The organism is Nitrosococcus halophilus Nc 4, assembly GCF_000024725.1.
GTDB classification, from domain to species: domain Bacteria; phylum Pseudomonadota; class Gammaproteobacteria; order Nitrosococcales; family Nitrosococcaceae; genus Nitrosococcus; species Nitrosococcus halophilus.
Genome location: NC_013960.1, coordinates 3116547 through 3347232, shown reverse-complemented (window position 1 = coordinate 3347232; position 230686 = coordinate 3116547). Strand labels below are relative to the sequence as shown.

The window sequence follows — 230686 nt, the reverse complement described above, 5'->3', positions numbered from 1 at the left end:
TTCACGAGATGAATTCGTTTACCATGTCTATCTACTTTTCTACCTGTTGGTATTTAATCCAATAATGTTTAGTGGATTAGTGCCAATTCCACTGATGCGGTTGTTTTATCAAGCATTAGGTACCCGTATGGGAGCGAATACGTTCAGCGTTGGAATTATCCTTGATCCACAATTTGTCACTCTAGGCTCTAATACGATTATAGGAAATGGGGCATTGCTAATTCCGCATATACTAGAAGGTACACGGCTCGCCCATCATCCCATTATTATCGGTAACAATGTAACTGTTGGGGCGCGATCTGTAATTCTCTGTGACGTCGCCATCGGCGACGGAGCAACGGTTGCGGTTGGTGCGGTTGTCACTAAGGGTTGCCGAATTGGAGCTGGCGAAACCTGGGCAGGTATGCCGGCACACCGTATCGACAATGTAAAATCGGAAGGGGCTCAAATATGAATGAGTTTACGCTGTTACCTAGAAATCGTTATTTTGAAGTGTTAGGGGGAATGAATAAGGATAATCATAGCGATAATAAGGTTGCGATGTTGTCTGAAGTGGATATGAGTTCTGCAGCCTGGATCAGGGCCAACTGGCCACACTCGGAACTCAAACCCTCGTACACGGCCTTCGTGGCGAAGGCCGTGTCTCTTGCCTTATACGATCATCCATACGCTAATCGCATCCCATTGGAATGGCCTTTCTTTAAGCGTATCGTTCAACTCAATACCGTTCATATGACAGTTGCTGTCGAACGTGACTATCCTGGAGCGGAGCAAGCGGTTTATGCAGCCACGATCCGGAACACCGATCAATTGGACCTTGCAGCGATTACCCAAGAATTACAGATGATCGCCCAAGGCACTGAAGAGACTTCCGAGCGGTGGCGTACCGTACAATGGATTGTCAAGAGAGTGCCAACACCGCTTGCTCGAGCTGTGCTACGCATTCCGCTGTTATTTCCGTCCCTGTGGGTAGAGCATCGAGGTGGAGCAGCTATGATCTCGTCTCCCGCCAAGTACGGCGTGGATACGATGATCGGCGCTTGGCCGTGGCCACTTGGTTTTTCATTTGGCTTAGTGAAGGAGCGCCCCCTTGTTGTTGGTGGGCGTCTTGAGGTGCGACCGACCATGGCCCTGACGATGAGCTTTGATCGGCGATTGATGGGCGGGGCACCTGCCGCGCGATTTTTCAAGACGGTTTGCGACCACATCGAGCGTGCAGAGTACGATATGGCATTGTCCAAGAGTGCCCCCGCGCCGAGAGCCTTGGCGGTGTCTTCCTCCTAGACAGAATGATGCCTATTTTAGGTCGTCAGGCTAACCCCTGATTCTGTTAGAGAAACAAGAGCCCTGTCTACAAGATGGGCTTTGCTGTATCAACAGGTGTCCGAACTTGATCAAGTTGATCCGCTAGGTTTCAGAAGAAAGCAAAATGAGCCTTTTCTGCATTAATATGCGCAACCCAACCCACTACCACCAAGATTTTGATTAGAGGCAAGTTAAGTACCCCGCGTCCTCCTGGCGGAGGTGAGACCGGGCAGGTCCTCCTCCTACAAGGTAGCGCAGGTCTGGCCCCGGGGGGCACAAAGTCAGCAGGCTAGCGCGACAGCAAGAATGAAGAGACCCCCTTTTGTGGGGGTCCCTTGGATTATTCTCAACGGTTGCTCTGCTTGGCGCGGCGTCTAGTCAGGCCACTGAGGCCAAGCAAGCCAATGGCCACTAGCGCCACTGAGTTAGGCTCAGGCACCGAAACTGAAAAGTTTTGCGACGTGTCTGTTTGCAAAACAAAGTCTGTCGACGTGTCAGCGCCGGTAGCTGCGCCGCCAAACGCCGCCGGGCGAGTGTAATCAGGTGCGCTTTGCCCAGGGAATTGAAGCGAGGCTTGGAGCTCGGTTCCGACCAAATCTGGGTTAACGAAGCTATTGTTGGTGGAGGTGACGGTACCAACCAGGAATCCGCCGCCGGTACCCGTTCCACCGGGAATAGGGGCCGTCGCGCCAAAGGTGGTGAACCCAGAGTCCCAGGTTCCTGACAGGATGTTCGTCCCATTCAGGAAGCCGGTTCCTGCCGCCTGATCCGTATCGGGGCTAGTATCGAAAAAGATATCCCAGGTCCCCGAATCCAAAGTTATGGTGATGGAACTACACCCGTCGTTGTTGCAAGTAGCGGTTTCGGTAATGACGGCGTAGGTGGTGAGCTCGTAGCTTCCCCCCCCCGGCCCTGGAGGAGCCACAGACAGGTTGGGTGTGGGGGATGTGGTGTTGATGGAAGCTGCGAATGCCTGGTAGGTTAAGGTGAAGGTGTCTGTATCGCCAGCAAGGTTAGTGTCGTCCAGGTCGAAGCCCTGGACCCAACCAGCACCGTTCGAATGCCAGTCGATGCCCGTGAAATTCTGTAGGATGCCGTCGTCTGGAGTCGCTGTCGTCGTATCCAGCATGGCAGCGGCTTGGGCGGAAAAGGAAGTGAGAAGTCCCCCCCCACCCAAGATTGAAACTGTTAAACCAATTTTCAGAAAAGATTTCATTTGTTGTTCCTCCCCATCTTAAAAATAAAGCAATTTACCTGATGGCTACCACCTTTGACTTCTCATTAGTGGTTACAGTTACCTATATGCAACCGACATGCCATAATAGGATTGAATGAATAAAAACAAATTGTTATATTCTCATGACAAAATTAGTTGCAAAGATAGAACGGTGTAACTGTAAAGTTTTTCGACAAATGTCCAAGGCACTAAACATTAGTTTTGGACACTTCACTGCTTGTGGAGAAGCCGTGTCCATTCTTGGTGGTGTTTTCAAAAATTTTATGAGCGCTCCAAAGCGCTGGGATAGGGGCTGGACAGTGCTGGCCTGAGGGAGTCCTAAGAGGTAGGTAAACAACCCCTCACTGAAATGAGGGGCTTTGTCCATACTGACTAATCGGCTGGGCTTCGGGCCAGTTTGCTGCGGCCCCAACCGCGATGTTCAGAGCGCCGTTAACATTGGCATCCAGAACACCGCAGTCTGAACGCTTAAAAACTGGAGCATTACGTTGACCACATTCCAGTCAGCCTCACAAAAACTAAATAGCGAAGTTCCTCGTTTTGTCGAGATCGGAGCTTCTATTTTGGCTCTCGACACCTTTCCCTCAATTATCACTCAGTTAGCTCACACTAACCGTTTAGTTGTCTAGTGCTTGGAGTAGATCGCGGGCTTCTTTTTCCTCAGCAAATGGCTGTTTCATGTCTAAGAGATCATTAAGTACTTGCTGGGCTTGGGACTTTTCTCCATTGCGGGCCAGGGCCAGAGCAAAATGATAGCGAATATCCGGGTTCTTGGGTGTCCTGTTCGAGGCTTTTGCTAACAGACTCAGGCCACGTTTTGTCTCACCCTTTTCGAGGAGTAGCATACCTAGAGTGTCCATTACTGGAGGTGAATTGGGGGCTATGTCCAGGGCCCGCTCCGCATAGGTCAAAGCTTTGGCTGGATCATCTTTGCGCAACAGCCAGGCCAGGTTGTTGAGGGCTGTCACATTGTTTGGTGCTTGTTCTACTACTTTAGCAAAGGCTGATACCGCTTCCTGTTCCTGTTTAAGCGCTAGGTAGAGGTTAGCCAAGTTGTACTGTGCCAGCATATCCTCTGGATGCTTTTTTAACCAATCTTCTAGCGTCGCTAGGCTCCTATCTTGATTTCCTGCCTGGAACTGGGCAAGCGCAAGGTTGACAATTATCTGGCTGGTGGGGGAGTGCTTCAATGCTTCTTTAAATGCTGCTACTGCTTTCTGAGGCTGGTTCTGGCGCATGGCCAACCACCCTTCTTGGGCTAACACCTCTGGATGCTCCGGGTAAGCTTGCTTCAGTTCCTGGAACAGTTTATTGGCCTCGTTGGGCTTATTCTCATGCATCAACAGGTGGGTCATGGCGATCTTGGAAAGGGCGTGGTTGGGATCCAGCTCAAGCGCTTGATTGAGTTCCCCACGGAGCTTATCCACGTTATTTGTTGCGGAATAAGCTTTAGCCAGCAGGTAATGGGCTTGCGCGGATTGTGGCTGAGCCTCCACGAGCTTTTGGAGAGTTTCGATGCCATTGGTTGGTTGGTTAGTTGCAAGTTGTGCTGTTCCCATCACTGCTAATAATGAGGGATGATTGGGATAAAGCGCTTGGACTTCTCGAATAAGGGCAAGGCTTCGTGTAGGTTTGCCTTTATCCAGATAATAACGGGCTAGTAATATCCGTGGCGCCAGGGCCTTGGGATTTTTGCCCATGGCCTGCTCTACCCAGGTCTTGGCTTTTTCCACATGTCCTTGCTGAGTTTCCAGTGCACCGAGTTTCAGTAATGTCCTGAGATGTCCTGGATGATGTTTCAATGTTTCTTGATAGAAGGAGCGAGCTTTCTCTATATCCCCTTTTTTGAGGGCCAGTGCGGCTAGGTTATGAGTCGCCGATGGGTTTCCTGGAGCGATTTCCAGGGCTTCATGAAAGGCCTCCTGGGCCTTGGTTTCTTCTCCTTTTCCGAGATAGACCCCGCCAATCAGGTTCAAGGGCAGAGGACTCTGTGGTTGCTTTTCCTGCAACCGCTCAGCAGTTGTTAATGCTTTATCGAATTCCCGGGCCCGTAGGTGGCCAAGTATGACTAGGAGATCCGCTTGGGGTAGTTGGGAATCTAATTCGATGGCTTTTTCCAGTGTATCAATGCCTTGTTCATGTTCACCCGACATCATGAAGCTAAGCCCTAGCTTCATGTAAGCTGCAGCCGAATCTGGTGCTTGAGTAGTAATTTTTTGGAAGTAAGTGGTGCTCTGCTCAGGTTTGCCTTGCCCCAAGACTACGTTGCCCATTAAATCAAGTGCTGCAATGTCATCAGGATTCTGGTTCAGCACCGATTCTAGTACAGACTCGGCACCGGTATAATCGCCTCGGCGAAGTCGTGCTGCTGCTAGGGCCTTAGCCGCAATATCGGAGTGGGGGAAACGGGCTAGAAATTGGCTCAAGTGCTGTTCGGCTTGCTTGAACTGGCCCTGCATATAGTAGGAAAGGCCTGCGTAAAACACTGCTGGCATGTATTTCGAATTCTGTCTCAGCGACTTTTGGAAGGCTGCCAAGGCATCGGCATATTTATTTTGCTGGAAGTCAAGTAGCCCCTCAGTGTATGCCACTCCTGGATGATTGACGCCCTGTTTTTTGAGGGTTCCCAGATCATCGGTCGCACCTTCATAATTTTTGAGATAAATTCGTATTAATGTCCGGTTAAGCAGATCTTCAGCATTGTTGAAACGGTGGGTAATCGCTTCTCCATAGGCCTGTTCCGCTGCTTCCGCATTTCCTTGATAGCGCTCTAGGTCACCCAGCAGGCTCCAAGCTGGGGCAAATGCGGGCGAAGTTTGAAGAATTTTGTCGAGCCACTCTCGGGCCTTATCAAAGCGCTTCTGGGCTGCTGCGATTTCTGCTTTTCCAAGATTGGCTTCCGCTACATTGGGTTGAAGGGAAAGCGCGGAGTCATATAATTTTTCTGCTTTTTCAAATTCATGCAGTCCAAGGTAAGCATGCCCTTGCAATGCCAGCAGTTCCGCCCGTTCATTTTCGGAAAGGCCTGGGTAATTGGTCGAAGCATCGGTTACATCTTGGAATTTCCCTTGCATGAGGGCAACTCGGGCTAAGGAAGTAGCAGCGGTTTCAGGTGCAAGGCCAAGTCTAAGCGCTTGTTTCAATTCTTTTTCGGCGGCTGGGCCATTGCCCACTTTCACGTATACTTGAGCTAGCAGCCAGCGCGCTTCTTGATTGTCTGGTGTTTTTTGGAGGGCATTTTTTAACTCGATGATAGCGGCCCTTATTTCTCCCTTATCCTGATATTCTTTGGCGCGCGAGATATGTTCCTCAGGAGTAAAGTTAGATCCTGTATTGCAACCTGTTAATAAGGCAGTAGCTAATAATAATGCGTAGGCTAGGGCAATAGGACTTATCAGTGAGCTGGACATGGGGAACCTCAGTACTGTTGATGGGTTAGCTATATCGTCATTATCCGTGCGACGCGCGATTTCTTTAACAGATTTTTTAGCAAAAATGCACTTGTTTAGCGAGTGGAACCCAGGTGATTTCGTTTCCTAACCTCAACTAGGGCGGTTAGCATTAGGGCGCACTTTAAGTATGATTTTTACAATCAACCTATTGATAACTATGTAAATATTTTCAACGGCAGCCGAAAATTGGCTCTCCCCCAGTTGGTGTGAAACACCCTGTTTAGAGGGTATGTAATACCCGTGCTCGAAGCCTTTACGAAGCTTGCCCGTCCATACATCATCCGTTTGATACGTTCCAGCCGATTTACCTGCCCTTAAGCCTGACCGTTGCTCCAGGGCGGGTCAAGCGCTGTGCTGGCCGCAGCCAGATCTTGCTGTAAGCGGGTGGCAAAAATTCCTAGTTCCGGAGCGCACTGTCCTTGGCCTGGATTAACCAGGAAGAGAGTTCTCTCACCTGCACCGTATGCCGATCTAGCTTCACGGCTTTGGCGATACCCCGCAGGGATATTCCCGCCTGATGGTGCTCTGCCACCACCTGATAGGCGCTCAGGCATCGCTCCCGGCGTTGACGCTGTTCCTGTTGGGCACGGTTGAGTCGGGCAGGGAACGGATCTGTTGCGATAGCGGGACCTCAACCCGTACCTTCTTACCATGCTCTGCCGTTATTTTCCAGGCCATTGTTACGTGGCGCAGCGCACGATGATAGTGATTGAGCATCCGTTCCACCATTTTGCGCAAGCGCTTAAGTCGATGCCAGTGATCGGCAATCCGCACTACCTCCTGGTGAGTACCGTCTGGCCCGGTTGCGGCTGATGAGGATGATCCCCGGGTGCTGGCGTAGCCAGATCGCCAAGGTCTCGGCCTGTCAGTCCAACAGTAAATCAAGCTGGAGACATTCCAAATCCGCTCCTATCGTGCCGTGCTGGTGGTCCCTGCGAAAGGTCCAGTCATTCATTCCGAGCCAGCGAAGTGGTTTGATGGAGGTTAGCACCAAGCATTTTGAGCTGGCGCAATAGCGCATCCGGGCTGACCTCAGTATTCAGTCGCTGGACCAGCCGGGCACCCCCTTTGCCTCCCCACCGTTAGAGCTAACGCCTGCAAGGCAGTTCGCAAGCGTAGAGGCTGACGCTGATACCGACCCACCACTTCTGTAAAATGTTCCCCAAACAGCGGGAGAACCCATTTTATCCTGCAGCTGATAGAATATGTCACTATAAATATACGGGTATCCAAGGGAGTTTAATCTAAGGGATCCTATTAAGAAAAAGTGCTTTGCAGCAAGTAAGGTTTAATCTATCCTCAATAGGGGATTTAACGAGTGCTCTGTAGTCTGGGGGTGCGGTTCAATGAAGTGAGTGGACGAGGTCGTTGCGGCGGTATGGTTTTTCCCGGGTTCTTCGGCAAGGGGGGTATTACATGGCGGTGTGGGGTAGAGATGAAGAAGAGCCTATAGTAAGGGGCTTACGGCATTGACCGCTAATATTTATTGGAAGGTGGTATAGTTGTTCCAACAAGTGGGCCCCTGTCAGTGTTTCAGTAGTATTTACCCTAGTTTTGCTAGGCTAGAGCCGTAAAGTTTTTTGCTTATCTCCCTTAGTATTTCTAATTAAACCACAAGCTTGGCCGATAATCCTTATAGTTGCAATTTTGATAATCTCATTCTCAGCTAAAGAAACCAAACCTTAGGTAGGAATATTTGGCCGGTATTCATTTCTATGGTCACGAGTGTTGAAAAATAATAATTCTGTGGTGTATGCAGAAAATAAAATAAGGTCAACTATGATGCCTCTTAGAAGCCATAAATTTGTTTGGTTTTTGCTCATCTCTTTGATTGAAGCGGCTATGGTGGGGGGGGTGCTCTCTGGTTGTGTTAGTAAACCACCAGCGCCGCCTGTAGCAACGCAGGAGGGGAAAGCACCTTACTATATTATCGGCCCTGGGGACGAATTGAATATATTTGTGTGGGGAAATTCCGAGCTTTCAACCAGTGTTGTTGTTCGCCCCGATGGGCGTATTACTGCGCCTTTGGTTGAAGATCTTCAAGCGAGTGGTAGAACACCGACTGAATTGGCGCGTGATATAGAAAAAACCCTGTCTCCCTATGTGAGAACGCCGATTGTCACTGTCATGGTCAGCGAGTTTATTGGGCGTTTCACCGAGCAGGTCCGTGTTGTTGGCGAGGCCACGGAGCCCCAAGTGCTCAGTTATCAGGAGAGTATGAGCTTGCTTGATGTAATGATTGCAGTGGGGGGGCTCACAGAGTTTGCCGCTGGCAACGAAGCAACCCTTGTTCGTACCGCAAATGGTCAAACAAAGCAGTTCTCGGTACGGCTAGATGATTTGCTTAAAGATGGAGATATTACGGCTAATGTAGAGATATTGCCAGGCGATATATTGATTATTCCCGAGGCTTGGTTCTAAGGAAGAAGCTTATGCACGAGCTGTGGTTACAAGCCTATAGCTATTTTTGTGGGGTTTGGCGTTACCGTTGGTATGCCATTCTAGTCGCCTGGGTGGTGGTGATAGCAGGTTGGGCATACGTGGCTCAGATGCCTGATCGATATGAATCTTCGGCCCGTGTTTATGTCGATACCGATTCGCTATTGCGCCCCCTTTTGAAAGGGTTGGCTATTCAGCCTAATGTAGAGCAGCGTCTTCGGATAATGACTCAGACTTTGCTAAGCCGTCCCAATTTGGAAGAAGTTATGCGTCAAACGGATATGGACTTGTCTGTGGCCACGGCGGAAAAAAAGGAAAATCTCTTAAACCGGCTTGAAGAGCACATCAGTATAAAGGGGGGACGAAGAGATAATCTATACACGATTGCTTATGAGGGTAGTGATCCTCGGCTTGCGCAACGCGTGGTGCGATCTTTATTAAATATTTTTGTAGAAAGTACCATGGGAGCTTCCCGTAGAGATACTAATACTGCCCAACAATTCATTGATCAGCAAATCAAAGAATATGAAAAATTGCTTCGTTCTGCTGAGAAAGAATTAATGGACTTTAAACGCAAACATGTAGGGTTGATGCCTAATGAGCAAGGCGATTATTATCAACGGTTACAGACGGCATTAGATAGTTTGCAGGGGGCACGTACTGAACTTAGTATAGCAATAGACCGTCGGGATGCGCTCAAACGCCAGCTTAAAGGAGAGGAACCTGTTTTTGGATTTGGAACAGGAACACTACAGACTTATGATGGTGAATCTAGTGGTCCGGTTGCTGCACGCATTCAATCTTTGCAAGAAAAACTGGATGAAGTATTGCTTAAGTACACAGATAAGCATCCAGAGGTAGCAGCACTTAAAGAAACGATTGCTATGTTACGTGAACAAAAAACACATCAATCCCCATTGCCAAGCAATCCACAAGAGCAAGCAGAGGGCTCTGATGAAATGGGTGGAGTTGATGCGGGGGGGGATTTTTATCACCAACAAATGCAGATTGCCCTAGCAGAGGCGGAAGCCGATGTGGCCTCCCGGAAAGCACGGGTAACAGCCTTAGAACAGAATGTAAAAGAGTTGCGTGAACTTGTCGATACCATTCCCAAGGTAGAGGCAGAATTAGCCCAGCTAAACCGTGATTATGGAGTCTACAAAAGCAATTATGAGCAATTGCTAGTTCGTCGGGAATCAGCAAAGATAGGTGAGAAGGTAGAAGAGTCGCCGGATAATGTTAAATTTCGTATTGTAGATCCACCGACACAGCCGCTTTTACCTTCCGGGCCTGACCGTTTTTTGTTGATAACTTTGGTTTTGTTGGCTGCTGGTGGTGTAGGTGTGGCCTTTGCGTTTCTTCTTTCCCAGCTAAAACCAGCTTTTTATACACGCCGAGATTTGGAAGATATAACAGGACTTCCTGTTCTAGGCTCTGTGTCAATGGTATTGTCAGGTCGGATTTTATGGAAGCGCCGACTTAATCTAATTTCATTTTTTCTTGCTCTTGGTCTTCTAATTGCCGGGTATGGGTTATTAGTATCAAATTATCTCTTTGGCATTAAAGTATTCGATACCATAAATCATTCTCTCTTTTGATTTTCTTGATTAATACAATTTCTTATACGATTTTTTTGAAAATTAACTAAATAAAATAATTATTAGTCATAAATTTACTTAGATAAACGTAATTTAGATATTTTGTATTTTAATAAATACAAAATATAGCAAGGGTAACCTATAAGTTGGTTCTGGCTAGAAAATGTCCGGGCTATTGTCCATAGAAAAAAAGACGAAGGAACATAGTTATGAGTAGCATTGAGAGGGCGATGGAACGGAAAAACATGACCCGCGAGGGGGATGTGTCCGCTTCTGATACTACTCTAGCATTGGATTCACTGGATCAGGATTCAACGTCTCCCGGTATAGCAGTCGGCCAGGGAGAAAAAAGTTCTCAGAGATTCCATCTAGATTTGCGGATGCTTAGCCAAAAGGGTTTTGTGGTACCGACTGAGCCCCGAAGCCGAATTGCGGAAGAGTATCGCATGATAAAGAGACCCCTTTTGAAAAGAGCTCTTGATCATAGCGCCGCCTCCAATGAATACAGTAACGTGATTATGGTGACCAGCGCACTATCGGGAGAAGGAAAAACCTTTACTTCAATCAATTTGGCCATGAGTATCGTAATGGAATACAATCATACTGTCCTTTTAATAGATGCAGATGTGGTTAGGCCGGAGCTGACCCGTACGTTTAACCTTAGGGGAAGACCCGGCCTGGTGGACGTGCTCATGGACTCTACCCTGGATTTGGCCGATGTCATGGTGCGCACCGATATTGCTAACCTTCGTGTCGTGGGGGCGGGAGAACCCCATTCCCGATCAACAGAGCTTCTTGCTAGTCAGCGGATGGCGGAGCTTGCAGAGGATGTTTCTCGGCGCTATCCGGAGCGGATAATTATCGTCGATAGCTCACCTTTGCTAGCCGCCAGCCAACCCAGCGCGTTGGCTCATCTTATGGGTCAAATTGTGTTAGTCGTCGAAGCCGGGCGTACCTCACAGACTGCAGTCAAAGAAGCTCTTTCTCAACTAGATCAGCCTAAGTTAGTCTGGCTGCTTATGAATAAGAATCGGCAAACCTTAGGTCATGAGTATTACGGTGGCCATTACTACAGTAGCTACTTTGATGGCTGACAGTAAATGTGTTGTTGGGTATTTTAGACGTGTCGGGAACTTCCCTTGATGCGTGCGCGGGATTATTTTGCCTGCCTTGGGGGGGTGATTTTTTTACTTTTCGATCCCCCCGTTGATGCGGCGGAATGGAACTTTATACCTATATTCGGCGTAGGGGAAGTTTATACAGACAATGTTACTTTAGCGCCTTCTGGAGAGGAGCAGGACGAATTTATTACCCAGATTATTCCGGGTTTCTCTTTACAAGGTATTGGTAGCCATCTCAAGCTAAGAGCGAATTATCGCATGCAGAATCTTCTGTATGCAGAACAGAGTAGTCGAAATACGACCTTCCACCAACTCCAAGCCGCCGCCACAGCCGAATTGATCGAACGCCACTTCTTTTTCGACATCCGAAGTACGGTTTTTCAAGCATTAGTTTCCCCCTCTGGGGCTGTACCGCCAAGCAGCACATTAGGGACAGCGGGCCTGATAGGCGGTGGCGGCGGCGGTGGCTTCGGTGGCGGCGGCTTCGGCGGCGGCGGCTGTGGCGGCGGCTTCGGCGGCGGTGGCTTGGGTGGCGGCGGCTTGGGTGGCGGTGGCTTGGGTGGCGGCGGCTTGGGTGGCGGCGGCTTGGGTGGCGGCGGCTTGGGTGGCGGCGGCTTGGGTGGCGGCGGCTTGGGTGGCGGCGGCATGGGTGGCGGCGGCATGGGTAGTAGTGGCTTCGGTAGTGGTGGCGGGACAGGGAATGTTTTTGCAACAGGCAATACTACCGATGTCATCACTTTACAGCTATCCCCTTGCTATCGATGGCAGTGGGGTAGGAGTGCTTTGGCGGCGGTGCGCTACCAGCGTCAAGAAGTTTTCCTAGGTGAAGAAGAACTCTCCAATACGAGTACGGATCAGATATCAGCATGGGTGCAAAGCGGTCCGCGTTTCAATCGCTTGAGTTGGAGGCTGAGTGCTAATCAACGCTACCGTCATCAGGAAGGGGCACCAAGAACCCGATTTGCCAATTATCTTTTAGGGTTTCGGTTACGTCTCTTCCACAAGATAGCAGCTTTTGGGTTATTGGGTTATGAAGACAATACGTTCAGAAGACAAGAGGAGGGGGGGGATACAAGTGGTAGTTTCTGGAATGTAGGATTATCCTTTAATCCTTCTCGGCGAACCTATATTGAGGGAGGAGTTGGAGAACGTTTCTTTGGGACGACTGGCTTTTTACGTGCTAGCTACGGAACTCGGCGTAGTCGTTTGAGCGCCACCTATAGCCAGTCGTTTTTTACCTCCGATCAGTTGCTGCTTGAACAGCCGGTTTTTGTATTAACCGATGCTTTTGGTAATCCAGTTACCGATCCTACGGGCGATGCGGTACTCGTGCAACTTGATCAGCCTGCTTTTACCTCGGAAACCTTTTTGAGTACGCGTATTACTCTCTCTTGGGCCTATCAGATGGGAAAGAGTCAGGTTCAACTGAATACTTTTCAGGTAAAGCGTGAGTTTCAAGAAGCGGGTGAAGATGAAAAGGTGAAGGGCGTCAACGCCTTCTGGGGTTGGCGTATCGCTCCCCACACGAGTGCTTTTCTCGGCGGCCAGTGGCAAAATCGTACTTTTCAAGACTCACCCCGTTCGGATGATATCTGGTACACCTCTTTAGCTTTAGTGCATAATTTTGCTGAAGATTGGAATTTGGCAGTGCGATATGCTTATGGTCTTCGAGATTCCACGGATGATGACGTCGATTACAATGTGAATCTGGTTACCGCCAATGTAACGGTATTCTTTTAACAGTAAGCTGCGCTTATTGTTAACTTAATGTAGTCAATTCAATCTGTTGAACCAGTAGCACAAATTAAAGCTAAAGTAGATCAACATACTTCAACGTTAAAGAAGACTGTTATTGCTGATTACGTTAAGGTATCAGTGAAAATCAAGAATCTATGATTTGTAGCTTCTTTCAAAGGGGAGGGCGGTAGCGTGCTTCAAAGGGGCTTTCCTTGGAACAGTTAAACCCAATACGTAATGCAATGACGGTGGATGTGGAAGACTATTTCCACGTCTCTGCCTTTGAAAAAAATATTTCCCGTGACCGCTGGGATACTCTGCCCTGCCGTGTTGAGCAAAATACTGATCGGATCTTGCAGCTTTTCGCCGACCATGGAATATGCGGTACGTTTTTTATGCTTGGCTGGGTGGCTGAGCGCTACCCGAATCTTCTTCGGCGTATTGTGAACGCAGGCCATGAACTTGCCTCCCACGGTTTTTCCCATATACGAGTAACGCAGCAAGATATGGATAGCTTCCGAGAGGATGTATCGCGCACTCGTAAGTTATTAGAAGATCTATCGGGCACTGCGGTATTGGGTTATCGAGCGGCTAGTTATTCGATTGGCAGGGAGAACCTTTGGGCCCATCGGGTATTAGCTGAAACGGGTTACCGCTACAGCTCGAGCATTTACCCCATTCACCATGATCTTTATGGTATGCCGGAAGCGCCTCGTTTTGCGTTTCATCCACCAGAGCTCCCTATTTTCCTTGAAATTCCAGTAAGCACCGTAGCGATAGGGAGGCACAAGTTTCCCTGTGGAGGAGGAGGATATTTCCGCTTGTTTCCTTATGGCTTGTTCCGCTGGGCATTGCGTCGGGTTAACTATCTTGATGGCCAACCCTGTATTTTTTATTTCCATCCTTGGGAAATCGATCCTGATCAGCCGCGTCAACGGGGGGTTGGCATGAAAACTCGCTTTCGCCACTATCTTAACCTCCAACGTATGGAGCAACGGTTATTACGGTTGTTAAGCGATTTTCATTGGGATCGCGTGGATCGAATTTTTTTGAATCAAAATTTGGCAAATAATGAGAAATGAAGCATGGCTAACAAGCGAGGCGTCTTCTTTGAGAGTTTGTTCTTTAACCAAAGAGGAAGAGCGTGGTTGGGATGAGTTTGTCGAAGCCCATCCGGAAGCAACCTTTTTCCATTTGTCTGGTTGGCGAGAGGTGCTTGAGCGGGCTTATGGGCACGCGACCTATTATTCCTACGCTGAGCAAGATGGCAAAGTCGTGGGTGTCCTCCCCTTGGGCCGTATTCGCAGCCGAATGTTTGGTGATGCGCTTATTTCGACACCTTTTTGCGTCTATGGTGGCGCAGTGGGATCAAGGGAGGCCTGTGAAGCACTGGAAAGTGCCGCTTGTAGACTCGCTTGGGATCTAGGCGTGGATTATTTGGAGCTGCGTAATCTTCAGCCTCGTCATTTCGATTGGCCCCGTTCCGAGCTTTACGTGACATTCCGCAAAAGTATTGATCCCGATCCAGAAAGGAATTTTGCTGCAATTCCTCGCAAGCAGCGTGCAATGGTACGCAAAGGCATCAAAGCCGGATTGGCCGGCATAATAGAGGCGGATATAGAACGTTTTTTTCTGATTTATTCTGAGAGTGTCCGTAACTTAGGGACGCCAGTTTTCCCGAAACACTACTTTAAAACACTTAAAGCAGTGTTTGGAGATCGCTGCGAGATATTGACAATCCTTTATCAAGGATGCCCGGTGAGTAGCGTGATGAGTTTTTATTTTCGCGATGAAGTGCTTCCCTACTATGGTGGGGGCTCTGCAACAGCCCGGGACTTTAAAGCGAATGATTTCATGTATTGGGAATTAATGCGTCGTGCCTGTGAGCGTGGCCTACATGTTTTTGATTATGGTCGGAGTAAACTGAATACCGGTTCTTATCGTTTTAAGACGCACTGGGGATTTGAACCTCAACCCCTGCATTATGAATATAAACTCATCAAGGCAAACAAAGTTCCCGAAAAAAATCCTCTTAATCCCCGTTACCGTCTTTTTGTAGAAGGATGGAGGCGGTTGCCGGTGCCTCTCACTCGGTGGATTGGGCCCTGGATTGCGCGCGACCTTGGATAAGCGGGGAATGGGTGATCTCCTGTTTCTTGCTCATCGGATACCTTTTCCCCCCAATAAAGGGGATAAGATACGCTCTTATCATATATTGCGCTTTCTTGCCCGAAACTATCGGGTGCATATGGGGGCTTTTGTTGATGACCGATTGGACTGGAAGTATGCTTCGGAACTCCAGCAGTTATGTAAAGGCGAAGTGTATCTACGGCCGCTACCGCGGACCCTGGCATTGGCTCGATCTTTGACGGCATTTGCTACCGGGAAGCCATTAGGTTTGGCTTATTATAAAGATCGTCCCATGGGCCGGTGGGTGCAAGACATCGTAGCTCGATACACCCTAGAGGGAAGCGTGATTTTCTCCTCTGTTATGGCCCAGTATTTGTCTATGTTCCCTAGGAAAGTGCCCGCTATAGTAGATTTCGTCGATGTGGATTCAGAGAAATGGCGCGCTTATAGTAAATCATCACGCCCTCCCTTCTCGTGGATTTACCAACGTGAAGCCCACACCTTACTGGCTTTTGAGCGGGAAATAGCCGCCCAGGCGAAGGCCTCGATATTCGTCTCCTCAGCCGAGGCTGAATTATTTCGCCGTTTAGCCCCTGAAGTAACAAAGCAAGTTTTTGCGATATCTAATGGAGTGGATGCGGACTTTTTCTCACCGGATCGGCATTACCCCTCTCCTTATCGTCCAGAACAGCAGGTGCTGGTGTTTACCGGTGCGATGAATTACCGCCCCAATGTGGATGCCGTAGTTTGGTTTGCCAAACATGTTTTTCCAAAAATTTTAGCAGTGGTCCCTGCTGCTTGTTTCTATATCGTTGGTGCTCAACCAATTGGGGTCGTTCGCCAGCTCTCGGTTTGCCCCCAGGTCTATGTAACGGGTACTGTAGCGGATATCCGCCCTTATTTGGAAAATGCCTGCGCGGCGGTGGCGCCGCTGCGTATTGCCCGTGGAGTCCAAAATAAAGTACTGGAGGCGATGGCAATGGCCCGGCCTGTGCTCGCCACTCCAGAAGCCGCTGAAGGCATTGAGTTGCCGCAAGCATGCCGTAATTTAGTGAGTGCCACTTCTCAGGAATTTATGGAAAAAGCTATTGCTTTGCTGTTGCATGGGGAGGGGGCGGATTCAGGTAGGAGTGGTCGGGAATATGTTTTACGAAACTACCATTGGGATAATCACCTTAAAAATTTTTTGAAATTACTTAACCCCCCTTCGCTTGTTCCTATGGTTTAGTGGGAAAAGAGAGTTCTTTTGTGGAGGAAAAAGCGCAGATAGGTTCTGCTGGGCAACCGGATCTAGATAAGATGCGGAAGGTGTGGACGTCACATTGGCTCATGACAACAGGGGCGATAGCTACGGTATGTGTTGCCTTATTGCTGCTCTATCTTGATACTGCGGCATCCATTGCGGCTATTTGGTGGCGTTCCGAAACCTTTACCCATGGTATGTTAATTCTCCCTATTAGTGGTTATATGGTTTGGACGCGACGACGGAAACTCCAGCAACTTCTGCCAAAGCCGCGGCCCATCGCTATATTGATTGCTTTGCTATTATCCGCGGGATGGCTACTGGCTAGGATTGCGGATGTCCTCGTTGTCGAGCAACTGCTATTGATAGCAATGATCCCGGTGGTGGTATGGGGGGTATGTGGGGATAGGGTATTCCGAGTACTGCTTTTCCCCTTGCTTTACTTGTTTTTTGCAGTGCCCTTTGGGGAAGCGTTAATTCCACCACTGCAAGACTTTACCGCCGCTTTTGCCGTTAAAAGCCTACAGCTTAGCGGGATCCCTGTTTATTGGGAAGGACGTTATATCACTATTCCCTCAGGGAATTTTTTAGTAGCGGAAGCTTGTAGCGGGCTACGCTATCTTATCGCTTCAGTCGCTCTTGGCACCCTTTACGCTTATCTTAATTATCATAGTTATTGGCGCCGGGTGGCATTTATCGCCGCCTCTGTTATCGTGCCTGTGATTGCCAATGGCATCCGGGCGTATGCCATTATAATGCTGGCTCACTTAAGCGATATGAAGCTGGCTACTGGAGTGGACCATATCATTTATGGGTGGATTTTCTTTGGCGTCGTAATATTGTTGCTCTTTTGGTTGGGATCCTTTTGGCGTGAAAGTGAGCGACCCAGCCGTGAATTTTCATGGCCTAGGCAGTTGACGTCAACCCCAACTTTTTCGTCCCCTTTACCGAAAAGGTTGGGGATCACCATTATCATGCTGACGGCAGCAGCAGGGGCAGGTCCGGTAAGTGGAATTTTGTTGAAGGGTCAGGAATTGGGTGCCGAATGTCGGGTGTCTATGCCTGGCGGGCAATCAGCCTGGGTCGGGCCGTCCACTCCTACTGATATTTGGGAACCAGATTACCAGCAGGCAGACCATATTGTACGCCGTCTTTATTCATTACCCAATCGCCACAATAGTACAGTACAGCTTTTGGTCATCCATTATCAACAGGAACGTCAGGGCGCTGAACTCATCAGCTCCCAGAATCGTCTTTATGATGATCGCACTTGGCTTCGGGTGGAAGAGAATCATCGAGTGTTTCCGCTAGGTGATAATCGCTTCCAAGTGCATGAAACAGTAATGCGTTCCACTGATACCCTGCGCGTCGTTTGGCATTGGTATGATATCGCTGGCCAGCTGACGGTCAGTCCGATAAAAGCCAAATTACTTGAGGCATGGGCCCATCTTGTAAATCAGGGAGGAGGTTCCACCCTCATCGCCGTGGCTGCTGATAGTCGTGAGCCGGAAGAAGCCCGCACCCTCCTGTTGAAATTTTTAGATGAGATGCCGACTGTCTTTTCATCGGGCTCAATGCTGACTTGTCAGAGGAGGCATAAAGCCGATGGCTTTATTTTCCCTAAATGAAAACGGCGTACCGCCTAGAGTTCGTGATAAGAGGAATCGGCCCGTAATTGCCCATGTGATTTTTCGGCTGCAGACAGGCGGCTTAGAAAATGGACTAGTCAATCTAATCAACCATACCGCCGAGCGGTATCGGCATATCATCATTTGCTTGCGAGACTCGACAGATTTTGCGCAACGTATTCAGCAGTCGGATCTGGCTATTTATGCGTTGCATAAACGGGAAGGCAAGGATCCGATAATTTATTTCCGGCTTTGGCGTTTATTGCAGGGCATCAAGCCTAGCATTGTGCATACTCGCAATCTTGCTGCTCTGGAAATGCAGGGGCCTGCCGCCCTAGCAGGGGTGCCGATACGTATTCACGGTGAACACGGTTGGGACATCCACGATCCGGAGGGAAAAAATTGGCGTTATCGTTGGCTTCGTCGTCTGCACCAGCCGTTGATACACCAGTACATTGCTTTATCGCGGCCTATTGTGAATTATCTCTGCGAGAACGTGGGCATTCCGCCTTTGCGTATCAAGCATATCTACAATGGCGTTGATACAAAGCGTTTCCACCCTAAACGGGATCGTTCACTATTGCCAACCGGGTTTGCCGCCGAGGACAGTTTAATCATCGGCACCGTGGGCCGCCTCGAGCCGATTAAGGACCAGCTCACGCTAGTTCAGGCTTTTGTGAATCTGGTGCGGCGAATACCCGGTAGTGAAAATTATTTACGACTGGTTGTTATCGGAGAAGGATCTCTGCGGCCTCAGCTTGAGTCTCTCATTACTGAAGCGGATATGACACAACTTGTTTGGTTTGCCGGTGAACGGGCGGATGTGTCAGCATTGTTACAAAGTATGGATATATTCGTCTTGCCGTCGTTAGCAGAGGGAATTTCCAATACGATATTGGAGGCCATGGCAACGGGTTTGCCAGTAGTCGCGACCCGTGTTGGCGGCAACCCAGAGCTGGTGGCGGATACCTTGACCGGGTATCTGATACCTGCTGCTGATCCTGGCGCTATGGCTGACTCATTGGCTAGTTATGTTCAAAACCAAAATTTGATTGAAGAGCAAGGGCAGGCGGCTCGACGGCGTGTTGAAGAAAAGTTTGGGATTAAGTCTATGGTGGCTCAATATACCACTCTATACGATACCCTGTTAGCGGCCCGACTGGGAAAAAAGGCTTATCCATTCCAGTCAGAAGATATCGACGGTTAAAATAGAAAATTAGGAAGGCGATGAATTTGCCAAAAAGAACGGTGATGTGTGTTGTCGGTGCGCGGCCTAATTTCATGAAGATCGCGCCAATCATGGCGGCACTTGAAGACTCGACGCCACTGAGTTTGGTCCATACCGGGCAACACTACGATATCCACATGCAGGCATTGTTCTTCCAGCAACTGGGCATTCCCGAGCCTGATATTAACCTTGAGGTCGGCAGTGGTAGCCATGGTTGGCAAACTGCTGAGATCATGCAGCGTTTCGAGCCGGTGGTGGATGCAGCAGCGCCGATTGCAGTGTTGGTGGTCGGGGATGTCAATTCAACGATTGCTTGTGCCCTAGTGGCTGCCAAAAAGCAGATTCCGGTGATTCACGTAGAAGCGGGTCTGCGTAGTTTTGACCGCAGCATGCCCGAAGAAATAAACCGGGTATTGACGGATCAACTCGCCCAGTTACTATTCACGACCGAGCGCGCTGCAGGGGAGAATTTATTGCGTGAGGGGGTGGAGGAGAACCGTATCCACTTTGTGGGTAATGTGATGATCGATAGTCTTCTCGATCACCGTTCGAAAGCGGTTGCCGCAAGGGAGACATTGTTGCAAAGCAAAGGAGAAGCCGCGGTGGAGGCCTGTGGGAGCGGCTATGCGGTGTTGACGCTGCACCGCCCGGCTAATGTCGATGATGCCTCTATCCTGCGAGGGATAATCTCGTTGCTTCAGCGGATTAGCGAACGTATCCCCATCGTTTTCCCGGTGCATCCCCGAACGAAGGCGGCGCTTGAACGAAGCGGGTTAGATCAAACGTTAGAGCAAATTTCAGGAATATTCTGCCTATCTCCGGTGGGTTACCTGGAGATGCTTGGGTTGATGAGTGAGTCTCGGTTGGTGCTCACGGATTCTGGGGGAATGCAGGAAGAGACTACGGCTTTGGGGATTCCTTGCGTGACTTTACGAAATAACACGGAACGCCCCATTACAGTAACAGAAGGCACAAATACGGTGACGGGGATTGCGCCGGAGCGGGTGCTTGCGGTTGTGGATGACATTTTAGTTACGGGTGGGAAGTCTGGTTGTACACCGGAACTCTGGGATGGGAAGGCCGCCCTTAGGATTAGGGATGTCATGATAGGCTGGCTTAAGTCCCTGGGGAACGGGGGAGATAGATCGGGGGCCGGGTAAATTTGATGGGGTTGTTTCCAAGAAAAATGAAATTACGCTCTTTTATTGAGAATGGGATTTCTTTATGTGCGGTATAGCAGGTATCTTCGATCTCTACGATCGCCGCCCCATCGACCGGGATATTCTCTCCCGCATGAACGATATCCAGCGCCATCGTGGTCCGGATGATGGCGGCGTCCACATCGAGCCGGGTATCGGTCTTGCGCATCGCCGCCTTTCTATCATTGATTTATCAGCGGGCCATCAACCGCTCAGCAACGAAGATGGCACAGTGTGGGTGAGCTATAACGGTGAGATTTATAACTTCAAGGAACTGATGAATGAGCTTAGTCGCCGCGGCCATGTTTTCCGCACGCGGTGCGATACGGAAGTCATTGTCCATGCTTGGGAGGAATGGGGGGAGAAGTGCGTTCACCATTTTCGGGGTATGTTTGCTTTCGCGGTGTGGGACCGCAATCGGGCAACGCTTTTTCTGGCTCGCGATAGGCTGGGCATCAAACCGCTGTATTATGCATTGCTGCCTGATGGACACCTCATTTTTGGCTCTGAACTCAAGGCTCTATTCGCCCACCCCCATTTACCACGCCAATTGGATCCCCTGGCGGTAGAAGATTACTTTGCTTTTGGCTATGTCCCTGATCCCCGCACTATTCTCCGCTGTGCTGAGAAGCTCGCACCGGGGCACACCTTGACGTTGTGCCGTGGTGTCTCGACCCCGGAACCGCGACAATACTGGGATGTCGCTTTGGAGCCCCGAACGCTAGATTCGGAGTTGGCCGCAGCAGAGACCCTTATGGAAAAACTCCGTGAAGCGGTTGATATTAGGTTGGTTGCGGATGTTCCGCTTGGAGCTTTCCTCTCCGGCGGCGTAGATTCCAGCGCTGTGGTGGCGACAATGGCCCAGCTGTCCAATGATCCGGTACGCACCTGCTCCATTGGTTTTTCCGATCCGGCATTTGACGAGGCCCGTTATGCCGAGCAGGTCGCCCGCCGCTATGGCACCGATCATTACTCTGTCCAAGTCGATCAGGATGATTTCGGTCTCGTTGATCGGCTGGCTGATGTCTATGATGAACCCTACGCCGATTCATCCGCAATGCCTACCTATCGGGTGTGTGAGCTGGCGCGTCAGCGGGTAAAGGTTGCTCTATCCGGCGATGGTGGCGATGAGCTTTTCGCTGGCTATCGACGTTACCGTTGGCACTTACATGAGCAGCGGGTCCGGGGACTTCTCCCTTCGAGTTTACGGCAGCCTCTATTTGGGACGCTCGGGCGCCTCTACCCTAAGCTTGATTGGGCTCCTCGCATCTTCCGTGCGAAGACAACCTTTCAGGCATTAGCCCGCGACGCCTTGGAAGGCTACTTCCACAGTGTAGCGGTGATTCCGAATGAATTACGCCATAGCCTTTTCAGTGAAGTGATGCACCGGGAACTTCAGGGCTATGAAGCCCTGGAGGTATTGCGAAGCCATGCCCGACATGGACCTGAGCACCCCTTACTGCAGGTGCAGTATTTAGACATGAAAACCTATTTACCCGGAGATATTCTCACTAAAGTAGATCGCGCCAGCATGGCACATGGTCTTGAAGTGCGGGTGCCGTTACTTGATCATCCCTTCGTCGAATGGGCGGGTGGTTTGCCCCCCAACTTCAAGTACCAAGCCGGCGAAGGTAAATACCTATTTAAACAGGGCCTGCGCCCCTACCTCTCGGAAGAGATTTTGTATCGCTCGAAAATGGGTTTTGCGGTGCCACTCGCCGCTTGGTTCCGTGGGCCACTGCGTGAACGTGTGCGCGCTGTAGTGACTGGGCAAACACTGGCGGAAACCGGGCTTTTCGAGACGCGCACCTTACGGCGGCTTGTCGACCAGCACTTGTCGGGGGTCCGGGACTACAGTGCGCCTATCTGGTCCCTGCTGATGTTCGACGCATTTTTGCGACGGGCTATTGAAGGGGAACCTTCTGCTGGAACTTCTTCACTGATTGACGATGCCTTGGATGGGGAGGCACGGTCCGTGGCAAAGCTTTCGTAAGCTCTTTCGGAGAGGGTTAGGGGGATAGGTACTTGACAACGAGCACCTTCTAGGGGTGTCATCTAGGCCGATTGGGAGGGTATAGAAGACGTTTAAGAACGTTTACTTATAAAAACATTTAAGAAAATTGGGGTGATATGTTGAGGTTTAATTGTCGGGTTATAGTCTGCGCTTTGCTCGGGACACTGCTACCAGGAAGTAGCCTGGTTGCCGTCAGCGCAGAGATGAGTGGCCAAGAGGTTCCCCCCTTCAAAATTGCCGCCGGCAGCAGTTCTCTTCAAGGCAGCGGCGAGTGGCTTCCAGGGGCTTACCAGCAACTTTTCGGGTCCAAGGGGAGTGGAACTTTTCGCAGGTTGCCAGAAAGCGAAGATACCAATGATACCGAAGATCGGTATCAAAAATGGGAAGGGCAGATCGATACCAGTAAGGAGCAGACCGATACGAGTCAGGAAGAGAGTCCCCAACCCGATGGTGATTGGAGCATGGCAGATGGGATTGTTTACAGCCGTATTCCCCGTACCACCACCAACATTGAAATCAATGGGGAAATTCTTGGGAATCTTGGCATCTACGATAGGCTACCCGATGTGACCCTCAGGCTTTGGGGTTTTTCAGGTCCGGGTCAACTGGTGTACCAGAGAGCCGATGGTGTGTCGGAAATCCTCTACGATTGCCTCTCTCCCGAACCCCGTCCGTGCGTTCCCATGGATGCCGCTGTCAGCCCGGATGGCACTCGGGTGGCCTTTAGCGTTTACCGCGCTGCCCGATTGGATAACCGGCGGCCTCGGGGTTTTCCGGTAGAAATCCCAAATAAAGCCCTGGCCCGGGAAGGGGCGGAGGCGCAAATTTTTACGGTGGATCTTGCCACGGGCAAGTTGACCGCTTGGCCGCATACCTCTGGAACCTGGGATACGGGGCCCGTGTGGCTTCCCGATGGTCGCCTCATGTTCACTTCGACCCGGGCAAAGGATTGGCTGAGTGTGCTTGGCTCGGCAGGACATCATCCGGCGCTTCAGCTTTGGATCGCGGAGGCGGATGGGAGTGGGGCGGTTCGAGTCGGTCCCCATGAGCGGGACAGCGCCATGCACCCCTGGCTTCACAGCAAAACGGGCCGGGTTATGTACAGTTCCTGGCAGGTGGTGAATATGCTGCCTTATCGCGGCTTAGGTGGGCTGCAGGTTTTATTTGGCACCAAGGACAACTTTTGGTGGGTAATGTCTGTTGACCAGCGAGGAGGTAGTCTAGAGGCGGAATTGGGTGCCCATACAAAGCAAGCGTCCATCGATTCCGGTCAGCATACCCTCAAGGCGCTCCATTTTCTTGGTGAGCGGGCAAACGGTGATATGTGTACCACCAACTATTATCGAGGTAACAACTTGGGCGGTGGTGATATCCTTTGCTGGCCCGTGGAGCCGGGGAATGTGGAGGGCGAGGGACCTGCAACCGCCCCCTCCCAGAGAGCGACCTTCGAGCCCCGGGGCCTATATTTAGCTGTCGCTGGCGGGAGTAACGACAAGCCGGCGGACGAAGCCGGACGGGTACGGGACCCTGAAGGACTGCCGGACGGCAATTTGTTGTTCACCTGGCTGCAGGGATACTGTTTTGTCACCAACTTTAGCCATTTCCGAGATGATGTGCAAAAGCGGGAGTTAGGTTGCGACGCAGGCATCTATCGCACCACTCGAATCCCGGCAAGTCCCTCTACGGGTTCGTCGGTTGTGGTGGACAGTCCTGACTGGCAAGAATTCATGCCCCGACTGGTCCGTTCCCGTCAGGTGGCAACTCCGTCCTTTAAGACGGTGGCTTCTGGACAGTGTCTGCTCGGTGGCGCCTCCATGGAGGCGGAGGTGAGAAACCATGGTGGTGAAGGAGCATTCCCGGACCGGACTCCCTGCGCCTTACAGGGTTGTTCCACCCACGGGATAGATCTGTCCGAAATCGTGAAAATCCGGTTCTGGCAAGTGCTTCCTTTCAAACGTAGGATGCGGGAGTCGGATTTTCACGGTTCCCAAGGTATCCGGACCCAAATTTTAGGTGATGTGCCGCTAGCGGAAGACGGTTCTTTTCTCGTTTCTCTTCCCTGCGATACCCCCTACGTAATGGCGGGAGTGGACAGTGAAGGCCGTGCCATTGCGCGGGACCAAGTGGTGCAATCGCTACGACCAGGAGAACTCCATACCTGCGGTGGGTGTCATCTCCATAGCACTTCTCAGGCGCCAAAGTTCGAAGAAAGTCGCGCTGCCCAGCTCCAGCCGGTGGTTTTAGCGCAGCCATCCGTGCCCGAATGGGAATGGAGCCGGGATGTATTCCCCATACTCCAGAAAAATTGCGCCACCTGCCATAGCGGGGAGCAGGCACCCGACGGCTTGACCCTGGATCGCCCAGGTACAGGGGAGGGCAGCACTTACTGGCAGCTTGCCGAGAATATCGATACGCACCTGTTACCTGAGCCACCGCCGGTGGATATCCACGGCGCCTCGCCGCCGGGCCGAATGGACCGGCCCTGGCTCAGCAAGTACATCCACATGCTCTTCGCTCGGGAGAGCTTGCTTTATTGGAAGGCCGCCGGTCAACGGTTGGATGGCCGCGCTGATATTGATCGTTCCAATGATATCAATTTCGGCCCCGATCATCCCTGGACCCTTAATGAGTCCGATTTGAAGATTTTAGCCGAGTGGATTGAAAGCGGGGTGTACGCGGAGTGAAAATCCTTCACGTCCTCGATCACTCGCTACCGCTTCAGAGCGGCTACACTTTCCGTACTTGGGCGATTTTCAAGCAGCAGCAAGCCCTCGGCTGGGAAACGATCCAGGTGACCAGTGCAAAACACGGCAAAGCGCCTGCGGAGGAAGAGACCCTAGAGGGCTTTCGCTTCTATCGGACCTTGCCTGGGGGGGAACTTGCGGGACGGCTTTCGGTGCTAAACCAACTGGCGGTGATTCGTAGTCTTGAGCGCCGGCTTGCAGAGGTAATTCAGCATGAGCGGCCAGAGCTTTTGCACGCCCATTCCCCCGCTCTGAATGGTGTGGCCGCGCTGCGCGCCGGCCGGCGCGCCGGTTTGCCCGTGGTTTATGAGTGCCGGGCCTTTTGGGAGGATGCCGCCGTGGATCACGGCACCAGTTCTCAGTGGGGGCTGCGTTACCGCCTCAGTCGTGGACTAGAGACATACGTCTTCCGTCGGGCCGATGCCATCACGGTATTGTGTGAGGGGTTGCGCCGGGACATTCTTGCTCGCGGCATTCCGCCTGGCAAGGTCACCGTAATTCCGAATGGCGTCGATGTTGATCGTTTCTCGGCGGGAACTGCGCATCCCGAGCCAGCGTTTGCCCATTCCTTGGGATTGGGGGAGGGGCCGGTGTTGGGCTTTATTGGCTCCTTCTATGCCTATGAGGGGCTGAGCCTCTTACTCCGAGGGATGCCGGCGCTGCTGCGTGCCGAGCCCGAAGTCCGTTTGCTCTTGGTGGGCGGGGGGCCGGAGGAAGAACGGTTGCAAGCATTAGCCCAGGAACTGGGGATCAACCGTCAGGTGTTGTTTACGGGCCGAGTTTCCCATGGAGAAGTGGAACGTTATTATGATTTGGTGGACGTATTCGTCTATCCCCGATTACCGATGCGGCTCACGGAGCTGGTAACCCCCCTTAAGCCTCTGGAAGCTATGGCGCGGGGGCGGATAGTGGCGGCCTCCAACGTGGGTGGCCATCGCGAACTTATCCGGGAAGGGGAGACGGGTTTTCTGTTCTCGCCAGAAAGCCCGGAAACCTTGGCCGAGGCCCTTCTCAACATCATCCGACATCGCCGTGACTGGTCGGAGATGCGCATGGCCGCCCGCCAATTTGTCGAACGGGAGCGAACATGGGCCCGGAGCGTAAGTGGCTACCGCCAAGTCTATGATACTGTCACCCGGGGGCGTCAGGATGACCGAAAGAACTCGGCCCCAGTTACTCGTTATTAGTACCCTCTTTCCCCATCCGGGACAGCCGGGTGTCGGACTCTTTATCCGGGAGCGGATGTTTCGGGTCGGAAAACATTTGCCCTTGGTGGTGGTAGCGCCTACTCCTTGGTTTCCCGGTCAGAGTCTGTTGCGTCGCCTACGGCCTCATTTTCGTCCGTGGGCACCGCGGCGAGAAGTCCAGAATGGGATCGAAATTTATCGGCCCCGATTTCTGTCGGTTCCTGGTTTTTTTAAAGGACTCGACGGGTGGTTCCTGGCACTTGCCCTAGCCCCTACGTTACGGCGGTTACGCCATCGCTTCGATCTCATCGATGCCCATTTTGCTTATCCCGAGGGGTATGCGGCCACCCTTCTAGGAAAGTGGTTTCGGGTGCCGGTGAGCATCACCCTTCGTGGCACCGAGGTGCCCATTTCTCGGTTTCCTCTTCGCCGCCGCCTGATGCTCTCGGGGCTTGCAAGCGCGGCGCGCGTATTTTCCGTTGCGGCTTCTTTGGAACGCCATGTGGTGGGTCTGGGAGCCGACCCCCAAAAAATCCGGGTTGTAGGCAATGGAGTCGACACGGAAAAATTCCATCCTGTTCCAAGAGCGGAGGCCCGGCGCCGCTTTGAATTATCTCCTGAGGGGCCGGTTCTCATCTCTGTGGGCGGGCTTGTGGAGCGCAAGGGATTCCACCGAGTCATCGCGCTATTGCCGGCGCTGAGAGAGGAATTTCCAGGGTTGCGCTATCTTATTGCGGGCGGGCCTGGACCGGAGGGGGACATGAGTGAGCAGCTTCGGCGCCAGGTCCTGGCGCTCGGGTTGGGGGAAGCCGTGCATTTCCTCGGCGCCTTGTCTTCCGAGCAGCTCAAGTGGCCCCTTTCTGCTGCGGATGCCTTCGTATTGGCGACACGCAACGAAGGTTGGGCGAATGTGTTTCTAGAAGCGATGGCTTGCGGGCTTCCGGTGGTTACCACCGAGGTGGGGGGAAACCGCGAAGTCGTTTCCGACACCCGCTTGGGCACCGTGGTCCCCTTTGGTGATTCCAAAGCCCTGGAGTCCGCATTGCGTGATGCGCTTACCCGTTCTTGGGATCGGGCGGCGATACGGAGACATGCCTGTGAGAACCACTGGGATCGCCGGGTTGAAGTGTTGGTCCAGGAATTTAGGGCGCTTTCCGATCAGAAGAAGACGGGAAAAAGCGTAAGTCCCGTGTCCGAGGAGTTTCGTTCATGACGACTTTTGCCACCCGTTTTATTTCTAGAGCCATTTTCCCGCTTCACGAACGCCTTAAAGGGCATGGGACGACTCGCATTCTGCGCCAACTTGAAACCACCCAGTGGTGGCCGGCGGAACGCCTGGCGGAGTTCCAAGCAGCGCGCCTGCGAAGCCTAATTGAGTCCGCTTCATTGCAAGTGCCTTACTACCGCCAGTTATTTGCAGAAGCGGGGTGTGGGCCCCAGGACATCCATTCTCCCGAGGACCTGTCGAAGTTACCGTTTCTTACGAAGGATCGGATACGGGCAAACCTTGAGTCTCTTAAGGCGAACGGCGCAAAGCGCCTCATCCGTTTTAATACCGGTGGTTCCACGGGCGAACCCCTGATTTTTTATCTAGGTAAGGAGCGAGTAAGTCACGATGTGGCTGCCAAGTGGCGGGCGACCCGCTGGTGGGGAGTAGATATAGGCGATCCCGAAGTAGTGGTGTGGGGATCACCGGTAGAGCTTGGGGCTCAGAACCGTCTGCGGGCGTGGCGGGATCGGCTTTTGCGGACGCGTTTATTGTCGGCATTTGAAATGTCTGAGGACAACTTGAACTACTTTGTCGCCGAGATCCGGCGCTTGCGACCGAAGATGCTGTTTGGCTATCCGAGTGCGCTTGCGCACATTGCCCGCCATGCCCAGAAGCGGGGCGTACCGATGAACGATCTTGGGATACAGGTTGCCTTTGTTACTGCAGAGCGCCTCTACGATGACCAGCGCCGCTGTATCGAGGCCGAATTTGGGTGTCAAGTCGCCAATGGTTATGGCGGGCGCGACGCGGGGTTCGTTGCCCATCAGTGCCCGGCGGGCAGTATGCATGTTACGGCCGAGGATATGGTGGTGGAATTAATCGACCGGGAAGGAAAACCTGTAGGTGCAGGGGAGCCCGGTGAGGTGGTGGTGACTCACCTTGCCACCCGCGAGTTCCCCTTTATCCGCTATCGTACCGGTGATGTGGCGGTTTTTGATAATCAGCCGTGCGGTTGTGGCCGGTCTCTGCCGGTGCTTAAGGAAGTTCAAGGGCGGACTACGGACTTTGTCGTCGCCTCGGATGGTACGGTGATGCATGGGCTCGCGCTGATTTATGTCTTGCGCGATCTCCCAGGAATCGAATCGTTCAAGATTATCCAAGAGAATAAGACCGAAGTGCGGGTATTGGTGGTGCCTGTCAGCGGATATAATCGTGCCATTGAAGAGGCAATTCGACGAGGTTTTCGAGCGCGCCTTGGTGAAGGGGTCTGCGTGAACGTTGAAGAGGTTACAGAGATACTGCCTGAGCGCTCAGGAAAATTTCGTTATGTAGTCAGTCATATGGCCCTGGATTCGTGATTTCGCGATTGGCTCTGGAAATCGTGTTTATTACGACCTTTAAAAGGCCAATAATGGCGCGAAATATTGAATATAAAGGGATTGTCTAGCACTTCCCAGGGTTTCGGGGCTGTAGATCATCGCTATCCTAGGCGCCCCGCTCGTGCTCATTGTAAAACTGTTTAATTGGTTGTGTTGGGCTATACTGCTATTAGCTATATCCGTTACCTGTGGAGGTGTCCGTTTTTGCTCTGCAGGTATTTTGCACCAGGAAAACAGCAAATTTTTGCCAGTGATCGTCTATTGTACTAGAAACTCTTGCCTATTAATTATGAAGAGAATAATTATGAAGCGAAGGTATACCTATTGCCAGAGCCAGGAAGGAAGTGTGTACCCTTTTTTTGCTTGTATTATCTGGGTGTTCATCAGTTTTGCCGTACAGGCAGGAACTTGGATAGAGATTCCCGGGACTCATATGCGGGAGGTCTGTCCAAGTGAATCTGTCAGTCCCTCGACGAGAGATTGCGCCGCAGTTATCGAGAGTTGGTCGGGGGGAGCCTTTGATTCGGCCGGGAACCGGATGTTTCTCATGGGGGGAGGGCATAATGGTTATTATGGTAACGAGGTTTATGAGTTCGACCTTGACACCGAGGAGTGGGCCCGCTTGACGGACTCAACCACACCCGCAGCCGATGCCGATACCGTTTGCTACAGCACTTGGGATGGAGGACTTACACCGACTGCCCGGCATACTTATAACCATTTGGCTTGGGTTAATCATCTCAATGAACTTTTCTTATTTGGGGGGGTGACGTCGTGCCGGAATGGGGGGAACCTTCAGGATAGCTGGACTTTTGATCCCAATAGTGGGCGCTGGGATCGGAGAAAACGGACGAGCCCGGTTGGAGATAACTTTGTACAGGTTATTTATGAGCCGGCAAGTCAAAAGATCTATGCTAAGAAAAACTCGGGGGCTGAGAAGGCCCTCTATAGCTTCGATTTTTCCATGAACATGTGGATAAAAGAGGTCTCAGGGATCGATTTAGATATGCTCTATAGGACCGGCACCTTAGACACTAGGCGCCACCAGATCTGGTTTGTGGGGGATGGTGCCGTTAATACGCTCCTTCTTCACCCTCCTTTTACCTTGGAGAGTATCGCTACTATGGGTGGCGATGCCATTATCAATGCTGGTTCTCCCGGCGTAGCTTATGATCCCCTACGGGACAAGATTGTGGCATGGTGTGGCGCGTCTTCTCTGTGTGGCAGTACTCAGGCAAACGAAGTTTATATCCTCGATCCTGTCACTCTTACCTGGACAGTAGATATGCCTGCTGGCGACGGGCCGAGCCGCAATAATGGCTCCGCAGGGACTTTCGGCCGCTGGCGTTACTCTCCGAAAAGCGATGTCTTCATTGCTATCAACAGCGTTGATCGCAATGTCTGGCTTTATCGGCCTGATCCCTTGCCGCTTTCCGATGAGGAGCAAGAACTCGAAGATCCTCGTCCCAGTAAATCCAGGAATTTTCGTGATCGGTTTCTCCGGTCAGGAGAAATGATATTTCCTTTCAATAGTTCCCGTTGACGATTTGATGATATCGGTGGGATGAAATCCCTGTCGGCGCGTTTGCGCGGCTGGTTTGGAAGGGGGAGTGCTGCTTCTTATTGCCCAGACTTTAGCAGCTCTACGTCCATTGAGCGGCGGATAGGGTGGGGCCGGGAAATTGATCTTTCTGCCCCTGGTTCTCAAGAGGATTTCCCGCCCTGGACCCGAGTTCTATTCTTCGCCTACCCGACTTCACTTAGGACGACCGCGGAGCACGTAGCAGCTAATTGGCCCCAGTGGCGGTTGCGGCTCCTTGAGCGCGTGCATTCGGACTGTAGGGTCGGGCTTGTGACCTATGGACGACGGGAGGAGTGTCTTGGAGAGAGCTTTCCTTGGGACTCCCTTGCTCAAGGGCCGGGGGAAGATGTACTGTATGCCGTGCGGCCCCATCGCTTTGCCTTTGCGCCGCGCTTGGCTTTAGCCATTCTTTATGGTGCGCCGCTGGAGCATACGTTGGTTGCCACTCTTGAGGGCTGGATGCAGGTAGCCAGCGCTGGAGACTCGAAACTTCCTTACCTTAGCAATCTCGTGGTTATCCAGCGATTCATTGCCCTTTCCTGGGCGTGGGCCTTCCTTACTGCGAAGCGAGGCGATGAAGCCCACGGTTCTGCGGCGGAGCATACCATGCTAAGGATTCTAGAGGCTGATGCCCGTTTTCTGGCGACGCGCCTTGGTAAGTCTTACCCCAATAACCACCTTCTCCTGGATGCCTTCGCGGGCTGGTATATAGGGCTGTTATTTCCAGAGTTTGTCCAAGAAGCAGGATGGCTAGAGCGCTATGAGGCGTTATGGTTATGCGAGCTGGCCCGGCAGACTTATGAAGATGGGACAGGCTTTGAGCATTCAACCCACTACCAAGAATATGCCTGTGAAATGACCGCCGCCTATGTGATTTTGAGCCGGCGGAATGGTCGGCCAGTACCCGGTTGGGTGGTAAACCGATTGGAGCGGATGCTGGCATTCCAGATAGATCTGAGCGAATCGAAGGCGGTGCCCCTGGCGATTGGTAATGGGACGGAGGATCCTCTTTTTCCCTTGGATATAGGGGAAGGATGGGGATGTGCGGCCCTTCGAGAGCTGTATCGAGCACTTTTTGACCCTAGTCTTTCTCCATCCCCTCAGGAGGATCCTGCGGTTGAGCGTGCATTTTGGCTTCTGGGTGGCAAGCTTGCCCCTTTGCCAACAGACCCTAAGAGAGCTCAATGCTTTAAGCCTTACCCCACTGGTGGATTTTTCATTTTTTCCGAGCCTGATGCCGGCGCCCGGCTCATTTTTCGTACGGGGCCGGCACCGGACAAACCTCTTATGGGGGGGCATATGCATGCGGATCTGCTGGGTATCTACGTCAATGTGGCAGGAAATCCCATGGTGATGGATGCGGGGACTTATACCTATCGGACGCGGCCAAATTGCTGGCCGTCTGAGTCTCCTCCCTGGCGTGCCTATTTCGCCGGACCTGAGGCCCACAACGGTTGCGCTATTAGGGGCGTAGATCCGCTGGGTCTTCTTGAACGGGATTTTCGAGATCAAGAGGTAGCGGCACGGGTGGCCACCACGCGCCGGGTCGCGGGTGTTGTAGGGGCATGGGTTGAAGGCCGGATTGAAAGCCAAAATGCTTATGGAGGTTATTGCCGAGGGGTTATTCACGTGCCCGGTGAATACTGGCTCATTTATGACCACCTGCCAGAGGAGGTTTCTGTGGAAGCGGCGAGTTTCGGATTGCAATTGGTGCCGGGAGCAAGGGTCGAGATGGAGGCGGCTCGCAGGCTTCGGGTGACTGCCGATGGAGAGGCACTGGGGATCACCTTCAGCGAAGGTTTACAGGTATCCCGAATTCTCGACGGCAGTTTGGCTCCTCTGGGCGGGTGGGTGTCACGCTGCTACGGCGAGTTAGAAGCTGCGCCCCAGGTCAGGACCGAGGGGGACCGCAGATTGACGGCCTTCCTCTTGGAGGGGGGTAAGGGTGGGATGGAGAATTGCTCGCTCCAGGTTGTTCAGTGCCAAAAGGGGGGACTGGCTTTCCGGATTATCTGTGGCGAACAGGTGGACTACTTATTGTTGGGACCAAAGGAGGCGCTGCCTGGGGTCGATATTTGGGGCATTCACTTCGAGGGGGCCTGGCTGTGGCTCCGAACCATCGCAGGAGTACCGGTAATGTTACGTTGGCTTGAGGGGCAGGTGGTGAAGTGTGAGGCAATGGGCTTATTCCTGGAGGCAGCGGAGAAAACCCAAGCGCTTGAGCTTCGGCACTCAAATGGGGGGCTGGAGAATCCCTTTGGTTCCTTGGATGGATTCTCCATATCCTGGCCGAGCAGTGGGTTGTCCGGGTAGGCCGCTTCTAAAGGACTCTTGGACGATCCTAAGTTGCCGATACTCTTTTGGTATGAGGAAGTCTCAAGCCGAATGACGCGCAACATAATTGACGACCTAGACAAGGCATTTAGAAAATTTTTTGCCAATGTCAAAATCGGTAAAAAGCCAGGGTTCCCGCGATTCAAGAAATCGGTGTTGAGGGTGTGAATAACCCTAGGCTCTCATAGATTATCCTAGGGTTTTATGAGCGGATGGCACCAAAGAGGATAGACTGGGAGAGTAGAATGCTGCTAATTATTCGGGGGTTGGAGTGAATTCGGCAAATGCCTTGACCATAAGCCGCCGGAATCGCGTGCCGCAAAACGATCTTGCGTGTCCCCGTTGCGCAGGTGCCATTGTGGCGGACGATACGGCGCTTGAGTGCGACGCTTGCGGGGCGACCTATCCCATTCGTGATGGCATCGTGGATTTTCGTTGCCACCGCCGGGACTATTATTTTAATCCCATTCCTCGGGAGGCCATGGATGAACTCACCCGCGAGGCACGCCATTTGCCGTGGGCGGATACGGTACGGCGTTTCCTCAGGGGGGTGGGCCAAAATCCTGATTGGCTTGACAACTTGATCGCTGACGGGCGTTACGCTTGGAAACTGTTATTGCGGCTGCCGCCAAATGCTCGAGTACTTGACTTGGGTTGCGGGTTGGGAAACCTGACCAAGAACATTGCCCCGAGCGCAGGCCGTGTCTATGCTTTGGATTTGACTTTCGAGCGACTTAAATTCGCCCGGGTACGCTTCGAGCATTTTAATCCGGATGATGATATCCGGCTGCTGGCGGGTGGCGATGGCCCCTTTTTGCCATTTCCGGATGGCAGCTTTGATTGCGTGGCCCTTTCGGGTGTATTGGAGTGGGTGGCCGACGACCAGGGCGTCTGGGATCGGGGCGGATCCCGACTGGGAAAGGCAATGGGGGCGTTTTTAAGCTTTTTTGGCGCGGCCAATCCCCGTAAAACGCAGCTTCGCTTCCTGAGCGAAATCCGTCGAGTATTGAAACCGAGCGGGCAGCTTTTCATCGCCATTGAAAACCGTTTGAGCTATCGTTATTTCGGTGGGCGGCGGGATCACCACTCAGGCCTATGGTTTGCCTCGTTGCTGCCACGTTTTCTGGCCAATCTTTACTCCATTGCGGTGGCTCGCCGCCCTTACCGGACTTATACCTATTCTATCAGTGGCTACCGTCGGCTTCTTAGTGCCGTAGGCTTCTCAAATCATGAAATTTACGGGCTTACCCCTGGATATACCCACCTGGCTGAATTGATTCCTCTCCAGATCGATAAGAGGCTCTGGCAGCCTCCTAAGCTCCAGGGCCATCAACAGTTCCGACGTCATTCACATTTTGTCCCCGCTTATGGAATTATTGCCTCTCCGCAAGGCTCTACCGGTTTGTCATTGGCGGAGCAAGTAGCGGCCGCGATTGAGTCCCAACTCGACCTTGAGGAGAAATCCGTCTCCTTTACCCATTTTTACACGACAGGCAAGGGCAAGGGGGTCATCAGCGGCTGTGCCGGGCATCGGCCCATGGTTGTGAAGCTGCCTTTTAATGCTTCTGCCGCAGCGGGTGCCGAGCGTAATCACCGGTTTCTCAAACAGGCAGAGCAGATGGGGACACTCCGGGAGTTAACGCCGCAGGCGCTGGCGGCAGGTGAAGTCCAGGGAGTGTCCTATTATGCCGAGACCAGGGTGGAAGGTTGTCCGTTGAGGACTGCGTTGGGGAGGAGCAGCCATTCGGATTGTCTCCAAGCGGTGTCGAGTTTTCTGCAAGCACTAAACTCCGGCCTTCAGGCGCGAGTACCGGAGGCCCTTTCGGGCGAGTTCTACCAGCGCCAAGTGCTCATACCTCTGGAGCAGTTAGCCCGTGTCTCAGACATTTCGGTGTTTATGGAAGAGGCACAGGCCTATTTTCGGGAGCGGTTATATGGCCTGAAAGTGCGCCGTGGGCTCGTTCATGGGGATTTCAGTACACGCAACATCTTTATGCGTGATGCCCGGATAACGGGGGTGATCGATTGGGATAATGCCGATCTTTTAGGGATACCGGTGTTGGATGCCCTTAACTATCTGGAGAGTACCTATCGCTATCTAAATCCGGGGATCAGCCTTGCGCAGACAATACCGCTGCTCTCCCATTGGGACCACCTCACTGAGAAAGAGCAACAATTTCTTGAGGGAAGTTATTATTGTTGTGGTCTCGATCCCAGTCACCATGCCGCTTTTGTCTCCCTTTATTGGCTTCGACATGTGGCGCAGCAGCTTGACGAAGGACTTGTGTATGATGCGCCAGCGCTCGGAGAACGGGTAAGGGGGGTGCTTAAGGGATTATTGCAGTCTCATTCCCAGTCAGGGTCGTAGGGGGTGTGTTGGGACTGTAGGTTCGGCGGTAGGCAACGGTATAGGGGCGGTGAAGAGCTTTGGAGCAGAAAGGAGCAGGAGAAACCCTGCAGGGTTTTGAGAAAGCGGCATTGAGTATGTTAGAGCCCCTGGCCTCATTGTTTTGGCCGGGTGGTCGGCGGGCGCGTCTTTCAGTGCTGATTTATCATCGCGTGCTACCATCATCGGATCCCCTCATGCCGGGTGAGCCTGATGCCGCACAGTTTCGTTGGCAGATGGAGCTCCTAGCACGTTATTTTAACCCCCTCCCTCTGGCAGAAGCAGCAAGGCGTTTGTGGGAGGGAACACTACCTCCACGGGCAGTCAGCGTTACTTTTGATGACGGCTACGCAGATAACGTGGAGGTGGCATTACCCATTTTGCAACAGGTAGGGGTGCCGGCGACATTTTTTATCGCTACCGGCTATCTGGACGGCGGGTGGATGTGGAACGATAAGGTCATTGAGGCGCTGCGCCGCATGCCCGATGGGGAGTTGGATCTAACCGAGGAGGGGTTGGAAGTCTGCTCTTTATCAAACACCGCGGATCGCTTGACAGCGGTTGAGCAAATCCTTGCAAGACTGAAGTACCTTTCCTGGGAGGAGCGGGAGGCGCAGGCTCAAGTGTTAGCCCAACGTTGCCGGGTGCCACTTTCCAATAGTTTGATGATGACCTCAAGCCAGGTGCGTGAGCTTCACCAGGCAGGGATGGAGATTGGAGCCCACACCCGCAACCATCCTATCCTGGCATCGTTGGCACGGGTATCGGCAGAACAAGAAATAGCCGCCAGCAAGGCATGGCTGGAAGACTTGCTGGGCGAATCGGTGCGTTTATTTGCCTATCCTAACGGTAAGCCTGGAAAAGACTATCTTCAGGAGCATGTAGATATTGTCCGGGGGTTGGGGTTTGAGGCGGCGGTTTCTACTGCTTGGGGGGTTGCCTCGTCTCGAAGCGATCCGTGGCAATTACCCCGTTTTACGCCTTGGGATCGCACCCCGAGCCGATTTATGATGCGTCTCTTGTGGAATTACCGCAGCGTCGGTGTACCGTTGCGGGAAGACTGATAGTATCAAAGTAATGTGAGTGGTTATTCCAGGAGAGGGATATTGAGAGAACTTTTAAGACGGTTGCTCTCCTCATGGCCGGTATTGCGCGTGTTGGAAGTTGTTGATCGGCGCACAGAAAACCGTATGACTGAGTTCGGGATGATTGCCCAGGCATTTGAATTCAAAAAAATCAACAAAGTTGAAGGAGACTACTTTGAGTTTGGGTTATGGCGGGGCAAGACATTCCTTTACGCTCATACAATGAAAAGGCGGTACGGATTGAAGGATACTTTCCTTCGCGGCTTTGATTCGTTTAAAGGGTTGCCCCCCCACCGGAATACCGCTGATAACATTTGGCATGAAGGGCAATTCGCCTTTTCTGAAGCGGAATTGCGCAAAACACTTAAGTCCAAGGGCGTGCGGGAAGGAGAGTTCGAGCTGGTGAAAGGATTTTACAATCAAAGCTTGAATGAGGAGTTGGATAGGCGTTTGCAAGGGGTTAAGGCAGCAATCGTTTATATTGACTGTGACTTATATGAGTCAACATGCACTGTACTGCAGTGGGTTAAGAAATATTTGGTGAATGGTTCGATTGTCTGTTTCGATGATTATTACAATAATAGAGGCGCCACCGACCAAGGGGAAGCGCGGGCATTGCAGGAATTTATCGAGGCTAACCCAGATATTCGCTTTATCTCCTATTTCGATTATTCTCCCTTGGGAAAATCCTTTATTGTTCGGCTCGATTAAGGAATTGGCAGTTAGGTGCATAAGATGCTGGGAATCATAAGAGGAGCTTCAGTGCCATCGCTAAAACATCGGAAAACGTTTACCTGTAAAGCGGTTAGGTAAAATCTTGGGTATTGGAGACGAGGATGTTTGAGTTCGACAAGTATGAAGCCCATCGGCACTCAAAACCGCCTGCTAGGCCTGAGACAGCGCATATGTCAGCGACTGGGATTCAGAAAATTTCTTTTCTGATGTGGGGGGAGCATTGCATTGAATGCGCTGCTCCAGCCTGCTTTTCCAGCTGTGATCTCTATGAGGCCCGTCCTGATAAACGCTGCCGTCGCTTTGAATATGGGCTTTACCGCAACCGTAATTTCCCGTCTTTGCATGGCTTTGGCGCAGAGGTGGTTTTTAAAAGGTGGGGTAAGATTGAAACCCGAGGTAACGTGCGGATGATGCCCGTTTGGCAGGTACGGATCCTTGAGCAGGCCACCACCGCGTTTTCGCTGATCACAAATACAGTAGGCCGGCTACTGGGCAAGATGACAGGTAACATTCGCTGGAATTATGCCACCTATGCATTAATGGAGCGTTTTGTGCAGCAACTTCGAAAAGGACAGATGAAGGTGCAGCCGGATGGTTTCCTGGTGGAGATTTACAATCCTACCCCCGAACCCTTGTCGCTCCAGCTTGTGATGTCGATTGATCGAAGCAGGGTGCCGATGGGGGTTCCTTTAGAGCAATTGCCGCATCCCTTTGTCGACAAGCTGACAATTGATTCTGGATTTTTCCACAAGCTTATTCCGGCCACTGCTTTTAAGAGCATTATTGAGAGTGGGCTTGCTTTTAATATTGCTTTGCTCCCGGAGGCGGATAAAGGTGCACGGCTGGTCTTTCTTTCTTTGGATTTCGTAACCTTATCGTCTAAGTCTAGGGCAGGGGTGGGGGAGGTCAAAGAGAACCCTAAGGCTATTAAGCCGAATGCGAAATGCATGATTTTCGATCTCGATAATACTTTGTGGGATGGTGTGCTCTTGGAGAGGGAGGAAGTTGTTCTACGTCCGGGAATGAAAGATCTAATTGAGATGTTGGATAAGCGGGGTATTTTATTGTCTATTGCCAGTAAAAATGCCCATGATCACGCTTGGTCAAAGCTTCAGGAATTAGGTTTGACAGAGTTCTTTCTCTATCCCAAAATCAACTGGCTTCCCAAATCGCAAAACATAGCCCAAATTGCCAAAGATTTAAATATTGGCCTGGATGCTTGTGTTTTTATTGATGACAGCGAATTTGAGTTAAAAGAAGTAGGCCAAGCACTGCCCCAGGTGGCATGCCACCATGTGAGTCAAGTGACTGAACTTGTCAAGGAGCCTCGGTTTCAGGGTAGCTCCAGTGGGGAGGCAGGGAGGCGCCGGAAACTTTACCAAGAAAATATCATGCGTCATCAGGCTGCAGAAGGGTTTAGTGGTGATTACATTGATTTTTTGCGCTCCTGTGGAATTTCACTCGATATTCAACCCTATGCATCAGAGAGCTTTGAGCGTATCACCGAACTCGTTCAGCGCACGAATCAACTCAATTTTTCTGGCCGCAAATACGACCGGAATCAAATTCAGCTCATCCTCGGTGATGCTGAACGCGACAAATGGGTGCTTAAATGCCAGGATAAATTTGGTTCCTATGGTACGGTAGGTTTTTGTATCGTACGGCAAGACGCTGAAACTATCGAGATTGAAGATTTTATGCTGTCTTGTCGGGTCCAGGGGAAGTTTATTGAGCAAGCACTTTTTGACTTCTTGGCCAAGCAGTATTCTAAGGGTGATGTGCAGCGTTTGTGGGTTAATTTTTGCCAAACAGACCGCAACGCTCCAGCTAAACAGGTTCTTGATGAACTAAAGTTCAAGCCGGATGAGAAGGGGGGATTAGGACGAGAGGTTAAGGGGGATTCTTTTGCTTGCAATTTTATTGAAGTGAGGGGGTCGGTATTACCGCATTGAGAAAGCGAGCCGAGAATCCATAGTGGATTAAGGCGGTTTGGTGCTTGTTGGGATAGCGAGCAAAATATCCGCGAAAGTCAAAAGAATCTTCTGAGGGAGTGGTTGCTAGGCTAAGGTTAAATAAGCGTTTGCTGAGGCTACCAGAAGAGCGGGATAATAATTTGGAGTCTGATGGTGAGGCGGAGGTTGGTATGCGATGCTGGCTGGAGTACGGTTTTTTTTCCCTGGTATTAGCTGCAATGGTTCCCATGGCGGTACAGGCTCAGGATCGATGTGGTAGCTTGTTACCCGAGACGGCGCGGCACCAGGATCGCCAGGACGATTACCTGGATCCCCATCCTGCCGCGCGGCGTCATTTGAAACTTGTGGCCGATCATCATTTTCGTCCTCAGATTCGCCGGTTTGATGGACATCCCATGTACATCATGGAGAACTTGGACTACACGCTTCTGCATTTTCCCAATTACCATGAGGCGCTGTATGCGGTGTCCCAGTTCGAGCGCCGGAACGGGGGGAGGTTGCCCCAGAAGGCAGGATGGCGGTGGCGCCGGTCGGCAGAGTGCTATTTTGTTCGCGCTATCCGTTTTCGCCCTGAAGATGGCGTTGTGAGAATGTTGTATGGCATCCACCTCCATAAGGGCGGTAAGCTGGAGCAGGCTCTAGAGCAATATAAGACCGGATTGGAGTTAATCCCTCGTTCTTCGGAGCTGAATTATAATTTGGGGTTGCTCTATTATGATCTTAAAAAATATGAACTCGCTAAAAAATACGCTACCACCGCCTATGAGCTGGGGTATCCCTTGCCAGGTCTGAAAAAGCTATTGGAAAAAGTGGGGCATTGGCCTTAGCAGGCCGGTAGGGATAAGCATCAACTATAAGAATATCGTATTTTTTGCATCAAGATCTTTTCCAGCATTTCTTTAATTTTGTTGAATTTATCGTTTTTCAGAGCAAGGGCGCGCTAGGCCATATTATTGGCCTATGAGTTTTGCCCTATTCTGCTGATAAGCTCTTCGGGACGAAAGTAAGCTGATTAAAATAATGGGATAGTGTTTAAATATGATGGGCCTTTGTGGGTTATCCAATTTCCCTAAAGAGCTAAGTGATGAGAAGTTGCTCCGCGAGATGAGCAAGGGCTTTCGGCATTCGGGGAAATTATGCACAGCCTTGATTGAGCGGGCTGCCTGTGCGGCGTCCGAACAAAGGTTAGCCCTGCTTCCCGAAGGGCTAGTGGTTGCAATCACGGGGCAGCCTTGGTGGTCGGATTCCGAGCTTGAACGCATTGCCCGGGAGCAAGGAGAAGGTGATGCGCTTGGTGAAGCCTATCGGCGCCACGGTACGGGGCTTTTGCAATACCTTCATGGTGCCTTTGCCATGGCCGTACTGGAGGGCCGTTCGGGCCGAGTATTTGCGGCGGTGGACCGCGTCGGGCAGGAACCCCTCTACTATGCGGCGGCTGGTGGTGGATTTGTTTTGGGCTCAAGCGCCGATTGCGTACGGGCTCATCCGGGCATTGATTGCTCGCTCTCGTCCCAGGCCATTTACAATTATGTCTACGCCCATATGGTTCCGAGTCCCGGCACTATTTACTCAAGTCTGCACAAGCTGCCGGGGGGCCATTATGTAGAATATGACGGCAATCAAATCCACATGGGAAGCTATTGGGAACCCCCTTTTGATGAAACCAATAGTGCCAATCTCGATGTATTAGGCGAACAGATGCGCACCCTTATTCTGGAATCGGTTGAACGCCTTAGCAAGGGGCGGATAGCCGGCGCCTTTTTGAGTGGTGGCCTGGATAGCTCGACCCTGGCAGGCATGCTTGCCAGATTGCAGCCGGGCAACGCCAATACCTACTCCATTGGCTTTACGGCGACCGGGTATGACGAGATGGGTTATGCTCGCACCGTATCCCGACATTTCGGCACCAAGCAACATGAATACTATGTCACACCTGAAGATGTCTGTGCCATAGTGCCCGAGATTGCCCGGGTTTATGACGAGCCTTTTGGCAATTCCTCGGCGGTGGGCGTTTACTACTGTGCCAAGCTTGCCGCTAATGATGGTGTGGAGCGTCTGCTTGCAGGGGATGGGGGCGATGAAATCTTTGCGGGCAACGCCCGCTACGCCAAACAGCAGGTTTTCGAGTATTACGGTGTAATGCCCCTCCTTCTGCGGAGGGGATTATTGGAGCCTCTTTTGTTCCGTCTGCCAGAGACCGTCGGTGTCGTCCGGAAAGCGCAAAGCTATGTGCGCCAGGCGATGACGCCACTGCCGGATCGCTTGGAGGCTTACAACTTCCTTCAGCGGGAAGGTGCCCAAGAAATGTTTCAGGCAGATTTTTTAGCCGCCTTAGCGCCGGAAGAGCCCTTGCTCCTGCAACGGGAGCGATATACGAGGCCCCAAAATGCTTCGGCGCTCAATCGGATGATGTATCTTGATTGGCAGCAGACCCTTGCGGACAATGATCTGCGCAAGGTTGGACGAATGTGTGCGCTTGCAGGGGTGGATGTTGTGTATCCGCTGCTCGATGATCCACTTCTTGAATTTTCCTGCCGGGTACCGTCGGCGCTCAAACTCAAGGGGCGGCGTCTTCGCCACTTCTATAAGGAAGCCATGCGCGATTTCCTTCCCCAGGAGACCATCATGAAACATAAGCATGGTTTTGGATTACCATTTGGCGTGTGGATGGCGGAACACGCCCCGCTCCGGGAGCTTGCCTATGAAAGTCTGCTCTGCCTCAAAAAGCGACCCTATTTCCGCCCCGGGTTTCTTGAGCGGGCTATCGATCTTCACCGAACCGGGCATGCTGCCTATTATGGGGAATTAGTATGGATACTGATGATGCTGGAGCTTTGGCTCCAAGCCCATGGACATTGAGTTATCCCGTAATCTTAGAAGAGTTGAGCGTTCTAGGAAATGCCGTTGAACGTTTTTTTCACCGTCGATGTTGAAATTTGGCCAGAGGGGTGGGATCGGCTGGATGAGCGTTTCCCCGGAGCTTTCCGCCGCTATATCTATGGTCCGACGGGGCGGGGCGATTATGGTCTCCCCATGACCCTTCAAATCCTCAACGATCATGGACTTCGAGGTGCATTTTTTATCGAGGCGTTATTTGCGCTCCGGTTTGGTATACAACCGCTCACGGAGATTGTCGGGCTTATTCAGGGAGCAGGTCATGAGGTACACCTTCACCTTCATCCCGAGTGGGTCGATAAGCTCGAGCAGCCATTGTTTCCGAAGCGTCGGGGTCATTTGATGCGTAGTTTCTCCCTGGACGAGCAGAGCAGGTTAATCCAGTGGGGACTCAGTCATTTGCGTGCGGCGGGCGCACCTCAGGTCAAGGCTTTTCGTGCCGGCGGCTACGGTTTCAATGCCGAGACGCTACAGGCGCTTGCCGCTAACGGTGTTGCCATGGATACGAGTTACAATCCTTGCGTGCGGGGAGAGACCAGCGGGATCGAAAAGGGGGGTAAATTGTGGCAAGCGGTCCAGGTTGAGGGGGTATATGAGTATCCCGTAAGCGCCTTTGAAGATTGGCCGGGGCATTTCCGTCCCGCGCAACTTGCGGCGGCATCCTACGGCGAGCTGACAAAGGCGCTGGTTGCCGCGGAGCAGTCTGGGTGGGAGTCATTCGTCATGGTTTCCCATGGCTTTGAGCTTTTGGATCGGACCCGCACGAGGCCTGATCCGATAGTGGTGCAAAGGTTCCGCCGCTTATGCCGATTTTTGGAACGGCATCGCGACTTGTATCCGACTCAAGGCTTTTTAGAACTCGCGCCGAGAATATTTCCAGGTGAACCCCAACCAATCCAGTCGAATGTTGCCTATACGGTTTTCCGTGTCCTAGAACAGGCATCACGAAGAGTTTTGGCATGATAGCTTCTTCCCCGCGGGTCTTGCAGGTCCCCCTCAAGTTCGAAGTCAGTGCAAGGGTTTTATGGGCCCCGGCTTTGCGGCTTGAGGTCAGTGAGGGGGGGGTTGGAAGAGTTGGTGGCCCGGTTGATTCTCCGGCGCCGCCTCGGGAGAGTTTGCCGCCCGAGATCGACGGTTATCTAATGCGATCGTTACCCGTCAATAGTCGGCAACCACAATTACGTTTTGTGGACGGTTGGCTTCGTTACATTCCGGCACAATATCCGCGCTATTATGTGGATCTTGGACAGAAATTTGAGGAATATTGCGCCAAATTTTCATCAAAATCCCGCTCTACTATTCGCCGGAAAGTGCGAAAATTCGCTAAGATGTCGGGTGGGGAAGTGCAATGGCGCGTGTATACAACACCCCATGAGCTTACCGAGTTCTACGCCCTGGCGCGTCAGGTCTCTGAGAAAACCTATCAAGAGCGGCTTTTGGGGCAGGGCTTGCCGGATACAGAGATATTCAGAGCAGGGATGCTAACGCTTGCGGAGCAGGATCAGGCTCGGGGTTTTATTTTATTTTGTGGCGAACAGCCGATCTCGTATCTCTATTGTCCAGTGCGGGAAGGTACAGTGCTCTACCAGTATCTAGGCTATGATCCAGCGTTTTCTGCTTATTCCCCTGGTACCGTCCTCCACTGGTTTGTCTTTCAGCACCTCTTCGGCGAGGGCCAACATCGGCTTTTTGACTTTAGCGAGGGATACGGTGAACATAAAAAATTCTTCGCCACTGGCAGCCAGCTTTGCGCCAATGTGTTCTTCTTGCGCCGGACACCAGGAATGGTGGCGCTCATTCTCGTTCACATGGGCTTTGACAGGATAACGGCCCGAGGAGCCGCATTGCTGGACAAGGTCGGGCTTGGGCGTCGGGTTCGGGCTCTCTTCCGCTTCGGTGGAGGGGCGGCGTAGGACATAAATTAGAATAGGGAATTGTAAATATATGCTCATCGATGCCCGTAGCGTTCCGAGGGATCATCTGGTAGAGACGGATATCTGTATCGTCGGTGCAGGAGCGGCTGGCATTACTCTAGCCCGGGAGTTACGTTCCCAGCCCTTTCGCGTGTGTCTGCTGGAGAGTGGCGGGTTGGAATTTGATGCCCAAACTCAAGCCTTGTATGAGGGGGAAAATATCGGTCAAAGCTACTATCCCCTGGCTTCCACCCGTTTGAGGTACTTCGGAGGCAGTACCAACCATTGGGTCGGGGCCTGCCGGCCGTTGGATCCAATGGATTTTGAGAAACGGAGTTGGGTTCCCTATAGCGGTTGGCCCTTTGGACGGGAGGAACTGGATTCCTATTACCAACGCGCCCATCGCATTTGCCAGCTTGGTCCCTATACCTACGAACCGGGGGACTGGCTAGTTCCGGGCGCACCCCCACCGACTTTTAAGGGACCTCGGGCCGTTAGCACGCTTTTTCAATTCAGTCCCCCCACCCGCTTTGGTCAGGTATATCGAGAGGAGATCGAGGGGGCCCCCAATATAGCGACATACCTGCATGCCAATGTGGTGGAGTTTGAGACCTTGGATCCTCTAAATCGGGTTGCTCGGGCTCGCGTTGCTTGTTTGGATGGGAAGCGTTTTCAAGTAGCAGCCAAGCAGTTTGTGCTGGCTGTCGGAGGTATTGAGAATGCACGCATTTTGCTGCTTTCAAATCGGACGCGGAAAGCCGGGTTGGGGAATGAGTATGATCTCGTAGGCCGTTTTTTTATGGAGCACCCCCACCTTTACTCTGGAATGTTGATGCCAGTGCGCGATGGGGTGGTCACTGATTTCTATGAAACACAGAAACTGCACGGAGTGCGAGCACGGGGAGCTGTGACTATTTCGGAGAAGGTGGCTCGGCAGGAGAATTTGGTCAATTTTTCGGCCTTTCTCAGACCCTACTCTATCCCAGGTCTGGATGCATTTGAACATATCGTCGAGTCCCTTGGACGGGGGGAAATGCCTGAGCATTTCCTATGGAATCTAAAGCGGGTGATGGTAAATTTTGACGAGATTGCTGGCTACGCCTATCGTCGGTTGAGGGGCCAGGAAAATGCTGTCCCTCAGGTCTTGGTGCTCCATAATCGCTCTGAGCAGGTTCCCAACCCAGATAGCCGAGTGAGGCTTTCCAATGAACGTGATGCCCTTGGCCAGAACCGGGTTGCGCTCGATTGGAAACTGAGTGCCATCGACAAGCATAGCTTGCAACGTTCCCATGAACTGGTGGCCCTTGATTTTGGCGCGGCTGGTTTAGGGCGCATGCGAGTGGAGCTTGATGGAGAAGTGGCTTCATGGCCTGCTGAACTGGGGGGCGGTAACCATCATATGGGAACCACGCGCATGCACCGGAACCCCAAGCTGGGGGTGGTCGATCCAGATTGTCGTGTGCATGGCATTGCTAATCTATACGTGGCGGGTAGCTCGGTGTTCCCGACTAGCGGTTGTTCAAACCCAACACTGACCATTGTGGCGTTGGCCGTGCGACTTGCTGACCATCTCAAGGGCCTAATGAGACGGGGAGAAGTCGGATGATCAAAAGGCGAAGCTTTCTTGTTGCCGCGCTTGCCCTCATGGGCACATGGCGTCTGTCTATATTTGGAATCACTAGGGAAGTAGACACCACCGAGGGTCTGCCGATAGCCCTCCAAAGCTTTTTTGATGACATGGATAGTGCGGCTTTTATCGGTAAGAAGTATCTCCAGACTGTTCCTGAGGAACAAAGTATTGCCATTTTGGTGGAGCGTATTCTCGCTGCAATGCCGGAGGCACAAGAGACTTCCACTTCATTGGCAGCAGTATTGCGCGATAAGCCGGAGGTGGTGAAACATTGCCATCAGCAGGACTTTGTTGAGGAGCGGATCATCCAGGTGGATGGCTGGCTGCTTTCTGCTACCGAGGCGCGTCTATGCGCACTTTGCGCCCTAACCTAGAAGGGGGTTGCTCTGTTAAGGATTTTTCCTAACTTGAAGAAAACTGAGAGAGTCACCAGGTCGTTGGTATGAGGAAGCTAATAGCACTGGGGGCTGAGATAGGGTGGTGGAACGCATTACTTTACGGCATCCACCTAGTTCTATCCCGCTATTTTCGTGGGGCTGACCTTTTCAAGTACTACTTGGTAGCGCAGCCGGTAGGTAAAAAACCAAATCTTCCACCCCATCGTGGTCGCTCAATTCAGGTACGTTTGGTGCCGGAAGAGGATGGGGTTGTTAAAGCGTTTCCAAGGCCCCAAGCAGCGATCCGGGATCGCTACCAGCAGGGTGCAGTATGTCTTGGCGCTTTTAATGATGATACCTTGGTGGGGTACTTATGGCTTATTTTAGATTCTTACGATGAGGATGAAGTTCGTTGTCGGTTTGTCTTAGAACCCTTGGGGGAGGTGGCCTGGGATTTTGATGTCTACGTACGGCCTGATTATCGCTCCAGCCTTGTTTTTGCTCGACTTTGGGATGAGGCGAACGGGTATCTTCGAGAGCGTGGTATCCGTTGGACCTTGAGTCGGGTTTCAGCATTCAACCGAATGTCACGGGAGTCCCATCGTAGACTTGGTGCGGTAGACGTGGGTAGCGCCCTGTTTCTGGTGATGGGGGGGCGGCAACTCATGTTTTCGACCTGTCGACCGTATCTCCATATATCAAGTGGGTCAGCGAGCATCCCTGTGGTGCGTGTTACCCCCCTTACCGTTTCATATTGAGTAAAAAGTCAGGAAGAAGATCCAATGAATGAAAATACTGTCGGGACTCATACTATCGATGAGATCATTCTCATTATTAGTGAGGTGCTGCAGCTTAGTGACCGAGTCCGTCAGCGCATGACGGCTGAGACACAGTTGCTAGGTGCCGTGCCAGAGTTCGACTCCATGGCGGTGGTATCTGTCATTACCGCCCTAGAAGAGCACTACGGGTTTGTGATTGATGACGATGAAGTAGAGGCATCCACTTTTGAGACGGTGGGAAGCCTGGTGGATTTTGTGAACGGAAAACTTTTGTGACCGATTTACCACCACAGCGCCATATTTTCTTTCTGCCTGGTCTATTGGGGCCGATTTGCGCTGTTTATTATCCGCCAGCCGTAACCAGTCATTTTCCCAAGAGTGCCGTCCTCCATGTTCCTGCTTTTGCCGAGGAGATGAACAAGTGCCGGCGCATGGTGGTTTTGCAGGCTGAGAAGCTTGCCAGTACTGGCTATGGGGTGCTGGTTGTGGATCTCTATGGGACCGGAGATAGCGGCGGAGAGTTTAGAGATGCTCGGTGGGAGGTGTGGAAGGCGGATCTTGATGTTGCTTTGGGTTGGTTACGGAGCCATGGTGCAGAAACTATCAAACTTTGGGGTGTTCGGTTAGGAGGGTTGCTTGCATTGGAGCTTGCGCTCCAGTACCGGGATGAGATTCGTCATTTGATGTTATGGCAGCCGGTTGTGGATGGTCGCTCAATGTTGACGCAGTTTCTTCGGTTACGCCTTGCAGCGGATATGATGGCTGGCAGTAAAGGGGAGCGCATGGCAACCCTGTGCCAACGCCTTGCGGGGGGGGAAACGGTGGAGGTGGCGGGTTACGAGTTGACGCCAGAGCTTGCAACGGCATTGGAACGGCGGAGTTTTGCAAGCCTTGACCCTCCAGTGTCTATGGCTGTGGATTGGCTAGATGTTGTACCCAGTGCGGGACGAAACCTTTCTCCGGCGAGTCAGCGTATGGTGGAAACATGGCGCGGAAGGGGCGTTAGCGTGGCGGCTGCGGCGGTTGTGGGGGAAGCGTTCTGGACGACCCAGGAGATTGCTTTGGCACCAAGGCTTTTGGATGAAACCACTGGACGGTTGGCTGCCTGAGGTATAGACGGATAAAAGGGAATTGTTTAATTAAGAAACAAGCGGTTGCAAGAATAGAAGGAGTAGACAGGCACGGAGACATCTGATCTCATACGGGTCACGATTAAAAACCGAAGAGAGGTTGTTCCCGTGCCTGTGAAGAAGATTTTACACCGGATGTTGTCGGAGATCATGCATTTAAAACGCTTGTGGACGTTGGTGTTGTTGGTGGAGACGGTCTTGGAGACGAAGCGGTTATCGGTAACCCAGCTGGGTCGGTCATTGAAGTTACCGATTCAAGAGCGCAGTGGGATACGGCGGTCGGACCGATTTATGGGGAATAAGTACGTCCAAGCCCAAAGCAAAGCGGTGTATGAGGCGTTAGTCAAGCAGCTGGTGGGAAACAAACGGCGGCCGTGGATACTGGTAGATTGGAGTCATCTACCGAACACAGACTTGTATGTATTGCGGGCAGCATTAGTGGCGCCGGGACGGGCGTTGACCCTGTATGAGACGGTCCATGCGCAATCGCAGCAGGGGAATGAGCGCGTGCAGCGAGCTTTTTTAAAGACGCTCAAGGCGTTGTTACCGGCGGCGAGTCGGCCCGTGATTATCACGGACGCCGGATTTCATAATCCCTGGTTTAAGCAAATTGTGAGTTATGGCTGGGATTACGTAGGCCGGATCCGGGGGCGAAAATCCTACCGACCGGTGGGGGAGCGGGAATGGCGGCCCTGCCGAGAATTATGGGCGCAAGCCAGTGGCCGAGCGAAGGCACTCGGAGCGGTAGAGATGTGTCGTAAGAACCCGTTAAAGAGTAGGTTCTATTTGTTCAAAGGAAAAGCCCGGGGTCGGCATGGCAAGTCGATAGCCGAATACCGTCTGGCGGCGAAGGAGCCGTGGTTGTTGGCCAGCTCCTTGTGCGGTCGTCAATCGGCCAAGCGCGTGGTGAAACTCTATCGTACGCGGATGCAGATTGAAGAAGGGTTCCGGGATTTGAAAAGTCCAGCCTATGGCTTCAGTTTTAATCTGGCCTATAGTCGTGACCCGCACCGCATTGAGGTGTTGCTGTTGATTGCGGCTTTGGCAGGCATGGTGGCCTGGGCCGTGGGTTGGCTGACAGAGCGGCAACAATTACATTATCAGTTTCAGGCCAATTCGATAAAACATCGGCGCGTGCTCTCTCTATTCTATCTAGGCTGCCAAGTGATTCGACGAAAAGTAAGGGTAATCGTAAGTGAACAAAGTATCCGTGAGGTTTTCGATGCTATCGAAAATGAAGGATGCCCCCCATGAAACAGGGCAATTTATGCGTCTATCCTACAGCTTGACAGCGGGAAAACAGCTTGGCGAATAATGCTTCGTACAGGGCATAGGGTTGTTTCTCATTAACCCGGGCCAGAGAGGAGCGGCTCACCGGCACGGCACCTAAAGGGTAGAGTTTTCTGGCCTGAGCCGACAGATTACTGACCACATCACGGAGGCTAGTGCGTCCCGACAGCTGTGCTAGTGCCATGGAGACAAACTGCGACCAACGTGAGGCCATAAAAAGGGAGAGCATGAATTTTTGCGTCCCCTAAAAGGGGAGTTTTGCGGTACCAATAAAAAACGGAGATAGCGGAGGCTATAAAAGAGCCAAAAACCGAATTGCCCCTTGAAATGCTACCCCAATCGTTTTAGGGGGTGATAAATATCTTGTAAGTTATTGTTAATTAAGGGATAAGTGTTGTAGGCTTCTACTGTGGTCAAGGCGGCGGAGAAGCTTCTAGAGCTGGCAAAATCTGGTGAGCTGGAGGGAGTTCTCTTTATTAGTATAGGAGAACAAAATCGCAATTACTACGGCTGGGCCGGGGAGGCAGAAAGTAACCCCTTGACAGTATTGGGGGCCGTAGAAAGATTAAAGGGCGAACTTTTGGAGTATGCCAAACATAAAGGTTACTAACCCTAAATCCTTATCATACTCCGCTATGGCTCACCCTGGCGGGGTTTCCCCTTGGAGGGCAGATCATGATAGACCCCAATAAAGACTTTTACGGTTGGACCCGAGAAACCGCTGAGAAATTACGCCAAGGCAAGTTTAACGAGGTGAATATGGAGGACTTGATCGAGGAGGTCGAAGATATGGGGGCCAGTGTTTGGCGTGCACTCGATAGCCGTTTAACTATTTTGCTGGCCCATCTACTCAAGTGGCAGTATCAACCGGAGCGGCAGGGTCGAAGTTGGCAGCTTACTATTAAGGAGCAGCGCCACCAGATCGCCAAGCTGTTGCGGAAAAATCCTAGCCTCAAGCCCGAGCTGGCCGCCACCATTGCCGAGGCTTATCCCGGTGCAGTTATCGTGGCGGCACGGGAAACGGATAAAGACGAAAACACTTTCCCCGCCACTTTCGAGGGCACCGGATGGACCTGGGAGCAGGTTTTGGATATGGAGTTCTTGCCGGAGTAGTTTCACGAGAGTTTCTTGAAGTTAGTCCCTAGGCCTGGAGAGGAAAGGTTTATGCGCCATAAATTGATACTTACCGCTACTCAGAATCTATGAAAATCTCATAGGTTCGTTCGCGCCGTCTCTGCCATTGCCAGGCTTTAAAACCGTGGTCTTATATGGCTCTTGCGCGCATTTAACGTCTCGCCGCAGCCTGTCGGGACGGTGCTCAAGAGCACGAAGCCATGATAAACACGAGGATTTAGGCGTGTCAAGGGCGTGGCAAAAACTGATATTTTCAGAGAAAATAATAGATTTAATCAAACAGTTAAGAGCCCCTGCTAATTTTTTCTTATGGCGCTTACTTCTGGCTTACATAAACAAAAACAGCGGCCTTGCATGGTTGCATAAGCCGCTGATTTTAATTGGCTCCCCGGGACGGGCTCGAACCGCCGACCTAGTGATTAACAGTCACCCGCTCTACCAACTGAGCTACCGGGGAAGAAAGGGCATATCCTAATAATCCTTGCCGCTTTCGTCAACTTATTTAAGTGATTGCGATGGCAATTTAGGGGTTAAGAAAAGCGGCAATGCGCTTCAGAGCCTGCTCCAGGTTTTCCATGCTAGTAGCGAAAGAGAGGCGCAGATGCCCAGGTGCGCCAAAGGCGGATCCGGGTACCACAGCGACACCCGCCTCATTGAGCATCTTTTCAGCTAGCTCTACGTCATCTTTAACCTCCCCTCGGGAGGTGATCACCGCTTGGATATTAGGGAAGGTATAAAAAGTTCCGCTTCCAGGTAAACACTGGACTCCAGGGAGGGCGCTGAGCTGTCTGACCACAAAATCATGGCGCTTTTTGAATTCTTGGCACATGGTCTTGACACAAGTTTGATCTCCCTCTATAGCCGCTTGGGCTGCTACTTGGGAAATAGAGGTGGGATTCGAGGTGCTCTGGGATTGAATGGACTTCATTGCTTTGATGAGCACTGCCGGGCCCGCTACATAACCAATGCGCCAACCCGTCATGGAGTAGGCTTTGGAGACGCCGTTGAGCACCAGAGTGCGCTCATAAAGATCGGGGCAGGCATTTACGATATTGCAAAAGGGTTCTTTACCCCAATAAATGTGCTCATACATATCGTCGGTGGCGATAAGCACCTGGGGGTGGCGGCGTAGGATTTCACCTAGAGCAGCGAGTTCATCAGCCGTGTAAGCGGCGCCAGTAGGGTTGGAGGGGCTATTGATCACCAGTAACCGGGTGAGGGGAGTAATGGCGTCCTCCAGTTGTTCTGGGGTAATTTTGAACTGACGCTCCTGGGGGGCAGAGATGACCACAGGGATGCCCCCGGCCAGAAGGACCATATCCGGATAGGAGACCCAGTAGGGCGCTGGAATGATGACTTCATCCCCTGGGTTCAGGAGGGCCTGGGCCAAGTTGTAAAAGCTTTGTTTACCGCCTACGGAGACTAGAATCTGATTAGCCTCGTACTGGAGGCCATTATCCCGGGCAAACTTGGCGATAATAGCCTCTTTCAGGCTGGGGATGCCATCAACAGCAGTGTATTTAGTGAATCCATCCCGAATGGCTTGGATAGCCGCCTCTTTAACATGCTCTGGGGTATCGAAGTCAGGCTCACCGGCCCCAAGGCCGATGATATCTTTGCCCTCGGCCCGAAGGGCTTTGGCGCGGGCGGTGATGGCCAGGGTAGGAGATGGCTTAATTTGCTGAACGCGTGTCGAGAGAGTGATGTCCAATTGAAGCTATTCCTAATCGAGAAAATGTTACGATAACCTTCAAACTTTAATATAGCGAATTTGCGTTTTTTCAAAAAGGTTTCAATTGAGCAATGAAGCGCGTACTTGAGCTGGTGAGCGATTACCAGCCGGCAGGAGACCAGCCGGAAGCAATAGGGCAGTTGGTAGAAGGTCTAACGGCGGGAGAGATGTATCAGACTCTGCTAGGGGTCACAGGATCGGGCAAGACCTTTACCATAGCCAATGTGATCCAACAAGTTCAGCGGCCGACCATTATTTTGGCGCCTAATAAGACCCTCGCGGCCCAGCTTTATAGCGAGATGCGGGAATTTTTTCCCCATAACGCAGTGGGGTATTTTGTTTCTTATTATGACTACTATCAGCCTGAGGCTTATCTGCCTGCCTCCGATACTTATATCGGGAAAGACGCGTCAGTCAACGATTATATAGAACAAATGCGGCTTTCCGCGACCAAGGCGTTTTTGGAACGACCCGATGCCATTGTGGTGGCCAGTGTTTCTTCTATTTATGGGCTGGGTGATAAGGACAGCTACTTAAATATGGTGCTGCATCTCATGGTGGGTGACACGGTGGATCAGCGGGGGATATTACGTCGCCTGGCAGAGCTGCAATATCAGCGCAACGATATGGAATTGGGCCGCGGCACCTATCGGGTGCGGGGAGATGTCATTGATATCTATCCCGCTGAATCGGAGCAAGAGGCCATCCGGGTAGAGCTCTTCGATGATGAGATAGAGGGCCTGTCTTATTTTGACCCATTAACGGGCGAAATACTGTACCGGGTGCCCCGCTTGACGATCTATCCCAAGACCCACTATGTGACTCCCCGGGAGATCCTGTTGCAGGCGGTGGAGGACATCAAGGTCGAGCTTGCCGAGCGGCTGGAACAGCTTTATCGGGCTAACAAGCTGGTTGAGGCCCAACGTTTAGAGCAACGGACCCGTTTCGATATCGAGATGATATTGGAGCTAGGTTACTGTACGGGCATTGAAAATTATTCCCGTTTCCTGTCTAGGAGACAGCCGGGGGAGGCGCCGCCGACTTTATTTGATTACCTGCCAGAGAATGCTTTGCTGATTATTGACGAAAGTCATGTGACGGTGCCCCAATTGGGAGCCATGTACCGAGGTGACCGGGCGCGCAAAGAGACCTTGGTTGAGTATGGCTTCCGCTTGCCCTCGGCTTTGGATAATCGGCCGCTAAAATTCGAGGAATGGGAGCGTTTGGCGCCTCAGATTATTTTTGTTTCGGCGACTCCGGGACCCTATGAGCAACAGCGTTCGGGGGCTGTCGTCGAGCAAGTGGTGCGTCCTACCGGACTGATTGATCCGGAAGTTGAAGTAAGATCCGCCAGTACCCAGGTGGATGACCTGCTCTCGGAGATCCGCCAGCGGGTAATGGCAGCGGAACGCGTACTAGTAACGGTGCTCACCAAGCGCATGGCGGAGGATTTGACCCAATATCTGGAACAGCACGAGGTGCGGGTACGCTACCTTCATTCGGACATTGATACTGTGGAGCGGGTAGAAATTATCCGCGATCTGCGTTTGGGTGAATTCGATGTGCTGGTGGGCATTAACCTGCTACGGGAGGGGCTGGATATTCCGGAAGTCTCTTTGGTGGCCATCCTCGATGCGGACAAGGAGGGTTTTCTCCGTTCTGAGCGGTCGCTCATTCAGACCATGGGGCGGGCGGCGCGCAATCTTCATGGAAAGGCTATTCTTTATGGGGATGAGACCACCGGTTCCATGAGTCGGGCCATTGCCGAAACGGAAAGACGGCGGAAAAAGCAGATTGCCTTTAACCAACTCCATGGGATTACCCCCCGTGGTGTGCAAAAATCGGTGCGGGAGATTATTGATGGGGTTTATACACCCGGTACGGGCAATGCCCGCCAATACGCCCGGATCGCGGAGGAGGCTGCTGAGTACACCCGCCTACCGCCCCAGCAATTGGCCAAACGTTTGCAGCAGCTAGAGCAGCAGATGTATAAGCATGCGCAGAATCTGGAATTTGAAGAAGCCGCCCGCTTGCGGGATGAAATCCAAAAAATCAAGGCTAGGGTTTTTAAGGAGGCTGACCCTTTGGTTGCCCAGAGCCGGGAGGCCGTCAATTGAAGTTGATTTTCAGCCTGTGGCCCTTTCGGAGTTCTTAACTGCTCGATTAAGTTATAGATTCTTAGTAGCGGAATCAGTTAAAGATGGTTTACACGTTGCGGAATCGACTTGGGCATGATAAATTAATGCTGTTTTTACAGGCGCGTAGCTCAGCTGGTTAGAGCACCACCTTGACATGGTGGGGGTCGTTGGTTCGAGTCCAATCGCGCCTACCATTACGCTTAAAAGCACCGTAGCAACGGTGCTTTTTTGTTCAACAGGCCTCTCGTATTGGCCCTGAACTGGATTTTATCACATGCCTGTCATTACCCTTCCTGATGGTAGTCAACGTTATTTTGAACATTCCGTCACCGTTTATGACGTAGCCGCCGATATTGGCTCGGGCCTAGCAAAGGCAGCCCTTGCCGGCAAGATCGATGGCCATTTGGTGGATACTTCCTATCCTCTTAAGGAGGATACGGAGCTTACCGTTATTACGGGGCGCGATCCTGAAGGCTTGGAGATTATCCGCCACTCTTGCGCGCACCTGTTAGCCCAGGCGGTCAAAGCGCTTTATCCGGAAGCTCAAGTCACCATTGGGCCGGTGATTGAAGATGGTTTCTATTACGATTTTGCTTATCCTAAGGGATTTTCCCCGGAGGATCTTGAAGCCATTGAAGCGAAAATGCAGGAGCTGGTTGAGCAGGACATTTCGGTCCATCGTGAGGTGAAGTCCCGCGAGGAGGCAATTTCTTTGTTTCGCCAGATGGGCGAAGAGTATAAGGCGGAGATTATTGCCTCTATTCCCCAAGGCGAGGAGATTTCCCTTTATCGGCAAGGAGATTTCGTGGATCTCTGCCGTGGACCCCATGTCCCCTCGACTTCAAGGCTCAAGGCCTTTAAGTTGACCAAGGTATCCGGCGCCTATTGGCGTGGTGATGCCAATAACGAGATGCTGCAGCGTGTTTATGGCACTGCATGGCCTGACAAGAAAGCCCTCAAGGCTTATCTGCACCGCCTTGAGGAAGCGGAGAAACGGGATCACCGCCGGATTGGCACTGAATTAGACTTGTTTTCCATTCAAGATGAGGCCGGTGGCGGTTTAGTGTTTTGGCACCCCATGGGAGCCCGTATCCGGCAGGTCATTGAGGATTTCTGGCGGGAGCGCCATAGGGCGGCGGGTTATGAAACCCTCTATACCCCCCATATCGCCCACCAGCAGCTGTGGCAGACCTCTGGACATACGGATTTTTACCGTGAGTCCATGTACCAGCCCATGGAAGAAGACCACCAACTCTACCAACTTAAACCCATGAATTGCCCTTTTCATGTGTTGGTGTATAAGGGGCGGTTGCGCTCCTATCGGGAGTTGCCCTTGCGCTGGGCGGAGCTAGGTACCGTCTACCGCCATGAGATGTCCGGTGCTCTGCATGGGTTGATGCGGGTGCGGGGGTTTACTCAGGATGATGCCCATATTTTCTGCCGCGAGGAGCAGATAGAAGATGAAATTTTGGGTATTCTCGATCTGACTTTGGAGATGTTGTCGGCCTTTGGGTTTGAACGTTATGAAGTCGACCTTTCTACTCGGCCGGAAAAGTCAGTAGGGTCGGATGCTATTTGGGAACGGGCCACTCAAGCGCTGCGCTCAGCCCTGGAGAAGAAAGGCCTGGATTATGCCGTGGATGAAGGAGGCGGCGCTTTCTATGGGCCCAAGATCGATATTAAAATCGAGGATGCGATTGGGCGTAAGTGGCAATGTTCTACGGTTCAGCTAGACTTTAATTTGCCTGAGCGCTTTGAAATGGAGTATGTGGCTGAGGATGGCGCCCGCCACCAGCCAATCATGATCCATCGAGCGGTGCTAGGGTCTCTGGAACGCTTTTTTGGCGTACTTATCGAGCATTATGAGGGGAAGTTTCCACCTTGGCTGGCGCCGGTGCAAGTCGCCGTGATGAATATTACCGACCGGCAAGCGGAATATGCCTGCCAAGTGGAAGAAACGCTGAAAAACAAGGGCTTTCGCTCGCTTCTGGACTTGAGAAACGAGAAGATCGGTTTTAAAATCCGCGAGCACACCTTGCGCCGGGTTCCGTATCTATTAGTCATTGGAGACCGGGAAGTGGAAAACCAAACTGTGGCCGTACGTACCCGGTACAGTAAGGATCTGGGAGCGATGAGTCTTGATGCCTTTATCGAGCGCCTTGACGCCGATATCGCTCCCCTGGGTCATAGCATTTCTAAGGAGGATTAGAATATCGTTGCAAAAAAGAGCATGCGCCTGAACGAAGAGATTACTACTCCAGAAGTTCGCCTAATTGGGGTTGAGGGCGAGCAAATTGGAATTGTTTCCATTGAAGAGGCGCTGCGTGTGGCGGAGGAAGCGGGGAGGGACTTAGTGGAGATCGCCCCTCAGGCTCAACCCCCCGTGTGCCGAATTATGGATTATGGCAAGTATCTGTTTGAGGAAAGTAAAAAACGTCAGGCTGCCAGGAAAAAACAAAAGCAGATACAAATCAAGGAAGTTAAGTTTCGGCCAGGGACTGAAGAAGGGGATTACCAGGTTAAACTGCGCAACCTGGTACGTTTCCTCAAAGAAGGGGACAAAGCCAAAGTCAGTCTGCGTTTCCGCGGGCGGGAGTTGGCCCACCAAGAATTGGGGCTTAAGTTGCTGGAACGGGTTCGTGATGATTTAGCAGAATACGGTACCGTTGAGCAAAACCCAAAGCGGGAGGGTCGGCAAATGGTCATGGTTTTGGCTCCTAAGAAGTAATCATGGTGTCCTGAGCTCAGAGATTGGTTTGCTTGGATACCATTCCATTCAGCATAAATGCGGAGTATTTAAAAAATGCCTAAATTAAAAACCAATCGCGGTGCTGCTAAGCGTTTTAAACGCACAGCTACCGGGAAATTCAAGCGTGCCCAGAGTCACCATAACCACATTCTCACTAAAAAGAGCAGCAAGCGTAAGCGTAATTTGCGCCCTTTAGCCATGGTGAAGGCATCGGATGGCCCAAGGTTGAACCGTTTGTTGCCCTACGCTTAAGAGGAAATTGGTATGCCTAGAGTAAAACGAGGTGTAACGGCACGCGCCCGGCATAAGAAAGTCATTTCCCAAGCCAAAGGTTATCGCGGTCGACGCAAAAATGTATACCGCGTTGCTAACCAAGCGGTCATTCGTGCTAGCCAGTATGCTTACCGGGATCGGCGCCAACGCAAGCGGCAGTTTCGTGCGCTTTGGATAGTGCGCATTAATGCTGCGGCCCGCGAGTGCGGCCTTTCCTATAGCCGTCTTATCAATGGCTTAAAGAAAGCGGCTATTGATATCGATCGTAAGGTGCTTGCTGACCTTGCCGTTAGAGATAAGGCTGCTTTTGCGGCCATTGCGGAACAGGCGAAAGCCGCGTTGGCAAGCTAGTGCCTTCGGCCGGGGCCGATACTGGGTATCCGGTTCATAGGATTAGGCTTGGAAAGGGGGAGGCCACGTGCCGACCCCTTTTTTCGGTTGTTGATTGAGCTCATTCACCCCGGTACTTGTGAGAATAAGGAGTCCATGCAAGCGTTAAGTGAGATCGTGGCGGAAGCCCGCCAGGCTGTGTCTGTTGCCCCCAATTTGGAGACCCTCGATGAGCTGCGGGTACGTTATTTGGGTAAAAAAGGGGAACTCACGGGCTATCTTAAAAAGTTAGGCCAGCTTAGCGCTGAGGAGCGGCCTATCTTTGGTAAAGCCGTCAATGAGGCTAAACAAGCGATACAGCATGAGATCGAAGCCCGCCGCGATGTCTTAGAACAAGCTGCATTGGAGGCACGGCTAGCCTCAGAGGCCATTGATGTCACTTTGCCCGGCCGTGGCTTAGAGGTCGGCGGGTTGCATCCGGTCACCCGGACTTTGGAGCGTATCGAGGCCTTTTTCTGCCATGCAGGATTTGAAGTGCATGAAGGGCCGGAAATCGAAGACGATTATCATAATTTCGAGGCCCTTAATATTCCGCCTTCCCATCCGGCTAGGGCGATGCATGATACCTTTTATTTTGATGCCCATACGCTATTGCGGACCCATACCTCGCCAGTGCAAATCCGGGTGATGGAGCAGCAGGGACCGCCGCTACGGGTTATTGCGCCGGGACGAGTTTACCGCTGCGACTCCGATCTTACCCATACGCCTATGTTCCATCAGGTCGAAGGGTTGCTTGTTGATGAGCAGGTGAGTTTTACCGATCTCAAGGGGATTCTTTCAGATTTTTTGCGTGTTTATTTTGAACGAGAGGATCTTAAAGTTCGTTTTCGCCCCTCCTATTTCCCTTTTACGGAACCCTCGGCGGAGACCGACATTCAGTGTGTCAACTGTAGTGGCCAAGGTTGCCGAGTCTGCAGCCATACAGGATGGCTAGAAGTGCTGGGTTGTGGCATGGTACATCCTAAAGTATTTGAGTACGTGGGCATTGACAGCGAGCGATATCTAGGATTTGCATTTGGTCTAGGGGTTGAGCGCCTGGCCATGCTTCGTTATGGAGTCAATGACTTACGTATGTTTTTTGAAAATGATTTGCGCTTTTTGCGCCAATTTAATTGAATTTAAGCGACCGCAATTGAACAATGAAATTTAGTGAAGCCTGGTTGCGCCAATGGGTTAATCCAGATCTCAGTACGGAGGCTCTGGTTGAGCGGCTCACGTTGGCTGGGTTGGAAGTAGATAGTGTCGAGTCGGCTGCGCCTCCTTTTGATGGCGTTAGGGTGGCTAAGGTACTGAGTGTGGAGCCCCATCCCAAAGCGGATCGTTTGCAGGTTTGTCAGGTGGACGTAGGGGATGGTTCCCCTCTGACAGTGGTGTGCGGTGCCCCTAATGTCCGGGAAGGACTCTTGGCGCCCCTGGCTATGGTTGGCGCCCGGTTACCGGCGGGCGCCAAGATTGAACGGGCAAAGTTACAAGGGGTGGAGTCTTTTGGCATGCTTTGTTCTGCTGCGGAATTGGAGCTTGCCGAACAATCGGTGGGGTTGTTGGAGCTATCTGAGGAGGCTTCCCCCGGTGATGATCTCCATGAGTTTTTGCAACTTGATGATGTCAGTATTGAAATTGACTTGACCCCTAACCGCAGTGATTGTTTAAGCGTTGCGGGTATTGCCCGGGAAGTGGGCGTACTCACCCAATCTGCGGTAACAAAACCTGACCTAGAGCCTGTGCCGGCTAAAATCGAAGATACCTTTCCGATAACCGTCATGGCGCCGGAGGCCTGTCCTCGTTATCTAGGCCGAGTTTTACGGGGGGTTAATCCCCAAGCTCAGACCCCTTGGTGGCTTCGGGAACGACTGCGGCGCAGTGGTATCCGGAGTTTGGGGTTGGTCGTTGATATTACTAATTATGTCATGCTAGAGCTAGGGCAGCCGATGCACGCCTTTGACCTGGAGCAATTGGAGGGTGGCATCCAGGTGCGCTATGGGCGTCCCGGCGAGTCCCTTACTCTGCTGGATGGTACCCATTTACAGCTAGCTGCAGAAACATTAGTTATTGCGGATCAGCAGCGGGCTCTCGCCTTGGCAGGTATTATGGGGGGGGAAGAATCTGGAATTAGTGACCAGACCCAGCACTTGTTTTTGGAGAGCGCCTTTTTCAACCCTACCGTCATTGCGGGACGCGCCCGTCTTTATGGTTTGCATACGGATTCTTCTCACCGCTTTGAACGTGGCGTTGACCCCGAATTGCCGCGACGGGCCATGGAGCGGGCCACGGCTTTGTTAATAGAGATTGCAGGGGGACAAGCGGGACCGATCATTGAAGTGGTGGATTCCTCCCAGCTTCCTCCTCGACCGACGATTATTCTGCGGGAGGCCCGCATTCGCCGAGTTCTTGGGGTTGAGATTGCGGAGAGCCAAATTACTGAGCAATTGACTCGGCTGGGTTTAGAGGTGGAAAGAATTGCAGAGGGTTGGCGGGCAAAGGTGCCGAGTTTTCGCTTCGATCTTGCCTTAGAGATAGACCTCATTGAGGAACTAGGGCGCTTACACGGCTACGACGGTCTTCCCAGTACACGCCCCGTGGGGCAGATTCGGCCAATGTTAAAAACCGAAGCCGGGGTTTCCGTCAGTCGCATCCGTGAAGTGTTGGTGGATCGGGGCTATCAGGAGGCGATTACCTATAGCTTTGTGGATCCAAAACTTCAGCAATGGCTGGACCCTGAGGGGACCCCTGTGGCCTTGAACAATCCTATTTCTACCGATATGGCGGTCATGCGCACTACCCTGTGGTCCGGGTTGATCCAGGCGCTGCGGTATAATGTGCATCGCCAGCAAGAGCGGATACGTCTTTTCGAGTATGGTCTTACATTTAACGGCCAATTGACTTATCTTAAACAAGAAAGAACGATTGCCGGTCTTGTTTCAGGAGCCTGCTACCCGGAACAGTGGGGGGTGGCGGCCCGGCCCGTTGACTTCTTTGATCTCAAAGGGGATGTGGAAGCACTATTGGGGTTAGGAGGGCAGCGAGACTGCTTTGAGTTCGTTGCGGAACAGCACCCCGCTTTGCATCCAGGGCAGAGTGCGCGGATTGTTCGGGAGGGTCGACCAGTAGGGTGGGTAGGCGCCTTGCATCCTGCATTGGAGGGAAAGCTGGACTTGGGGGGGCATGTTTATTTGTTCGCTCTTCAGGTTGAAGCGGTTGAGTGTGGCGGTTTGCCTGCTTTTCAATCGTTATCGAAATTTCCAGCTATTCGCCGGGATATTGCCTTTTTGGTGAGTAAAAATATTCCCGCCCAGGCAGTTTTTGATTGCCTTAAGGGATTAGAATCGGATATTCTTAAGGAATTCCAATTATTTGACGTCTATACTGGGAAAGGTGTTGATCCTGATAAAAAAAGTCTTGCTTTAAGATTGATCCTACAGCATCCGTCCTACACGCTGACAGATGATAAGGTGAATGCCTTTATGGAACGAGTGGTGACGGGGCTAACGACTGAGCTCGGTGCCATTATTAGGGAGTAGCTTATGGCGCTAACAAAAGCCGACATGACTGAAACCCTTTACCAGGAACTTGGTCTTAACAAGCGCGAGGCCAAGGAGATCGTAGAAATGTTCTTTGAAGATATTCGTTGCGCTCTGGAACGGGGAGAGACAGTTAAGCTCTCCGGCTTCGGTAATTTTGAACTTCGTGATAAAGGAGAACGGCCGGGGCGCAACCCTAAGACAGGCGAAGAGATTCCCATCACTGCACGACGAGTGGTGACTTTTCGGCCTGGACAAAAACTCAAGGCGCGGGTAGAAGCCTATGCTGGAGGCAAGCAACAATAACGAATTACCACCGATTCCTGGAAAGCGTTATTTTACTATCGGTGAGGTAAGTGAATTATGTCACGTGAAGCCGCATGTTCTGCGCTATTGGGAACAAGAGTTTCCTCAGCTCAAGCCGGTGAAGCGGCGCGGCAACCGACGCTACTATCAGCGTCAGGATGTGATTATGATTCGCCAAATTCGGAGCCTTCTCTATGAGCAGGGCTTTACTATAGGAGGTGCTAGGCAAAGGCTTTCCAGTGCTGAAGCTAAGGAAGATAGCACGCAAAGCAAGCAGATTATACGTCAGCTCCGTTTAGAGCTTGAAGAGGTCAGAGATTTGCTTAAAACTTAAAGCGCCTTTAGTTGTAAATGATTTTGAGTTATCATGTAGATATGTCGGGGCGTAGCGCAGCCTGGTAGCGCACTTGAATGGGGTTCAAGTGGTCGGAGGTTCAAATCCTCTCGCCCCGACCAGTATTTAAATCATTATTTTTGATCCTAACTCTAGCCTAATGCTTAGGTTAGTTGCTGTTGAAATATCTCCTTCCTTAATTCCCCATCACTTTAGTTCTGGAAATTAATTAATCCTGCCTAGATGTAACTGTAGCACCTTGCAAGTGCCTGTTGCGGTTTATCGTGAGCTTGAGACACAGTATAAAATATCTAATTTCAGTATTTCTTTATTGAAAAATTGAGATCGGTGTGAAACTATATACCCAAAAAGCACTTATTTGAGTTATTTTGTATATAGTTAGATTGTAGGCTTAATAAATAAAAATAAATAATTAGTCGTTCCTTCTGATATTCCTTAGGGTTAGGACTCTTTGCCTGTATTTAGCAAAGGCTATCTATCTGCGCTTTGATAGTGGGGGGTGCGTTGAGGCGTCCAAATATGGTAAAGGGAGTACTTGTTAAATCTATTGAGCTATTTGCGCAAATAGATTTCCAAGGCACCCTAGCTAATAGGGGGTGTGGGTCCAGGGCAATCTCTGATGGACAGGTCTGTGTGGTGTGAAACCGGGTCAGTGGCTGTTGGGGGGGCAGCGAAATATGGATAGGGATGCCTGCCGGCATGGGTCAACGGAGGGGGCTTGAGACCATGAATCATTTAGCTAATCTCCTGCTTGGTTGGAAAATCTGTCCCCTTACTGTGTCCTTCCTATCCCGGGTATTTACCGATTTCCACTATATTGCTGCGCTCCTTACTTACTTTTCATCGAATTCCTCCTATAAAGAATCATTTCGATGGTCGCTGATAGCGACCATACAGCTACTTGCGGTAGGTTCCCATAAGAGGCCTTCTTATAATCAGCACAGGAGCAGAGAGGCTCTTTCGGTCAGTGCTGTTCAGCCAAAAATGGCATTCACGTTGGATTGTTAAAAGAATGGGGTTACCGCTCCGAAAAATACTTCTCTTTAGCTTTTGTTATGGTCTTCGCTTTTTTCTACCGATTCCACCTGCCATGCACAAGTGGATAAAAATGGTTTAGAGGCATTTAAGAATATGAGCGATTTAATCGCGGCATTCAATAAATATTTTGAAGTTGTCCCTGCAAATACAACTGAGCTCAAGAACCAATTTTTTCATTTACGTTATCAGGTTTATTCCCAAGAACTTCAATTGCCAGGTTTTGAGTCTTGGCATTATCCGGATGGCCGTGAAATTGATAAGTACGACAAGCGGTCTGTCTATTCCCTTTTGCGCCACCGGCAGAGCAAAAGTATAGTGGGAGGACTACGCCTCGTATTATGCGATCCTGATGATCCGTTTCAACCCTTTCCTATTGAGGAGCATGTTGGACATTACTTTGATACTCGGCTGGTTGATTCGACTCAATTGCCTCGTCGCACTACCGCTGAAATTTCTCGTTTAGTGGTGGCAAGGGATTTCCGTTGTCGCGGAAAAGAAGTGCTTTATGCTCACGGGATGGATTACTCTAGCTTTGATGATAAATCAGATAACCGGCGGCAATTTCCCCATCCGGTACTAGGCCTTTTAGTGGCATTGGTGCAGATGTCTTCACAGTATGGTATCACCCATTGGTATGCAATTATGGAACCGGTGCTCAATCGTTTGCTAAGACGGTTTAGTTTTGACCTAAAGCCGATAGGTCCAGCAGTCGATTATTATGGTATTCGGCAACCCTACTTAAATACTATAGATAATGTACTGACGCGGGTGTTCCAAAAAAATCAAGATATTTGGGATTTGGTTACTGACCACGGAAGGATCTGGCCGGCGCCGAGACAGTGGGCAGTTAAGCAACTGAGTACTAACTCCTAATTAAGTAGACTAGAAGGTAGAAGTTTGCCTCGCCCGCGAACGACCCCCGGCCTTATAACACCGACAATTATGCGCTTGACTATTGTACGTTTTTGGAAGTGCGGGGCTATTATTCGCTTCATCTTTGTGGTGCTCATTATTTCTCATTTGATACAGGGAGTAAATGCTCAGGAGGTTGTCGTTAATCCCAGTGTTCCGGAGACCACGTTGACCCGGAGCGCGCTTCGGGCGATTTTTAGCATGCGTCTTCGAACTTGGCCTGACGGATCATTGATTAAGGTATTTGTGCTAAGTGATAACTCTCCATTACACGTCCAATTCTCGAAAAAAATACTCAATATTTTCCCCTATCAACTTCGTAGAACATGGGATCGGCTAGTTTATTCAGGTACCGGTCAAGCACCTAACGAAGTGAACTCTATCAAAGAGATGTGCAATAAAGTTGCCTCTACGCCTGGCGCTATCGGGTACTTAGCGGAGGAAAATATTGATGCTCAGGTGCGTAAAGTGAAAGTAGTACGGGTCGAGTAATGGCATGATTAGAGGAACCATAAAAATAGGGCACAGGGAGTTAGCACTCAGTACTATGTTATTGTTGGCCAATCCCTTACAGGCTGAATGGAAGCTTCCCGATTCTTTTCAAGTCCACGGCTTTGCTTCGCAAGCCTTTATCCTGACTACGGACAATAATTTCTTTGGTAATAGTAAGGATGATGGTACGTTTGATTTTCGGGAGTTGGGGATCAATGCTTCTTGGAGAATTTTGCCTAAGCTTCAGATCGCTGCACAGGGGGTTTCGCGCTGGGCCGGGGAAAATGACGAAGGCGATCCAAGGTTGGACTATGGCTTAGTTGACTATACTGTCTTGAGTGATCCCGAGAATAGCTGGGGCATACGGCTTGGCCGCGTTATTAATCCTATCGGTTTTTACAATGATACTCGCGACGTGGCTTTTACCCGGCCGAGCATCTTTTTGCCCCAATCCATTTATTTTGATCGTACTAGGGATGTAGCCTTGTCGGCGGATGGTGGCCAGATTTATGGCGAACGGCGTACGAATATCGGAGATTTTTTCCTCCAGTTCAACATCGCAAGACCTAGGGTCGGTTCACGGGAAGAGCGGGCCCTGCTTGGCCACGATTTCCCTGGTGAGCTTGAGGGAGATACCTCTCTATTTGGACGTCTATTCTATGAGAAGGATGGAGGACTTATACGATTGGGTTTTTCTTCCTTTTGGGCTAATTTTGATTTTGATGCTGAGTTGCCTTCGGCTAGCCTTCCTTCGGGCTCAATTGAATTTTCGCCCCTGATATTTTCGGGACAATATAATGGGGAGCAACTGAGTCTGACAAGCGAGGTTGCTTTAAGACATTTTGATTATTCAGGGTTCGGGTCTGTAGATAATGATTTCACTGGCTTGAGTTGGTATGTGCAAGCCGCCTACCGTTTTTTGCCCAATTGGGAGGCCGTCGTCCGCTTTGATAGCCTTTGCGTTGACCTTGATGATTGTGATGGGGAGGAATTCGCTGCTCAATCTTTGCAATCGGGACATCAGCGGTTTGCCCATCGGCGGTTTGCAGATGATTGGATGGTAGGGTTACGCTGGGATGTGACCCCTTCCGTCATGCTGAGAGCTGAATTTCATCATATTAGGGGAACTGCTTGGATAACCCTTGAAGATAATCCAGACTTTAATGCCCTTGAAGAGGACTGGAATATGTTTTCTGTTCTGGTCTCCTTCCGTTTTTAAAGACTTTTCTGGGTTAAACCTGTCTAGTCAGCTCCATACGTATAAACCCTTATTTACTACTTTCATCTTTACGTCTAATCTTTTATGTGAGTAATGTTTATGGGTGCTACTTCGAGCAGCGCTTATGAATATTCTCCCCATATTGACAGCAGGTAAATAGATTATTCTCCGTAGGCGTACCTCAATGGAAGGTAGCCATCCGACGGTTGAGGCAGCACATGGAAGTGCTGCCGATTTTTATCTCCCGGCCCTTGCATCCAGGCTGAACCGGCCAGGCCCCTGTGCGGCTAAAATCAGCAATCCCCTTGCAGAGACACCAGCCTAGGATAAGCGCCAAGGTCCTTCCGATTTCCAACCCGATGATCCTTGGCAGCAAGGCACACGGTATTCCACAGGTTTCCATGTCCGCGTAACTCATTGAGGTAAGCCCCCAGCTTTGCCAGGGGACTCACCGAGGTTTGACTGGGGATTTTATTCATTCCTGCCATGAAGAAAATCGACGCGATGAGCATACGGCCAATTAGGGTAATGATATGCTGCATAATTGCCACCTATTGCTCATACGTGTTAAAAATAAATCATGGAGAGAAAGATGCTGACTGATGATCAAGACGAATACAGTTTTGCCACCTTGGCAGTGCGGGCGGGGCAGCAACGCACCAGTGAAGGCGAGCAGTCTGAGCCCATATTTCCTACTTCTAGCTTCGTGTTTGAGAATGCTGCTCAGGCAGCCGCTCGTTTTGCCGGTGAGGAAAAGGGTAATATTTACTCACGTTTTACTAACCCCACGGTCCGGACCTTCGAACAACGTCTCGCCGCTTTAGAGGGCGGGGAGTGTTGTGTGGCTACCTCGTCAGGAATGGCGGCCATCCTGGCTACTTGTCTGTCGCTGCTCAAGGCGGGAGACCATATCGTTTCCTCGGAGAATATTTTTGGAACTACGCGGGTGCTTTTCAATAAATATCTGGCCCGCTTTGGGGTAGAAACCACCTTCGTTCCTCTCATCCACTTAGAGGCTTGGCAAAATGCTTTGCGTCCGAATACTCGCCTGCTGTTCCTAGAAACTCCTTCCAACCCTTTGAATGAAGTAGCAGATATTGCTCAACTGTCAAGTTTAGCCCAGGCACATCATTGTCTATTGGTGGTGGATAACTGCTTTTGCACTCCAGCCCTGCAACGTCCCCTCGAACTCGGGGCGGATATTATCATCCATTCCGCTACCAAATATCTGGACGGTCAAGGGCGCTGTGTGGGGGGGGCCGTGGTGGGTGATGGGCAGCAAGTCGGAGAAGAGGTCTTCGGTTTTCTGCGCACTGCGGGCCCGACCATGAGTCCTTTCAATGCCTGGGTATTTCTTAAAGGCTTGGAGACCTTACAGGTGCGCATGGAAGCGATGAGTCAGCGGGCCCAGGCTTTAGCGGAATGGCTGGAGGCAAAGCCAGAAGTCTCAAAAGTATATTATGCCGGCCTGCCTTCTCACCCTCAACATGCATTGGCTGCAAGGCAACAAGCAGGGTTTGGTGGTCTGGTGGCGTTTGAGTTGGAAGGTGGAAAAGCCGCCGCCTGGACTCTGATTGATTCGGTAAAGTTTATCTCGATTACCGCCAATCTAGGCGATGCTAAAACCACCATTACTCACCCCGCGACAACGACCCATGGCCGTTTAACCGTGGAGGAACGGGCTGCAGCGGGAATCAGTGATGGCTTGGTGCGAATCTCCGTGGGCCTGGAATCCCTAGAAGACATCAAAAGGGATTTGCAGCGAGGCTTTGATGGAATCTCTAAGCGCTGATCAAGCTCTATAGAGGACTCGGCAGAGCAGGGTTTTGAGGTATTCAGTCTCTGGTATCGCAGGATGAATAGGATGGTCTGGACCCTGATGGCCCTGCTCAAGTATCTGAATGGTTCGATCTAGGTGCCGTCCAGTGCGGCGGAGGATATCCCGGAAAACGCCCCCTTGTAAGTGGCTGGAACAGGAGGAGGAGATCAAAATCCCATCGCGGGTGAGCAAGCGGGTAGCTAGTTCATTCAAGCGCCGATAGGCTGTGAGCCCCTGCTTGAGATCTTTTTTGCGCTTAATGAGGGCAGGAGGATCCAGGATCACCGCATCGAATCGTTCTTTATCTGCCTGTAAGGCATTCAAAAGGGAAAAAGCCTCGCCATGGAGGGCTGTGACGGCGCTAGCTCTTGGGTTAAGTTTAGCATTATGGTGGATAAAGTTGACAGCAGTCTCTGAGCTCTCTACACACAAAACCTGGTGGGCGCCTGCTACCAGAGCCTGGATTCCCCAAGCCCCCAGATAACTAAAGGCATCGAGTACCCGTTTGCCCTTAACATAGTGTTGCATCCGAGCCCGGTTCAAACGATGGTCGAAAAACCAACCGGTTTTTTGCCCCCCCATCAAGGGCACCTTAAAATGCCCCCCGTTTTCATGTAATGGGGCGGCTTCGGGGACTTCTCCCTGGACAATTTCAAGGTAGGATTGTAATCCTTCCAGAAGGCGAATGGGGGTGTCATTGCGCAGTATGATGGCCTGTCCGGGTATCGTTTTGTTCAATGCAGCAATGATGGCTTCCTTGACTTGCTCCATCCCGGCGGTTGTGATTTGAACCACCAAGATATTATCATAGCGATCCACTACCAGTCCCGGCAGACCGTCACTTTCCCCGAAGACCAAACGGTAGTAAGGATCAGCAAACAGACGATCTCGAAGTGAGAGAGCCACCTTGAGTCGGTGTATCAGCAAAGAAGGTCCAAAAGGGTAGTTGGGATCGCGGCTAACTAGCCGTCCGCAGATGAGGGAATGAGGATTGACGTAACCTGTGCCAAGCACTTTATCATTGCTAGCGGTAATGGCAACAGGGGCACCCGCTTCGAACTCAGTGAGGGGGCTACGCCTAATATCCACCTCATTACTAAATATCCATAAATGGCCAGCTCGTAAGCGGCGCTCCTCTCCCTTTTTTAAATAGAGTGGTTGGAATTTCATAGTTGTCGCAAAATTAAGTTAATAAGGAGACTAAAAATGAAAAGCTATCGCAAAGAACTCTGGTTTAATGTGCCTAGTCGTCGGGGATTCGTCAACATCACGCCGCAGGTTGAAGAGTGTTTGGATGAAAGCGGGGTAAGCGAAGGACTGGTGCTTGTCAATGCGATGCATATTACCGCCAGTGTTTTTATTAACGATGACGAACCGGGGTTGCACCATGATTATGAAGAATGGCTAGAGAAACTTGCGCCCCATGAACCTATTCGTCAGTACCGCCATAATGATACAGGAGAAGATAATGCCGACGGCCACCTGAAACGCCAAGTGATGGGACGAGAGGTGGTCGTTGCGGTTACTGACCGGCGCTTAGATTTTGGGCCTTGGGAGCAAATTTTCTATGGCGAATTCGATGGCCGCCGGCGTAAAAGGGTGTTAGTGAAAATCATTGGGGAATAGATTTTTAAAATATATAAGTTATTGAGGAGGCTCCTCTTTCTCCAAGAAGTACCATTTCTCGATTTTTAAATTTGGTCGCCTTCCCCGGGCTTCTGGGGCATAATGCTTAGCAAGGTAATCTAAGATGGCTTCTTCTGTCTGGGGGTCAAATTGCCAGAGATTTTGGGTCCGCTGCATCCAACGAATGGTCTTTTTCCATCCTTCCCGAGTGGCTCGGTTCTGAGTAATAAGTCTGGCTGAATGGCAACCCGCACAGTTAGCTTTTACGATTTTGAATCCTTCATCAATGACCAAGCCTGTCTTCTCATCAACCTCCTTTTGTGCCCAGGAGGAGAAGGTCAGGGCTCCAATCAAAAACCCACCGATGAGCGAAGGTGCTTTCATGCTACAGGATTTTGACGGCGATGCGATGGCAAGCGTTATTTAAGTACCCCTTTGGATTCCATCCTGGAACCAGCATCGGCTGCATTTTTCCGTTTTCATCAGTAGCTCGAGCCCAGACTTCGTAATAACCCCGTTCTGGGAAATTGACGGTGGTTTCCCAATGTTGCCAGGCGTATGGGTTCTTGGGTGCTTTGAGTGAGCAGGGCTGCCAAGTAGCGCCAAAATCGATGGAAACCTCCATGGCGGAAACCGATAAATCACCGGCCCAGGCATGCCCTCTTAGCTTTAGAGATTGTCCTAGTTTGAGCATGGCGCCGCTGCGTGGAGAGGTGATAATAGATTTCACCGGCATCGATTCGATGATACACATTTCATCTTCTGTCACTTTTGTCCCCGGCGCCACTGGATGGCAAGGGACTCGATAGGAGTAACCCCCCATTTTGGTGCCGTCATGAATTTGGTTGCGAATCACGATTTTTTCAAGCCATTTCCCAGAAGTTGAAGCTGGCCAACCGGGGCATACCAGTCTTAGGGGATAACCATTGAGGAGAGGAAGATCTTCACCATTAATTGCCCAGGCAATTAATGAATGGGGTTCAAGGGCTTTTGATATGGGGACGCCTCTAGAGATAGGGACTTTATGGGGGGCACCACTGAGATGGGTATCTTTACCATAATAACCGATATATACCGCATCCTCTTGGATGCCTGCTGATTTTAGTACCTCTCCTAAGCGAACTCCCGTCCATTCAGGACTTCCGACAGCACCTACCGTCCATTGATTACCGGGGGCAGGGGGATGGAACTCGCTTCGGCCATTCCCGCCGCATTCAATCGTGAGTTGGTAAGTATAGTTTTTAAATTTTGTTTTTAATTCCTCAAGGGTATAGCTCACGGTTTTTTTTGCGGACTCACCGGTAATTGTCAAGGTCCAATGATGAATATCGATATCCTGGGGTGGGATACCGTTATTACGAACAAACAATTTATCTGCGGGAGTAATGGGATCGTCTAAGAGGTGGGCCGGTGTTTCCGCATTGACAGGACGGTCATTGAGAATAATGAGCTCTGGATGTTTTCCCGGTAACTGGAAGGGTTCTGTAGAATCCGCAAGTACCACAGGGATGAGTCCTCCTGGCATGTTTCGCCAAAAGGGAATGTGGGCGCCCAATGCCGCACTCATGGCGAAGAGGGCACCTTTTTTTAAAAAACCTCGCCGGGTAAGGGGATCAACCTCTCTGCCCCAGAGCATTTTGTCTGCCTCTAAGGGGTCTGTTGCATAGAGTTCGTGGATACCTTTTTTTATCCCTTTGCCCTGTTCCATAACATCTCCTTGCGGTGGAAAGTGCTGGCCTTAGTTAGGGGGAGCGGCGTTTCTGATACCATAAATTCGAGGCGAATAGAAAAAAGATAGCATTGTATGGATTTAATTGGTGATTTTTTAACTTTACAAGCTGAGTTCTGGACTCGCTTGCATTTCTTTCAAAGCCCCAAGAATATTATCCATGTAGTTGATGGGTAAAGAGAAATGACCTTCATCCGGGAAGTATTGGGCCTGGGCAGAAGGTAATATTTTTTCCAGATAGCGGGCATGGGAAGCGGGAACTGTCGCATCGGCCTCCCCTTGCCACAGGTGAATTTTTAAACGAATATCTTCTAACCGGAAGCCCCAAGGATGGGCATAGAGTTTGAAATCTAAGAGCGCTCCCTGGGGACCCTTGTGAAGGGCCTCCCGCATAGACGCCAGAAGGAATGCTTCAATATCGGGACGTTTTAGCACCAGGCTATCTGCCTTTGGGGCAGAAATAGTTAATAAGGATTGGGTTACCCGGGGGAACCAGTATAAAGCCTGGGCCACAATTCCTCCATAGACAAGGGGCAGGAGCCAGGAAGCACGTTTGGCAAGGCCAAAGCCCAAGCGGGCGGGCCATTTCATGTCATGGGCAGCCCATGATTCGTAGACGGGTCCCAGGCCATTGACGATGCCTACCCCCCGGAGGTAGGCGGGGATCTTCCAAGCACAGGCAAGGACATAGGGTCCCCCCCCTGAAATTCCCAATAGGGAAAAAGGGGAAAGATCCAGGGCGTTGGCCAACTCAGCCACATTATCAGGCCAGTCAAGCATACATCGTCCGGGTTTGAAATCTGATAACCCGTAACCTGGCCGATCTACAGCGATAAGGTGCCACCGATTTCGCTTTGCCGCAGCATCAATGATTTGGGCTTCTAGCCGAGAAGCAGGGAAACCATGGCAGTAAAAGAGAGGGTCGCCGTGAAGATCGCCATATTCCGCATAACCAAGCCGGTAGCCATCTTTGAGCACAAATTGTTGACTGGTGAGATTAGTCATTATTAGGAGTCCGAAAGAGAAACATTGTTATTGGGGTTTATTAATATAAGATTTTGATTTGATAATGAAAATAGGTAGATGCTTGCCAGCTGGCTGGTGGATACGTAAAATTATGCTAGCCGCGGGTGTAGTTCAATGGTAGAACCTCAGCTTCCCAAGCTGATGACGTGGGTTCGATTCCCATCACCCGCTCCAATTTCAAACCTTCTCAAGCTCACTCTTCTCAGTCACTTTTTTCCCTAATCTTTAGCATCCTCGGAGGTCGGCAGGATTTTCCACTGAAACCTAGGTTTGAGGTAGAGAGGAATAAGAATTATAAGGAACTCAGCAAACCTCGTCAGATCTCTATAATTTCTTGGTTAGGTGACGAAGTAACTTCACACGAAGGGTTAAGATAGGGAAACAGGCTGATACGATGAACATTATACACCTACACCGAATCTGGAAGCTTGCAGGGTTTGTCCTTTTGTGGGGAGCGATAATCGTTGCCGTTGCTTGTAGCGACTCTCCCCAATTATCGAAGCTGCCCCCCGATGGAACCATTTTGGCTTTTGGGGACAGCATTACTTATGGTACGGGGGCAGGGGGCTCCCAATACAGCTATCCTAGCATTCTTGAGGAGAGAGTTAATCGCCAGGTCATTAACGCCGGGGTGCCTGGAGAGTTAAGCCGTCAGGGACTAGCCCGCTTACCCGAAGTATTGGAGCGGTATCAGCCTCACCTTGTGGTGTTATGCCATGGAGGCAATGATCTTTTGCGCAAACAGGATGATACCCAGATTGCGGCTAATCTCCGGGGGATGATAGAACTTATTCAAGAGCAGGGCATCGAGGTCATCCTATTGGCGGTACCGAGGCCTGCAGTATTTTTTATGGATGTGGCTGATTTTTACGCTACGATTGCTAGAGAATATCAAATCCCCATTGATAGTGAAACGCTTGTGCGCTTGGAAAAGGATCCTGCCCTTAAGTCGGATCAAGTTCACCTTAACCAGGAAGGTTATCGGCAGTTGGCTGACGCTGTCGTTAATTTATTGGATATCTCTAATGCCATCTAGCTTTAGGGTTTGAGGAGACCCCGTTTATGGCAGGAGATATTCGCATTCCCCTTTATTTGATGGCCGCGCTAATTATTATCACTCCTGCCTATGGAACAGCTCAGGAGCCTTTAGCCAAAGTAGAGCGGACGTTAAATGAGGAGTTAAAAAGATTATCCGCGATGCATGGTATTGTGATTGAAGGCCTTGAAAAAACCAAAACCGCCCTAGCGCCCTCAGTGCAAGGCCCATTGCGGCAGCAGCTTCAGAAGCTCCTTGCTGATTTTAATTACGTTATTATTCAAACGCCTGATAAGGAGATCGAGCGGGTACTCATTTTGCGCCCCAAAGAAGCTACGCCCGATATTCCCGAACAAATCGTCTTGGCGACGGAGCGAAGTGGTAATCATCATGTCGTTCGGGTGACAGTTATGGGTTCCCGCTCAATGGCTATTGAAGTTTCACTATTGGTGGATACCGGAGCCTCACTAGTGGTGCTTCCCTCTTCAATTATCCCCGATCTTGGTTTTAATGCGGACGATTTTGAGGATCGGGAGGTGCAAACGGCCAATGGTCCTGTGAAAGCGAAAGTAGGGCAGCTACGCGCTATCGAGATTGGCCCGGAAGTCGTCTATAACGTGGAAACAGCCTTTATCGATGACAGCCTCCTTGGTCGCAATGGGTTGTTGGGGATGAATGTGCTGGGCCGTTACCTGATGACCATTGATGATCAGCAGAACCGGATTACCCTGATCAAATAGCCATAAAGGCGGTTTGAGAAATGGCCATGATACCCAATTGAATATTGGTTGGGTTTACCTATACTTGTGGTACAAAGGGGAGTGTAGCCAAGGAACTTTAGGACCTTACAATTTTATACCAAGGGGGAGCAACAGGATAGGGTCCTATAAATTAATATAGTCATAATGGAGAGGAGGTGTCCCATGAGTGCTACCGGGCTTGAAGTTTTTGACTCAACTTTGCAAAAGACATCTCTATGGTTGAATGACCTCATGATGGAGATGGGGTGGAAAGATCGGCACAAGGCTTATTCAACCCTGCGGGCGGTGTTGCATGTGCTTCGGGATCGCCTCATGGTGGATGAAGCCGTGGATCTAGGCGCTCAGTTACCCATGCTAGTAAGAGGATTTTACTATGAAGGCTGGCGGCCGGCCGGCAAGCCCCTTAAGTATCGGCATAAAGAAGAGTTCTTGAATTATGTCACGGAGAAGTATCGAGGTCTTGAGGGGACTGAGCAAGAGCGGGCGGTAAGCGCAGTTTTTAAAGTCTTATCTAAGCATGTGACGGGGGGTGAAATTGAAGAGGTAAGAAATCAATTACCGGAAGAAGTACGCGCCCTTTGGCCCTAATAGGGGTGACGTGAATATTATGCTTACGCTAGGGAGGAGATGTGCTCGCACCCATAGAAAAACCCTACGGTTCGTGGAAATCACCCATTACTCCTGACCTTATTGTTTCGGAAACCATTGGTTTAGGTCAGGTAGCGCTTTCTAAAGACGCAGTTTATTGGATGGAGATGCGTCCCACCGAAGGGGGCCGGAGTGTGATCTTGCGTCGAACCCGGAATGGAGAAATTAAAGAGATTAATCCTCCCCCCTATAATGCTAGAACGCGGGTGCATGAATATGGTGGTGGTGCCTATTTAGTGGCCGGGGACTCGGTATTTTTCGCAAATTTTGAGGATCAAAGGCTATACCGTCACCAGAGAGGAACTGCCATCCAGCCGATTACCCCGGAAGGTGATTATCGTTACGCCGACGCCATTTTTGATGGGGTGCGGAATCGTCTTATCTGTGTCCGTGAAGACCACACTGATAAGACCCGGGAGGCGGTCAATACCCTAGTGAGTATTCCTTTTGACGGCAGTGGCCAGGTTTCAGTGCTTGCCTCCGGGGCGGATTTTTATTCCTCGCCTCGCCTCAGTCCTGATGGAAATCGCTTGGCTTGGTTGACCTGGAATCATCCCCACATGCCCTGGGACGGGACTGAGCTCTGGGTAGCTCAGGTAGATGGAGCGGGCTCTTTAGGAGAGGCAAAGCCCATTGCAGGCGGGAGCAGTGAGTCCATTTTCCAGCCTGAGTGGTCGCCTGAAGGCACTTTATATTTTATCTCTGACCGGACCGGATGGTGGAATCTTTATCGGTGGCGCGAAGAGCAAGTGGAAGCAGTCACTCAGATGACGGCCGAATTTGGTTTACCCCAATGGGTGTTTGGTTTATCCACTTATGCTTTTGAGTCGGTAGACCGCATTATCTGCACCTATAGCAGCAAGGGTGTGAGCCATCTGGTTAGCATAGATACGACTACCTGCGCCCTGGAAGAATTTGATCTTCCCTACACGGAGATAGGATTTTTACAAGCTCAGTCCGGGCGCGCCGTATTTATTGCGGCCTCACCCACGGAATTCCCGGCTGTCGTTCAATTGGATCTGAGCACTGGGGATCTAGAAGTACTGCGGCGCGCGAGCGAGATAACGATGGATCCCGATTACTTTTCCATTGCCGAGGCCATCCAGTTTCCCACAGAGGGGGGAGCCTTCTCCCATGCTTTCTTTTATCCAGCGAGGAATAAGGATTTTATGGGGCCGCCAGGTGAGCGGCCTCCTTTGTTGGTGGTGAGCCATGGCGGACCCACTGCGGCCACCGATAATACCTTAGATTTAAAGATTCAATATTGGACCAGCCGGGGGATTGCCGTGCTTGATGTGAATTATCGAGGCAGCACCCATTATGGTCGAGAATATCGCCGGCAACTGGGGGGACAATGGGGGCTGGTCGATGTGGATGATTGTGTTAACGGTGCCTTGTATCTGGTTCAGCGAGGAGAGGTGGATCCAGAACGTCTCGCTATTCGGGGGGGGAGTGCGGGTGGTTTTACCACATTGGCGGCATTGACCTTTCATGAGGTATTCAAGGCAGGTGCGAGCTACTATGGCGTCAGTGACTTGGAGGCGCTGGCAAAGGAGACCCATAAATTCGAGTCCCGTTACCTGGACCACTTGATTGGGCCTTATCCGGAACGGGCCGATCTTTACGCGGCTCGCTCACCGATTTATGCCGTGGATAGACTCTCTTGCCCGGTTATTTTTTTTCAGGGCTTGGAAGATAAGATTGTACCCCCTGAACAAGCCGAACAGATGGTAGAGGCGCTGCGTAGGAAGGGGTTGCCTGTGGCCTATGTTCCTTTTGAAGGCGAGCAACATGGCTTCCGGAGGTCGGAAAATATCAAACGTGCGCTGAGCGCAGAGCTCTATTTTTATTCTCGGGTTTTTGGGTTTGATTTAGCAGAGGAGATTGAACCCATCGCTATTGAAAATCTTTAATAACATTGCCCATATTGGCTTTGCCTCCCTTAGTCGGATTCCCCCCAAAGTTGTTGCAGTCGCTGATCCCGACCACAGGCAAATCGATATAACTTGTAGCGGATTGGGTTTTTCTGATAGTAGTTCTGATGATACTTCTCTGCGGTATAAAATGGAGTCGCCGGTTTGATTTCAGTGACGATAGGCTGATCGAAGCGGCCAGAGTGTGCTAATTGGGTTTTAGATTCTTCGGCCAAGCGTTGCTGTTCTTCGTTGTGGTAGAAAATGGCAGGTCGGTATTGATTGCCTTGATCACAGAATTGCCGGTTTGCAGTGAGGGGATCAATGTTATGCCAAAAAACCTCCAGTAACTTGGCATAGCTCACTTTCTTTGGGTCATAGAGGACCTGGATTGCTTCCGCATGACCGGTTTTCCCGGCAGAGACCTCTTCGTAGGTTGGATTTTCCAGTTGGCCATCAATATAACCCGAAGTAGTTGAAATAACGCCCTCTAGCTTGTCAAAAGGCGGTTCCATGCACCAAAAGCAGCCACCAGCAAAAGTGGCTTTCGCCAGGTCTTTATCATCTACCGCTAGAGCGGGGCGGCCACTTGTAATGGCAAGTAGACTGAGAACAATCAAACTATTGGCAAGGCGTTGCTTTATTATCTTATTTGCTGCTATTACCATAGTTACCCTCCTTAATTTTTATATAAGACTACATTGGGAAGATAAGGTTGCGATTTGGGGGGACATGTCTAATCTGATGGGTTATGGGTGAGTCTTTTAACTTAGCCAGTTACATAGCCGTTCTATTCCATGAACAACGGGGTAACAGTAAGTACGCAAAAAAGCCTCGTTCGGCTCCGTAGTATCGGGTAGGGCTTCTAACGCTGCTAATGCCTTACCGCCGTCGAAATCGACGCAGGCAAGCCGGGCTGACAGTTCGTCTAAGGGACGTCCAAATACGCTGCCGGGTAAAATGGCAACCCCCGTTTCCTCTAGTAGACGGGTACAGAGGATTTCGCTGTTGGTCATAGAACGGCGGCAGAGTTGCTCCCGCAGGGGGTCGAAATTGGGAAACAGGTAGAATGCGCCTTGGGGGTCGGCGACCGCTGCGCCTATATCCCGTAGCCGGCGTGCGGCGAAGCGGGTGAGGGCGTGAAGAAGGCGCCGGACTTGTCGCGTATAGTGCTTGATTTCGGTGCTACCTCGAAAAGCCTCAACGGCTGCATATTGGATGGGAGCACTGGTTGAAGTAAAGGTTTCGCTGGCCACTGCCGCCATGCTCTCTAAGAGCCAGGTTAGGGACTGAGGAAAAATAAAGGCGCCGAGCCGCCATCCGCCCGCCCCACACCATTTACTCAAGCCATTGCTGATGAGGGTGCCCTCCGGGTAAAAACGAGCGATAGAGATATGCTTCCCCTCAAAATGCAGCTCGCTATAGATTTCATCTGCCAGCACCAGGACCCGATAGCGCCGGGCTACTTTGGCAATCGCTTTTAGCTGCGCGGCACTGTAGGTCATGCCGCTGGGGTTGCCTGGGTAGTTAAGAATTAGCAGTCGTGGACGTTCCGGATCGGTTTGACACAAATTATTCAGGGCTTCAGGTGTCACTCCAAGCCCGGTCTCTATTTGGGTTGGAAGCCAGCGGAGATGGCGACCAATAATGGAAGCTTGGGGAGCGTAGGAGACCCAACTTGGAGTTGGAATGACCAGGTCGCCATAATAGACTAGTTGGACAATAAACATTAGCTCCTTACTGCCTGGCCCCACCAAAATTTTATCGGGGGAGTAGTCTAAGCCTTCAGTACGTTGATAATAGCCAACAATGGCTTCGCGCAGTGCAGGTAGGCCTTTCACCGGCAGGTAATCTTTTTGGTGGGCATTGGCCTTGAGCGCCTCAACGATGGGCAGAGGGATGGGAAAAGGGGATTGGCCGAGACCGAAGCGGAAGACTTCTTTGCCGTCACGGATGAGTCCAGCACAGCGTTCGTTGATAGCCAAGGTGGCAGATTGGCTGAGACCGCGAACATTGAGATTAAGGTGAGTCCGTGGGGAATACTTAGGGTTCAAATTCATAGCTGGATTTCTTTCACCTTGCCTTCTTCAAGTTGGAATTGACTTCCTTTAACTTCTATTTTTACGGGTGCAGCCCCACTGGTAAGGGATTCTATCTTTAATTTCTCACAAGAAATCTCTAGCTCTAACCAGTGCCCGCGGTAACGCAGGTGTATGTGAATACTTCTCAATTTTTCAGGGAAGCGAGGATTGAGACGTAGCACTTGACCTCTAGCCTCCAGCCCCGTGTAACAGCGTTGCACTAGATCGACGCAGCCTGCCATGGCGCCCAGATGGATACCTTCAGGAGTAGTTCCCCCCTGAATATCTGCCACATCGGTCTTCAATGCTTCCTGGAAGAGTTGCCAGGAGTGTTCCCGGTCCCGGCGGGTGGCAACCCAAGAATGGATGATCCAGCTTAGGGAGGAACCATTGGAGGTCCGTTGGAGATAATAATCGATGTTCTTAGGGATCTGCTCCGGATCAAACGGATAGCCGAGTTGCTTGAACAGCTCACCTAATTCCTCTGAGGAGAAAAGGTAAAACAACATCAGCACATCGGCTTGTTTTGACGCTTTATAGCGGTTGACTGTATCGCCTTCCGCCTCCAGAAGGCGGTCTAAGCGTTGAATATTATCGTATTTCTTTCGGTAGCCTTCCCAATCGAATTCCTCTAGTTTGGCATAGCCCTCGAACTGGCTAATGATACCGTCGTCATGGAACACTACTCGCATCTTACGGCTGATGTCTTGCCAGCGTGTTTTCTCCGATTCCTGGATGGCCAATTTTTCGCAAAGCTGCTGACATTCTTGCTCCGGCAATAATTGGAACAGCTCCAGGGCTTTGTTCAGCACGAAAACAGCCATAAGGTTGGTGTAGGCATTGTTGTTGAGGCCGGGGCTTTCAGCCTCTGGGTAAGCATCGTGAAACTCGTCTGGCCCCATGATTCCTAGAATTTCATAGCGATCTAGCCCTTCGTTGTAGGTGGCGATGCTAGCCCAGAACCGGGCAATCTCCAGAATCATTTCCGCCCCATAGAAAGCGAGAAAATTTAAGTCGCCAGTGACTTGAAAATACTGCCAGATGTTGTAGGCGATGGCCGCGTTGATATGCCGCTGCAAGTGAGAATTATCGGGTATCCAGCGTCCCGATTGGGGGTTAAGATGAAGCTGCTGGGATTCTTCCCGCCCATCGCTACCGCTCTGCCAGGGATACATGGCGCCTTTATAGCCCAGTGCTCGGGCCGCCTTGCGCGCTTCATTCAGTCGACGATACCGGTACATGAGCAGGGTTTGCGTGATCTGAGGGGCACGATAATTGAGAAAAGGAAAAATAATCAATTCATCCCAAAAAATATGTCCCCGATAGGCTTCCCCATGCCACCCCCGGGAAGGCATGCCAACATCAATATCCAGGGAGTGCATCGACGCGCTTTGGAGGAGATGAAAACTGTATAGCCGAAGGATTCGCTGGATGTGGTGATTACCAGCGCTTCTAGCAATTTCCAGTTGCATATCAAACTGTCGCCAAAGGTGTTTCCAGGCCAGACAGTGGGTGTCCCAAAGGCCTTCAAAACGAGGGGCATCCTGGATGGTCTTGACCGCTTCTAGGCCGCATTCGGAAATGGCCGAATCCCGGGCCGTATAAAGGGCTACCGTCTTTTCCAGCGTGAGCGGGATTCCTTTCTCCATTTCGACGGTAAATGCTTGAGCGACATAAGCGGTTTCCTCCTCCATCTGCCGATCTACCGCCGCAGGTTTATTATCGAGGAAGACCTCCAACCTAGCCGCCTGAGCAATGGTCAGTTGGGATTGATTCGTTCGTACCTTAAGCAGGAGAATTTGGTTGTTGATTGGTTGGGTTTCTACCGGCTTCAAATGCTTACTATTCAGCGCTTGGTATCGGGCTACCCCGGAATTAATCACTTGTCCATCCAAGGCCGAGTGCACCTCCAAGGTGCCAGACCAATTGAGGGGGATAATCACCGTCTCCAATGCGGCAAGGTGCATGTGGGCCATGCTCGCCAGGCGGCGTTGAGTCACCCGGGTTTCCCTGTCTTTTTCATCACGGAAATGGACTATACGGGTGAGTATTCCTCGTTTGATATCCAGTTCTTGGCGATAGAAGAGAATCTCCATTTCTTTTAAATCAAACCATTTCCCGTCGATATGGCGAAAATCTAGACACAACCAGTTAGGTAAATTGACGAGATCTTCGTTTTCCACCGTACGTCCAGCGATAGCTGTCTTCAAGCGATTATAGCCACCTGCTAGATAGGTTCCTGGATAGTGGATGTTGTCGGCCTGGGATTCTGGAGCTGCCCCGCGGGTGGCAAAGTAGCCGTTCCCTAAGGTACATAAGGCTTCCCGTAAGCCTTCTTCTTGGGCTTCAAAGCCGCGGTAAGTCAGGGTCCAGGCATTGCGTTCTCCCAGCATTCGGGTCAGGGCATGGAGAAATTCCCTCACCTGATGGGAATCCTTCAAGCGGTATTCCGCGTAAGTATCCCGGGCCTCTTCTCCCACCACCAGTCCCAAACCCCGTTCTTCCAGAACTTGAAAGGCGTCTTCATCAGTAATGTCATCGCCGATGTAAAGGGGGAGCACATCCGGGCGGTTGAGTTCTAGTTTGTCCAGCAGCCACAACAAAGCCCGGCCCTTATCCCAGGCCACATCCGGCTGAAGCTCATACACTTTTTTGCCATGGCTTTTATGTAACCCTGGGTGTTGCTCCAACGTCTGCTCCACCATCTTTTCTATGGCGCCGATCTGGGCCTCCGCCACATTGCGGTAATGAACCGCAATGGAAAATCGCTTGCGTTCTATCTGGGCTCCTGCAATATTTTCTAGTTGTTTTTTCAGTGCCTTCTCTGCTTCATCCAGGGCCGGGAGGTGGGCTTGGGCCTGCTCCTGCTCCATTTCCAGCTCCCCAGGACCGGCGATTTCAAAGCCATGACTGCCGGCGTAATAAAGACTGTCAATGGCCACCCGTTGGCGCACGTCTTGCAGTCCCCGACCACTAATAATGGCCACTGTGCATTGTTCAGCCAGCATCCTCAATGTCTGGCCCATTTCTCCTGAGAGGATGGCCTTTTCAGGGTGGGAGACAATGGGGGTGAGGGTGCCGTCGTAGTCGAGAAAGGTGACCACCTCCCGTTGGGCGATGTTGTCTTGGAGCGCGCTTAGGGCTTCTAGGGCAAGAGAAAGATCAAGCATGTGGACTACGATCCCTATCTCCGCCAGATCCTTGACCACAATGTCAGCCCCGGCCGCTTTCAGCGCTTCCGTCTGCTTCTCCCGATCGACTCCAATCACGCGGCCAAATTGGCCTTGTCTGCCTGCCTTAACTCCTGCTATCGCATCCTCAAAGACCACACAGCGCTTAGGTTCTAAGCCTAACCGATTGGCAGCCTCCAGGAAAATATCAGGGTGAGGTTTGCCCTTGAGGTCTAAAGTTGCCGCATCGTTGCCATCCACCTTCACCTCAAATAGATGGGTGAGTTTCACCGTATCCAGGATGCGGCCGCAATTCTTGCTGGAAGAGACTACGGCGGTCTGAAATCCTTTACTGCGCAGACGCCGAATCAACTGGACGGAGGTGTGATATACTTCTGCCCCTTCCTTTTTCAACTTTTCCTGAAAGAGTTCATTCTTGCGGTTACCTAACCCACATACCGTTTCCTTCTCTAGCAAGTCACAGGGATCGCCATAGGGTAATTCGATATTGCGGGACTGGAGAAAGCTTCTCACCCCCTCATAGCGGGGTTTGCCGTCCACATACTCGCGATAATCATGGTCGTCAAAAGGCTTGAACGCTGCGCCTTGAGCCCGTTTTTGCAGAAAATCGTCAAACATGGATTTCCAGGCGGCAGCGTGAACACGAGCCGTGCGGGTAATCACCCCATCTAGATCGAAAATGACGGCATCAAAGTAGCTACGGGAAATTGTCTTATGGGTATTCATTACTTTTACATAGTAGATAAAAATATTTTATGTATGGTGAAAAATCCGGAGTCCTCACCAAAGAGGAAAGGTGCTCCTCGGGTTATTCGCTGTCTGGCTTAGCTTCCGAAAGGGTATCGACTTTTCCGAACAGGCATAGCACTCCAAAAGTCGCTAGACCCGCTAGAATGCCTGGCATTCCTTCGTAGAGAGCATGATGGAGATCCAACCAGCGCCAGGCCATGGCCACACCGACGCCCACACCTAGAATGGTCAAAGCTTGCCAATCCGTGGGTTTTCCGCCCATAATGTAAATTAGTAATAAGGGCACAAAAGCTGAAGCCAGAAACGACCAGGACAAGATAACTAAGGTGAATACGTTCTTGTTATTACTGAGCGCAATTGCCAAGGCCAACGCCGTAACAACCACGGTGGTTGTTTTTATCTCCCCCATGTTTTCAAGGCGTTGCGGCAGTAAATCATGGGTGAATGCCGCTGAGCAAGATAGCACCAACGAGTCTGCCGTGGACATGGTCGAGGCAAAAATACCGGCTAGTAGCACCCCCACGAGCATATCAGGCAGTAATTGTAGGCCTATGGTGGGGAGGGCTAACTCCGGGTCAAAGCTCTGTGATTCCGGCAAATATACTCGGGAAAGGATTCCTACCCCTGTGGCCATAAAGTAAAATAACGCAAACCACAAATAATAATACACTGACCACAAAACTATTCCTAAAAAAGAAAGGTGGCCGGGCTTCCTGTGTTTACAAATCACAGTATGCCTATTCATTAGCGTAGAGGAATATGTGAGTCTGCGCCAATGCACTGCTCTGCAGAGGGAGGCAAGACGGCATGTGTCCTATCAAACACCTAGGCAAGGTTGGCCAACAAGAGGCGAAACGGTAATAGAATTAAGGTCTCGACGAAGGCAGGAGTCGGATCTTTTTACCTTGTGATTTTTATATATTGCAGAACGCCATCGGGGTCATCTTTGCTTGCTGGTATTCTTCTGTAACAGTCTGGAAATAAGTTACTATTAGACATAAGGCAAAGATCCTAGTGATGAATATTCTTCGTTCAGATTACTGAGAATTTCCATGTCTTGAGTACTTATTTCGAAATCAAAAATGCCAAGGTTTTCTTCTAAATGGCTTTTCTGATTAGCTTTCGGTAAAGGAACCGTACCGAGCTGGATATTCCAGCGAAGCATCATTTGCGCAGGTGTTTTATGGTATTTGCTGGCCATTTGATTAAGCGCTTTATTATCAAGCCTGTTGCCACGGGTCAGTGGGCTGTATGCCTGAATAACGATGTTATTCTTAGCGCAAAAGTTCTTGAAATCTCCACTATGGCCGAACGGACTCCATTCAATTTGGTTTACAGTAGGTACTTCGCTGGTGGCATCGATCAGTTTCTGACTGAGTTCAGCCGAGTAGTTGCTTACCCCAATATCTTTTGTAAGACCCTCTTTTTTGGCGCGAATTAAACCATCCCACAACTCCTCACCAGCGCCTGTGGTGGGTGGACGATGAATAAGCATCAGATCGCTATACTCCAAATCCATCTCACTCAAATATTCTTTGGTGGCTTGGTAGGCATCGTCGGTTTCTTCTACTTTCGTTACGATATAGAGGCTACCGCGGCTGATTTTACTTCTTTTTATCGCCTCACCAATGCCTGGTTGCGTGCCGTAATCGCTTGACGTGTCAATCATCCGGTATCCGAGTTCTAGGGCATAGGCGACGGTGCCCGCAGTATCAATCGTTAACTGCCAAGTCCCTAAACCAAAAATAGGCATGGCATTTCCACTGCGAAGCTGGACACTTGATTGTGCATTCATAACTCCTCCAAGATGGCTTACCTCGCTGTTTCAAGTTCTGATCGGTTGCCTTGGAATTTCATACGTTGGCCCTGGCACTTGAGCTGGAGATGGGCGTGCGGGACTAGGGCATGCATGCCACAGGCCGATCCCATGGAGTGGGGATCGTTCAAAGCCCTGGCTTGCTAGGGTTACAAGATCGTGAAATGGGGGTCAAATCCGTGTGACCACAGTGCCTTTTTCAAATGGGGTCGACAATGGAGGAGCAGGAGGTCCGTCCGTTCCTTGGCAAGACTCTCTTTCAACATCCAGAGCAACGTATAGCCGGAGTCGTGAATGGAGACAGTCTCTTGAAGATCGATGATCACTTTTATCTCGGAGTCCCGGGCTTGTTGCGCGATCTCCCAAAACTCCCGGCACATGGAGATGTCCAGGATGGTGGGGGGAGATAACGTCACGGTGCGGTTTTTAACTTTGGCCGGGGGGGTACTGGTTACCGCAGGGTGAGTGGCTAATGACATGATAGCCTCCCTTAATTGATAAGGCATTGGATATAACAAGATCCCCTGTATTTAACAAGGGCTGATGATTTCTTATGAAATATGTTAAGCCAATGTCTTCCAATATGAAATTAGGGTTTCTCCCTAATTGTTTGGTGCTGTACTCCAGCTCACGGGGGTGTATTCCCCACAGTGAGCTGGAGTGTTTAAGCGGGTGAGAGGCCGTCAGCGAGGCAAGCTCGAGTGGCCCATGAGAAATTCATCCACAGCTTGAGCGGCCTGTCGACCTTCACGAATAGCCCAAACTACGAGGGATTGACCGCGGCGCATATCGCCAGCAGCAAAGACCTTCGGGATGGAAGTTTGATAGCTTTCGGTATCTGCTTGCACATTGCCGCGTCCATCTAGGGCAGTACCCAACTCCTGCAACAGGCCTTCGTGCACTGGATGAATGAAGCCCATGGCTAGCAGTACCAAGTCGGCGGGAAGCTCCAACTCGGTGTTGGGTATTTCCTGCATTTTCCAATGCCCCTCTTGGTTCTGACGCCATTCAAGGCGCACCACCTGGAGAGCCGTGACCCGGTCATTTTCTCCCAGGAAGGTCTTGGTCGCGACCGCCCAATCCCGCGAGGCACCTTCTGCTTGGGAACTGGAGGTGCGGAGTTTATAAGGCCAGTTAGGCCAGGTGAGAAGCTTATCCTCCTTTTCCGGAGGCTGGGGCATGATCTCTAACTGGGTGACAGAGAGCGCACCCTGGCGGAAAGAAGTCCCGATACAGTCTGAACCCGTGTCACCGCCACCCAGGACAACCACGTGTTTGTCCTTGGCGCTAATGCTCTCTTGCTCAGGGAGGGTGTCTCCGGCCACATGGCGGTTTTGTTGGGTCAGAAAATCCATCGCAAAATGGATCCCCTTGAGTTCCCGTCCCGGGATGGGAAGGTCCCGGGGGTGTTCGGCCCCTCCAGCCAGAACCACCGCGTCGTATGTCTCAACCAGTTGGCGTGCAGGAACGTCTCCCCCAATATGGGTATCTGGGTGGAACTGTACGCCTTCTGCTCGCATCTGGGCCATACGCCGGTCAATGAGGGATTTGTTCATCTTGAAGTCTGGAATCCCATAGCGAAGTAGGCCACCAATCCGATTGCTTTTTTCGAACACTTCGACCTGATGTCCCGCCCGAGCCAGTTGCTGGGCGCAAGCCAGTCCTGCTGGGCCTGAACCCACGATAGCGACCCGCTTTCCTGTCTTATGGGTGGGGACCTCAGGGGTGATCCAGCCTTCCTCCCAACCCTTATCGACAATAGCGCATTCGATGGTTTTAATGGTGACCGGTTCATCGGTCAGATTGAGGGTGCAAGAAGCTTCGCAAGGGGCGGGACAGATGCGGCCGGTGAACTCCGGGAAATTATTGGTAGAGTGGAGGACCTCGAGGGCTTGGCGCCAGTCATCCCGGTATACCAAATCATTCCAGTCGGGAATAATGTTATTGACGGGGCAAGCGGGATGACAAAAGGGAATACCGCAATCCATGCAGCGGGCCCCTTGCTCCCTGAGTTCGCCCTCGCTTAAGGGCAAGGCAAATTCCCGAAAATGTTGAATCCGGTCTGCCACCGGGGCATCGGTCCGATCCCGGCGGGGAATTTCCATAAATCCAGTAGGTTTACCCATTAGCCTAGAGCCTCCTTTTTCATGGCATGGACGGTTTCTCTAGCCGCTTGTGCCCGTTCCATTTCCTGCAAGGCGCGCCGGTAATCTACTGGCATAACTTTGACAAACCTGGGCAAATAATCGTTCCAGTTTTCCAGGATTTGGCGAGCCCGCTCGCTATTGGTGTGCTGCTGATGCTTCTCAATAAGACCTCTGAGGCGTTGAGCATCGAAGCGACTGATATGGTGGCTAACATCCACTCGACCATGGGTTTCTAAATCCCCCCCCTGGTGTTCTAGGTGCTCTAAAGCCTCATCTTCTTCGGTAATGGGTTCCAATTCCACCATTGCTAGGTTACAACGTTGCTCAAAATCTCCAGTCTCATCCAGTACATAGGCAATACCACCACTCATACCCGCAGCAAAGTTGCGCCCGGTTTTGCCGAGCACCACCACGACCCCCCCTGTCATATACTCGCAGCCATGGTCCCCCAGGCCTTCCACCACGGCAGTCACTCCCGAGTTGCGCACTGCGAAACGCTCGCCAGCCACCCCATGGAAGTAACACTCGCCGCTGATGGCGCCATAAAGCACAGTGTTGCCAATGATGATATTTTCTTCAGGCACGATGGGACATTCAGGGGGAGGGCAGATGACCAAGCGGCCGCCAGAGAGCCCTTTTCCTACGTAATCGTTCGCTTCACCGATGAGCTCCATGGCAATGCCATGGGCCAGAAAAGCGCCAAAGCTCTGTCCAGCAGTTCCTCGAGCCTTGATCTGGATGGTATTTTCTGGGAGGCCCTGATGGCCATAACGCTGGGCGATTTCCCCGGAGAGCATGGCGCCTACCGTACGGTGGGTATTGCGTACCGGGATCTCAATTTGCACCGGCTCCTGGCGTTCTAGGGCAGGTTGGGCTTGGGCAATGAGTTGCCGATCCAAGGCCTTATCCAATCCATGATCCTGGGTTTCGCGATTATAGATAGCTACCTCGGGGCCTACCGCAGGCTGGTGAAGGATCCGGGAGAAATCCAATCCCTTGGCTTTCCAATGCTCGATGGCCCGCCGCGTGTCGAGGGTATCTAAACGTCCGATCATTTCATCAAAGCGGCGAAAACCCAATTGGGCCATCAGTTGCCTGACTTCTTCGGCGACGAAGAAGAAGTAGTTGACCACGTAGTCAGGTTTGCCGACAAAACGTTTGCGCAGTTCCGGGTCTTGGGTGGCGACCCCTACCGGGCAGGTGTTTAAATGGCACTTGCGCATCATAATGCAACCTTCCACAATGAGTGGCGCGGTGGAGAAACCGAATTCATCGGCCCCCAGCAGGGCGCCGATGACTACATCACGACCGGTACGCATGCCCCCGTCCACTTGGACGGAAATACGGCCACGAAGCCGGTTCAGCACTAAGGTTTGTTGGGTCTCGGCAAGACCAATTTCCCAGGGGAGGCCGGCATGCTTGATAGAAGTCAGGGGACTAGCGCCCGTCCCGCCATCATGCCCGGCAATGGTCACATGGTCTGCGTGGGCTTTGGAGACCCCGGCAGCGACGGTGCCTACCCCGACTTCGGAGACCAATTTGACGCTGATTCTGGCCCGGGGATTGACGTTTTTGAGATCAAAGATGAGCTGCGCCAGATCCTCAATGGAGTAGATGTCGTGATGGGGCGGGGGGGAGATGAGCCCCACGCCAGGGGTCGAATGGCGCACCTGGGCAATGGTGGCATCCACTTTATGCCCGGGGAGTTGTCCCCCTTCGCCGGGTTTGGCCCCTTGGGCCATTTTAATCTGGATGTCATCCGCATTGACCAAATACTCGGTGGTGACGCCAAAGCGGCCGGAGGCCACTTGTTTGATGGCTGAACGCATGGAATCCCCATTGGGCATGAGCTTAAAGCGCTCGGGTTCCTCACCCCCTTCACCGGTATTGGATTTGCCGCCAATGCGGTTCATGGCAATGGCAAGGGTGGTGTGGGCCTCGTAGGAGATAGCGCCGAAGGACATGGCTCCCGTGGCAAAGCGCTTGACGATCTCACTGGCTGGCTCCACTTCCTCCAACGGGATGGAGTTCTCGGCAAAACGGAATTGGAATAAGCCCCGCAAGGTGAGCAACCGTTTGTTTTGCTCGTTCACCAATTGGGCATATTCTTGATAAGTCTTGGCTTCATTGGCACGGGTGGCATGCTGGAGTTTGGAGATGGTTTCAAAGGTCCACATATGGTCCTCGCCGCGGAGGCGGTAGGCATAGTAGCCTCCCACATCCAACCCATGGCGGTAGATGGGCGCATCGCTGTAAGCGTCCCGATGCCAGCGGCATGCTTCTTCAGCAATTTCGCCAAGACCTGCCCCCTCGATAGTGGAAGCCGTACCGGTAAAGTACTTTTCTATAAAATCACTAGAGAGCCCCACTGCGTCGAAGATCTGAGCGCCGCAGTAGGACTGGTAGGTAGAGATGCCCATCTTGGACATGATTTTCAATAGGCCTTTGCCTACCGCTTTAATATAGCGTTTTTGGACTTCTTCTTCGCTGAGCTTCTCCGGAAGCTTTTTGCGCAGGGTGGAGAGGGTTTCGAAAGCCAGATAAGGGTTAATGGCCTCAGCCCCATAGCCCGCTAGCACGGCAAAATGATGCACTTCGCGGGCAGCCCCCGTTTCCACCACCAGGCCAGTCTCGGTCCGCAGCCCCGTCTGTACCAGGTGATGGTGTACGGCTGAGGTGGCGAGCAGCGCTGGTATGGCGATATGGTCCATGTCCATGCTGCGATCCGAAAGGATTAAAATATTGTATCCTTCATGGACAGCCCGCTCAGCCCTTTGACAGAGATTTTGCAGGGCCGCTTCCATGCCGCCAGCACCTTCTGTCACCGGGTAGCAAATATCCAAGGTATGGGTACGAAAGGCCCCACCCGTATGATCTTCAATGCGCCGTATCCGCTCTAGATCGGTATTGGTGAGGACGGGTTGGCTCACCTCCAGCCGTTTATGGGTCCCCCCCACCTGGGGGTGTCCCAACAGATTGGGACGTGGCCCAATTAGGGAGACCAGGGACATCACCAATTCTTCCCGGATGGGATCTATCGGCGGATTGGTCACCTGGGCAAAGCGCTGCTTGAAATAATTGGAGAGGGGGATGGCCCGGTTGGAGAGTACCGCTAGGGGTTCATCGGCACCCATGGAGCCCACGGCTTCCTGTCCCGTAATGGCCATGGGAGTCATGAGAAACTTAAGGTCTTCTTGAGTGTAACCAAAGGCCTGTTGGCGATCCAGGAGAGTCTCTGGGGCAGGGGCCATGGGTCCTGTCTCGGCAGGCAGCTGTTCAATTCGGATTTGGGTCTGATCCAGCCATTTTTGATAGGGTTCGGCATCCGCCAGCTTTCTTTTCAGCTCATCATCATCGATGATGCGCCCCTCTTCCAGGTCGATGAGCAACATCTTGCCCGGCTGCAGCCGCCATTTTTTGACAATCCGTTCCTCGGGAATATCCAGAACCCCCATCTCTGATGCCATGACCACGAGATCATCCTTGGTCACCAGGTAGCGGGCAGGGCGCAAACCGTTACGGTCTAGGGTGGCTCCGATCATGCGCCCGTCGGTAAAGGCCATCGCCGCTGGGCCGTCCCAGGGTTCCATCAGGGCCGCATGATATTCATAGAAGGCCCGTTGTTTCTCATCCATTAAGGGATTGCCGGCCCAGGCTTCGGGAATGAGCAGCATCATCGCGTGGGCAAGAGGATAGCCGCCAGTGACCAGGAGCTCTAGGGCATTGTCAAAGCAGGCGGAGTCGGATTGCCCTTCCGCAATCAGGGGCCAAAGTTTTTTAAGATCATCGCCTAGCAGTTCGGAGGTCATGGAATGGCGTCGCGCAGCCATCCAGTTGATATTCCCTCGCAAGGTATTAATTTCCCCGTTGTGGGCGATCATCCGAAACGGTTGGGCTAGATCCCAAGAGGGGAAAGTATTGGTAGAAAAGCGTTGGTGGACCAGGGACAGGGCGGTCGTCATGCGCTCGTCTTTGAGGTCCAGAAAATAGGAAGCCACTTGATTGGCCAGGAGCATACCCTTGTACACCAAGATCCGGGAGGACATGGAGGGAATGTTGAAGGCCGCTGGATCTGCTTTATCCAAGCCCCGCGCAGCGTTTTCTATTTGCTTGCGGATCACAAACAGCTTGCGCTCAAAGACATCACCTGAAGGGGTATTTTCGCCACGACCAATAAAGACCTGCCGGACTACCGGTTCTACTGCCTTAACACTTTCCCCCAGCTTGATGTTATCGGTGGGTACATCTCGCCAACCAAGCAGGGTTTGACCTTCGGCTTCGATGTAATAACTAATCCGCTCTTCGCAGGCAGCGCGGTTATCGGTCCCTTGGGGAAGAAAGAGCATGCCAACGCCATATTCGCCGGCGGGTGGCAGCTTTATTCCCTGGCCTGCGCATTCCTCCCGGAGGAAGCGGTCAGGCATCTGAATCAGGATTCCCGCGCCATCTCCAGCCAGTGGATCCGCACCCACAGCGCCGCGATGAGTTAGGTTTTCCAGAATCCGTAGACCCTGTCGGATAAGGTCATGGCTCTTGTGACCTTTGACATTGGCGACAAAACCAACACCACAAGAGTCGTGTTCGTTGTGAGGGTCATACAGACCCTGCTTAAGTGGTAGGGCCTCGTCACGCATATCCAACCTCTTTCAATTTCTTGGATCCCAACTGGTGGGGTAGGGCAACAGGAGATTTGAATGGGGCGCATAAGCTAGCCTGACCCGATCCTTAGGAGGTTGTAGTGCTCCAGGACCAAGTGTCATCATTCTTTCCTGTCTTGTAGTTTTACCCCGGTAATAACCAACAAAAGGACTAAATTATATAACTTTATAACTTCTAAGCTGAACTTTGTCTATTTCATGGCTAGGCTTTATCAGTATTAGTACTGATCCTGCTGTATGGCAGGGCGTTTTGATTAGGACGCAGGGGGTATTGAATTATCTATCTTTGCTTCCAATCGTTATGTTTAGGGCTTAGAAGGAAGCCCAGAGCGGGCGTATCAGATGAAAGAGCACTCTTTCTCCTTATACAAATGCCCGGTTTGGAGCCGTTCTGTTCCAATGAACTTTCCTATTTTAAGGTAATGAACATTTTATATAAAGGCTTTTTGGGTATTTTACTGTTATTCCTAATGGCGAGTACCCTTATTCATTGTCAGAGGAGATACCTTAATGAACCTCTCTCTTACCTCTCCGGCTTTCAATCATCAGGGAGAAATTCCCCCTGAATATACCTGTGATGACCAAGACATTTCCCCTGAACTGTCTTGGTCAAATATCCCTGAAGGAACCCAGAGCTTGGCTTTGATCGTCGATGATCCGGATGCGCCTGATCCTGCCGCACCGAAAATGACGTGGGTCCATTGGGTGCTTTATAACATCCCCCCCTCGGCGACAGGTTTGTCCCGGGGGGTGGTCTCAACGGAGCTGCCCACTGGAACTCAGGAGGGTCTGAATGACTGGAACCGCACCGGCTATGGTGGGCCTTGCCCTCCTATAGGCCGACATCGTTATTTCCATAAGCTGTATGCACTGGATAGGGTATTACCGGGCCTTAAAACCCCAACTAAAGAGGCTCTGGAGGAGGCGATGGCTGACCACATACTAGGGGAGGCGGAGCTTGTAGGCACTTATCAGCGAACGAGGTAAGCACTTGTTCTAAAAAACACCTTCTGGGGGATAATCTTCATGAGTTTGGAGTCGCGCTTTGTTGGCTGTCTGGTAGGCAGCGCTATTGGAGATGCCATTGGGGAAATGGCTTTCTCCTTTCCTGAACGAGAAGCTTTGCTAGGTGCCCTTGGTAATGCTCCTGAGTTGTCCTATACCGATGATACCGCAATGGCTTTGGCCTTGGGAGAATCCCTGCTCATGGTCGGTGATGTGGATGCGCAACATCTAGGAGAAACTTTTCGTCGTCACTACCGGCAGGAGCCTTGGCGCGGTTATGGACCGGGTCCTCCTACTATCTTTGCTGCGGTGGAACAGGAGGGATTTTCCTACCGGGAGGCAGCTCACCATTTATACGGTAATGGTTCCCTAGGCAATGGCGCGGCTATGCGGATCGCACCGCTAGGACTTTTCTTTCACCGCCGCGCAAATCTGGTGGAGAAAGCCCGTTTGAGCGCCACCGTCACCCATGTTCATCCCATAGGCATGGATGGTGCGGCTATCCAGGCTTTAGCCGTAGCGCAAGCCTTGTTTTTGGATCCTGGGAAAGCCCCCGATTTTCGCATTTTTTTACAGCAAATAATGCCTCCTGGTTTGGTTCCGGAATTAAGAGAAAAATTAAAGATGGTGGAGGCTTTGCTGGCCCGGAAAGTCTCTGCCCAGGAAGCGGCCCGAATCCTTGGGCGCAGCGTCCGGGTCGATGAATCTTTGCCTTTTGCCCTCTATGCCTTTTTGCGCTACCCCTGCTATTTTGAAGATTGTTTATGGTGCGCGATTCTAAATGGCGGCGATCGGGATACCGTCGGAGCGATGGCAGGGGCGGTGTGTGGCGCTTTCCTTGGGGTAGAGGCCATCCCGGCTCCTTGGCGGGGCAAGTTGGAAAATAGGGCCCGCCTGGAAAACCTGGCGTTAGATTTATTGGCACGATGCAGCGGCTAATGGGATGGCTTTTCCACTCCTCGGTCGTGTTTTAAATGGGGAGAATTGAGCAAATGAAGGGGAGGCTAAACCTATCCGTTTCGGGCAATGGCCTTGCCGGAAACGGCCTCAAGGCCTTATTGATGCACGCCCTCTTCGGGCCTCCTGCGGAGGTCCCGATTCGCTCCCGGCGAATCGGTCCGGCCTACGAGGAGGCGCTCATAAACAAACAGCCCGTAGGCCGGATTAAGCGTCGCGTATCCGGCAAAACTTAGTGCTGGGCGAAGTAGCGTGCAAGATATTCTTGGAAGGAAATGTTGTCGGCTGCCTCAATGGCATGCTGTTGTTGCCAGGACTGTTGCGCTAATTCTTTAAGATATTGATCTTGTTCTTCTTTTAAGGGCAATTGTTTGAAGTATTCAGCATGGGTCTTGGACAGGCGCGTTGCAAAATCATTAAAAGGTTCTTGCCTTTGGGCCATCTCAGCCAGTATCCGGGCAGAAGGAGTCCTCTCTTCATGGGCAAGAACGTCTAGTTGCATTTCAAGGGCTTTGGTGTAGGGTTGGTGGGGCTCTCCCTGATCTAATAATTCACATATTCCTGCCATTTCATCACAAATTTCCTGGGCCCAATCTCGGAGGAGCCGAGCCCGTCCGTTTTGTTGGAGCTTAAGATGAGGGTCCCGCCCACAGCAGGCTGCAAGCTGTTGATTATGGTCAGCAGCTCCCTGTTGATCAGCATCCAGGGGAGGGCTTTCCTTAAGTAGGCATAAAATAAGCAAAGCTTCCAGAAAACGCAGTTGGGGTTCGTTGACCCCTAAAGGATCGTAAGCGCTAACGTCCAAGGCTCTAACCTCCACGTACTGGACTCCTCGGCGCTGGAGGGCAAGGGTGGGTTTTTCTCCCGATTGGGTGATCTGCTTAGGGCGTATGAAACTGTAATATTCGTTTTCAATTTGGAGGATATTAGTATTAAGTTGACGATATTTACCGTTGACTACCACGCCAATCTTTTCATAGGGGGGATGGGGGGTTTCAATGGCTCGCGTAAGGCCACCAACATATTCCGAAAGGCTATTATAGGAAATACCCAAGTTGGCCTGATTTTTGTTTTTGTAGCCGATGTCGCTCATGCGCAACGAAGTGGCATAAGGCAAAAAATAGGTCCCCCGGTCGAACTTTGCAAATCCCTTTGGTCTTACTTTAAGAAAGGATTTGCAAACTGCTGGAGAAGCGCCAAACAGGTAGGGAATTAACCAACCGAGGCGTTGGAAGTTGCGGACCAGGCAAAAGTAGTGATCATCAATGAATTCACGCAAGGGTCGAGTATCGTTTTCCTGCTCTTTGAATACCGGCCAGAAGGCTTCAGGTAGGGAGTAATTAAAATGGACACCGGCGATGGTTTGCATGATTCGTCCATAGCGGTGGCCTAGTCCCTGTCGGTAAATATGCTTCATTTTCCCTACGTTGGAGCAGCCATAGCGGGCAATGGGAACACTGTGGTCATCTTTCACGGCGCAAGGCATACTGGTTGCCCAGAGGAACTCCTCATGTAGGTGATGATAGACAAATTGATGGATAAGGGACAAAAACGCCAAGGTTTCCCGTACCTCTGAGTAGGGGGGTGTGATAAACTCCAGCAAGGCCTCGGAATAATCGGTAGTGATATAGGGGTGGGTGAGCGCAGACCCTAGTGTGCTTGGATGGGGGGTTTGGGCTAACTTCCCTTCGAGGTTGATCCGTAGACTTTCTTTTTCTATGCCTTTTTTGCCCCCTTTAAGTAATCCTCTCGGGGAAGCGTTAATGAGCCGCTGCAGGCGGTGTTGCAAGAGCTTATCCAAGGCTTGATTTTCCTTTTGATTGAGTGCTAGTTGAGGTTAACAAAATGCTTGAAGCGGTAGTAAGGCTAGCCGCTAACGACTACAATTTGAATCTATTGCTGGTTTAACGGCGGAGCTTGGTGTGGATATGGGTTATCCACTTTCTGAAAGCAACAGCTTATTGATATTGGTTTGACGCAGCCATGGCTGAAGGTAAAATTTTGCATGCCACTTATGACGGGGTCCATGTGTTGCGCTTTTTGGGTGATGTGCGTTATCCCTTAAGTCCATCATTGGATCATTTTTTGCAAAATTTATTTGCCGAGGTGACGCCCCAAGGCTTTGTGATTGACTTGACGGAAACCCGAAGCATTGACAGCACCAACTTAGGGTTATTAGTGCGTATTGCCAAGTTCATGCAGCGATTTGGTAAGCCTGGGGTCACCATTATTTCCAATCGAAAGGAAATTAATGAAGTGCTGACTTGCCTGGGCTTTGATAAGGTCTTCAACATTGTTGAGCATGGCGATCTCGAACCTCTTGGAGGAGAAGCCTTGGCTGAGGAAGAAGTCGACAGCGCCGCTATGTCGGACACGCTTTTGAAGGCTCATCGAACGCTGATGAATCTCAACGAGCAGAATAAGGAGCAGTTCCGCGATGTGGTCGCGCTACTGGAGCAAGAGCGGGCAGATAAATCCTCTGCCTCCCATTGAGGGGGGGAGAATAGAAAGGGGACACAGTAATAATGGAGAATTCCCGCTGAGCTCTTGGCTCTTGCTTAAAGCTGCCGCAATAGATTGGCGATAAAAGGCCCCCAAGCCAGTAGCAGGGCGATAAACAAAAAGAATTCTAACCAAAGAATACGCCGGTAGCGGAGACGTTGGGCACCTTCGGTATCGGTCATAAAAATGCGGCTCATCATCATATCAAGGGGGAGGACAAATAGCATAATAACCGTCAGCGACGGGGCGACGGTCCCTACTACCGCACCCCAGCCGGAGAAGCTCGCTTCGCTGGCAAAGGGGGCCATCCCAATGAGAGTAAAAGTAAACAACGCCAGTACAATGCGCATTGGCCCAAAATATTTGATAAACTCCATGGCCTACTCTTTATTGCTAAGATGTGTTCCAGAAAGCTGCTTTGAAAATATCCCTTTTAAAAGGGAATACTATAACTCTTAGAGGGGTTGACGCAAGGTCACAAACTCCTCGGCGGCGGTAGGGTGGATTCCTAGAGTATTGTCAAATACCGTTTTCGTTGCCCCTGCCTTGATAGCAACGGCAATGCCTTGGATAATTTCGCCTGCATCGGACCCTAACATATGCGCTCCTACCACCCGATCGGTGGCTTTTTCCACGATAAGTTTTACCATCATGCGCTCATCTCTGCCGCTCAGGGTGTGCTTTAAGGGGCGAAAGGTAGAGCGATAAACACTAACCTCACCGCAGCGCTCCCGGGCCTGTTCTTCGGTGAGCCCTACCGTTGCCACATTCGGCTGGCTGAAAACACAAGCCGGGATATTGTCATAGTCTAGCTGGGAATATTGGCCCCCATAGAGATTACGGGCCAAAACCATTGCTTCCGCTAGGGCCACCGGGGTGAGATTGATCCGATGAGTGACATCTCCGATCCCATAGATAGAAGGAATAGCGCTTTGGTAATCCCCATTGACGACGATGGCACCGTTCCAACTAAGTTCCACACCCAACTCTTCTAGCCCTAGCCCCCTAGTATTAGGGGTGCGACCCGTGGCATACATGACGGTATCCACCTTGAGTGCTTCTCCATGATGAAGTCTGACGGTAAACCCCTGCTCCTCCTTTTCAACCGCCGCCACCTCGGTATTGAAGCGAAGCTTAATATTTCGCTTAGCCATCTCCTGGGCTAAGCCCTCTCGTAGGTCTTCATCAAAACCACGAAGGAAGAGGGGACCACGATAAAGTAAGGTAGTTTCGCTGCCTAGTCCGTTAAAAATACTGGCAAATTCTACAGCGATATAGCCCCCACCGACAATGGCAACCTGCCTTGGAAGGCGATCAAGGAAGAATGCCTCATTCGAGGTGATGACATGCTCCCGACCGGGAAATTCCGGAATGGCGGGCCAACTGCCAGTAGCAATCAAAATGCGTTCTGCCGTATAACGTTGACCATCGACAAGAACGGTATGGGGGGTCTCCAAGCAGGCGCGGCCATTGACAAGAGTGACCCCTGCTTTTCTCAGTAAACTTTCATAAATTTGATTGAGACGTTCAATTTCTGTGTTCTTGTTTTGAATTAGAGTAGGCCAATCGAATTGGCATTGACCCACCCTCCAGCCAAAGCCTGCTGCGTCTTCAAAATCTTCGGAAAAATGAGCTCCGTAAAGAAGGAGTTTTTTAGGGACACAGCCCACATTGACGCAGGTGCCACCTAAGTAGCGCTCTTCGGCGATGGCAACCCGGGCGCCAAAGCTTGCCGACATGCGGGCGGCCCGTACCCCCCCGGAGCCGGCACCAATCACAAATAGGTCAAAGTCGTAGGAGGTCATGATTGATATAGTGTCTTTCCTGTAACAACCGGGTAAAGTTTTCGGCAGGGGCCGGGTAGCTGATAAAATAACCTTGCACCCCATTGACGCCGATATTGTCCAAAAATTCTAACTGTTCCCGCGTTTCTACACCTTCTGCAACCACCTTCCGTCTTAAGCTGTGTGCCATAGTAGTCACTGCCGTGGTGATAGCTGCATCATCTGGATCAGTACTAATATCCCGAACAAAGGAATGATCAATTTTAACGGTGTCTATTGGAAAACGCTTCAAATAGGCCAAGGAGGAATACCCTGTTCCAAAGTCATCTAATGATATTTGGCAACCCATTTTTTTTAAGGCATTGAGGGTCTCCAGGCTAGCCTCCATATTGTCCATAATCATGCTTTCCGTCAGCTCTAGCTCCAAGCGATTGGGGAGAAGATCCGTTTTCTTAAGGATTTCGAGTATTCGTTCTAAAAAATCGATTTGTTGGAATTGACGAGCGGATAAATTAATGGCTATCCGTAAAGGGTAAGTATTTTCTTGATTCCAGATTTTAGCTTGGGCGCAGGCCGTTTGTAATACCCATTCTCCGATGGGAATAATCAGTCCAGTTTCTTCCGCTAAAGGAATAAATTTATCGGGATTGATTAATCCTAATTCTGGATTAACCCATCGGATCAAGGCTTCCACCGAGACGATGGCGCCACTTTCCATGTCCATGATGGGTTGATAATACAGTTGGAATTCCCCCTGGGCAATTGCTTTTCGGAGACGGTTTTCAAGAGCCAGATGTTCCGCGGCGGCAGCATTGATTTCAGTGGTGAAAAATTGATAACTATTTTTACCTTTTTCCTTGGCACGATACATGGCCGCATCCGCATGTTGTAGGAGCATACCCGCATCATAGCCATCCGTTGGATAAAGGCTAATCCCGATACTGGCGGAGACAAACAACTCCTTACCATTGATGTTGAACGGTTTCTCGCATGCGTTAATAATTTTTCGGGCAATCAGAGGGATTACCGAGGTGTCGGTGAAGCTTTCAATAATCACCGTAAATTCGTCGCCCCCTAGCCTGGCGATGGTGTCTTCAGCACGAATGTTTGCCTGCATACGTTTGGCGACTTGTTTTAACAAAATATCACCAATGCGATGACCTAGGGTATCGTTAATAAATTTAAAACGATCAAGATCGATGAATAGAACGGCAACCCGATAATTACGACGATGGGCATGATTAATGGCATGCTTAAGACGGTCGAGAAATAAGGTGCGATTGGGTAATCCCGTTAAGGTATCATGATGAGCTAAATAATAGAGTCGCTGTTCCGTTTGTTTGCGTATTGTAATATCGGAAAAAACGGCAACATAATGGGTAATTTCTTCCTTTGAATTTCTTACCGAACTGACTGTCATCCAAACAGGGTAAGTCTCTCCATTTTTACGTTGACTCCATAACTCACCCTGCCATTGGCCGGTGCTTTTGATGGAACGCCATATTTTTTGAAAAGAGATCGGCTCTTCTTGTTTAGCACGGAGGACGCTAAGATGTTGGCCAATGATTTCCTGCCTAACCATGCCGGTGATGTGAGTAAAGGCTTTATTGACATCGACAATGTAAGCCCTAGCGTCCACAATAATGACTCCTTCAATGGTGCTTTCAAACACCTTGGCGGTAAGCCGGAGGCGGCTTTCCGCATCTCTTCGGCGCTGGTCGTTATGGTAAGCATCAAGAATACTTCCACAGGTGGAGAGTAGGGGATCAAGGTATTCGATTAACCGCTTATCATAGGGTTTATCACGGTTAGCAACGCCGACGATGCCAAGCAGGGAGCCATGATGATAAAAGGGGAGACCCAGAAAACGTTTTATTTGAGAATCACTACTCAGCACTCCACTTACTTGAGGATCATTAGGGACATCATTAGCAATGACGGCTTTACCACTGGTAATGGCATCACAAAAAAGCGCCTTTAGCTTGGCAAGTTCCGCACCGCTAAGGGAGCATGTCGCCCGCAGATAACACTGGCCGTTATTGCAAGTGGTATTGCCAATAGCCAGAGTCCTGAGATAAGGAGTGCCGGTTTTTGTGTAACGAATTTCGCTGAGAAAGCCGAGCTGGCTTTCTGAAAGCGTGAGCGCTTCTTGCAGGACATTGCCAAATAGTACCGACGGATTAGCATCCTGGATAAAAAGCGATTGAATTCGCCCAATCGCGTCAAAAAGCTGGTGATGGGAACGCTCCTTGGAGAGGAGACGTTCTAGTTGATGTCGATTTTTTTCCTGCTCTCGGGTGATACTTTCCCAGGTAATGGCGGCACCAAAGATACTTGCTAAAGTTTTAAGTGCATTTTCCTCTGCCAGGGAAAATAGCCGTTCATGGCGGGTATTATCAAAGCCAATGAAACCCCACCAGCCGTCCCGCACGAAAATGGGGACTACGGCAGTCGATTGGATGCCATGGCGCAGTAGAATGGTGCTCTCAGGAGAGGGAAAATCACGGCTGCGGCCATGGATCACTTGGTCATTGCTAAGTAATGTTATCCAACGCTGGAAACCGCCAGCCTCATAAGAGAAATTTTGCAGTTCGGGATTATTAATTTGAGGTTGGACTCCAGGAGCTGTCCATTCATAACGTTGACTGGTTAAGAGTTGCCCCTCTCTGTTGTAATGATTTTCAAAAACAAAGGTTCGGCAGGCCCCTACGGTTTTACCTAACCGTTCTAGAACATTGTGAATGTTTTTTTCCCAATGGGGAGAATACAAGAGCTGCTCGGCGGCATGCGCCATCACCTCTAGGAGCACATCATAACGATGCGAAATCTCCGCTTTTTTATTTATCATCGGGGTTTTTAGTTATTCTAGGCTGATTCTCAGGGGCGGGAATGGGGTAGAGGGTTAAGAGGACGAAGAATCTTTTCTAGCCACGATATTTTCAATATTCTTCAAATGCTTACCTAATAATAGGGCCGGCAACGTGAAAATCTTGTGTCTAGCCTGTCGTATCGTCATAATATTATGATTTTAATACAAATATTCAAAAAATCAAGTTCTTGCGCACCTGGAATTGGCCTAGCCCCCTGAGCTATTTCTTATCTGTATTATCGTACATTACGGAAACAGTGGGAATTTAATCATAGATTAAGGGTGGGGCAAAGAATTCCTGCTTTTCCTGGAAAACTTGCCCACCGTAGAAATTTTGTGTAAGAGTTTTGTTGTGAGAATATGCGGTTTGTGGAAAGGGGCGAAGAATTTTTGTTGGATAGCGCCTTAATGCGGGGTTAAGGATGCGCTATGGGGGTGCCGGCTGAACCCTTTCCACCGGCCTCTCTAGGTAGAAAGACTCCCTTGAGGCTGGCGCAGCGGGAAGAAGCCAATACCTTGCCGCTATTTTCAGATTAGTATCTTTAATCATCTTAGCGAATGAGCCTATATGTTTGCCAACCGGACCCTTACCGCAATTTTCTTTGTGATTGGTGCAATTTTAGTTTTCATCATGATGGCATTGATGGGCACCCGTGAGGAAGAGGGGGCAGCCAATGATGGAGTGATCGTCTCCGACGCCTTGAGCGCTCAGGAAGACACCTCGCAGTATGCCCGTGTATTTGAACCCCGGGCATTTTCTTTCCCCCAAGATCATGGCCCCCATCCCGACTTTAAAAACGAGTGGTGGTACTACACGGGCAACCTTGAGACCCCGGAGAGTCGGCACTTTGGTTACGAACTGACCATTTTCCGGGTCGCCATGGCGCCCGATCAGGTTGAGCGTGCCTCCGGTTGGGCAACGCGCCAGCTCTACATGGCCCACTTCGCCTTAACTGATGTGGAGCAAGAACGCTTTTATTCTTTTGAACGTTTCAATCGAGGCGCGATGGGTCTGGCAGGCGCAGTCGCCCAACCCTTCAAAGTGTGGTTGGAAGACTGGGTGGTCATAGGAGCAGAAGGCGAAAATATTTTCCCATTGAAAATTGCGGTGGCTCAAGACGGCATTGCCCTAGAGCTTGAGTTGGATGCAGCTAAACCTCTCGTGTTGCAGGGGGAGGATGGTTTGAGTCAAAAAAGCGCAGAGCCAGGCAACGCCTCCTATTACTATTCCTTTACCCGCTTGCTCTCTAAGGGAGAGGTTCGTGTCGACGGACAAAGCTTTCCAGTATCAGGGACCAGCTGGATGGACCGGGAGTGGAGCACTAGCGCCTTAGGCGAGGACCAGGAAGGCTGGGATTGGTTCGCGCTGCAGTTATCCAATAATACGGAATTGATGTTCTACCATATGAGAAAAAAAGACGGCACTGCGGATGCGTTCAGTGGCGGCACGTTTGTTTCTGCAACCGGCGAGACGCGCAAGCTTTCCCTTTCCCAGGTAGAGGTTGAAGTGACTGACCGATGGCAGAGCCCCCACAGCGGTATCCGTTATCCTTCAGGTTGGCGTCTAGCGGTGCCTGAACTTCAACTATCTTTGGTAATTACTCCTTTTCAGCAGGATCAAGAGCTTAATCTAGCGGTACGTTACTGGGAAGGAGCGGTGCAATGTACCGGCACCTACGGGGAAGCCAACATAACAGGTGTGGGTTATGTTGAATTAGCGGGATATGGGAATGGGAGGGATGAACCAATGCCGAAATAGACGGGCTGTTGATTAGTCTATGGGGCATTAATTCACCTCCTTTAATAGCCCTATTTCACTTATCAACGGGACCTAAGAGGCTAAACTCTCTCTAGACTATTTTCATAATAGTGGAAGTGAAGAAGAGAGGGTGGAATGTTAAAAAAACTCCTACAGCGGGGCTTGACCCGGCGCGAAGCCGGGGTTCTATCGGCCACTCTTCTGGTGGCAGCCGTTTATGTCGGTTTCTCTTTAGAAAAAGGTAGTCTTGGAGTTGCTTTCTTATTGGCTATTGTAGGCCTCTACTGGGGTGCCGGAGCTGTGACCGGAAGAAAAATGTGCAAGCTCATTTCAAAGTCTATAAAAGGCCATGATGTTGCTCAGTGACCCCCTTCCCCAAGTATTTTGGGTTCGGGAGTTAAGTAATTGATATTTATATCAACTCCCTAGCCGATAGAAAACATAAGGGGCTACCATAATCCAGATTGGAATCAGGGGCCATAGGCGTCCAGCCAGGACATTATAGTCATGAAAAAGTCGTCCCCAGGAATGCTTTGCCACGTAGTGCCCAAAGAGCAATTCAAACCCTACCGTGAGCCCTAGCCAGGTGAACCCCATGATCCATGCCTGTTGTGCGGAGTCCAGTGGCCACAGATTGATGAGGGCCCAAATATAAAGGCTAAACAGGAGAAGGCCGCTGACGGTAGAGATTTGATGGGCCTGTAGTTCGCTGAGACGCTTGCCATACCAGGCTTCACGGAGTGCCCCGTTGAGAACGGCGATTAATACCAGGGGGAGCCAAGCAAGAATAGATTGCCAGATCATTGGTTTCTTACCGCTTTACCAAACAAAGAGGGGAGCAAAGTCATACGGATCATATTTTTGCTTAAGTTTGTCATAGGCCGCACCATTATAAAAGCAGTCAAAGATTCTTTCTCCTTCAAGGTGGAGAATATGATTAAAGTCCTGGAGCACAACCCCCTTATCGGCTTCCGGCTGTTGGCCTTGATAACGGAAGAAGATGCGCATCCAGTTGTTGGTATTGATTTTGTGATTCCTCTAAAATAGCCTGCGCCGCGCGGAGGGTCTTCAAATTATGTACTTGGATGCACAAAAAATGTATATTTACACTCTTGTTGTTAATCTCCCAATGAAATCCTGCACTTTAAATAAGTTATTGAATTTTTAATGTTTTTATCGCTAATGCCCGGGCTGGCATAGAAGTTGGATTATCTTCCGTGGGAAAGAAAAATCCATGAGGAGGTTATCATGTCTTTCTTTAGACGACTATCTGCCAGCCTAACCGCCCGCATTGACCAGGTGGTTGGCCAGATCGAAAACCACGATGCCATCATTGAGGCCGCTATTGGGGAGGCCCGCCAAGCTACCGCTAAAGCCAAGGTTCGCTTGGCTCGGGTCCGCAGTGACGGTGAGCGGTTGGAAACCAAAATTGCTGAACTGCAAGAGGCTGAAATAAAATGGGCGGAGCGGGCCAGGCGCATTGCCAAAGAGGATGAGCATAGGGCGTTAGAATGCCTGCGGCGGCGCCGGGGGTGTCAACGCCAGCGGGCCCAATTGGAAAAAACGCGGGAAAATCACCAACAGTTGGAGGCTCGTTTGGTGCGGGATGTAAGAGAAGCGGAAGAGCGGGTCGCCGACATGACCCAGAAGCGTCATTTGATGCGTACCCGCCAGTCGGCGGCTGAGGCCCTCAATTCCATCACCCGTGTGGACCCCAGTATGGGCGGCGATGTTGCCGATGCCTTTGAGCGGTGGGAGGTCCGTATTACCGAGGCCGAATACGAAGCGGGCACAGCAGAGGCCATGGATAGTCTGGAACACCGTTTTACCGATGCCGAGGACCAGGATGCCCTGCGCGCCGAATTGGATGAACTTTTGTTGAAGGAGGAGAACCATCATGAATGCTGAGACTCAAGCCCAGGTGGCCCAGCCTGCCGCGCCACAGCCCTCAGCCAGCCGCTTTAGCTTTAAATTTTTACCCCGCCTGTTGCGGGGGTTGGGGGCCTTGGCTGTGGTGGCTTCTCTCTCTATTTTTTTGCTTCAGGGTTGGGAAAGCGGCAATGATAGTTACCGTTATTTGCTGCTGCTCGCCCATACCGCAGGCTTGGCAGTGATTGGCTTTGGCGCGGGTCACTGGCTGCGGGAAAGCAAGGGGGCTCGCCTTTTGTTGCTGTTGGCATTGGTCTCGGTGCCGGCTAATTTCGCTATTCTGGGGGCCTTTGTTTATTCCGCTTCTCGTGCCAACAGTATTGCTTATCCTGTCTTTGCCACCTGGCAGGCGGAAAGCTTTACGGTTACTGGGGGGCTGATTGCCGGTGCCGTCCTGGTGTTGGCGCCGGTTACCTGGTTAGGTTTTCGGGTGTTGGCCCGGCATTCCGCTTGGTCCTTGGCGGGACTCTTTTTGGCTACGAATGGAGTCTTGTTGATTCCCTTGCGGGAGGAGCCATTTGTGGCCTGGACATTATTGGGATTGACGATCTTTGTGCTCTGGCGGACTGCCCGTATCGGGCGTGGCGACACCGCCATGAAAACCCTGGAAGGAGCGTTTGCTCGAGGACTTCAATTTTTGCCCCTGGCCCTATTGTTTGGGCGCACGGTTTGGCTTTATACCGCCGACGCCTTTTTGTTTACCGCCATGTCGGTAACAGCATTTCTCATGTTGCGCCAGGTGGCCCTGGAGCTGAATAGCCGCTCCAAGCTCCGCAGTTTTAGCGAGCAATTGGCCATCCTCCCCGCCTTGACCACCGGGTTGGGATTGGCGGCGGTGGTGGATAAGATCATCAAGGGAGGGGATGCCTATGCCTTTGCGGTGTTTTCCTGGGCGGCGGCGGCCATGATTTTTGAAATCAGCTTGCGTACCCCAGGCAGTGGGGCTAGTTACCGCCGCAAGGCGGCCGTGGTGATGACGGTGGGCCTATTGGCTAATTTAGTCCTCTATGAGGGGGTTGCCGCTGCCATTTTGTGTCTGCTGACGGGGATGGGCGTGCTGGTGTGTGGTTATCTCATGGAGCAGCGGCTGGTCTTTGGCCTGGGTTGGGTGATGCTGATAGCCGGCCTTAGCTTCCAGGTACAATATGCTATCACCGCGTTTGACTTGGGAAGCTGGGGAAGTTTGGCGGTGCTAGGGGTGGCCGCCATTCTCACCGGATCGGTGATTGAACGCCATGGCCCCCAACTAAAACTCCGTTTGACCCAGTGGGGGCGGCAATTTAAATCTTGGGAATATTAGGAAGGGGGATCGCTTTGAATCCGGTGAGTTCCCCACTACACCGATGTTCCTCCCATGGGGGGGCATCGGTGTTCCTTTATTGCTCCCTTACTCCCAGCCGGTGACCGTCAAACAGCAACCTTTGACCTCGGAAGAGCGGGAGTTCTTTGCCCTGCTCACCGAGGTCATCTTCTCCAATCCCTTTAGCTTTCAGAAAGACCGGCTGACTTCCCTGGGAAGTCAAACCCAAGGCCACACCCCAGCGCCGGATGATCATCACTACAGCGCTTTGATTCCCCCTTTGGAACAGCGGTTGGCTCGTCTGGAGTCCCGTGGCCTTTCCCGTATTCAGTCTGTCCCCCCTCAGGATCGTCGGCTGCTCCAGTATGCTTTTTTGTTCCAGCTCTATGATCGCTATGTGGCGCAATGGGATCAGTTAATTCAAACCCAAATGGCCAAGGGGACAGCCCCCGCCCCCGTTCCTTTTGCCGAAGAACTCATCGATAAACTCAAAAATCGGGGCTTTTCCATTGAGGAGGCGGGGCGTTATTTGGCCTTGTTTTATCAATTGCGGCGCGCCTATTTTTTTATTGCTCATGCCCTGGTGGGGGATTCTCCTTCCATGACCCGCCTGCGTCATGCCCTATGGAACAATGTTTTTACTACGGATGCCCGTTTCTATGCGGACCACCTTTGGGACCGGATGGAGGATTTTTCCACCTTGTTGCTGGGGGAGACCGGAACTGGCAAGGGGTCAGCGGCGGCGGCTATTGGCCGCTCGGGATTAATCCCCTTCGATCTTAAAAGCCGACGGTTTACCTATAGCTTTACCGAAACCTTCATCGCCATTAATTTATCTCAATTTCCGGAGAGCTTGATTGAATCGGAGCTCTTTGGCCACCGGAAGGGGGCCTTTACCGGCGCCATTGACAATCACAAGGGTCTTTTCCAGCGCTGTAGTCCCCATGGGGCCTTATTCCTGGATGAAATTGGCGATGTTTCGGTACCGGTGCAGATCAAACTGCTCAATGTGCTGCAAGAAAGGCAGTTCACGCCGGTAGGGAGTCATTCCCCCCTACGCTTTGCCGGGCGGGTGATTGCCGCCACCCATCGTTCCCTCCCGGCGCTACGCCAGGAGGGGCAGTTTCGCGATGACTTTTATTACCGCCTTTCCTCGGATGTGATTGAAGTCCCGCCCTTGCGGAGACGGCTTCAGGAATCTCCCGCCGAATTGAAGCAACTGGTGGGATTATTGGCCGAGCGGCTTACGGGCCAAGCCGCCGAGGGTTTAATTGATCGAATTCTGCAAGTCCTGAATAAATGCCTGCCGGCGGATTACGCCTGGCCAGGCAATGTGCGAGAGCTGGAGCAGGCGGTGCGGCGGATTATTCTCAAAGGAGACTATCAGGGAGCCGAAGCGCCGACTCATCATGGATCTTGGTTGTGTCAGGCGGCCCAGGGTAAATTGAGTGCCCCGGAACTGTTGGCTGCCTATTGCCAAATGCTGTATCAACGGCACGGAACCTATGAAGCTGTCGCCACCATCACCGCTCTTGATCGCCGCACGGTGAAAAAATATGTTCAAGCCGGCGCTTCGAGGCAAGACTAATAGCCCTTCTCCGGATGAAGAAGGGTGCACAGCAAAAGTGCTGTGCACCGCTAAAAATTAAAGCTGGTTGAGGGGGATTTTCAGATAACTGATATCATTATCCTCCGGTGGGGGGAGTGCGCCTGCGCGAATATTGACTTGCAGGGACGGCAGGATCAGCACCGGTGGGGCTAGATTGCGGTCTTTCTCAATTCGCTTTCGGACGAATTCTTCTTCACTGACTCCCGCCTTAACCAGGGGGTTGTGGGCCTTTTCTTCAGCAATGGTGGTTTCCCAACGGGGTTCCCGCCCACCGGGCCGGTAATCGTGGCACATAAACAACCGGGTCTCGTCGGGCAATTCGTAGATGCGTTGGATTGAACGGTACATGGCCCTGGCGTCGCCCCCTGGAAAATCCGCTCGCGCGGTGCCGTAGTCCGGCATAAAGAGGGTGTCTCCCACAAATGCCGCATCGCCAATGAGGTAGGTGAGACAAGCAGGGGTGTGTCCAGGAGTATAAAGGACCTGGGCCTCAAGGGCGCCAATTTGAAAACGTTCGCCATCGGAGAAGAGGTGATCAAATTGGGAGCCGTCGGTTTTGAAGTCAGGTCCTAGGTTGAACAGTTGGCTGAATTTTTTTTGGACCTGGGTAATATGTTCGCCAATGCCAATGCGTCCTCCGAGTTGCTGTTGCAGATAATGGGCTGAACTTAAGTGGTCGGCATGGGCATGGGTTTCCAGAATCCATTCCACTTTTAACCCGTTCTCGCGCACGTAGTCAATCAGTTGATCCGCCGATGTGGTGCTGGTGCGGCCCGCCTTAGGGCTGTAGTCCAGAACCGGATCGATAAGGGCACATGCCGGGTCGCCTGGGGCCCGCACCACATAGGAAATGGTTGAAGTCCCAGAGTCAAAAAAAGCCTGTATATGGGGTTTCACGGGGGTTGTCTCCTATCTACTTACTTGCCGCCGTTTTCCTGGTCGTTTGCGGCATGGACACTCAATATATCTATTTTATAGAGATTAATCCTGCTTTTTAAAGGTACAGTTCAGGGTGAGCTGGACTATCTTTTGCCGCCTTTAAAGCATTGAGTCCGCGCCCCCACTGGGCCGAGTTACCGGCCCTGGATCTTGCCTTGGAAGAACGGGAGCAGGAGCTTAAAGTGTTGCTGGATAGCCCTAAAACCTATGTGTATGTGGCCGGCCAAGAACGTATTCAGGCGCTGTTAGATAAAGCGCTTAGCCACATCATGGGCGCTAAGGAAAAATGGGAACGCAGAAAGGCAGAACTCATTGCGGGAAGGCGCTGGGTCGAGTTAATTTATTAATTTATTGAAAATTTTAGAAAAAAGTGCCTTCCAGGGGGGAGGAGGCGCTGGCATAGCGTTTCCGTGGAATGCGCCCGGCAAGGTAGGCTTCGCGCCCTGCTTCCACCGCTTTTTTCATCGCCGAGGCCATCAAGATGGGATCTTGAGCTCCGGCAATGGCGGTATTCATGAGTACCCCGTCACAACCTAGCTCCATGGCGACCGCCGCATCGGAAGCGGTGCCCACCCCCGCGTCTACCAGGATAGGCACTGTGGCGTTCTGGATAATTTCGAGGATATTGTAGGGATTCCGAATACCCAGCCCGGAGCCGATGGGCGCTGCTAGGGGCATGACTGCAATACAGCCCATCTCTTCCAAACGCTTAGCGGCAATCGGATCGTCATTGGTATAGACCATAATTTGGAAGCCTTCCTTGATGAGCACTTCAGCGGCCTTATAGGTCTCTACCAGATCGGGAAAAAGGGTTTTTTCGTCTCCCAGGACTTCCAGCTTCATCAAGTCATGGCCGTCTAGTAGCTCCCGGGCTAAGCGGCAGGTGCGCACCGCATCTTCAGCACTGTAACAGCCTGCGGTATTGGGGAGAAGGGTGTAGCGATGGGGGGGAATGACATCGAGCAGATTGGGTTCACTGGGATTTTGCCCAATGTTGCTTCGGCGAACCGCCACAGTGACGATCTCGGCACCGCTGGCTTCAATGGCCGCCTGGGTTTCCTTCAGGTCCCGGTATTTACCGGTCCCTACCAGGAGTCGGGAATGATAGGTTTGGCCTGCGACCGCTAACGGAGTATCAGCTGTGCTCATTTGATCTTCCCTCTTGGGATTTGCTCATGGGGCCTATTATACCGATTAAAGGCGGTTATCGCCGCTGTCTAGAGTTTGACCGCCGCCAATGGCATGGACGATCTCCACTTTATCGCCCGGTTGCAGACGCCAATGGGGATGTTCGCTGCGGGGGACGATTTCCTGGTTGATCTCCACTGCAAGCCGTTTTCCCTGGAGTTCCAATAGGGCAATGAGCTCTGAGACTAGACAGCCTTCCGGTACCTGGTGAGTTTTGCCGTTTAATAAAATTTCCATCGTGGCACGATTACTAGCTAATGTCGTCTATTATTAAAACATAGTCATTAATCAATTTCTTAATGGAGCCGCACCTTTGTTCGCAATGAAACGCTATCTGTGGGTTTTGGGGTTCATTGCCTGTCTTTGTATAGGATTATCGGTGCCAGCGCAGCAAAATCAGGGCTCCAGGGGAACGGTCCTGTTATTGGATATCCAAGGCGTGATCGGGCCTGCCGTCAGTGGTTATGTCCAGCGGGCAATGGAAAGAGGGGGAGATAAGGGAGCGGCGCTTATTATCTTGCGAATGGACACCCCGGGGGGTCTGGATAGGGCCATGCGGGATATCATCCGAGATATCTTGGCTTCCCCTGTACCCGTGGTGGGGTATGTGGCCCCGAGTGGGGCCCGGGCGGCCAGCGCCGGTACCTACATCATGTATGCCAGTCATATCGCTGCTATGGCCCCGGCCACTAATCTGGGGGCGGCAACGCCCGTACAGCTTCCCATGGGTGCCCCGCCGTCTCCAGGGGAAGGGGAAGGAAAAGAGGAAGGTCAGTCATCCCAAGAGGCCATGGCCCGCAAGGCGATCAATGATGCCGTGGCTTATATCAAAGGGCTAGCCGCCCAGCGGGGCCGTAATGCGGAATGGGCAGAGCAGGCGGTGCGGGAGGCTGCCAGCCTGTCGGCCCAAGAGGCCCTAGAGCTAGGAGTTATCGATCTTGTTGCTGCCGATATCCCCACTTTGCTCAAGAATCTTGACGGACGAACCGTGAGTGTGGCGGGTGGTGAAACCACCTTACGCACTACCGGGATGACTATCACCCGGGTTGAGCCCAACTGGCGGGATCGGCTATTGGCGATCATTGCCAATCCTAATGTGGCTTATATCTTGATGTTGGTGGGGGTTTACGGGCTGATCTTCGAGCTAGCCAATCCGGGCTTTATCTTGCCGGGGGTGGTGGGGACCATCTCTCTTTTGCTGGCCCTCTATGCCTTTCAGGTTTTGCCCATCAGCTCTGCGGGGCTGGCACTGATGTTGTTGGGAATCGCTTTTATGGTGGCTGAAGTCTTCGTGCCGAGCTTTGGGGCCTTGGGGGTGGGTGGAGTCATTGCCTTTGTGATTGGTTCAGTCATCCTCCTGGATACCGATGTGCCGGGTTATGAGATTTCCTGGCCTTTGATTATTGCGGCAGCCTTGACCAGCGCAGCTTTTTTATTTGTGGTGCTGTCCTTGGCGATCCGTTCCCAGCAGCGGCCGGTGGTGAGTGGACGGGAACAGATGGTAGGGGCGGTGGGCAAGGTGACAGGGGTATCGGGGGACACAGCGACCGTTCGCCTTCATGGAGAGCTATGGTCGGCCCAGGGGACTGAGCCGATAACGCTGGGTCAGCGAGTACGGGTGACGGGGTTGGAGGGATTAAGGTTGAAAGTAAAGCCGGAACCGGAGGAAGATCATCATGATTGAGGCGCTCTATTATGTGTTGGCAGTGGTTGTTGCTTTTCTTGTTCTCGCTATCCGCATCCTGCGAGAATATGAGCGGGGCGTTATTTTTATGCTGGGGCGGTTTTGGAAGGTGAAAGGTCCTGGGCTGATTATTCTTATCCCCGGTATTCAACAGATGGTGAGGGTGTCGTTGCGAACTGTGGTGTTGGATGTGCCGAGCCAAGATGTCATTTCCAAAGACAATGTGTCGGTGAAGGTCAATGCGGTGATTTACTATCGGGTTGTTGATCCGGAGAATGCTATTATCCAAGTGGAAGATTACGATACGGCTATTAGCCAATTGTCACAGACCACCTTGCGTTCGGTATTAGGCCAACATGATCTGGATGAGATGCTGGCCGAACGGGACAAGCTCAACAACGATATCCAACAGATTCTGGATGAACAAACCGATGCCTGGGGAGTCAAGGTGGCTAATGTGGAGATTAAGCATGTGGATCTCGATGAAAGCATGATCCGTGCCATTGCCCAACAAGCGGAAGCCGAACGTTCCCGGCGGGCCAAGATCATCAATGCGGAAGGGGAGAAACAAGCAGCCGATAAGCTGTTGGAGGCCGCTAAGATTTTGTCGGTGGACCCCAGAGCGATCCAGTTGCGCTATTTACAGACTCTCAAAGACATTTCTAATCAACAAAGTTCAACCGTGGTTTTCCCTTTACCCCTCGATCTGATTACACCGCTATTGGGGGCTGCCGCTCATCGCAAAAATGAAACCAGTGAATAGGGCTCTAGGTATTACCGATGGGAACTCTTTGGCAAGAGACTAAGACGCGTGTAAAGCAAGGGTTAAAGCCTCCGGAAGAGGGGCAGGAACGCCGCTGGCAGGCCTTTTTGCGCCCCAAGCTTAAGCTTACCTATGTAGTGTCGCGGGAATTTTTTGAGGGAGAGCTTACCTTGCGGGCTACCAGCTTGGTTTACACCACGCTGCTTTCCCTGGCCCCCTTGTTGGCAGTCAGTTTTTCCGTGCTTAAGGCTTTTGGCGTCCACAACCAAATGGAACCGGTGTTGCATCATTTTCTGTTGCCCTTGGGACCGCGAGCCGAGGAGATTACCACCAGAATTATCCAATATGTGGAAAATTTGAAGGTGGGCGCCTTGGGATCGATAGGTCTAGGGCTGCTGTTTTATACCGTGGTCTCCCTCATCCAGAAGATTGAGAGCGCCTTTAATCATGTCTGGCGGATTAAGAGGGAGCGTCCTTTTCTGCGGCGTTTTAGTGATTATCTTAGTGTGCTGTTGATTGGTCCGGTGCTGGTATTTTCAGCGGTGGGTGCGACGGCATCGGTCATGCAAACCAGTTTTATTCAAACCCTCTTGGAGTTTGAGGTTTTGGGCAAGGCTTTGGTGGCGATGAGCAAGTTGTTGCCCTATCTACTGGTCATCGGCGGTTTTACCTTTATCTATGCCTTTCTCCCTAACACCAAGGTGAGATTCGGTAATGCTTTGGTGGGGGGGGCTGTGGCTGGGGTGCTGTGGGAGACAATCGGTCTCCTTTTCGCTTTTTTTATTACCACCTCGACCAAATACGACGCCATTTATTCCAGCTTAGCTATCCTGATTCTCTTTATGATTTGGCTCTATATTAGTTGGCTTATCCTTTTGGTGGGGGCGCAGGTGGCCTATTACCGACAAAATCCTCAGATGATGAACCTAACGAAGAAAGAGCCTTTACGCTTGAGTAATCGCCTTAAAGAGCGGGTAGGGCTACTTATCCTGGTTCAGGTGGGGGAGGCATTCCACAGGGGGCACTCCCCGCCTAAGTTAGAGGGTTTGAGTGAGCATTTGGGTCTTCCCAGCTATTTAATAGAGGAACTTTTAGAACCCTTGAAGAAAGCGCATCTGATAACAGAAACCGGTGATGAGCCTCCCAGTTATTTACTGAGAAAAGATCCGGATACCATCCCTGTACGCAAAGCGTTGGATATCCTTCGGCAGGCGGAAGAACAGGATTTTCCCATGGAACAGGCAACCCTGAAAGTACCTGCTGTAGAGGGGGTCATGGAAAAAATTGAGCAGGCTTTGGACCAGGCGTTAGAGGAGGCTACTTTAAAAGATTTAATAAGGGGTCAGGTTAAGTCGAGGACAAATGGGAGAGTAAGTGCCCCAGCCTAGGGTACAGCGTTTCTAGGTGAATAGCTTAAGGTAGAACCAAACGGGCTTTTTCCCCACGCCGGTAAAAGACGCCTATCCTGCCAATGATTTGCACCAACTCTGCTTGAGTCGCCTCCAGGACATGCTCAATCATTGCCGAACGTTCTTCCCGTTCTGCCCCCTGGATTTTAATCTTAATCAGTTCATGGTGCTCTAAGGCGTTGTTTATTTCCTCTAGTACAGCTTCAGTCACCCCGTTTTGGCCTATGATCACAACCGGTTTTAGAGAGTGGGCTAGAGCGCGTAGATGGCGTATTTGATTTTTGGTAAGCGGCATAATTGGGAAAGGGACTAATAATTTATAGCTAAAGCCAGTATCTAAATGAGTGATTATCATGCGCCCAATACGGGCTTGATGCTAGGGCTGAAAATGTTTAAGTTCTCGGGTGAGTGCGTGAGCCGGATCGTAGGCGCTCAAGTATTATAGCCGCTTGGCTCACGTGTTTAAACCGGTAACCATACAGGGTCATAAGGCGAGGTGATTTGGTACCGTACTGAGGGAGTGGCGTTATGAGAATGATTGAATATGTACTTATTTTGGTATTCGTTTTCCCCGGCTTAGCCTTGGGGGATAAGGGAAGTAATCGGACTGTCTTTGAACTCAATGATGGGCCAGGTCGTTGGTTCAGAAATGCTGCCGGTCCGGTAGCAGGTGCGGGTTCGTTGGGTGTGGGGACTCCTGGGGTAGAGGTCCGGTTCAAGGGGGAATCGAATACGGTTCACACTATGACCAGCCTGCTCTATCCTGCTGGTGCTGCCAATATGCCCTTTGACACTGACCCTCAAAAGGGAAGTGCGGAGGTAGAGTTAACGACCCCGGGGTTGTATGTCTTTTTTTGCCAGATTCATCCCTACATGTTGGGAGCCGTAGTGGTGGACGATCCCACAACAGAAGGGCTAGATCTTGGTGAAAACATTACGCTCATCAATGGGATCACGGTACCCACCAGCAGTGATTTGGCTACCCGGCTGCTGCGAGGATTTTTTATCCTGACTGAACCTGCCAATTGGCAGAATTTTGCTTCCACGGAGCCCTGGCATGTCAGCTATCCGAATGTTAACGTACGCATCGCTGGCGGCGCAGTAGTCAATCTACCCCAGGTGTTAAACGCCCGATATGGCAATGATACTGAATTACCTGCCCTCTTAACTCCATCCCGAGAAGGCGTAGGAGAAGTCTGGGTGGATACCCAGTTTGAAACTACGGCGGATAAAGAAAAGCCAGGGACTGCAACGGCCGTGGATGCCACCACTTGGGAGGTCACACGGAAAGTCTCTTTGCCCCATATCGAGATGAACAATCCCCACAATATGTGGACTGATCGGGACCAGAATCTGATTTATGTCACCGAATGGTTTGATAGCAAGCTGACCCTATTCGAGCGAGAAACAGGCCAGTTGATAGACCGAATAACGGTGGGCGAAGCGCCAGCCCATGTGATGACCCGGGTAGATACCGACCAACTACACGTCTCTCTCAATGGTTCCGATGACCAAGAATCGGTGGTTGAGTTGGCCCCTCTCGCCAACGGTGTGGAGCGGGAGATCGATATTGGCAGGCCAGGGCCCCATGCCCACTGGATGGGACATGATGGCATGACCATGGTAACCCCCAACGTTTTCACGGGGGACTCGACGATCTATGATTTTTGGAGGGACGAAGTCCTAGAGATCGTCCCCACCGGCACCTTAGAAGCCCATCCCATTGCTACTGGCATGATGCCTGATTCTAGCAAGTATTATGTGGCGAATTTTCTTGATAGCACCTTCACTTTGATTGAAACTCAAACAGGTGAGGTGTTGAAAACCATTAATCTCTTGCAGAATTACAATCCGCTCACGGGAGAGATCACCGGCCCGGTGGGCGGATTGCCGATCCAGACCCCGGTGAGCCCGGATGGTATCGCCATGGTGACAGCCAATATTTTGACCGACACCATTACCATCGTGGACACCCGAAAGGATGAACTGGTGGCCTCCCTGCCTTGCGATGCCGGCTGCCATGGGGTGCAATTCGGGGCTAAGAAGGGTGGAGGATACTATGCTTATATCAGCAGCCAGGCGGCGAACACGCTTCAGGTAGTGGATATCGATCCGAACGGCGATGAAGATCCTTCCGATGCTAAAGTGGTAGGCAGGATCCTGTTGACCGCCACTCCGGAGACCGCCATGGATGACACTATTACCGCCAATCCAGGGATGGGGGGGCAAGGTCTGCTTCCTATTCCTGTGGTCTATAATGGTTGGGTACAGAATTTGCCTCAGCCCTGGAAAGAGCAACTGACACCAAAGCAGCGCGATCCCCTCCACTAATCCAGCCTAGCAATGGATGATATGCCACGTGGAGTTTTGTCTTCGCGTGGCCCTGTCCTCTAGCAATCATAAGTTATAATTATTTGATTAAGTTAAGTTTTACAAAAAAAAGCTTCGTTTTTTTCATGAGATGATATGGCATGGAACGAGTTATTGCGTTATAGTCGGCCCTTTCTTTGTAAAGGTTAGTATCAACCCTAAGGGATATAAATTTCCTAGCTGATGACGATAGGCAAGGGGAGAACGAAAGGCCGGGAGAGTCGGCGAAAAGCGTGGAATAGTAACAGAAAGGGCTGTTACCGCTTTGGAAAATAAGAAAATGCACCGCTAATGGTGCCTTACAAAGGTGGGCCGAAAATGTTCTCAAAAATAATTGATTTTGTCAAGGCATTATATGTGATATGTCGGTTAGATGCCGGACCGCAGAAATTGCCTTCTTCAACTGCGCTCCTTACTGGGAGCTTGATAGCCTATATTTTGGGCCGGATGTGGGTAGAATCCTTGGATCACTCAATAGCGGCCGCAGGGTTTTTGGGAGTATTCGATGCCCTACTGCTCGTTTTGGTGGCTGGTGTGCCCTTGACGTTGCTCAAATTCGGTAATCGAATCTTGCAAACGTTGACAGCAATGGCTTGTGCGGGGGTTGTGGTGTGCATTGCCCAGTTGTTTCTCTCTTTTCTTTTAGGGGATTTGCCGCTTCCTGAAGAACGTTTTACTCGGGTAGTCACTTTTTTAACGCTCCCGCTTTTGCTATGGAAAGTGCTGATCAATACTGTTCTGCTAAAGTCTGCTTTATCTTGGGGGTTTTTGCCGGCTCTCGGTCTATCTCTAGGGCATCTGTTGATAGTGTTTTTGGTGGGCGGTCCCCTGGCTTCTGGGTTGATGGGATGAAGCGAGTAGCTGAAGGAGCAGGGGGGATTCTATCTAGTCATCGTCATCGTTTGGAAGAGAGGCGACTCTGGACGAAGGAACTTCGACTCTCAGCTATGCCGTTCACGGCCGGGTAGTTGCAAAATACCTGGGTCAGTTAATCGCTATGCTGGCGATTCTGACCCTTGCCCCTCTCGGGGCATCGGTTATTTTTAATGAGTATGAACTAAGCCTTCGTTACCTTGTTGTTATCCTTGTTCTTAGTTTCTTCACCATTCCCCTGTTACGATTGCCTGTACCGACCCAGGTGCAGACCAATGAAGCCTTAACCGTAGTTGCCCTTGCTTTTATTCTAGCTCCCCTGTTCATGAGTTTTCCCCTCATGGGCGAAGGTCTTTCCTTTTTAGATGCCCTCTTTGAGGCCGTGTCTGCGATCACCACGACGGGATTGTCCACCTTAGCCACCGTTGAGGATAAATCCCAGACCTTTCTCTTCGCTCGGGCTTGGATGCAATGGTATGGGGGGCTGGGGATTGTCGTGCTTTCCGTCGCCTTGCTCATGGGACAGCATATGGCCGCCAGGCGGTTAGTTGAACCCATTGGAGGCGCTGAGGGGTTGGTTACCACGGCGAGGGCTCATGCTCGGCGGATGTTGGTGGTCTATGGGGTATTGACTGGTTGGGGATTATGGGTGCTATGGGCCATTTTAGGGGATTTTTCCAGTGCTCTGAGCTACGGGCTCTCAGCCGTTTCTACGGGAGGTTTTTCACCTTCAGATGAGAGCTTACTGGGACTAGATACCGAGATCGCTCGCTGGGCGGTGATCTTGTTGGCTTTGGGGGGCGCCATTCCCCTACCACTTTACTACCTTATTTATCACTCGGGTTGGCGTCAAGCCCTGACCAATAGGGATTTACGTGCCTTTGATATGGAATTGCGGGCCTTATCACTGATGGGGTTGGTGGGGGGAGGAATTCTGGCATGGCGCCTCGATGCCTGGGGCGCGGCGTCTTGGGCGGAGAGTTTTTCCCAAGGCTTGCTGCTTGGTTTTTCCGCCCTGACTACAGCCGGTTTTAGTAACCTTGAGGTGGCGGCTCTGGATCCTGCCTCGAAATTATGGTTGATGGGGATGATGAGTGTGGGAGGGGGAATCGGTTCTACCGCCGGGGGTATCAAGATATTGCGGCTGTTAATTTTTTTGCGATTGGTTCAGCTGCTTATTGAGCGTACGGCCCTTCCCCCCCAGGCTGTCCACAAACCTAGACTGGCGGGGAAAGTTTTGCAGGAAGAGGAAATCCAGCAGATTCTGTTACTGATTGTGCTGTTTGGGTTGGTGGTGATGCTTTCATGGTTAGTATTTGTGCTTTTGGGGGAGCCTCCCTTAGATGCGCTGTTCGAGGTGATATCGGCAACGGGGACGGTTGGTCTTTCCACTGGAATTACTGGCCCTGAACTGCATCCTCTCTTAAAACTTTTGCTTTGTATCGATATGCTGCTTGGCCGGTTGGAGATTATTGCCTTGTTGGTTCTCTGCTATCCTCGTACTTGGATAGGGCGGCGGGCTCAATTCCGGTGAGGTAGTCGGCTGCTTTGCTTCTATTATTATTAAGAAGGTTAGCTTGAACAATGCGAGCGGTTTTTATTGGGGCAAGTTCTTTGGCAGTGATGACGGCCCGCTTACTTTTGAAGCGAGGGCATGAGGTGATTTTCGTTGAGCGCAGAAAAGAGCGAATCGATGTCTTGGCCGAAGAGCTTGACTGTGGGTTTTTACATGGCGATGGCAGCAAACCTGCTATCTTACGCCAAGCCGATCCAGCGGATACGCATATTTTATATTGTCTGACGGGTAATGATCAGGCCAATATCCTCGCTAGTCTTGTGGGGCGGTCATTGGGATTTTCCCGGGTCGTAACCAAGATAGAAGATCCGGAATTGGAGCATCTCTGCATTGAGTTGGGGCTGGACGATACCATTATTCCGGCTCGGACCATTGGGCGCTATTTGGCCGATATGTTTGAAGGTCGAGATCCTTTAGAGCTCACCACAATGATTCGGGATGTGGCTCGGGTATTTTCATTCGTGGTCCGGGAACAGGATAAAGGAACTATTGAAAAGCTTAATTTACCTGAGAACAGTCGGGTGATTTGTATTTATCGGAACCAGGAATTTCTTATTCCAGAAGCAGAAACCTTACTGGAAGCCAAAGATGAAGTGGTGATCATCACCCATCGGCAGAATTTGGCCAAGCTAGAGGAGCGCTGGACGCCGCAGCGGCAACAATCCACTTCTCAAGTTTTCCAAAAATAGCCATGGAATATAAGGATTATTACAAAATCATGGGCTTGCCTCGGACCGCGTCCCCGGAGGAAATTAAGGGGGCCTATCGGCGCTTGGCCCGTAAGTACCACCCGGATGTGAGCAAGGAGCCTCAGGCGGAGGAGCATTTTAAGGAAATTAATGAAGCCTATGAGGTACTCAAAGACCCGGAAAAACGGGCCGCTTACGATCAGTTGGGTTCAGGGTGGAGAACGGGAGAGGAATTTCGCCCGCCACCGGAGTGGGAACAGCGTTATTGGTCTGGCCCGGGTGGTTTCGGTGCAGCGGATTTTGCTGATTTAGGGGAATTTTTTGAATCACTTTTTGGTGGTGCGCCCTTTCGCCGGACGACTCGGACCACAACTGGATTTCGAAGGCCTGGTGAATCCCAACACGCCCGGTTAGAGGTCAGCTTAGAGGATAGCTATCAGGGGGCGACGCGCACGATTACATTACAAGTCCCTGAAATCAACCGCCAAGGGCAGGTGGTGAACCGTACTCGCAGTCTGCGGGTTAAGATTCCTAAAGGGGTAACCCAGGGCCAGCAGATCCGGTTATCGGGGCAGGGCTCTCCGGGAATGGGTGGGGGACGCCCAGGGGATCTCTACTTGGAGGTGGTGTTTCAACCTCATCCCTTCTACCGCCCTGAGGGCAAGGATATTTATGTGGATTTACCCGTCGCTCCCTGGGAGGCCGCCTTGGGTGCGGATCTTTCCGTGCCGACTTTAGGCGGTGAGGTAAAAATGAAAATTCCTCCAGGTTCTCAAAGCGGTCACCGTTTACGGCTCAAGGGCCGGGGCTTGCCGGGAAACCCGCCCGGTGATCAATATGTGGTGCTACAAGTGGTTTTGCCCCAGGCGGAGAGTGAAGCGGCACGGGAAGCTTATCGCCACCTTGCTAACGTCATGCCCTTTAACCCTCGTCGGAAGCTGGGAATGTAACCTATGAAAAATTCAGTTGTGACGGGCGTGGTGATTGATGAGGATCACTTCACCCTAACGGAATTGACGGAGATCTGCGGAATTACTCCCGAAACTGTCTTCGAGATGGTAGAGCTGGGTTTGCTTAATCCTCAAGGTAGCCGGCCAGAGCAGTGGCTTTTCCCTGGTGTCGCTGCCCGTCGTGTACGCCAAGTACTGCGTCTTTCTGAGGATTTAGAGGTCAATATGGCAGGGGCGATATTGGCTGTCGAGTTGTTAGAAGAGAGGGAACGGCTACAGGCCCAAGTCCGTGAGTTAGAGTACCGTCTTTCATTGCTCTGTTGATGAGCGAAGCGCTATAGGATATGAAAATGTCAAAACATATTGGGAGAATAAATATTGAGTTGTCTCCTCTTCTCTCCCATCTTAAGTATCTTCTATCCTATCATGAAGGATTCGGTAATCCCCAACGGCTGAAAATTCTCAATATATTCTTACCATGATGAAATTCCTTTAGGTTCTTTGCTCGAATATCAACTTGTGTGCAAAAGCTCCTGCAACCATTGCAGCAACGAAGCCGACGACCGGCAACAGCCCCGTGGCGAGCGCAGTAATAGCCGGCCCGGGACAGAGGCCAGCGAGCCCCCAGCCCACTCCGAAAAGTGTTGCGCCGGTTACTAGACGTACATCTATATCCTGCTTCGTCGGCAGATAGAAACGTTTCGCAAATAAGGGATGCGGCCGCTTGAGAATGAGCCGGAACGCCGGAATTGTCACAAGCAGGGCGCCTCCCATCACGAAGGCCAAAGTCGGGTCCCAGGTGCCGGCGATATCTAAAAAATTGAGAACTTTAGCCGGGTTCACCATTTGCGAAACGATTAGCCCCAGAGCAAACAGAATGCCTGACACTAGCGATAGAATAAGTTGCACCATGTTATTTCTTTGAGTCATGTTAGCCTCCAAGGAGATGACGCATTACAAAGGTTGTCATTCCAGCCGCTGTCATAAAGGTGAGGGTTGCTATCATTGAGCGGGGTGCCAGCCTTCCAATTCCGCAGACACCGTGACCGCTGGTGCAGCCACTGCCGAGTCTCGTACCAAAGCCAACCAGAAATCCCGCGAACAACATGATTGGCCAGCTGACCTGCAAATCGACAGGGAAGGGACTTCCCGTCAGCAGAGGCCAGGTTACTCCGCCCAGGATGAGTCCCCCCATAAACATGATGCGCCACCCCAAGTCTCCCTTAGCCGGAGTCAACAAGCCGCTGTAAATTCCGCTAATGCCCGCAATACGGCCCATGCCTAGAAGCATCAAGACGCTGGACAATCCAATCATCAGACCTCCAATGAGGCCACTGACAGGTGTAAATTCAGTCATCGTTTCCCCTTTATAAGCACTAAATCTTTATAATAAACATATTCTAGTATACAGGCGGGGGTATATCAAATTAATAAGATCCACCTTTGGTTTTCTATACTCAGGAAAACGTGCCCAAGACTAACGCTAGATTATCTGGAGCTTGTCCTGATGTTCAAGTATCTCGGTAAAAATTTTGGGAGGAATGTGACGTTTTCTTGCTGTTAGCGTGCGCTTTGGGCACAAAGAGGAAGGATGAGAGGCCAGGAAAGTCAACCCCTCAAAACTTATTAACGCACTGGTAGCGTCTAAAATGGGGCCGGTCCAATGGAAAGAGTACCATTTGTTCTGAGTAACCGCGAATACAATACGGGCGTATGACAGGCTTATTTTTATATACCCCCGCCTGTATAATATGTATTCAGAAGTGTTTCCAGGAGATCTTCATGTCTGATTTAGACCGCTCGAAAGACGCACGTAAGAAAGGACTGCTTTCCAGGCTGGCACGCGTGGAGGGCCAGATCCGGGCGATCCGTCGTATGATCGAGGAAGGCGAACGCTGTGAATCCATTGCCCAGCAATTAGCCGCTTCTCGCACCGCTGTGAATAAAGCCTTTTGTGAAATGATGGCCTGTGCTATCGAAAATGAAATTGATGAGGAGGGCTTGCTCAATGACGCAGTCCAGAAAAAATTGTCAGAGTTGACGCGAATTCTCACCAAGTATGGATAAGCCTGGGAGTTTCTTAGGAAGACAGAAGTGGTTATTTAGGGGAGACGTTGCTGGGCGATAATTTTATAATTGTTCCTATCCCGGACTAAAATTTGCCCATAATAATATTCCAACCGATAATCTCTACCGGCGATAGCAGTAAAGGCAATGGTGGTCTTTCGGGTAGGGTGATCTCCAGGATCCCGATAGCGATAGCCTACTGTAAAGCGATGGGAGCCGGGAGTGACCGCCACTTGGTTTTGCCAAAATTTTAATCGCTTGCCATCAACCGCAATAATAAAGACCTGGCTGAACATCACATTTCGGAAGTCTAAGCTTCCAGTCACATAAGCTAGCTGTTCAGTGGCCTGCTCGATTCTAGGAGAGGATCGGTAGGTGCAGGCAGTCGCTAGAAGGCTGATGCCAATCGCTACCATGATTGTTTTGTATCTCAGCATGCGGGAGATGACTCCCTGGCAATCCCATTCATTAAGTTTAGGCTGCCTTTTTCATGGTTAATACCTTAAGCAGTCTTTCTAAGGCCTCTAAGCGCGCCTGGGTATCCGGCAGTTCTTGGATAAAGCGGAGTTTTTCCTGGCCATCTAGTTTATAGACGCTAGGTTGCTTCTGTATCAAGTTAATGATTGCCATGGGATCCACGTTAGGCTCTGGTTGGAAGTGGAGCCGGCCGCCGCGGGTACTTGCCTCGATTTTGCGAATGCCGATTTCACTGGCTTTCAGGCGAAGTTCATGGATAGCAAATAAAGTCTTAGTGGCCTCTGGCAATAAGCCAAAGCGATCAATCATCTCCACCTGGAGTTCCTTCAGTTCTTGGTTGCTTTTGGCGGTGGCGATCCGTTTATAGAGCACCAATCGGGTATGCACATCAGGAAGGTAATCTTCCGGAATGAGGGCGGGGGCATGGAGATCGACCTCTGGACCATGTTCTGTAGGCTGCTCCAAATCCAAGGTTTGCCCAGATTTTAAGCTATTGACCGCCCGCTCCAGTAAGTCATTGTAAAGGCTAAAACCGATTTCTTGCATTTGTCCACTTTGGCCTTTACCCAGCAGTTCTCCGGCTCCTCGGATCTCCATATCGTGGGTGGCCAGGGTAAAACCGGCTCCTAGTTCTTCCAGGGACTCGATGGCCTCTAGGCGTTTGACCGCATCTGCGGTCATCACCGAGCGAGGAGGGACAATCAAATAAGCGTAGGCCCGATGGTGGGAGCGTCCCACCCGTCCACGCAACTGATAAAGTTGAGCCAGGCCAAATTTATCGGCTCGATGGATGATGATGGTATTGGCACTAGGAATATCAATCCCCGTTTCGATGATAGTGGTGCAAACCAGGACATTAAAGCGCCGGTGGTAAAAATTTAGCATCACCTGTTCTAGCTCCCGTTCCCGCATTTGACCGTGGGCAACGCCCACTTTGGCCTCGGGGAAGAGGGTTTGAACCCGGTGGGCCATTTTTTCGATGCTTTCCACTTCATTGTGGAGAAAATAAATTTGCCCCCCTCGTTTGATTTCCCGCAGCAAAGCTTCCCGGAGGAGACTATCATCCCACTGCCGTACAAAAGTTTTAATAGCCAGGCGGCGCGCCGGTGGGGTGGCAATAATGGAAAGATCCCGAAGTCCTGAAAGGGACATATGCAGAGTTCGAGGAATAGGGGTCGCGGTTAAGGTGAGTACGTCCACCTCGGCCCGCAGGGCCTTCATTCGTTCTTTTTGTCGGACTCCAAACCGGTGTTCTTCATCAATAATGACCAGTCCCAGATCCTTGAAGTGGATGTTTTCCTGTAGCAGTTTATGGGTGCCAATCACAATATCCACCCGGCCATCGGCAATGCCATTGACTATAGTTTCTTGTTCTTTGCGGGAGCGGAAGCGGGACATGACCTCTACCCGCACTGGCCAATCGGCAAAACGATCTTTAAAGCTTTGATGGTGTTGCTGGGCCAGGAGCGTGGTGGGTACGAGCACCGCCACTTGTTTGCCTGCCTGGGAGGCGATAAAGGCAGCCCGCATGGCCACTTCGGTTTTACCAAAACCCACATCCCCACAGACGAGACGGTCCATGGGTTTCTCTGAAGTGAGGTCAGCAATCACCGCCTCAATGGCATCGGCTTGGTCTGGGGTTTCTTCAAAAGGAAAGTCCCTAGCGAAGGCGGCATAGTGGGAATCGGGAGGAGGTAGAGCGGGCTTTTTCCGCGCCGCTCGCTGGGCATAAATAGCCAGTAGCTCGGCGGCTACGTCCCGGACTCGCTCCCGGGCCTTGCGCTTGGCCCGCTCCCATTGGCCGGAGCCCAATTTATGCAGGGGAGCCGCTTCGGGGGAAGCACCGGTGTAACGGCTAATCAGGTGAAGGGAGGAGACGGGAACGTAGAGTTTGTCCCCATCGGCGTATTCCAGCGCCATAAATTCAGTGCGGACTTTCCCGACTTCCAGGGTCTGCAATCCTAAATAGCGGCCCACACCATGTTCTTCATGGACCACCGGGGCGCCTATGGAAAGCTCCACCAGATCCCGGACCACTGCATCCGTATCCCGGGTACGCCCTTTGCGGCGGCGTTGCTGCATGGCTTGCTCGCCGAACAATTGAGGCTCGGCAATCACCGCAAGCTGTGGTTTTCCCAGCAGTAAGCCCTGTTGCAGCGGTGCTACGGTGATCCCAAAGCGTTCCTTATCTTGGAGAAAAGCTTCCCAATTTTCAAAGGGGTGAGGCTGGATTCCGCTGTCTTTGAGCAGTTCCCGTAAGGTTTCCCGACGCCCGGTGGTTTCGGCGGCAAATAATACCCGTCCTTCAAAATTTTCTATAAACCGGTTGAGGGTTTCCAAGGGTTGAGAGGCGCGGGCATTGATCGTGAGTTGGGGAGGCGCTTCGGTGGCAAAATTTTGATGACCTGCTTTTTCCTCTAGTTCAGAGGGTTGCAGGCTGATCCGGGGGAGAGTTTTAAGGGCGGTAAAGAGCTGTCCCGTTTGAAGGTAGAGTTGCTGGGGGTTGAGCAGGGGACGTTCTAAATCGTGGCGACGTTGCTCATAGCGATCGCTGATTTCTTTCCAAAAGGTGTCAGCTGCTGGGTGGACCCTCTCTAAGGTGACCGCTAGGGTATTTTCTGGAAGATAATCGAATAGAGTATCGGTACGGTCGAAAAAAAGCGGTAGATAATACTCAATTCCTGGGGGGAGAGTCCCTTCGCTCACCTCGCGGTAAACAAGGCTGCGTTGGGGATCGCCGCTAAAGGTGCTGCGGTAATTTTTTCGGAACTGGGTAATGGCCTCTTCTGTCAAGGGGAATTCCCGGGCTGGTAGTAGTTGGATCTGTTCTACCTGTTCTGAGGAACGTTGAGTTTCCGGGTCAAAGCTACGGAGGCTATCCACTTCGTCATCAAAAAGATCGATTCGGTAGGGAACCCTACTGCCCATGGGGAACAGGTCGATAAGAGAACCCCGAAACGCGACTTCGCCGTGCTCCATCACCTGGGAGACGCAACGATATCCCCCCTTTTCCAGTTGCTTTCGCCAAGTTTCCAAGTGAAGGCGATCGCCGGTTGCCACTAATAGGCCATGGGTTTCTAGGTATTCCCGGGGCGCAAGGCGTTGCATCAAAGTGGATACTGGGACGATCAGCACTCCGTGCTCTAACCGGGGCAATTGATAGAGGGTGGCCAGACGCTCGGAGATAATGTCTTGATGGGGGGAGAAGATGTCATAGGGGAGGGTTTCCCAATCGGGAAAATGAAGGATGGGAAAATCTTGTTGGCCGCTGCAATAGAAGCGGAGTTCATCCTCCAGCCGGTTTGCTGTAATTGTGTCTGGCGTAATCACCAGGATAGGCCCCAGGTGATGGCGGGCGCTGGTTGCTAATATCAGGCCGAAACTGCTTCCGTAAAGCCGGCCAAGATGTCGATGATCGCCTGCCTGCTGGGGCAAGGCTGGCGATAAAGAGGCAAGATTTAAAGCGGATAACATGGGAATTCTGGCAATTTTATAAAATTTGTAAATTTTACCAGCTAGTTTGGTTTTTTCACCCCTATGGATGGAGGAATGCTGATTTTTATCCCTTATAAATTAAGTAATATTATATCTCTTTCAAGTATAAAGATACTAAGAGCATACAAATGCCTTAAAGCCGTCCATGGCTAGCGCTGTAGCTTTTGTGGATGCTTATTCGGTTAGAATGATTTTACGTGTCGTACAGAGTTTGTTGAGTAATGTAATGGCGGAAAATCGTTTCTCTTCTTTGCGCCCCTTTCCTGCTTGATCGTATATTTCATCGATGCTTAGAGTATCTCCCTGTATGCTCGCTTGGGCGGTATAGGCATCATAGCTGAAGTCATTGCCAAAATTGATCCAATCCATAGATATGAAGTACTCGATCCCATGGGGTATGCGTCTCGTACTGAAATCTGCTTTTGGACTCAATTTTTTTAACTTTTTGGACAGGGAGGAGGGTGTGTTAGTTTTAGATTGGGGGGTACTCTCATACACTAAAACTTTATCTTCCTTTGTCTTATTTATAGGGGCGAGGAGAGTATAAGACTTCCCGTTAATCAGCTGTAATAAGAAGTAATCCCCCGTTTCCCCGTTAATCCGTTCTCCTCTTGTTTTGACTTCAAATATCAGCTGATTATCCGATGAGATCTTCGCTTTAACGCGCAATATATCAAGCTCAGGTGTTAAGGATTTATCTTTGAAAGATAGTAGAATTCGAGGATCATCGTAGTTGTTCATGGCAAAGACAGGGGCAGTGTCTGCCAATATAACAAAAATTATTAGCGCCACTTTCCTATTCATGGCTAAAAAATGTTCCCTTCTCATGGATCATTTTCGCGATATCACCTGCGTCTTCCACTGCATCGAACAGCGCTCTAATTCTACCTTCGGGATCAATTAGAAAGGCGGTACTACTGTGATCAACCTGGTAGTGGAACCTATTTCCTATATTTTTTGTATAGAAAACAGCTTCTACGCCGAAAGTACTTTTAAAGCGTTTTAGATCTTCGCCTTGCAGGCGCAAATAGGAAATATTGGACCCAAATTTTTTGGTATAGTCGGCTAAGACCGCATTTGTGTCTCTATCTGGATCGACTGTCACGAAAATTCCATCTATTTTGATTTGTTCTTCTGCTGCAGCTTCCATCAGCATGGAAAGATTTGCCAGCGACATGGGACAGATATCGCTACAATGCGTAAAGCCAAAGACAACCAATTTCCATTGATCACTGTTGCTTTCACTTCCTTGTCTTAAGTAGGCCATCGATTCCTTTTGTAAAGGCGCGGGATTCCTCAGCACAATGGTTGCAGCTGTTATATTGACTGGGGTAAACAGTAGAAGCATAATGACTGCAAAGAAGCTATTTTTCATTTCTAGGTTATTCTTCCTTAGTCAATTATTGTGATTGTATTGCCGGTGCTGCACCCAACCGGCCTAACTTTAGAAAATATATAGGCCGGTTGGTGCATTCAACAATCAGTGATTAACGAATACCGCCCGCGGCATACAAGCCATGTGGCATTACGAGGCCGTCACCGGGACCGAACACTTTCACGACGGTGTCCGTCAAGGTATCAATTTTGATGATGTACCCCGAAACCCAGCTTGCCAGTAGCAAATATCGGTTATCCGCCGTTGGACTCAGGGTGTGGGCAACAGCAAAGCCTTCAGGAAAATCCTCACCTGGTTTGAATCTTTTTATAAACCGTGGCCGATAGCGGCTGCTTATATCAAAGACTGAAACATAGCCATCATCAGCAAAGGTGTGATCAATCGAGTCTTCTTCTGCGATATAGAGTTTGTTTCCAACAACAGCAATATCGGATGCAGAACGAAAGATGCCATGCCCATTAACATGGTTGGTATGCCTGATAATTCTAGTGGCGGTTCCTTCCCAGGCATCAATCAACCATACGCTCGGTGGAATGATCCTACGTGTAGTGGACGGTGTTAAAGAGGTTTTGTCAAATTGCATTGAGGCAGTGATGGCATAGCGTTCATCCAACCAAAATACATAATGTGAAAAAGCCGCATGCTGTTTTTCATTACCTAGCATGATTTGTTTTACGGCTTCCACTTGGCCGGTTTCTCTATTAGCTTTATACAAATCAATAACGCTATTATCAAAGAAATACCCTGTTCCCAACCCTAGGGTTCCCGACTTATTAAACATGATGCCATGTGTTTGTTCGGTGTATCCGGGGATGCTGATAGGGTCGACATCGGAAAATTCATTAGTTTTGTAATTAATAACGCGTACCTTGTCCCCCGTCCAATCGGTGAAGTAGACAAAATCTGAATAGGGTAACCATGTGGGGCCGTGAATTTGGGTAGACGGAGCCAATAGCCAGTTAGGAACGGCTTGGTTATTGTTGATGGATTCTACAAAAGGCAATTCTGCCGGAGTGTTTGGAACATCTACCGGCAACAACGAATCTAGGAGTACTTCCGCCGTTCCATTATCCCAGTCAATTTCATTAACCTTCAACGCGATGATATACGAGGGATGATTTTCCGTATTATCGGTGGTCACATAAAATCTATCCCCTTCCGGTAATACCATCGTATGCTGCAGTGGAAGATCAGCTGGCCAACCTTCGATAAAGAAAGGGTCTATGGTTATTATTTTGTCTTCTTCATAGTTAAGAAGATATATCATACGGGTGTGATAATCGATAGCGGTTACCACAGGTTGTAGATATTTATTATAAACATTTTGGTGTTCATCTGCTTTAGCTTGACTTAAAGACAGCGTCGGTAAACATATCAATGCCAATAGTAAATTAGAGGCAAATTTATTCATTGAAAAGTTTCCTCAACTCTTAATTTCTTATTCGCTTTTTAATCCCTTGGAATCGCTTCAGTATGTGACTTTCAGCGGACTTCCAGTTCAAAATCTTATTCCCTTATCATTTATTATTAGTTAAATGTGAATTAAATAAGGGTTACATATTTTATCATTTATCATTTATCATTGATTTATGATTTAAATATGAATTAAATAGATAAAATTGAGAAATATTTCTCAATTTTAAAAATGAATAATAAATATCCTTTTAAGATTTTGGATGGTGCTGTTCCTGGTGAATTTTGAACAATGACAGTAGTTTTTTATAAAGATAATATTATATCTCTCTCTAATAAAGAAACTTAATAAGTGAAAAATATATAAAAAGCAACTAAAACATAGAGAGAAGAAGAAACCCCCTATAGGAAGGAATATCTATGCTTCCCACCACCATTGACGACGTCATTAATGAACTGGACCGGATCACTGATTGGGCCCACCGCAACAGGAGCCGGTTGGGATATTTTCCGGCTTTGTATCGTGAAGTGACCCTCAATGTGAAAAAGGGTATCGAAGCCGGGATTTTCGATTCTGGAGAGCGGATGGAACGGTTTGATGTCATTTTTGCCAACCGTTACCTAAAAGCTTTCAACAATTATCAACAGGGTCTTCCCATTACCCAGGCTTGGAAAGTAGCCTTTGATGCTGCACAACAGTGGTGGCCAATTGTACTGCAACATCTGTTGCTAGGAAGTAATGCCCACATCAATTTAGATCTAGGTATTACTGCAGCGGAAACTAGTCCAGGGGAGCAATTGCCAGACCTTAAAGGGGATTTCGACAAAATCAATGGAATCCTCGTGTCCACGGTAGATGGAGTGGAAGAAGAATTGACCCAAGTATGGCCGTTGCTCGGATTTCTGGACCGGGTAGTAGGGGAGGTAGATGAAAAGATCGCAGGGTTTAGTCTCAATAAATCCCGGGATAGGGCTTGGAGGGTAGCAGAACAACTGGCCCCTCTCAGTGAAACCGAACGGCAGCAGGAACTGGATCAATTGGATAAAAAAGTAGCTATGCAGGGGAAGATCATTCAGGATCCCGGCCTGTCTGGTATGACCCTGTTACGCTTGGTTCGCTTAGGGGAAAGGGGCACAGTACCTGAAATCATCGATATTTTGAAGGATAAATCAGGCAAGGTGAGTGCTTGGATACAACCTTCCTAATGAAAGAAGGGAGCCATGAGAAGACTACCAATAGCCACCACTTTAATTAAAATATTAAGTGAAGGACCTGCCGTGTCTTTAAAAGGATCACCCACTGTATCGCCTACAATGGAGGCATTATGGGCAGGGGAATTTTTTCCCCCTAAATGACCTTTTTCGATGTATTTTTTAGCATTATCCCAGGCACCTCCAGTATTGGCCATCAGTAGGGCAAGCATCACTCCCGTCAATAGTGCTCCGCCTAAAACCCCACCTAGGGCATAGGGGCCTAGGGTAAACCCCACCAGGGGAGGGACCATCACCGCCAGTAAGCTAGGCAGGATCATCCGCTTAAGGGCAGCACGGGTAGCAATTGCGGTACAGCGGGCATTATCCGGTTTTGCTTTGCCTTCGAGTAAGCCGGGGATTTCCCGAAATTGACGCCGGATTTCCACAATCATTTCTCCTGCTGCTTCTCCCACCGCAGTCATCGTGAGGGCACTGAATAAAAAAGGGAGCAGTCCTCCAATAAACATCCCGACCAATACCAAAGGATCGGTAATGTAGAGCATAAAGTTCGGAATCTGGAGGATCACCACTTGGACATAAGCGCTAATCAGTGCCAAAGCGGCTAAGGCGGCGGCACCGGTAGCAAAGCCCTTACCAATAGCCGCTGTGGTATTGCCCAGCTCATCTAGGGTATCGGTGATTTGACGGGTTTGGGGTCCCATGCCAGCCATCTCGGCAATTCCGCCGGCATTATCTGCGATGGGACCGTAGGCATCCACCGCCATGACAATCCCTACCGTGGCCAACATACCCACAGCCGCAAGGGCAACCCCATAAAGACCCGTGAGATAGGTGGCGGCGAGAATAATCCCTCCCAAGGTGAGTACCGGTATTACCATGGAGGTCATGCCTACGGCCAGCCCTTTAATAATCACCGTGGCTGGTCCCGTTTCTCCAGCAGCAGCAATGCAGCGAATGGGGCGGCGCTCAGTGTAATATTCGGTAGCCAAACCGATCATCAGGCTTCCCAAGGCCCCAGCAAGGACGGTCAACCAAAGCTGTATAGCCATATCAGCAAGGTCGATAATGAGCCAAGCAATGGCTATAAATAACACCGTGGCGGTGCCGACACCCAGGCGCAGCGCCATCTCAGGAGCTTTAGCGGCAAACCCCCGCACCATGATAATGGCCACAATAGAGGCAACTAGGCCTCCCGCAGAAAGGGCTAGGGGCAGGAACAATAGTTGGGATTGACTGCCCAAGGGGGCGATGGCAGTAGCAGTCATGGTAGAAGCAATGGCAATAGCGGCAATGATGGAGCCGCAATAGGATTCAAAAATGTCCGCGCCCATTCCGGCGATATCCCCCACATTATCCCCGACGTTGTCGGTAATCACGCCAGGATTGCGGGGGTCGTCTTCTGGGATTCCTATCTCAAGTTTGCCTACTAGATCGGCCCCCATATCGGCGGTTTTAGTGAAGATACCGCCTCCCACCCGGGAAAAGAGGGCCACTATAGAAGCCCCCATTCCAAAACCATTTAGGGCACGTAGAGTTTCTGGATTATCGGCAAAGGCCAGGTAAAGGCCACCTAGACCTAGCAATCCCAGGGAAGCGACGGTGAGTCCCATAACTGACCCCCCAAAAAAAGCGGTGGTCAAGGCTGCTGCTGCGCCTTGATGATGGGCAGCTACGGCAGTACGGCCATTGGTGCGGGTGGCTGTACGCATGCCGATAAACCCCGCAGTAGCAGAGCTGATGGCCCCGAGGAGGAAAGCCAGCGCCGTTTCGATATTTAAAAAAGTCACCAGACTCCCAAACACCAGTCCAGTAAATCCGGCTAGCACCAGATATTCTTGACGGATGAATACCTCGGCGCCTTGCTGAATGGCGCGGGTGATTTCAAGGATTTTGCCTTCTCCTGACGGTAAGCGGCTGATCATGGCATAGACGGCCCAGGCGACTAATAAGCCGAAAGCGCCTGCCAGGGGGGGTATCCAGGAAAAAGGCATGAAAAAGACTATAAGGCTGCTTGGAGAGGGTTGCGAGGTAAAGGTTGGGCAAATAGGGCGACCCGCTTTTCATAAGCTTCGCGGGCAATGGCGACATCTTCTAAAAAACGCGGTAATTCTTCGAGCAGTAACGCTTGGGGACCATCGACCAAAGCTTTCTCGGGAGCAGGATGAAAATCGACCAATACCATATTTGCCCCGGCGATGATCCCTTGGGCGGTGACATGCATGACCTCCATGATTCCGTCAGGGGACTGAGCGCGGGAGCCCACCGAGTGGGAGGGATCGATACACACCGGCATTCGGGTCAAGCGCTTGACGACGGGGACATGGGCAAAATCCACAAAATTGCGATGGGGATCACCGGCGTTGGTTTTCATCCCTCGAAGGCAGAAGATCACCCGGCGATTGCCTTCGCTGGCCAGATACTCAGCGGCGTTAAGGGACTCTTCCAAAGTAATGCCAAAACCTCGTTTAAGTAAAATGGGGTATTTTTGCTGGCGCCCTGCGATCTTCAATAATTCGAAATTTTGGGTGTTGCGAGTCCCAATCTGCAGCATGACGCCAGTTGGATTACCCGCTTTGCTCAAGGCCTGATCAATCTCATGAATATGGGATTCATGGGTCACCTCCATGGCAATGACCTTGATCCCATATTTGCCAGCCAGCTCAAACACATATGGAAGACAGGCTGTGCCAAGGCCTTGAAAGGCATAGGGGCTGGTACGGGGTTTATAAGCGCCCATGCGGGCGCACACTTGGTGATTGGCCTGCAAGGCCTGCATCATCAGCTCAACATGTTCCCGGCTATCCACGGCACATAACCCGGCAAAGACATGGAGACTATGTTGGCTAAAGAGAACCCCATTGTATTCAAAGTGGCTAGAGCGGGTTTCATCTTTATGCCGCCCCAAGATCCGATATTCTTCGGAAACTCGAACAACCCGCTCCACGCCAGGCAAAAGGGCTATCTCTTCAGTATCGATAGCGCTGGTTTCTCCAATTAGATAAAGCTCCGTGAGCACCTGCTGTACCCCGATTTCTTGGTGCTCTCGGATAATGATATTAGGGAGATTGTAAAGGTGGCGCAGAGTTTCCCGGTATTCTTCGGAATTTTTATCCGTATTGGGTTGTAAGATAATAATCATGGTCTTCTAGCCCAGCCTTAGGGGAGAGTATTATTTTAATTATGACATATTAGCCTCGAGAAAATAATAACTTGGAGGGCTTGAGACCATGTTTTTGAATGCGGTAACGCAAGGTTTCCCGGGTGGTTCCTAGAGCGCGGGCGGTAGCGGCAATGTTGTAGTCATTGCGTTTAAGGGCCATTTCAATAATGTAACGGTCCATATCCTCAAGCACCATGCTCCCATCTAAAGGAAGGCAAATTTGATTATCGTTCGCGGTCAGTGAGGGCCCGACTGGAGGACTCGTTTGCCCCGGCAGTTGGAGCCACTGTTCAGGGAAAACGGCATCCTCAGAAAAAAGCACGCACCGTTCTACTACGTTACGCAACTCACGCACATTGCCGGGCCAATCATGGGCACGAAGCCGCGCCCAAACTTTCTCTGGGATAATCTTAACCTGTCGACCTGCTTCGGCATTGAATTCGGCGACAAACAAAGGCACGAGTTCGTCCAAGTCTTCTTTGACTTCCCGCAGTGCCGGTAGATTGAGGCGGAAAACGCTGAGGCGATGATACAGGTCACTGCGAAAATCCCCATTTTTAGCCATCTGTTCCAAATCCCGGTTGCTGGCTGCTAGGATCTGCACATCAACAGGGATCTCCTTGCTGCCGCCAAGGCGGCGTACTCGACGGTCTTCAATCACCTTGAGCAACTTGGCCTGGAGGTCCAGGGGCATTTCACCGATCTCATCCAAAAATAAAGTTCCCCCATTGGCCTGTTCAATAAGGCCCGGATGGCGAGTTTTGGCCCCTGTAAAGGCCCCTGCCTCGTGTCCAAAAAGCTCTGATTCCAGCAATTCCCGGGGCAATGCGGCACAGTTAAGCTCTACCATGGGATATTGAACCCGAGCCCCCCCGTAGTGCAGGATCCGGGCAGCTAGGCCTTTGCCGGTCCCGGTTTCGCCGCCAATAATGAGGGCGCTAAAAGGCACTTCGGTGAGTTTGGCCAACAGCTTGCGGACCTCCTGAGCCGCTTGGCTGCGACCTACAAAGGCTTGGGAGGAATATTGGCGATGTTGTTGTTGGACTTGATAAAGCAAGCGCCGTTGGGCACGGGCACTACGGGCAGCGCTAGCCACCACTAAATCTAGGTGCTCTAATTCACAGGGTTTTTCAAGAAAATCATAAGCGCCAAGCCGGAGGGCTCGCACCGAATCAGGAACACTGCCATAGCCGGTGAGAAACAGCCATTCCGCATGGGCATGCTGTCCCTGAACGGCTTCCATAAGATCCAAGGCGTTGCCATCTGGCAGGCTCATGTCTGAGAGAATGAGAAGCGGATCGAGGCGCTGCTCCAGAATAATGGAGCGCGCTTGTGACAACGTGGTGGCCCATTCTACCTCCCAACCTCCATTTTGGTAATGGCGCGAGAGTTCAGTGCCTAAAAGTATTTCGTCCTCGATAATTAGTAACGTGGCACGCATGTTGCTCTCTCTGATAGGGCAAGACAAGGGTGACGCAAGCACCATGGGGTTGTTTATTGGCAAGTTGAACATAGCCACCCACTTCTTGGGCAAAACGCTGTACCATGGCTAGTCCTAATCCAGTTCCCCGCTGATCACCACTGACAAAAGGGCGGATGCTGACGTCAAGCATTTCTTGGTAAAATCCCGGTCCTTCATCGCTGACCGTTAGATAAAGGGTGCTATCATTTTGATGGGCCTCTACCCGTACCGTGCCTGGAGTTTCACCCATCGCTTGGGCGGCATTGAGCACCAGGTTGAGTAGCGCCTGGCGAAAATCTCCCTCCGGCAACCGGCAATTCAATGTTTCTGGGATCTCGCTTTCCAGCTTCAGATGAGTCGGTATTTGGTAGCGAGTAAGGGCCAGTAATTCTTGAACAACGCTCGCAATATGCAGTTCCGTGGCGGGCTGAGGAGTGTGCTTGGCTTGATCAAGAAGATTATTTAAAAGTCGAGTCAACCGTTTTAGCTCGGAGCTTATAAGATCAAGGCGTTGGGCTTGATCGGGGTTACTGATTTCCTTCTGCAGGTTGCTGCAGCTCATTCGGATGCCCGCCAGAGGATTGCGCAGTTCATGGGCGATACTAGCCGCCAGTTCTCCAACCGCAGCGAGCCGTTCAGCACGGGCTAAACTTCGTTGTTGTTCCAATAACGCCTGGGCGGCAGTTCGGATTTCTGCTTCTAGGGATTGCGCATGGAGGCGTTTTTCTTCTTCCAATTTTTGTAACCGGAGCACCATTTCATTATAACTGCTAAACACTGGCAGTAGCAGAGGGTCTAGATGGTGGGTAGAAATGGGCGTAAAATCTCCTTCAGCAAGCCGTGATAATAACTGGGTTAGGTCTTCCAGGGGGCTGAAAATCCGGCGACGTAAAAACCATCCCCCCAGCAGCAAAATAGCGGTTAAGGTGCCGACCGCTAGCTCCAATTCAGTACGCGTATCTCGGATGATATCTCTGAGTATTTGTTCATGCTGGACAATCTCCGCATCAAGTACATCTTTCATCAAGTGTAAGGCTGGAAATAACATGGAGGTCTGGGTTTGGTTTTGCCCCTTGATGAGTCCGGAGAGTAGGTGGTGGAGGCGGCGTAACTGTTCTGGGGTCTCTTCAGCTGAATAGTAGCTCGATGTGGTCAGGTCTTTGACTTCTCCATCAAGCTGTTTAAGCTGATCGGGGTTAATCACTTGGGTAACTCCAGAAAGTTGTTCCAGCAGTACCTGTTGCAGATTAAGGCTGACTTGTTGAATACGGTGAGAGTAGCTCATATAGGAGCGCACCATCTCCAGACGGTGTACATTCCGCCAGATCATTCCCCCGAGGAGGATTAACGTCAGGAGTAGTAGCCCTAGTAGGGCTAGTCCTCGTAATTGAGCGGTCCGGTAAATTAAACGTTTCACGTTCAGCGCTATACTAAAATGTGGTGTGGGGTTGAAAACCGTTTTTTATAGCGTTACTTTCTCCCATTTTCTCATTCCTGATACATGGAACGTAGATGACCCTGCCCCCTAGAAATACCAGCGGGGCAGGGTCCCTATTAGTGCTAATAGCCAAATAACCCTTCATTCCTAGCGCCTAGCGCTAAAATTTGTAATTGATGTCAAACTGAACATTATGGGTAAAGAGATCATCGCTGCCGTCATTGTTGATAAATTGTCCCATATAGCCCAACATAAGGCCCACATGTTGGGTCAACTGGTAGGTGAATCCCCCAAAGGCCCGATTTTCGCTAAATCCTTCCACGCCAAATTGGTTTTCATTTAAATAGGCCAGCACCTCATCCCCAACATACACTGATAACTTTTCGACTTGGGGAACAGGGTGCTTGAGCATGACAAATTGACGTATCCGCACCCCGACGTCGTCTCCACTAGGACCAGTATTGGTAATAGCAACCCGTTGCTCCAGACGGCTGCGGGACATTACGGTGAGATCCCCAAAAGGTTTGACCCATAGGAAATCTTGGTAGGGACGACTCTCCTGAAAATGTCCCCCATTGAGTTGCTTTATCCAGTCATGGGTATAGCCTAGCCAGATACTGGAGTGTTCCGTCAAATTATAGCCCCCTTGTACCCACAGCAGATTCTCTGAAAATCGCGGTGAAAATCCATTATCACCAGGAAAACGAGCAGGATTAAGATCCTTATCATCCCGGGTCCGAGCCTGATCGATAATCATCCAACGGAAATCTTTTCCTTCAGGGGAAAGAAAACCAAAATCACCCTGGAGAGTGAGAGAAGTCCAAGAACCGAAGACATTATCGGTACCCGCCAGGGCTGGAGTGGTCGTCAAGAATGAGAGAAGGGCAAGATAAAAGGGGATTTTTGTCATTTTTCTTTTCATCTATGATATTCTCCTTTAGATAAAAATGATTTTTTTCAAAAACTTAGAATGGTAGCAATCCGCAGCTTACTGAATAAAGAGTGATTTTTACTTGTTTTTTATGTTGCTAAAAGCTGTTTGAACCCTCTCTGTAGTTCCCTTCACAGTAATCGCAGCAGGAAAGGCTGCATGAATTAAGAGGGCCAATGTTCCATCATTTTTAAGCTTAAGGAGGGGGGGGAGGCCACAACCTTGTCGCCTCCCCAGCAATATTAGCCTAACGCCGATAGCGTGTTGATTGGGGGTGATCCGAATAGGATTTAAGCTGTTCCAGCCCCACCAACTCCACCGATCCTCCAGTTTCGCTATAGAGTTTGCCGTAGTGATTCAAAGCGCTCTGGGTAGTAAAGTCCGCCATTTTCGCTTCGGAAAAATCGACGACGATTTTCTTACCTTTGGGCAGTTTATCTAACTGACGTTTGAAAGAGAGATAATTGGTAAACATCGCTCCTTTTTTCACGTGTACCTGATACTCGCTCTCACTAGCCTTATCCACAGTTAGGCTGGGCACAAAGAGGGTGGAAGCAGGGGCTCCTATGATGAACCACTCGTAGAAGAATTTAAAGATAACGCCGACGAAAACCCCTACCAGCAGGTTAGTGAAAATACAGGTAATTAGAGTGACCAGGAAATAGAGGAGTTGATCCCGTCCAATTTTGTAGGTATGAATAAATTCGGCGGGAGAAGCTAGCTTATATCCCACAAATACCATCATGGCCGCCAAAGCTGAAATGGGGATCATTTGCATTACCGGGGCCAACGCAAAAATAAAAATTAAAATACAGGTACCGTGAAAAAAGTTAGACCAGCCAGTTCTGGCTCCCATCAGAACATTAGCCTTACTACGGACAATTTCAGCAATCATGGGCAAGCCGCCAAGGAGGCCGGAAACAGCACCCCCCGCACCCACTCCACGTAGGTCTTTGCTGATATCCGAGTGCCGGTGATAGGGATCTATTTGATCCACGGCTTTGGTGCTCAGGGCCGATTCGATGGCCGTAACCAAGCCGATGCTGATAACAGCGTACCAGAAGGCGCCACTCATAATTTTACCAAAATCGGGGCTAAATCCTCCTACCCAAGCCACTGCATCCAGGGGATTACCAGGTAAGGTAAGGAGTAATTCATTTCCCTCTCCAAGATTTAGCTGCTCTTGCAGGGTCCCCAGGTTTAGGGCTGCACCTGCTGGAATTGCAAAGAGCAGCACCCACAGGGGAGCCGGGATGAGCTGAATAAATTTGATCTTGATTAGGGGGTGAAGCGCCATGATCAGCAAAGAAATACCCCCCACTATGGCGACAGAGGGAAGCATATCAGCCAAACCTTGGGGAATGGCGGCAATGGTTCCAAGGACATCAGAGCCTAAAATTTTCTCTACTTCTGGAATTGCCCCCAGCATTTTGAAAATCATCTTGGCAAAGATGACTACCCCAATGTAAGCCAACATGCCGTGAATAACCGAAGTGGGGAAAATATCCGCCAGTTTTCCGGCTTTGGCCGCGCCAATGAGGAAAACCAAAATGCCTGCCACAAAAATAGCGGCTAGAGCATAGAGGTATCCCGCCTGGGGGTCTCCTTGACCAAGGCTTTCAATGGCTGCCAGGTTCACTACAATCAATCCGGCTGCCGGTCCATTGATGGTGACATAGGAGCCGTTGATGCGAGAAACGAGCATGCCTCCGATAATAGCTGCAATTAGGCCCGCCATGGGTGGAAAACCGGACGCTAGTGCAATTCCCAAACTTAAGGGTAATGCAATCAGGGAAATACTGAGTCCCGCCCTTAAATCAGCGGCCAGGTTTTCTCTTAAGCCAGCAAAACCTGTTTTAGGAATATTAAGGGTTTCAGTGTGCTGTGCCATCTTTTAATGATCCCGTCTTTATTGATGTTTATTTAATAAATACCTCATTGGTCGCTTTTCATGCCCTGCTGTTTCTGTCCCTAGATGGCTTTCGTAGAAGGAGGAAGCCAATTTAGGCCTGTCAAAGCGAATGGGTATAACAGGGCTACGAGAACCTTTTCTTTTAATGCGACTTCTGTGCCAGCTTTATAAGACGAGGGATAACTCACTAAATACTCAGAAAAAGTGAGGTAATAGAAGCCAGTTAACGAGATTTGGAAATCCAATAAAGCGGTTGATTTAAACCACTAGAGTGGGGGATTTCAACTGATTGTTTTAGCTATATTTTAAATTCTGCTTTAGCTTTAGAGGGCACTTGGAAATGGCTTTGAGGGGGAGGCACCCGCATAGGGCGCGTATCCCCCCCAACCTCCCAGGGAGGGGTTACTCAAAAGGATGGGCAAGCTTAGCCGGTTGCACAATGGCGTCAAACTTTTCGGCTGACAATACCTTGAGGTCTAAACAGGCTTGTTTAAGGGAAACTTCTTTTTCGAGGGCGTAGTGGGCGACTTTTGCCGCTTGGTCATAACCAATCTCGGGGGTCAATGCGGTCACTAACATGAGGGATTGGTTTACATAGCGTGCAATCTGGGCTCGGTTTGCTTTGAGCCCTTCTACCAAAAAGCGGGTGAAATTGTGGCAACCGTCTGTTAGAAGCGTGATGGAGTGGAGTAGGTTGAAGACCAGCATGGGCTTGAAAACGTTAAGTTCAAAGTTACCTTGGGAGCCGGCAATCCCAATGGCGGTATCATTACCCATGACTTGTGCCGCTATCATGGTCATCGCTTCGCACTGGGTGGGGTTGACTTTTCCAGGCATGATGGAAGAGCCGGGTTCATTGGCCGGTAATAGGAGTTCGCCCAATCCGCAGCGGGGTCCGGAACTTAACCAGCGAATATCATTGGCGATTTTCATTAGGGAGCAAGCTAATACCCGCAGGGTTCCGCTGGCCATTACCATCCCATCATGGGCGGCTAAGGCGGCAAATTTATTGCTTGCGGGAACAAAGGGAAGGCCGGTAAATTTACTAAGGTAGGCACTGACCCGTTCAGAAAATTGAGGGGGAGCATTTAAGCCGGTACCCACAGCGGTCCCGCCGATGGCTAACTCATAGAGCCCAGGTAAGGCCATTTCAATCCGTTTGAGATCATCATCTAGTTGGGCCACGTAGCCAGAAAATTCTTGCCCCAGGGTTAAAGGGACGGCATCTTGCAAGTGAGTGCGCCCAATTTTAACAATCCCTTCAAATTCCTCTGCTTTTTGATAGAGGGCATCGCGCAGCCTTCGCACTTGGGGAAGCAGCCGGGCTTGGATAGCTTTGGCTGAGGCAATATGCATCGCGGTGGGGAAAGTGTCGTTAGAAGATTGAGACAAATTGACATGATCATTGGGATGGATAGGCTCTTTGCTGCCCCTGACCCCTCCGGCAAGCTCAATAGCCCGGTTGGCGATGACCTCATTGACGTTCATATTTGCTTGAGTCCCGCTCCCCGTCATCCAAACCCGCAATGGGAAATGGCCTTCGAACTTACCATCCACAATTTCTGTTGCCGCTTGGGCAATAAGGTGGGCTTTCTCCTTTGATAGCTTACCTAGTTCTGCATTGGTTAAGGCAGCTGCCTTTTTGATGAGTCCAAAAGCTTCTATCACTTCCTGGGGGATAAAATCCTGACCAATGGAAAAATAAATCAACGAGCGCTGGGTTTGGGCGCCCCAATACCGATCGGCGGGTACCTCGATTTCACCCATACTGTCGGTTTCAATGCGTTTGTTTTGTTGGGTTGTGCTCATGAAGTACTCCTTCGCTTGGTCCGTTCAATCACTTCTATAAGGGGCGGTAAGAGTCTGGAAATAAGAGGAAAATCACTATACGGGATTTGCTTTAGGTAAGCGATGTATTCTTGGGGGAGATTAAACTCCTGGGCACCGGCAATCAACAAGTCACGGTAGCGTCGTGAGGGGCGACGGCCTTCTATGGGACGGGAACTTTGGTAGGCCCAGGCACTTATCCAACCACTTTTTGCACCTTCAACTTTAATCATAAGACGCTGATAGCCTCGACCTTCGAACCGATCTATTTGGGTGGCAGTATGAGCCGTTAAATGATGGAGAACGCCATATACGCAATCTGTTCGTGTAGGTTGAATGCTGGCGAAACAAGGTTCGATATAGGGTAATCCAGGTTGGTTAAAGACGAGTTGATATCCATCAAGACGAGCTTGTTCGCTGGAAAGGGGAATAATACCTCGACGCCGCACCAGAACATCAGTAAGCATATTGGCGCCATAGGCGAAATACCATGCTGACATTCTCCTGCCTCCTAGAAGAACTGAGATAGCGATTTATATAATAACGCAAATAAATTGAGGAGGTTATTAAGATAAATCAAACATAATTACTGTTCTATTATATCTCTTGCATGATAGGATCGGAATCCCCAGTAGATACATCTTAAATTAGAAATACGCCTTTATGATACACAGTCAACTTCGCGCTGTCCTTGCTACTGCAATGAATCGCTTAGAAAGCCATCTAAGGATACTTGATCAATCCTTAAGGGAAGAAGAGGGCTATCCCCTATGGGTATGGCACGAAAAAGACCCCAATAAGTCCCGTATACAACTCCGTCAAATAGTCACTGCAATTGATTATCAGGATGGACAGGATCCGGTTTCCACACGCATATGCCCCGCTCTAGTAGGGGTTTCTGCTACCACCCTAAAAACCGTTCACCATGTTAATGAAACTAAAGTCGCCTTGCAGCAAGCTTTAAAAAACATGGATGGCATTAAAATCGAAGAACAAGATCAAGAAACAGGTATTTCTGTATTGCGACCTTTAATTAAAATTGCTCTAGCATCTTTGGGACATGCCCGTTTACATCGCCGACAGGCAACACGAAAGCTTGTTATCCTAGAACAAATACCAGAATCAGTAAGTTTCGTTTGGAGTCGCTTACCAAAAATTGAGAGCATCGATATCACAGAGGCGCGGCACCGTTTAGAAGCGCGCCTTGAAAAAGCTCAAGGTAATTCCCTCCTAATTGAAGAAGACCTGCGTCGTTTAGGCCAATGTGATCCTAACGAACGTCTAGCCATTGTCAATCCTCCCCATATTCACCCTCGAGCTAATATTGCCTGGTCCACAGAGGAGGGAATAACACGGCGGGCACAAAAGCGGGCGGTTCTACCCATTTTTTATCCAGCATCTCGTTATGATAATCTTCCTCGCCTTCGGCCTCTTCCAGAGGAACCACCACCAACAGGGTTGCGACTACGACGCAACGATGCCACCATTGAGACGACCCCGTTCTTATTAACCATTCGGGGCCACCGTTATATATCTTCTTCATAGCCATGGAGATATGTTTTGGCATCTGGGGTAAGTGATAACTTGAGATTCTTGAGATTAAGGAGAGCAGAGATGACACACCAGGAGCTTTCCCCTGAACAAGATTTTCACGCTTGGGCATTGAATGCCGCCCAACGGGCTAGAGCCGGTTTATTAACCCCGCAGGAGTTAGAACAAGTGGCTGAGGAACTGGAGGATATGGCAGGCGGTGAACGGCGAGAACTCAAAAACCGATTGACCGTGCTGCTAGGGCATCTACTTAAATGGCAGTATCAGCCACAACGGCGGGGTAAGAGCTGGCAATTAACTATCAAAGAGCAGCGGGTAGCCGTGAAAGGTGTATTGAAGGACAATCCTAGTTTACGTCCACGGATTTTTGAATTTGGCGAGGAAACTTGCCACCTTCGAGCAAACTGGCTGGACCTGGAAACAGATTCTCGAGGCGGAATATTTTCCGGATTGATTGAGAACTTTCTGGAGTTCGCATAATATATATTATGTTAAATTATAAATAATGAAGAAAAATTACGCAGACCAATTCCCTCAACAAAAAGGGCTTATTTATCTTAATCACGCCGCCGTTGCACCTTGGCCTCAACAGAGCGCGGAGGCCGTCAAGCGTTTTGCTGAAGAAAATGCCACGACAGGAGCTCGGTATTACTCCCGTTGGGTAGAAACGGAAAAGCAACTGCGAGAATTGGCTTGCCATTTGATTAACGCCCCTTCAATAGACGATATTGCACTGATTAAAAACACTTCAGAAGGCTTATCTATCATTGCTAGCGGCTTGGAATGGCAGCCTGGTGACAACATTGTAACTAGCGATCAAGAATTTCCTTCTAATCGCATCCCTTGGCAAGCGCTAGCTGAACGAGATGTAGAATTACGCGAGGCCAATCTGAACGCGGAACTGACCCCTGAGGACTCCTTGCTAGCTCAAGTAGATGAACGTACCCAATTATTAACTATCAGTTCCGTTCAATACGCTTCCGGATTGAAGATGGATTTGGAGAAGCTAGGCCGGTTTTGTCGGCAGCGAGGTCTCTTATTTTGTGTTGACGCTATTCAAAGCTTAGGGGCACTAAGTTTTGACTGCCAAGCCAACCAAGCCGATTTCGTGGTTGCTGATGGTCATAAATGGATGCTGGGGCCAGAAGGTATGGGAATATTCTATAGCCGACCTGAAGCACGAGAAAAGCTAAAACTCCATCAATTTGGGTGGCATATGGTGGAAGCTATGGGAGATTACAACCGCAAGGACTGGAGCATCGCCCGTTCTGCGCGACGATTTGAATGTGGTAGTCTCAATACGATAGGGATTATCGCACTTAAGGGAAGTTTGAGCTTGTTACTCGATAAGGTAGGAATAGCCCATGTGGAACAGGCTGTGCTTGCGAATTCAACCTATCTCATCGAGCAGATCCAGAAAGAACCCGAACTCCAATTATTATCCCCTGCTTCCCTGGAGAGACGTTCCGGTATTGTCACTTTCAAACGCCAGGGCGCAGACCCCGCCGCCCTCCACCGCTATTTGATGGAACAAGGCGTGGTCTGCGCCCACCGGGGGGGCGGCATCCGTTTCTCCCCCCATTTCTACACCCCCAAGGAGGGGCTTAAGCAAGCTTTGGAGCTAGTCTCTGAATTTCCAGAGCGTGATATCTAATCTAATTGTCTTTTGCTCGCTCAATTTCCTCTTGAAGTAACTGGGGATCAATCAATTGAACCTCTTTTTCTCCTCCACCTCCCATTTGGGTGATACCCACTATAACCATTAAAATAATAAATAGAGCTATCACTCCAACGATGTATATTAACTGTTTATCCTGCTTTTCCATCACTTTCTCCTCTGATCAATTCTCAGACAGGTTCCGCTCTAGAGAACAAAGAAAAGAAGTTCTCTGCCGTTAGATCTTCAATATCCGCCACCGAGGTTTTTCGCAGCTCGGCAATGCATTGAGCTACATAACGGACATAAGCCGGTTGGTTGGGTTTTCCCCGGTGGGGTACTGGCGCTAGATAAGGAGAATCGGTTTCTATTAACAAACGATCAGCCGGAACTTGGGACGCCACTTTTTGCAAAGCACTAGCACTGCGGAAGGTAACAATTCCGGAAAAAGAAATATAGAACCCTAGGTCTAGCCCCTCCTTTGCCATTTCCCAATCTTCGGTAAAACAGTGAAATACCCCCCCCGCTTCACCGGCATCCTCTTCTTGCAGAATACGCAAGGTATCTTTTTTTGCTTGTCGGGTATGGATAATAAGCGGTTTTCCACACCCCTTTGCCGCCGCAATGTGGACTCGCAACCGTTCACGCTGCCATTCCAAATCCCCTTCGCTACGAAAATAATCCAGACCCGTCTCCCCAATCGCAACGACCTCTGGAGTAGTTGCCAACTCTACTAACTGCTCTACAGTGGGTTCAGTGCCTCCCCACGTATTGGGGTGTACCCCAACGGAGGCGGATACTTCAGGGTATTCCTGCGCCAACCCACGAATATCAGGAAAAGTTTCTAGGTCCACCGAGACACAGAGCATGTGATTCACCCCAGCTTCCCGGGCTTCTGCCACTACAGGGTGGACCGAACCACCAAAGGGGGACAAATCGAGCAAATTCAGATGGCAATGGGAATCAACCAACATAGAGCTTTATCACTGGTTATTTGGCAGAGAATCATTTAACTTTCAACAGCCATTTTATCACTTTTAAAATGATAATGACTAACTAAGCCCACTTACATAGTATGAGTCGGTTTTTCAGACTTGAGCATCCCGGCCAGATAATCTTCAATTTTGGCACGAGCCGCACCTCCATTAATATCATTAAATTGAACGCCAATTCCAGCAGCCCGATTACCCTGAGCTCCCCGAGGGGTAATCCAAACCACCTTACCGGCAACAGGGATCTTTTCGGTTTCTTCCATTAAAGTAAGAAGCATGAAAACTTCGTCCCCAATACGATAATTTCTACTCGTTGGGATGAATAAGCCCCCATTTTTAGTGAAGGGAATATAAGCATGATAGAGGGCGTTGGTATCTTTGATAGTCAAGGATAATATTCCTTGCCGAGGAGGTGGAGAGCCTGGCCGGTTAGGTATACTCATGATTAACCTCGCTAAAACACCAAAACCATTGGATCAATAACCCTTCTAGGAGGAGCTGGGGGTTGACACTGATCTGCCCTTTCCACAGCCACAGATCGCGATCGATTTTCTCTAACAACGCAAACAGCATTTTGAAATCTGTCCTTTCAGCAAGTAACTGGAGTGAATCGGCAATATCGTGGTTCACTAGAAATTTTCCAGAGGTTCCGCTTTTGAGACGGAGGATGTCTCCCACCAACGTAGACATCCAATATAGCGGTTCTCCTAAATCGTTCTTAAGATGATTCTGGGCTATTTCAAGAGGATCCGCCTTATCTTGGGCCAGGAAAAAAAGATTTTTAATAAAATGCTTGCGGAGCGATAAAAAATCCTGTTCGGCGTATTGCAAAGCTCGCAAGGGAGCCCCCCCTACCAGAGTTAGCAAGATCTTCAGTTCCCGCTCTCTAGAGGAAGGTAGTCGCTGCCGCAGCCATAATTGCGCCTCTTCCTGATGGGGGGGTGAAAACAACAACCGCTGACAGCGGCTGCGGATAGTCATGGGAAGTCGTGAAACTATAGCAGTAACGAGGATCAGAACAGTCTTGCCAGGAGGCTCTTCCAAGACTTTAAGCAGGCTGTTGGCAGCATTCAAGGTCATTGCCTCAGCGGGTAAGATTGTGACCGTCTTAACGTTTGATTGCCGCGCCTTGAGTGCTAAGTGGGTTTGGACTTGTCGGATCTGATCCACCGAAATCGTTTGTCTTCCTTCCTGGGGAAATAGATTCATATTGTCAGGATGGCTGCCAGCACGTTGCAGGCGACACCCAGAGCAGAAGCCACAGCCTTGTCCCCCCTCTTGGGGGTCTTCACAGGACAAGGCTTGAACTAAGTTGGCTGCAAAATCACGTTTCCCCATTCCCACGGGCCCTGCCAGCAAGAGGGCATGGGGCATGCGTTTTCTAGCCTGGGAGGCCATCAGGCTATTCCAATGAAATCGCTGCCACGGATAAAGTTCAGGCACCCTGATTGGCCTCTATAAATGCCATAATGACCTGTTGAATAGCCTCTTGTACTTCTGGTAAAGGCATGGAGGCATCAATCAAGCGAAACTCATCCACCCGCTCCTTAGCTAAAGAAAGATAGGCCTTACGGACACATTCAAAAAAACCAGCCTGCTCTTGTTCAAAACGATCCGGCTGTTGGCGACGACTTGCCGCCCGCTGTAACCCCACCCCAACCGGGACATCAAGCAAAAGGGTCAGATCGGGACGCAAATGATTTAGCGCCCAATGTTCAAGTGCTTCAATGCGGGCTAGAGGCAACCCCCGTCCCCCACCTTGGTAAGCGTAGCTGGCACCTGTAAAGCGATCACAAAGCACCCATCTTCCCCTCGCTAGAGCGGGAGAAATCACTTGTCGCACATGCTCAACACGGGCCGCAAACATTAGTAGGAGTTCTGTTTCGGCGGACATCCCCTCCAACCTTGGCGTCAATAATAACGTTCGGATCTGCTCTCCTAGGGGAGTGCCACCGGGTTCACGGGTAACGGTAACGGCTTTACCAGCGCTCTCAAGTAATTGTTGAATAAATTTCAACTGGGTGCTTTTTCCTGCTCCCTCGATGCCTTCAACCGAGATAAAACAACCTCTGCCCATAGGCGCTTAATTTCTATCCAGCTGATAAGTTTGCACTGCCGCCCTATGCTCTTCAAAGGTCGCGGAGAAATAATGGCTACCATCCCCCCGGGCAACAAAGTATAAGGCTTCTCCCCCGGCAGGACGCAATGCCGCTTTTAGGGCTCCGAGACTAGGCATACAAATAGGCGTAGGAGGAAGCCCCGAACGGGTATAAGTATTATAAGGCGTGTCTTCCCTTAAATCTCGACGCCGCAAGTCCCCATCAAACCGCTCCCCTAGACCGTAAATAACCGTTGGATCGGTTTGTAGACGCATTCCCTTTTGCAAACGCCGGGTGAATACTCCAGCAACCAAAGACAGTTCTTCAGGTAATGCCGTTTCCCGTTCCACGATAGAGGCCAAAATCAAGGCTTCATAGGAGTTCTGATAAGGAAGTCCAGGGGTTCTATCCCCCCATTCCCGCGCCAGATGTTCTGCCATGAGCTGGTATGCTCGCTGTAAAAAGTCCACATCAGTGGTGCCTCGAGGAAAGAAATAAGTATCAGGGAAAAACCTCCCTTCGGGATGTTCTTGAGGATAACCGAGACGCTTCATAATCTCAGAGACGGGTATTTCTCCCAAAGTTTGCCGAAGATGAGGGCTATTTTGGACCGCCTTCATCACTTGCGAAAAAGTCCATCCTTCCACCAAGGTCAAGCTGTATTGCTTGACCTTACCTGCCACGATTTGGCGCAGAAATTGCGGCGGTGTCGTTGCCGGTTGAACATCATATTCACCGGCCTTAATATCTCGAGCCACCCCCTGCCAGCGGGCTAATAATACCAAGTAGAGTGGGTACTCTAGGGCTTCCCTTTGGTGGAGTTCAGTAGCCACAGAGCGCACTGTAGCACCGCTCGGAACTACCAGGTGCAAACCTTCCTGGCCTACTTTAAGTGGAGTATGGTAAAAACGGTCATATTCAAACTTTACCCACAGCACCAACAATCCCATGCTAAAACCTAAAAAGACCAATGAAAAGAGAAAAGATTTGCGCATGATATCGCTGGCTTGCCTATTCTTTTAACAACCCCAGGAAAGTTGGCTATGAATTCGTTGCCGCAAGCGCTGGGTCACTGGCCCTAACGGATATTGGGTTTCCTCAAAACGGCGTACGGGCCATAGTCCCATTAAGCTATTACAGACGAAAACCTCTTCTGCGCTTTTGAGATCCGCCAGTGTCAATGAATATTCCGTCACTTTTAAATCCAATGGGAGGGCCTGTTCCAAGATAAACCCCCGCATAACTCCGGCTACCCCACAGCTAATTAAATCAGGCGTTTGCAGATTACCCTCTCGGACAATGAAGAGGTTGCTCATGGTTCCCCCGATAACGTACCCTTGAGAGTCTAGCATCACCCCTTCAGGGATCATTGGATCATCCCACTCGCTTCGGGCTAATACCTGTTCTAACCGATTAAGATGCTTGATTCCCGCTAAGTAGGGATTGTGGCCTAAAGGAGTCCGGCAAATTCGAAGAGTTATCCCGTACTCACTAGAAACCGCCGGATAATCTGGCCAGGGATGCATGGAAAGAATGCGGGTTGGTTGAGGTTGGGGGGGTGGCCGATAGCCGCGACCTCCGCTTCCCCGAGTCACGATAATTTTCAGCACCCCCTGGGAGATCCCCTGGCAGAGATTAGCTACCTCCTTATCAAGGACTTCCCGCTTAGGTACCGCTATTGCCAAACGGCGGCAACCTTCCTCTAACCGCCTTAAATGGGCGGCATAAAGTACAGCACGTTCCTTACAGACAGCAATAGTCTCAAATAACCCATCGCCATAGTGCAGGCCTCGATCAGCAACCTCAATCTCAGAGGTCACCCGGCCATTGATAAGGATCATTGGAGATAAAGCAGACCTCCACAAACGAGAAGTTTACTTTAACTGGCGGAAGACCAAAGATCCATTGGTGCCACCAAAGCCAAAAGAGTTAGAGATAACCGTTTCAATCTTCATCTCTCGAGCGGTATTCGGCACATAATCTAGCCCTTCACATTCCGGATCGAGATTAAAGATATTAATGGTGGGAGGGGCAACTTGATCACGGATAGCCAACACCGAGAATATGGCCTCAAGCCCTCCGGCAGCACCTAGCAAATGCCCCGTCATTGACTTGGTAGAGCTCACCGCAACCTTTTCGGCATAATCTCCTAAAACAGCTTTAACCGCTAAAGTTTCGGCCCGATCACCAGCAGGCGTTGAAGTGCCATGAGCATTGATATAATCCACTTCTTCCCCATTGAGATGAGCATCCTTCAACGCATTCGCCATGCACCGGGCAGCGCCCTCTCCATCTTTCGGTGGCTGAGTCATATGATAGGCATCAGCGCTCATCCCAAAGCCCACTACCTCAGCGTAGATTTGAGCCCCTCGTCGCTTAGCATGTTCTAACTCTTCCAGGACGACAACTCCCGCCCCATCACTGAGGACAAAACCATCCCGGTCTTTATCCCAAGGACGGCTGGCAATTTCTGGATCTTCATTGCGGGTGGACAAGGCACGGGCAGAGGCAAAACCACCCAGTCCGGTAGGAGAAGTGGCCATTTCAGCACCACCGGCAATCATAACTTCCGCCTCACCACGCTGGATGATACGCATCGCCTCACCGATATTGTGGGTTCCCGTAGTACAGGCAGTCACAATAGCGATATTAGGGCCCTTCATCCCATAAAGGATAGATAAATTCCCGGCAATCATGTTAATGATATTGCTCGGCACGAAAAAGGGAGAAATCTTTCGTGGCCCCCCTTGGAGATACGCTCCATGTCCCAACTCAATCCCGTGCAAGCCACCAATCCCTGAACCAATGGCAACCCCTACTTGGATGGCATTGGCTTCATTGATTTCTAACCCCGCATCTTCAATGGCCTGTTTAGATGCCGCAATACCGTAGTGAATAAAGGGGTCCATTTTACGGGCATCTTTAAGGGGAAGATAATGGCTCACATCAAATCCCTTTACCGCACCCCCAAAACGGACAGAAAAACTTGAAACATCAAAATGGGTAATGGGTCCAATACCACTTTTACCCGCCAAGATGTTGGTCCAAGATTCTTCAACACTCAACCCCATTGGACAAACAGTACCGAGACCGGTAACGACAACCCGCCTGTCAGACAACAAATTACCCCCTTTTAAATAAAGAAACGCGGCCGCATTACGGTGTTTCCATGATACGGCCTGGCCTCTTACTACGGATTAATGAGTAGTATGTTTACCCTTGACGTTCTTTGATGTAGTCAATCGCTTCTTGAACAGTGGAAATTTTCTCCGCTTCTTCATCGGGAATTTCACACTCAAACGCTTCTTCCAGCGCCATTACAAGCTCTACAGTATCTAGTGAATCAGCACCAAGATCATCTACAAAAGATGACTCATTAGCCACTTCATCGGAATTCACTCCCAGCTGTTCAACCACGATTTCCTTAACTCGGGTTTCTATGTCACTCATAACAATTTATTCCTCCAAAAGACAGTCTCGCAGACTTAACTGCGGGTGCTAGTTTATCGGTAACCCCCTAAAGCGACAAGATAATGTGATCTCAAGTATCACAAACACAACTAAGTCATATAGAGTCCGCCATTGACATGCAAGGTTTCCCCCGTAATATAGCCCGCCTCTGGGCTTGCAAGAAAAGCCACTGCAGCCGCAACCTCTTGGGCATTGCCTAACCGGTTCAGCGGAATTTGCGCCAGTAATCCCTCTCGCTGAGAGTTGTCCAAAGCACGTGTCATGTCCGTATCGATAAAGCCTGGCGCCACAGTATTAACGGTAATTCCACGCGCTCCCACCTCTCGCGCAAGAGCTTTGGTAAATCCTATCATGCCCGCTTTTGCGGCGGCATAATTGGTTTGCCCGGCATTTCCCATCACCCCCGTTACCGAGGTGATATTAATAATACGTCCCCAACGGGCTTTCACCATACCTCGAATACACCCCTTCGAAAGGCGGTAAACAGAAGTCAAGTTGGTATTCAGGATGGCCTCCCATTCCTCATCCTTCATGCGCATTAGTAAATTATCGCGGGTAATGCCGGCATTATTTACCAAAATAGCAGGGGCACCTAGCTGCTCTACTATTGCAGCTAGGGCTGAATCAATTGAGGTGGGCTCGGAAACATCTAAGACCACACCGACACCTGACCACCCCTGGTCTGCAAGAAAAGCAGTAATCCCATCTGCACCTGCTTTTGATGTGGCCGTTCCAGCAACTGTCGCTCCTTGGAGAGCAAGTGCCTCGGCAATAGCCCGGCCGATACCTCGACTTGCTCCTGTCACTAAAGCAACTTTGCCTTCCAATTTCATTGATTATGCTTCTCCAACTATTTTCAGTGCTTTCTCAAGGCTGGCCGGGTCGTGAACTGGCAATGCTGCCATACTCTTATCAATTCGCTTGATTAACCCCGTCAACACCTTACCGGGCCCACATTCAACCAACGTGCTTACCCCCTGGGACTTTAGCCAAGCTATCGTTTCCACCCAACGTACGGGATGATCCAACTGGCGAGTTAGAGCATCACCGATAGCCTCTGGAGTTTGGTTAACAGCCACATCTACATTATTCACTACGGGAATAGACGGTGTTTTAATAGCAAAGTCTGAGAGGCGTTGGCGAAGCCGCTCTGCCGCCGGCTCCATAAGTCGACAATGGGAAGGAACACTCACCGAAAGAGTCACAGCCCGCTTTGCTCCAACTTCCCGGGCCTCTTCTACTGCTCGGTTAACCGCCTCAGCGTGCCCTGCGATCACCACTTGGCCCGGGGCATTAAAATTAACAGCTTCTATGACCAGACCCTGGGCAGTTTGTTTGCAAATATTTTTGACCGCTTCATCAGAAAGGCCAAGAATAGCAGCCATTGCTCCTTCCTTTTGCGGTACGGCCTCCAGCATATAACGCCCTCGATCGGCAACCAACCCTACCGCTGCTTCAAACTCAATGGCTCCGGCACACACCCATGCCGTATACTCTCCTAAACTGTGTCCCGCCATAAAAGCTGGGCACTGTCCTCCTGCGGCGCGCCAAACCCGCCAAACAGCCACCCCCGCCGCCAACATGGCAGGCTGAGTGTAGTCAGTGCGGTTCAAGTCCTCTTCAGGTCCTGCCTGCACCAACTGCCACAGATCATATCCAAGAATGGCAGAGGCTTGGGTAAAGGTCTCTCGGACTTGAGGTTGGGATTCGGCCAGGTCAGCTAACATCCCCAGGGCTTGAGAACCCTGTCCCGGAAACACAAACGCTAATTTATTCATCTTTATTTCAATACATTAGCAAAGCGGAGCCCCAGGTGAAGCCACCGCCAAAGGCTTCAAGGAGAAGCGTGTCTCCCCGCTTAATACGCCCATCACGGACCGCGATATCAAGGGCTAGAGGAACAGAGGCCGCAGAGGTATTACCATGGGCATCAACAGTAACGACAACCCGTTCCATGGGAAGATTGAGCTTTTTAGCAGTAGCGGCAATAATTCGGATATTAGCCTGGTGAGGAATAAGCCAATCAATTTCCTGCTGATCCATACTATTGGCTGCTAGCGTTTCCTCAACAATGCGCTCCAAAGTTCGGACCGCCATCTTGAAAACCTCATTTCCTTGCATCTGAATAAAAGCCTCTCCTTGCTTCAGCAGCTCATAGGCTTCAGAAATACCAGCCGGTACAGTCAGGAGTTGTTGGTAACTACCATCCGCATGAAGGTGGGTTGAAAGTATTCCAGGTTCTGGGCTGGCTTGAAGCACGACCGCTCCTGCACCATCGCCAAAAAGCACACAAGTAGTGCGATCAGTCCAGTCGACGATGCGAGATAAGGTCTCAGTTCCCACGACCAAGGCAGTTCGAGCGCTACCGGTACGAATAAATTTCTCAGCCACACCTAAGGCATAGACAAAACCTGTACAAACGGCCTGGATATCAAAAGCAGCACAGCCATGGATATCCAATCGTTGTTGGAGCAAACAGGCAGTGCTAGGGAAGACCCGGTCAGGAGTGGTGGTAGCCACCACGATAAGATCAATCTCCTGGGGTGAGATACCCGCCGCTTCAATGGCCCGCCGAGTGGCTAATTCAGCAAGATCGCAAGCGGTTTGCCCAGGATCGACCACATGCCGCCTTTTGATTCCCGTCCGTTCAGTAATCCACTGATCAGAGGTCTCCACCATCCGCTCTAAATCGGCGTTAGTGAGGATTCTTTCAGGAAGAAACCCACCGGTTCCTATGATACGAGCATAACTCAAACTGCTTGCCCTTCTAACAACCACGGCTCTATATGGGCACTGATGTGTTTCGGCACGTCCTTACGGGCCTCAATTACAGCAATGCGGATGGCGTGGGCAAAAGCTGTCATATCTGCCCCACCATGGCTTTTTATGACCACCCCATTAAGCCCTAGCAAATTAGCTCCATTGTAGCGACGGGGATCCATTCGCTCTCGAAAAGTCTTCAGTACTGGTCGAACAAGGAGACTCACAAGGCGGGTAAAAAAGTTGCGTTGGAAGGACTCCCGCAGGTAATGGCGGACCATTCGTGCGACCCCTTCGCTGGATTTTAATGCCACATTTCCTACAAAACCGTCACAGACAACCACATCAACACGGCCTTCGTAGACATCATCCCCCTCGACAAATCCCACATAGTTCAAATGACTCTGAGCGAGCATACGGCTTGCCTGTTTGATTTGTTCATTACCTTTAATGACTTCAGTGCCAATATTTAATAGCCCGATCGACGGTTCCGGAACATTATCAATGGCATTGGCCAATACCGAACCCATCAATGCAAACTGATATAGATTTTCAGCACTGGAATTCACGTTAGCACCCAAGTCTAACATGTAGCAATGCCCCTGGATTGTCGGCAGAGCAGAAACGATAGCAGGTCGGTCAATCCCAGGGAGAGTCTTGAGTACAAAACGGGCAATAGCCATTAAGGCACCAGTATTACCAGCGCTGACACAGGCATCGGCCTTCCCGTTCTTAACTAGGTTAATAGCAACCCGCATGGAAGAATCTTTTTTAGCCCGTAAAGCTTGAGAGGGTGCCTCATCCATTTCAACTTTTTGCGAGGCATGTTGGATAATTAAACGCGCCCCTATTTCCCCATGGTGTGCTGCTACCAAGCTACATAGCAGATCTTGGTCCCCGGTCAAAATCAATCTAACGTCCTCCATTTCAGAGAGGACCTTGAGTGCGGCAGGAACCACCACCTGGGGGCCATGATCACCCCCCATGGCATCTAACGCAATTGTTACAGTCAATGCTGGAGCGCCTTTATTCTTCTTCGGCTTCGGCCTCGTCCTTACTGACCAGCACCTTTTTACCCCGGTAATAACCGTCTGGCGTAATATGATGCCGGCGGTGGGTTTCTCCAGAGGAGGCGTCCACAGAAAGAGTAGGTTTCCGCAGCCCATCATGGGCGCGGCGCATACCCCGCTTAGAAGGGGTTTTCTTGTTTTGCTGAACAGCCATGGTAATGCTCCTTAAATTTAAACGGGTGGACGCACATCGTCTCTATTTTATGGATCGCGCTTATCTTTAATTTTGAAATTTTTAAGGACTGCAAAAGGGCTTGACCCCTGCTGAGATGTTCCTTGCTCTTCTTTTTTATCTTGATCTACCACCCATTGGGGGACTTCACCCTGAGGACATTCACCGAGAGGATGCCTGGCTACGATGGGGAGAGCTAGAAGCAATTCCTCTTCCACCAGGCTCCATAGGGATGCGGTCTCTTCCGGTTCTACAATCCATGGTTCATATTCATCAGGCCAACGGTGGATTTCCGACTCAGCCACCATTAATCCCAATTTTGTTTGGGTATCAAGCTCAATTTCTACTGGTTGCAAACAGCGTTGACAAACCAACTGTAGGTCCGCCCTGATGCGCCCTTGGGCAAAGCAGCAACCTCCCTCATCACAGTCAAATGCAAGCTCAACTTCAGCAACGCTTTGCCTATTAAGAATTTCCTGTCCTAGTTGCGGCATTTGGGCAAGGGGTACTTGCCCTTGAAGCGTTCGACCAGATCGGGCCAATTGCCAAGGCAATATACGATCCGGTAAGCTTTTCACCATATAACAAAACGGAGAATTTTAGCGAGCGGCGTCAATGCTGTCAAAATATTACTATGCCGTGTTATAAAGCTCAATGATATTCATGTCACGTTCTTCCTGAACCCACTTAGCACTATCCGAGCGATTGTTTTCCAGCTGCTTTAAATACTCAGTATTGACATCACCAGTAATATAATTGCCGGTAAAACAAGAAGTGTCAAAGCAAGTAAGCGCAGGATTGCGCTTACGAACTGCTTCGATAAGGTCTAGTAAATCCTGATAGATTAGCCAATCGGCACCTAGAATATTGGCAACTTCTTGCTCAGTACGGCCATGGGCGACTAATTCGCTCGCTGCGGGCATATCAATACCATAGACATTAGGATAGCGTACAGGAGGGGAAGCTGAAGCAAAATACACCTTGCGAGCACCTGCCTCTCGCGCCATCTGGATGATCTGTTGGGAGGTGGTCCCCCGTACGATGGAGTCATCTACGAGCAACACGTTTTTGCCTTTAAATTCCAAATCAATGGGATTGAGTTTCTGGCGGACCGACTTTTTTCTCTGTTTCTGACCAGGCATGATGAAGGTCCGACCAATGTAGCGATTCTTGATGAATCCTTCTCGATACACAACTCCCAAAGCATAGGCTAGCTGCAAAGCCGCACTGCGACTGGTATCAGGGATGGGGATAACCACATCAATATCGTGATCCGGACGCTCTCGCAATATTTTCTGCGCAAGTTTTTCTCCCATTCGCATGCGGGATTTATGTACCGAAACATCATCGATCATCGAATCAGGTCGGGCAAGATAAACATATTCAAAAATACACGGGGAATACATTGAATTATCGGCGCACTGCCAGGCATGAAATTTACCATTCATATCAATGAAAATGGCTTCCCCCGGCGCTACATCGCGGACTAATTTATACCCCAGGGCGTCAATAGCAACGCTTTCAGAGGCCACGATATATTCAGCTTTACCCGATCCTTCACGCTTGCCAAAAACCAGAGGGCGAATCCCATAGGGATCCCGAAAAGCCAGGATACCGTAGCCCGCAATCATCGCCACCACCGCATATGCCCCCCGACAACGCTGGTGCACTTGGCTGACTGCAGTAAACAGGTCGCTCGGCATGATGCGCATTTTGTTTAATTGCTGCAACTCATGGGCAAGCACATTAAGTAATACTTCTGAATCAGAGTTGGTATTAATATGCCGCCTATCTGCCTGGAAAAGGGCCTGTTTTAGTTCCTCAGTGTTAGTAAGGTTGCCGTTGTGGGCAAAAGTAATGCCATAGGGGGAATTCACATAAAAGGGTTGGGCTTCAGCCGAGGAGGAACAACCTGCGGTGGGGTAACGAACGTGGCCCATCCCCATGCTCCCCTTAAGCATCAACATATGGCGGGTCTGGAAAACATCCTTAACCAGGCCATTATCCTTACGCAGATATAACCGCCCTTTATCATAGGTCACGATACCCGCCGCATCTTGCCCTCGATGCTGCAATACCGTGAGACCATCATACAGGGTTTGATTAACCTCCCCATTACCCACAATGCCGATGATACCGCACATTTTTTCCTATCCCCTCATAATGGGTTATTTAAAATTGAATATGTCCGGCGATATCAGGGGGCATGAAGCTCCGTGCCCAAAGGGCTAGTCCCTGAAAATAATTAAGCAATTGGGAATCCCGCCACCATGGGTCCTGGGGTATTGGAGTCATTCCAGCCAAGAGAACCAGCACCGTCACAATGGCTACCCCTCGGGTAATACCAAAGATAACGCCAAGCATTCGATCTGTACCCGTTAAGCCCGTTGTTTGCACTAATTTGACAATGAGATAGTTGACTATCCCCGCAAGCAACAAAGTTAACAGCAAGAGCAGAAAAAAGGCGATGACTAACCGCAGTGAAGGTGGAACAGAAATCAGCTCAGTTAGCTGCTCAGCAACCTGGGGTGAGAAACCTAAAGCCACCCAAAAAGCCAATACCCAAGCAGCCAGGGATAAAGTTTCCCTGACAAAACCTCTGGCCAAACTGATAACTCCCGAGATAAAAACGATTCCAATAATTAAATAATCTACCCAGATCAAGACCTTATTCCCCATTCAACCCTTGGAGGGTGAGATAATAAAAGCCTTAATCTGCAGCTGCCGTTCTAATTCTTCCTTAAGTTTTTTAGCGCGCACTTTATCCTTCTCCGGGCCTACCCGAACTTTATAAACCGCCTTTGCCCCATTTTTTACTGTTTTTATAAACGCCCTATAGCCAGAAGAAACCGCATCATTGCGCATTCGTAGCGCATTTTTCTGATGGGTAAAACTGCCTATTTGGATAAACCAGCCCCTTACAACCTCCGGGGATCTAGGCGGGGCAGAATTGGGTGATTCTGTTAAGGAACTCAAAGGGGTCCCCCTAGCCGGCAGCGGCGTAGAAAGCTTTCTCTCCTGGTCGAGTCCCTCAAGATTTGACGATTCCCGCTTATCTTCTTCTGGCAACAACTTAACCGCAGAAACAAACGCAGGATCTTCACGTTTGTTTGATGGAAGCTCTATCTGAGATAACGAATCCCCCTTCCCCCCCACAGACTCTTGGCGCTCAGGTTCAAGGGCAATCTCGGACGGTTCCCCCAACAGAAAAGGGATCACAATGATCCCCATTCCTATCAACACCATCGCGCCAACCAACCGTTGCTTTAGATTTTGCTCCAGCACGGTAAATACACTGTCAAGACTTTAATTTTAATGGGTTCTTACCGAGGCTGATTTCCCTCGGCGCCTTATCGTTTTCTTTTCCTCGTCCAGAATTGAGTCATCACTACTCTTTTTGGCCTCCGGCATATGCTGTAGAGCAACCGCAAGCACATCTTCGATCCACTTAACAGGGCGAATATCGAGGTTTTGAGTGATGTTTTTAGGAATTTCAGCCAAATCCTTGCAATTTTCTTCCGGAATTAATACGATTTCAATCCCACCGCGCAAGGCTGCGAGCAGCTTTTCCTTCACTCCACCAATAGGCAAGACTTCCCCCCGTAAGGTGATTTCCCCTGTCATGGCCACATTGGCACGTACAGGAATATTGGTTAGAGCAGAAACCAACGCTGTGCACATGCCGCTTCCAGCGCTCGGACCATCCTTAGGAATGGCACCTTCCGGCACGTGGATATGAATGTCATAATTTTGATAAAAATCGGGATCAACACCCAATCGCTCAGCCCGGTGACGCACTACCGTAGTTGCCGCCTGAATTGATTCCTGCATGACATCGCCCAACTGGCCTGTGTAAGTTGCTTTCCCTTTACCAGGCATCACCGCAGACTCTATCGTCAGCAAGTCTCCTCCCACTTCTGTCCAGGCCAACCCCGTTACCTGACCTACCCGATCCTGCTCCTCAGCCCGGCCAAAACGATATTGCCTAACCCCCAAGAAAGAGTCCAGATTACGAGTATTAACCGTTACTTTCTTGGTCGTTGGCTTCAGTTGAACTCGCTTGACTACTTTCCGGCAAATCTTGGAAATTTCTCTCTCCAAGTTACGGACCCCAGCCTCGCGAGTATAGTAACGGATAATATCTCTCACAGCAGCATCAGAGATGGCAAGCTCACCTTCCCTGAGGCCATTAGCTTTGATTGATTTTGGAATAAGATAGCGGGTTGCAATGTTGACCTTTTCATCCTCTGTGTAACCAGAGATTCGGATGACTTCCATCCGGTCAAGTAGAGGCCCTGGAATATTTAAGGTATTTGCAGTAGTCACGAACATGACCTCGGAGAGGTCATAGTCTACCTCTAGATAATGATCATTAAATGCGTGATTTTGCTCTGGATCCAAGACTTCTAATAGGGCCGATGCGGGGTCGCCGCGAAAATCCATGGCCATCTTATCGACTTCATCCAGCAAGAATAGAGGGTTACGAGTACCGTTCTTTGCTAAATTCTGAATAATTTTGCCTGGCATTGAGCCAATATAGGTCCGGCGATGTCCCCGGATCTCCGCTTCGTCCCGGACTCCTCCCAAAGACATGCGGACAAATTTACGGTTGGTTGCTCGGGCAATGGAACGCGCAATAGAGGTTTTTCCCACCCCTGGAGGACCTACCAAGCAGAGTATAGGGCCCTTAGATTGCTTAACTCGTTGCTGCACAGCAAGATATTCAAGAATCCGTTCCTTGACTTTTTCTAAACCGTGGTGATCGGTCTCGAGCACTGTTTCCGCTTTGGCTAGATCCAAACGAACCCGATTCCGTTTTTTCCAAGGCACGCTAATCAGCCAATCGATATAATTGCGCACTACAGTCGCTTCCGCCGACATGGGCGACATCATCTGCAGCTTATTCAGCTCGGCCACTGCCTTGGCTTTAACTTCCTTTGGCATACCGGCATTTTCAATCTTATTGGTGAGCTCCTCGATTTCGTTGGGAACATCTTCAAGTTCACCCAATTCCTTTTGGATAGCTTTCATTTGTTCGTTGAGGTAATACTCACGCTGGCTTTTTTCCATCTGCCGCTTAACGCGCCCACGAATGCGTTTTTCTACTTGCAGGATATCGATTTCAGATTCTAGAAGCCCTAATAAATGTTCCAGACGTTCCCGGACATTATTAATTTCTAGAATAGCCTGCTTTTCCTCTATCTTAAGCGCCATATGGGCGGCAATGGTATCTGCTAAACGACCCGAATCATCAATACTCGAGAGTGAAGACAGAATTTCTGGAGGAACTTTTTTATTGAGTTTAACGTATTGCTCAAATTGGTTGAGAAGAGAACGGCTCAGGACTTCTGTTTCCCGATCATCCTCTCCAATATTTTTGTAATGAAATAGTTGTGCGCAAAAGTAATCTTCCCTGCTCGTGTATTGGCGAATTCGAGCGCGCTCGCTACCTTCCACAAGCACCTTAACCGTTCCGTCAGGAAGTTTGAGCAATTGCAGGATATTCGCCAGGGTCCCGATACCGTAAATATCTTCAGGCTGAGGATCGTCCTGAGCAGGATTCTTCTGAGCGACCAACAATATCTGTTGGTTAGTTTCAATAGCTGATTCAAGTGCTCTAATGGATTTTTCCCGGCCAACAAAGAGGGGAATCACCATATAGGGATAAACAACGACATCACGCAATGGTAACACCGGTGTAGAAAACCCTTTGGTCTCATCTACCTCTACATCGGTTTTCGTGCTGTCTTTCTCCATGCTGGAAAACCTCAATATATTGGAAAATAGGCTAGAAATTAGATTTCGGCTGATTGTCAGAATACAATTTCAAAAGGCAGACCTCAGCCGATGGGGAATTGCCAAAGCAGGAAGGGCCCCGTTTCTTTATATGGGGGGTGCCAAACCCAAAATCAAGTGGCGTAACGAGGGCACCACAGAATAACCTCAAAACTTATCGATGCTTTTTTAATCGGATGCTGCCTTAGTTTCCTGATTTTCATAAATGAGCAACGGCTCTGCCTCCCCTTTTACAACGCTCTCGTCAATCACCACCTTACTCACATGATCCATTGAGGGGAGATCATACATCGTATCCAGCAAAACATTTTCAAGGATCGAACGTAGTCCTCGCGCACCGGTTTTACGTTCCATGGCCTTAGCTGCAACTGCCCGTAGAGCATCCTCGCGGAACTCAACCTTGCTGTTCTCCATTTCAAACAACCGGGCAAACTGCTTGGTCAGGGCGTTCTTCGGCTCAGTGAGAATACGGATAAGCGCGGCTTCATCCAATTCATCGAGGGTAGCAACGACCGGCATCCGACCTACAAACTCAGGGATCAGCCCATACTTGATAAGATCCTCCGGTTCAACAGCTTGCAAGATTTCCCCCATGCTCCGCTTATCTTCCACACTCTTGACCTCGGCAGAAAAGCCGATTCCCCCCTTTTTAGAGCGGTCTCGGATAATCTTCTCAAGGCCAGCAAAGGCACCACCACAAATAAAGAGGATGTTTGCCGTATTGACCTGTAAGAATTCTTGCTGGGGGTGCTTTCGTCCTCCTTGGGGTGGCACAGAGGCGATGGTTCCTTCGATCAGCTTCAGCAAAGCCTGCTGTACTCCTTCGCCAGAGACGTCACGAGTAATAGAAGGATTATCGGATTTACGGGAAATCTTATCTATTTCATCGATATAAACGATGCCGGTTTGGGCCTTTTCAACATCATAATCACATTTTTGTAACAATTTCTGGATAATATTCTCTACATCTTCGCCCACATAACCCGCTTCCGTGAGGGTGGTGGCATCGGCAATAGTAAATGGAACATCCAATAAACGTGCTAAAGTCTCGGCAAGCAGCGTTTTACCACTTCCCGTAGGACCAATTAACAGGATATTACTCTTCGACAACTCAACGTCATCATTTTTCTTACCCAACTGAAGGCGCTTGTAGTGGTTGTAAACGGCCACCGACAGCACCTTTTTAGCACGATTTTGACCGATCACATATTGGTTCAGGATGTCCCTAATTTCGTGGGGTGTGGGAAGATGGCTACTCTTACCCGAGGAAAGCCTGTCCTGCATTTCCTCACGAATGATATCGTTACAAAGTTCGACACACTCATCGCAGATGAAAACAGAGGGACCTGCTATTAGTTTCCGCACTTCATGCTGGCTCTTTCCACAAAAAGAGCAATAAAGCAGTCTATCGTCGTCGCCTCTGCGGGGTTTGTCGTTACTCATGACTTCTCTTTCCTACAGGTAAACAAGTGGCCTTAACCTGATCCATTAGAGTTCTAGCTAAGTTCTGTGGTTCCCCAATATCCAGACTTCCTAGAGAGATGTCTCGCCACGCTGCTGAAGCACTGAGTCAACCAATCCATAGGCCACCGATTCATTTGCACTCATGAAATAATCACGATCGGTATCCCGTTGAATTTTTTCAATAGGTTGCCCCGTATGTTTGGCCAGAATATGATTTAAACGCTCTCGAACCAACATAATCTCCCGAGCATGGATATCAATATCAGCAGCTTGCCCCTGAAACCCGCCCAAGGGCTGATGAATAAGAAGCCGTGAATGGGGCAAGCAGTGGCGTTTACCCTGGGTTCCTCCTGCCAACAACACCGCTCCCATGCTTGCCGCTTGCCCAATACAAAGGGTACTTATATCTGGCTTAATAAATTGCATGGTATCATAAACGGATAGCCCAGCCGTAACTGAACCCCCTGGAGAATTAATGTATAGATGAATATCCTTATCCGGGTTCTCAGATTCCAAAAAAAGCAATTGGGCCACGACCAAATTCGCCATATGATCTTCTACAGGTCCCACCAAGAACACCACTCGTTCCTTCAGCAGGCGGGAGTAGATATCGTAAGCGCGCTCTCCACGGGCCGTTTGCTCCACGACCATCGGAACCAAAGTATTGAGGCTATCAGCCATGCATTTTCTACCTTTAAGTCTTCACCTTAGCGGCAGCTCAAATACTTGAAACTACCTCGTTAATCCGAAACTTTCTTCTCTGGTGATTCAACAGAAGGATTCACCGCCTCTTCAAAGCTCATCGGCTCATCTAAAACCTCAACCTGATCCAATACCCAATCAACGAGTTGTGCTTCTAAAACGGCCCCTTCAATCTCGGAGAAACGCTCTCGATCGCTAAATATCCACCGAGAAAATTCTTCTGGATCCTCATAATTGGCAGCAAGCTCTGCAATTCTTTGCTTTACTTTTTCTTGATCCGCCTTAATTCCTTGTTTTTCCAAAAGAGTCCCCAAAATTAACCTTAAAGCCACGCGCCTGCGCGCCTGCTCTATGAATAGGGATTCATCTACGGGAAGCTCCTGGGTTTTAATACCCTGTCTAGCCAAGTTCGCCTGGGTCTGCTCCCGCAAGGCTCGGGTTTCCTCCTCCACCAAAGAAGTTGGCAAAGTGATAGGATTAGCGGCCAGTAAGCCATCCATCACCTGGTCCCGCAGTCGGTCACGGATGGCCTGATCCAGGTTCCGTATCATCGAAGCCTTGATTTCTTGGCGCAAACCCTCTACTCCACCTTCTTGGATACCAAGCTTCTCTGCAAAATCCTCGTTAATCTCCGGTAACCGCGGTGTTGCCACAGAGGTGACCTTCACTACAAAGTCCACCTTTTTACCAGCCAACTCTCGATTACCATAATCTTCCGGAAAGGTAACCTCAAAATTGAGCTCTTGGCCCTTTTCAGCACCTATCAGATGTTTTTCAAATTCATCGAGCAGAGTCCCTTTACCCAAGATAGCAAAAAAATCCTCTCTGCTTCCTCCCGGGAAAGGCTCTCCCTCGATGGTACCGTGATAAGTAATGGTCACCCCATCACCTTCTTGGGCAGGACGCTCTGCCGGCTCCCACTCTACGTGTTGATTACGCAGCTTCTCCAGGACGCTGTCAATATCCTTATCCGTAGTCTCAGCCTGGGGTCGCTTAACCTTAATCCCCTCAAGGCTAATAGACTCGATATCAGGCAATACCTCAAAGGTTGCGGTGTATTCAAAAGGCTTACCTGCTTCCCACTGGGACGGTTCAATCCGTGGCGGCCCGGCCGGACGCAGGGATTCTTGTTGGATGGCATCACGGAAGCTATTTTGGACGAATTCATCCAACACCTCCTGGCGCACAGCAGGACCATACCGGCGCTCCACCACCTTATAGGGGACTTTCCCAGGGCGAAAACCGTCCATTTTCACCCGCGGAGCCATGGACCGCAAGCGTTCTTGAACCCTATTCTCGAAATCCCCTCCCGGCAACGTAATGGTCAAGCGCCGCTCTAACTCCCCGGTCGCTTCTACCGTGACCTGCATAGATATATTACCTCAACCTCTTGTTTTTAATACTCTATCTCTGCTCAGAAGAGGGATCTGGCAGCGACGTTTATTGGTGCGAAAGGAGAGACTCGAACTCTCACGGGGTTACCCCACTGGTACCTAAAACCAGCGCGTCTACCGATTCCGCCACTTTCGCATGATTGTGATATTAACGGCATTATTAACACATATATAGCATATTTTTCAAAATCGATAAGTCGTTATAACTTCCTCGAAATTATACCCCTAAACGATAATGGATGCCGTCATCACTATAGTATACTGACTCATAACCTTCCCGCGTACCCCCTAAGGTTTTAAGTTCAATGGGAAGAGGATGCCTGAGTAAAATTTGGCAAGTTCCCATCTAGGAACCAACGTCTCGATTCCTCCTCATACCACCAACTCTGCTGAGTGGTAAGACTCCGAATAACACTATCATCTGGGTGGTAATAATCAAACTCAATAGTCACTTCAGCCGTTAGTGCATCTTCCGATAGCTGGCGTCCGCGAATTTCGTACCCCGTCACTCGAACATTGTCCCAAAATTCCCGGGAAATAGGTTTGGGCTGCTGATCCTGGGGGCGTATTAAAGTATTTAACAGCTCATGGTGCTGCCAACGCACGCCAGAAGCATAGGCCTGAATCGCATCTTCAAGGGTGACGAGACGCTCCTTGGTCAGCCCACCAGCACACCCCACTAGCCAACTGATCCAGATTAATCCCAAAAAGATCCTCAATCTTGGAGAAAAGAAGGAAGTTTTTCCCAAAATCCTCGCTGCTTGGTCTCGGTATAAAGGACTGTATATTCCCATTGCTTACGCCCCTGTATATGTAATTCTCTCAGATACAAACGCTTTTCAAATTCGCCTTCCTCTTGAGGCGGAGCAAACAGCGGTAAATGTACCTGCGCCTCTTCTAAGACAGTACAAACTTCTTGGGATGTGTCGTCACTTCCAATGCAGTCCTTGATGATCAATTGAATACCAATCCCGGTTAGCGCATAAGAAGGTGAATGGTTTAAAATCTTTCCAACCAGTTTCTCGCCTACTCCAGGGCCGCGTTGCAGCTCAATATCGACAAACTCAACCTGCTCAAGGGGGACAAGATTTCTAAACTCTTCTATTTTTTCTTCTCCAGGCTGAGAGAACAAAAATCCAATCAAAGCCAGTAAAATAAAGCTTCCTAGCACTTGGAGACGAAATCTGGGGGGGATCAGGAAAAGAACAAGAAAAGCAAGTATTAATAGCCAAATTACTGGAGCTCTTATAAGCATAATAATCGATGCTTCGCCACCTACGGATAAAATTCAAAAGATAAAATCAACCGCTCTTAACTTAAGTCGGTTATTGCAGGAAAACCCTAAGTAGACCCGTTCCCATGAAATTTTAACTCATGGCCTGTTAAGCTTAATCACGAAATCCTTTTAGGCAGCAACAAGAGAAGAGGGAGCCAACAGCGCTACAGAAAAACTTTCAAACAGCTTCCCGGCAGGGACATAAAATTTGCCATTATGCTGCACGACTGCCACCACTTCACCAGTCAATACATTAGTAAAATTCTCCTTTTCTTTGACTGCTGGGACTTCCACCCAGGTTTTCTGCCACAAAGATTCGCCCAGGGGTAGTTCATCCTCGTTACTACCCAACAGTGCCAACCAACGGGGGACAATTGACACGACTACCTGACCTTGATGTTTTCTTGCAAAGGCACAAAGATGATCCGCCTTTATTCCCTGGACAGACAAGGGGAGATAATCTCCCTTTTGGAAAAGCAAGGGTAACTTGGCACGAAAAGATAGCACTTTCCATGTTAGATAAAGCTTTACCTGGCCATCTTCCTTGTTTTTCAATAATTTATGTACGCATGGTGTCAAAGACTGGCTTGACTTGATCAATAACATCAGTTCTTGGAGCATCCGCTGTCTCAAGGCAAAATCCACCGAATGGCGGTTATCAGGATCAACTAGGCGAAATTCCCATAGCTCATTGCCTTGGTAAATATCTGGCACACCAGGCACGGTTAACTTTAGCAGAAGCTGGGATAAACTATTCAATAATCCCAATCCCGCTACTCGCCGTTGAAATGGCAGGAAATCCGCCAAAAAAGGATTCTTCTCTAAGTTCCCCAGCACACTGCGCACAAAATGCACGACTGCTGTTTCATACTCTGTATCGGGATTTATCCAAGAAGTATGAACCTTTGCTTCCTTGACGGCCTTCAGCATATAAGCCTCAATACGATCCCGAAACTCTACTAGTTCTTCTTCCCCCATATCGAATAGGGGCCAGGTGCCTAGTACCGTCTGGTAAAACAAGTACTCATCATTACGGCTCGGAGCCCGAAACCCATTTAGCCTACGTATCTTAGCCCGGTTGATGCGCGCCCAACGATTTAAATGTTTACGCCATTCCCCTGGCATTTCAGAAAGTACATTAAGGCGAGCACGGACATCCTCACTGCGTTTACTGTCATGGGTAGAAGAGGCCACCATTCCATAGGGCCAACGTTGTGCCCGTTCCTGATTGGCGCGATGAAAAGCTGTGAGGGAAACACCAAAGTTTCGCGGGTCACTGCCCACATCATTGAGGGAAACCAAGCGATTGTAAATGTACAACACGGTATCCTCAAGGGCCTTTGCCATGGTCGGCCCTGTATATTGTTGGAACCGCATAACGAAGGAGATGATTTCCTGGGAGAAAGCAGACCGCGTGGAGATTTCTAGGAGCAGGATAGCCTGGATAAAGTCAAAGATACTGATGTCGGCAGCCGGACTGCGCTTCTTTGCCTGAATCACTGCCCACTGGATGAAACGCTTATCTTCTTCCGAAACCTGATCCACATCTGCATAGGTACGATAAACTGGAAAACAGGCCACTACCTCGGTCAAGGCCTCACGCAAACCGTTCAAAGTGAAATCACGGGTATGGCGATCCGCTTGGGCAATGCTATTGAGCATATTGGCAAGTACTGTCAGTTCACTGGAAAGTTGGACCCGAATGATGATTTTCTTACGCTCGTAGAGTAGTTCATCGAAATCCCACTGATGCCGGATAAAGCGGGTATAAATTTGATCAAACTCTTTTTGTGAACCAGGATAGACAAATAATCCATTATTAACATAGGCAAATTCATAACCGGTGGTGCCAGAAACCGGCCAACTCTCCGGCAGGTGTTCATAGCTGGCCAGGATTTTTTCAATCACCAGATAATAACTGGACTTCAAATTGCCATCGGCGGCTTCCTCTTCGCCTCTGATCTCTGCAATCTGCCGATTGAGCCGCTGATAATAGCTGGGAGGATTGTAGAGACCATCGGGATGATCGATGCGCAATCCATCCACTTTTCCCTCTTTTACTAGCTCTAAGATAAACCGGTGGGTAGTTTCAAAGACTTCTGGATTTTCCATCCGTAGACCAGCGAGATCATTAATATCAAAAAAGCGGCGATAATTAATTTCATCGGAAGCGACGCGCCAATAGGCAAGCCGATAGGCTTGCCGCTCCAATAAGTGGTGCAGGAGATCAAAGCTTTCCGGTTGCTCCACCACCCCATTGAAAGCAGCCACTGTGTCAAATACAAAGGCTCCAATGGCAGGATATTTTCGACAAGATTCTGCCAGGCGCCGCTTGTAGATGACACAATCACGGAGACGCTCGACTCGCTTCTCAACCCGGGTGTCATAACGGGAAGGAAGATGCTCAAAAGCTGTAATGAGACTTTGATACTCCAGAAAAGGGGCTTCTTCTTCTGCTAGATGCTCCGCTAATCGTTCCAGACCATGGCCCAAAATATCTGGATAAGTACTGGGATCAACAGGAAAACGATGATTATAAAACCAAATGCTAAACTGCCCCTGTTCAAGATCAAAGGTTAGCCGCAGTTCACCTTTTTCGAGCACTGTGCCATAGTGATCCCCAAGCAAGGGCAACAGCACTTTACCCCGCAACTCTTCCTTGATAGGTCGCCAATCGATATCAAAATAAGCAGCGTATTCGGAAGCAGGCCCCTGTTCTAGTACATCGAGCCACCAGGCGTTATCATCGCCGCCTACGCCCATATGGTTAGGCACAATATCAAGGATTTGTCCCATCCCCTGGCGATGCAAAGCCTGAACCCAGGAAACGAAGGTGTCCCTATCACCGATTTCCGGGTTCAGGGCATTATGATCCACAATATCATAACCGTGGGGGCTGCCTGAACGGGCCTTAAGGTAGGGGGAAGCATAACAGTGACTGACCCTGAGCTCATGGAGATAGGGAACAATCGCCTCAGCATCAGCAAAGGTGAAATGGCTATTAAATTGTAATCGGTAAGTAGCGCGGGGGATGATTTTGATGGCCTATCTCCTCCTTGCACCATCATAATTAGAATTCAATGTCATCCTCCTGGGTTGTTGAGATCCCCTTTAGAAACCAAGCCACCGTCCTAGGGAATAGTTCCCCTCGAACTAAGGCCTGCTCGAGATCCGGGGAAGTTATAAAAAGCAACCGTCCCAGGGGAGGTGCTGATAAGGAAACGGGGGTATCCCCTAAATTGGCCAATACCGTCAGCAGGGATCCATCCCCCAGCTGCCAGTGGGCTTGCAGTGCCCATTCGGACAAGTGTTTATAGTCACCTTGAATGTTGGTAAGAGCGGCTAGCCTGGGGACGATGAATTGATTCCGCAGGTGCAGTAACTGCTGGTGCAGATCAAACCATTTTCTGCCTGTTGCACTAGCTGCCTGGGTCCAGTCCAACACGGCACTTTCAAAAGTAGTCTGAGCCGTGGGATCCGGAATCCGCTCTCGAGCAGCGGGATCACTGAATTCAGGAAAGCGGGCAAACTCTCGCCGTCGCCCTTCCCTGACACTTGGGGCCAGATCTTCACCAAAATTGCAGAAAAAGGGAAAAGGCTGTGTGGCTCCCCACTCCTGGCCCATAAACAGGAGGGGCGGAAAGGGTGAGAGTAAAAGCAACCCCGTTAATGCCTGCACCATTTCAGGCTCTGCTAACGTCGTGATCCGGTCACCAAAGGCCCGGTTACCCACCTGGTCGTGGTTTTGAAAGAAGGCGACAAAGGCACTCGGCGGCAAAGTCTTACTGGGTTCCCCCCGGGGTTGTCCTCCTCGATAAGGGGACCGCTGTCCCTGGTAATCAAAACCTTCACTCAAACAACGCCCTAGGTGGGTGATAGGTTGATCCGCATAATCCAGATAATAACCGGTAGTTTCCTGGGTCGCTAAGACATGCAAGGCATGATGGATATCGTCATTCCATTGGGCCACATACCAACGGGGCTTGCCATTGGCTTTGCGGTCAAGATAATGGGTCCTATTGTTATCGTTTTCCAGGACCAGATGCACCTGGCGCCCCGACCCAAAATGACGGTGGACGGTCTCAGCCAACTCTTCCAGAATATGGCGCTTGGAATCGTCCTCAATAGCATGGACCGCATCAAGCCGAAGGCCGTCAAACCGATATTCCTGCAGCCAAAACAAGGCATTGTGAATAAAAAAATGTCGGACCCAATGGGCATTTTCCCCATCAAAATTGATGGCTGCCCCCCAAGGGGTCTGGTGACGCTCCGTGAAAAAATCCGGAGCATATCGATGCAGGTAGTTACCTTCTGGGCCAAAATGGTTATATACCACATCCAAGAACACCATCAATCCACGGCTATGGGCAGCTTGCACTAGCGATTTGAGATCCTGTGGCCGGCCATAACAACTGTCTGGCGCAAACAAGGAAACCCCGTCATATCCCCAGTCCCAACGACCAGGAAAATCGGCAACCGGCATTAATTCCAAAGCGGTGATTCCCAACTCCACCAGATGGTCAAGGCGGGTCTCTAGCCCTCGAAAAGTACCCTCCGGGGTGAAGGTTCCCACATGGGCCTCATAGATCACGGTCTCTTCCCAGGGTCTCCCTCCCCATTGGTCGTCCTCCCATGCAAAGGCCGTTGGGTCAACCACTTCGCTGGGACCGTGGATATCCTGAGGCTGAAAACGGGAAGCCGGATCAGGAACTTGTACCTCATTGTCAATCCGGTAGTAATATAAACTTCCTACCCCAGCCTGCTCGGTTTCCAATTCAAACCACCCCTCTTTCTTAGGGTTCATAGCTAAAGGAGTTAATTCTGGTTGACTCTCTAAGCATAACTCCACCTGCTGAGCCCCAGGAGCCCACAACCGGAAACGCACGGTCCCCTGTCCTGTCAACTCGGCGCCAAAAGGCATGGAGTGATATTGCCGCATCCTAATCCTATTCCAAAATAATTCGGTCCTCCTTGCCATGCAGCAAAGCGACCATAAGGGTTAGATACTCGCGGAGTTGCCGAGTAATTAAAAAGTTATCCCGCACAAATTCACGAGATTTTACTGCCATTTCCGCCATTTTCCGAGGTTGGTGCAGGAGGTAGCGGATCCGCAGCGCCGCCCCCTCTGGAGTGCTGACCAAAAAGCCAGTATGATGGTTCGTCACCTGCAGTCGAATCCCCCCCGTGTCCCCGCCAATCACCGGTTTGGCCTTCCACAAAGCCTCTGTCACCGTCAACCCAAACCCCTCCCGTAGTGATTTCTGCAATACAATATCAGCGGCCCGTTGCAGGGCATTGATAATTCGGTGGGAATCAGGCGGCAGAAGGAGAATATGAATATCGGGATCTTCCGCTGCGGCAAGCTGCACTTCCTCTAGCACTATCCGGCCCTCCGGGTCATCACTGGCACCCCCGCCCGCTAAAACCAACTGCAATTGGGGTAAGAATTTTCTGGCCAGCTGATAAGCACGGATGACTCCTAAGGGGTCCTTGAAGCGATCAAAGCGTGAGATCTGGACCAGCAAAGGTCGCGACGGATCTAATCCGAAACGTTGTCGCACTGCAGCCACTTCACTCGGTTCCAGGTCAATATTTTTTTCACTCAAAGGATCAATGCTCGGGGGAATAATGTATTCGGTATGGGGCAGCGCTTGGGCAAAGGCGGAGAGGGAGAAAACACTGCTTTCATAAGGCTCGATGTACTTTCTTAAATATCGCCAAATCGGCCGGTAAGGATGGCTAATATCGATATGGCAACGCCATATCCACTTCCCTTTGCGGTGGGGACAATAGCCGAGCAGGGGCGCCGGCTGGGGATCATGGATAAAAACATAATCGGCTTCCTCCAATAGGGGGCGCAGCCGCTCCGCATTTTCGGCAGTGGTCCGCTCATAGGTTCTCAACAGGTCCTCCCGGACAGCAATTCGGTTCCCCTGGAGGGCATTATGAAAAGCTTTGGTACAGTCATAAAATGCGGACTCTCCGGTAATGACTTCCCAGTGGGTGTCGATCTCCAGCTCCCTCATTAACGGGACCAATTTGGTCAGAATCTCCGCCACTCCCCCTCCCAAACGGGTCGAGTTGACATGCACCACCTTCATTCCCCGCAGGGGCTCAGCAAGCTGGCGCAGCTGGTCAATCACATCCTCACCGGTAATTTCTGCATAGTCCCGCAGCAACATGGTCTACTGCTCCAGGTAACCTTTGAAGGTGAGGACCAACTGATGCCGAAGCTCGGCTAAACTGCCAAAATAGGGATCGATCGCTGCCAACTCCTTACAAAGTCCTTGATAATCTTCGCCAAAGCCCTGTAGCCACACGCTAAAATCTTCACCGCCTGCTGGAAAGCGCCTCCGCGCGTCGATGAAATGATAGAAAATACTGCTTGTGGAAAGATGGGGCATCCATTCAGCCAATTCTTCTGGTTGTTCCACCCGTTGGTGGGTATCAAACACCACAATCTGTGAGCGGATGAATTCAAACTGCTGAGTCCCTCTCACCCAACCGACAAACTCACTTTCTTCCAGGCGTTCTTCTATCAGCTCCACCAACTCCTGGCGCAGGGCCTCCAAATCAGCAAACTCGGTGGGATCAACGACAGCTAGGCGCTCCGCCAATACCCCATCATGCAAGCCATGGCGCACCCAGGCAGCAAAATCATTGTTATATTCCCGTTCCTCAAAGCGAGGTTGCAACAGCCCCCCCCAAAAATGGTAATAAATACTGGCTGGGGTGATGCTAAGCAATCCGTCTCCGAGTTCCTTCAGGGTCATCACCTTCCTGCCTGTGGCAATGGCAATGAGCGCACAATCCTTGAGCATAAAGGTTCCTGGGCGATGAGAGTGTATCATGGGTTCTGTTGCAATGGCTTTGGAAACAGTTTTCCTATCAACTATATGTTATAGAAAGCATAGTGGATTATTGCCCCAAAGCAATGGGCAACCCGAGCCCCAAGGGTCAACTAAAACCGAGCAAGGCATGACTAATCATAGCCATCAGGGATCATTAAAGCGCACGATTTCATTACCGCTGCTGACCTTTTATGGCCTAGGGAATATTTTGGGAGCAGGCATTTATGTCCTTATGGGGAAGGTCGTGGGAGCTGCCGGCTATTTCGCCCCCCTTGCCTTTTTTCTAGCTTCCTTAGTGGCGACCTTCACTGCTTTGAGCTATGCCGAGTTTGCCTCCCGCCATCCTCACAGTGCCGGAGAGGCGGTTTACCTCTATGAAGGCTTTCAATGGCGTTTCTTGTCGGTATTGGTGGGGTTGTTGATCGCTCTAGCGGGCATGGTCTCAGCGGCCACAATGGCAAAGGGCTTTGCCGGTTATTTTCAGCTATTCTTTGATCTTTCGCCCGGGTTAATCATGCCAGGGTTACTGCTCCTTCTTGGCGGCATCGCTCTCTGGAGTATTAGGGAGTCGGTGCGCTTGATTGCCGTGATTACCCTGCTTGAGGCCGGAGGGTTAGTACTCTTGTTATGGGTCTCCCGGGGAAGTTTGAGCACCTTGCCCGAGAACCTGCCAAAGCTGCTTTCTCTTTCCCAAGGAGAAAACTGGCAAGGAATCATCGCCGGCGCCTTTCTTGCCTTTTATGCCTATATCGGGTTTGAAGACATGGTGAATGTAGCTGAAGAGGTCAAACAAGCTCCCCGTAACTTACCCCTCGGAATCTTCTTTGCGCTCATTGCCTCCACCATTTTATACGCCAGTGTCGCCCTGGTGGCGGTGCTTAGCATTGAGCCTGCGGTACTAGGGCAAAGCGATGCTCCCCTAGCCCTCCTTTATACCTCAGCTACGGGTGCCTCACCCACCATTATCAGTCTCATTGGAATGGTCGCCGTGATTAATGGCGCCTTAATCCAGCTCATTATGGCTTCTCGAATTCTTTATGGAATGAGTCGCCAGGGTTGGTTGCCGGTATTCTTAGGCTATATCCATCCCCAAACCCACACGCCCTGGCCTGCCACCCTGTTGGTCACCGGGCTGATCATTCTTTTGGCTTTATTATTTCCCTTGGTGACCCTCGCCGCCATCACCAGTGGTCTAATTCTGGTAGTCTTTTCACTAGTCAACTTGGCACTGTGGCGTGTCAAGCGCCGCACTCCTCACCCTCCAGGGGCCAGAACCTTTCCCTTGTGGGTTCCCATCGCCGGATTCTGCTTTAGTCTGGGGTTACTACTCGCTCAGCTAGTATCGCTATGATTTCCGGCTAGTAGCCTGAACCAAGGTTCGAAAAATCACTGGACCCGCCACCGCCGCAAACACTGGTCCACCGGCAATGAGATACCAGTAAAAAGTAGCGAAACGCCAAAGCACAAGGGCTGTAGCCAGGGTGGCACTGTCAAGAAAGGGTCCCAGCATGGCGCCAAACCCAAGTTCGACCCCACCGGTCCCCCCAGGTAAAAAGGTGAAATGCCCCAAGGCCAATATCAATACTTGGGTAATAAACAGATAAGGCCAGGGAATATCTTCTCCCAATCCTAGCAAGAGGACATAAAGGACACTGAAACGTAAGAGCCAATGCCCGATACATAAGAGATAAGCTGCATACAAATACCGCCGGGGTAGTCCTAAGAGTAGTGTCAAGCCACTACGGAGACGGAGCATCCAACGGGCTGCCCGTTTGCGCAAAACAGCCGACACCCTCAATACTTTCAACAGATAGCCCAATATCCGCAACAATCTCCGATATTGATGGGCAAGCACCCACATAAATCCCATCCCCCCGGTGAGCAATACCGCCACCAGAATAAACCCCAGATGAACATCATAGGTCGCACTGGTCGCTAACTTTATCACTACAATGAAGGAAGCGGTGACGAAGAACAACAGGTCTATTCCCAACTCCATGGCAAACACCGCAGCCCCGTGGGCGGTTTTGACGCCATACCGATTCAGAAGGTAAACATAACTGATCACTCCCCCACTACCTGCTGGGGTCGCGGAAAAAGCAAATTCCCAGGCCATCACCGTCCCCAGGGCACTCTTGTGGGAAAGCTTGGTATCTACCGCAGAGACCAATATCCGCAGCTTTGCGGCATTAAAATTCCAACCGATGAAGATCATACCCAGGGTGAGCAAGGGTAGCCAAAAAGGCACCTGACTGAGGCGTTCAAAGACGGCTAACCCACCATAACTCAGCGGAATCATCAGGCCCAAGCCTAAGGCGAGCAGAGCTAAAATCCAATAGCGTCTCACGTGTTAAATCAACTAGTTAAGATTGTTCTGAAATTTGGCCAACTTACCGCTGCCAGAGAATAGAGGTCATTTCCCCCGGGATTTTGGCCTCTGGATGATAAGGAATAATACGGGGGGTATAGTCGGCCGCAGGGCGCTTACTAGGCACCACTGCCTGATAAAGATAACCATTGATAGCCCCGGAAATAGCTTTCCTAGGGGCCATGACCTGACATACCGGCGGTTCTCCTTGCTTTTTAGGTTCAGCATAAAGTTGCACCTGCACCCCCTGGGGTGAAACTTCGCCCAAATATACTTGTAACTCGAACATCCAATTTTGTTCATCCGGCTGCCGGCGAATATCTAGATTACCAAAGTGAATTTCATGCCAGTGCCGCTTTAGCTCTTCTTGCCACTGATACAGTTCTTTAGCCAGTTTACCCCCGTTAGCACTGCGTTTCTGGTAAGCAGCCGCGGCAGTAAGGTACAGGTGTTCCACATATTGCCGCAACATTCGGTTGCTGCTATAGCTGGGAGCTAAGTGCGCCATGCTGGTTCGGATTCGGGAAACCCAGGATTCAGGAATACCCTCCCGATTACGCTCATAAAAAGCAGGGACCACCTTTTCTTCCAACAACAGATAAAGCCGCTCCGCTTCGATTCCATCGCATTCAGGATCCCCATCTTCACCCTCCCCTAAAGCCCAACCCACTTCCGGACGGTAAGCCTCAGCCCACCAGCCATCAAGGGAGGAAAGATTGAGCCCCCCATTGACCAGGACCTTCATCCCACTGGTCCCACAAGCTTCCCAAGGACGACGGGGAGTGTTAATCCACAGATCCACGCCTTGCACGAGCTCCTGGGCTAGGGAGATGTCATAGTCTTGAAGAAAAACCGCCCGCTGACGGACCTCAGGACGCTGCACGAAGGCTACCCACGCCTGTACCATCTCCTTGCCCCTCTCATCCTCCGGATGGGCCTTACCGGCGACTACTAACTGCACTGGCCGCTCCGGATGAGTCAACAAGCGAACCAGTCGCTCCGGGTCGTGAAGCAACATGGTGGGACGCTTATATTCAGTAAAACGACGCGCAAAACCAAGGGTCAAGGCATTAGGATCAAGCACCCGGTTGGCTTCTGCGAGCGTTTCCGGATCACTGCCCTGCTCTCCCAATTGCCTGGCCAAACGTTCCCTGACGGCATTAATAAACTGCTTGCGTTCATCGGTCTGAAAACTCCAAAGCTGTTGATCAGAAATCCCTTTCACTGCCTCCCCATGGGCCTCCAGGGACCCCATCCAGCGGCCTTTACCACAAGCCTCAGTCCAAACTTGATCAGCCCAAACGGAGTCCCAACTAGGGACATGAACGCCATTGGTAATCTGCCCCACGGGCACTTCCTCAAGGGGCCAGCGAGGATAGAGGGAGGTGAACATCCTGCGGCTCACTTCCCCGTGCAGATGGCTCACGCCGTTGGCCATGGCGCAGCCGCGGAGCGCCAAATAGGCCATATTAAAGGGTTCATTGGAGTCTTTAGGGTTCTTGCGTCCTAATGCCAATAGCTCCTCAACCGTAATCTCCAGCTCATCTAAATATCGATGGATATAGGAAAAATATTTACTCAACAAAGCCGGACTATAACGGTCAAAACCTGCCGCAACCGGAGTATGGGTGGTAAAAATATTACCTGCCCGAGTAGCCATTAAGGCTTCATGGAAATTAAAGCCATTGCGGACTTTAAAATTGCGGGCCCGCTCTAGGATGACCAGCGCCGCATGCCCCTCATTAAGGTGACAGACATCAATAGGCAGCTTCAGAGCCTCCAACAACCGCCACCCGCCAATGCCAAGCACGACTTCCTGCATCAAGCGACGCTCTGGCCCTCCGCCGTAGAGGATGGTGGTAATCCCTCGGTCGGTTGGCGTATTCAGCGGATCATTGCTATCCAAGAGATAGAGGGGAACTTTGCCCACTTGAGCCCGCCATACCCGTAATAGCAAGGTACGCCCAGGGAGATCTAGGCTAATATGGAGTCGCCCCCCATCGGCTAACACTGGCTCCAGGGGTAGACTAGCCGGATCGTTATAGGGATAACTTTCTTGCTGCCAGCCATCACTGCCCAAAATTTGCCGAAAATACCCCTCCTGGAATAGCAACCCGACCCCCACCACGGGAACGCCGAGGTCACTGGCAGTTTTGAGGTAATCTCCTGCCAAAACTCCCAACCCCCCCGCATAAAGAGGTAGGGCCTCGCCTACCCCGAATTCCATGCTAAAATAGGCGACCCCCCGTAGCGCCTTATCCCCATGGGTTTCCCTGAACCACCCCTGGCTCTCCATATAACACTGCCGATCTTCCATCAATTCCTGGAGGTGAGCTTTGAATTTAGCATTCTTCGCCAGTTGAGAAAGGCGATCCTGGGATAGATTTTGCAAAATAAGCCACGGGTTTTTAGTCCGCCCCCAAACTTCAGGGGCTAAGGATTTCCACAGGGCGTCTCCGGCGTGGCTCCAGGTCCAACGCAAATCCAGCGCTATCTCTTGCAGGGGCTTAAGTTCTTCTGGTAACGACCTGATAGAAAAAGGGTAAACCAAAAATAGACTCCTTCTCAGATAGAGGCTTCCCGCAATACCATTAGGGTATGGGCCTCAAGTCGGCAATGTCTTGGATGGGGCAAAGGCGTCACCCCATGGGAAACGCTAATATCCATGGGCGTGGGCGCCGCCGTATTCACCAGTATTTGCCAGCAATGGCCAGTGAATTCAGGCAACTTAAAAATCACCTCATGGGCTTGAGGGTTAAAGAGCAAGCATAATGCTCCATGGCGGGTTGCTTTTCGAATTAGGCACCCCAGTGTCCCCTCAGGGGCATGCCAATCTGGAGATTGTCCCTCTAAGTCAAACCAACTCACCTCCTGGGGCGTATAAAAGCGCACCTCAGAGAACACCGCATAGCGTTTCCTAAGGGCAATCATCTCCCGGGTAAAACGATAGATTTCCTGTTCCTGACTCAATTGATGCCAGTTATACCAGGAGATTTCGTTATCCTGACAGTAGGCATTATTATTACCTCTTTGGCTGCGACGAAACTCATCCCCTCCCAGCAACATGGGAACTCCCCGCGAGAGCATTAAGGTAGCAAGAAAGTTTTTGATCTGGCGAAGCCGTACTCCATTAATGTGGGGATCATCCGTATAGCCTTCCACCCCATAATTACAGCTAAAATCGGCGTCGCTGCCATCCCGGTTATCTTCGCCATTCGCTTCATTGTGCTTATGGCGATAACTGACCAAGTCATTAAGGGTAAATCCGTCATGACAAGTCACAAAATTAATGCTATTGATAGGCTGTTTTCCGGAATGCTGATAAATATCTGCACTCCCGGTGAGTCGGGAAGCGAAAATGCCCCTCATCCCCCCATCTCCACGCCAGTAGCGTCGCACGTCGTCACGGTACCGCCCGTTCCATTCCGACCAGCGCCGACCGGGGAAACTCCCCACCTGATAGGCCCCCCCAGCGTCCCAAGCCTCAGCAATCAATTTGACATCTCGCAAAATAGGATCTTCGGCGATATGTTCCAACAAGGGGGGATTTGGCAATAGGTGCCCAGCCTTATCCCGTCCCAACACCGAGGCCAGGTCAAAACGGAATCCGTCCACGTGCATCTCAATGGCCCAGTAACGCAAGCAATCTTGGATGAAATCCCGCACCACGGGATGATTACAATTCACCGTATTACCACACCCCGTATAGTTCCGGTAATAGCGCTTATCCTCTCCCAGAAGATAATAAATGGTATTATCCAATCCCCGGAAACTCAGGGTGGGCCCCAACTCATTTCCTTCGGCGGTGTGGTTAAACACCACATCTAAGATAACCTCAATGCCCGCTTCATGGAGAGCCCGGACCATATCCCGGAATTCCGCCACTTGATTGCCGGGATATTCCATACAGGAATAAGACTTTTTAGGGGCGAAGAAATTAATAGTACTGTATCCCCAGTAATTACGTAGTCGTTCTCCAGTAAGGGGATTTAAGCGAATATTTTCGTTCTCGTTAAACTCTTGTACCGGCAGCAGCTCCACTGCGGTAATACCGAGATCTTTAAGGTAAGGAATTTTCTCAATAAGGCCTCGGTAGGTGCCAGGATGCTCCACTCCCGAAGAAGGGTGGACAGTAAACCCGCGCACATGGGTCTCGTAAATAATGGTCTCTCGCCAAGGGCGGCGGCGAGGCCGATCACCCTCCCACTCATAATGGGAATCGACTAAAATCGCCTTAGCCGTGTCAGGCGCATTGTCTTCCTGAGAGGGGGTAAGATCTTGCTTTGGTGAGGCGGGATCATAACCTCGCGCATGGCCGAAATCCAAATGCGAAGCGCCGGCAATAGCAATAGCATAGGGGTCTAGCAATAAACGCCGGGGATTAAAACGGTGACCTCGCTTGGGATCGTAGGGGCCTGATACTCGGTAACCATAACAATATCCCACCTCTACCCCACTCACCCACACATGCCAAATATCGCCGGTACGGTGATTTGCAGCATCTAGTGGCACCCTCAAAAAGGGATAATGGTCAAGGAGAGTATAATAGAGCTCTAATTGGACGGCGGTAGCATGACGGCTAAATAACGCAAAATTCACTCCCCCATTCCTAGGCCAAGCCCCTAAAGGTAAAGGATTGCCGGGACCGATGTGAGCGCCTTGGGAAGAGGCGTTATCAGTCGTCCACGTACTTTGGGGCACCAAAGCTTATCCTAAGATGAGTTAAAAGGCCCAAAATACGCCTTAGGAATGGGCGTCTAAGCATTTTTGGTTTTGAATAAGGGCAAGGGTTTGCTGAGCAATTTCCAATTCTTCATCGGTAGGAATCACAAGCACGGTCACCGCTCCCCCTTCCCCTTGAATAGCAAAAATGTCATGGCCTGCCGTTTGATTTTTCTTATGGTCAATCACAATGCCTAGATGGGCAAGCCCAGCACAGACATGATTCCTAATCAGAGCGTCATTTTCGCCAATACCCCCCGTAAAAATCAGGGCATCGAGACGCCCTAGCACCGCATAATAGGCGCCAATATATTTTTTTATCCGGTAACAATACATCTCTATGGCCAAACTGGCTAGGGGGTCGCCCGCTTTAGCTAAGGCATGGACCTGCCGCATATCGTTGGTGCCGCAGATTCCTTTTAGGCCACTTTCCCTATTGAGTAGCGAATCCAGTTCCTCTGGAGATTTTCCCAAGGCCTGGGTCAGGTATAAGGGGAGGGAAGGATCAATATCGCCACAGCGGGTCCCCATCATCAACCCTTCAAGGGGGGTCATTCCCATGGAGGTATCCATGCTTTTGCCGGCTTTAATCGCCGTCGCACTGGCCCCATTGCCAAGATGTAACGTGATCAAATGGAGTGTTTCAAGGGGCTGCTTTAAATAGGCGGCAGCCTGTTTGGAAACATAGTGATGGGAAGTACCATGAAATCCATAGCGGCGAACATGGTGGGTTTTATACCAGCAATAGGGCAAGGGATAATGGAAAACGGGGGGAGGCAAAGTTTGGTGGAACGCCGTATCAAATACCGCCACCTGGGGCACATGAGGGCAGATCTCCAGCGCCACTTGGATACCTTTGAGGTTGGCAGGATTGTGCAAAGGCGCCAAGGGAATAATTTCAGCAATCCTAGTCAACACTTGATCATCGATTAAAGTAGGCTCTTTGAAGGCTTCTCCGCCATGGACGATCCGATGACCGATGCCTAATAAGTCTGCTTCATGCTGCAAACAACCGGATTCCATGAGGGCCGTAAAGATCCGACTCATTCCCTCCCCATGATTCGAGACAGGCTCTTCAGAAATAGTCTCTTCAATTGTTTGTCGACTCTGGAACAAACGATGAACGAAGCGACTTTTCGGCTCCCCAATACGCTCTACAATTCCCCCTGCAAGAGCTGAGTTCCCTTTAAAAAGCTGGTACTTAATCGATGAACTTCCAGAATTAATCACCAAAATTGTCACTGACACCCCCAGGGGCTTTACTTTAGCAGGATTACCGAATGATCATCTCGGAAAACCCCCATATTCCAAAGCCTTTATGCCGCGCGATTTTCTCAAGCACATGATATTCAAAGGGGGCATCAGGCAAGGCCACTGCCCAACCCTGCTCTAACAGGTAAGCAGCCAAATCGACCCCCATGGAAACCGAGGTATAATCGGCATGGCAAACGGCGCTGATACTGCCATCTTGATTGATTTCTCTCTCCTCACAATGGACAAACCCCTGAATCTTGAAATCTAGCGCCAAGGCTGCCCGTGGCGCACAACGTCTAGGCTGCAAAAATGAGCGGCAGGTCACGGGGGTCTGGGGAATGTAAATGCCATAGAGATGAATGATCCGTCTGCCTACTTTCAGCGAACCGTCATCTTGCACCAGCGCATAGCCGGTAATATCCGCTACCGCAATGGGCACCGTTGGGAACCCAAAAACAACCAAGACGGCAAAGAGAGCATGAGCAGCGATTTTTGGGGCCTTCACAGGGACTCCCCCAAAGAAGGATTGAAACCTACAGTTTATAATATTCCGCCCGGCTTTTCTTGAGATTGCCTATGGCAGAGCATGAATAGGATAACGAAGGCAGCCAATGCCGCCGCTAGATGCTTAAGGGAGTGGCCACTGACAACTCCGGTTGCTTGAAAAATCTCCCTATCAAAATGCTCCAATACTTTTGCTAGGCCATAGAAGCCGAGGGCATAAAAGAAGTAGTGGCGCTTACTATAACCGGAACGAAACCAAGCGAGGATAAAGGGGATAAGCAGTAGCGGTACAAACTGGACTCCTCCATAAAGACGGAGATCCCCCAGGTCCAAGCGCTCAGTATGCCCCCAATACCAAACGCTGAAAAAACCCAACAGCAAAAGCCCAGGCAGTAAAATCATTCCCCCCTTGCGACTCACATGTTCCATTAAGATAGCGCTAAAAAGGGCCATAAAGGCCAAAGTCATAGGATAACGATCCCAAACCAGGGTTTTATTGTCAGGAAAAACGTGATAGTAACAGGATCCAACGCCTGTCAAAAAAACACCCGCGAAAAAGATTCCATATGGCAAAAGCAGCAAGGGATCCGGCGCAACATTTCTAACCTTAAGAGCCCATCCCAAACCGACAATGCCAACAAGCATCAAGGGAAAATTAGAGATCACATTTAAAAAATGGGGAATCCCGAAATAAGGACGATCATCCGCAAAGCGGTGATAGTTTGGGTCCTGAGGGATAGGGTCCAAAAGCAATATTCCCAGGCCGCAGATCACCACTATCCCTAGTAGCCAGAGAATTCGGATTTGCAGATGGGAGAGCATTATTTTCCGAGACCACCGCAGGCTGCACGATATAACCCCCAGGCAATAACTCCCACCACCACCAGCCCAGGAAGCCCCCCCCAGGGGGCCTGGGCCAATGCCAACACTTCACGGTCGCCCGTGATTACAATGGGAATTGCCATCAAAATACCGGCCAACGCTTCGCCAGTGATTAAACCTGCAGCCACCAACAAACCATAACGCCGATGGCGCTCCCTATGCTGCGGATCGCCAAGGCGATGGCGAACCCTCTCAGCCGCCTTGGCGATCAGCCCACCGATAAAAATCGGTACGGACAAATTTAATGGCAGGTAGACGCCTACTGCTACGGCTAGTACCGGTGCCCGCCAAGATGAACCACGGGCGCTAAGCCAACTATCCATCCCAATAATGGCTCCTCCCATTAACGCCCCTAACCCTACCATCTTCCAGGGAAGATCAGCACCGAAAACGCCCTCCGCTACTGAAGCCATCAAAGTCGCCTGGGGAGCTAACAGGGGGTTGGGGTGCTCAGGTGTCGGAACCCCCATACCATAGGCTTTGAGCAGTAAATTTAAGATGGGCGCCATGACCAGAGCCGAGGAAAGGACGCCTATCCCCTGCATGAGTTGCTGTTTCCAGGGGGTTGCCCCCACCAGATAACCCGCCTTCAGATCCTGCATATTGTCCCCCGCAATAGCAGCAGCACAAGCCACTACCGCGCCAATCAGGATAGCCGCCATGGGGCCTATCGCTGTTTCCGAACCCATGAGCCATAGTAGTGCCAGGGAGGAAAAGAGGATAGTAGCAATGGTTACGCCGGAGATAGGATTGTTGGATGAACCTACCAAACCGGCCATGTAGGCCGCTACGGAGGCAAAGAGAAAACCGGCAATCACCATGACCAGGGTCATGGTCAGACTAATACCCAAAGTCACCTGGCTATGGATGCTATGGTAGAGAAAAAAGAGAGGCACTAAGAGCAGTAGGATACCCTGAAGCACCCACTTCATAGGGGTATCCCGCTCGGCAGGGGATAAAACCTTGTCTCTATGCCCTGTATATTGGCGCAGCCCCCCTTGAAGAGCCGTGACCAAGGAGCGACGCATGGAAAATAATGCCCAGAGCCCACCCACCAGCATTGCTCCCACCCCCAGATAGCGCACTTCAGCCGACCAGATAGCATAGGCCAGATCAACGGCCGAAACGCCTTTGGCGGCCAGGGCTGCCAACTCTGGGTGGGCTTCGAGAAAGAAGGCGCTATACAGGGGGATAGCTAGGCACCAGGCAATAACGCCACCGGCGAAAACCAACCCAGCAATATTGATGCCCACAATATAGCCTACGCTGAGTAAAGCGGGGGAAAGATTAGCCCCTCCATAAACAGCGGCTTTGCCCATGTAGGCCCCTGTCTGGGCCACACTATTCCAAAGCCCCAATCCCGTCTCCGCCAACTTGGTCAACCCACCGGCTAGGGCAGCCCCCATGAGGTAGCCGAGACCCCGTTTTGGATTCTCACCGACCCGCAATACTTCCGCTGTGGCAATACCTTCTGGGAAGGTGAGTCCTTCCTCCACAATGAGGGAACGGCGCAAGGGAATGGTGAATAGCACTCCCAACAACCCGCCTAGGCCGGCGATTACCAGCACCCACCCGTAATCGAAAGCAGGCCAATAGTTCATGATCACCAGTGCCGGAAGGGTGAAGATCACCCCGGCAGCTAGGGACTCGCCGGCTGAAGCTCCCGTTTGGACAATATTGTTCTCCAAAATATTGGAGCGGCGGAACAAACTCAGCACCCCCATGGAGATGACCGCTGCGGGGATTGAAGCCGAGACGGTCATGCCAGCAAATAGCCCCAGATATGCATTCGCCCCCGCAAGGAGCGCTGCCAGCAGGACGCCCAGCACTATCGCTTTGATAGTAAGCTGAGGTGGTGGCACCGTAACTTCTTGCATCTCAGCACTCTCCTTGCTCAACGAGATATTCTCCTAATTGAAGTCTCAGTCCCTGAAGGGAAAATAATCAATAAAATATCTCTGTAGGGGGTTATTACCTCCACCATGTATTGTGAGAACTATATCATCAACACTTTGTTGTTTTTAAACCAACTTTTCGGATATTTTTTTAAGGGAGAAACAATGATAAAAAATATTAAATATCAGTATATTATTAAATAAATTACCACTAGGGTTCCTGCTGGCACGATCGTTGATTTGTTTAAAGAAGCCACCCCTTAACTTTGGAGGAAAAAGACGATGCAAAGCAGCAACTCACTCTCAAGGATCATCTCCCTCTGGGGGCTGATTATCATTTCTGGTCTCATCACCCTTTGGGTGATCTTTCAAGCATTCAATGGTTCTCCACCGGATTTCGAGGTTCGACGATTATATTTCGCGGCCGGTGTTTTATCTGTTCTTGCATTTTTACTTATTTTAGGGATAGCGGTTTGCACTTGGGGGCCTTCAGCCGAAAAAGACAGCGAGGCCCCGGGCAAACTTGTGTTTGATTCGCTTATCAAGGTGATTCCACCTATTATTACGTTGGTGCTCGGCTTTTATTTTGGCCAACAGGCACCCCCTCCTGCACCGCCTTTACCTGACAAACGTGCTGTGATGACGGAAAACAGTGCCGCCTCTAATGAACTACTACAACAGTTGGCAACCCTTATCAAGGCCTACGATACAGGAACCAACTCCAGCAGAAGATAAGCTTCTGCCAATAATTCCCTAATTCTCTGATGCCACGACCTCCAAATTTAAGCTTGAAACCGTTTCCGGTTGGCCCAGTACACGGGAAATCAAGTGGTATTTGCCGGGGACTGGAGGGGCTTGAATTGCCGTCAAAACTCGGCCTCCGTGCTGGGAGCCCAGGCCGATGATCGGCGCTACCCACAACTATTGTTGCCGGTCCTGGCTGTCTTCAAGCAGCAATTCACCGAAGTGAATTGTGGTGTCGGGGGTTTTATCGGTGAACGGAAGTGACAGGGGGATCTGAGCATTCGCGCCGACACGGAGGTCGGTGGTAGCCGCCATCAGCTTACCATTGTAATGGCGGCGTCGAATTTGTTGCGGCTGGGGGCCGTCATCCGCTTTAAGCGCCTTCATACCGGTGGAGCCGTTGGCGGGCTTGAGGTCAGATGAGTAAACGGTGATATCGAAGTAACCCGTATTGTTTTGTCCAGGAACTAGGTTAGTCTCGATGAAGATCGGTTGGTTGGCCCCGTCTCCACCGCCGGTGATGGAGGCGGAAGTTACGAAATACAGTGGTGTATACTGCCCCGCTTGGCCGGTGGGAATTTGCAGACCCGGTCGAAATTCATCGCTAGGCGTTGCTAAGGCCCCTGGCGTTTTGAACACCACATTATAACTCATGGCGGCATTGGCCTGGGTGTTATTATTGCTGAGCGCCAAACTGCTGGAGGCCTGGGCGTTTGCCGCTCCTCCGATGATCGATACGAACCCCCATAATATGATTATTTTTGAATGAAACGCCATTGGATAACCATCCTGCTGAAACTGGACCGGAGTGAAATGGTAGCGGCACCGACATTAATTCCTTGAGAGCATTCCCTAGCAATAAAAAAGCCCCAGGTCTATTAAGGCCTGGGGCTTTTTTTCATAGATGGTGCCCGGGGCCGGAATCGAACCGGCACGGGGTTTCCCCCAAGGGATTTTCTTACCCGCTACAACTTTCGCTGCTGTGCTTAATAAAGCACATTTGTGGTCTGGACTTTATCTTTACCCTATCATCGCCTCGTCTGGGAATCGAAACAATAACTTAGGTAGGAGCCGTTAAGTCTCTACACTTTCCTTAAAAAACAAGGCTTAGCTCGGGATTGCCACCACCCTAAAAAGCGCTGAGGTTTCCCCGAATTTGACTCCATTCACGCTAGAGGTTTCCCGTCTAGGTGCTCAAGTGACTAAGTCCCTTGCGTCTACCTATTTCGCCACCCGGGCCTTGGGGGGCTTCGGAATTTCGCCGCTACCAACTTTAATTTTATTTATCAGTCCGACAAAATGAGCGTGGAATCTGGACCTTCCTGGTCTCTAAGATCCATAACCCAGGGAACTTTAACGCGAATTCAACGATGAAGCAATACTTCAACTTATATCCATTTAAGGAATGGAGGCTGGGGTCGGAATCGAACCGGCGTCCACGGCTTTGCAGGCCGCTGCATGACCACTCTGCCACCCAGCCTAAATTGGATGACTTTAAAGATTATACTAAGGGAGGAAATCCCTGAAAATTATCAGAATATGATTTGGAGCGGGAAACGAGACTCGAACTCGCGACCCCAACCTTGGCAAGGTTGTGCTCTACCAACTGAGCTATTCCCGCCCAATGCGGTGATTATTGTAACAGCGAACTTTTTTATGTCAAGCTAGACCCGATCTTCCGCCCGCCCGGACAGTGCCGCCCAGGCAGCATTGAGATAAACGATCATCGACCCTAAAGTCAAGGCCACTGCGATATAGAGAAGGACCAAACCAATCTCCCATACCGGAATCGGCCCAATAGGATCTTGATAGAGCAGCAGGAAAACCGCAACCATCTGAAAGGTGGTTTTGAATTTTCCTAACATGGATACCGCAACACTGGCTCGCAATCCAATTTCCGCCATCCATTCCCGCAGTGCGGATATCGTCAGTTCCCGGCCAACGATCACCGCCACCGAAAGGGCCATTGGTATGGAGGGATGACTCTGTAGTAGCAATATCAAGGCCACGACTACCATTAATTTATCAGCAACAGGATCAAGAAAAGCCCCAAATGGCGAGGTTTGTTGCCAACGCCTCGCTAAGTAACCATCCAACCAGTCAGTAATGGCCGCCAAACCAAACAACGCCGCACAAATCCCGCGGGCATAGGGCACAGGAAGGTAAAATACCACCACTAAAATAGGAATGGCGACAATACGGAGCACCGTCATTAAATTAGGAATCGTGTAGATGGGCATGAATTTGGCCATTTTCCGCTCAAGAACCAACGGAGCCTTTACCTTACCACAGCTATTCCCACTTAGGTTCACTCTTATGCCTACCCATGAAAGGAATCATAAATACGTTGTGCCAAACCCGGGCTGATTCCCGGCACGCGAGCTAACTCTTCAACCCCTGCTCGGGCAACTTCTCGCAATCCGCCTAATTGAGTCAATAGCCTCTGGCGCCGCTTGGGACCAAGACCTGGGATTGTCTCCAAGGGAGAAATCTTATGTCCTTTAATCCGGCGCTTACGATGGCTGGTTATGGCAAAACGGTGGGCTTCATCACGGATATGTTGCAATAGATGCAAGGCGGGAGAATCGGGTGCGACTATTACTGGAGTATCACGCCCCGCCAGCAATAGGGTTTCCTGCCCCGCTTTACGTTCGGGTCCCTTGGCAATTCCTAGTACCGTAGTTTCCTCAATCCCTATTTCTCTGAGTACGGTAACCGCCTGGGCCAATTGTCCCTTACCACCGTCAATGACCAGCAAATCGGGGAGTATACCCTCCCCTTTCTTAAGTCGGCGATAACGCCGGGTTAGGGCTTGGCGCAGAGCAGCGTAATCATCCCCGGGAGTGACCCCTTCAATGTTAAATCGCCGGTAATCGGTGCTATTGGGCCCCTCTCTGTCAAATACCACACAGGAAGCCACCGTGGCCTCTCCCCGAGTATGGCTAATATCAAAACATTCAAGGCGTTGCGGCAAATTAGTCCATCCAAGTAATTGTTGCAGACTCTTAAACCGTTCCACAATGCTGGTCTTCTTTACAAGACACCGATTTAAGTTAATTTCGGCATTTGTCAAGGCCATCTTTACCCAGCGTATTTTAGAACCTCGGGTCGGCCTGAGCAGCATAATTTTTCTTCCAGCCTGCTCGCTGAGCACTTCGGTCAATAGTTCCATGTCCTCAGGTTGATGGCTTAGAACCAGGGTTGGTGGAATCTCTCGGTTGAGGTAATATTGGGGAATAAAGGCAGAAAGCAACTCTCTTGGGGTAAGGTTCCCTTGAAATTTTGGTAAGAAAGTTTTATTTCCCAAGTTCCGTCCACCGCGAATAAAAAAAACTTCTACGCAGGCTGTGCTCCCTTTGACCGTTGCTCCAAGCACATCGATATCCACTTCCTTGCCACTGATATACTGACGTTCTTGGATCCGGCGCAAGCTGGCGATCCGATCCCGGTAATAGGCCGCTTGTTCAAAGGCAAGCTGTTGGGAGGCCTCCTCCATCCGTGCGACCAATTCGTCAATGACCTGTTGATCCCGCCCCTCCAGAAACATTACCGCATGCTGAACATCCTGGTGATAACGCTCCTTATCAATCAGGCCAACACAGGGAGCGGTGCAACGCTTAATCTGATATTGTAAGCAGGGACGAGAGCGATTGCGATAAAAGCTATCTTCACACTGACGTACAGGAAACACTTCCTGGAGTAGCCTCAGCGTCTGCCGCATTGCCCCCACGCTTGGGTAAGGGCCAAAGTATTGGCCGGGCGTTCGCTTCGCCCCCCGATGGAATCCTAAGCGGGGGAAATCGTCAGCAGAAAGAAAAATATAAGGGTAGCTTTTATCATCCCTTAACAGAACATTATAGCGGGGCTGCAACGCTTTGATGAGATTATTTTCTAGAATCAGTGCTTCATTTTCGGTGTGGGTGACGGTGATTTCAATATCGAAAATTTGACTGACCAGTCTGTGTGTCTTAGTCGCTAGGCCAGTTTTTCGAAAATAACTGCTCAAACGCCTTTTGAGATTTCGTGCTTTACCCACATAGAGGACTTTACCTTCTGCATCCAGCATACGGTAAACACCTGGACGAGAAGTCAGATTCTTTAGAAAAGCGTAAGCATCAAAAGATGGGTTTAGCATTACGACAAAACCACTTTACCCTGTTCCCTTAATTTCAAATAGAGTCACCTCTGGTGCGAAAGGAAAGCGCATGGGTGGACCCCAAGTCCCGGTACCACGGCTTAAGTATAAAGCCGCTCGGCCAAATCGGGTTAATCCAGGGCGGGCTTGGTAAAGTAATCGGGGCAATAAAGTAAAAGGGAAAATTTGCCCATCGTGGGTATGTCCCGAGAGTTGCAGATCAATCCGATCCACCATTGAAGATTCAAATTCTGGCCGATGCTTAAGGAGCACGGTAAATTTCTCCGGATCAGCATTTTGTAGGGCTTCCTCCTCAAGGTGTGGACGCCCACTAACTGCAACCGGATCATCCACCCCCGCCAATTGAATGACTCCACCAAGGTCCACCCACTGTTGCCGCAATATAGTAAAACCAGCTTGTTGCAGCACCTGCTCGGATTGAGGAAGCCCTGCATAACACTCATGGTTACCGATGATTGCATATTTTCCTAGGGGAGCTTTAAGGGCTGCTAAATCTGACAGAACCGGGCAAGGTTGATCAGTCCGCAAATCAGTGAAATCACCAGTAGATACCACTAAATCTGGGGAAGCCACCTTGATGATCCTTAGAATCCGCTTTAGGCGTAAAGGAGTAGGGATCAATCCAAGGTGAAGATCGGAAATCTGAATCAAGCGTAAAAAAGTCCCCGGGGGAAGACGGGGTGAATGCAGAGAAACTCGCACTAGGCGAGGCCAAGCCCCCCGCCATAAAGCATAAATCAATACTCCCGCGCTCAGCCCTAACGCTATCCTAATGGGTTCCATTGGGGTTGTACGAGGATCAAAATCCTGCGGCGCAGCCACAACCTGGGTTATGGAGATAAAAAACTGGGTACCAAGAGAGATAAAGAAGAATAAAAAAATAAACCCCATCCATGTATAGCTCACCCAGGCTATAGTTGCTGCTAACCACCGGTATCCGCTTACTTCTAGGCGCCGAATAAAAAATAATGATAAAACCATCAAAATTAGCCAAGCGCCAAACAATAGTTGTGCCTCAAGGCTAGGTTCCCAAGCCGTGGTCAACTGCACATAAGCATAAACATGTATGCCTAAGTAGGCGGGAAAAATGGAGCGGATAATCCAACGCATCAACGAGCGATTTATTGGAGCACGATTAGATATGGAATTTTGGGAATATTGAGCCATGTTGTCTAACTAATTACCTGAGTAATTGAATAAAGTATGTCATACTTATTCAATAGGGCAAGTTATTATGACTTTTTGGTAGGGTAGTCCTGCTCTGGTATAATCGCCCACTGTTCTAATAGGGCCTGGATTGTGCGGTTTTCCGCCTCATAAGCGGCTTGTCGAGAATCCGCTTGCCGCAACTGCTTGGATAACTTCTCCCGTTGTGAAGTTATAGTCTCCATTTGTTCCTTCAGTTCTGCTATTTGGTTCCGTAACCGTATTTGTTCGCTGGCAGCATGTTTTTTTTCCTCTTCCAACGTGACCACTTTTTTCATCCATTGCTCTTTTTCTTGCTGAAATGTTTGAGCTTCGGTTTTTAAAGCTTTTAAGTTTTCCTCCAATCCCTTGAGTTTTTCTTGGGTTCGGGTAAGCTGAGTGAGGGTGGATTGTTGTTGATGTTGTCGCTTTTCTTCTTGTTTCCGCCACTGTGCTTCTCGCTCCCGCAAAAACTTTTCCTGTTGTTTTCTTAAGACTTTTTGCTCATCTAGCTGCACTACTAAATGTTGTTCTAGGGCGGCCCCTTGCTCCCGCTCTCGGGCCAACTGAGCTTCATAACGTTCTGCTTGCTCCCCTAGGGCTTGTTTTTTCTGCTCTAAACCTTCCTGTAATTCTTCGATCTGGGTAGTTAAATTTTCTGTACGTACCTTTTCCGAGGCAAGCTGACGCTCAAGTGTTAAGCGAGCCTCTTCCAAGGTTTCGAGACGTTTGGCTAGCACTTCGGTCTGCTGTTCTGCCGCTTGTTGGGCCTGGCGAGCCATTTTCACTGCTGCTTCATTAGCTTCTTGTGCTTGCTGTAATTTTTTACGTTCCTTTCCAAGGAGTGCCTCTGCTTCCTCTAGAGCGGTCTCCCAAGCTTGTCCGGCAATAGTAAATACCGGCTCTGGGATCTCCGGCCGGGTTTCAAATTGGTTTAGGCGCGTAGCCAAATTCTGCCACCATTCTTGAAGTGCGGCGTTGATGGTTCCCGCGCTACCTCGTTCCGTACGTGCCCGGACATTAGCAACTGTGGGGCGGATACCTTCGGCGAGCAAAGTATCCGCTGTTTGTTTTACTAGAGTTCGAGTATCTATTTGTGCCACGGAGTATTTCCTCGATTTAAATGTTTACCATTAATAAAAACAGAAAAATAATTATTACATATTATGTAATTTTTAGTACATTTTTATCAATTAATTCATGATAATCCCTATTATCATGAATTTCATATTCAACTCGAACTGGCTGGCGTTCACGGTTCGAAATGGCGTTATAAATTGGGTGAAACTGGTGTTGGTTAAAAGTACTCCTTTTCTATGTTGCTTTATCCTGTTTTCCGCCAAGAAATAGTGCAGAAAGCCTTAATAAGCTTTTATTGGTTGTCTTTTCCGTAGATGAAAAGGGTCATTGTGCCAATGCCTACGAGCGCCTCGCTTTAGGAGGGGTTGGTGGTGGATTATTATTTAGAAATTGTTATTTCTAGAGAGAGATATAATATATCAAAGTTTAGGGAGGTCGGTCGAGTCACGATACACATACCCTCAAAATGACTATATTAGGATGAATGGGTATTTTGAAAGAGATATAATATAACCCTTATTAAAAGGTCGATTATAGTTTCCTGGCCTGTTGAACTGTTCCCCAATAAAAGATAGGCTCACTACTTGCGCTTTCAGGGGAGATTTGGCTGATGGGATATTACGCGTCCTTAGTTCTATTATTGATACTTAATATTTGGCAGCTACCAGGATTCGCCAATGAAGTGACCATTACCGAATGGCCCGTTCCCTGGAAAGACTCCCGTCCTCGCGATCCCTTTGTTGATACCCAGGGACGAGTCTGGTTTGTCGGCCAACGGGGAGATTATATCGCTGCGCTCCATCCCGGTAATGGCAATTTTAAAAAATACCCTTTAGAGCAAGACACTGGCCCCCATAACCTAATTGTGGCCGAAGATGGGCCAGTCTGGTATGCCGGTAACCTGGCTGCCCACATTGGCAAGTTAAATCCCCAAAGCGGTGCGATCCAAAAATATGTTTTACCGGACTCTAATGCCCATGACCCCCATACCCTAGTGTTCGATCAGCAACAGCAGATCTGGTTTACCGTGCAAATGAGTAATTTTGTTGGCAAGTTGGCGCCAAAGAGTGGTGAGATCACACTGCTTCCAGTACCTACGCCAGGGGCTCGCCCCTACGGTATTGTCATCGATCACCAAAATCGGCCGTGGTTCACCGAATTCGGCAGCCACAAATTAGGCTGGATCGATCCCGAAAACATGCGCATTCAGGAAGTCCCTTTATCCCGGAAGAAAGCCCGCCCCCGGCGTATCGCGGCAGCCTCGGACGGAAGTATCTGGTATGTAGACTATGCCCAAGGCTATCTTGGGAAACTAAATCCCACCTCGGGCCAAATCCAGGAATGGGCGGTGCCAGGGGGGAAGAAGGCCCGGCCTTATGGCATGGCCATTGACGATCAGGATCGGTTATGGTTTGCAGAAACGGGGCACCTACCCAACCACCTGGTCGGCTTTGATCCCACCACCGAAAATTTCTTTAGCGTCACCGACATTCCTAGCGGCGGCGGGACCGTACGCCACATGTACTTCCACAGACCCTCCCAGACCCTTTGGTTCGGTACAGACACCAACACCCTTGGCCGGGCTCAGATTCCTTAACGGTTGCATCTCCCTTACTGGGCTGCGACAAAAGCTGCGTACTCCTTCACAAAAGCCTGAAGACGCTCTCTGAGTTGCCCATCGGACAACGCCCCTGAGTCATCAAATACGGTATGGGCCTGGGATACATTCAGTGAACGACCAAACCAAGGGCGCATCCCCAAGGCGCGAAAAACCGGCAGCCAAGCAGTTTGCGAGTAGGCTGTGCCCATCCCTCCCGGAGTAGCCCCCATCAAGGTTACGGGTTTACCCCGGAAAACCCGGGAAATATCCCCTGGCGGCCGAGAAAGCCAATCAATCGCATTTTTAAAAACACCAGGAAGAGAGTGGTTATATTCCGGGGTGACTAGCAATAGAGCATCGGCAGCAGCAATTTTATCCTTCAAAGCAACAACCGCTCGAGGAACTCCTTCCGAGGCTTCAAGGTCCCCATCATAAAGGGGGATACCACGAATGGAGGCCACCGCGATGAAAACGCCCTCGGGCGCAGCCTGAACCGCCGCATTCAGCAGCAGAGCATTCAACGAACCCCTGCGCAAACTCCCTGAAATACCAATAATTCGGGCCATACGACCTAACTACCACCCCCTGTCATCTTCCTATTTCAATCTCTCACCAAGACGCCTTGCAATATGATCATGCAAAGCCTGTGTGATTCGTTGATAAGCCCTATCCCCCTCTCCCTCCTGGGCCAGCGCCCGGGGATCGAGCGGTTCACTGAAAGAGATAGTAATAGAGGTGCGCAGCCGGGGGAGCCGTTTTCCCACGGGAAGCGCCTCATGGGAACCTTGAATAACCACGGGCACCACGGGAACCGAGAAATGTTCTAGCAGCAGGCCAATGCCAGGTTTAAAGGGCTGAAGTTTACCATCGACTGAGCGTCCGCCTTCAGGAAACCAAACCAGGTTCTTCTGCCCCTTGAGCACTGCCGCCCCCAGGGCTAAACTTGAAAGCACTCCTTTTTCAGGATCAATGGGGATAGCGCCAGCGAATCGACTACCCAGGCGCTGGAAAGGAGTTCTAAAAGCCGCTCCAGCCCATCCCCCCCAGTAAGTTCGGTGGAGACGGTGGGAACCTAAGGCGGCAGCCAACAAAAAGGGATCAAGATAACTGCAATGGTTGGGGATGATGACAAATTGGCTTTGCCCCGAAACCTGCTCTAGACCGTTCACTTGAAGACGGAATAAGCTGCGCATGAATAGCCGGTTTAACCCAAAGAGGATTCTAGACACCTGAGAACCGACCGGTCCCAAAGGTCGGAGCCAGCGGCGTTGACTCTCACTGAGCGCCTCTTCTGGATGCTCTAAAAACGCCTCGGGAGCCGTCGCTGGGGTGGTGGCTTCCGAGGCCTCCGCCACCTCTTGCAGGAGATCGCGAACCGTCTCGATCCGGCCAATGGCCTCCTCGCCTAACTCAATCCCAGTACGTTCACGGATTTCGAAAGACAAATTGAGCCATTCCAAAGAATCGACTCCCAGCTCCAAGCCAGGACTGGTCTCCGGGGTTAAATGGCGATGGCCGTAACGTTCCGCCAACCATTCCCATACCCGCCGCGACGCTGGATTTTCCAACAGCGCCTGATCCTGGTCTGACATTTCCTCTAGTGGCAGCGGCCCGGCTGTCTTCACCTCTGGAGCCTGACCCGCCTCTCTTGCCTTGTCAAAATATTGGGCAAGCAGATGCCGCCGTATTTTGCCCAAACGAGTCCGGGGCAATGGGTCCCGGCTCAGGACATAATCAGAAAGATGCTGATAACTGGGAAGTTGTTTCGAGACCTGGGCCAAGGCCTTTCGAATGGCTTGATCCCTATCGCTTATCCCCTGGCGGCGTATCTCGCTGAGTTCTGGAACAATCACCGCCACCAGCCGCCCTTCCCGTTGTAGCACCCCCATCTCTCGAATCAGGGGATTAGCTTGATAGGACTCTTCCACTTCCTCAGGCTGAATATTTTCTCCACCTTCTGTTACCAGAAGGGTAGAGACCCGGCCAAGGAGATAAAGGTAACCTGCCTCATCAAAATACCCCAAATCCCCTGTCCGAAACCAACCCTCGACAAAAGCTTCCTGGGTTTTCTCAGGAAGATGATGATAGCCAGCAAATACCCCTGGCCCACGGGCCAAAATTTCTCCTACTGGATAAGTGCTGCCTTTTTCATTGCCTGGCACCCGCTGTCCTTCTCCAGGGGCAGCTGAAGTATCGATCCGGATCTCCACTCCCGGAATGGGTTTCCCGACACTATCGGGCTTCCTGGTGCCCAGTGGATTTAAAGTCAACAGGGGCGAAGTTTCCGTCAACCCATAACCGATGGCGATTTGCCAACCGAGTCCTTGGAGTTTCCAGGCAAGCTCCGGGTTAAGGGCTGCGCCCCCTGAGGCCATCTTCCGGAGTTGAGGGGCCAATTGTCGATGGAGGGGTCGCAGCAACCCTCTACCCAAATTCCACGAGAAACGTCGTTGCAACCCAACCAAACAACGGATTATGGCTTTGAAAAGCTGCCCCAAAATAACCCCCCGAGCAGCCAACTGGGACTCAATTCCCGAATACAGCGCACTATAGAGACGAGGCACTCCCACCACAAAAGTCACCTGGCCTTGGCGCAAGGCACGAATAATCTGGGGGCCCGTAAGGGATTGGGGGAGCACCAGTGTCAGCCCCAAGGCCAATGGCGCCAGCATGCCCACGACAAAAGGATAAACATGATGCAACGGCAGGGGAAGTAGTACCCGTTCCTTCTCTGCAACTAAGTCTGCGGCACGCAGGGTATTGAGTTGAAAAACCAAATTCTCATGGCTAAGGGGAACGCCTTTGGGAGCACCGGTGGTTCCCGAAGTATAAAATAAGGCCGCAGTTTCGGAGGGAGAAACCGAAGGAAATTCACCGCCGCTTTTAGTCGAGATGGCTTGCCAACTACGGGGGTCCTTAGGCTCCGCATCTAGCAAAATAGGGCGGATTTCCCGGTCTAGCTTAAGTTGCGCTACCCGCTCAAAACGCTCGGCGGTGGTAAAAAGAACACCCGCTCCACAATCTTGCAAAACGAATTCAAGTACCCGGGAACCAAACTGGGCATCCAAGGGAACAATCATCGCCCCAGTCTTGATCACCGCCAGGCAAGCCAGAATAGTTTCAGGGCGACTTTCCGCCAAAAGCGCCACCGCCTCTCCAGGGCCGATCCCCACTTGCTTGAGACCGCGGGCTAAAAATTCAACTTGATGGGCGAGGGAGGCATAGGACCAAGCCTGTTCTCCTTCCTTGGTTAAGGCCAGTAACGCCTGCTTTTCCTCAGAAGATGAAAGGTCATCAACAAATTGAACCAAGGTAGATAATTCACTTGAATAGGCTTGGGATCTTTGCAACATGGGGATAGCTCGAGGGTATGTTATAGGCCCTCCTTTCTCCTTATAATTCACCTAAAATAAGCATAGGCCAATTTAGCCTTTGCTGCTTGTTCTCTTGGCTTGATCTGATGGCGTTGCTTTCAGCTAACCGACTTCCACCCGGTTAGACCCATGTTGCTTGGCGTTATAAAGGGCCTGACCTACGCGGCGCAGTAAACGATCAATGGTGACCGTATTTTCATCATAGGCGGCAACCCCAATACTCACGGTGAAACTGATTAAGGTATTGCCAATAATCACCGGGACTTGGGAAAGCACATGGCGTATCCGATGGGCAATAATGAGCGCCTCTTCCGTACCCGTCTCCGGCAAAAACATCATAAACTTCTCATCGCTGCAGCGGGCTATCACATCACTGGAGCGGACAATCTCTAGACCAGCCTGGGCTAGGGCCTGCAATACCCGCTCAGCCGCCGAAAAACCATAAATCTCCTTTATTTCCTTAAGGTTATCTATCTCGAGCAATAGCAACGAGAAAGTGGTGCTTCCACGCTTTGCTTGAACCAAGGTTATCTCGGCTTGCTGGAGCAAATACCGGCAATTAAATGCCTGAGACCAAAGCTCCTTAATGGCTAACCGTCGCCCCCCATGCTCCCTATTTCCCGCAAAAATTAGCCTAAAAAAAACAAGAATAAGCAAAGGCACCACCAGAGCCACCACCACCGCCGTAATCAGGAGAATTTCGACCTCTATCGCCCGCTTCAGCAATAAAAAGCCCAATGCTGTCAGCATAACCGAACCGAGGATAGCCAAACTGGTTAATCCCACGATAAGCCGAACAACGCCGGGCGCTCTAGGTATCGTGTGCATAATATTTGCTTCCCACCAGATAAAGCTGCATCACCTCCCGCTTAGTCCAAGGCAATCCCCAAAAGGACTCGATAATCTTCAGTAAAATCAATACGGTGTATTTTATCGGCAATAGCTTGATAACGTCCTTCAAGATATAGGCGTACTGCGGGAATCTGAGCCTTAGGACGAGTGAGTCGCCAATCCAAGTTACCGCTAGTCGTGTAGGTGCGTTTCAAGCTTGCCCTATTCCAGTCTTGTTTCACTGCCACTCGGAATTGCCCCTCGAAACGTTCTGGAAGGAATACAGCACGGCTATCGACCCCTATTGATAATTGTTCGTTAGCACCATTATCAGCATCGCGGCGCTGATAATGGAGAATAGGCGCTAAGCTCAGGCCGTTGCTAAGCAGTTTGAGGCGAACCTCTGCGGCAGTGACAGCCAAGTAATCAGGCTCTGCCGCCATGGTTTCAAGCTCATCCCAATTCAGACGTTGGCTGAGGTTCCAGTTCCAGTCCTGGTAGGAAAAATTAGCCTTAAACTCAGCCTTGGAAGATAGCCGCTCCCCCCCCTCAGCGCGCTCTCTAGAGAACTTCATACCAAGACTAGACAGGCCTAGCCACAAGGGCAACTCAAAGTGATGAAACTGATATTGCCCCTTTAGTTGAATACGATGAATTTGCTGCGGCGCTCGAAAAGAAGAGCTCCCACGGTTATGGGCCTCTTGGATCGCCGAAGTATCAAGTACTAGTCCCTGCCAATCCAAGTGGGTGAACCCTTTCCACAGGGACACTCCCTGATCTCCAGCAGGTTCGGCGGGGCTTCCAAAAAAATCCCCCACCCGGTTATGCATCACCCCCATATTCCAATTCAAGGGGGTTCCAAAAAAGGAGCTGGTCTGCAAGGGCTGATAGCTCAATTGCAGTTTGTAAGCACTATCGTCTTGGATGGGTACAACTGCGAAAGGATCCCTATGATAGCGAGTCCATCCATACTTGCCATATAAGCGTAGCTGGTCCGAAAACAGCTTGGCATCTGCCTCTAAATTCCAGGCATAGTCGCGACCTAGCGCTAACTCAGGCGTTGTGGCCCGCCTCCACTGATCCGGCAGATAAAGGGTTGAGGTTGCCTTGCGCTCTTCTGTAAGTAGAAAGCGCCAAAATTTACCTCCCTCCTTTTCCCCGACCTCAGGACTCAGCAAGGGAAGCCTGTCCATCGCTTTACCGGCGGTCTCTATAGCGGTTAAATTCCCCAAGTGACTACTTCCAGCCTGGGCTATTGCCAATGGTAGGAAAACGGCCAGTACAAATATATTGACTAATCCAGTATAGGATTGGTACTGCCTCATGAATTATAATAGAAAGCTAACCAGACTGTATCCTCCACCGGATCGGTCCACGCAACCCGGTGTTGGCAACGGGCCGGAATATGGACATAATCTCCAGCGCGCAATATGCGCGGCTCCTGTTCCCCGGCAAACAACAGTCCAGCGCTGCCACAAAGGACAATCACCCATTCATGTTGCTCCTGATCAAGCCATTTCCCCACTGGCGTTGAATGTCCCCGCGAGACAATACGCTCTAGCCGAAAGCTATTCCCCTGCAGCAACAGGGTGTACAGTTCTTCTGGGAGCGTATTGGGAATAGCGCTATTAATATTACGAATTTCCATAGAACGAACGCTGTTCTCACTCAAATATGTCTACGTATTTATAAATAACCCATTTTAGATGGCATTACTCCCTTTTTTATCCCAATTTGCATCTAATACTGCTACATTTAATCAGGCTATTTCCTCAAGCCAAATATCTCTTTATCACCGCAGTAACTTTTTCACGGTCACTATAGAAGGTTATGTATACACACTATTTTGGGCTTAAGGATCATCCATTTCGATTAGTGCCGGATCCCCATTATTTCTTCCCAGCCCCTTTTCACAAGTTAGTCAGCAAACGTCTACTTGAAGGCCTTATTAGCACTCTCCGTATGGCGGTAATCTCCGGCCCTCCCGGAGTCGGAAAGACACTTCTGTTGACTCGCTTTATGGAGCAGCTCGGAAAAACTTATCCGGTTATCTTTATTAGCAATCCCAAGCTGCCCCTTGAAGAGCTTCTAGCCTTTATACAGAATCAATTTGATATCATTGCTAAAGACCCCTCTGTTAATGGCAGACTCTCGGCCCTAGAGGCCTTTGGACAGGATATTTCTCAAACAGGAAAGCGGTTAATCATCCTGGTGGATGAAGCAGACAGCCTTTCCCAAGAAGCGGTGCAAGCCCTTTTTAAGCTAACCAATCCTGCGGAAACTATAATCCCGCCCTTCTTCATTGTATTAGCCGTTCGGAATAATGCCTCCGAACACCTGAGTTTATTGCTCAAAAATCAAGATGTAGTAAAAGGGTATTCCCTCCTCCCTCTGCTTGCGGATCAAATCAGTCCCTATATTGACCTTCGCCTGCGCCAAGCCGGTTATGCTAATAAGAGTCCCTTTAGCCCAGAAGCGATAGCCCGCCTAGCAGAGATCTCCCACGGCATTCCCCGGCTTATTAACCGTCTCTGCGATGCAGCCCTTCTAGAGGCCAGCCTCATTGATAAAAAACTCATTTCTCCCCAGATAATCGACGAGGTCGCCCAGGGGCTGTGGCTAGCCCTAGGTAATGAGAATCCCTCCGGCAATCCGCCCTTGGCCAAAGGAATTGAAGCGGCTTTCTCACCCAAAACAGAAAAGCCCCTACCCCACAACCACCAGGCGACTGCAACGCCTCCCACCTCCACAGAGCCAAGGGAAGAGGACACCCCAGCTCAGGATGAGAGTCGACTCCCTCCCATCACCCCTTTACCCAAGGATGATTTGGCAGAGGGGACATCAACGCCGAAAAATATTACTCAACCCCACCAGGACGTTACCTCCTCCCGACAGGACCTGCGTATCAGTGGAAAAAAAACACAAATGGCCATCGCTTTGGGAGCCACAGCCGTCCTCATAATCGCTAGCTTTTACCTGTTGATATTGGCTCCAGGCAGAACTTCTCTTCCCTCAGCCGCTGAATTCACTGAGCTGTTTAAAGGCACTACTAATAAAGCAGAAAACCTGGCTGAGGAAAAAGCTGAAGAATCTCTTGGGGAAATTGAAATCGCTGCGAATCAAATACTCCCTCCCTCACTGGAGAAAAACGGAGATGAAACCGCGCTAGCAGTCAATGCTGGCAGCGAAGAAGGTGAGGCCAGTATCCATCAAGAAATTCAAGAGACTATGGCCTCTTATTCTGAACCCCAGGCGGATTCTACACAAACTCCACCTCCCCTAGACACCAGCGTGCTACCGGCGCCAATAGCACAACCACCCGCCGCCACCTCCCAGCTTGACCGGGAAAAGGACGAAACCTCTTCAGAAGGGGAAACCGAGCCCCTTCTACAGCAAAAGGAACAGCAACAAGATCAAAATACCCCAATGCCTGAGGCCAACCCCAAAAAAAACCCTGTTCAGCCATCACAAACACAGCGAATCGCTCTACTCCTAAAGCAGGCTAAACAGCAAGAGGCTGATTTCAAGCTTACGACCCCAGAAGGCGACAACGCTTACGAAACCTATACTAAAATATTAAAAATGGTACCCAATCACTCGGAGGTTGCCAAAGGCCTTCAGCGGATTCGCGATTATTATGTTAATTGGGGTCTGAAGGCCGAAAATCAAAAGCAATTGGATCTGGCCACTGTTTATTATAAACGGGCCTTGAGCATCTTTCCTGATGATTTTGCCCTGCGTACCGCTCTACAACGGGTTCAAGCACGGCAGGAGGCAAATCAACCTTAGTGGGCTCAACAAGGAGAAGATATCAACCATGTCACTGCCAAAGAGGATCAGCAGACGAAGGCTGTTGCAGGCCGGGTTGGGGACCACACTCGGCCTTATTTGGGGAAATCTAGAAGCCCGAGTAGTAACCAATTCCCCTTGTTAGAGGAGAATTCCCAAAGCGGCGAGCCAGGGACAAAACAATGCCATTTTGACATGGCTCTCCAACGAGCTAAATTTTAACCCTGGGTTTTATGCTTTTCCATCGCTTCATGCCAACGGTCTTCATCCGCATGCAAATAAATCGCCGTGGTCTCAAGCTTAGCGTGGCGCGCACTTTTGTTCAGGTAACGGAGTTCAATCCCAGCGTCAGCTTGGTGGGTAATCGCTGTATGTCGCAGCCAGTGGGTCGACGCCTTACGGAGCTTATGGGCTTGATGGAACTGAGAAGCCTCAAGGGTATCTGCTGCTTTTTTCATTACCGCCTTTACAATTCGGTAGACCATGTTAGCGCTGATGCCGCGGCTGCCTTTCAGACTCAAAATTAAGGGCGTTTCTTCCCCTGGCGTAGGCAAGGGGGGCAACCCGTAAAAAGTCCGATAGCGGGCCAACGCTCCAAGCATTTCCTGATTGACAGGGATCCGAGCGGTTTTTCTCCCCTTACCCGTGACTTGCCACCACCATTTGCCTCTTACCTCGATAAAACTGCCCATGGAATGGGAGACGACCTCGTTTACCCGAGGGCCAAGCAAGTACAACAGGGTTAAAAGATAGCGCACCCGCTCATACTCAGCCTGCTGCCGAGCAGTATCCCTCGGCATCCCTTCCACAAATGAAAGCACATGGTGCCACAGGGCAGGGTCGAGAAACCGATCGACTGCTTCCGGTTTAACGCTGGAACCCTCCCGGCGCCGGCGCAACGCTAAAGGATTGCCAGCCAAATAGCCGGCATCCACCAGATAGGTGAACAGGGAATTGATGATGGTGAGTGCCTGGCGGCAGCTATGTTCACTAAGCGGTCCTTGGAAGGGACGCCAATGGGGACTTCTTCGTGGCGCCCGCGGACCACACCAACGCTCCCGCGGGGCAGGATCGGCCAGGAATGCCTCAAAGGCAACCAAATCCTCACGGGTAAGGCTGGAAAGGGGCTTTCCCCGTTCCAACAAGCTCCAAAGCAACAAACGCTCCACTTCCTTGCGGTAATTACGCCATGTATGGGGAGAGTGCTCAAATTCAGCAAGCCAGGTCTGCACCGCCTCCAAATCAGTTTTGGCATCGATTTGAAGGAGGGCACTCCCCCGGTTACGACCCCAACGGCCATCAAGATCAGCCGGTAGAGGCAATCGTTCCAAAGGTACCGGCGAGCCGATAATCTTTTCAATGGTTTCCACTGGGCCTCCTTCTTCTCCCAGGAAAAACGGTACTTAGGCTTAAAATACCCGCTCCCATCCTGAGTAATCTCATTTTGCACCTGGGACAAATCATTTCCATCTGAATCATATTATGAATAGCACCAGGATAGATAAGCATGAACAAGGGTAAAGGCAGGCGACACTGGCCAACAGTGCGGCACCCCTTTCTCTACTCCCTCATTGCCTTAGCGTTGCTACTCGTGGTGCGGCCGCTGCTAAATTTGCAGGGGTTGGAAGCCATCCTGATGACTTTCTTCCTGTCCCTCGTTTTGGTGGGGGGTATCTACTCGGTGATCGGCAACCGGCGACTGCTTGCCATCGCCCTGATTCTAGGGATGCCGGCGCTGGCCATACAGTGGGGAGAACTGTTAGTAGAAAATAGAACGGCAACCTTGATTGGCGATACCTTTACCCTAGGATTTGTGGCGTTCAATACCAGCACAGTGCTGGGATATATTATGCACCGCCGCCAAGTCACCATTGAAGATATCTATGGCGGCCTCTGCGGTTATCTATTGCTTGGAGTTGCCTGGGCCTTCATGTTCGTGCTGCTAGAGCAACTGCAGCCCGGCTCTTTTGCATTGCCCGGCGAGGCCCCCCACAACCACCAAGATTTAATCACATGGCTAGTGTACTACTGTGGGTTACGGGGACATTTGGCCAGTAACCGAAGCAGCCCGCTCCCTATCAGCGTTGGAGGCAGTAACGGGCCAGGTCTACTTGACCGTATTGATTGCACGTTTAGTGGGTTTGCATATATCCAAAGATCACCACTGAGCAAGCGGGGGGTCCACGGTCCCCCCACTTTTAAATTCAAGTAGCTACTTCTGAAGAGAAAAACAGCGATCCAATCTCTCTTTCATACTTCCTTCACGTAATCGGAAGAAGAGGTATACCGCCGACTGATAATAAAGAGTGCGGTATACCTAATAATCACAAATATGAAGATTCCTACCACCAAAGAAATAGTAAAAACAATAGGATAAGGAACATCAGCAAGTATTTCTAAAAGAGTTTCTAGCGTCGAGGAACGGGAGGTAACATAGGAAGGATCATACTTTCGTATGATTTCTCCCTCCTGAAGTGCCAACTCATCGAGCCTTTTGCTTAGCTGTTCTACCCTTTCAGCATCGGCTCCAGGATCCACCTTTGCCTGAAGGAATTGGAGGTAGGTATTACGGAAGCTGCCTCGGATATCGTTGAGTAGAGATCTATCGATGGAATTAATCTGGCCATATATGGAGACCGAAGACTTCGACTGTGAAGATAACCAAACGCCGGTAAACGTTACTATACCCATGATAGCGATTAGAGCGGGGATAACCAGCAGCCATGTTTTCATTATAGTGCTAAGCTGGGCGTCACTGACTCGCTTCTTCTTTCTGTCCATTAATTACCTTCTTTACATGCCTATCAGTGTTTGATTTTTCCAGGGTCCACTCCCCCCCCTTAGGGACGGGAAATAGAACCCCCGCTAGGCCGGTTTCCCTTGCCTTTCACGCCAAAAAGCATCACAGGCCGAGCGAACTTTTTCCAGCCCGGCTAGCCATTGGCGGGTTTCCTCTGCCTTATTGTCGCTCGGCCTAGCCACCGTTGCAATCGTGCAACTCTAAATCTAAGGACTACCAACCCCCTATCGCCTTTCAGTGCTAGCATATCTAAAGGGACTCCGTTCTTTAAACAACCCTGTCTTTGCTCCCTTTGGCACCTCACAGCTTGCCTCCTGCTACCATTTCGCTACTCTCTGAGATTAGAGGACAAAAAGCTTAAGAGGAAGCTGAAAATGAGCAAATCACGCATCAAAGTCATTCAGGGAGATATCACAGATATGGAGGTGGATGCCATTGTCAATGCCGCCAATCAAACCCTTTTAGGGGGCGGTGGCGTGGATGGGGCGATCCATCGGGCCGCCGGACCAGAACTCAAAGAGGAATGCCGGAACCTAGGGGGCTGCAAGACGGGAGAAGCTAAACTCACCCACGGATACCAACTACCGGCAAGATACGTCATTCATACGGTCGGCCCTATTTGGAAGGGAGGCCAACACAACGAAGAGCAACTTCTGGCCCAATGTTACCGAAATAGCCTAAAGATTGCGCTAGAAAAGGGGATTTCAACCCTTGCCTTTCCCTCTATTAGCACCGGCGCCTATGGCTTCCCCCTCGAGCGGGCCTGCCAAATCGCCCTTCGGGAGGTGAAGACATTTCTTGACCAACATACCGAGATTAAGCAAGTCTACTTCGTCTGTTTCTCCGAAAATGACTTTAAGCAATATCAGGAGGCATTTCAAACAATGCCAACATAGGGATATACTGACACAATATCGATTTATTATTTAATAAATGCATGTAAGCTATTAATGAATAATAGATATGCAAGCCAACCGTCACCCCCCTAATGGCCTTGCCCTCTTTGGAGCACGCCTAGTGCTTCAACGCCTTGAAGCACTTACCAAGGAAATCGAAGGCACTCGGGAGGCAAAAGACATCGAGTACCTGCATCGCATGCGAGTGGCCTCGCGCCGCCTACGAGCAGCCTTGTCCCTCTTCAAACGACACTGCTTTCCCAAGGCCAAAGTCAAAGCATGGCGCAAAGAGATCCGCAACATTACCAAGGCGCTTGGCGATGCACGGGACCGAGATGTCCAAATTGACTTTCTTGAGCGGTGGGAAAACGAACATCAAGAGCAAAAATATCAGCCAGGCATTGAACGTTTGCTACTGCGCCTGCGCCAGGATCGTAAACGGCTGCAGGCACCTTTGTTGCAGGCAATCAATCATTTTGAGAATAGCGGAGTAATCAGCGATATCCAGAAAACACTCCGCAAAATGCTTGCCCATACTCATCTCCGGAAAGTTGAGGAATGGACACCAGAAGTTTTTAACCACGCCTTTGTACATATCAACCAGCGGTTAGAAGAAATTCTAATTTACGAACCTTTTGTGGACAATCCGGAATGCCACCAAGAACATCACTTGATGCGTATCAGCGCCAAGCGCTTACGTTATACCCTAGAAATTTTTGATCCCGTTTTTAATAACGACCTAAAACCCTATATTAAACAAATCAAACAGATTCAATCAGCCCTTGGCGAGATTCATGACTGTGATGTATGGGTCGAGTTCATTCCTCAATTTATCGAAGAAGAACGCCTGCGCACATTGGAGTACTATGGACATGACCGCGTTCTCCAACAACTCCTGCCAGGTTTGGAATTCCTAAAAGAGGAACGTTTTAAAACACGACAAAAATTACACCAGTCTTTTGTTAAAAATTGGCATCAAATACTAGAGGCACACTTATTTGAAGAAATCTATGAAACGGTGTGCAAGACAGCGCCGTAAATTTCATGACAACAACATTCCCAAACAACTTCAGCCCTTATTTAAATTATTGAGTAACAATGGCATCGGGCAATCTATTGCCGCAGAGAAAGCACGCAACAACTCAGCCTCTAAAACAGAAACATTATTGTTCGCCGTAATACAAGCGGCACATGCCTTCAAAATATGAGGTTTCAACAATGGCTTAAGTAGCGCTAATTGGTCAATAGCATTATCAAGCTCATTCAAATTTATTCTTGATTTTTCTAATAATTTTATATTGAGATTCGCTAACTGTTTTTTTCCTGCATTAAAGGCCTTTTCCGCATCATCATAGTTTTTATGCTCAGCATGAACTAACAAAGATAACAAAACCTCAATTTCATCTTTTAACTGCGATAATTTGGAATATTTCCCCGTAATGGAAAACATTGAATGTTTGATAAATTCAGGATCTAAATAATGGAAGACAATTTTTTGCAGGACCCACTGAAAAATACTGATTTTATTGTCGGCTTTAATCAATACAACAAGATTTTTTTTGAACAATTGATATTGTTCCGGCGATAATTGCCGCATTGAGGCAATGCTCACCTCAATCAGGGGTAACCGAAACTGACTACCCAAAGTATCAACGATAGGTAATAATCCCGTTGTTAGCCCATGAACCCCTTTATCCCCTTGCTCTTTTAAATGCTCTAGCTGCAATTGCCGAACCGCAGAATCTTTATTCATGACAAAAGCATAAATTAAAGCTCTGGCGCCATAGGGTTCCCGCACCGCTTCAATAAGTTCATGGGGGACTTGCTCAATAAGGGCATGAGCATACTCCAAATGCTGCTGTCGAGGGCGACCGATGTGATTCATGGCAACAACAATATCTGCCACCGCCGGAGAAGCTGCCGCCCGAGAAGGGAAAACTGTCGGTTCTACAGCCTCCGAAGACTGCATTTCATTGGCTTGGAGATTAACTTCCAAGAATTCCCCATTCCAATGGGGTTGGATACGGCGGATCCGATCTTCTAAGGGGGGATGGGTAGCCAATAATGAAGCCAGCATGGAACGAACCCCATTGGCAAAAAAAGCATGACTTACCTCTGGTGCCGAAGGGTTTTCTAAAATAGAACCGTTAGCCCCTCCGCCAATCTTTTTCAATGCATCAGCTATACCCTCCGGATTGCGGGTGAACTGCACTGCAGAAGCATCGGCAAGATATTCCCGCTGGCGACTCACTGAGGCTTTAATTAGACCCCCAAAAAACGAACCGATAGAGCCAACCGCCATGAACCCCAGCCCTAATAACATGGTGGCGCCAGCACTATCATTTCGCCTTCCTCTGGAGAAACGCATAGAACGTAATAAATGGCGACCTATGATACCGATCACCAATATGCCATGGAGCAAACCCATTAATCGAATATTAAGACGGATATCGTCATTAAGAATGTGACTAAATTCATGGGCAACCACCCCCTGCAACTGATCGCGGTTGAAATGCCGAATGCAGCCTTCAGTGACCCCAATCACCGCATCCCCTGGGGAGAAACCCGCAGCAAAAGCATTAAGGCTGGATTCTGGTAAGACATAAACAGGAGGCACCGGTACGCCAGAAGCAATTGCCATTTCTTCAACAATATTGAGCACCTTACGCTCTAGAGGGGCGTCAGTATTTTGGCTAATCAAGCGCCCACCTAGCATTTCCGCAACTGCTTTGCCGCCGGATGAAAGGGCCATGATTTTATAGAAACTCGCCGCAGCGACAACGGCTGTGACGGCCAAGCCAATGGCAAAAAACATTTTCCAGTCGAAGGTGCGCAGAAATGCTTCCCAAAAGGCCGATGACAGAATATCCGCAGAATTGCCACCGCTTGCTAACGCCCTATCCACATAACGTCCGGTCACCAAATCATTGCCAAAATAACCTGAAAAGGCCCCCATAAACATCATGACGATGAGGTTGGTTATCAAGATCAATGCAATAACCGCAACCACAAAAAGCACGACAAGACGAGTAGTGCTTTGCCGGGCATCATTTTGTGCTTGAAAAAAATTCATAAGAGCCCCATTCCGTTGAAATATTTTTATTGAAATGAAATTTTCGGAACGGCTTGAATAGCTTGACTATCTTCAAATTGTAACAGGGACGAATCCTGCCTGTGACCAAATATGCCGGCAAACATATTTTGCGGAAAGGATTGCTTATAAGTATTATAGTTCATAACAGCATCGTTAAATGCTTGTCTTGCAAAAGAAACTCTATTTTCTGTGCTGGTCAATTCTTCACTCAGCTGCATCATATTCTGGTTAGCTTTAAGATCGGGATAATCTTCCACCACAATATTAAGCCTACCGAGAGCACTGGTGAGGGATTGTTCTGCATTGGATAATTGCTTAATGGCTTCTCCATTGCCTGGATCAGAAGCGGCTTGTTTTAAACCTGTCATCGCCTGGTTTCTGGCCGCAATGACGTCCTCTAGGGTCTTTCGCTCATGTTGCAAATACCCCTTGGCTGTTTCCACGAGATTAGGTATTAAATCATAGCGGCGTTTAAGCTGGACTTCGATTTGCGAAAATGCATTTTTATAGCGGTTTTTAAGAACCACCAACTGATTATAGATGGCAATGATATATAAAATCATCGCCGCAATAGCCACTAAGGTAACAATAATTGGAATACTCATGAAACGCCCTTATTATTCACAGTAAATTAGAAATCAAGTTCCAGGTGTTGCGCTATCTTTTGTTTACGTTTCTGACCCAGTAACGCTCCGCCGGCTAATGCAAAAACACTACCAATAATTAACATCAACCCAGGCCCGAAATAATTCATCCACCCCTCATTAATAATGGCCTCATAGGGGTTATTCGCAGAATATAATACTTCAACTTTTTCTCCTCGGCGGTAAGCGGGATGGCTGGAGCCAATATCATGCTCAAAAGTAATTGATTGAGATTGGTTAGGGGGTAAATATTCTACAACAGGATAATAGGTGGTGGTGGTTTTTCCATCTGAGGTGGAGGTTTTGCTGTTAAAGGACACCACTGTACCCTGGGTCGTTAGGGCAGTTTGTAAAAAATCAATGCGCTTAACTCCCAGATAAACCCCACCTGAGATAACCCCTATCCCAATCATGACCAATATAACCAGCACCCAAGCCGGTACCGAGTTGTGCCGTTGAACATGGCGCCTGAACGCACCGGGGTCAGTGATAATGTAATCCTTTTTATGGTGGGCGCCGGTAGTACCATTTTTTTTAATTTTATCTATAGCGGCTTTAATATCCTCCATGGAGTAAATATTATGGCGCTGCAATTTTGCTAGCAGTTTAACGGCTAATAGGGCGATGATAGCTACCGAAATCCCAATAGACAGTATGCTAACCTGAAAAACATAAATGAAGGCGGCCATCGCCGCAGCCCCCATGAAGATGAATACGCCGCCTAAAATTTGGCTTATTGGGCTATCAAGCCGTGCCCGGCTGGGATCATGACGATAAACAAGAATGGGCACTGCATCACCGATAGAATGCCTCACATGACTTGAGGAAACGCTAGCAGTGAATTGATGTTGCTGACCTGAAGCTTGGTACTGTACTACAGGGGCATAGGTCTCCCTCGCTCCAGAATTTCGGGTACGGGAGCGTTTAACCGCATAGCCTACAATTTGTCCGGTAGAGCGGAGGGCCGACTGTTTAAATTTATTGAAATCCCAAATGACTAGCCCGCCCAACACAACAAATACAGCACCCACAATAAAGAAAACGATTTTCACTGCTAAGCCTCATGGTCTGGTTATCCACTCTTCTGCTATATCGGCCAGATCCGCTATAAATATAAAGGCTTAAATAAAGTATTCCTCCACTCAAAGCCTTACCTCCCGGGGGCCGGCAAGGAATCAGGGCCTGGGAGTAAAGATCGTTATCGGTTATGCTGGATCTTTTTTTAATCTCGCTAAAAGACTATTATCAAGGGTCTTGCTAGAACAGAGAGGCAATGTTCTGGGGTTGAGTAACATTAGGAGGTCAGCATCATGGCTGAAAAGCACAATTGGCAACTAAATGGAACCTATTTTGAGACGTGCAATTGCGAAACCGCCTGCCCTTGTGTATGGTTCAATCCCCCGAGTGAAGGCGACTGCAAACTCTTTATTGCTTGGCATATTGATACGGGACACTTTAATGACATCCCACTAGAGGATCTCAACGTGGGGCTCGCCTGTTTTTCTCCGGGGCATATGAAAGATGGGAATTGGCAGGTTGCCTTGTATCTGGACGAACGCGCCAATCAGGCGCAGCAGGAGGCTTTGACCACCATTTATGGGGGCAAAGTCGGCGGCCACTTAGCGGTTTTAATGTCCTTTGTCGGTGAAGTGCTGGGGGTTAAAACGGTGCCCATGGAATATAAAGAAGAAGGCAAAAAGCGTAGCCTGGTCATCCCCCATATTGCAGCCGCGGAGATTGAAGCCATTGAAGGCACCAGTGGTCGAGAGGCGACCATTACCAACCCCCCCCTGTGCGTCGTCCCTTCCCATCCTGCGGTCGTGGCCCGCTCAAAAAAATATACCTATCAGGATTTCACCTTTAATTGGGAAATTTCCGATAGGAATGGCTACTTTTCACCCTTTACCTATCAGCCTTGATGAGTACCCTCCAGCCTCACAGTGCATTCCCTGCAGCCCCCTTTGCTCGCATTTATTTTGGCTGCCGCTAACCTTGACTTTATAGATGAGAACTATCGCCTACTTTATTACTCCTCACGGTTTTGGCCATGGGGCACGAGCCTGTGCGGTAATGAATGCCCTACAGGAGATTGCTCCCCAAATCCAATTCGACATTTACACCCAAGTTCCCCTCTGGTTTTTCCAAGACTCCCTATCAACGCATTTCAACTATCATCCCCTATTAACCGATATTGGATTGGTACAGGCCTCACCTTTACATGAAGACCTCAAACAGACGCTAGAGCGCCTTGATAATTTTCTCCCCTTCGACCCCCTCCTAATGGCTAAACTTGCTCAGCAAATAAATAAAAACCAATGTGAACTCATCATTTGCGACATTGCCCCCTTGGGAATCGCAGTGGCTAAGGAAACGGGAATACCGGCGGTGCTGGTTGAAAACTTTACCTGGGATTGGATTTACGAAGGCTACCTTGACCAAGTCCCCGAAATCCAAAAACATATTGATTTTACTAAAGGCTTATTTGAAGGGGTGGACTATCATATTCAAACGCAGCCCCTATGCCACCCTATTCCCGCTGACCTGACCACCCAGCCCGTTTCCCGAAAAGCCAGACTGGCTAAGGAAGCAGTCCGGAGCAAGCTAGGACTCCCCCAAGACGCCTCAGTCATTTTGATCAGCATGGGGGGCATCCCCCCTCAGCACTATCCCTTTTTAGCACAAATGGCGACCTGGCAAGAGATGTTTTTCGTCATTCCCGGGGCAAGCGAGAGTCTGCAGCGTCATGAAAACCTAGTGCTTTTGCCCCATCATTCCGAATTTTTTCATCCCGACCTGATCCAAGCCGCTGATCTGGTAGTGGGGAAATTAGGCTATAGCACCCTGGCCGAAGCTTACTGGGCTGGTATCCCTTTTGGCTATGTCACTCGAACCCGCTTTCGGGAATCGGAGATTCTAGGCCAATTCGTAGAGCAAGAGATGGGCGGTTTTGCCATGAGCGAAACCCAATTTGAAACGGGCGATTGGATTTCCCTATTGCCCCCTTATCTGGAATTAGCTCCTCGAAAACATACCGGCCCCAATGGCGCGGACCAAATAGCACGTTTTATTCTCTCTCTCCCATCATAATTTCTGGACATTTTCAATTGTAAAATGTCCTACTGTGTAGAACGGATTTTAACCCTTGTCCACAAAATGCCCACATTATTAGGCAGCCTTAGCGTGCAGTTTTATCCCCAGGGCTTTAATCACTTTCAATACCGTAGCGAATTCCGGATTCCCCTCACTCGACAGCGCCTTATACAAGCTCTCACGCGAAAGCCCGGTTTCACGGGCCAGCTGCGTCATGCCTTTAGCACGGGCGATCACCCCCAGCGCATAGGTAATCAACGCCGGATCGCTCTCTTCAAGACAGGCATTTAGGTAAGACGCCATGTCTTCATCGGTTTTTAGAAATTCAGCGGTGTCGTAAGGAATGGTTTTAAGCGCCATGATCTCATCTCCTAAAGTTGCCGTGCCAAATCTTGCGCGGTTTGAATGTCTTGCGCTTGAGTGCGCTTGTCACCACCAGCCAATAACACCACCACCTGGCCATGCTGCACGAAGTACACCCGGTAGCCGGGGCCGTAATTGACTCGCAACTCAGAAACCCCCTTACTGGCTTTACGTCGCCAGGGTTTCCTCGCCGCAGACGATCTATTCGGGCTTCAATTCAACCCCTGGCGCGATGGTCACGTAATCCAGACAACCATTTAGCGAAATATCTTCTCTGGCGGATTTCAATCATCGCTAAATGTAGCTTATAGGATACAAGCTATCAAGGAGAGTTCAATTGCCAACCGCCCTACTTGCACCCGCTTGGCGTATAGCGGCCACCCCCTCCTTTCCGCTGGTGCTCTGCAAGGCTATCAGGAACTTGATATTTAGCCTAATGCAGGCCCATGAGGTAAACCCATAAACCTTTGCCGAGGTCCTCACCCCGGACGGAAGACTTCCAGAGAGCTCTTTTTCAACCCCATAGCTTTTTAGAAAGCATAAGTTAAGCTACAATATCAGTTACCTACAACAGTTCAGATAGCCGGGGGGCGTCATGAAAGTATTTAAAATACTAGGGTTGGGCCCGAACGAAGATGATAAACGGCTCAAAGAACTCGTAAATAAGTCGTACAAGTCAGTGAAAGTTGTGGGCAGGGGCACAATCAGAATTGACCCCAAAGAAGTCCGCGAAACAGAAGAGTTCAAAAAAGCCCGCAAACAGGCAAAGGCTATAGTTGGGGCTTAAGTAATACTGCTGGGGCAGGATGCTTTTATTACTTATTCTTCCTGTCCTCGTTGCCGGGTTTTTAGCTTGCCACATCCATCCCGTCCACTCCTATAAGTTACACCGATACGAAGGCCAATACCTATACCTCAAAAGTGCTGAGCTGGGGTTAGAGTGTTTCGCCCTGGCCTTTGCTCTGGGCGTATTCTCTCATTATCAACTGCCTAACTCCCTAACCGCAGGCTGTTTTAGTGTCAATATAGCCGTATCCAAACAGCTAGCCAATGCGATGATGGCAATGGGAACAAAGGATGAAGACGAGGCACTGAAGCTAGCTTGGTTTTTTATCCTCTCTGCCCTCACGTTTCTGGCTGCGTTTATTATTAAAATCTGGGCAACTATAAGACTTCGCCTACGTTTCGGGACTTGGGACACAAAAGTATTTGTAATTGGGAAGCTACTTGAGGATAGTCCGCTTGACAACCTTCTCTTCAACTTGTCACTCCAAAGAGACAAGTATGTCATGTTAACAATGAACGATAGAAAGGTTTACGTGGGCAAAGTAATCGACTTAGGCGAACCCACAGAAACGAATGGAATGGATCAGGATATATCGATTATGCCACTCATGAGCGGCTACCGAGAAAAAGACAATCTCAAGGTTGAGTTCACCACTTTCTATGAAGAAGTTGATGCTGATATTTACCTCTCCTTGAGGCAAGAAGCCATCCTATCCGCTACTGAATTTGACTTTACGGCATACCAGAGATGGAACCCTCCGAAGGAAGGTGGCACCCAAAGCGATACGGGATCTACATAAGAAGATCGCGATGGGTGAGGCGATAGACCTCACCGAGTACAAGAAACAGCTTGGCTTGGGCGTATGATAGAAAGATCCAGATGATGCAGAAATGGGGATTAAAGTGTGACTCATGAATCGGGTATTGCCGCAAGCCCGCAAAAAGTGCGGGGGTGTACAAATAACTGTGTAACTGGTGATCTGTAATTAACAACTCAGAAGGGTCAAGTTTCGGTGTTTGCCGGGTAGAAAGGTTGTAAGCGGTGTTATACTCCACATCCACTACCGCTAAGGTGGAGATCTCCAAGCCCTTATGCGGCTTGCTGTGCTGGCTGTGGTAGAACTTATCTAAGCCGTAGGTGTGCTTGCCGCTTTTCTCACTGAAGCTGCAATCCAATGTCGCAATCAAACCCTTGAATCAATTGGTTACAAAAACTGTCCGAAGTATTGTTCAATGGCAAGACGAAAAAAAATTAATCCTCTCCATATTTTTCTCATTTTTTGGCGATTAGGACGCCACCATCCCCTTGCTTTACTATTGCTGGTGCTGGCAAGCGGGGGCTGGTATGGCTATGAAATTTATTATGCCCGCCCCCAGATGGTCTACATGGGGATTCCCGAAGCCCATGATTGGAAGCACCCCTTTACCTGGACCCGAATTTTTCGCAATGAGGGCTTTATGGTGGGTTATTCGGACCTCCGGGGCAATCCCCTCTGGGTCAGTTATCCCCTCAAACCGGTCCCCGATAACGCCCCTTACCATGAACGCCCCCAACGGTTCAGTGCCGACTGGCGCAATTTGACCCATATCACCCATGGGGACTACACCCATAGTGGCTACGACCGCGGCCATATGGCGCCCAACTATGCTATCAGCCGTCTGTACGGTAAAACCGCCCAGCTAGATACTTTTCTCATGACCAATATCACCCCTCAAAAACCCAACCTAAACCAAAAATTTTGGCAACGTTTGGAAGAAGTGGAAATTGATTACTTCGCCAAGCAGTTTGGCACGGTTTGGGTGTTCACCGGCCCGATTTTCGATCCTGAAATTGAGCGACTTAAATCCTCATACCGGGTGGAAATACCTGATGCTTTTTACAAGATCTACCTGGCTCCCCCTGCCAAAAAGGAACAAGCGCCGAAAACACTCGCCTTTATCGTGCCGCAACAGGTACGGGGTCAAGAGCCTTTAGATCGTTTCCTGGTCAGTGTTGATGAGGTGGAGGAGCGAACGGGCTTTGATTTTTTCCATAAGCTGGAGGATACCCTGGAAGAAAAATTAGAAGCCTTTATTGACCCCATCCCCTGGAAACTGAAGGCGGTTGCCCGACTACCCGCCCGTTATTAGGCTTTTCCGACTCAAGGGCGGGAACTGACTTCGGCTTCATCAAGGACACGATAGCGTCTTGGGTCAAGTTCATACTCCCGTAATTTCATATACACCGCCCTTGAGGTTAAATCCATAGAAGCGGCGACTTCCTTCACATCTCCCTGAAAACGCCTCAGCGCTTGCTCGATGAACCCCCGTTCCGCCTGGGCAACCGCCTGCTTCTTGATCTCTTTCCAATGGCGAGGGAATGATTCAGTCACCGCTTCCTTTAAATCTATAGCCGTCAGCTCACAGCCTTGAGTAAACAACAAACTCCGTTCCAAGACATTTTCCAGTTCGCGGACATTGCCCGGCCAGTCATAACCCCGTAACTTTGCCATTACCGCCATGCTAACGGTATCCACTTGTTTATTGTATTTTTTATTAAGGCGGTCCAGGATTAATTGAATTAAGGGGGGTAAATCCTCAGGGCGCTCCCGTAGCGGTGGAATAACCAAGCCGACTACATTAATACGATAATAGAGATCTTTACGAAATTGTCCGGTACGCACCAGGGTCTCTAAATTGCAATTGGTCGCGGTAATAATACGAACATCCACCGCTAAAGTGCGCTGTCCCCCCACCCGTTCCAACTCGCTTTCCTGGAGGACACGCAGTAAGCGGGTTTGGGCAGCAGGTGATAAAGAGTCCACTTCATCCAGAAATAAAGTCCCCCCTTCTGCTCTCTCAAAGAAACCCTGGTGTACCTCCACTGCTCCGGTAAATGCTCCGCGTTCATGGCCAAATAAAGCACTTTCAATCAAACTTTCAGGTATCGCCCCGCAATTGACCGCGACAAAGGGTTGATTGCAACGGGTGCTCATGGCATGAATAGCTCGGGCGACCAGCTCTTTGCCTACCCCCGTCTCCCCCTCGAGGAGAACAGTAGCAGGCGTGGGAGAGATGGTCTCTATCGCTTGCAATACCTTTTGCATCGCTGGAGATTGGGCCACGATAAAGGGATGTTTTTGGCGTTTCTTCGCCGATTGCCAGTTCCCCATCTGATACCAGATCTGATGCATCCTCTCTTCTATGCGGGCTTGGAGAGCGCTAATTTCCTGCTTCTCTTCAGGGCAAAAGGAAGGACGATGATATTCAATTCCCTCATGGTCTTGGGCGGCCTCGGGATGGGTATAAACACAGACATCACAGCCTGCCCCCTGGAGGGCGATGCATTGTTTGATTTCAACCTTGGCATAACCAAAATTACGAGCAGCAATGCCACCAAAAACACTAGAAGTCATACGACAAAGTTCCGGAAAATTCCTCACGCCTTCCCCGAAGGGACAGCGGGTATTGACTACCCTCACCCCATGCTGATCACTGGACGCAAGAGAAAAATTGCCACCAATCTTATTTTTTAAGCCAATAATCAGATCCGCATAAGCTTCCCGATCAAGGGGCTCCATCTTCTCGTATTGCTCCCGATAAGCTTCCTCGAAAAAGCGCCCAGCACTATGGCCAATACGCTCAATGAGCACTTCTCGGCGATCTTTGCTGACCTGCTCGAAGGCCTGCATCAACTCAATCACAAAAGTCTGGAGGAACATAGTAGGGGTCAGGCTGGAAAATTTGATATTCGGCATGCAAACCTCGCTTACTGAAATCGTCACTATCGCATTTGCCGTTTAACTTAGATCTCTCATATTGTGAAAAATTATTTCTCAAATTGAAATATATTTTCACAATTATGACGAGCATATTCTGTAACCATTTGTAAAACATAGAAATTATATTTCTTACGATCATGGCGCAAAATTTGCTTCTATTGGTTGACTAGGGTGGATTAAAGCATTCATCCGCAATCGCCAAAATTGCTGAGTGAGGTATTTAGTTATGATTGAAGAAAGACCCCCTTTAGATCCCCATCCCTTGAGCGACTATGTGGCTTGGGCCGGCAATCGAAACAAAGAACCTATTTTGGAAGTTTTAAAGGAGAAATTCCCGGAGACAGAAAGCCATGTGCTGGAGTTCGCCAGTGGCAGCGGCATGCACATCAACTTTTTTGCGCCCCATTTTAGGAATGTCCGCTTCCATCCCTCCGACAAAGATGAAGAGACTTTTGAAAACATCAAAAAGCTTAGGGACGAAAACCACAATACCAATGTGGAGGAACCGGTCAAATTAGACTTGACTCTGCCGGAAACTTGGTCGAATCCTAAGGGTCAGCTTTTCGATGCCATTTACTGCATCAATATCTTCCAGGTGGCACCTATTTCTATTGCTGATGGAATGATGCAATGTGCATCAAAGCTACTAAAGGATAAGGGTTTTCTCCTAATTTATGGCCCTTTTCAAGTGGCAGGGACTTTCAGTACCGCCTCTAATGAGGAATTCCATAATACGCTGCGCTCCGTCGGTGTAGAAGAATGGGGGCTTAAAGATATCACTGATCTCAATCGAGCGGCGGAAGCCCACGGCCTTATCCTGAAAGAAAGAATTAGTATGCCCGCTAATAACTTTTGCCTAATCTATGGCAAAGCATAAAAAGCATTAAGAGGAAAAAAAGATGAGCGAAATCCTAACAGAAGTATTGGCAGCCAATGAGGCTTATGCGGCAAACTTTGGCGACAAAGCCAACTTACCCATGCCCCCCGGCCGCCATTTTGCCATCTTGACCTGTATGGATGCCCGTTTAGACCCTGCAAAATATGCCGGTTTGGCAGAAGGCGATGCCCACGTGATCCGTAATGCCGGGGGACGGGCGAGTGATGATGCCATCCGTTCCCTGGTGATTTCTTATAAGCTCCTAGGCACCCGGGAATGGTTCGTGATCCATCATACCGACTGTGGTATGGAAACATTTACCAATGAAATCATGAACGACCTATTGTCTAGTAGCCTCAAGACTGCCACCCTTGATGGCAATGGCTGGCATGATACCGGACCGGGACCAGGGAGTCCGGAAGGCAAATACATCAACTGGCTCACTATCAAAGATCAGGCCCAAAGCGTGCTCGAAGATGTAAAGCGCATCCGTCATCATCCCTTGGTCCCTGCGAATATTCCCATTTACGGTTACATCTATGATGTTAAAACCGGCAAACTCATGGAAGTACCCGAGGCAACGACTGCGGGCAAGGTAGACTAAACCATGATGGATGAGAGGAGAGCAGCCGTAGTGGTCGGGGTTGGCGCCAGTTCAGGGTTGGGGGCAGCCCTGGCAAGGCGCTTTGCCCAGGAAGGGTTACAGGTCTTTATAGCCGGTCTGACCAAAGGAAAATTGGCGGCTGTGGAAAAAGAAATTCGCAGCACCGGCGGCCACGCCAAAGCGATCGTCACTGATGCTACAGTGGAAAAAGAGGTAACCGAGCTGTTCAATAAGGTCGCCTCGGCAGGTTTCCCCCTAGAAATTGTCGCCTATAACGTGGGGGCCAATGTTCCCGCTCCCCTCTTGGAAACCAGCACTGAACTCTTCCAAACCCTTTGGCAACAAAATTGTCTAGGGGGTTTCTTAGTAGGGCGGGAAGCCATCAAACACATGGTTCCCCAAAAACGGGGGACTCTGTTATTTACCGGCGCGACCGCTTCCCTACGCGCCAGACCCCCCTTTACCGCCTTTGCCTCTGCCAAAGCCAGCCTCCGCGCCCTGGCCCAAAGCATGGCGCGGGAATTTGGGCCACAAGGGATTCATGTGATTCATGCGGTGATCGATGGGGCCATTGAAGGCGAACAGGCGAAAAGCCGTTTCCCTGAATTAGTCCAACAAAAAGGGGAAGCCGGGTTGGTGAAACCTGAAGCCATTGCCGATACCTATTGGGCCCTGCACTGTCAACACCCTAGCGCTTGGACCCACGAAATCGATCTACGACCCTTCAAAGAGCCCTTTTAAATTTGTTCAAAAAACAGCAACTCAATATCTTACTTTCCCTGGGGGCTTTGAGCCTAGCCGCCTGGGGTTATCTCCTCTATGCCCAACAGCGCATGGCCACCCCGTTGGCGTCGACGCCCTGGATGCCTGATACCACCCCCCTTCCCTGGTCTCCCATGGATTTCGCCATGGTTTACAGCATGTGGGCCATCATGATGGCGGCCATGATGATTCCCGCCGCCATCCCAATGGTGCTAATGCTCACCAGAGTCTATCGTCAGTGGGCACCTGGAAGCCGCAATACCAGTAAAATATTTATTTTTGTCTTCAGTTACTTGCTGATGTGGCTGCTGTTTAGCCTGGTTGCAACCCTGGTCCAGTGGGGATTAGATACCCAATCCGCACTTTCTCCCCAAATGGCTGTGCAAGATCATATTTTAGCCGGGGGAATTCTGATTCTTTCCGGCGCCTATCAATTTAGCCGTCAGAAAGAAGCCTGCCTGAGCAAATGCCGCACACCACTGGGGTTTATTTTGACTGAATGGCAGGAAGGAGGCCGTGGTGCAGCCAGGATGGGCGTCCGCCATGGCTTGATCTGCATTGGCTGCTGCTGGGCCCAGATGCTGGTCATGTTTGTGGTTGGGGTGATGAATGTGCTGTGGATGGGGATTATTGCCCTACTGGTCACTGCTGAAAAAATTTTACCCTGTAACCCCTCCCTCATTCGGGCGCTAGGAGGAAGTTTTTTGTTAGGGTGGGGCGTGATGTTAATTGCCACTTCTTAAAGACGAAATTCCAGCGCCACTAAACCATCGTAATTTCCATCCGGCGCCAACTGATAATCACTTATCCCTTGGCGGGCCGCAAACACATTATCCTCGTACCAAAGGGGGACATAGGGCAATTGCTGCAGGAGGCGGACCTGTAATTGGCGGTAAACATTCGCTTGCTGACTTAAATTTCCTGCCTTCTCCGCCTGCTCAATCAGAAAGTCACTTTGCGGATCCTCAAAATGACCCCGATTTGCCCCTTGGGGCGGGACCGATTCGCTATGAAAAATATACTCAAAAGCATCCGGGAGCTTAACGCCGACCCAGGAGAGGCTATACATCTGGAAACGCCCGGCCTTAATATCGCCGTAAAAGGTTCCCCAATCATAGCTTTGCACTTCCACCTCAATACCCACTTGCCGCAACTGATGCTGAATGATGGTCGCCAAACGAACCCGAAAGGGATCACTAGAAGTCTTATAGCTGATGTGGGCTGGAGAGTGGGCATCAAAACCGGCCTCCCTCAGCAGCTCTCGGGCCCGCATCGGGTCATAAGGGTATTCGGGTAAAGCCGGGTGCCCCGCCCAATGTTCGGGAGGCAACAAAGCCTGAGCCGGTCGAGCCGTGCCTTTAAAAACATAACGGATGATCTCTTGACGATCCAAGGCATGGGCGATGGCCAAACGCACCTGGGGATGGCCCGTTACCGGATCATTGAGGTTAAACCCCAGATAAGTAAACGTACTTCCCTGTTCCCGTTGCAGCGAGATCTCTTTCCTGTCCTCCAAGTAAGCCACCAATTCCTTGGGGAGATCGTTTTGCAGCATGTGGATCTCACTGCGGAGTAATTTCAATACCCGCACCGTGGGATCGGGCACATGGAGAAACTCAAACCGTTGTCCATCCCGTCGCCGCCGGAGTACCAGCCGACCCTCTTCCGGCCATTTTTCAAAACGAAAGGGACCACTTCCCACGGGGGCGCGATTCAAGGGGTGGCCTGCGGCTAACAGAGAGGCAGGGGCTATCCCCAAGGTAAGCCGTCCTGGAAACAAGGGATCAGGTGCTGTCAAGACAAATTCAATGATTTCCGGATTCGGTGCCTTAATTGACTGCACCTTCTCTAGGGATGCAAGTAAGGGGGAGCCATTGCCCGGATCGAGCACCGAAGAATAGGTGGCCTTCACGTCACGGGCGCTAAGCTTGCTACCATCGTGAAAAAGGGGGCGATCGGGCCGCAACCGGAACCGGTATCGGGTTGGAGAAAGTCGCTGCCAATCAGCCAAAACAGGGATAGGCTTGCCGCTAGCATCCAAATCCACAAGAGGCTGGTATAGGAGGCGAATAAGGCGTGCTGAGGTGGCGTCCGTGGCATAACGGGGGTCAAGGGTGAGAGGCGAAGTCGCCAGACCAAAGCGTAACGTATCTCTATCGTCAGGACCAGTGCCACAGCCTGCAAGCAAAGCCAGGATGATCAGCAAACCCACCAATTCGCCGGGAGCGAATCGGGACCTCCGAAGGATGCCCTTTATAGGGCGCGCGCCAGGGAAGGCGCGCCTCACCGATTCGCCGGGAGCGAATCGGGACCTCTGGAGGAGGCCCCCAGGGGGTGCGCCAGGGAAGGCGCGCCTCAAGGTTCGCCACCACCGAGCTGCCTTTTTCATTTTTATCAGGGAGATAATGATCCAAAAAGTATTTTATTGATAAGGATCTTTATATCCATGACAATTAACAAAAAACCATTGAGGCTTTTCTTGGTCTAGGCGCAGGGCCACCAGCTGTCCTCCCCAGACACATCCCCCATCTACTGCAAAAACAGCCCCGTCATAAGCCCCCACTTCCAAGGTGGCCCAATGGCCAAACACAATGCGCTCTCCCTGGCTGGCCCGGTTAGGCACCTTAAACCAGGGCATTAAGCCCTCCGCCTGGGTCCCTGGGGATTCTTTAAATTTTAGAAAAAACCGTCCCTCAGCGTCACAATAGCGCAACCGGGTCAAACAGTTACTGATGGCCCGCAGGCGCTCCCAACCTTGCAGATCCTCCCTCCATTGCTCTGGTTTATTGCCATACATATGGGCGAGGAAATCCCGCCAGTTCGGGCCCTGCAATATCGCTTCTAATTCTCTGGCGCAAGCCTCTGCCGTGGCAATATCCCATTGGGGGGGCAACCCCGCGTGAATAAGTGTTACCCCTAAGGTGGGATCTCGATATAACAAGGGACGATGGCGCAACCATGTCAGGAGTTCCTCTCGGTCTGGTGCTTCAAGAATAGGGGCAAAAGTATCTTTCGAGCGGAGGGGTTGGAATCCGGCAGCCACTGCCAGCAAATGGAGGTCATGGTTTCCTAGCACGGTGATAGCCCGATTCCCCAGGCCGTAAACAAAACGTAGGACTTCTAGTGACTTCGGTCCCCGGTTGACCAAATCACCCGCAATCCAGAGCCGATCTTCGCTGACATTAAAACGAATTCGCTCCAATAGCCGCTGCAATTCATCATAGCATCCCTGAATATCACCAATTGCGTATATAGCCATATATTGAATGGGTTATATGAATTTCATAAAAAAACACATTATATTTCACAAGTAATTAATTGTTATTAAAAATATTTATAAATTGTAGCACTCAAGGAAATTGGTATTAGTGCAGGCAGCCTGGTACCGCCAAGGTGAAGGCGGCAATCTCGGCATCGAACGCTACCCCATCTTCCCCGATCATGCCATAACGGCCTTGCATAGTGCCTACCGGGGTCTCAATCATCGCCCCACTGGTATAACAAAACTGGTCGCCCGGCTTGAGATAAGGCTGCTCTCCGACCACGCCTTGACCGTGAACCTCTCGCACCTGGCCTTCACCGTCAGTAATTACCCAATGCCGATTCAACAACTTAACAGGGATATTTCCTTGATTGTGAATAGTGATGGTATAGGCGAATACATAACGAGCTGAGCTGGGATCCGATTGTTCTTCAACAAAAGCCGTCTCCACCTCTATTACGATTTTGTAAGACTTAGATTCTTCCATAAAGCAGATTTTATCTGAGGCACCACCCACTCTCATGATTTCTCATTAGCCAATCTCGCGGCAACTCGCGAGGCTCCCCACAACCCGACTTTGGGCTCCAATATGACCTTGACCGGAATCTGTCGCAACAGCTGGGATAGCCGTCCTTTGCTCAGAAAGGCCTCCATGAACCCCCCCGCCTGCAAACACTCAATTATCTTGGGAGCAATACCACCAGCGACGAAAAGCCCCCCCCGCGGTAAACAAGTCAGGGCCAAATTACCCGCTTGTGCGCCATAGATCCGAGCCAACAAATCCAATGCTCGGCCCGCTAAAGGGTCCCGACGCTCCAGGGCAAAACGACTGATAGCCGCCGCCGGATCGCCCTCCTCTAGTGCCTTTTTTAAGGCCAGATCTTCAGTCTCGCCACTGGTTTCCTTAAGGAAACGGTAGAGAGTCACCAGCCCACTGCCGGACAACAGACGCTCATAGGAAACATGTTCTAGATGACGAGAAAGATAACCCAGCAAGGCAATCTGAAGTTCTCCTCGGGGGGCAAAGTCTACATGACCTCCTTCGGTAGGTAAAACCTGATAGTGACCTGCTTGCTCTTGCCACACCAGGAGTGCCTGCCCAAGCCCGGTCCCGGCACCAATCACCGCCTGGGGAGCGGCATACTCCGGGACTCCCGCCTGGAGCACGGCAAAATCAGCCGGTTTTAAGGATTCAATCCCATAACCAATAGCCTGGAAATCATTGATTAAGGTCACTTGAGGCAACCCGAAACCCTTTTGCAAACATTCCTCCTCCAACCGCCAGGAGAGATTGGTAACCTCCGCCGTGCCTTTTGCCACCGGTCCTGCCACTGCAAAGCAAGCGCCTGCCAGGTTACTGACAATATCGCCCACCTCCGTCAAGAATTCTTGCAAAAGGACATCGAAGCTCGGATAACCACTGCTATGGTAGCGCCGCTCCGCGAGAACCTGCGGGGTCTCCTCCGTCCAACGGGTCACCTGGAGCAGGGTCTTGGTTCCCCCCAGATCAGCCGCCAATACTTTCATGTGCTCATCTCCCACTCACGAGCCGCATCCTCATCCAAATACCAGTGAACCTCCCCTTGAGCCCGCAAACGTTGCACCGGAAATTCGCCACCTTCCGTTTCAGTCAATAAGCGGGCCACCACCGGCGCCTTATCCACCCCGGTCACAAGGAATAGAAGCCGTCGGGCTCTTTCCAGGGCAGGGTAAGTCATGCTAATACGCCAAGCCCCCAATTTCTCCACATAAACAGCGGCCACCAAACGATCCCGCACCGTCAATATGGAGGTCTCGGGAAACAGGGAGGCGGTGTGACCATCAGCGCCTACCCCCAATAATATCAAGTCAAGACTTCCTCCCGCCGGCAAGTGGGACTGCAACACTTGAGCATAATCGGCCGCCGTCGACTGGGGCTCCGGGAGTTCGGTCCGTACTCTTAAGATCTGCTTGGGGGGAATAACCACCAAATCGAGCAATGCCTCCCGGGCCATGCGGTAGTTACTGTCTGGATGATCCTTGGGGACATGGCGCTCATCCCCAAAATAGACATAAACCCGGCTCCAGTCCACTTGGCTCTTATAAGGCTCCTTTGCCAGCAATTGGTACAAACCTTTTGGGGTATTTCCTCCAGCCAGAGCGACATGGAAAGCCCCCGCCTCTTCGATGGCGACCTGGGCTATTTTTCCCCAATATGCTGCCGCGCCATGATAGAGCGCGGTCGCGGTTGGAAAAACCTGGATTTTATTCCTATCAATCATCTCCTCAATCCCGGCGGCGCAAATGCAACCGCGGTTTAAGCAACTCTACTTGCTCCCAGACCTTTCACCTCGACCTACCACCAGGCTATTCGCCATTATCCATTCTGACAATCTCCACTTTTATTTGTTTAAACAGGGCGACAAGTGCGCCTAATGCCAGCAACATGGGAGTAAAAAGTAGCAATATCCCACCCACCACCGCCCCCGCCGTCAGTGGAACTTCCATGAAAATATGGCCATTAGGTTTGCGAATAATTAAACGGCGTAGATTCCCCTTTTTTACCAGTTTCTTGATGAACCCTAAAGCTTCCTCATATTTTTCCTGGGTTTTATCCACGGGGGGTCGGTCTATATTTTTCTCGGATTGCTCTTCCATCTCACCACCCTATCATCAGTTAATTACGCTTATAGCTTACTATAAGAGAGAATAACAGTTAGGGCGAGGGGAGAAAGAGACCGAGATGAGCCGTAATTCTGCCCGTCTAGCAATACGGCTCATTTTTGCATTTTGAGTTTCGATCATCATTCATCCATAGTTAAGACACGGAGCGTAAAGTGGCCACTCAACCTGAAGTAATAGCCACTTAAGGAGTCACCCATGAGCATAAGAAAATGGATATTCATCACCACCATTTTGAGCTTGACCGGTACAGGGATAGTGCAAGCCGATGAGGTCGGCCCAGACCAAGCAATGCAACTCCTGCAAGAGGGCAAAATCCAGTCCTTTAAAAAACTCAATGAAGCTGCCCTCGCCAAACATCCCGGCGCTACCGTGGAAGAAACCGAACTAGAAAAAGAGTACGGCGGCTATGTCTACACGGTAGAATTGCAAGATACCCAAGGGACCCAATGGGAGGTGGAATTGGACCCGGCAAGCGGTGATGTTATCCGTGATCGGCAAGAAGATTAATCGCTTCTGGGCGGCTTCGGCCGCCCTCATCTTATTGCTGTCCGGAGCATCGCTAAAAGCATTGGATTTAAGCCATGACGAAGCGCTGCGCCTGCGGCAAAGCGGCGCTATCCTGCCCTTTGAACAGATCCTGGCGCGGGCACTTGAGCATTACCCCGGCGCACAACTGCTGGAATCGGAGCTGGAACGGGAAGACGGTCTCTACGTCTATGAACTGGAAATATTGACCCCCACTGGCGTAGTCCATGAGCTTGAAATCAATGCCAGCAATGGCCTGCTCATTGAAGACGACATAGACGACTGATGCGCCTGTTACTGGTGGAAGACAATATAGCCCTAGCCGATGAACTATTACCCCTGTTTAAGGGCCATGGCTATGCGGTGGATTGGCGGGTGGATGGCCGGGATGCGCTGCTGGCTGCCCACGATGATCCTTATGATTTAGTAATTCTGGATCTAGGCCTGCCAGGTTTAGACGGTCTCCAAGTATTGCAGCGCTGGCGCGCTGAGGGACTAACTTTGCCGGTGTTGATTCTTACCGCCCGGGATGCTTGGGCGGAGCGTCTAGAAGGTCTACGCGCTGGTGCTGATGATTACCTGAGCAAACCCTTCCATCCCGATGAGTTACTGCTGCGAGTACAAGCCGTGTTACGGCGCAGCCATGGTGCGGTCAACAGCCCCCGGCTAGAAGTCGGGGGGCTGGCCCTGGATGAAGACCGGCAAAGCATCTGGCGGGGCGATCAGGAATACGAACTGACCCGCGGTGAATTCCGTTTGTTACGTTGCTTCATGCTGCACCCAGGCAAACTGCTTAGCCGCATGCAGTTGAACGAGCACCTTTACGATGGTGAAAGCGAGCGGGATAGCAATGTGCTGGAAGTCCATATCAATCGGCTACGCCGCAAATTGGGTCACCAAGTGATTGAAACTCGCCGGGGCCAAGGTTACCGATTCCAAGGATGACCCCCGTGAATTCCATGGGCCGTCAATTGGGGATGAGTTTATTTATCAGCCTGCTGGTGCCCGGCGTGCTGGCGGGACAAACCGCCATCTGGTGGCTAGATCAACGACAGCGGGCCACACTCGCCACCAACCTACGGCAGGAAACCGTCAGCGTGCTGGCGGCATTAAGCCCTGGTGCCAACGGCGTACGTCTGGAACGCCAAGCCCTCGACCCAGCCTACCGTCGCCCCTTGTCCGGCCGCTATTTCCTGGTCATCACCCCGCAAGCACGGTGGCGCTCCCGCTCCCTGTGGGATACCCAGCTAGAGGCCCCCCTGCAAGAAGGACTCAGCGCCACGCTGGTGGAAGGACCCCGCAAGCAAAAGCTGTTGCGCTATCGGGCTCACTATCAGATGGACGGCCAACTCATCATCGTGGTGGTCGCCCAGGATTATGCGCCGCAACTGGAGGACTTCACCCGCCTCAAAACCGGCGGCCTCGTGGCTTGGATCCTGTTACTGGCGGTGCTGGCCGCAGTGCAGCAAGGGCTGATCCGGCGAGGGCTTCGTCCACTTCGCCAGGTGCGCAGGCAACTCAAGCAATTCCGCCAAGGGCAGCGTACCACCCTGGATAAAAACGTGGTGCGGGAATTGAAACCCCTGGTGGAAGAAGTCAATCGACTCCAAGAGGATACCGAGCGGCAATTGCGCCGTTCCCGCCATGCCCTAGGGGACTTGGGCCATGGCTTGAAAACCCCGCTAGCGGTCATGAAAAACCAGTGCCGCACCCAATTGCTCGCCCTCTCCCCCGTTCTCGCAGACAGCCTTAATAAGCAACTATCGCAGATAGAAGCCAATATCAAGCGAGCCTTGGGACGCGCCCGCATTGCTGCCGGGGCGACACCTGCAAACCGCTTTACACCCGCCGAAGACGTGCCCCTATTAGTACATACGTTGGAACGGGCCCATGACCGTGATCTGAACCTTAAAATCGAAGGCAGTCTACCACCAGCATTGCCGCTGGAGCGGGAGGACATGCTAGAAATTCTCGGCAATCTGCTGGATAACGCCTACAAATGGGCCCATCAAACCGTTATCTTGTCGTTGCAGCGTCAGTCCGCTGCGCTGATTATCAGCGTGACGGATGATGGTCCAGGAATCGCACCGTCACAGCGGCAAGCGGTATTGGCGCGAGGCCAACGCCTGGATCAGCAAGTGCCTGGCCACGGGCTAGGCTTAGATATTGTCAACGATATGGTAGAGGCTTACGGGGGCGAATTATCGTTGGACGGCAATCCAGGGGGAGGCTTGCAGGTGCAAGTGCGCTTGCCGCTCCCCCCTCCCAGGGGGTAAATATCAGGCTGTTAGGGATGCGCTATTGCCAAAAACTCTACCACAAGCAGTTATTGCTCCGGCGCATTAGGCGGCAGAGAAAGGGCTGGCACCGAAGCATAATAGCGGGCAACGTCGCGTATTTGCTCCTCGGTCAGCTGGTGGGCGGTGGGGTGCATGAGCCGAACATAGGGCGTTCCACCGCGATGTTCTTTGGCGAAGAGCTTGAGCTGCGAGACGAGATACTGGAAATACTGGCCAGCGAGCACGGGATAGTAAGGGTTACGAGAGATAGTGCTGGGACCGTGGCAATCTACACAGGAGGGGATGCGCTCACTTGGAATTCCTTGCTTCGCAATGATCTCGCCTCGCGCAATAGCCCCTGCCAGCCCTTCCCCAGGCGGCGTGGGGACATAGGGGGGTAAATTGCCGTAGTATCGCGCGAGCACGCGTCTCTGCTCAGGGCTCAGTTCCGTGGCGATGGGTTCCATCATCCCGCTATGGCGGTCTCCCCGCGCATACGCACTCAGCGAGGCATAAAGGTAGGGGATATGCTGTCCCGCCAGCCGAGGAAACGCGCCGACACCACGCCCGAGGCCATCCATGCCGTGGCAACGCCCACAGTTTTCCATCACCACCGACGGCACTTCCTTGGTTTGCTTGCCATCACGGGCGGGGACTTCTCCCCGGATAAGTTTTTCGTACTGCTCCCCAGTCAACTTCGGCAGCACCCGCAGAAATGCCACCATGGCCCATACTTCGTCGTCCCGTTGCGGTGCCGGCCAAGCCGGCATGCCCGTGAACTTGACCCCATGCTTGACAATATAAAAAAGCCCCCCAGACTCCCACTTCGGCAGAGCCGATGGGAGGTAGGGCGGAGGTGGAGTCATCTGCCCTGGGATAGGCGGATGGCGCAAACCAGGACGGCCATGACAGAAACGGCAACCGGTTTCGTAGTGACCCGCCCCTTGCAGTACCAAAGCTGGATCGGCAATCTCCGGCACCTTGATGCCCATACTGTGAGTAGCGATGGAACGATTCATGGAGAAACTCAGGAACCAGTACGTGAGGGCCCAATGGCCAGAACTCGCCTTAATGGGAATAATGCCGGAAGCAGCCACCAGCACCCCCCCAACGGCGAGCAAGGCGAGAAAAACAATGATGGTGCGCAGCCGCCTCATGTCTCCTCCTGGCGCTTATCCACTGGGTCACTTAACCGGCCCACCCCCATCAGCACAAAAAGTTCAAGTATCCGCAGGAGGGAGCACATCAGTGGCAAGTCTCAATAAAAACAATGGCGAGAGCAACGTAGAGAACACCCACTGCGCTCAAGAGCGAGAGCAGCAGCGAGGCGAACCCCAAAAAGCGGTGGCGATCCTCCGGCGTGTCAAAATCATGGGGAACGGTAGCAGTGCCGGTATTATGTCGGCGGAGGGCAATCCAGCCAACGATGCCAATCCCGATAAGCGCCAGCACCGTATAGATCATGATGGCCATCCCAACGTTACCGAGGGACCCGTAGCGGCCGGCCACCTTTGCGCACCAGAGGGCGGCGGTCAGATAGCACAGTAGAAAGTGTATGGCCCAGATGATTGGCGAGGCGATCAAAAGCCATAGGCTCTCATTTTTTTCCGGAAGTTTGACCATAGCGCAATCCTCAGACAATCTGGGGGAAACCAGCGATGACGGCCACAGTAACGACGACCGTAACGGCCATGAAGTGCCAGTACAGCTTCACATTGGCGATATCAATGTCGTGGCGGGGGGTCAGCCGACCTGCTAACCTCCGAGCAATGCAATAGAGTTGCATAATCACGCCCACCGCTACATGAATCACAGTCCACAGCACCAATACCCAGATGATGGCAGGATAAACATGGCTTGCCGGATCAAAACCAGCCCGCCAGGGGCCGGCGAGAAGCGCCATGCCACCGGCCACCGCAACCATAATAGCGCCTAGCAGCGCGCCGTAGAAGGCCACCCCACGGCTATGTCTGTTCCAGCGTTGAGCCAGCAGCGTCAGCAGCCAGGCCCCCAGCAACAGCGCTGCCGCCACTAGCGACCAAAATACGAGTGGACCCGCTTCAGGATCGGGTGGAAAATCGTCATGGATGGTCCAGTAGAAAAAGTAGCCAAACACCAGGCTAGCAAAAGCGACCATGTCACCGAGCATGGTAATGAACATGGCCCACCAACCCACCGAATTGGGGCCCGAGGCGTAAAGGGGCAGGGTCAGGCCGAGACTCACGTCTTTCTCCTCTTTCTCAGGAATGAGGGCCGTGCCGGTCCACAGCCAGACGAGGATGGTCGCAAGGGCCAGCAGGCCACTGATGGCCGCCGGCCACCACCAGTGGAAGGTGGCGAAGATAAAGACGCCAGCCGTAAACATGGCCGCGAAGAGAGTGAGGAAGGTTGGACCGGGAACCCGTAGGCACTGGACGGGCCGCGCGTCGATGGTGGTGGTAATAATGGTCTCCCGCTTCCCCTCCTCCGCATCCGGAAGGTAAAAACGGCCCTCGTCAACGTCCCGCATGAAGTTGGGTTGATCCCACAGAGGATAGCGGCTGTCAATTTCGGGGATGGAGCGGGAACCCCAAGGCTTGCCTGGCATTTCAGTCAGCCATTCGAGGGTGCCGGCGCCCCAGGGGTTGCGCTCAGCGTAGGGCTGCTTCTTCTTCGGGCGGAGGACATCCCAAACGAAGACGGCGATCCCCGAGGCCAGGATGAAAGCACCGACGCTCGACACCAGATTCAGCACATCAAAGCCGGCATCGGCAGGATAGGTGAATACCCGCCGCGGCATACCCTGCAAGCCGGTCAGATGCATCGGAAAGAAAGTAATATTAAAACCGATGAATATCAGCCAAAAGGCGATTTTTCCGAACCGGTCGGAGAGCTTCTTGCCATTGACCATGGGAAAAAAATAGTAGAAGCCGGCAAGAATCGGAAAGACGGCTCCGCCAATCAGCACGTAATGGAGGTGGGCGACGATGAAATAGCTGTCATGGGCCTGCATATTGAACGGCACCAGGGCCACCAAGACCCCAGTTAGCCCTCCCAGCACGAAAATAGCCAGGCCACCGAGGACGAAAAGCATCGGCACGGACCGCACCACGCGCCCAGCCAGAAGTGTGGCAATAAAGCAGAAGATTTGTACGCCCGTGGGAATGGCGACGGCCTCGGAAGCCGCGGAGAACAACCCAATCGAGATGCCCGGCAGCCCCGCCGTAAACATATGGTGCACCCACAGCCCGAAACTCAGAAAACCGGTACCCACCGCCGCCAAGACGATCCAGCTATACCCCACCATCGGGGTGCGCGCGAACGTCGGCACGATCATCGCCACCAACGCGATGGAGGACAAGAAAATAATGTAGACCTCCGGGTGACCGAAGATCCAGAAGAGGTGTTGCCACAGGATGGGATCGCCGCCCCGCGCCGGGTCGAAGAAGGGCCAGTCAAACATTCGCTCCAACTCAAACAAAATGTCCCCGGCAATGAGGGGGGGAAAGGCGAACAGGACCATACCCGCCACCACAATAATGTACCAGGCGTAGAGCGGAATGAGGTTGATTCGCATGCCCGGCGGTCGAGTCTTCAGCACGCCGACGATGATCTCAACGGCAGCCGCAATAGAGGCCAGTTCAATGAAGCTCAGGCCAAGCAACCAAATATCGTTCCCGATACCTGGCTGGTACTCGGTAGCCAGGGGCGAATACATGAACCAGCCGCCGCTGGGGGCTGCGTTGAAGAAAATAGAGCCGCACACGAAAATGCCACCCAGCAGAAAGCTCCAGAAGCCATAAGCGGAGAGGCGAGGGAAGGGCAGATCACGGGCGCCCAGCATCTCCGGCAGGACGAAGATGGAGAAGGCCTCGAAAAGCGGCACGGCAAAGAGAAACATCATCACCGAACCGTGCAATGTAAAAAGCTGATTGTAGAAATCGGCCGAGACGAAGTCGTTTTCAGGCACGGCGAGCTGGGTTCGCATCAGCAACGCCAAAATGCCACCAAAGAGGAAGAAGGCGAAGGCGGCGGCCGTATACCAGACGCCCACCTCCGAGTTGTTGACGGCCGACCAATAGCGCCACCCTTCCGGCGTCTTCCACGCCTTCAGCAACCGCTCTTCCTGGGCACGCTGGACCTCTACCGGGGGGGCTTCGGCAAGGGGCTCTACGTCTCCGGGGGCCTTTTTGGATGGCTTATCCGATTCTTTCACTCTAATCCCTCCAGGAATATAGCCAGCGCCTGCAAATCCTCTTTAGGCAACATTCCGAATTCAGGCATATGTACTCCCGGCTTGAGCTCTTCCGTATGGGCAACCCACCGCAGGAACGCCGTGGGGTCATTGGGCAGAATGCCAGCCCCAAGACTCACCCGGCTTCCCACATGGGTAAGGTCGGGCCCCACCCTACCGTTGGCCGGCAGACCGCGCACCGTGTGGCAGGCGCTGCATCCATGGATGAGGAAGAGCTCCTGGCCGCGTGCCGCCATTTTCTTCGGCCTTGAGGCCGGCCGTGCCTGGTGTTCTAGCCAGGCGGCAAAGGCCTCCGGCTCCATGACAACCACATGGAACTTCATGAGCGCGTGGGCGGTGCCACAGTACTCGGCACAGACCCCGTGGTAAACTCCCGTCTTGGTCGCCTCCAGGGTCAACCGGTTGACACGCCCTGGAACCATATCCATCTTGCCGGTAAGGGAGGGAATCCAAAAAGAATGAATGACATCGGGACTGGCAAGGAATAGATCCACCGGCTCACCAACAGGGAGGCGAATCTCGTTGGCCAGCTCGATGGGCTCCCCGCTCGGGGGGTGGTAGCGCACCCGCCACCACCACTGTTCGCCCGAGACGGTAATTTTTAAGCTATCCTCCGGTGCCGGCGCCAACAACCCAGGCATTAGCGCCAATCCGTAGCTCAGGTAAACCGCAAGCGCCAGCGTTGGGAAAACGGCGCCACCGCCAATAATCAAGAGATTGGCCTTGCGGTAGTGGTGCACTCCAGGCCGGATCCACCCGGCGTAGACCGCCAAACCCACGACCAAAAGCCAGATGAGGATGCTCACCGCAACCAGCCACCAGAAGAGCTCGGCGATTTGTTCGGCTCCACGCCCCGCCGGATCCAGCGTCGATTGAGGCCCCCCGCACCCCAACACCAACCACACGCTCGCAAAGATCAACACTAAGCTAGTACTTCGACGAGGAGGGCGGATACTCCCGAGCCGTGCCGAAGGAACGGCATGAAACTGTTTTATCCCTTGTTTTATCCAAAGGCATTCGAACCGCCGGCTCTTTAGTCGG

At 50.7% G+C, this 230686-nt stretch carries 203 protein-coding genes, 7 tRNA genes and 1 pseudogene (2 of these 211 only partly in view); 99 read left to right on the top strand and 112 right to left on the bottom strand.

The window, feature by feature from the left end; translation table 11 throughout:
• Positions 1-454, top strand: partial view of a glycan acetyltransferase gene (locus NHAL_RS15800; protein ID WP_013034147.1) — the 3' portion only. The gene continues 230 nt to the left of window position 1, outside the view; the window shows 454 of its 684 coding nt (coding positions 231-684); the start codon falls outside the window, past its left edge; the stop codon is at positions 452-454.
• Positions 451-1284, top strand: coding sequence for a 2-oxo acid dehydrogenase subunit E2 (locus tag NHAL_RS15795; RefSeq protein WP_013034146.1), 834 nt, complete (start codon positions 451-453; stop codon positions 1282-1284). Before NHAL_RS15800 ends, NHAL_RS15795 begins: the two co-directional genes overlap by 4 nt.
• A gap of 367 nt (positions 1285-1651) precedes the next feature.
• On the opposite strand, the gene pepA is transcribed toward NHAL_RS15795, so the two are convergent.
• From pepA to NHAL_RS15780, 4 genes are all read right to left on the bottom strand, one after another.
• Positions 1652-2521, bottom strand: a complete 870-nt coding sequence (gene pepA, locus NHAL_RS15790; protein ID WP_013034145.1) for a flocculation-associated PEP-CTERM protein PepA — start codon at positions 2519-2521, stop codon at positions 1652-1654.
• Between the two features lie 638 nt (positions 2522-3159).
• Positions 3160-5952 carry an XrtA/PEP-CTERM system TPR-repeat protein PrsT gene (gene prsT / locus NHAL_RS15785; RefSeq protein ID WP_013034144.1) on the bottom strand — a complete coding sequence of 931 codons (2793 nt, stop codon included), beginning with the start codon at positions 5950-5952 and terminating at the stop codon, positions 3160-3162.
• A gap of 439 nt (positions 5953-6391) precedes the next feature.
• Positions 6392-6526 carry a hypothetical protein gene (locus NHAL_RS22270; protein WP_275260989.1) on the bottom strand — a complete coding sequence of 45 codons (135 nt, stop codon included), beginning with the start codon at positions 6524-6526 and terminating at the stop codon, positions 6392-6394.
• A gap of 14 nt (positions 6527-6540) precedes the next feature.
• A complete protein-coding gene (locus tag NHAL_RS15780; protein ID WP_157862582.1) occupies positions 6541-6879 on the bottom strand; it encodes a Rho GTPase-activating protein in 339 nt (112 codons plus the stop codon).
• Positions 6880-7776: 897 nt separating this feature from the next.
• Between NHAL_RS15780 and NHAL_RS15775 the strand changes: the two genes are divergently transcribed.
• From NHAL_RS15775 to NHAL_RS15620, 31 genes are all read left to right on the top strand, one after another.
• On the top strand, positions 7777-8415 hold the full coding sequence (locus NHAL_RS15775) for an XrtA/PEP-CTERM system exopolysaccharide export protein (RefSeq protein ID WP_041355863.1): 639 nt from the start codon (positions 7777-7779) through the stop codon (positions 8413-8415).
• Positions 8416-8426: 11 nt separating this feature from the next.
• Positions 8427-10031, top strand: a complete 1605-nt coding sequence (locus NHAL_RS15770) for an XrtA system polysaccharide chain length determinant (RefSeq protein WP_013034142.1) — start codon at positions 8427-8429, stop codon at positions 10029-10031.
• A gap of 209 nt (positions 10032-10240) precedes the next feature.
• The gene (locus NHAL_RS15765; RefSeq protein WP_013034141.1) at positions 10241-11125 is read left to right on the top strand and encodes an XrtA-associated tyrosine autokinase; all 885 of its coding nucleotides are present in this window, start codon (positions 10241-10243) and stop codon (positions 11123-11125) included.
• 48 nt (positions 11126-11173) lie between these two features.
• The gene (locus NHAL_RS19920) at positions 11174-12892 is read left to right on the top strand and encodes a TIGR03016 family PEP-CTERM system-associated outer membrane protein (protein ID WP_013034140.1); all 1719 of its coding nucleotides are present in this window, start codon (positions 11174-11176) and stop codon (positions 12890-12892) included.
• A gap of 239 nt (positions 12893-13131) precedes the next feature.
• A complete protein-coding gene (locus NHAL_RS15750; protein WP_013034139.1) occupies positions 13132-13971 on the top strand; it encodes an XrtA system polysaccharide deacetylase in 840 nt (279 codons plus the stop codon).
• A complete protein-coding gene (locus NHAL_RS15745; protein WP_013034138.1) occupies positions 13961-15019 on the top strand; it encodes a FemAB family XrtA/PEP-CTERM system-associated protein in 1059 nt (352 codons plus the stop codon). Before NHAL_RS15750 ends, NHAL_RS15745 begins: the two co-directional genes overlap by 11 nt.
• 7 nt (positions 15020-15026) lie before the next feature.
• Positions 15027-16247, top strand: a complete 1221-nt coding sequence (locus NHAL_RS21265) for a TIGR03087 family PEP-CTERM/XrtA system glycosyltransferase (protein ID WP_013034137.1) — start codon at positions 15027-15029, stop codon at positions 16245-16247.
• 71 nt (positions 16248-16318) lie between these two features.
• Positions 16319-17890, top strand: a complete 1572-nt coding sequence (gene xrtA / locus NHAL_RS21260) for an exosortase A (protein WP_157862667.1) — start codon at positions 16319-16321, stop codon at positions 17888-17890.
• Positions 17868-19097: a TIGR03088 family PEP-CTERM/XrtA system glycosyltransferase gene (locus NHAL_RS15730; protein ID WP_013034135.1), complete on the top strand. Its 1230-nt coding sequence runs from the start codon at positions 17868-17870 to the stop codon at positions 19095-19097. Before xrtA ends, NHAL_RS15730 begins: the two co-directional genes overlap by 23 nt.
• A 20-nt stretch (positions 19098-19117) precedes the next feature.
• Positions 19118-20278, top strand: coding sequence for a non-hydrolyzing UDP-N-acetylglucosamine 2-epimerase (gene wecB / locus NHAL_RS15725; protein ID WP_013034134.1), 1161 nt, complete (start codon positions 19118-19120; stop codon positions 20276-20278).
• Between the two features lie 64 nt (positions 20279-20342).
• The gene (locus NHAL_RS15720; RefSeq protein WP_013034133.1) at positions 20343-22310 is read left to right on the top strand and encodes an XrtA/PEP-CTERM system amidotransferase; all 1968 of its coding nucleotides are present in this window, start codon (positions 20343-20345) and stop codon (positions 22308-22310) included.
• Between the two features lie 137 nt (positions 22311-22447).
• Positions 22448-25015 (top strand): HzsA-related protein, encoded by a 2568-nt coding sequence (locus tag NHAL_RS15715; RefSeq protein WP_013034132.1) that lies wholly within the window; start codon positions 22448-22450, stop codon positions 25013-25015.
• On the top strand, positions 25012-26262 hold the full coding sequence (locus tag NHAL_RS15710) for a TIGR04063 family PEP-CTERM/XrtA system glycosyltransferase (RefSeq protein ID WP_013034131.1): 1251 nt from the start codon (positions 25012-25014) through the stop codon (positions 26260-26262). The genes NHAL_RS15715 and NHAL_RS15710 overlap by 4 nt, the downstream gene beginning before the upstream one ends.
• A complete protein-coding gene (locus NHAL_RS15705) occupies positions 26225-27475 on the top strand; it encodes a glycosyltransferase (protein WP_013034130.1) in 1251 nt (416 codons plus the stop codon). Before NHAL_RS15710 ends, NHAL_RS15705 begins: the two co-directional genes overlap by 38 nt.
• On the top strand, positions 27472-28830 hold the full coding sequence (locus tag NHAL_RS15700) for a phenylacetate--CoA ligase family protein (protein WP_013034129.1): 1359 nt from the start codon (positions 27472-27474) through the stop codon (positions 28828-28830). The genes NHAL_RS15705 and NHAL_RS15700 overlap by 4 nt, the downstream gene beginning before the upstream one ends.
• A 325-nt stretch (positions 28831-29155) precedes the next feature.
• Entirely contained in the window at positions 29156-30394 is a 1239-nt protein-coding gene (locus tag NHAL_RS15695; RefSeq protein WP_013034128.1) for a Kelch repeat-containing protein, read from the top strand.
• A gap of 21 nt (positions 30395-30415) precedes the next feature.
• Positions 30416-32746 carry an alginate lyase family protein gene (locus NHAL_RS15690; RefSeq protein ID WP_013034127.1) on the top strand — a complete coding sequence of 777 codons (2331 nt, stop codon included), beginning with the start codon at positions 30416-30418 and terminating at the stop codon, positions 32744-32746.
• Between the two features lie 292 nt (positions 32747-33038).
• Positions 33039-35135, top strand: coding sequence for a methyltransferase domain-containing protein (locus tag NHAL_RS15685; RefSeq protein WP_041355070.1), 2097 nt, complete (start codon positions 33039-33041; stop codon positions 35133-35135).
• Between the two features lie 116 nt (positions 35136-35251).
• The gene (locus tag NHAL_RS15680; RefSeq protein WP_041355854.1) at positions 35252-36217 is read left to right on the top strand and encodes a polysaccharide deacetylase family protein; all 966 of its coding nucleotides are present in this window, start codon (positions 35252-35254) and stop codon (positions 36215-36217) included.
• A 42-nt stretch (positions 36218-36259) separates the two neighbouring features.
• A complete protein-coding gene (locus NHAL_RS15675; RefSeq protein ID WP_013034124.1) occupies positions 36260-36949 on the top strand; it encodes a TylF/MycF/NovP-related O-methyltransferase in 690 nt (229 codons plus the stop codon).
• Between the two features lie 125 nt (positions 36950-37074).
• Positions 37075-38925 (top strand): HAD-IIIC family phosphatase, encoded by a 1851-nt coding sequence (locus NHAL_RS15670; protein ID WP_013034123.1) that lies wholly within the window; start codon positions 37075-37077, stop codon positions 38923-38925.
• Between the two features lie 191 nt (positions 38926-39116).
• Positions 39117-39773: a tetratricopeptide repeat protein gene (locus NHAL_RS15665; RefSeq protein WP_013034122.1), complete on the top strand. Its 657-nt coding sequence runs from the start codon at positions 39117-39119 to the stop codon at positions 39771-39773.
• A 211-nt stretch (positions 39774-39984) separates the two neighbouring features.
• The gene (locus tag NHAL_RS15660; protein ID WP_013034121.1) at positions 39985-41805 is read left to right on the top strand and encodes an asparagine synthetase B family protein; all 1821 of its coding nucleotides are present in this window, start codon (positions 39985-39987) and stop codon (positions 41803-41805) included.
• 39 nt (positions 41806-41844) lie between these two features.
• On the top strand, positions 41845-42804 hold the full coding sequence (locus NHAL_RS22040) for a polysaccharide deacetylase family protein (RefSeq protein ID WP_013034120.1): 960 nt from the start codon (positions 41845-41847) through the stop codon (positions 42802-42804).
• Entirely contained in the window at positions 42801-43754 is a 954-nt protein-coding gene (locus NHAL_RS15650; protein WP_013034119.1) for a GNAT family N-acetyltransferase, read from the top strand. Before NHAL_RS22040 ends, NHAL_RS15650 begins: the two co-directional genes overlap by 4 nt.
• A gap of 31 nt (positions 43755-43785) precedes the next feature.
• Positions 43786-45360 carry an FAD-dependent oxidoreductase gene (locus NHAL_RS15645; protein WP_013034118.1) on the top strand — a complete coding sequence of 525 codons (1575 nt, stop codon included), beginning with the start codon at positions 43786-43788 and terminating at the stop codon, positions 45358-45360.
• Complete coding sequence (locus tag NHAL_RS15640) at positions 45357-45758, top strand: hypothetical protein (protein ID WP_013034117.1); 402 nt, start codon at positions 45357-45359, stop codon at positions 45756-45758. Before NHAL_RS15645 ends, NHAL_RS15640 begins: the two co-directional genes overlap by 4 nt.
• A gap of 68 nt (positions 45759-45826) precedes the next feature.
• A complete protein-coding gene (locus tag NHAL_RS15635; RefSeq protein WP_013034116.1) occupies positions 45827-46519 on the top strand; it encodes a GNAT family N-acetyltransferase in 693 nt (230 codons plus the stop codon).
• Positions 46520-46543: 24 nt separating this feature from the next.
• Entirely contained in the window at positions 46544-46816 is a 273-nt protein-coding gene (locus tag NHAL_RS15630) for an acyl carrier protein (protein ID WP_013034115.1), read from the top strand.
• On the top strand, positions 46813-47649 hold the full coding sequence (locus NHAL_RS15625) for a hydrolase 2, exosortase A system-associated (RefSeq protein ID WP_013034114.1): 837 nt from the start codon (positions 46813-46815) through the stop codon (positions 47647-47649). Before NHAL_RS15630 ends, NHAL_RS15625 begins: the two co-directional genes overlap by 4 nt.
• Positions 47650-47784: 135 nt before the next feature.
• Positions 47785-48924 carry an IS4 family transposase gene (locus tag NHAL_RS15620; protein WP_238985334.1) on the top strand — a complete coding sequence of 380 codons (1140 nt, stop codon included), beginning with the start codon at positions 47785-47787 and terminating at the stop codon, positions 48922-48924.
• A 25-nt stretch (positions 48925-48949) separates the two neighbouring features.
• On the opposite strand, the pseudogene NHAL_RS15615 reads toward NHAL_RS15620, so the two are convergent.
• A pseudogene (locus NHAL_RS15615) lies at positions 48950-49168 on the bottom strand (DUF4372 domain-containing protein); the annotation flags it as partial.
• Between the two features lie 467 nt (positions 49169-49635).
• Between NHAL_RS15615 and NHAL_RS15605 the strand changes: the two are divergent.
• On the top strand, positions 49636-50073 hold the full coding sequence (locus tag NHAL_RS15605; protein WP_013034112.1) for a DUF29 domain-containing protein: 438 nt from the start codon (positions 49636-49638) through the stop codon (positions 50071-50073).
• A 402-nt stretch (positions 50074-50475) separates the two neighbouring features.
• Here the strand turns inward: NHAL_RS15605 and NHAL_RS15600 are convergent.
• A tRNA-Asn gene (locus NHAL_RS15600) sits at positions 50476-50551 on the bottom strand.
• A 66-nt stretch (positions 50552-50617) separates the two neighbouring features.
• Complete coding sequence (locus tag NHAL_RS15595) at positions 50618-51805, bottom strand: pyridoxal phosphate-dependent aminotransferase (protein WP_013034111.1); 1188 nt, start codon at positions 51803-51805, stop codon at positions 50618-50620.
• 92 nt (positions 51806-51897) lie between these two features.
• On the opposite strand from NHAL_RS15595, the gene uvrB reads away from it, so the two are divergent.
• From uvrB to NHAL_RS15525, 14 genes are all read left to right on the top strand, one after another.
• The gene (uvrB, locus tag NHAL_RS15590; RefSeq protein WP_013034110.1) at positions 51898-53943 is read left to right on the top strand and encodes an excinuclease ABC subunit UvrB; all 2046 of its coding nucleotides are present in this window, start codon (positions 51898-51900) and stop codon (positions 53941-53943) included.
• A gap of 138 nt (positions 53944-54081) precedes the next feature.
• Positions 54082-54158: transfer RNA gene (locus NHAL_RS15585), tRNA-Val, on the top strand.
• An 80-nt stretch (positions 54159-54238) separates the two neighbouring features.
• Complete coding sequence (gene thrS / locus NHAL_RS15580) at positions 54239-56173, top strand: threonine--tRNA ligase (RefSeq protein ID WP_013034109.1); 1935 nt, start codon at positions 54239-54241, stop codon at positions 56171-56173.
• Positions 56174-56194: 21 nt separating this feature from the next.
• Positions 56195-56692 (top strand): translation initiation factor IF-3, encoded by a 498-nt coding sequence (infC, locus tag NHAL_RS15575; RefSeq protein WP_013034108.1) that lies wholly within the window; start codon positions 56195-56197, stop codon positions 56690-56692.
• Positions 56693-56767: 75 nt separating this feature from the next.
• The gene (gene rpmI, locus NHAL_RS15570) at positions 56768-56965 is read left to right on the top strand and encodes a 50S ribosomal protein L35 (RefSeq protein ID WP_013034107.1); all 198 of its coding nucleotides are present in this window, start codon (positions 56768-56770) and stop codon (positions 56963-56965) included.
• A 12-nt stretch (positions 56966-56977) separates the two neighbouring features.
• On the top strand, positions 56978-57337 hold the full coding sequence (gene rplT, locus NHAL_RS15565; protein WP_013034106.1) for a 50S ribosomal protein L20: 360 nt from the start codon (positions 56978-56980) through the stop codon (positions 57335-57337).
• Positions 57338-57472: 135 nt separating this feature from the next.
• Positions 57473-58492, top strand: coding sequence for a phenylalanine--tRNA ligase subunit alpha (gene pheS / locus NHAL_RS15560; protein ID WP_013034105.1), 1020 nt, complete (start codon positions 57473-57475; stop codon positions 58490-58492).
• Between the two features lie 23 nt (positions 58493-58515).
• The gene (pheT, locus tag NHAL_RS15555; RefSeq protein WP_013034104.1) at positions 58516-60894 is read left to right on the top strand and encodes a phenylalanine--tRNA ligase subunit beta; all 2379 of its coding nucleotides are present in this window, start codon (positions 58516-58518) and stop codon (positions 60892-60894) included.
• Positions 60895-60897: 3 nt separating this feature from the next.
• Entirely contained in the window at positions 60898-61200 is a 303-nt protein-coding gene (gene ihfA / locus NHAL_RS15550) for an integration host factor subunit alpha (protein ID WP_013034103.1), read from the top strand.
• Positions 61178-61534 carry a MerR family transcriptional regulator gene (locus NHAL_RS15545; protein ID WP_013034102.1) on the top strand — a complete coding sequence of 119 codons (357 nt, stop codon included), beginning with the start codon at positions 61178-61180 and terminating at the stop codon, positions 61532-61534. Before ihfA ends, NHAL_RS15545 begins: the two co-directional genes overlap by 23 nt.
• A 45-nt stretch (positions 61535-61579) precedes the next feature.
• Positions 61580-61656 (top strand) — tRNA-Pro (locus NHAL_RS15540).
• Between the two features lie 1030 nt (positions 61657-62686).
• Positions 62687-63466 carry a PEP-CTERM/exosortase system-associated acyltransferase gene (locus tag NHAL_RS15535; RefSeq protein WP_013034099.1) on the top strand — a complete coding sequence of 260 codons (780 nt, stop codon included), beginning with the start codon at positions 62687-62689 and terminating at the stop codon, positions 63464-63466.
• 69 nt (positions 63467-63535) lie between these two features.
• The gene (locus NHAL_RS15530) at positions 63536-63997 is read left to right on the top strand and encodes a substrate-binding domain-containing protein (protein WP_013034098.1); all 462 of its coding nucleotides are present in this window, start codon (positions 63536-63538) and stop codon (positions 63995-63997) included.
• Positions 63998-64052: 55 nt separating this feature from the next.
• Complete coding sequence (locus NHAL_RS15525; RefSeq protein ID WP_238985370.1) at positions 64053-65216, top strand: hypothetical protein; 1164 nt, start codon at positions 64053-64055, stop codon at positions 65214-65216.
• Positions 65217-65509: 293 nt separating this feature from the next.
• On the opposite strand, the gene NHAL_RS15520 is transcribed toward NHAL_RS15525, so the two are convergent.
• The gene (locus NHAL_RS15520; RefSeq protein WP_013034096.1) at positions 65510-65758 is read right to left on the bottom strand and encodes a hypothetical protein; all 249 of its coding nucleotides are present in this window, start codon (positions 65756-65758) and stop codon (positions 65510-65512) included.
• Positions 65759-65808: 50 nt separating this feature from the next.
• Here NHAL_RS15520 and NHAL_RS15515 point away from each other — a divergent pair, with 50 nt between their 5' ends.
• Complete coding sequence (locus NHAL_RS15515; RefSeq protein WP_013034095.1) at positions 65809-67008, top strand: O-succinylhomoserine sulfhydrylase; 1200 nt, start codon at positions 65809-65811, stop codon at positions 67006-67008.
• Here NHAL_RS15515 and NHAL_RS15510 read toward each other — a convergent pair whose 3' ends face one another.
• Complete coding sequence (locus NHAL_RS15510) at positions 67009-68205, bottom strand: class I SAM-dependent rRNA methyltransferase (RefSeq protein ID WP_013034094.1); 1197 nt, start codon at positions 68203-68205, stop codon at positions 67009-67011.
• 36 nt (positions 68206-68241) lie between these two features.
• Here NHAL_RS15510 and NHAL_RS15505 point away from each other — a divergent pair, with 36 nt between their 5' ends.
• Positions 68242-68661, top strand: a complete 420-nt coding sequence (locus NHAL_RS15505; RefSeq protein ID WP_013034093.1) for a secondary thiamine-phosphate synthase enzyme YjbQ — start codon at positions 68242-68244, stop codon at positions 68659-68661.
• Between the two features lie 18 nt (positions 68662-68679).
• On the opposite strand, the gene NHAL_RS15500 is transcribed toward NHAL_RS15505, so the two are convergent.
• The 3 genes from NHAL_RS15500 to NHAL_RS15490 all read right to left on the bottom strand — a co-directional run bounded on the left by NHAL_RS15500 (position 68680) and on the right by NHAL_RS15490 (position 71395).
• A complete protein-coding gene (locus NHAL_RS15500) occupies positions 68680-69045 on the bottom strand; it encodes a hypothetical protein (protein WP_013034092.1) in 366 nt (121 codons plus the stop codon).
• A gap of 1 nt (position 69046) precedes the next feature.
• The gene (locus NHAL_RS15495) at positions 69047-70369 is read right to left on the bottom strand and encodes a sulfite oxidase (RefSeq protein ID WP_013034091.1); all 1323 of its coding nucleotides are present in this window, start codon (positions 70367-70369) and stop codon (positions 69047-69049) included.
• 123 nt (positions 70370-70492) lie between these two features.
• Positions 70493-71395, bottom strand: a complete 903-nt coding sequence (locus NHAL_RS15490; RefSeq protein ID WP_013034090.1) for an alpha/beta fold hydrolase — start codon at positions 71393-71395, stop codon at positions 70493-70495.
• Positions 71396-71516: 121 nt separating this feature from the next.
• On the opposite strand from NHAL_RS15490, the gene NHAL_RS15485 reads away from it, so the two are divergent.
• From NHAL_RS15485 to NHAL_RS15465, 5 genes are all read left to right on the top strand, one after another.
• Positions 71517-71590 (top strand) — tRNA-Gly (locus tag NHAL_RS15485).
• A 220-nt stretch (positions 71591-71810) separates the two neighbouring features.
• A complete protein-coding gene (locus NHAL_RS15480; RefSeq protein WP_013034089.1) occupies positions 71811-72452 on the top strand; it encodes an arylesterase in 642 nt (213 codons plus the stop codon).
• A gap of 26 nt (positions 72453-72478) precedes the next feature.
• Entirely contained in the window at positions 72479-73192 is a 714-nt protein-coding gene (locus NHAL_RS15475) for a retropepsin-like aspartic protease family protein (protein WP_013034088.1), read from the top strand.
• Between the two features lie 183 nt (positions 73193-73375).
• Positions 73376-73801: a DUF2267 domain-containing protein gene (locus NHAL_RS15470; protein ID WP_013034087.1), complete on the top strand. Its 426-nt coding sequence runs from the start codon at positions 73376-73378 to the stop codon at positions 73799-73801.
• A 41-nt stretch (positions 73802-73842) separates the two neighbouring features.
• Complete coding sequence (locus tag NHAL_RS15465; protein ID WP_013034086.1) at positions 73843-75774, top strand: S9 family peptidase; 1932 nt, start codon at positions 73843-73845, stop codon at positions 75772-75774.
• Between the two features lie 29 nt (positions 75775-75803).
• Here NHAL_RS15465 and msrA read toward each other — a convergent pair whose 3' ends face one another.
• The 8 genes from msrA to gltB all read right to left on the bottom strand — a co-directional run bounded on the left by msrA (position 75804) and on the right by gltB (position 90393).
• The gene (msrA, locus tag NHAL_RS15460; protein ID WP_013034085.1) at positions 75804-76442 is read right to left on the bottom strand and encodes a peptide-methionine (S)-S-oxide reductase MsrA; all 639 of its coding nucleotides are present in this window, start codon (positions 76440-76442) and stop codon (positions 75804-75806) included.
• 96 nt (positions 76443-76538) lie between these two features.
• On the bottom strand, positions 76539-77834 hold the full coding sequence (locus NHAL_RS15455) for a pyridoxal phosphate-dependent aminotransferase (protein WP_013034084.1): 1296 nt from the start codon (positions 77832-77834) through the stop codon (positions 76539-76541).
• Complete coding sequence (gene otsB / locus NHAL_RS15450; protein ID WP_013034083.1) at positions 77831-81772, bottom strand: trehalose-phosphatase; 3942 nt, start codon at positions 81770-81772, stop codon at positions 77831-77833. Before otsB ends, NHAL_RS15455 begins: the two co-directional genes overlap by 4 nt.
• Before the next feature lie 82 nt (positions 81773-81854).
• The gene (locus tag NHAL_RS15445; protein WP_238985369.1) at positions 81855-82466 is read right to left on the bottom strand and encodes a sodium:solute symporter family transporter; all 612 of its coding nucleotides are present in this window, start codon (positions 82464-82466) and stop codon (positions 81855-81857) included.
• 321 nt (positions 82467-82787) lie between these two features.
• Entirely contained in the window at positions 82788-83591 is an 804-nt protein-coding gene (locus tag NHAL_RS15440; protein ID WP_013034082.1) for an aldo/keto reductase family protein, read from the bottom strand.
• A gap of 170 nt (positions 83592-83761) precedes the next feature.
• Complete coding sequence (locus NHAL_RS15435; RefSeq protein WP_013034081.1) at positions 83762-84091, bottom strand: STAS domain-containing protein; 330 nt, start codon at positions 84089-84091, stop codon at positions 83762-83764.
• A 204-nt stretch (positions 84092-84295) separates the two neighbouring features.
• Complete coding sequence (locus NHAL_RS15430; protein WP_013034080.1) at positions 84296-85738, bottom strand: glutamate synthase subunit beta; 1443 nt, start codon at positions 85736-85738, stop codon at positions 84296-84298.
• Entirely contained in the window at positions 85738-90393 is a 4656-nt protein-coding gene (gltB, locus tag NHAL_RS15425) for a glutamate synthase large subunit (RefSeq protein WP_013034079.1), read from the bottom strand. The genes NHAL_RS15430 and gltB overlap by 1 nt, the downstream gene beginning before the upstream one ends.
• 534 nt (positions 90394-90927) lie before the next feature.
• Here gltB and NHAL_RS15420 point away from each other — a divergent pair.
• Genes NHAL_RS15420 through NHAL_RS15410 form a run of 3 tightly spaced genes read left to right on the top strand, consistent with a single transcriptional unit; the run spans position 90928 to position 92615 of the window.
• Positions 90928-91404, top strand: coding sequence for a YbhB/YbcL family Raf kinase inhibitor-like protein (locus tag NHAL_RS15420; protein WP_013034078.1), 477 nt, complete (start codon positions 90928-90930; stop codon positions 91402-91404).
• A 39-nt stretch (positions 91405-91443) separates the two neighbouring features.
• Entirely contained in the window at positions 91444-92361 is a 918-nt protein-coding gene (locus NHAL_RS15415) for an ADP-ribosylglycohydrolase family protein (RefSeq protein ID WP_013034077.1), read from the top strand.
• Between the two features lie 53 nt (positions 92362-92414).
• Positions 92415-92615 carry a hypothetical protein gene (locus NHAL_RS15410; RefSeq protein ID WP_013034076.1) on the top strand — a complete coding sequence of 67 codons (201 nt, stop codon included), beginning with the start codon at positions 92415-92417 and terminating at the stop codon, positions 92613-92615.
• On the opposite strand, the gene gshA is transcribed toward NHAL_RS15410, so the two are convergent.
• Complete coding sequence (gene gshA / locus NHAL_RS15405) at positions 92612-94180, bottom strand: glutamate--cysteine ligase (RefSeq protein WP_013034075.1); 1569 nt, start codon at positions 94178-94180, stop codon at positions 92612-92614. The genes NHAL_RS15410 and gshA overlap by 4 nt on opposite strands.
• A 182-nt stretch (positions 94181-94362) precedes the next feature.
• Here gshA and NHAL_RS15400 point away from each other — a divergent pair, with 182 nt between their 5' ends.
• On the top strand, positions 94363-94872 hold the full coding sequence (locus NHAL_RS15400) for an STAS domain-containing protein (protein ID WP_013034074.1): 510 nt from the start codon (positions 94363-94365) through the stop codon (positions 94870-94872).
• 65 nt (positions 94873-94937) lie between these two features.
• On the opposite strand, the gene NHAL_RS15395 is transcribed toward NHAL_RS15400, so the two are convergent.
• The 3 genes from NHAL_RS15395 to NHAL_RS15385 form a co-directional block, all read right to left on the bottom strand.
• Positions 94938-95258: a hypothetical protein gene (locus NHAL_RS15395; RefSeq protein ID WP_013034073.1), complete on the bottom strand. Its 321-nt coding sequence runs from the start codon at positions 95256-95258 to the stop codon at positions 94938-94940.
• 78 nt (positions 95259-95336) lie between these two features.
• Positions 95337-96686 carry a glutathione-disulfide reductase gene (gorA, locus tag NHAL_RS15390; protein ID WP_013034072.1) on the bottom strand — a complete coding sequence of 450 codons (1350 nt, stop codon included), beginning with the start codon at positions 96684-96686 and terminating at the stop codon, positions 95337-95339.
• Positions 96667-99513, bottom strand: a complete 2847-nt coding sequence (locus tag NHAL_RS15385; protein WP_013034071.1) for a bifunctional diguanylate cyclase/phosphodiesterase — start codon at positions 99511-99513, stop codon at positions 96667-96669. The genes gorA and NHAL_RS15385 overlap by 20 nt, the downstream gene beginning before the upstream one ends.
• Positions 99514-100102: 589 nt before the next feature.
• Between NHAL_RS15385 and NHAL_RS15380 the strand changes: the two genes are divergently transcribed.
• Both NHAL_RS15380 and NHAL_RS15375 read left to right on the top strand, forming a co-directional pair.
• Positions 100103-101293 (top strand): lipocalin-like domain-containing protein, encoded by a 1191-nt coding sequence (locus NHAL_RS15380; protein WP_013034070.1) that lies wholly within the window; start codon positions 100103-100105, stop codon positions 101291-101293.
• Positions 101294-101428: 135 nt separating this feature from the next.
• On the top strand, positions 101429-101659 hold the full coding sequence (locus NHAL_RS15375) for a hypothetical protein (RefSeq protein WP_013034069.1): 231 nt from the start codon (positions 101429-101431) through the stop codon (positions 101657-101659).
• Positions 101660-101710: 51 nt separating this feature from the next.
• Here NHAL_RS15375 and NHAL_RS15370 read toward each other — a convergent pair whose 3' ends face one another.
• On the bottom strand, positions 101711-102097 hold the full coding sequence (locus NHAL_RS15370; protein WP_013034068.1) for a hypothetical protein: 387 nt from the start codon (positions 102095-102097) through the stop codon (positions 101711-101713).
• Positions 102098-102541: 444 nt separating this feature from the next.
• On the opposite strand from NHAL_RS15370, the gene NHAL_RS15360 reads away from it, so the two are divergent.
• From NHAL_RS15360 to NHAL_RS15350, 3 genes are read left to right on the top strand one after another with little or no spacing between them, the layout of a single operon-like run.
• A complete protein-coding gene (locus NHAL_RS15360; protein ID WP_013034066.1) occupies positions 102542-103201 on the top strand; it encodes a PspA/IM30 family protein in 660 nt (219 codons plus the stop codon).
• Entirely contained in the window at positions 103191-104522 is a 1332-nt protein-coding gene (locus NHAL_RS15355) for a hypothetical protein (RefSeq protein WP_013034065.1), read from the top strand. The genes NHAL_RS15360 and NHAL_RS15355 overlap by 11 nt, the downstream gene beginning before the upstream one ends.
• Before the next feature lie 43 nt (positions 104523-104565).
• Positions 104566-106110, top strand: a complete 1545-nt coding sequence (locus tag NHAL_RS15350) for a sigma-54-dependent transcriptional regulator (RefSeq protein ID WP_013034064.1) — start codon at positions 104566-104568, stop codon at positions 106108-106110.
• Positions 106111-106167: 57 nt separating this feature from the next.
• On the opposite strand, the gene NHAL_RS15345 is transcribed toward NHAL_RS15350, so the two are convergent.
• Positions 106168-107028 (bottom strand): MBL fold metallo-hydrolase, encoded by an 861-nt coding sequence (locus NHAL_RS15345; protein ID WP_013034063.1) that lies wholly within the window; start codon positions 107026-107028, stop codon positions 106168-106170.
• A 149-nt stretch (positions 107029-107177) separates the two neighbouring features.
• Here NHAL_RS15345 and NHAL_RS15340 point away from each other — a divergent pair, with 149 nt between their 5' ends.
• Positions 107178-107417, top strand: coding sequence for a ferredoxin reductase domain-containing protein (locus NHAL_RS15340; RefSeq protein ID WP_013034062.1), 240 nt, complete (start codon positions 107178-107180; stop codon positions 107415-107417).
• A gap of 13 nt (positions 107418-107430) precedes the next feature.
• Here the strand turns inward: NHAL_RS15340 and NHAL_RS15335 are convergent, their stop codons facing one another.
• On the bottom strand, positions 107431-108219 hold the full coding sequence (locus NHAL_RS15335) for a thiazole synthase (protein ID WP_013034061.1): 789 nt from the start codon (positions 108217-108219) through the stop codon (positions 107431-107433).
• Positions 108220-108264: 45 nt separating this feature from the next.
• The gene (gene thiS / locus NHAL_RS15330) at positions 108265-108495 is read right to left on the bottom strand and encodes a sulfur carrier protein ThiS (protein WP_013034060.1); all 231 of its coding nucleotides are present in this window, start codon (positions 108493-108495) and stop codon (positions 108265-108267) included.
• An 85-nt stretch (positions 108496-108580) separates the two neighbouring features.
• On the opposite strand from thiS, the gene NHAL_RS15325 reads away from it, so the two are divergent.
• Genes NHAL_RS15325 through NHAL_RS15315 form a run of 3 tightly spaced genes read left to right on the top strand, consistent with a single transcriptional unit; the run spans position 108581 to position 112093 of the window.
• Positions 108581-109942 carry an NfeD family protein gene (locus NHAL_RS15325; RefSeq protein ID WP_013034059.1) on the top strand — a complete coding sequence of 454 codons (1362 nt, stop codon included), beginning with the start codon at positions 108581-108583 and terminating at the stop codon, positions 109940-109942.
• Positions 109935-110705 carry a slipin family protein gene (locus tag NHAL_RS15320; protein WP_013034058.1) on the top strand — a complete coding sequence of 257 codons (771 nt, stop codon included), beginning with the start codon at positions 109935-109937 and terminating at the stop codon, positions 110703-110705. Before NHAL_RS15325 ends, NHAL_RS15320 begins: the two co-directional genes overlap by 8 nt.
• 17 nt (positions 110706-110722) lie before the next feature.
• Positions 110723-112093, top strand: coding sequence for a YhjD/YihY/BrkB family envelope integrity protein (locus NHAL_RS15315; protein WP_013034057.1), 1371 nt, complete (start codon positions 110723-110725; stop codon positions 112091-112093).
• A gap of 25 nt (positions 112094-112118) precedes the next feature.
• Here the strand turns inward: NHAL_RS15315 and yhbY are convergent, their stop codons facing one another.
• Positions 112119-112409 (bottom strand): ribosome assembly RNA-binding protein YhbY, encoded by a 291-nt coding sequence (gene yhbY, locus NHAL_RS15310; protein WP_013034056.1) that lies wholly within the window; start codon positions 112407-112409, stop codon positions 112119-112121.
• Between the two features lie 233 nt (positions 112410-112642).
• On the opposite strand from yhbY, the gene NHAL_RS15305 reads away from it, so the two are divergent.
• The 6 genes from NHAL_RS15305 to NHAL_RS15280 all read left to right on the top strand — a co-directional run bounded on the left by NHAL_RS15305 (position 112643) and on the right by NHAL_RS15280 (position 118896).
• Positions 112643-114445, top strand: a complete 1803-nt coding sequence (locus NHAL_RS15305; RefSeq protein WP_013034055.1) for a multicopper oxidase — start codon at positions 112643-112645, stop codon at positions 114443-114445.
• Between the two features lie 357 nt (positions 114446-114802).
• Complete coding sequence (locus tag NHAL_RS15300; protein WP_013034054.1) at positions 114803-115336, top strand: hypothetical protein; 534 nt, start codon at positions 114803-114805, stop codon at positions 115334-115336.
• 145 nt (positions 115337-115481) lie between these two features.
• On the top strand, positions 115482-116891 hold the full coding sequence (locus NHAL_RS15295) for a TrkH family potassium uptake protein (RefSeq protein WP_041355055.1): 1410 nt from the start codon (positions 115482-115484) through the stop codon (positions 116889-116891).
• 50 nt (positions 116892-116941) lie between these two features.
• Positions 116942-117622 carry a potassium channel family protein gene (locus tag NHAL_RS15290; RefSeq protein ID WP_013034052.1) on the top strand — a complete coding sequence of 227 codons (681 nt, stop codon included), beginning with the start codon at positions 116942-116944 and terminating at the stop codon, positions 117620-117622.
• A 2-nt stretch (positions 117623-117624) separates the two neighbouring features.
• On the top strand, positions 117625-118572 hold the full coding sequence (locus tag NHAL_RS15285; protein WP_013034051.1) for a DnaJ C-terminal domain-containing protein: 948 nt from the start codon (positions 117625-117627) through the stop codon (positions 118570-118572).
• A 3-nt stretch (positions 118573-118575) separates the two neighbouring features.
• Positions 118576-118896 carry a chaperone modulator CbpM gene (locus NHAL_RS15280; protein ID WP_013034050.1) on the top strand — a complete coding sequence of 107 codons (321 nt, stop codon included), beginning with the start codon at positions 118576-118578 and terminating at the stop codon, positions 118894-118896.
• 168 nt (positions 118897-119064) lie between these two features.
• Here the strand turns inward: NHAL_RS15280 and NHAL_RS15275 are convergent, their stop codons facing one another.
• Positions 119065-119502, bottom strand: a complete 438-nt coding sequence (locus NHAL_RS15275; protein WP_013034048.1) for a YeeE/YedE family protein — start codon at positions 119500-119502, stop codon at positions 119065-119067.
• 1 nt (position 119503) lies between these two features.
• Positions 119504-119929: a YeeE/YedE family protein gene (locus tag NHAL_RS15270; RefSeq protein WP_013034047.1), complete on the bottom strand. Its 426-nt coding sequence runs from the start codon at positions 119927-119929 to the stop codon at positions 119504-119506.
• A 425-nt stretch (positions 119930-120354) separates the two neighbouring features.
• Between NHAL_RS15270 and NHAL_RS15265 the strand changes: the two genes are divergently transcribed.
• Positions 120355-120639 (top strand): metal-sensing transcriptional repressor, encoded by a 285-nt coding sequence (locus tag NHAL_RS15265; protein ID WP_013034046.1) that lies wholly within the window; start codon positions 120355-120357, stop codon positions 120637-120639.
• A gap of 35 nt (positions 120640-120674) precedes the next feature.
• On the opposite strand, the gene NHAL_RS15260 is transcribed toward NHAL_RS15265, so the two are convergent.
• From NHAL_RS15260 to NHAL_RS15240, 5 genes are all read right to left on the bottom strand, one after another.
• The gene (locus NHAL_RS15260) at positions 120675-121076 is read right to left on the bottom strand and encodes a hypothetical protein (RefSeq protein WP_013034045.1); all 402 of its coding nucleotides are present in this window, start codon (positions 121074-121076) and stop codon (positions 120675-120677) included.
• 37 nt (positions 121077-121113) lie between these two features.
• A complete protein-coding gene (mfd, locus tag NHAL_RS15255; RefSeq protein WP_013034044.1) occupies positions 121114-124590 on the bottom strand; it encodes a transcription-repair coupling factor in 3477 nt (1158 codons plus the stop codon).
• Positions 124591-124785: 195 nt separating this feature from the next.
• Positions 124786-125415 (bottom strand): hypothetical protein, encoded by a 630-nt coding sequence (locus NHAL_RS15250; RefSeq protein WP_013034043.1) that lies wholly within the window; start codon positions 125413-125415, stop codon positions 124786-124788.
• Positions 125408-125986, bottom strand: a complete 579-nt coding sequence (locus NHAL_RS15245) for an SCO family protein (RefSeq protein WP_013034042.1) — start codon at positions 125984-125986, stop codon at positions 125408-125410. Before NHAL_RS15245 ends, NHAL_RS15250 begins: the two co-directional genes overlap by 8 nt.
• Before the next feature lie 112 nt (positions 125987-126098).
• Entirely contained in the window at positions 126099-127418 is a 1320-nt protein-coding gene (locus tag NHAL_RS15240; protein WP_013034041.1) for a YncE family protein, read from the bottom strand.
• A gap of 422 nt (positions 127419-127840) precedes the next feature.
• Here NHAL_RS15240 and NHAL_RS15235 point away from each other — a divergent pair, with 422 nt between their 5' ends.
• The gene (locus NHAL_RS15235; protein WP_013034040.1) at positions 127841-128626 is read left to right on the top strand and encodes a DUF5995 family protein; all 786 of its coding nucleotides are present in this window, start codon (positions 127841-127843) and stop codon (positions 128624-128626) included.
• Here NHAL_RS15235 and NHAL_RS15230 read toward each other — a convergent pair.
• The 8 genes from NHAL_RS15230 to NHAL_RS15195 all read right to left on the bottom strand — a co-directional run bounded on the left by NHAL_RS15230 (position 128623) and on the right by NHAL_RS15195 (position 139865).
• The gene (locus tag NHAL_RS15230) at positions 128623-130626 is read right to left on the bottom strand and encodes a sodium-translocating pyrophosphatase (protein WP_013034039.1); all 2004 of its coding nucleotides are present in this window, start codon (positions 130624-130626) and stop codon (positions 128623-128625) included. The two genes, NHAL_RS15235 and NHAL_RS15230, sit on opposite strands and share 4 nt — an antisense overlap.
• 8 nt (positions 130627-130634) lie before the next feature.
• Positions 130635-131774, bottom strand: a complete 1140-nt coding sequence (locus tag NHAL_RS15225) for a 3-deoxy-7-phosphoheptulonate synthase (RefSeq protein ID WP_013034038.1) — start codon at positions 131772-131774, stop codon at positions 130635-130637.
• Positions 131775-131823: 49 nt separating this feature from the next.
• Complete coding sequence (locus NHAL_RS15220) at positions 131824-133236, bottom strand: sigma-54-dependent transcriptional regulator (protein WP_013034037.1); 1413 nt, start codon at positions 133234-133236, stop codon at positions 131824-131826.
• Positions 133187-134674 (bottom strand): sensor histidine kinase, encoded by a 1488-nt coding sequence (locus tag NHAL_RS15215; protein WP_013034036.1) that lies wholly within the window; start codon positions 134672-134674, stop codon positions 133187-133189. The genes NHAL_RS15220 and NHAL_RS15215 overlap by 50 nt, the downstream gene beginning before the upstream one ends.
• Positions 134675-134855: 181 nt before the next feature.
• The gene (locus tag NHAL_RS15210; RefSeq protein ID WP_013034035.1) at positions 134856-135617 is read right to left on the bottom strand and encodes a DUF2490 domain-containing protein; all 762 of its coding nucleotides are present in this window, start codon (positions 135615-135617) and stop codon (positions 134856-134858) included.
• 256 nt (positions 135618-135873) lie between these two features.
• The gene (locus NHAL_RS15205) at positions 135874-137517 is read right to left on the bottom strand and encodes a SulP family inorganic anion transporter (RefSeq protein WP_013034034.1); all 1644 of its coding nucleotides are present in this window, start codon (positions 137515-137517) and stop codon (positions 135874-135876) included.
• Between the two features lie 423 nt (positions 137518-137940).
• Positions 137941-139347 carry a class II fumarate hydratase gene (fumC, locus tag NHAL_RS15200; RefSeq protein WP_013034033.1) on the bottom strand — a complete coding sequence of 469 codons (1407 nt, stop codon included), beginning with the start codon at positions 139345-139347 and terminating at the stop codon, positions 137941-137943.
• On the bottom strand, positions 139344-139865 hold the full coding sequence (locus NHAL_RS15195) for a gamma-glutamylcyclotransferase family protein (RefSeq protein ID WP_013034032.1): 522 nt from the start codon (positions 139863-139865) through the stop codon (positions 139344-139346). Before NHAL_RS15195 ends, fumC begins: the two co-directional genes overlap by 4 nt.
• 163 nt (positions 139866-140028) lie before the next feature.
• On the opposite strand from NHAL_RS15195, the gene NHAL_RS15190 reads away from it, so the two are divergent.
• The 3 genes from NHAL_RS15190 to NHAL_RS15180 all read left to right on the top strand — a co-directional run bounded on the left by NHAL_RS15190 (position 140029) and on the right by NHAL_RS15180 (position 142570).
• Positions 140029-140910: a DNA replication terminus site-binding protein gene (locus NHAL_RS15190; protein ID WP_013034031.1), complete on the top strand. Its 882-nt coding sequence runs from the start codon at positions 140029-140031 to the stop codon at positions 140908-140910.
• A 69-nt stretch (positions 140911-140979) separates the two neighbouring features.
• Positions 140980-141396, top strand: coding sequence for a DUF29 domain-containing protein (locus NHAL_RS15185; protein WP_013034030.1), 417 nt, complete (start codon positions 140980-140982; stop codon positions 141394-141396).
• Positions 141397-141421: 25 nt separating this feature from the next.
• Positions 141422-142570 (top strand): aminotransferase class V-fold PLP-dependent enzyme, encoded by a 1149-nt coding sequence (locus tag NHAL_RS15180; RefSeq protein ID WP_013034029.1) that lies wholly within the window; start codon positions 141422-141424, stop codon positions 142568-142570.
• Between the two features lies 1 nt (position 142571).
• Here NHAL_RS15180 and NHAL_RS21660 read toward each other — a convergent pair whose 3' ends face one another.
• From NHAL_RS21660 to NHAL_RS15035, 29 genes are all read right to left on the bottom strand, one after another.
• Positions 142572-142742 carry a hypothetical protein gene (locus tag NHAL_RS21660; protein WP_013034028.1) on the bottom strand — a complete coding sequence of 57 codons (171 nt, stop codon included), beginning with the start codon at positions 142740-142742 and terminating at the stop codon, positions 142572-142574.
• A 22-nt stretch (positions 142743-142764) separates the two neighbouring features.
• Positions 142765-143547, bottom strand: a complete 783-nt coding sequence (locus NHAL_RS15175; protein ID WP_013034027.1) for a TatD family hydrolase — start codon at positions 143545-143547, stop codon at positions 142765-142767.
• A gap of 92 nt (positions 143548-143639) precedes the next feature.
• Positions 143640-144008, bottom strand: a complete 369-nt coding sequence (locus NHAL_RS15170; RefSeq protein WP_013034026.1) for a PilZ domain-containing protein — start codon at positions 144006-144008, stop codon at positions 143640-143642.
• The gene (locus tag NHAL_RS15165) at positions 143995-145008 is read right to left on the bottom strand and encodes a DNA polymerase III subunit delta' (protein ID WP_083761412.1); all 1014 of its coding nucleotides are present in this window, start codon (positions 145006-145008) and stop codon (positions 143995-143997) included. Before NHAL_RS15165 ends, NHAL_RS15170 begins: the two co-directional genes overlap by 14 nt.
• Complete coding sequence (gene tmk, locus NHAL_RS15160) at positions 145001-145642, bottom strand: dTMP kinase (protein ID WP_013034024.1); 642 nt, start codon at positions 145640-145642, stop codon at positions 145001-145003. Before tmk ends, NHAL_RS15165 begins: the two co-directional genes overlap by 8 nt.
• Positions 145643-145648: 6 nt before the next feature.
• Positions 145649-146659 carry an endolytic transglycosylase MltG gene (mltG, locus tag NHAL_RS15155; protein WP_013034023.1) on the bottom strand — a complete coding sequence of 337 codons (1011 nt, stop codon included), beginning with the start codon at positions 146657-146659 and terminating at the stop codon, positions 145649-145651.
• A 24-nt stretch (positions 146660-146683) separates the two neighbouring features.
• Positions 146684-147505, bottom strand: a complete 822-nt coding sequence (gene pabC / locus NHAL_RS15150) for an aminodeoxychorismate lyase (RefSeq protein ID WP_013034022.1) — start codon at positions 147503-147505, stop codon at positions 146684-146686.
• A 33-nt stretch (positions 147506-147538) separates the two neighbouring features.
• Positions 147539-148783 carry a beta-ketoacyl-ACP synthase II gene (fabF, locus tag NHAL_RS15145; protein ID WP_041355049.1) on the bottom strand — a complete coding sequence of 415 codons (1245 nt, stop codon included), beginning with the start codon at positions 148781-148783 and terminating at the stop codon, positions 147539-147541.
• A 94-nt stretch (positions 148784-148877) separates the two neighbouring features.
• The gene (gene acpP / locus NHAL_RS15140; protein WP_013034020.1) at positions 148878-149114 is read right to left on the bottom strand and encodes an acyl carrier protein; all 237 of its coding nucleotides are present in this window, start codon (positions 149112-149114) and stop codon (positions 148878-148880) included.
• 110 nt (positions 149115-149224) lie between these two features.
• A complete protein-coding gene (gene fabG, locus NHAL_RS15135) occupies positions 149225-149968 on the bottom strand; it encodes a 3-oxoacyl-ACP reductase FabG (RefSeq protein ID WP_013034019.1) in 744 nt (247 codons plus the stop codon).
• A 3-nt stretch (positions 149969-149971) separates the two neighbouring features.
• The gene (gene fabD, locus NHAL_RS15130; RefSeq protein WP_013034018.1) at positions 149972-150913 is read right to left on the bottom strand and encodes an ACP S-malonyltransferase; all 942 of its coding nucleotides are present in this window, start codon (positions 150911-150913) and stop codon (positions 149972-149974) included.
• A 7-nt stretch (positions 150914-150920) separates the two neighbouring features.
• The gene (locus NHAL_RS15125) at positions 150921-151889 is read right to left on the bottom strand and encodes a beta-ketoacyl-ACP synthase III (RefSeq protein WP_013034017.1); all 969 of its coding nucleotides are present in this window, start codon (positions 151887-151889) and stop codon (positions 150921-150923) included.
• Complete coding sequence (plsX, locus tag NHAL_RS15120) at positions 151886-152908, bottom strand: phosphate acyltransferase PlsX (protein ID WP_013034016.1); 1023 nt, start codon at positions 152906-152908, stop codon at positions 151886-151888. The genes NHAL_RS15125 and plsX overlap by 4 nt, the downstream gene beginning before the upstream one ends.
• Positions 152909-152921: 13 nt before the next feature.
• Positions 152922-153119: a 50S ribosomal protein L32 gene (gene rpmF, locus NHAL_RS15115; protein WP_013034015.1), complete on the bottom strand. Its 198-nt coding sequence runs from the start codon at positions 153117-153119 to the stop codon at positions 152922-152924.
• A gap of 47 nt (positions 153120-153166) precedes the next feature.
• On the bottom strand, positions 153167-153718 hold the full coding sequence (locus NHAL_RS15110) for a YceD family protein (protein ID WP_013034014.1): 552 nt from the start codon (positions 153716-153718) through the stop codon (positions 153167-153169).
• Positions 153719-153769: 51 nt separating this feature from the next.
• Positions 153770-155281: an amidophosphoribosyltransferase gene (purF, locus tag NHAL_RS15105; protein ID WP_013034013.1), complete on the bottom strand. Its 1512-nt coding sequence runs from the start codon at positions 155279-155281 to the stop codon at positions 153770-153772.
• A gap of 28 nt (positions 155282-155309) precedes the next feature.
• Entirely contained in the window at positions 155310-155816 is a 507-nt protein-coding gene (locus NHAL_RS15100; protein ID WP_013034012.1) for a CvpA family protein, read from the bottom strand.
• The gene (locus NHAL_RS15095; protein ID WP_013034011.1) at positions 155817-156422 is read right to left on the bottom strand and encodes an SPOR domain-containing protein; all 606 of its coding nucleotides are present in this window, start codon (positions 156420-156422) and stop codon (positions 155817-155819) included. It lies immediately after the preceding gene.
• Positions 156423-156449: 27 nt separating this feature from the next.
• On the bottom strand, positions 156450-158894 hold the full coding sequence (gene lon, locus NHAL_RS15090; RefSeq protein ID WP_013034010.1) for an endopeptidase La: 2445 nt from the start codon (positions 158892-158894) through the stop codon (positions 156450-156452).
• A 207-nt stretch (positions 158895-159101) separates the two neighbouring features.
• Positions 159102-160376, bottom strand: coding sequence for an ATP-dependent Clp protease ATP-binding subunit ClpX (gene clpX / locus NHAL_RS15080; RefSeq protein ID WP_013034009.1), 1275 nt, complete (start codon positions 160374-160376; stop codon positions 159102-159104).
• Between the two features lie 90 nt (positions 160377-160466).
• Positions 160467-161078 (bottom strand): ATP-dependent Clp endopeptidase proteolytic subunit ClpP, encoded by a 612-nt coding sequence (clpP, locus tag NHAL_RS15075; RefSeq protein WP_013034008.1) that lies wholly within the window; start codon positions 161076-161078, stop codon positions 160467-160469.
• 59 nt (positions 161079-161137) lie between these two features.
• Positions 161138-162469 (bottom strand): trigger factor, encoded by a 1332-nt coding sequence (gene tig / locus NHAL_RS15070; protein ID WP_013034007.1) that lies wholly within the window; start codon positions 162467-162469, stop codon positions 161138-161140.
• A gap of 74 nt (positions 162470-162543) precedes the next feature.
• Positions 162544-162629, bottom strand: a tRNA-Leu gene (locus tag NHAL_RS15065).
• 166 nt (positions 162630-162795) lie between these two features.
• Positions 162796-163200, bottom strand: a complete 405-nt coding sequence (locus NHAL_RS15060) for a hypothetical protein (protein WP_013034006.1) — start codon at positions 163198-163200, stop codon at positions 162796-162798.
• An 8-nt stretch (positions 163201-163208) separates the two neighbouring features.
• Positions 163209-163748, bottom strand: coding sequence for a hypothetical protein (locus NHAL_RS15055; protein WP_013034005.1), 540 nt, complete (start codon positions 163746-163748; stop codon positions 163209-163211).
• A 150-nt stretch (positions 163749-163898) separates the two neighbouring features.
• Entirely contained in the window at positions 163899-166802 is a 2904-nt protein-coding gene (gene treY, locus NHAL_RS15050; protein WP_238985519.1) for a malto-oligosyltrehalose synthase, read from the bottom strand.
• Positions 166803-166839: 37 nt separating this feature from the next.
• The gene (gene treZ / locus NHAL_RS15045; RefSeq protein WP_013034003.1) at positions 166840-168708 is read right to left on the bottom strand and encodes a malto-oligosyltrehalose trehalohydrolase; all 1869 of its coding nucleotides are present in this window, start codon (positions 168706-168708) and stop codon (positions 166840-166842) included.
• A 7-nt stretch (positions 168709-168715) separates the two neighbouring features.
• Positions 168716-169951 (bottom strand): glycosyltransferase, encoded by a 1236-nt coding sequence (locus tag NHAL_RS15040; RefSeq protein WP_013034002.1) that lies wholly within the window; start codon positions 169949-169951, stop codon positions 168716-168718.
• 3 nt (positions 169952-169954) lie between these two features.
• Complete coding sequence (locus tag NHAL_RS15035; RefSeq protein WP_013034001.1) at positions 169955-170590, bottom strand: DUF5752 family protein; 636 nt, start codon at positions 170588-170590, stop codon at positions 169955-169957.
• 157 nt (positions 170591-170747) lie between these two features.
• Here NHAL_RS15035 and NHAL_RS15030 point away from each other — a divergent pair, with 157 nt between their 5' ends.
• Positions 170748-171971 carry an APC family permease gene (locus NHAL_RS15030; RefSeq protein ID WP_013034000.1) on the top strand — a complete coding sequence of 408 codons (1224 nt, stop codon included), beginning with the start codon at positions 170748-170750 and terminating at the stop codon, positions 171969-171971.
• Here NHAL_RS15030 and NHAL_RS15025 read toward each other — a convergent pair.
• Genes NHAL_RS15025 through NHAL_RS14995 form a run of 7 tightly spaced genes read right to left on the bottom strand, consistent with a single transcriptional unit; the run spans position 171966 to position 182227 of the window.
• Positions 171966-172967, bottom strand: coding sequence for a lysylphosphatidylglycerol synthase transmembrane domain-containing protein (locus tag NHAL_RS15025; RefSeq protein ID WP_013033999.1), 1002 nt, complete (start codon positions 172965-172967; stop codon positions 171966-171968). The two genes, NHAL_RS15030 and NHAL_RS15025, sit on opposite strands and share 6 nt — an antisense overlap.
• A 43-nt stretch (positions 172968-173010) precedes the next feature.
• Positions 173011-175539, bottom strand: a complete 2529-nt coding sequence (glgP, locus tag NHAL_RS15020; RefSeq protein ID WP_013033998.1) for an alpha-glucan family phosphorylase — start codon at positions 175537-175539, stop codon at positions 173011-173013.
• Between the two features lie 14 nt (positions 175540-175553).
• The gene (gene glgX, locus NHAL_RS15015; RefSeq protein WP_013033997.1) at positions 175554-177689 is read right to left on the bottom strand and encodes a glycogen debranching protein GlgX; all 2136 of its coding nucleotides are present in this window, start codon (positions 177687-177689) and stop codon (positions 175554-175556) included.
• Between the two features lie 42 nt (positions 177690-177731).
• Positions 177732-178940 carry an acetate/propionate family kinase gene (locus NHAL_RS15010; protein WP_338040074.1) on the bottom strand — a complete coding sequence of 403 codons (1209 nt, stop codon included), beginning with the start codon at positions 178938-178940 and terminating at the stop codon, positions 177732-177734.
• 43 nt (positions 178941-178983) lie between these two features.
• Complete coding sequence (locus tag NHAL_RS15005) at positions 178984-179469, bottom strand: thermonuclease family protein (protein WP_013033995.1); 486 nt, start codon at positions 179467-179469, stop codon at positions 178984-178986.
• Between the two features lie 35 nt (positions 179470-179504).
• Complete coding sequence (locus NHAL_RS15000; protein ID WP_013033994.1) at positions 179505-180290, bottom strand: hypothetical protein; 786 nt, start codon at positions 180288-180290, stop codon at positions 179505-179507.
• Complete coding sequence (locus tag NHAL_RS14995) at positions 180290-182227, bottom strand: OPT family oligopeptide transporter (RefSeq protein WP_013033993.1); 1938 nt, start codon at positions 182225-182227, stop codon at positions 180290-180292. Before NHAL_RS14995 ends, NHAL_RS15000 begins: the two co-directional genes overlap by 1 nt.
• A gap of 300 nt (positions 182228-182527) precedes the next feature.
• Here NHAL_RS14995 and NHAL_RS19915 point away from each other — a divergent pair, with 300 nt between their 5' ends.
• The gene (locus NHAL_RS19915) at positions 182528-182980 is read left to right on the top strand and encodes a hypothetical protein (protein WP_013033991.1); all 453 of its coding nucleotides are present in this window, start codon (positions 182528-182530) and stop codon (positions 182978-182980) included.
• Between the two features lie 186 nt (positions 182981-183166).
• On the opposite strand, the gene NHAL_RS14985 is transcribed toward NHAL_RS19915, so the two are convergent.
• The 7 genes from NHAL_RS14985 to NHAL_RS14955 all read right to left on the bottom strand — a co-directional run bounded on the left by NHAL_RS14985 (position 183167) and on the right by NHAL_RS14955 (position 189433).
• Complete coding sequence (locus tag NHAL_RS14985; RefSeq protein WP_013033990.1) at positions 183167-183766, bottom strand: hypothetical protein; 600 nt, start codon at positions 183764-183766, stop codon at positions 183167-183169.
• Between the two features lie 629 nt (positions 183767-184395).
• Positions 184396-184469: transfer RNA gene (locus tag NHAL_RS14980), tRNA-Cys, on the bottom strand.
• Between the two features lie 65 nt (positions 184470-184534).
• Positions 184535-184610: transfer RNA gene (locus NHAL_RS14975), tRNA-Gly, on the bottom strand.
• 43 nt (positions 184611-184653) lie between these two features.
• The gene (pgsA, locus tag NHAL_RS14970; RefSeq protein ID WP_013033989.1) at positions 184654-185241 is read right to left on the bottom strand and encodes a CDP-diacylglycerol--glycerol-3-phosphate 3-phosphatidyltransferase; all 588 of its coding nucleotides are present in this window, start codon (positions 185239-185241) and stop codon (positions 184654-184656) included.
• A gap of 68 nt (positions 185242-185309) precedes the next feature.
• Positions 185310-187124, bottom strand: coding sequence for an excinuclease ABC subunit UvrC (gene uvrC, locus NHAL_RS14965; protein WP_013033988.1), 1815 nt, complete (start codon positions 187122-187124; stop codon positions 185310-185312).
• A 15-nt stretch (positions 187125-187139) separates the two neighbouring features.
• The gene (locus NHAL_RS14960) at positions 187140-188255 is read right to left on the bottom strand and encodes a metallophosphoesterase (RefSeq protein ID WP_013033987.1); all 1116 of its coding nucleotides are present in this window, start codon (positions 188253-188255) and stop codon (positions 187140-187142) included.
• 122 nt (positions 188256-188377) lie between these two features.
• A complete protein-coding gene (locus tag NHAL_RS14955; protein ID WP_013033986.1) occupies positions 188378-189433 on the bottom strand; it encodes a DNA-binding protein in 1056 nt (351 codons plus the stop codon).
• A gap of 587 nt (positions 189434-190020) precedes the next feature.
• Here NHAL_RS14955 and NHAL_RS14950 point away from each other — a divergent pair.
• Positions 190021-191007, top strand: a complete 987-nt coding sequence (locus tag NHAL_RS14950) for a Vgb family protein (protein ID WP_013033985.1) — start codon at positions 190021-190023, stop codon at positions 191005-191007.
• A gap of 14 nt (positions 191008-191021) precedes the next feature.
• Here NHAL_RS14950 and NHAL_RS14945 read toward each other — a convergent pair whose 3' ends face one another.
• From NHAL_RS14945 to NHAL_RS14925, 5 genes are all read right to left on the bottom strand, one after another.
• Positions 191022-191576, bottom strand: a complete 555-nt coding sequence (locus tag NHAL_RS14945) for an NADPH-dependent FMN reductase (protein ID WP_013033984.1) — start codon at positions 191574-191576, stop codon at positions 191022-191024.
• Between the two features lie 30 nt (positions 191577-191606).
• Positions 191607-194363 (bottom strand): AMP-binding protein, encoded by a 2757-nt coding sequence (locus NHAL_RS14940; RefSeq protein ID WP_013033983.1) that lies wholly within the window; start codon positions 194361-194363, stop codon positions 191607-191609.
• 123 nt (positions 194364-194486) lie between these two features.
• Positions 194487-195212 carry a GGDEF domain-containing protein gene (locus NHAL_RS14935; RefSeq protein WP_013033982.1) on the bottom strand — a complete coding sequence of 242 codons (726 nt, stop codon included), beginning with the start codon at positions 195210-195212 and terminating at the stop codon, positions 194487-194489.
• Positions 195213-195253: 41 nt separating this feature from the next.
• A complete protein-coding gene (locus NHAL_RS14930; protein WP_238985367.1) occupies positions 195254-196447 on the bottom strand; it encodes a hypothetical protein in 1194 nt (397 codons plus the stop codon).
• Between the two features lie 89 nt (positions 196448-196536).
• Positions 196537-196863 carry a cupin domain-containing protein gene (locus tag NHAL_RS14925; protein ID WP_013033980.1) on the bottom strand — a complete coding sequence of 109 codons (327 nt, stop codon included), beginning with the start codon at positions 196861-196863 and terminating at the stop codon, positions 196537-196539.
• A 182-nt stretch (positions 196864-197045) separates the two neighbouring features.
• Between NHAL_RS14925 and NHAL_RS14920 the strand changes: the two genes are divergently transcribed.
• Positions 197046-199004 (top strand): AAA family ATPase, encoded by a 1959-nt coding sequence (locus NHAL_RS14920; protein WP_013033979.1) that lies wholly within the window; start codon positions 197046-197048, stop codon positions 199002-199004.
• Positions 199005-199222: 218 nt separating this feature from the next.
• On the opposite strand, the gene NHAL_RS14915 is transcribed toward NHAL_RS14920, so the two are convergent.
• Positions 199223-200374, bottom strand: coding sequence for a tyrosine-type recombinase/integrase (locus NHAL_RS14915; protein WP_013033978.1), 1152 nt, complete (start codon positions 200372-200374; stop codon positions 199223-199225).
• Positions 200375-200511: 137 nt separating this feature from the next.
• On the opposite strand from NHAL_RS14915, the gene NHAL_RS22590 reads away from it, so the two are divergent.
• A complete protein-coding gene (locus NHAL_RS22590; protein ID WP_013033977.1) occupies positions 200512-201216 on the top strand; it encodes a hypothetical protein in 705 nt (234 codons plus the stop codon).
• Positions 201217-201254: 38 nt separating this feature from the next.
• Here NHAL_RS22590 and NHAL_RS14905 read toward each other — a convergent pair whose 3' ends face one another.
• Positions 201255-201785: a hypothetical protein gene (locus NHAL_RS14905; RefSeq protein WP_013033976.1), complete on the bottom strand. Its 531-nt coding sequence runs from the start codon at positions 201783-201785 to the stop codon at positions 201255-201257.
• Between the two features lie 393 nt (positions 201786-202178).
• On the opposite strand from NHAL_RS14905, the gene NHAL_RS14900 reads away from it, so the two are divergent.
• A complete protein-coding gene (locus NHAL_RS14900; RefSeq protein ID WP_013033975.1) occupies positions 202179-202700 on the top strand; it encodes an O-acetyl-ADP-ribose deacetylase in 522 nt (173 codons plus the stop codon).
• 67 nt (positions 202701-202767) lie between these two features.
• The gene (locus NHAL_RS14895) at positions 202768-203739 is read left to right on the top strand and encodes a CHAD domain-containing protein (RefSeq protein WP_013033974.1); all 972 of its coding nucleotides are present in this window, start codon (positions 202768-202770) and stop codon (positions 203737-203739) included.
• 30 nt (positions 203740-203769) lie between these two features.
• On the opposite strand, the gene NHAL_RS14890 is transcribed toward NHAL_RS14895, so the two are convergent.
• Genes NHAL_RS14890 through NHAL_RS14880 form a run of 3 tightly spaced genes read right to left on the bottom strand, consistent with a single transcriptional unit; the run spans position 203770 to position 207490 of the window.
• Complete coding sequence (locus NHAL_RS14890) at positions 203770-205773, bottom strand: M48 family metallopeptidase (protein WP_013033973.1); 2004 nt, start codon at positions 205771-205773, stop codon at positions 203770-203772.
• A 26-nt stretch (positions 205774-205799) separates the two neighbouring features.
• On the bottom strand, positions 205800-206399 hold the full coding sequence (locus tag NHAL_RS14885) for a LemA family protein (protein WP_013033972.1): 600 nt from the start codon (positions 206397-206399) through the stop codon (positions 205800-205802).
• A gap of 26 nt (positions 206400-206425) precedes the next feature.
• A complete protein-coding gene (locus tag NHAL_RS14880; RefSeq protein WP_013033971.1) occupies positions 206426-207490 on the bottom strand; it encodes a DUF3592 domain-containing protein in 1065 nt (354 codons plus the stop codon).
• A 258-nt stretch (positions 207491-207748) separates the two neighbouring features.
• On the opposite strand from NHAL_RS14880, the gene NHAL_RS14875 reads away from it, so the two are divergent.
• Both NHAL_RS14875 and NHAL_RS14870 read left to right on the top strand, forming a co-directional pair.
• A complete protein-coding gene (locus NHAL_RS14875; protein ID WP_013033970.1) occupies positions 207749-208357 on the top strand; it encodes a DUF1326 domain-containing protein in 609 nt (202 codons plus the stop codon).
• An 85-nt stretch (positions 208358-208442) separates the two neighbouring features.
• Positions 208443-209525: a glycosyltransferase family 28 protein gene (locus tag NHAL_RS14870; RefSeq protein WP_013033969.1), complete on the top strand. Its 1083-nt coding sequence runs from the start codon at positions 208443-208445 to the stop codon at positions 209523-209525.
• A 78-nt stretch (positions 209526-209603) separates the two neighbouring features.
• On the opposite strand, the gene NHAL_RS14865 is transcribed toward NHAL_RS14870, so the two are convergent.
• The gene (locus NHAL_RS14865) at positions 209604-209888 is read right to left on the bottom strand and encodes an addiction module antidote protein (RefSeq protein ID WP_013033968.1); all 285 of its coding nucleotides are present in this window, start codon (positions 209886-209888) and stop codon (positions 209604-209606) included.
• A gap of 11 nt (positions 209889-209899) precedes the next feature.
• Positions 209900-210037 carry a type II toxin-antitoxin system RelE/ParE family toxin gene (locus NHAL_RS14860; RefSeq protein WP_476703500.1) on the bottom strand — a complete coding sequence of 46 codons (138 nt, stop codon included), beginning with the start codon at positions 210035-210037 and terminating at the stop codon, positions 209900-209902.
• A gap of 449 nt (positions 210038-210486) precedes the next feature.
• On the opposite strand from NHAL_RS14860, the gene NHAL_RS14855 reads away from it, so the two are divergent.
• Positions 210487-210678: a hypothetical protein gene (locus NHAL_RS14855; protein ID WP_013033967.1), complete on the top strand. Its 192-nt coding sequence runs from the start codon at positions 210487-210489 to the stop codon at positions 210676-210678.
• Positions 210679-210697: 19 nt separating this feature from the next.
• A complete protein-coding gene (locus NHAL_RS14850) occupies positions 210698-211477 on the top strand; it encodes a hypothetical protein (RefSeq protein WP_013033966.1) in 780 nt (259 codons plus the stop codon).
• Here NHAL_RS14850 and NHAL_RS14845 read toward each other — a convergent pair.
• Positions 211470-211865: a hypothetical protein gene (locus NHAL_RS14845; protein ID WP_157862580.1), complete on the bottom strand. Its 396-nt coding sequence runs from the start codon at positions 211863-211865 to the stop codon at positions 211470-211472. The genes NHAL_RS14850 and NHAL_RS14845 overlap by 8 nt on opposite strands.
• Positions 211866-211910: 45 nt before the next feature.
• On the opposite strand from NHAL_RS14845, the gene NHAL_RS14840 reads away from it, so the two are divergent.
• The gene (locus tag NHAL_RS14840) at positions 211911-212807 is read left to right on the top strand and encodes a DNA/RNA non-specific endonuclease (RefSeq protein ID WP_013033965.1); all 897 of its coding nucleotides are present in this window, start codon (positions 211911-211913) and stop codon (positions 212805-212807) included.
• Positions 212808-212818: 11 nt separating this feature from the next.
• On the opposite strand, the gene NHAL_RS14835 is transcribed toward NHAL_RS14840, so the two are convergent.
• The gene (locus NHAL_RS14835) at positions 212819-214414 is read right to left on the bottom strand and encodes a sigma 54-interacting transcriptional regulator (RefSeq protein ID WP_013033964.1); all 1596 of its coding nucleotides are present in this window, start codon (positions 214412-214414) and stop codon (positions 212819-212821) included.
• Positions 214415-214664: 250 nt separating this feature from the next.
• Here NHAL_RS14835 and NHAL_RS14830 point away from each other — a divergent pair, with 250 nt between their 5' ends.
• The 4 genes from NHAL_RS14830 to NHAL_RS14815 are packed head-to-tail and all read left to right on the top strand — an operon-like array spanning position 214665 to position 217424.
• The gene (locus tag NHAL_RS14830) at positions 214665-215315 is read left to right on the top strand and encodes a DUF938 domain-containing protein (RefSeq protein WP_013033963.1); all 651 of its coding nucleotides are present in this window, start codon (positions 214665-214667) and stop codon (positions 215313-215315) included.
• A gap of 22 nt (positions 215316-215337) precedes the next feature.
• Entirely contained in the window at positions 215338-215919 is a 582-nt protein-coding gene (locus NHAL_RS14825; RefSeq protein WP_013033962.1) for a beta-class carbonic anhydrase, read from the top strand.
• 3 nt (positions 215920-215922) lie between these two features.
• Positions 215923-216660 carry an SDR family NAD(P)-dependent oxidoreductase gene (locus NHAL_RS14820; protein WP_013033961.1) on the top strand — a complete coding sequence of 246 codons (738 nt, stop codon included), beginning with the start codon at positions 215923-215925 and terminating at the stop codon, positions 216658-216660.
• A 2-nt stretch (positions 216661-216662) separates the two neighbouring features.
• The gene (locus tag NHAL_RS14815; protein ID WP_013033960.1) at positions 216663-217424 is read left to right on the top strand and encodes a DUF2182 domain-containing protein; all 762 of its coding nucleotides are present in this window, start codon (positions 216663-216665) and stop codon (positions 217422-217424) included.
• Here the strand turns inward: NHAL_RS14815 and NHAL_RS14810 are convergent.
• The 7 genes from NHAL_RS14810 to NHAL_RS14785 form a co-directional block, all read right to left on the bottom strand.
• Positions 217421-218893 carry an ABC transporter substrate-binding protein gene (locus tag NHAL_RS14810; RefSeq protein WP_238985366.1) on the bottom strand — a complete coding sequence of 491 codons (1473 nt, stop codon included), beginning with the start codon at positions 218891-218893 and terminating at the stop codon, positions 217421-217423. The genes NHAL_RS14815 and NHAL_RS14810 overlap by 4 nt on opposite strands.
• Entirely contained in the window at positions 218841-219050 is a 210-nt protein-coding gene (locus NHAL_RS22030) for a hypothetical protein (protein WP_238985365.1), read from the bottom strand. The genes NHAL_RS14810 and NHAL_RS22030 overlap by 53 nt, the downstream gene beginning before the upstream one ends.
• A gap of 53 nt (positions 219051-219103) precedes the next feature.
• Entirely contained in the window at positions 219104-219940 is an 837-nt protein-coding gene (locus tag NHAL_RS14805; RefSeq protein ID WP_013033958.1) for a symmetrical bis(5'-nucleosyl)-tetraphosphatase, read from the bottom strand.
• Between the two features lie 106 nt (positions 219941-220046).
• A complete protein-coding gene (apaG, locus tag NHAL_RS14800; protein WP_041355827.1) occupies positions 220047-220430 on the bottom strand; it encodes a Co2+/Mg2+ efflux protein ApaG in 384 nt (127 codons plus the stop codon).
• Positions 220431-220462: 32 nt separating this feature from the next.
• The gene (locus tag NHAL_RS14795; protein WP_013033956.1) at positions 220463-221470 is read right to left on the bottom strand and encodes a glucokinase; all 1008 of its coding nucleotides are present in this window, start codon (positions 221468-221470) and stop codon (positions 220463-220465) included.
• Positions 221467-222204 (bottom strand): 6-phosphogluconolactonase, encoded by a 738-nt coding sequence (gene pgl, locus NHAL_RS14790; protein ID WP_013033955.1) that lies wholly within the window; start codon positions 222202-222204, stop codon positions 221467-221469. The genes NHAL_RS14795 and pgl overlap by 4 nt, the downstream gene beginning before the upstream one ends.
• A gap of 85 nt (positions 222205-222289) precedes the next feature.
• The gene (locus NHAL_RS14785) at positions 222290-222580 is read right to left on the bottom strand and encodes a DUF4342 domain-containing protein (protein ID WP_013033954.1); all 291 of its coding nucleotides are present in this window, start codon (positions 222578-222580) and stop codon (positions 222290-222292) included.
• A 222-nt stretch (positions 222581-222802) separates the two neighbouring features.
• Here NHAL_RS14785 and NHAL_RS14780 point away from each other — a divergent pair, with 222 nt between their 5' ends.
• The 4 genes from NHAL_RS14780 to NHAL_RS14765 are packed head-to-tail and all read left to right on the top strand — an operon-like array spanning position 222803 to position 225408.
• Positions 222803-223114 (top strand): PepSY domain-containing protein, encoded by a 312-nt coding sequence (locus NHAL_RS14780; protein WP_013033953.1) that lies wholly within the window; start codon positions 222803-222805, stop codon positions 223112-223114.
• Positions 223086-223418, top strand: a complete 333-nt coding sequence (locus NHAL_RS14775; protein ID WP_013033952.1) for a PepSY domain-containing protein — start codon at positions 223086-223088, stop codon at positions 223416-223418. The genes NHAL_RS14780 and NHAL_RS14775 overlap by 29 nt, the downstream gene beginning before the upstream one ends.
• Positions 223418-224077 carry a response regulator transcription factor gene (locus NHAL_RS14770; protein ID WP_013033951.1) on the top strand — a complete coding sequence of 220 codons (660 nt, stop codon included), beginning with the start codon at positions 223418-223420 and terminating at the stop codon, positions 224075-224077. The genes NHAL_RS14775 and NHAL_RS14770 overlap by 1 nt, the downstream gene beginning before the upstream one ends.
• Positions 224074-225408 (top strand): ATP-binding protein, encoded by a 1335-nt coding sequence (locus tag NHAL_RS14765; protein WP_013033950.1) that lies wholly within the window; start codon positions 224074-224076, stop codon positions 225406-225408. The genes NHAL_RS14770 and NHAL_RS14765 overlap by 4 nt, the downstream gene beginning before the upstream one ends.
• 50 nt (positions 225409-225458) lie before the next feature.
• On the opposite strand, the gene NHAL_RS14760 is transcribed toward NHAL_RS14765, so the two are convergent.
• From NHAL_RS14760 to coxB, 4 genes are all read right to left on the bottom strand, one after another.
• Positions 225459-226568 (bottom strand): c-type cytochrome, encoded by a 1110-nt coding sequence (locus NHAL_RS14760; protein ID WP_013033949.1) that lies wholly within the window; start codon positions 226566-226568, stop codon positions 225459-225461.
• Positions 226569-226656: 88 nt separating this feature from the next.
• On the bottom strand, positions 226657-227034 hold the full coding sequence (locus NHAL_RS14755; protein ID WP_013033947.1) for a hypothetical protein: 378 nt from the start codon (positions 227032-227034) through the stop codon (positions 226657-226659).
• A gap of 10 nt (positions 227035-227044) precedes the next feature.
• Positions 227045-229606, bottom strand: coding sequence for a cytochrome c oxidase subunit I (gene ctaD, locus NHAL_RS14750; protein WP_013033946.1), 2562 nt, complete (start codon positions 229604-229606; stop codon positions 227045-227047).
• Positions 229603-230686: the 3' portion of a cytochrome c oxidase subunit II gene (coxB, locus tag NHAL_RS14745; protein ID WP_013033945.1), read on the bottom strand. Its footprint extends 59 nt past the window's final position; 1084 of the gene's 1143 nt are visible here — the last part of the coding sequence; its start codon lies beyond the right edge, outside the window — the gene reads right to left on this strand; it ends in the stop codon at positions 229603-229605. The genes ctaD and coxB overlap by 4 nt, the downstream gene beginning before the upstream one ends.

Bases quoted from the DNA above. Each gene is read 5' to 3' on its own strand.
- wecB (WP_013034134.1), top strand. From the start codon at position 19,118: ATGAATTTGCCAAAAAGAACGGTGATGTGTGTTGTCGGTGCGCGGCCT.
- NHAL_RS14875 (WP_013033970.1), top strand. From the start codon at position 207,749: ATGGCTGAAAAGCACAATTGGCAACTAAATGGAACCTATTTTGAGACG.
- NHAL_RS14905 (WP_013033976.1), bottom strand. From the start codon at position 201,785: ATGGACAGAAAGAAGAAGCGAGTCAGTGACGCCCAGCTTAGCACTATA.
- NHAL_RS19920 (WP_013034140.1), top strand. From the start codon at position 11,174: ATGCGTGCGCGGGATTATTTTGCCTGCCTTGGGGGGGTGATTTTTTTA.
- NHAL_RS15335 (WP_013034061.1), bottom strand. From the start codon at position 108,219: ATGAGCACAGCTGATACTCCGTTAGCGGTCGCAGGCCAAACCTATCAT.
- NHAL_RS15275 (WP_013034048.1), bottom strand. From the start codon at position 119,502: ATGACTCAAAGAAATAACATGGTGCAACTTATTCTATCGCTAGTGTCA.
- NHAL_RS15635 (WP_013034116.1), top strand. From the start codon at position 45,827: ATGAGGAAGCTAATAGCACTGGGGGCTGAGATAGGGTGGTGGAACGCA.
- acpP (WP_013034020.1), bottom strand. From the start codon at position 149,114: ATGAGTGACATAGAAACCCGAGTTAAGGAAATCGTGGTTGAACAGCTG.
- pgl (WP_013033955.1), bottom strand. From the start codon at position 222,204: ATGATTGATAGGAATAAAATCCAGGTTTTTCCAACCGCGACCGCGCTC.
- NHAL_RS15400 (WP_013034074.1), top strand. From the start codon at position 94,363: ATGGCTGAAGGTAAAATTTTGCATGCCACTTATGACGGGGTCCATGTG.
- NHAL_RS15745 (WP_013034138.1), top strand. From the start codon at position 13,961: ATGAGAAATGAAGCATGGCTAACAAGCGAGGCGTCTTCTTTGAGAGTT.
- NHAL_RS15240 (WP_013034041.1), bottom strand. From the start codon at position 127,418: ATGAATAAATTTGCCTCTAATTTACTATTGGCATTGATATGTTTACCG.
- NHAL_RS15520 (WP_013034096.1), bottom strand. From the start codon at position 65,758: ATGCAGCATATCATTACCCTAATTGGCCGTATGCTCATCGCGTCGATT.
- NHAL_RS15510 (WP_013034094.1), bottom strand. From the start codon at position 68,205: ATGAAATTCCAACCACTCTATTTAAAAAAGGGAGAGGAGCGCCGCTTA.
- NHAL_RS15645 (WP_013034118.1), top strand. From the start codon at position 43,786: ATGCTCATCGATGCCCGTAGCGTTCCGAGGGATCATCTGGTAGAGACG.
- NHAL_RS15290 (WP_013034052.1), top strand. From the start codon at position 116,942: ATGCGAGCGGTTTTTATTGGGGCAAGTTCTTTGGCAGTGATGACGGCC.
- gorA (WP_013034072.1), bottom strand. From the start codon at position 96,686: ATGACCTCCTACGACTTTGACCTATTTGTGATTGGTGCCGGCTCCGGG.
- NHAL_RS15430 (WP_013034080.1), bottom strand. From the start codon at position 85,738: ATGGGTAAACCTACTGGATTTATGGAAATTCCCCGCCGGGATCGGACC.
- NHAL_RS15300 (WP_013034054.1), top strand. From the start codon at position 114,803: ATGTTCTCAAAAATAATTGATTTTGTCAAGGCATTATATGTGATATGT.
- apaG (WP_041355827.1), bottom strand. From the start codon at position 220,430: ATGGAAGAATCTAAGTCTTACAAAATCGTAATAGAGGTGGAGACGGCT.
- NHAL_RS15700 (WP_013034129.1), top strand. From the start codon at position 27,472: ATGACGACTTTTGCCACCCGTTTTATTTCTAGAGCCATTTTCCCGCTT.
- uvrB (WP_013034110.1), top strand. From the start codon at position 51,898: ATGAAGCGCGTACTTGAGCTGGTGAGCGATTACCAGCCGGCAGGAGAC.
- NHAL_RS15235 (WP_013034040.1), top strand. From the start codon at position 127,841: ATGCTTCCCACCACCATTGACGACGTCATTAATGAACTGGACCGGATC.
- NHAL_RS15035 (WP_013034001.1), bottom strand. From the start codon at position 170,590: ATGCTCAAGGATTGTGCGCTCATTGCCATTGCCACAGGCAGGAAGGTG.
- NHAL_RS15205 (WP_013034034.1), bottom strand. From the start codon at position 137,517: ATGGCACAGCACACTGAAACCCTTAATATTCCTAAAACAGGTTTTGCT.
- NHAL_RS15640 (WP_013034117.1), top strand. From the start codon at position 45,357: ATGATCAAAAGGCGAAGCTTTCTTGTTGCCGCGCTTGCCCTCATGGGC.
- clpP (WP_013034008.1), bottom strand. From the start codon at position 161,078: ATGGCTGATAGCCTCAATACTTTGGTTCCGATGGTCGTGGAGCAAACG.
- NHAL_RS15210 (WP_013034035.1), bottom strand. From the start codon at position 135,617: ATGAAAAGAAAAATGACAAAAATCCCCTTTTATCTTGCCCTTCTCTCA.
- NHAL_RS15730 (WP_013034135.1), top strand. From the start codon at position 17,868: ATGGCTTTATTTTCCCTAAATGAAAACGGCGTACCGCCTAGAGTTCGT.
- NHAL_RS14890 (WP_013033973.1), bottom strand. From the start codon at position 205,773: ATGAATTTTTTTCAAGCACAAAATGATGCCCGGCAAAGCACTACTCGT.
- NHAL_RS14960 (WP_013033987.1), bottom strand. From the start codon at position 188,255: ATGCGTTGGATTATCCGCTCCATTTTTCCCGCCTACTTAGGCATACAT.
- gltB (WP_013034079.1), bottom strand. From the start codon at position 90,393: ATGCGTGACGAGGCCCTACCACTTAAGCAGGGTCTGTATGACCCTCAC.
- NHAL_RS15705 (WP_013034130.1), top strand. From the start codon at position 26,225: ATGACCGAAAGAACTCGGCCCCAGTTACTCGTTATTAGTACCCTCTTT.
- NHAL_RS15190 (WP_013034031.1), top strand. From the start codon at position 140,029: ATGATACACAGTCAACTTCGCGCTGTCCTTGCTACTGCAATGAATCGC.
- NHAL_RS15770 (WP_013034142.1), top strand. From the start codon at position 8,427: ATGCACGAGCTGTGGTTACAAGCCTATAGCTATTTTTGTGGGGTTTGG.
- NHAL_RS15680 (WP_041355854.1), top strand. From the start codon at position 35,252: ATGTTAGAGCCCCTGGCCTCATTGTTTTGGCCGGGTGGTCGGCGGGCG.
- NHAL_RS15315 (WP_013034057.1), top strand. From the start codon at position 110,723: ATGGGAACTCTTTGGCAAGAGACTAAGACGCGTGTAAAGCAAGGGTTA.
- NHAL_RS14850 (WP_013033966.1), top strand. From the start codon at position 210,698: ATGCTTTTATTACTTATTCTTCCTGTCCTCGTTGCCGGGTTTTTAGCT.
- NHAL_RS15720 (WP_013034133.1), top strand. From the start codon at position 20,343: ATGTGCGGTATAGCAGGTATCTTCGATCTCTACGATCGCCGCCCCATC.
- NHAL_RS14830 (WP_013033963.1), top strand. From the start codon at position 214,665: ATGATTGAAGAAAGACCCCCTTTAGATCCCCATCCCTTGAGCGACTAT.
- NHAL_RS15285 (WP_013034051.1), top strand. From the start codon at position 117,625: ATGGAATATAAGGATTATTACAAAATCATGGGCTTGCCTCGGACCGCG.
- xrtA (WP_157862667.1), top strand. From the start codon at position 16,319: ATGCGGAAGGTGTGGACGTCACATTGGCTCATGACAACAGGGGCGATA.
- NHAL_RS15650 (WP_013034119.1), top strand. From the start codon at position 42,801: ATGATAGCTTCTTCCCCGCGGGTCTTGCAGGTCCCCCTCAAGTTCGAA.
- NHAL_RS14755 (WP_013033947.1), bottom strand. From the start codon at position 227,034: ATGGTCAAACTTCCGGAAAAAAATGAGAGCCTATGGCTTTTGATCGCC.
- otsB (WP_013034083.1), bottom strand. From the start codon at position 81,772: ATGAATACCCATAAGACAATTTCCCGTAGCTACTTTGATGCCGTCATT.
- NHAL_RS15525 (WP_238985370.1), top strand. From the start codon at position 64,053: ATGTTATTGTTGGCCAATCCCTTACAGGCTGAATGGAAGCTTCCCGAT.
- fabG (WP_013034019.1), bottom strand. From the start codon at position 149,968: ATGAAATTGGAAGGCAAAGTTGCTTTAGTGACAGGAGCAAGTCGAGGT.
- pabC (WP_013034022.1), bottom strand. From the start codon at position 147,505: ATGATCCTTATCAATGGCCGGGTGACCTCTGAGATTGAGGTTGCTGAT.
- NHAL_RS14825 (WP_013033962.1), top strand. From the start codon at position 215,338: ATGAGCGAAATCCTAACAGAAGTATTGGCAGCCAATGAGGCTTATGCG.
- NHAL_RS15370 (WP_013034068.1), bottom strand. From the start codon at position 102,097: ATGATCTGGCAATCTATTCTTGCTTGGCTCCCCCTGGTATTAATCGCC.
- NHAL_RS15495 (WP_013034091.1), bottom strand. From the start codon at position 70,369: ATGGAACAGGGCAAAGGGATAAAAAAAGGTATCCACGAACTCTATGCA.
- NHAL_RS14760 (WP_013033949.1), bottom strand. From the start codon at position 226,568: ATGAGGCGGCTGCGCACCATCATTGTTTTTCTCGCCTTGCTCGCCGTT.
- NHAL_RS15605 (WP_013034112.1), top strand. From the start codon at position 49,636: ATGATAGACCCCAATAAAGACTTTTACGGTTGGACCCGAGAAACCGCT.
- NHAL_RS14885 (WP_013033972.1), bottom strand. From the start codon at position 206,399: ATGAGTATTCCAATTATTGTTACCTTAGTGGCTATTGCGGCGATGATT.
- NHAL_RS15665 (WP_013034122.1), top strand. From the start codon at position 39,117: ATGCGATGCTGGCTGGAGTACGGTTTTTTTTCCCTGGTATTAGCTGCA.
- NHAL_RS14925 (WP_013033980.1), bottom strand. From the start codon at position 196,863: ATGGAAATTCGTAATATTAATAGCGCTATTCCCAATACGCTCCCAGAA.
- NHAL_RS15360 (WP_013034066.1), top strand. From the start codon at position 102,542: ATGTCTTTCTTTAGACGACTATCTGCCAGCCTAACCGCCCGCATTGAC.
- NHAL_RS15670 (WP_013034123.1), top strand. From the start codon at position 37,075: ATGTTTGAGTTCGACAAGTATGAAGCCCATCGGCACTCAAAACCGCCT.
- tig (WP_013034007.1), bottom strand. From the start codon at position 162,469: ATGCAGGTCACGGTAGAAGCGACCGGGGAGTTAGAGCGGCGCTTGACC.
- NHAL_RS15375 (WP_013034069.1), top strand. From the start codon at position 101,429: ATGTTAAAAAAACTCCTACAGCGGGGCTTGACCCGGCGCGAAGCCGGG.
- pgsA (WP_013033989.1), bottom strand. From the start codon at position 185,241: ATGGCCAAATTCATGCCCATCTACACGATTCCTAATTTAATGACGGTG.
- NHAL_RS14935 (WP_013033982.1), bottom strand. From the start codon at position 195,212: ATGCACACGATACCTAGAGCGCCCGGCGTTGTTCGGCTTATCGTGGGA.
- fabD (WP_013034018.1), bottom strand. From the start codon at position 150,913: ATGAATAAATTAGCGTTTGTGTTTCCGGGACAGGGTTCTCAAGCCCTG.
- NHAL_RS15500 (WP_013034092.1), bottom strand. From the start codon at position 69,045: ATGAAAGCACCTTCGCTCATCGGTGGGTTTTTGATTGGAGCCCTGACC.
- NHAL_RS15535 (WP_013034099.1), top strand. From the start codon at position 62,687: ATGAGCGATTTAATCGCGGCATTCAATAAATATTTTGAAGTTGTCCCT.
- NHAL_RS15475 (WP_013034088.1), top strand. From the start codon at position 72,479: ATGGCAGGAGATATTCGCATTCCCCTTTATTTGATGGCCGCGCTAATT.
- NHAL_RS15245 (WP_013034042.1), bottom strand. From the start codon at position 125,986: ATGAAAAATAGCTTCTTTGCAGTCATTATGCTTCTACTGTTTACCCCA.
- fumC (WP_013034033.1), bottom strand. From the start codon at position 139,347: ATGAGCACAACCCAACAAAACAAACGCATTGAAACCGACAGTATGGGT.
- NHAL_RS19915 (WP_013033991.1), top strand. From the start codon at position 182,528: ATGCAAAGCAGCAACTCACTCTCAAGGATCATCTCCCTCTGGGGGCTG.
- rpmI (WP_013034107.1), top strand. From the start codon at position 56,768: ATGCCTAAATTAAAAACCAATCGCGGTGCTGCTAAGCGTTTTAAACGC.
- NHAL_RS15505 (WP_013034093.1), top strand. From the start codon at position 68,242: ATGAAAAGCTATCGCAAAGAACTCTGGTTTAATGTGCCTAGTCGTCGG.
- NHAL_RS22590 (WP_013033977.1), top strand. From the start codon at position 200,512: ATGAACAAGGGTAAAGGCAGGCGACACTGGCCAACAGTGCGGCACCCC.
- yhbY (WP_013034056.1), bottom strand. From the start codon at position 112,409: ATGCCGCTTACCAAAAATCAAATACGCCATCTACGCGCTCTAGCCCAC.
- ihfA (WP_013034103.1), top strand. From the start codon at position 60,898: ATGGCGCTAACAAAAGCCGACATGACTGAAACCCTTTACCAGGAACTT.
- tmk (WP_013034024.1), bottom strand. From the start codon at position 145,642: ATGGGCAGAGGTTGTTTTATCTCGGTTGAAGGCATCGAGGGAGCAGGA.
- NHAL_RS15380 (WP_013034070.1), top strand. From the start codon at position 100,103: ATGTTTGCCAACCGGACCCTTACCGCAATTTTCTTTGTGATTGGTGCA.
- NHAL_RS15100 (WP_013034012.1), bottom strand. From the start codon at position 155,816: ATGGGGAATAAGGTCTTGATCTGGGTAGATTATTTAATTATTGGAATC.
- NHAL_RS15415 (WP_013034077.1), top strand. From the start codon at position 91,444: ATGAGTTTGGAGTCGCGCTTTGTTGGCTGTCTGGTAGGCAGCGCTATT.
- NHAL_RS15230 (WP_013034039.1), bottom strand. From the start codon at position 130,626: ATGCCTTTTTCCTGGATACCCCCCCTGGCAGGCGCTTTCGGCTTATTA.
- NHAL_RS15295 (WP_041355055.1), top strand. From the start codon at position 115,482: ATGCTGGCGATTCTGACCCTTGCCCCTCTCGGGGCATCGGTTATTTTT.
- NHAL_RS15320 (WP_013034058.1), top strand. From the start codon at position 109,935: ATGATTGAGGCGCTCTATTATGTGTTGGCAGTGGTTGTTGCTTTTCTT.
- NHAL_RS15305 (WP_013034055.1), top strand. From the start codon at position 112,643: ATGAGAATGATTGAATATGTACTTATTTTGGTATTCGTTTTCCCCGGC.
- NHAL_RS15455 (WP_013034084.1), bottom strand. From the start codon at position 77,834: ATGAATTTGAACCCTAAGTATTCCCCACGGACTCACCTTAATCTCAAT.
- NHAL_RS15690 (WP_013034127.1), top strand. From the start codon at position 30,416: ATGAAATCCCTGTCGGCGCGTTTGCGCGGCTGGTTTGGAAGGGGGAGT.
- NHAL_RS15490 (WP_013034090.1), bottom strand. From the start codon at position 71,395: ATGACTAATCTCACCAGTCAACAATTTGTGCTCAAAGATGGCTACCGG.
- NHAL_RS14770 (WP_013033951.1), top strand. From the start codon at position 223,418: ATGCGCCTGTTACTGGTGGAAGACAATATAGCCCTAGCCGATGAACTA.
- NHAL_RS14785 (WP_013033954.1), bottom strand. From the start codon at position 222,580: ATGGAAGAGCAATCCGAGAAAAATATAGACCGACCCCCCGTGGATAAA.
- NHAL_RS14855 (WP_013033967.1), top strand. From the start codon at position 210,487: ATGAAAGTATTTAAAATACTAGGGTTGGGCCCGAACGAAGATGATAAA.
- NHAL_RS14765 (WP_013033950.1), top strand. From the start codon at position 224,074: ATGACCCCCGTGAATTCCATGGGCCGTCAATTGGGGATGAGTTTATTT.
- NHAL_RS15440 (WP_013034082.1), bottom strand. From the start codon at position 83,591: ATGAATGCACAATCAAGTGTCCAGCTTCGCAGTGGAAATGCCATGCCT.
- NHAL_RS14920 (WP_013033979.1), top strand. From the start codon at position 197,046: ATGTATACACACTATTTTGGGCTTAAGGATCATCCATTTCGATTAGTG.
- NHAL_RS15000 (WP_013033994.1), bottom strand. From the start codon at position 180,290: ATGCTCTCCCATCTGCAAATCCGAATTCTCTGGCTACTAGGGATAGTG.
- NHAL_RS14780 (WP_013033953.1), top strand. From the start codon at position 222,803: ATGAGCATAAGAAAATGGATATTCATCACCACCATTTTGAGCTTGACC.
- NHAL_RS15260 (WP_013034045.1), bottom strand. From the start codon at position 121,076: ATGCTGAGATACAAAACAATCATGGTAGCGATTGGCATCAGCCTTCTA.
- NHAL_RS15395 (WP_013034073.1), bottom strand. From the start codon at position 95,258: ATGGAGTTTATCAAATATTTTGGGCCAATGCGCATTGTACTGGCGTTG.
- NHAL_RS15715 (WP_013034132.1), top strand. From the start codon at position 22,448: ATGTTGAGGTTTAATTGTCGGGTTATAGTCTGCGCTTTGCTCGGGACA.
- pheS (WP_013034105.1), top strand. From the start codon at position 57,473: ATGCAAGCGTTAAGTGAGATCGTGGCGGAAGCCCGCCAGGCTGTGTCT.
- NHAL_RS15420 (WP_013034078.1), top strand. From the start codon at position 90,928: ATGAACCTCTCTCTTACCTCTCCGGCTTTCAATCATCAGGGAGAAATT.
- NHAL_RS21265 (WP_013034137.1), top strand. From the start codon at position 15,027: ATGGGTGATCTCCTGTTTCTTGCTCATCGGATACCTTTTCCCCCCAAT.
- lon (WP_013034010.1), bottom strand. From the start codon at position 158,894: ATGGAGAAAGACAGCACGAAAACCGATGTAGAGGTAGATGAGACCAAA.
- prsT (WP_013034144.1), bottom strand. From the start codon at position 5,952: ATGTCCAGCTCACTGATAAGTCCTATTGCCCTAGCCTACGCATTATTA.
- NHAL_RS21660 (WP_013034028.1), bottom strand. From the start codon at position 142,742: ATGGAAAAGCAGGATAAACAGTTAATATACATCGTTGGAGTGATAGCT.
- NHAL_RS15195 (WP_013034032.1), bottom strand. From the start codon at position 139,865: ATGTCAGCATGGTATTTCGCCTATGGCGCCAATATGCTTACTGATGTT.
- NHAL_RS15280 (WP_013034050.1), top strand. From the start codon at position 118,576: ATGAAAAATTCAGTTGTGACGGGCGTGGTGATTGATGAGGATCACTTC.
- NHAL_RS14950 (WP_013033985.1), top strand. From the start codon at position 190,021: ATGGGATATTACGCGTCCTTAGTTCTATTATTGATACTTAATATTTGG.
- NHAL_RS15435 (WP_013034081.1), bottom strand. From the start codon at position 84,091: ATGTCATTAGCCACTCACCCTGCGGTAACCAGTACCCCCCCGGCCAAA.
- purF (WP_013034013.1), bottom strand. From the start codon at position 155,281: ATGTGCGGTATCATCGGCATTGTGGGTAATGGGGAGGTTAATCAAACC.
- NHAL_RS14835 (WP_013033964.1), bottom strand. From the start codon at position 214,414: ATGCCGAATATCAAATTTTCCAGCCTGACCCCTACTATGTTCCTCCAG.
- rplT (WP_013034106.1), top strand. From the start codon at position 56,978: ATGCCTAGAGTAAAACGAGGTGTAACGGCACGCGCCCGGCATAAGAAA.
- mfd (WP_013034044.1), bottom strand. From the start codon at position 124,590: ATGTTATCCGCTTTAAATCTTGCCTCTTTATCGCCAGCCTTGCCCCAG.
- NHAL_RS15030 (WP_013034000.1), top strand. From the start codon at position 170,748: ATGACTAATCATAGCCATCAGGGATCATTAAAGCGCACGATTTCATTA.
- treZ (WP_013034003.1), bottom strand. From the start codon at position 168,708: ATGCGGCAATATCACTCCATGCCTTTTGGCGCCGAGTTGACAGGACAG.
- NHAL_RS15410 (WP_013034076.1), top strand. From the start codon at position 92,415: ATGAAGGGGAGGCTAAACCTATCCGTTTCGGGCAATGGCCTTGCCGGA.
- NHAL_RS14870 (WP_013033969.1), top strand. From the start codon at position 208,443: ATGAGAACTATCGCCTACTTTATTACTCCTCACGGTTTTGGCCATGGG.
- NHAL_RS15270 (WP_013034047.1), bottom strand. From the start codon at position 119,929: ATGACTGAATTTACACCTGTCAGTGGCCTCATTGGAGGTCTGATGATT.
- NHAL_RS15185 (WP_013034030.1), top strand. From the start codon at position 140,980: ATGACACACCAGGAGCTTTCCCCTGAACAAGATTTTCACGCTTGGGCA.
- NHAL_RS15750 (WP_013034139.1), top strand. From the start codon at position 13,132: ATGACGGTGGATGTGGAAGACTATTTCCACGTCTCTGCCTTTGAAAAA.
- uvrC (WP_013033988.1), bottom strand. From the start codon at position 187,124: ATGCTAAACCCATCTTTTGATGCTTACGCTTTTCTAAAGAATCTGACT.
- NHAL_RS14840 (WP_013033965.1), top strand. From the start codon at position 211,911: ATGGCAAGACGAAAAAAAATTAATCCTCTCCATATTTTTCTCATTTTT.
- NHAL_RS14995 (WP_013033993.1), bottom strand. From the start codon at position 182,227: ATGCAAGAAGTTACGGTGCCACCACCTCAGCTTACTATCAAAGCGATA.
- NHAL_RS15530 (WP_013034098.1), top strand. From the start codon at position 63,536: ATGCGCTTGACTATTGTACGTTTTTGGAAGTGCGGGGCTATTATTCGC.
- NHAL_RS15545 (WP_013034102.1), top strand. From the start codon at position 61,178: ATGCTGGAGGCAAGCAACAATAACGAATTACCACCGATTCCTGGAAAG.
- NHAL_RS15350 (WP_013034064.1), top strand. From the start codon at position 104,566: ATGTTCCTCCCATGGGGGGGCATCGGTGTTCCTTTATTGCTCCCTTAC.
- NHAL_RS15470 (WP_013034087.1), top strand. From the start codon at position 73,376: ATGAGTGCTACCGGGCTTGAAGTTTTTGACTCAACTTTGCAAAAGACA.
- infC (WP_013034108.1), top strand. From the start codon at position 56,195: ATGCGCCTGAACGAAGAGATTACTACTCCAGAAGTTCGCCTAATTGGG.
- NHAL_RS15515 (WP_013034095.1), top strand. From the start codon at position 65,809: ATGCTGACTGATGATCAAGACGAATACAGTTTTGCCACCTTGGCAGTG.
- NHAL_RS14795 (WP_013033956.1), bottom strand. From the start codon at position 221,470: ATGAAAGTATTGGCGGCTGATCTGGGGGGAACCAAGACCCTGCTCCAG.
- NHAL_RS15220 (WP_013034037.1), bottom strand. From the start codon at position 133,236: ATGCGTGCCACGTTACTAATTATCGAGGACGAAATACTTTTAGGCACT.
- NHAL_RS15355 (WP_013034065.1), top strand. From the start codon at position 103,191: ATGAATGCTGAGACTCAAGCCCAGGTGGCCCAGCCTGCCGCGCCACAG.
- NHAL_RS15775 (WP_041355863.1), top strand. From the start codon at position 7,777: ATGCCTCTTAGAAGCCATAAATTTGTTTGGTTTTTGCTCATCTCTTTG.
- NHAL_RS15225 (WP_013034038.1), bottom strand. From the start codon at position 131,774: ATGATTATTATCTTACAACCCAATACGGATAAAAATTCCGAAGAATAC.
- NHAL_RS14985 (WP_013033990.1), bottom strand. From the start codon at position 183,766: ATGGCGTTTCATTCAAAAATAATCATATTATGGGGGTTCGTATCGATC.
- NHAL_RS15385 (WP_013034071.1), bottom strand. From the start codon at position 99,513: ATGATAAATAAAAAAGCGGAGATTTCGCATCGTTATGATGTGCTCCTA.
- NHAL_RS15110 (WP_013034014.1), bottom strand. From the start codon at position 153,718: ATGGTGAAAAGCTTACCGGATCGTATATTGCCTTGGCAATTGGCCCGA.
- NHAL_RS14895 (WP_013033974.1), top strand. From the start codon at position 202,768: ATGCAAGCCAACCGTCACCCCCCTAATGGCCTTGCCCTCTTTGGAGCA.
- NHAL_RS15175 (WP_013034027.1), bottom strand. From the start codon at position 143,547: ATGTTGGTTGATTCCCATTGCCATCTGAATTTGCTCGATTTGTCCCCC.
- NHAL_RS15250 (WP_013034043.1), bottom strand. From the start codon at position 125,415: ATGAATAGGAAAGTGGCGCTAATAATTTTTGTTATATTGGCAGACACT.
- NHAL_RS15055 (WP_013034005.1), bottom strand. From the start codon at position 163,748: ATGCTTATAAGAGCTCCAGTAATTTGGCTATTAATACTTGCTTTTCTT.
- NHAL_RS15630 (WP_013034115.1), top strand. From the start codon at position 46,544: ATGAATGAAAATACTGTCGGGACTCATACTATCGATGAGATCATTCTC.
- thiS (WP_013034060.1), bottom strand. From the start codon at position 108,495: ATGGAAATTTTATTAAACGGCAAAACTCACCAGGTACCGGAAGGCTGT.
- NHAL_RS15765 (WP_013034141.1), top strand. From the start codon at position 10,241: ATGAGTAGCATTGAGAGGGCGATGGAACGGAAAAACATGACCCGCGAG.
- NHAL_RS22040 (WP_013034120.1), top strand. From the start codon at position 41,845: ATGCCGTTGAACGTTTTTTTCACCGTCGATGTTGAAATTTGGCCAGAG.
- NHAL_RS14945 (WP_013033984.1), bottom strand. From the start codon at position 191,576: ATGGCCCGAATTATTGGTATTTCAGGGAGTTTGCGCAGGGGTTCGTTG.
- NHAL_RS14820 (WP_013033961.1), top strand. From the start codon at position 215,923: ATGATGGATGAGAGGAGAGCAGCCGTAGTGGTCGGGGTTGGCGCCAGT.
- NHAL_RS15480 (WP_013034089.1), top strand. From the start codon at position 71,811: ATGAACATTATACACCTACACCGAATCTGGAAGCTTGCAGGGTTTGTC.
- mltG (WP_013034023.1), bottom strand. From the start codon at position 146,659: ATGCGCAAATCTTTTCTCTTTTCATTGGTCTTTTTAGGTTTTAGCATG.
- pheT (WP_013034104.1), top strand. From the start codon at position 58,516: ATGAAATTTAGTGAAGCCTGGTTGCGCCAATGGGTTAATCCAGATCTC.
- NHAL_RS15180 (WP_013034029.1), top strand. From the start codon at position 141,422: ATGAAGAAAAATTACGCAGACCAATTCCCTCAACAAAAAGGGCTTATT.
- NHAL_RS14940 (WP_013033983.1), bottom strand. From the start codon at position 194,363: ATGTTGCAAAGATCCCAAGCCTATTCAAGTGAATTATCTACCTTGGTT.
- NHAL_RS14805 (WP_013033958.1), bottom strand. From the start codon at position 219,940: ATGGCTATATACGCAATTGGTGATATTCAGGGATGCTATGATGAATTG.
- rpmF (WP_013034015.1), bottom strand. From the start codon at position 153,119: ATGGCTGTTCAGCAAAACAAGAAAACCCCTTCTAAGCGGGGTATGCGC.
- NHAL_RS14865 (WP_013033968.1), bottom strand. From the start codon at position 209,888: ATGGCGCTTAAAACCATTCCTTACGACACCGCTGAATTTCTAAAAACC.
- NHAL_RS15040 (WP_013034002.1), bottom strand. From the start codon at position 169,951: ATGTTGCTGCGGGACTATGCAGAAATTACCGGTGAGGATGTGATTGAC.
- pepA (WP_013034145.1), bottom strand. From the start codon at position 2,521: ATGAAATCTTTTCTGAAAATTGGTTTAACAGTTTCAATCTTGGGTGGG.
- NHAL_RS15265 (WP_013034046.1), top strand. From the start codon at position 120,355: ATGTCTGATTTAGACCGCTCGAAAGACGCACGTAAGAAAGGACTGCTT.
- NHAL_RS15660 (WP_013034121.1), top strand. From the start codon at position 39,985: ATGATGGGCCTTTGTGGGTTATCCAATTTCCCTAAAGAGCTAAGTGAT.
- thrS (WP_013034109.1), top strand. From the start codon at position 54,239: ATGCCTGTCATTACCCTTCCTGATGGTAGTCAACGTTATTTTGAACAT.
- NHAL_RS14775 (WP_013033952.1), top strand. From the start codon at position 223,086: ATGTTATCCGTGATCGGCAAGAAGATTAATCGCTTCTGGGCGGCTTCG.
- NHAL_RS15695 (WP_013034128.1), top strand. From the start codon at position 29,156: ATGAAGCGAAGGTATACCTATTGCCAGAGCCAGGAAGGAAGTGTGTAC.
- NHAL_RS15795 (WP_013034146.1), top strand. From the start codon at position 451: ATGAATGAGTTTACGCTGTTACCTAGAAATCGTTATTTTGAAGTGTTA.
- NHAL_RS15325 (WP_013034059.1), top strand. From the start codon at position 108,581: ATGAAACGCTATCTGTGGGTTTTGGGGTTCATTGCCTGTCTTTGTATA.
- clpX (WP_013034009.1), bottom strand. From the start codon at position 160,376: ATGAGTAACGACAAACCCCGCAGAGGCGACGACGATAGACTGCTTTAT.
- NHAL_RS14900 (WP_013033975.1), top strand. From the start codon at position 202,179: ATGAGCAAATCACGCATCAAAGTCATTCAGGGAGATATCACAGATATG.
- NHAL_RS15170 (WP_013034026.1), bottom strand. From the start codon at position 144,008: ATGAGTATACCTAACCGGCCAGGCTCTCCACCTCCTCGGCAAGGAATA.
- msrA (WP_013034085.1), bottom strand. From the start codon at position 76,442: ATGGTAATAGCAGCAAATAAGATAATAAAGCAACGCCTTGCCAATAGT.